This window comes from Pseudoalteromonas sp. JC28 (assembly GCF_013319255.1).
Classification (GTDB): Bacteria; Pseudomonadota; Gammaproteobacteria; order Enterobacterales; family Alteromonadaceae; genus Pseudoalteromonas.
On record NZ_QOKX01000009.1, the window covers coordinates 1 to 192,390 of the forward strand.

A 192,390-nucleotide genomic window follows, 5' to 3' on the forward strand; every position below is an offset into this window, starting at 1 on the left:
TGATGACATGTCTACCAGTTGGCACTACGACCTACTGCTTCCAGACGCCGCCATCGAAGGCATGCAAGCCACGGTAAAGCGCCTAGACGAGGTCACCCCAAAAATCGACCAGCATATGCAACAAGCCGCCCAAGAAATCGGACAGCGAGTTAATAAAGCACTGGATGAATATCAAGGCCAACCACCAATTCGAGGCGTTACCGACAAGCCCACCAAAGCCAAAGCTGATGAATTGGAGCCGCCAAAAGGGAATGAGCTGCCGGGGGCTAAGTCCGAGTTTAAAGGGCAATACAAAGGAAGTGAGCTACTATTAAAAAATATTTCAACTATAAATATCAACTACACTAAGCGGGATAGGGCTGAATATGCTGATTTACGTAAAGCATTCAATAATGGTATACGGAAAGACTTTTTAAAAAGCTTATCTAACAGGCCAGAATTAATTAAACAACTGAATAAGCTTGGAGTGAATGAGAGAGAAGTGGCAAAGCTCGCAGATGGCAAAGTTCCAAAAGGTTGGCAGGTTCATCATAAAATCCCATTGGATGATGGTGGAACTAATAGTTTCAATAATTTAGTTCTCATACGAAATAGCCCCGAACACTCAGTATTTACAACTTACCAAAAAAAAATGACGTCAAAAATGACGCACTATGAAACAATAAACGTCGATTGGCCAATTCCCGAAGGCTTGGTTTATCCTAAGTGAGATGATGATGAGCGTACTAATCAATTTGATCGAACAGAAAAACAAAATAGAAGAATCGCAATACCAAGAAGGTTTTTTACTTCCTCCTGCAACTGAGAAACAACTTATAAAGCTGCAAGAAAACTCATTAAGATTTTTTAAGGGGAAAATATCAGACCAGTTTATAGAATTATTAAAAATTTCAAATGGTTTTTCTGTAAATGGTTTAAACGTGTATGGTGCAAACACCATCGAAAGTCCAATTTATCTACCAGGTATAATTGAAGCCAATGAATCATTTTATGAAGAGTGCTCCCTGAAGCAATTTATTGCATATGCTGATGAAAACATGAGTCGTGTAGTTTTCAATTTGAACACCCGACTCTATGCTGTCATAGATAGAGTTACTTGGGAAATAATTGATGAGTATGAAACGTTTGAAGAAGCGTTACTTGCATTAATTGAGGAGAGTTGTGTGTTTGAATAATGCATACCTGTACCAGCTCAGGATTACATGAAATGTTACCCGCTTTCAATCGGTGACTGCCACTCTACGTGTTAAGCGGGTAAATTGAGAAGCCCTGTAGTGCTTCTTATCAATGCCCTAGTTGATCGAGTAAGTCCATTACTTCAACGCTGGCATGTTCCATTTGGTTAAGCTGTTTTACTGCGCCTTGAGAATCACCTGCTTTAAACTTTTTCATTGCTTCTACACCAGCTCTATGGACTTCTTTATGCGGAGCTTCTAGGCGTTTAAACGCATTGTGACCACCAAACTTTTGGGCGCCATCGCCACCAAACCACTTACCTAAGCGGCACATCGTATGATCGGCAAAGTCGCTGATATTTTTATGGCTATTGCCAATAATAACGTTGTATACGTCTCCTTTCCAAACGACATGATCGAGCTTTACGGTCTGGATAAAAGTTTGGGTGGTAGAAACCAAAATGGTGTCTTTCATTGAATCACAACAACTTACTATCCCTTCGTATTCATCGTTTAAGTGTCCAATACTGTCAGATAGCGTGATATTAGACGCTTGAATTTCTTCTACAGCACTCACGGTTGTGTGAGTTGTATCGATGATTTTTTTGACTAAATCGGAGACTTCGTTAGCGGATTCATTGGTATTGGTTGCCAGCGCGCGTACCTCATCGGCGACAACCGAAAAGCCACGGCCAGCTTCACCCGCTCGGGCTGCTTCAATAGCAGCATTAAGCGCTAGCAGATTCGTTTGATCTGAAATTTTTGAAATCGTCGTAACAAAGGTATTAATGCTATCTGCCATCTGCGATAGGCCAGAAATATTGGTGGTCATTCTGTCCATATTACCGCCGAGCTGCTCCATTCCCGTGAGTATTTTACGCAATGCGGTTTCAGATTTAGAAAAGGCGGAGTTTACTTGCTCAATTGAATGGCTTTCTTCTTCAATACTCATAAAGCTCGCAAGAACGGTTTCGCGGATCCCTTGCACTTGGTTTAACCCAGTCAATGCACACTGCAGTAGTTGATTGTCAGTATTATCATTGAGCGCAGCTTGTGAGCTTACAACTTCTTGTTTTAATGACTCATTTTCAGCAACTAATTGCGCATTCGCATGTTTTAAACTGGCAATCTCTTGTTGCGCGGCTAATAAGGCTTGTTGGGTTTCATTGTTTGTAAATAGTTTTGCAAACACGTTATTTTCCCTTGTAACTTGATATTAACGCAAGCTTAGCAATCATTGGAGAATAGTGCTACTTCTTTAGCTTTTAAAAAAGCTATAAATTTAGAGAAGTTAGCGTAGAATTGTGATTGGATTTTGGTGCGCTGAGCGTCATTGAAATTTAACCAATAAAACAGTGCTATAGTGTTATCCTCGAGCACTAGATCTGAGTGATTTACCGCGTTTATCGCCATACATATGCTCATCGGCTTCGTGGATGATGAGATCAGCTTGTTTAGCTGGGTCAACTTTGACCATTCCAATACTGACGTTAATTTTGTAATCATGTAATCCCTTTAATAATGCCGCTCTTACTTCGTCTGTATCTGGAAGCACAGCATTAATATAGGCAATAAATTCGTCACCCCCGATACGAAAGCTGTAATCTAAGCCAAAGTAATCTTTCATATTCTGCGTAAACTTAATCAAAACCTCGTCGCCAATATGATGGCCATAGTTGTCATTCACTTGCTTAAAATTATCTAAATCGAGGTAGAGTAGCCATTGATCATCAAAGCGGTGTGTTTGCAAGCCTTCAAAACATGCGCGACGACTACCCACGCCTGTCATCGCATCATGGTCAGCTTCATACCGCATCCGCTCTTCTAACAATCTTCTTCTCTCTACTTCTTTTTTTAGCTCTGTAATGCTGGCTCTTTTATTGGTGATCATGCAGTAAAAACCAAAGCTGATGAGTAAAAAGCCGATATTTTTCAAAGAAGTGTCAAAGTTAAGTAAGGGAATGGAAAAACCGTCGGTGAAATTATCAATAATATCAAGGAGTAGGCCCGCACAATACACAAGTAGGGCAATGCGTAAGAACGAATTTGCGATTTCTCTGGTGATCAAATTGAACAAAGTGAAAGAAATGCCGAACCAGAACAACTCTTCGTAGCTCTCGTATTCGTAGTGACCAATATAGTACATGTAGCCACCAAAAAAGATGATGGCTATCCATATTACTAAGGGGGGTAACGCGCGTTTGATCAAAATACTTTGGCTTCTGGTGCTTCAGTTATCTTTAGTTATAGTTAATTGAGCTTCAGAAGCAAGCCACTTATGCGCTTAACTCAAGTGCTTGAGCAATCATAAATAGATGACTAACAAAAACGAGAGAAGTCAGCACCGTTCGCATTTTTTGATAGTCTTTATGATAGTCACTCCAGCGGGATGAACTGCGCTCTATAAAATATACGAGCCAATATGCGATAGCGAGATAGAGAAGCAACCATTGTGGTGCTGCAATACTAAGTAGGGGGTAAGGGATCACGACAATCACGGCCAGTATCGCTTGTTTGTAGGTTTGCTCTCCTGCACGCCATAAACTTCCGGCCATAAAAGCTAGAATCCCCAGACTGTAAAACTGAAAAGCATGAAGCACGTCACTCGATGCACCTGTCATTAGCGTCCACGCGATACAAGCCAAAAAGGGAATAAAGCCAAAGTAACCAAGTTGAATATGATTGAAGTACGGGTGCATAGTCACGCTCTGCTGTAGTTAATTGCTGGGATCATACCGTAATTATCTTATTTTTATACTCTTATGCTGAATTAGTTGATCACTTATAAGAGAGCTATCAGTTTTTCCGATTACAGTGATTCAAACAATCCATTTTATTTAATCAGCACTTCCCCTTATCTTTGTACTCAAGCCAAGGCGAACAGTAATCGCCAACATTATTTAAACTAAACAACAGTGAGGAAAGCGATGAGCACTTCATTAATCAATACTAAAATTCAACCATTCAACGCAACTGCATACCATGGTGGCGACTTCGTAGAAGTTTCTGAGCAAGACCTACTAGGTAAATGGTCAATCGTATTCTTTTACCCTGCGGATTTCACATTTGTATGTCCAACGGAGCTTGGTGACTTAGCTGACTACTACGCACAGCTACAAGAAATGGGTGTAGAAGTTTACTCTGTATCGACAGACACGCACTTCACGCATAAAGCATGGCACGATGCGTCAGACACTATTAAGAAAATTCAATTCCCAATGATTGGTGACCCGACAGGCCGTATTACTCGTAACTTCGGTGTAATGATCGAGGAAGAAGGTCTTGCACTTCGCGGTACTTTTGTTATCAACCCAGAGGGCGAAATCAAAGTTATCGAAACGCATGACCTAGGTATTGGTCGCAGTGCTAAAGAGCTAGTACGTAAAGTACAAGCTGCTCAATACATCGCATCTCACGATGGTGAAGTCTGTCCAGCTTCTTGGCAGCCAGGTGAAGAAACACTAGCGCCTTCACTAGACCTAGTTGGCAAAATCTAATTTGTCAGGGGAGTGCAGCATGCACTCCCATCTCAACCATCTAGATGAATCAAATTCATCGTTTTTGCGAATTTTTACTGTAGTTTCTGCAGAGGGTTACCTTATATGTTAGACAACCAAATTAAAACTCAACTACAAAGCCATTTTAGCTCTCTACAACGTCCGATTGAACTCGTCATTACCGTTGATGACAGTAAAAAATCGCAAGAGCTAAAAGGGTTAGCACAAGACTTAGCGTCATTGAGCGACAAAATTACTTTATCTGAATCAATTGAAGGTGAACGTATCCCACAAATGGTGGTGCGTGGTGTTGAAGCAAAGAGCGAAATTACGTTTGCTGGTGTTCCTATGGGACATGAGTTTACCAGTTTGGTACTTGCATTATTGCATTCAGGCGGTCATGCAACTAAAGCATCGGCAGACGATCTCGAACTGATCACAAATATAGATAACGCATTGAACTTTGAGGTTTACATCTCACTGAGTTGCCAAACTTGTCCGCAAGTAGTGCAGGCTTTGAATCTCATGGCGGCTGTTAACCCAAATATTACCACCACCATGATTGATGGTGCTTTGTTCCAAGAAGAAGTGGAGTCACGCAACATCATGGCCGTGCCAACCGTGTACTTAAATGGTGAGCAATTTAGCCAAGGCGCAGTGAGCTTAAGCGATATTTTATTAAAACTTGATAGTAAAGCTGGTGAAAAACAAGCGGCCTTACTTAACGAGAAAGACGTGTTTGATGTGCTCGTTGTAGGTGGCGGCCCTGCTGGTGCTTCAGCTGCAATCTATGCTGCTCGTAAAGGGTTAAATACAGGGGTAGTTGCGGAGCGTTTTGGCGGCCAAGTTGCCGATACTTTGGGTATTGAGAACTTTATTTCAGTGCAAAAAACTGAAGGCCCTAAGCTGGTTGCACAGTTAGAAGAGCATGTTAACCAGTATGGCGTTGATGTGATGAAGAACCAGCGTGCAGCGGCAATTAACAAAGGCGAAACCATTGATATCACGCTTGAAAGCGGTGCGGTATTAAGGGCCAAATCTTTAGTATTGGCTACAGGTGCACGATGGAGAAGCATGAATGTACCCGGCGAAACCGAGTACAAGGGTAGAGGCGTAGCATATTGTCCACATTGCGATGGTCCGTTATTTAAGGGGAAACCTGTCGCGGTTATTGGTGGCGGTAACTCGGGTATTGAAGCAGCTATCGACTTGGCAAATATTGTTGAACACGTCACGGTATTAGAATTTGCCGATACGCTTAGAGCTGACGAAGTGCTGATCAAAAAGGCGAAAAGTCTTGCTAACGTTACCATTATTAAAAACGCACAAACCACTGAAGTAGTTGGAGATGGTAGTAAAGTAACGGGTCTTAATTACATAGACAGAGTCAGCGGTGACGCTCATTCGTTGGCACTGGCTGGCATTTTTGTACAAATTGGGCTTGTACCAAATACTGAATGGTTAAAGTCGAGTGAAGTTGCTCTTAGCCGCTTTGGTGAAATCGAAATTGACAGCAAAGGTGCGACAAGTTTAGCTGGCGTTTACGCCGCAGGCGATGCAACCACCACACCGTTTAAGCAAATTATCATTGCGATGGGTGGTGGGGCGACAGCAAGCTTAGGCGCTTTTGATTACCTAATTCGGCTAGGACAAGACGACGAGCAAGCTGCTTAACTTATCGCATTACTGGAAAGAATCATTGCAACAATACACCCATGCAATGCTCCCAAGCCACACTCTAGCAGTGTGGCTTTTTTTGCTTAGATTTCGAAGATTCATCGCTGCGTAAAGCAGCTCCTACTCCAAAGTGTAGAGTGCCCTGTGGGAGGAGGCTTACCCGCCGAGCAGTTACTAGCTTAGCTAATAGGATTTTGGTTGAATAAGAAACACAAGATCGCTGCGTAAAGCAGCTCCTACTCTAACGTGTAGAGTGCCCTGTGGGAGACGGTTTACCCGGCGAGAGGTTACTAGCCTAGCAGAGTGACTTATCTTCCACACAAGATCGCTGTGTAAAACAGTTCCTTCAGTCCTACTCGCTACCAACGCGTTGTAATGGCGCTGCCGATATAAACTGCTCAAAATGTTCACACCAAATAATAGCACTCTGAAACTGGGCCAGATCGACTTGGCGATATTTACGCTGCACGAATTGTGAAAATTGGTTAATGTTGGCAATTTCCACCATGGTGTGCTTTTGCGCTTTAAAGTCGGCTTCTGTCTCAATAAATGTTTTGGCGAGGTAAAGCCGATAATCAGGCCCTGGGGCTATTTCACCCACAAATGCAATATGATTATCCGTAAAATAAATTTCACCAGTGGCGTAGTGTAATGCGTCTGAATCTTTAAGCTCCTTCTTGAATTGGCCTTTGTATGTTGCGGCTTTACTGATCGCCAGTATTTCTGTGTGGCTAGCCGCCGGAGGTTGCGTCATTATAGGTAGAGTGTACACACCCATAATAAACCCTGTGATAAACACCACAATGAGCAATAGTAACGTAAATAGCGTCCGCAAAATCATTTCCAAGTGAGCAGCAAAGTCAAAGTATAGCCAAATTATAAGGCTCTAGTAGAAAAATTGACTGCTTAAAAAGGGTTAATTTTTTTGATAAGAATAAAGTGTTTTTATTAAATGTAATCTAGTACCCAATGTAGATAAAACTTTACACATAGTAGCTCCTTCTGATTGTTAATTATTAGGGAATAGAGTATTTCAATTGTTTTGGTTATTGTAATAGTCAAAGTAAACAGGTGTTTAGGCCAAAATTATGGTGTAAAGGTATTTTTAACTTAACCATAAAGTACTGAATGTAATTAATAATCTCAGCTATTGTTATTGATTTTTGCTTGGGTAAAATGCCTCGAATTCGAGTTGATTCTTACAATAAAATTAACTTGGATACTTTTCTATTACAAAAAATGAAGGCGAGCATGCCATGGACGTGCAAGAACTTATCAGTTGTTAAAAAATGACAGCGTTGTTTTTTACTGTCGAAACACAGTAGCGCGAACAAGATAAGTTGTGTTTATCAACGTGCGAAACCTAGGTGCACAGAACAAGGTTGAATTTCGTGTGGCAAGCATCGATAGACTCTCGCTCATTCTAATCTTAATCGAAGTGGCGGCGGCTACTTCTCTAAAACGAGTAGAAGAAAATGAAAAACTCAATGTTAACAGTCAGTATTGGCATGGCACTTGGTATGGCAGCATCGAACGCATTTGCACATGGTTATATGGATAGTCCAAAGGCAAGACAAGCAATTTGTGAAGAACAGGGGGGATTTTGGTGGCCAAAAGATGGAAGCAATATCCCGAACGCGGCATGTCGAGCAGCTTACCTAGCGTCTGAACATGTGCAGTTTGTTCAAAAGCATGAGTTTGCAGCGAATGTTCCCGATTATTTTAATTTGCAAGCTGTACAGGCTGCTGTTCCTGACGGACAACTTTGTGCGGGTGGCGATAGAAATAAAGCGGGCATGAATATCGCGTCGAGTGAGTGGCAAAGGACCGCGATAACGCCAAATGCTCAAAACCAAATTAAAGTGAGATTTCGTGCAACAACGCCTCACAACCCTAGCTTTTGGCAGTTTTATCTCACCAAACCGGAGGCGGATATTCAGTCAACGCCCCTAGCGTGGCAAGATTTAGAGCTAGTGCAAGAGTATGGCAATGTTGACTTCTTCGTTGCGCCAGATGGTAAACGCTATTATGAAATGCAGGTCGCGGTGCCGAGTAAATTTAGCGGAGATGCTATCTTGTATACGCGTTGGCAGCGTGATGATGTTGTAGGTGAAGGCTTTTACAATTGTAGCGACGTCACTATAGTGCGTGATACTACACCGACTGAGCCGGTAAGTTGGACGCCTGCTGGATTTTTAATTAAACCTGGCCAACAAGCCAATGTAGGCGATACGGTATGGCTACGTGTGTTTGATGGTGATGGCCAAGAATTGGTACAAGAAAAACTGTCGATAACACAAAGCAACATCACTCATTGGACTGCGCAATTTGCTAGCACACTAAATAATAATCATGCGAATACGCTGCAAATTGGCGTACAACAAAGTGACGGCAATATTGTATTTGATGCTGCGCAACTCGCTGCTAATCAGCTGTTTGTAAGTTTTCCCCAGTACACTTTTAACCTTTCAATTCTAGCTAAGCCACAAAACCGCGCCCCTGTGGTTCATACCCCTGCCGATATCACGCTAAAAGAAGTCTCAAGCACATCACTTCATGTTCATGCGTTTGATGATGACAAAGATCCGCTTACCTTTGCATGGCAGATCCCATCGCCACTGAGCTACAGCGGTAGCGGTGCAACTATCACGTTGACTGCGCCTGAGGTCCAGCAAAATACCGACTATCAAGGGCAAGTCACCGTTTCTGATGGCACATTTGAGAAAACTGTTAGCTTTACCATCACAGTGACTAACCAAACCGCACCACCAAGTGGTGACACATGGCGTGCCGATCAAGTTTATACCGCTGGCGATACCGCAGTGTATCAGGGCAAAAGCTATCGCGCTAAATGGTGGGTAAAAGGCCAAAAGCCCGATCAAAGTGATGCGTGGGAGCTGGTAGATAAGTCCGATGGCAGTAACTCATGGAGTGCTAATAAGGCATACACTGGCGGCGACAAAGTGAGTTATCTAGGCGTTGAATATCAGGCGCGCTGGTGGACGCGCGGTCAGCAACCTGGCACTGACTCAGTGTGGCGTAAGCTTTAATGTAAAGCACTTCTAACAAAGCACTGGCAGATATCGCTGCCAGTGAGATCAAGTTTTCAATGAGTTACATCATCTAACACTGAGCAAAATGTTACATCAGCTGTTGTGGTTTGATTTCAATATTAGCACTATCAGAGCTTACCCATACTTCGCCATCTTGAATGGTAATAGTGAGCTTGATACTACGATCTGCTAACTGAGCTAAAGCCTGAGTCGCACTATAATCCAAGCTGAAAATACTCAGGTTTTTAAAGTCGTATAATTTCGGCTGATGTTTTTGCCACCAAATAGCTTGATTATTTTCACCATAGGTATAGAGGACCACTTGCTTTGATTTATTGCACGCTTTTTTAAGGCGTTTTTCATCAGGCAGTCCTAGTTCAATCCAAAGCTCAATCTCTTCGCTGTAATTCTTAACCCATAGCTCAGGTTCATCGTCAGCGCACAAGCCTTTAGTAAACTCTAGTCCCTCACAGGCATTGAGTGCATAAGCGAGTAACCTGATCATTAACCGTTGTTCGTTTTCAGAGGGGTGCTGAGCCAGTGTTAAATTAACATCTTGATAAACATGCCTGTCCATATCGCTAAGTGATAGTTGGGCTTTAATAATAGTAGATTTGAGCGCCATAAATTTGCTTAAAAAATTTTTGCGCTAGTATAGCGGATTGAGATAAAAATTTGCAGAATGTTATTGTGGAAATGAAACACAGCCACGCAAAGAGACTGTGTTTATTTGAATTGCTTAACGCCCTAGCAGCTAATTGCAGTTATTTGAGATATCCAAATATTGGGCAAAGACTCTTTTAGTTTGCTTACTTGAGCACAGTCGATATTTGGGTTTCCATACATACTTAAATACTTCAGATTGGTCAAATTGAATAGCGGCGACAGATCTGAAATGTTGGTATAGTTCAACTCTAAGCGGGTAAGTTCGGTGTAATCTTTAAGTGAACCATAGTTTGTCAGCTTGGTATTATCCAAGTCCAAATAAGTTAAGGTAGTAGGCAAGCCAAAAAGCGCGAAGTCATATACGGTTTGGCTATTTGTATTTAACTCAAAGGAGGTCAATGATTGAGGAAGTGTAGCTTTAGCCGTTAGTTCACCCGTGAGGCTATAGATATCTAGACTCTGTAAGGTGTGGAGCTGAGCTAAACTAGGATCACGTAACAACGAACTGTCAACTGAGCCACTTAGTGTTAAAGCCTTAATTGCTTCAAACTGTGTAATTCCATTTAATGATTCAATTGCTGAGCCATCGCAAGAGAGTGAGGTATTACGGACAGCATCTTGATACCTCTGATCTACAATACACTGTTTAAGTGCCGCATCTGTAATTAAGCTCAAATCGACCGGCTTCATAATACAGTTAGAGTTAGAAAGATTTGTTGTTACACCATCGAGAGATTTTAATAGCTCCTGATCATTACAATAAATTGCACTACTTTTTATTTCAAGTCTTTCCAGAGTGTTTAAACTGGCAAGCATGTCAGCTCTAAAAAACTCGGAAAAGTTGCCTAATGTTAATGACTTAAGTTTAGGCAATGATGCTACCTCTGAGATATCAGTCGCCTGAGAATAGTCAATAAAGAGAGTTTCTAAGTTTTCAAATTGAGATACATGGGTGATATCTTCTAGTTCTGTAAAGCCGCCGAGCTTTAACGATTTCAGGCTCGAGTTTATACCTAAAGAGTCAAGAGTTGTGATTTTTGTTTCATTACTATAATGGTATTCTTTTAATAACTCAGCTGATTCGAGCGCAGGAAAGTTAGCCAAGTCGACCATGTTTGAATATCGGTTACTTTTTACGTTTAATGTCTTTAAGTTCGGTAACGTTGCCTCATTTGAAGCCTCAAATAAACTAACTTCTAGGTTAAGTGTTTCTAATGCTTGCATTTTACTTAACGTATCTAGTGCAAAGTTTGAGTAATCGCTGTAGACGGTGAGGTTGCGCATATTTTCAAGCTCAGATAATGCGCTAAAATCCGCGCTACTATCCAATTCATGAATGTACAATTCGGTTAGGCTTGGTGTGAAACTTAGCCAGCCTAGATCATTAACGCTGCGTAACTGATCGAGCTTCAATGATGTTAACTTCTGCATCGCTTGTAAAAAGCTAAGAGAAGAAAGGTTTAACCTCTCCAAAGACAAGGATTGAAGTTCCGTAAAAGTTGATAGCTCGCCGGCGTTATCAACGCTTAAATTGTTCAATGACAAAGAGGTCAGCTTCGTATTACCACTGATATCCGCGATATCAAACTCAGCATCACTATAATAACGACTAAGGCTTAGTTTTTCCAACTCACTAAACTTTTCTAAGAATGAGAAATCTTCAATCTGCGTTCTGTTGAGTACGAGTGTTGTCAGATTTGTTTTAGTTTCTATTGCCGTTGAGTCAGCGGCTTCAATATTATCAAGTGTTAATGCTGTGAGGTTAGGTATAGAGTTTAAAAATGACAGTGAGTCCAGATCGTATATATATGTCAAAGATAAACTTTGCAAGTTACTAAAGCGTTTTAGAGTATTTTTATCATCGATGTTTAGAGTACGTAAAGCCAAACGAGTGAGCTTATCACTTGGAAGTTGACTAAGCTTTATAGTTTCATATTGGTTACTTTCGTTGTCTATTTCAAGCGTATGAAGCTGTGCAAAGCCTGATAAATCTAACAAAGAAAAATCTAGGCGCTTACTATAATTATTACTTTCTTGGGCTTCAACAATAGACAACGACTCAAGTGTATTGAGCTTACTAATTTGTTCTAAATGTGCATCATTATTTGAGCTGTTCTGGGCTGCGGCAAACGCGTTATCGAGCTTTAACGCGGTGAGCGTAGAAATTTGAGCTAATTCTTCGAGATTATCCAATTCTGCGTTTTTAATAGATACCGTAGATAAACCACTAATACCAGAGAGCCCTGCTAATGTTGCAATTGGGTAGTCTGTACAGTCAACAACTGAAATACCTACGTCTTGATGTGTATCTGATAAACATTGCGCTAGCGCTGCGTCTGAAATCGTTAAGCTTGAAAGTGGAGCGTAAGCATTTAGGTTGACAGTTAATTCTTGTGAGCTTGCGCTTCCTTTATCGTCTGTCGCAGTTAACTTAAAAGTTAACGTGGTCGCTTCATTGATGTCAGGTGCACGAAATTCGAGCGTTTCGTTATTATCGTTGATCAGCTCGACTGTTGTTCCTGCAGTTTGCTCCCACAGCAAAGTTTCAATCGCACTATCTTCATCTGTTACGGTGGCAACGGCTGTGATTGAGTCTCTTTCCATTGCTGTAATTGGTGCCATGCTTGCAATTACTGGGGCTTTGTTAGTAGGTGTGATTGGTTTGTCACTTCCAGTATCATTGCTGTCGCTGCCACTTCCACCGCCACATGCGACTAAAGTTGATGCAAGCAATGAAGTTACGATTCCTTTGTATATAGCGCTTTTGATCATCTTGATATCTTGTTTTATTGAATAGTCAGAAAGCGCAGAAGTGTACTTTATTTAGATACTAGTTTCCAATAGTTACACATGGTTTCTAGCAATGGTATAGCTCTGTGCTCTAGATATGGACTTTAAAAACGAAAAATCAATAGACTAGAAGCAGTACATTTTGCTAGGGCCATTATAACTCATTGATAATTAAAACGAGAAGCGAGGCTATATAGCCTCATTGGTTGGAGAACAAAATAATAAGGACGAGTGAATAACGGAATAAGCGTGTTGTTTAATCAACGTTTGCGATTGCCGATTCAATGCGGTTCTCGCATAGAGTCGTGCCAGGCAGAGTCGCACAGTATTCGCCAGCTTGCTCGAGCCCAATGCGCTGATAATTGCGAGCTGTAATACGAGCTGTAAGCTGTTCGATTTCAAGCGGGTCTTCAGACACAGCTTTAAATGCACTCAACCTTTCTATTTCGTCATACACTAAATCTTGATAACTTCTGAGTCTGGCGGACAGTGCAATATAGCGGTTAGGTATTGCTGTTTGACCAGCATAGGCGAGATCATAATGGCCAGAATCCTCATAGCTTTCGACTTCGTACTTTAAAACGTTTAAATGTTCGTCTTTAAGGTCGTCGACATAATCACCACCGTCTAGTAAGTAGCTAAATAGATTGTCGGCATATGTAATACAGGGAGTTAGGTTATCTGTTTTGCAGTGCGTGGTGCCATTTTTACTGAGTCTAGCGAGTTCCGGCGTCATACCTCCATCGGTATTCACCTGAATCGTATAGACGGCATCTTTGGTTGCCTCTTGAAATACTTTGGTTTTAGTAAAAGTTTTACTGAAAAATAGAAACTTCACTTTGATTTTGGTCTGAAACCATTCGTATTTTGTGCGATCTTTAAAATGGAGCTTTGCGGTAATATAGATACGAGAACCAAGTTTGATATTGTGGATGAAGCTGTCACCACAGCGGTTTCTTACCTGAGTTGGATCTGTACTGAGCAGCTCGACAAAAGCGGGTTTGGTGGTTCGATTTTCAAAGTTATAACTTCCTTTTTCATAGGTTAACTCGACCGCTGAGGCAGCTGAATTTCTATTTTTGGTTACTTTCCTGCGCATGGAAAACTTGGCTGAGCCACCAAAAATAACTAAGTTGATACCAGCCTTTACACTACCTGTAATAGTATTGATCATGGTGTCGGAGTCAAAATCGCCACGATAAGCCAAGTCGCCCATGCTACCACCTTGAAATTGCCACTGACCATCGAGGCACGATTCAAGCGGTATGCCTAATTCCTGTTCAAATCCCTGTCCGAGTTGTTCATGCTCAGTATTTAAAGAGTAATAGGTATGTGCATTTGTATAGAAGCTTAACAGGCCACAGAGCACTATTAATATGGTTCTTAAGTGCATACATAAATTCCTGTAGATGGTTTACTGTGGAAAAGACGTGGAAGTAATAATTCAATATTCTACTGTTTATTACTTGCCACGCCTCAATTGGACTAATTGAGTCTTAGTGTTTTTACGACACACTAATTTTCAAAAGCGGTTCCATAAGTTGGCAGGGCTGATTTACATGGTAGCCAAACCATCACGCCCGCAGCAGGGTCATTTGCATCAACAAAAGAAGGCGCCCAGCCCAACTGTCTAAACCCAAGTGATACATGATTTTCTTCAACCCCAAAGTTTGCTGTTGCTTCTCGGGCATTTTCACATTTGAAGTATTGCGTCATGTTATCAGCTGGTATATTCAGATCGGCAAGCGTGTAGTTTTGTATGCAGCCGACGCCACTACCACTACAGGTATTTAGGTAATCGTTCCACGCATCTGTACAAGCTGTACCATAAGGATTATCGCGACAAACTCGAGCATATTGCTCATAAATCCATGCATTGTTGTAAGCCGCTTCTTGTACACCTTCTGCTTTTTGACGTTGTACATCCGTCATCCAACTAGCGTATTGCGCAAGTACACCACGCGCACGGTGTTCATGATTAACCGACTTTTTGAATTGATCTTCAAGCCATAAAGTACGGTAAGTGGTTTCAAAGCGAATATCTTTATTACCTGAATCTAAACGACGTACATCTTGTGAGCTGATCTCGTAAGGCGTAGCCTTGTAACGCACTACGTTGTAATCAGATAATGCATTAAACTGATTACCAAAATCGTTCTTCGCATAGTTCACTGCTTGCTCAAATAAAGTAAAGCAAGGCTCGTAGTTATCGAGCGAACAAGTGATAATATTGTTAGGGATTATGCTGAGAAGCTGTTTAGGATCACCGCCTTTTTGTAAGGCTCTGACGGTAATGCGCACACTTTTCTTAAGGTCTTCGTCGATATAATTAAGCTTACCATCGACGCTAATACCAATATTACCAGCACCGTAACTTACCCCTAAGTAACCACCAATCTCACTTTTGTGCTGCTCACTTAAGTATTCAATTTTCATGTTAATGAGTAGCTGTGCACCGTATTCAATCTCACTGATAAATCCATCGCCAGCCATGCTCATTAGCTTACTTTGGTACTCATTTGCTAGCGTATTACCTGACGGAGTCAAGGTGTAACCAATGTTGGCATCCGCTGGCATAAGTACACGTTTTTTCGGTGTTAATGATGCTTGGAAAGTATAAGTATTAGAAAATTCAGTCGAGGACATCTCTTTGGCTAAGTGACCGCCAGCTTTCACACGAATGACTGGAAAGCCAACATCAACATCAACATTACCATTGAGTTGACGGAGCACTTCGTCATAGCTGCCATTGTTTACTAGTTCAAATTGCACACGGGTATTGCCGAGAGTTTCAACAGTTTCCCCTGCGACAGTTTGAACATTCAAAAAGCGCTTTTGGTCACTGTTATAAGCCGTACCTAGTACAATGTGATCGTTCATCAATCCAGGGATTTCGCTCTGAAAAGTATTTACATTCTGTGCTTTTTGCATTAATTCCGCTTCTTTCACAAAATTGGAATCTGCGAATGCGAAAGGTGTAGTGCCGGCAATAAGTGCCGCGATAGTCTGTTTGTATAAGTTCATGTTGCCACCTATTACTTCACGTAAAGGAGGTAATCTTCTACCTCTCCGGAGTCTACTTCTTTACATGCGTCATTGCTGCCACCCAAGTAATCCATAGTGACGCGCATTTTCGTCATGCCCTTTTTGGCGCCCGTTGGCGGTGTAATTTCTACCTGAACTGCTTGCTCAGAAACACCAGCAAATAAGGTTTCTTTTGTATCGTTAAAATCACCATCTTGGTTCCAGTCAATAAACACATGCCAAGTCTCTGGGTATGTTTCTGCACTACTAAATCCTGGGGTTAACGTTAACTGGTAGCTTTTATCTGCATATATTTTCGCGGTATCGCCGACATAGTTACTGTAAAAGGTGTTGCTACTGGTATTTTCAATATTTGAAAATTTAACCGATTTGATAAACTCATAAGCACGTTCACGAGACTTCGTGGTGCAATAATTCGGTATTGCAGGTGTGATCATTACAGCACTGATCCGGTAATCAGACGGGATTTGCAAACAAGATGTCGTTGGCGATTTACCCGCAAACCAATTCTTTGGATTCGCATTGTCTTCATCTCCAAAGGTAAGGTATTTCGCATCAGTCCTGAGGGTACTATTTTTGTATAGCATTACTTTTTTAAGATTTGCTATTTTCTCATCATTTGGAATGGGAGTAGTGGGATCAAAGATATTATCAGAGACTTCAACCAATAGTCCTGGGTAGCACTTTTCCAACCATTGAAAGCGTCCTAGCGCTTGTTGTGGCGTAAGTACATCTCGAGATTCAAATAAAGTCGTATTTGCCTGCGCTGATGGTGTAATTGTGGCAGCAAAGGAGGCAATTAATGTGCTGGTTAGCATGACTTTTAACATAGTCTTATTCCTTATAATTCTAGCCATTTACGGTCATACTGATGAACGCGGCCACGAGTCTGTAACTCTCTATCGCGGCAGTAATTACCAATTGGATTACGCTTACAGTAGTCAACGGCGTCCGCCAGAATAAATGAGTTAAAGAGTGCATTATCGCGAATAGTTTCTAATGCAGTTCGATGTGAGTTATTCAACTCACTGGCATAGTAATTGAGTAGGTTATCGGCACGACGATTGTCGAGAATTGCTTGCACCCAATCATCGCTCATGTTTTTGAGCGCCAATTTAGTTAGGATGCTTTTGGCTGGATAGACATCATCAGGTACTAACGGGGATAGACTTGGCCCTGAGTCAGTATAACTTTGTGTCAAGACTCGACCGACATTGTATTTATCTAAGGTATCAAACTGAGTTACGTAGTTAGTTTTGATGTAATCGATACTGTTTTTAAATACATCAAAGCATGGTGTTGGGTTTTCCATCGTACAGTTGACGAGTTGATTAGGGATCACCTTCAAAAGTTCAGTCGGATCACCACCAAGTTGTAGCGCAGAAACGGTAATTTTGATGTTACGCTTCACATCTTCGTCTACTTTTTGCAGTTTACCACTGACACTGACTTTACCCGCCCAGTCTACACCAAGCTGACCACCCCATTTGACTTTGTCTTCGTCATTTTTATATTGAAACTTGAGATTGATCATAACTTGAGAGCCGTACTCAATCGCTGATACAAACTCATTACCAATATTATTGAATTTATCTCCAGGGTTAGCATTGACCAAATCAAGCGCAGCTTGTGTAGGTTTAAACCCGGTTTGAGGATCCGCAACTAACAGCCGTTTTTTTGGTTTTAAGGAGAGAAATAGGGTGTAAGTGCCGGTGTAGTTATCTGCGGCGTTTTGTTTTGCGTAGCTTGCGCCAACCCCAACTTTTATGACAGGAACATCAAGTGCAGCGCCTAAGTTACCATCTAGCATGCTAGATAGTTGGCTATAGCTCATATCTACACCGACTACAAAATCCATTTCGGTATTACCATAGGTTTCATCAACTCGACCAAGTACACTTTGCAGTGCATAAAAGCCTTCTTTTTCGCTATGGTAAGCAGTACCGAGTGTCACTGAGTCTAAATCAGAATTATTTGCTTGGGTAGTGAACTCTGGATTAGCAACTTGATCCGCAGTAGCTGAAAAACTGCAGGCAAAAAGTCCCACTACCCCTATGGCACGTGCCAATGGAGAATATATAAATTTCATGTTGAATTCCTTACTGAGAAGTATGGCCCCTCAATAGGAGAGGCCAGATGCAGCGATTAGTTCAGGCTGTTGATGTAGTCTGTTTTCCACTTTTTAGGAAGACGTTGAAGAATCTCTTCTTCTGACATGCGTAAGTCCTGATCTTTGTAGTTGAACTCATCTTGTGTAGCAAGATCGCCTACCGCCATACCATTGGCAAACATGGCAAAATTACGAGACTCAGCTAGTTTAGAATCTGCTGTTGGAGCAAGTTTTAGGTTATAAATCTTGTCGCGATACTTCTCTTTGGTCACGCTAGTAACCAGCACTGACCCATCCTCAGTTAAGATACGGTCACCAACTTTTAGTTCTTTCGCCCAAATAATTCCTTTATTTGACGTTGAAATTGGGTGAGTTTCAGTAGTTAAGATATCAGAGCCATCGGCGCCTTTTACGCGATACATCTTGATAGCTTCAATCCCAACCGATACATCAATAACTTGCATTGGTTCTTTAACTTGGGTATTCGAAGCAAGTGCACCTAATACCAAATCGCCTTTCGCAATGTCTTCAATAGCAAGTTGTTTTCCATCGGCCATGGTGATCATTGTGCCCGTTGCTAGACAGCTGTATCCTAGCTTCATCATAGGCAATACTTCACTATAGAAGTTACCAAAACGTGTTGATGTTTCTGAGGTTAGTGAAACTTGGAATGCAACGGCACCACCACGTCCTTTCTTAAAGTACGGATAACCTTTCACAGCAAAGGTCATATACCAGTTTGCTTCAGCGATATTAGAGAACAGTTTAGCATTACCAAAACGCCCTTCTGAACGTGGAATATTCCAGCGAATAATCGACTCTTGGTTTACTGTATCAACTTCAAACTCCAAGTAATCTGAAAATTGCTTAACGGCGTTTTCGAGCCCTTTATAGCTTTGCTTTGTCGCGCCGCCATAGATACCTTCCTGTAGATAGATATTCGTTGGTTCATCTATACCGTTTGGTAAATCGCCCACAGTTGGATAGATTTCAGTGATCTCGTGAGGAACGCGTAATTCGCCGTTGAATGGGATATTTACATCGGTAATTTCATTCGGTTCACGGTATTGATCTGCTGCGTAGTCACAGTCAGCGTGACTACGATTTAAACAAATCTTAATAACAGCGTCGTTGTTCTTATCGATAGGCGCAGTCGCATTGTATTTCGGACGTGTATCCAATGATGAGCTGATCCCTACGCTAAGTGCAGAAGCCTCACCTTTTGCAACTGGTGAAGTAGAGCCGTACAGCGCTTCAAAGTGTTCCCATGAGAATGGGTATTCAGTGTACTTCATCGTCGTGCTGATAGTGCCATCTTCTTGCTCAAGTTCAACGTATGAACTAGCGTAAATGGTATCTAGATCGGGAAAATTTGCTTTCAATGACTTTAGTGAAATAGTCGAAGTTGCAAGCGTGTCTTTACCGTCTAATACATTAAATGTAGAACCTAAAGGCGCAAGCTGATTGCCGTTTGCATCTTCTAATAATAAGTCGATGTAGGTCGCTTTTGTGCCGCCAAAACGAGAGCTTTTCGCGCGTACAATCAGGTATGGTTCATTAGTATCTGATGAAATGGCTAGGTTCATATCTAAGAAGAAATGCGCTTCTTTAATGATATCCACATCCGTTTCGCTAACAGGTGGTACTGCGGACGTTGTGATGTTCATTTTTGCTGATAAGTGCTGTCCTTTTGCTACGTCTAGTGTTTTGTGTAGCTGTGGGAATTCACTCTCAATACGATTTGCCTTCATTAATCGAGACTTTGCTAATTGATAGTGCTGCGGGTTGGACATATCGAGTTTACGGATCCCGAATTGATCCGGTTGAGTTACCGCGGTGCCTTGTATCGCTGCTGGTTCAGACTTTTGCTTCGATGCAGAGGTGGCTTGTTGATCAACACTGTTGCTAGCAGCTACTGCGTTACTGACTGCTAACGCGATTGCAAGCGGCATGAGCACCTTTTTGTTTAGTTTTTTCATGTTATTTTCCTTAATTCTTATAGATTTCTACAAGGTAGTCTTCAATTTCTCCGCTCCCCGAGGTTGCGGCACTGCTATAGTCAGAGCAAGGATCGATACTGTTTACTCTGCTAAATCCGTAATACTGCAAAATTCTCATACGAGTCGTCGTGACAGGTTGTGACAACTTATTACTTGGAATGCTAAATTCACCTTCAACATAACCTTTGCCGTAGTCTTGGTTAGTTTGGTCGAAGTCCATTACTAAAAGTTCTGATTTGTTGTTTCTCCAGTCACCATCACCAAATTGACCATCATTGTTTAAATCAATCCAAATATGATAATTTTCAGCGAATGTTTCTGTGCCAACATAGCCAGCTTCAATACGATAGGTATTATTCTGTGTGGCATAGAGTTTGATTGGATTGTTAGGATTAACAACACCAGACTGCTGCGCATTGCTAAGCGGACCATCTTGATTGAAAGTCACACTGCTGATGTGTTCATAGTCAGTGATACCTACAGCTGTGCAGTACTCAACGGGCTGAGTGGGCTTTAGTTCTAACACCATATTCTTGGTACCAGTGACTCGTTCTCCTCGATCAAGCCACCAAGGTTTGTCATAACTGATAGTCAAGCTTGCGGTATAGGTTCCAGCTGCTTGATAGGTATGATCTGTATCTTGGCCGAAACTATCATTCTGATTGTGCGTTGATCCGTCTCCGAAATCCCATACTAAAGTGACATTAGGATTCCAAGCTGCATTGTCAGGTTTTGCGGTGGTGTTATTAAAGCTGACCTTAAACGTACCGTCTGCTTGCTCGGCTACCGTGTAGCTCACTTCAGGAATAAAGCTTGTCTCGCCAATTTTTACCGTTTCACTGGCCGATTGTGTACCATCAACATGGTTAACTGTGAGTGTAATAGTGTATTCACCATCAGCTTGGTAGGTGTGCTGAGTGTCTTTTACCGAGGACGTGGCACCATCACCAAATTGCCACTGTATGGTGCTACCTTGAGGGATAACACTTTGGTTTGTGTCTACATAAACAGTGCTACCGGATTTACGAGGTGTGAATCTTGCGGTGATAGTTGTGTTAAACTGAACCTGTTTGTTCCAATTTCCTATGACTTTGTTGAATCTGTCATATGCTTTTAGCTCGACCGTATAACTTCCAGCTTGCGCATATTGATGAGTAGGCGATTTTTTACTACTGGTTGAGCCATCTCCAAATTCCCATTTCCAACGTTTAACACGTGCATCAACCGTGTTGTTATCAAAACTCATTTGATTAACACCTTGGTTGGCGGTGATTCTCAAATCAACAGGGTCATTGTTTTCAGTGAGTTTAACTGTGTAGTCTTCGACTTCGCCCCAGGACATATCTCCGCATGCAGACTTCACTAAACCAAATGACACCATAGTACGAAGGCGATAGCTTTGATTTAGCTCACCACTCAATGAGATGTCGCCAGCCAATTGCGTCTTACTGCTTCCAAAGAGTACAAGTTCCTCAGTCTTATGGAATAGGCCATCGTTGTCTTTATCTAACCAGACATAAAAATTCTTTGTTTTGTCTTGAGTATCTGGGTGTGGCGCTGCGGTCAGCGTTACATTGAGTGCTTTACCGTCTTTTACTTCGACGACATCATATGAGTAATCACTGTAATTGCTTGAGGTGGAATCATTTTTGTAACTATTTAACGAAACTGATGATAGGTAATACTTACTGTGATTGATGCCTTGTGCCGGACAATAGTCATCAAATACTTCAATGGGTAGTACAAATGTATCTGACTGGCCAGAAGGTGCGATGGCAGTCAGCTCAACGTTGTATTTGCCTGCGGTAGTGAAATTATGTTTGGGCTCAAAGGCGCTGTTTTGTGCACTTCCATCACCAAAGTTCCACTGCCATTGCCAGCCTTCGCTATTACTCGCCGAGACTTGCTGGCCATCACTACGGGTTAAGTTTTTAAAGTCAAAAGCTAAGAATTGGCGATCAAAACCAAGTTCGCTCTCAAGTCCACGGTCTACCTTTAAACTTATACCGACTTGTGCAAATGCCTTACGTACGTGGTTTTGTAATTCAGTGGCTTGCCAGTTACTACCATCTTGCTTTGTAACCCCATCTTGAGTCAGCTGATCAGTCACTGTGTGGGTTTGTCGCATTACACAATCTGCACCAGTAAGATAAGTACTATTGCTGGTCCAGCAATTTTTATTTGCGTTAGCAAATAGAATGAAGGAGTATTTTGTATTCCAAGGAGAGGGGTCACTATCTAGGTCAGCAGTAGTAAGGTAGTAAAAAGCTTTGTTAAACACCCCAGCGCCATGGTGGGACGTGACTGAGTCGTCATAGTCATCAACATGATCGATTGAGTTTCCATCTAGCGTCGGAGTTTCAAAATAACGTAGAGCATCATCTAGGCGGAATGTTTCGTGATTGCTTTTCCAGTCATTCGATCCAGAGTAAAAAAATTCAGCTGCCTCACCAGCCATATCGGAAAACGCTTCGTTGATAGCACGAGCCTGACCTGTCAACATTGACTTTGGTGTACTTGAGCCATACTCCTCAGTAAAACCATGGGCGATTTCATGGGCGACAACATCTAAGGAAACCATAGGGTAAAAGAGGTAGTCCCCATCACCAAAATAGACCTCGCCGTTTTCATAAAATGCCTGATCCATATTCAGACCATAATGGACATTCTGAATTATCTTTTTATTATAGTAGGGCTTATGTCCCAGATATGCTTCGAACATTAAACTCGTTGTTTGTCCGTGATGATGGGCATCATTCAAAGCAGAGCGAGCTCCGTGATATTCTTTATAATCATTACGAGTTGAATCTGAGCAGTTATAGCTATAAGGCGTATTAACTTGCGCTGTGCCGTGATTGTAGTTTCTGGTCTCAACGTTCTTTGCATCAAATAAGCAGCTAGTTTGCTGAGCATCGGTTTCCATTGCGACGACAAAGGTCTTTGGTGGGTAGGAAACATAATCAGCTTGTTGGTAATCTGGACGTGCAATCTTGTCATTGCCAGATGGACCGCTTCCACCTTCATACACAACCCGCTGCAATACATCGGATTGGCTGATAAGCTCGTTTGTCGTTAAATCGACAAAGGAGATGATCCTTTGAGGCTTAAAAGGAGCAGAGTTAAAATCGGTGAAAAAGGTAAGTTTAGCTGCATGTCGAGCTTTACCCCGATCATCTATATAAATAACTTCTTCTGTTGATTTACGTCGAAAAACTCTAGGGCGTTCACTGGCAAATTGCGAGATGATTGAATCTAATGCTGCGTTAAGTTGGTCATCAGACGCTGGAGTTAGTGCAGGTAAATCTTTAGCAACGTCTACAATGAGATCGCCATAAACTTGCTCAACTACGCCATTTTCGTCCGTAAGCACAACAAGGTCGTGATTCCAGATAGGTATATTTTGGTATTTTTGAGTTATGGTATGGCTTTGCCTAGTTTGATCTACTTGGCTTTGATGAAATGTAAGTGTGTGACCTGTGTATTGCGCAGCAAATGTTTTAAGCGCGAGTAGATAGTTTTGATTAGAATCATCACCAAATGTGGATTGTTTTTGTTGTAAAGTAGACGCAATTTTCTGCGTGTCATTGAATAAAGAGACGCGTTCAGCGCCGTGACAATACATACTTATCGCAGATGCTAAAACGCACAGAGACTTTAACCCTTGCATGTTAACTCCATAATTATTTTGAAGATTCCTTCCCACTAAAACGCAACTACTCAGTACATGAGATAAAAGAGCGAATGAGTGCGGCTGATTATTAGTGCTATTACTTTGAGCACAAACTCTAAGGTAATAAAGAATTTCAAATAAATAAATAACAAAAAATAAACAAAATTATAACTTTATGTTTTCACTGGGAATTTAGGGAGCGATTTTGTTTTTTGTTATTTTTATCTAACTAATTATTATTATTGAATAAATCTAAATTCTTTGGGGCCTGAGAAAAACGTAAGAAAAGCTCACACGCTAGAGGAAGTAATCATCATTTTGTAATTTAAAGTAAATTTAAATGCTGGTGGGGTTACTGGGTGTTTCTTTATTGGGAACTTTTGCGCACTATTGATGAAATAAAAAGGATAATAAGTGTTGTTTTAGGTTGCTTGATTAAAGAGGAAATTGCTCTGGTAAAAAGTACCTAGTGACTTTGCAAAAGCTAGGTACTTTTTATGATTTTTTATTGGACGGTTACATTGATGTAGTTAGTTACAAAGGGCACTATTTCTATGGTTCCGGTCGCATAGACTTTTTTACCCACATCTTCACCTTTTATCTTTATATAGTATTGGCCGGCTGGAATAACAATGTCAGCGTAATGGCGTGTGCCAAAGTGAATAGTATCGCCTTTGACCAACCAGCCCTCTGGTGAAACTTCGTATAGATAGCCTTCGCACCTTATTTTGCCAATTCGCGGATGTTTGCATTCATTAAACTTAAGTCTAGTTTTACCACTTGGGTTTTTTGCCGTTTTTACAAATGCCAATGAGCCATAGTCTCGAGCCGTTTTCGTTGCTTGATGAGGCCATATGTCTTCTTTTTCGACTGAGTAATCGTTACTAGAGCCACTACCGGTTGCTGAAACAACGGTACCTGAACTGCCAAAAATACCATTAATAGCACCGTCTACACCGTCATTCACGACACGGTTGATATCATTACTTTTACAAGCAGTGAGTGAGGCGAGAGAAAGCGCGATAAGCGTTACTTTTTTCATTATTTGTCCTTGAAGTTCCATTCTCAGCAGCATTTTAACTGTGTTAGCTATTTTTCAAAGCTTAATTAAATATTTAACGATTTATTAAGCAGTAAAACAACACAAGTCATACGAGCATTCTTTGCTCAAATAATGCTTCCTGTTATTTTTGAGTTAAATCGGATAAAAGTTTACCTTGTGGCGAAAAAAAGTCCAATAAAAAGCGTGCTAGTTAACCTGAATTCGAGATAAGAAGTAAGTTAAACCACTAAAACCACTAAGTTCAAAAGCGTAATATCACTCTAGCCAGAAGTTATTTCTTAATACAAGGCAAATTTGTGCGTCAATAGCTGGCCTATAGCAAGCAAATTTAACGCAGTAGTAAGGGATAACGTCTGCTAGAGAACAAGTTGTTATCCCGAGTTCTGGTTAGTTAGTGACTTTGGTCACTGAGCTGTATGCGAAAAAGTATTTTAGTCTCAAAATAAAGGATGGCGTTAGTGCCTTCCTAATTGGTTAGTCACTTTGTAAGGCTTCGATCGGGTCTAGCTTTGAAGCCTTGATTGCGGGATATACACCAAATGTTAAGCCAACTAAGGCACAAATACTAAAAGAAAGAATAATAGCACTCAAAGACCAAGAAACCGCCCAGTTTGAATAAAATGCAATTATCTCTGAAAGTAAAATACCAAACACCACGCCTAATAGCCCTCCGAGTATCGAGATGGTAAAACTCTCTGTAATAAACTGAACTTGAATATTTTTCCGAGTCGCACCGATTGCGCGTAATAAGCCGATTTCTTTGGTCCGTTCAAGTACGGTTGCAAGCATGATATTCATAATCCCAATACCGCCAACAAGGAGTGATATACCTGCTACGCAAGACATAACCATATTAAAAATGGCTTGTGTTTGTTTTTGCTGAGCAAGAAGCGCTGCGGGAATGGTCAACCTATAGTCATCAATATCGCTATGACGATTGGTTAGAATGTTAGTGATAGCTTGAGATGCCAAAATTGGACTCTGAGATTTGTCGATAGCGAGTTTTAGTTCGGTAACCTCTGGTTCAAGTAATCCCTTATTGAAGCGATGAATTGCGGTCGTTAGCGGAACAAAAATACGGCTTTGCTCGCCTCCTAATGCAACGCCTTGAAACTCCTTTTTGTTCAGGTGCGGCGCTTGCAAAATGCCAACAACCTCAAACCATAAATGATTGATTTTTACTTGTTGGCCAACAGCGCTCCCGAGGGGAAAGAGCGTTTTTGCAGTATTGGCGCCGAGTAACGCAACCTGCCTATATTCTTTGCTATCTTCAGTATTTAGCAGGCGACCAGCAGCGAGTTCATAATGCGCAAGGCTAAAATAGTTTGCTGTGACGCCCGCGGCTTCCCCTTCAAACCTGCCGAATTCGCTAAATATCTGGTAGGTATCTACTAGCCGTTCAGCTGAAAAATCACTAACAAAGGGCAGGGCGTCTACAATCACTTGGCCGTCTAATAAATTAAGACCTTGCGAGTGCTTTCGTTGTTCCTTTAAGTCATTTTCTTCAATGTCTTTGGCGCTGACAATAACATTATTGATCCCCATAGAATCGATCATCTTAAGCGCTTCACGTTCAGCACCTTCACCGATGTTCAACATAGCAATAACAGCACCCACACCGAAAATCATCCCAAGTAAGGTCAATAGGGTTCTGAGCTTATGTTGCTTTAATTGCACAATAGCGTCGGTAAATAAATCCAAATATTTCATTACAGTTCCTTATTCGCGACAAGTGCAATTTGTTGCTTGGGCGATAAACCAGAAAGTACTTCAGTATGGCTTAGGTTGCTTTGGCCTAATTCCACTTTTACGCGTTTAAACTGACTACCGTCTTTAACTTGAACAAAAAACGCATTGTTATCATTAATCACGCTGTGTTTAGGCACGAGTAACGCTTCTTTATTTTCTTGGACAAATAACGTAGCAAGCACCTTATTACCAGGTTTAAAGTAGGCTGGAGTTTCATCAAGGCTCGCTATGACCTCGTAGTATTTTTGTGGATCTCCACGACGAATAGATTGTGGGTAAGGTGACACTTTGGTGACTCTACCATCAAAGCGCTCATCGCTATTGGAGAGCAGGGTAAACCTAACCTTTTGACCAATCGCAAGGCCAAGTGCTTCTTTTTCATGAACGAAAAGCTTAGCTTGCAGGGATGAGATATCTGGTAATCCCCCAATCTTTTGCCCAGGCCATAGCGCTTGCCCTGATTTGGGTTTTTCACCACGCCAATCGGCACTGAGAGTGAGTAAGCCATCATGTGGCGCGATGACTTCAAGACCTTCTAAGTTTGCGTTGTACATCGCAATTTTGCTTTCATGCTGTTTTGATTGCAGTTTTAACAGTTCCATTTCTCCAAGAGCTGAAGATGAAAACTGCTCTGTCTGCCAGCCAAAATAAGCTTCTTTTGCATTGAGGTACTCAACATTTTGCATTTGATCTAAAATGTCGAGCTTTGAACGGATCCGTTCATCGTCAACTGAAAAGGTTTCAGCAAAGTGTTTCTCTTCACTGACGATAACCTTATCGCTATCTAAATGGGACTTTCTTGTGGTTAAATCACTATCGGTGACCGTGATATCTTGTGCGACTTTGCCTTTGTCGAATTCACTAAAGCGTTTTCGTCTTTCTAATTGGCTGCCATCGAATCGTGCAATAACATCGCCTTTTTTCACCTGAGTATACTCAGGCATGATCCATGCGAGCGTCTGAGCCCCTCTCGCTGAAGTTGGGGCGGATATGACAGTTTCACTTGCGGCCTCCAATTCGCCTTCGGCATTAACGGTGATAGCAAAAGGCTTCGACTCCACAGTATATAATAGTTGCGCAGGCTGTTCAGTTGCTTCTTGGCAGCCAAGTAACCAAAGTGGGACAATGATCGCGAGTAATGTTTTTCTCATAGCTTTACCTCCGCGCCTTGACTAATTCCAGAAGAAATCACGGCAAGCGTCGGTGTGGTATAAGAGACGGTTACCTCTTTTTCTCCGCTATTAGTGTCTATAAACACTTTATCCGCACTTTGTTTTAACGCGTTTAATGGCACGGTTAAGGCGTTATCGAGTTGTGCTGTCACTATCTCTACACGAGCGGTCAATCCTGGCCGCAGCTTTTCAGTATCGACCTTATCCAGCTCAATAATGGCATCAACAATGCGACTTTTATCTTGATGTGACTTTTCCCTAAAGGCCTTTCCTATTTCAATGAGTGTCCCACCGACAACATATCCGTCGGCACTGTCTATGGTAACTTTTACTGCTTGCCCCAATTTTATCCGTCCAAAATCGGCTTCTTTAATTTGTGCTTTTACCTGCATTTGTTCAATAACCGATAGCTCAACAACTGGTTGACCAAACTGTATGGACTCACCCACACTGGGTTTTTCTCCTTCCCTGTTTGCGCGATATGCAACTAACCCATCCATTGGCGCTTTTACTTGTAAACGCTCTATGTCACGTTTTAGTTCTTTTACTTCAGCATCCATTCGTGCAACCTTGCTTCTTGCCATTTGGATACTCAGTTCTTTGTTGTTTAGATGAAAAGCGAGTTTGCCGCGGGCAAGTTCTAAATCATTGGTTGCAATGGTGAAATCGATTTGCGCCTTTTTTCGGTCGTTGTCTGAGCGTGAGTTATCTATGATCTCTGCGCGGCGTTTTGCCTTATCGAAGTTCATTTGCGCTTCAGCGAGTGCGAGTTTGTATTCTTCTTCTTGCTTCTCGACTTGAGCTTGTTTATTTTCTAGCTCTTTTTGCGCTTGACTTAGCTTCGAATTATATTCCATCAAGCGATCTCTAACGGTTTGATCGTCAAAAGAAACAACGGTTTGGCCTTTTTGAACCGTGGTATTCTCTGGCATTAACTGCTTTATCTTGTACTGCCACATACGCTTGATTGAAGGAGGGGCTATCAACGCTCGGCTTTTTGATTCTAATTCACCATTTGCTTCTACAGTGATAGTGATTGGCTGTGCCTTAACGATATGTATATCGCTGGGGGCCTGACTGCAGCCAAGTAAATAGAGTGGAATAATTATTGCCAGCAAATTAACTTTCATTTTTCTCTCCTGGCAAAGTTATGCTTCCGCTCATGCCTGGCAGCAGTGGCAAATTGGTGTTGAATGTGAATTTAGCCCGAAAATACATGCCTTGGCCCCAGTCTTGGCGCTTTTCAGGTTGTGTTGATAGCTCAGTGAGCGTACCTAGCGTTGGTGATGAGCGAAAGGCGTCAAATTTTAAATCGGCGGTTTGACCTTCCTTAATACCAAGAGCATCTACTTCATGGATCCAGGCTTCTAAATACAGACCTGCTGTAGAAGGTATTTCTGCTACTTTCCAGCCCGGTTGTACTGTTGCGCCAGCAAACAACTTATTGCCATTCCAAGGGTGATCCGTATACAGAATTGGGCCGCTATTACTAGCCGTTAGACTCATTTTTTCCAGTTGTTCTTGGTTGTGCGTGAGGCTCGCTTCTAACCGCCTTATCTCTAGCTGCTGTTTCCGAGTATTTGCCTTTGCTTCAGTTTCTGCCTTGCTTAAGCTGATTTCGGCTTTATGATTTTCGATAATCGCTTTTTCTAACGTCAGCTGGTGTTGCTCGTAGTCGTAGGTGCTGATATTGGCTTTTGGCACGCTCGCATCTATCTTGGCTCTTTCGACGAGCAAAATGGTTTTTTTCAACTGAAACTGAGCTTCGAGTATCTTTTGGGCGCCGTCTTGCTCAATTCGTTTGTACTCATCTTTTGCAGCATCAAGCGCCACTTTATCTTGGTCAATTGAGGTCGCGATAGAGCCAGAATCGTAGACGACAACAATATCCCCCACGTTGGCAACTTCCCCTTCGGGCAGCATCCACTGAATTTGCGTTTTCCAAGAGTCGCTCATCGGTGCGTGAAAGACCTGAGTTTCACCTGCTTTAATAAGGCCTGAGACGATAATTGGTTTGGCAAAAGCCTGCAAAGAGGTGAGCAGGGCGATGCTTATGATGTAGTTGTGCATTGGCTATCCTCGACTTTTTCGCCATCTTTCATTCTGATGATACGCTCGGCATATGCTGCAATATCGTCCTCGTGTGTTACCATCACAATGGTATGGCCTTGCTGGTGTAGCTGGCATAGTAACTCCATGATTTCATGTGAGGTTTTACTATCTAAGTTACCAGTTGGTTCATCGGCAAAAATGACTTTTGGCTCATTAATGAGTGCCCGTGCAATGGCAACACGTTGGCGTTGTCCGCCAGACATTTCGAAGGGTTTATGATGTGCTCTGCTATCAAGACCTACTTTTTTTAGCATGGCAAGTCCGCGACTTTTTGCCTCTGATGGGGAAGTCTCTGTGTACCTTAGCGGTAAGATGACATTTTCCAGTGCGGTTAGGCGAGTAAGTAGATGGAATGTTTGAAAGATAAAGCCAATTTTTTGATTTCTAATTTGTGATAAGGCTTCATCTTCCACGGCCTGAATTTCTTGATTAGCAAGATAGTAAGAGCCGGAGGTCGGAGAGTCCAAGCAGCCAAGTATATTCATTAAAGTAGACTTCCCAGAGCCAGAAGACCCCATCACTGCGACAAATTCACCTTCCATTACTTCTAGAGAAACTGATTTTAGTGCATGCACTTGTGTCTCTCCGCTTCCGTATACTCGGCTTAAGTTTTCGACCCGAATCATTGTAGGTTATAATCCCTTGTTTTTTATTATATTTTATTCATGGTTCAGAGGTGTTTAACCTTGTACCTAAATTTGAGTGTAACTGTTGTGCAGGATAGAGTAAACCGAGAAGGTACTAGACGAAAAGAGAATAAGGTAAAAAGTTGTTTCTGAATACAGAGAGTTGTTGAAAATGCCTAACAACATTTGCTGCTAGGCACTTTGTTCGCAAGGCTATACCAATTGGCTTAATTTGGCTCTACCCAAAACGCTCCAACCTCTTTTTTAACCACTTTGACTTGTGTTCCTGCGGTGATGGGTTGTTTACTTTTTAGTTGCCATGCAATACCAGAATAAGTATGAAAAATACGACTATCTGGATTTAAGTCCTTTTCTAGCGTAAAGCTAAGCTCAGCAAAATCACTCGTTACTTCTTTGTTGTCAGTTACATCTTGCATACGTCTTAGTGGTTTCCATAAAAACACCGTCAGTAATGTCGTGACTAGCGCATTAAACCAAAGTGCAGTTAGCCAAGTTTGGTCAAGCATACCTGCGTACATTAAGCCGCCGCTTATCACCAACGATAGACCTAAAAAGAACAATACAAAGGTCGCAAAACCAAGCACAGCAACCTCAACAATTAGGCAAGCAATTCCTAGTACTACTAAGGTTTGTGCTAAGTGCTCAAGTAAAAAGGCCATAGGCGTTACCCTTGCTTTTTATTCAATGTGTTAATAATAGACATGCCTTGTGCGACAAGCGAGCTTGCATCAGTGCCACTTTCTGGCAGCAATACCACAGAAGATTCTTTGGCTATTGCTTCTTTTGCTGCAATGGCTTTTGTTGCCAAGTCAAGCTGTATGGCCTTTTGACCTTCTTCGGTATTTGCGGCTTCACCGACTTTACGCAGGGCTTCAGCTTGTGCGTCTGCAACGGCAATGATCGCCTTTGCTTCACCTTCGGCGCTTAATATCTGCTCTGCTTTTTCGGCTTCAGCTGCAAGTACTTGTGCTTGCTTCTTACCTTCTGCGACATTGATTGCAGCTTGACGGTCACCCTCAGATTCTAATATTTGAGCACGTTTCACACGCTCAGCCTTCATTTGTGCTTCCATTGCTTCCATTACAGAGTTTGGTGGCACAATATCTTTAATCTCGTAGCGCAGTACTTGAATGCCCCACGGATCAGAAGCTGAGTTGATGGCGGTGACGATGTTGGTGTTAAGCAAATCTCGTTCTTCAAAGGTTTTATCCAACTCCATTTTGCCCAATTCACTACGCATGGTGGTTTGCGCGAGCTGAGTTACCGCGAAGATATAATCGTCAACACCGTAAGTCGCTTTATACGGATCTAAAACCCTAAAATAGAGTACACCATCGACAATCAATGAAATATTGTCTTTGGTTATGGCTGATTGAGACGGTACATCAACTGCTTGCTCTTTTAAGCTTCTATCGGCGGCTACACGATCGATAAATGGCAGAATAAAGTTAAGGCCGGCTTCTTTAGTGGATTGATACTTGCCGAAACGTTCAATAATCCACGCACGGTTCTGCGGGACAAATTTGATACTACCTTTTAGTACCACGATAACGAAAATCAATAAAAACGCTTGAATGGTAAAAAGGTAATCAAAAATAAGTGTGACTGGATCCATGTTAGCTCTCCTACTACATAAGAATTGTTCGCATCAAATGCATGTTCCTAATATAGATGAACGATTTGTGAATTACCATTGGTAAATTTACTTTATGCTTTAGAGAATCGGATTTGTATTGTTAAAGGCTGTAAGGTGAAGAGCTACCACCCCCCAAACCTTGGCCAAAACTCGATGTCATCATGACTTAACACATGATAGCCTGAGTGTTGAGCGGCTGTTGCACATGCATGATTCGGTAAAATACGTAGTAGGTCACCATGTTTCACGTCCGGTAAGGTGAAGCCAGGTTCGCATTCAATAACGCCATGTTCTTGATTCGCTGAGGTTACTTTGAGTCCAGGCAGTAAATTACCTTCTTGGTCACACACAAGGCCGTAGCCACAATCAAACGCTTGACTCGCGGTACCCCTGTCTCTGGAAAGCGCCATCCAACCTGCATTTATAAAGAGTTTATTTTCACTACGCTTGATACCAGTGACACGTGTTAACACGCTTAGTGCAATATCTTCGATATCACATATGCCGATACCAGCCATAACAAGGTCGAAGAATGTGTAGACCCCAGCTCGCACTTCAGTGATCCCATCTAGGTTTTGCGTTGACAGCGCTGTTGGCGTAGAGCCAATACTCAGCACTGTTGTGGCAATTTGGGCTTCTTCCAACATCGAGGCGGCAGCCACAACCGCTGAGCGCTCTTTCTCTGCAAACTGTATTAGCTGCTCTAGGGTGTTACAGGCGTATGAGCCGCCTGCATGTGTAAGCAAGCCCTGATATAAACCACCGCTTTCCAGTATGGTTGCGATTGTCACGATCTCTTTGTTTTTAGGACTAAGTCCTGCCCGATGTCCGTCACAGTCGATTTCTATCAGACAACTAATTTTACAGCCATTTTCCGCGCAAAATTGAGAGACAAACATAGCTTGTTCCATGCTGTCTAGTAGTATGGTTAAATTGACACCTTGATTGATAAGGACAAGAACGCGTTGTAACTTATCCTCTGTTATCCCCACCGCATAAGTGATATTGGTGTAACCTTCCGCTGCAAACGTTTCTGCTTCTTTTAGGGTGGAAACCGTACATCCCGCTTGCTTGTCGGCCAAAATATAGTTTGCGGCTGCAGTAGATTTTACCGTTTTCAAATGTGGGCGAAGAGCCACATTAAAAGCATCAAGATGCTTTTCCATGCGTGAAAGGTTATGTAAAAAAGCAATTTTATCAACAACTAAACATGGTGTTTGTAAAGATCCTAATGATGTAAACATAGCTCAATCATACTCCTATAAGTTCTATTGCCTGTCGATTGCTTGGGGACCAGACGCGTTCACAAGCGTGTGTTTTGTTTAGCCAGATAAAGTCCGTGTGTTCATCTTCAGCAAGTACCACGCTGATCCATGACGGTACTTGGACACTAAAAACATGCTCAGTGTTCATGGTAACACCCAGCTCATAGCGATGGCGCCACTGTGGTCTTATCGTGTATTGATTCGTTTTATTATGCGAGTGGATGGTGATCCCAAGCGCCGCGGCGTCAATGCTGGTTTCTTCTTTTAACTCTCTATAAGCGGTAGCCATTGGAGTTTCACCGGGATCAACTCCCCCAGTTACCGATTGCCAAAAGTGTTTGTCGTCTGCCCTTTGTAATAGCAAAAACTCATTATGCTCGTTGTATATTACGACTAACACCGAAATGGGTTTACGTAGTGCCGACATGGTTTACATCAAATCAGGAACATGTACTTTGAGTTTAACTAGTTGAATCGCACTCGGCAATTGGTCTAAAGCGAATTTTGGACAAAAAAAAGCAGGCCATACTGGCCTGCATAAAAACTCCAATAGCAACAAGCTGTGCCAAGGAAATCCCAATAATGCCAACATCCTAGTCGGCAAGCTCTACTTCTCGGGAGTTCAATTGTGACTTTAGGCACGCCTAGTTACGCAGGTAAAAAGGTGCAGCCCCAAAGGAACGAGACCAATGCTAATGTAATGTTTAGTACTTGTAAACTATAAATTGAAAAAAATAGTTTAAATGGGCTTTTTTTGCTCACATTGAAATGTAAAAGCTTCTAAAATGATGAAATTGTAATCGTTGTAACTATTTGTTATTTATCTGATTGATAAATTTTGTACCTTTAATGGGCTGGTGGTTGTTGCAATTTTGTATCCTTTCTGTATGTTAACGAGTTGTACAACATGTAACCTAGGAAAGGAAAAATGAAATTAACATCAGCAATTATCGCAACGTCATTATTGGCAACCAGTGTCGCAGTAAACGCGGCTATACCTTATAAAAATGAACAGTACCAATTTACCCAACCAAGTGGTGAGGTGATCACACTTATCCTTAATGGTAATACGTACTTTGCTCAGCAGCGTACAATTGACGGCGAGCTTGTAGTGTATGACGCCTCGCTTAAAGGCATGGCTTACGCTCAGGTTTCGGCCGATGGTGAGCGACTTATATCAACAGGTAAGTTAGTTACTGAACAAGAAAAACTGGGAATAAAAAGTCGCTCAGTTTCAACTGAGCGGCAAGGATTATCATCCGCTGCTATTGCAAAAAAAGTAAAAGCGGCACAACAAGTAATGTTGGGTCAAAACCAAACACCTGTCGACTTGGTACATACGCATCAGTTTGAACGTAATAACAATGAAACGGCGTTGAATGCTGAGATCAGTGGTCAAGTAAAAGGGTTAACCATCATCATTGATTTCCCTGATGAGCGCGGCACTATCACAAAAGCGCAAGTTGAGCGTTTTTTAAATGACCAAAATTACAATGAATTTGGTAACGCGCAGTCAGTAAGAGGGTATTTTTCGTCGGTCTCTGGAGGCAAGCTCGATTATACCAATACGGTAACGGCTTATTACACCGCAAAGAAAAACAAAGCGTATTACGCGGATAGCGCATTAAGCTCAACAGTACGCTCGCAAGAACTCATAAAAGAAGCGCTAAATTGGCTTGAATTTCAACAGGGATTTGATTTTAGCTCGCTGACTACAAATGGTAGCGGGCAGATCCGTGGGTTAAATATTTTTTATGCTGGCAACTCTGATAGTGCATGGTCTAAAGGCTTATGGCCACATATGGCAAGGCTCAGTCCACGTTTTTGTGCTGATGGCGTGTGTACCGATCGCTATCAAATCACTGATATGGGAAATAGCCTTGCAATTGGCACCTTTGTCCATGAATCTGGTCACTTGATCACAAATTGGCCCGATCTTTATGATTATGATGGCAGCTCAGAGGGCTCTGTCGCAAGTTTTGGTGTTATGGGGTTTGGCGCGATTGGCGCTTCCAACCGTTTTAAGCCGACGCCACCTGTTGCACACTTTAGAGCCATAGCTGGTTGGGATACGGTAACTGAACTTAACCCAGCCGTAAATGCCAATGCCCCAACAGGAAGGCTCAGCCATATTTCAGGCGCTAATAGCTCATATAAATGGACCAACCCCAGTAACGCGAATGAAGCTTTTTACATTGAGGCTATTCATCAATCGGGACAAAACTCAGAGCAACTCGATTCAGGTTTGGCTATTTGGCACGTTGATTCCGCGGGCAATAACTCGAATGAATGGTATCCGTATATCCAAATGGAGCATGGTGATGCCAAGCGAGATCCTGAAAATGGCCGAAACCGTGGGGATAATGGCGATTTATTTGATGTGGCAGGAGAGTTTAGCGCCACACTGCCGAATGCGTTGAGTAGCAAAGGGACGAATGCGCTATGGTGGAATGGAAGCGACTCGGGCTTGTCCATCAGCAATATTTCTGATCCCGCTGCAGAGATCCAATTTACCGTAAGCGGTAGTACAACCCCACCACCAGCGGGAGATGTTTACACTGGATACTTAACGGACAAGCAACAAGCCATACAACCTGACGGCAGTTGGTTTCAGTACAGCGGTGGCACAATCGCACTTACGTTAGAGGGACCTACAAACGCAGACTTCGATTTGAAACTCGAAGCTTGGCAAGGTGGTGCATGGCAACAAGTTGCCATTTCGGAGACGCCGACCTCACAAGAGTCAATTAACTATACGGCAAATTCAGGTTACTACCGCATCTTGGTTTATTCATACAGCGGTGCGGGTGATTACCGTCTGATGGTACAGAAGTAGTTAACCAAAGCGCTGCACTGGTTGGTCAATACAATTGATATAATGCCAAGTCGCGTTGCTTGTGTGGTAAGCGCGCGGCTTGTTTTTACTTCGGTGGATACTCTAGTGCACCAAATTCCACTTTCTTATCTATAATTCATACTTTATTACCAAAATTATGATAATAATGCGGTCATGCATATTGTTTGTTATGGAATAGCTTATGAATTTTTTTCGAAAGCCAAATCAAGAAGTTGAAAATTTGACCGCTGAACTCAAGCGTGCTCGGGCATTACTTTCTGCGATTGATGAAGCGGTCGCAAAAATTGAATTTACACCCGATGGTCAAATAGCAGCAGTCAATCAACATTTTCTTGCTGTCGTGGGTTACACAGAGGCTGAAGTGATAGGGCGGCACCATCGTATTTTTTGCCATAAAGACTATGTAAGTTCTTCGGAATATCGCAGTTTCTGGGCAAGCCTTCAACGTGGCCAGGCTCAGTATGGTAATTTTGAACGCTTTACCAAAAAAGGTGATGTAGTTTGGCTTGATGCTACCTATTTCCCAGTTGAAGAGAATGGCAAAGTCACCCGTATTGTTAAAATTGCGAATGATATCACAGCAGAAAAGCTCACTATCAAAGCACAAGAAGCGATAGCTAACGCACTCAATAAGTCCATGGCAACCATAGAGTTTACACCAGAGGGCGTTATTTTAGATGCGAATCCAAATTTCACGGCTACTGTGGGTTATAAACTCAGTGAGATTAAAGGTCAGCATCATCGAATGTTCTGTGACGACAGCTTTTATAAAGAACAGCCACATTTTTGGCAAGAGCTGGCAAAAGGCCAGCATAAAAGTGGTCGCTTTCATCGCTTAGGTAAACATGGCGAAGATATTTGGATTGAAGCAACGTATAACCCTATCTTTGATGAACATGGCAAAGTCATTAAAGTGATAAAGTTTGCAACAAATATCACGGCGCGGGTGCAAAAAGCGCATCGAGTCGCACAAGCTGCCGAAGTTGCGCAGGTGACATCAGAGCAAACCGAGCAAATAGCAGCTCGTGCAAGCTTGCTGTTGCAAGAGTCTGTCAGTACCTCTGGGCTTATTTCTAATCAAGTGCGAAGTGCAATGGCCGCAATAGCACAGCTTAATGAACAGTCAAAAGGGATTTCGGCAATTGTGTCCACCATCAGCGCGATTGCGGAGCAAACCAATTTGTTAGCTCTCAATGCAGCGATAGAAGCCGCCAGAGCGGGCGAGCAGGGAAGAGGATTTGCGGTGGTAGCCGATGAAGTAAGAAGTTTAGCAGCACGTACCTCGCAGTCGACCAACGAAATCAATGATGTAGTAAATCAGAATGAAGTGTTAACTAAAGAAGCCACCGCACTGATGAATACGGTGTCCGAAAGCACAGAGCTTGGCCTTGCACAAATCGATGAAGTAAATACAGTGATGAATGAAATAAAGCAAGGCGCAGAAAACCTCACAAATACGGTTAAAGGATTGTCAGAATAACCTAAAGATCGCCGCGTAAAGCGGCTCCCACCAAGGGTTTAAGTATGTTGTAGGAACGGGTTCACCCCACGCTCTTTTCCCAAATGATCGCCGCGTAAAGCACCTCCCACCAAGGGCTCGAATATGTTGTGGGAACGGGTTCACCCCGCACTCTTTTCCCCAATGAACGCCGCGTAAAGCACCTCCCACCAAGGGCTCGAATATGTTGTGGGAACGGGTTCACCCCGCACTCTTTTCCCCAATGTTCGCCGCGTAAAGCGGCTCCCACCAAGGGTTTAAGTATGTTGTGGGAGCGGGTTCACCCCGCGATCTTTTCATCAAGATCGGCGCATAGAGCACCTCCCACAGCGACATAATGTGAATGCTTTATTTTTCAGCGATTTGCCATACTGCAACTGAGCCGGAAATTTCATTACCGATCACCAATAAGGCTTTGCCAGTTGCACTTTTGTCGGCAGGAATAAATGCCATGCCCTCTGGGGCTAAGTCGCCACTGATTTCGGCATCTTCAACTAATCCGCGGTTGTAAAAATAATCTTCAAACTTAACATCGTAAGGGTTGGTGATATCGTAAACCATGATACTACCCATACGCTCTAAGCCAACGAATGCAAAAGTGCGTTCACCAATTTGACCAAGCGCTAGTGCTTCCGGCTCTGGGCCTTTTGCATCAGATCGCGTATCGCCTTCATTGGTGTCTTCATCATTGTTAAATTGTGCGCCATGCACGGAGGCTGTGATCCGCTCGATTTGATCGCCAGAGTCGAACACCACAAGGCCGTTGCTATCCCAAATGGTGAATGAACGTGCACCATAGGTGTACAGCGCTTCATATTGGCCGTCATTATTTTCATCGCCTTTCACCGTTGTAACTTTAAGGCGACCAATGTCGTCATCGTCATTATTGAGATAAGCAAAGTTGCTTGCTAAGGTAAGATCTTCGGCACGGCTCTCATCAATGTACGCTAAACAACCATCATCTTTATCGTAATCTAGGCCACCTTTTGCGGTGCAGTCGGCTTCATCGGCAGCATCAAAAAAATATTCTCTACCATCACCTTCATTGGCAGAGACAATAAAGTTCGCGCCTTTCCACGTGTAGCTAGAGATAGTATCTGGCTGATACATGCCGTAAAGACCGGGGGTACTTTTTAAAATTGATCTTTTTATCTTTATCCGAGGCATCCATGGTGTAATTTGACCAGTCTTTGAATCCCAAACCGACTAAATTAAGGCTATTGTCACTGAGATCTACGATAGCGAGTGCGTTGTTTTCTTGAATTGAAACATAGGCGAAGCGGTTGTCTTTAGAGATGGTGACATATTCCGGTTCTAAATCCATCGCAACTGTCGTATTAATAAGTTTGCCATTGATAGTGCGACCAGTTGGATTGGCGAAGACAATGCCTTGTGCTTCTAGCTCAGCTTGCTTGGTGTTAAATGCGCTAAAGTTTAATTGTGTTGCTGTATTTGCAACTACGCCGTTTGTAATGTTGATTATGCTGATGCTACCTTCAGGATCAACGCTGTAGTCACCTGCGGGTTCCCCTTCATTTGCGACCACGACTTTGCTGCCATCATGAGTAAAGGTAACCATATCAGGTAGTGCACCTGCCGTTACATTTTTAACAAAGGCCGGAGTTGCACCTGAGATATCATAAAAAGCGATTTGTCCTGCGTCACCCGTAGTCTTGGCAGCCATTGCAACTGCCAATAGTTGGTTGTTTTCGTCAACTGCAATACTGTTTGCGTCGCCGGGTGTATTGTCGTTTAAGTTGATTGTCATGGCTGATGTTAAATTTGTAGCGGTAATAACACCTTCATTATTTTTGACTAGAGCGGCCGTATCAAAGCTGGTTGCTGGAATAACTTCAACCACAGCGGCACTGCCTGAACTATTAATGGCATATATCCATTTTTTGGATGCTTGGTAAGCGACAATTTCAGCGGCGCCTTCAGGGCTTTCTGCATTAAGCACTGCGCGTCCCACAAGACTTATTTCAAGCATGCTATTGGCGTTAGTGCCATTGGTTCCGTCTTGTCCGTTTACTCCATCTTGGCCGTCGGAGCCATTTGTACCATCTTGTCCGGCAACGCCTTGTTGCCCTTGCGAGCCTGTTGCGCCATCGTCACCATCAAGTGAACAGCCAGTGAGAAGAGCAAGCAAAGAGAGCGCGATAAGTGAGTGCTTAAACATAAAATATCCTGATTATTATTGTTAAAGCAGCTACTTAATCACAAAAATATGACTCTTATATGGCAATGAGGTTTCACAATTATTGTGAGAAATTCATTGATATCACTGAGCTGGAAGTAATGCCATTCAAGCGTTAGTACCATCGGTATCAAAGGGTGATCAGGCAAAAGTTGGTATTGCGGTTGGTGCAATTAGGTACAGACAAAAAATATACAATAATTTTGCAAGTTTGATGAACTTTTATTCAAAGCTGTTCGTAAGGGTTAGCTATGGGTGACAAAAGCCATTCTTTTTAACCGAGTCTACAGGGTGAGTATAATGAAAAAGTTTATAGTAAGTGCCAGCTTCATGCTTCTTATGGCATGCAGCGATAATGACGATAACGATACTGTTACACCTCCGCCACCGCCGCCAGCCCAAGAGTTTTCAGCGACTAAGACCTTTGAATTGATGTTATCAGGAAAGCAAGAAGTGCCGATGAATACGTCAATGCAAACCGCTTCCGCAACAGTTGAGCTTGATGAAAATCTGATGCAACTCAGAGCAACACTCGACTACAGCAACGTCGAAGGTTTTAGTGCTGCACATATTCACGATGGTGATTTGGGGGCGAATGGCGATGTGGCATTCGCCTTTGAAGCATCAGATGACAATAAAGTGAGTATTCCGATCACAGATCTGTCTGAGGATCTAATTGAGGATATGTTGGATGGTGATTGGTATATTAATCTACACACCGAAGCCTTTCCAAACGGCGAGTTACGCGCTCAGATTGTGCCTGACACGGTAAGCGTGATCACGTTCAAATTAGATGGCTCACAACAGGTGCCAATGAATGAAAGTAGTGCCATGGGGTATGGTTATGCGTCATACGACAGCACCGACGGCGAGCTTTACCTTCGCGCGGTGACTATGGGCGTTGATGGTGCCACTGCTGCACATATTCACACTGGCCGCATTGGTATGAACGGCGATGTGCTTGTGGTGTTAGAGCAGGACGACGAAGTAATGACAGATTGGGTAACTCCCGATGACACGATGATCGACGAAGCGACGTTGAATGTTTTGCTCTCGGGTGGACACTACGTCAATGTTCACACGCCAGAGCTAACAAATGGTGAGATCCGCGGCCAAATCCTGACGGACAATTACGCAGTTGCTACATTTGACTTATCCGGCAAACAGGAAGTGCCAGCAGTAGCAACAATGGCATCCGGTGATGGCTATGCCCTTGTTAACACTGATAACGATGAAGTAGAGCTCAGAGTTGTCACTAGCGGTGTTGAGGATGCAACGGCGGCACATATTCATACCGGTCGGATCGGCATGAATGGTGATGTTTTAGTTGGCCTTGAGCAAAGCACCGATGATATGAATGTATGGATGACGCCAGACAACACCATGATCAATGCTGAGATTTTTGCAGTGCTCGCGTCGGGTGGTCACTATGTTAATGTGCATACACCAGCAAATGCGAGTGGTGAACTACGTGGCCAGATCCTCACTGACAACTACACTTTGGTAGCGTTTCCATTGAGTGGCGAGCAAGAAGTCCCAGCCGTTACAACCACAGCTACTGGTAGTGGATATGCTTTGGTAAATCGAAACGGCTTCGACCTTGAATTACAAGTCCTCACCTCAGGTGTTGCCGATGCAACGGCTGCGCATATACATACTGGTATTGCTGGTGAAAACGGCCCTGTTTTACTAACGTTAATGCAAGATAGTAGTGATGCCAATCGCTGGATGGCTCCGGCCAATGCTGCATTGACAGCGGAAATATTTGCGATTCTGGCTGGCGGTGGTCACTACGTGAATGTGCATACACCAGCAAATCCAAGTGGTGAGTTAAGAGGTCAAATAGTTAATTAAACGCTTAGGTAATTATCTCGCATCTAAGAGTCTGTTAACTGCAGGCTCTTTTTCTTTATATTCAAATTACACAACCATTATCCAGTCAGGGGAGTTATATTTAGTTAAAAATATGTAATCAAAAAATCATGATTTGTTCCCGTAATCGTAATACAAAGCGTCTAGCGTAAGCCTTCTTTAAAATAATAATGGTATTACAATGAATAAGATAAGCGTTTGTTCTGCGATCGTAGCTGCATTATTACTGAGTGCATGTGATGATGATTCTGTGGAGGTTGTGCAGGTTGAAAAGCCGGTGATCACAACGGAGACTGAAATAAAAGTCGTTGAAGTTCCGGTAATTGTGGAAGTGCCAGCAGGTAGCGCAAGTGCCATGCAAGTGGGCACACGGCCTGATTTCTTGATTCAAGATATGGAAGACAGTGCACTCAAAACTAAGCTTGAGCAGTGTGCTAACGGACCTTTTTATAAAACAGACTTTTCAATTGGACACCGTGGTGCGCCAATGCAGTTTCCTGAACACACCAAAGAATCTTATATTGCGGCAGCTAAAATGGGTGCTGGGATTTTAGAGTGTGACGTTGCTTTTACCAAAGACAAAGAGCTGGTTTGTCGCCATTCACAATGTGATTTACACACTACAACAAATATTTTAGCAACGGATTTAGGCCAAAAATGTACAACACCATTTGTACCAGGCGATCCTGAAAATGGAATTGCAGCCCAAGCTATGTGTTGTACCAGCGACATTACTTTGGCTGAGTTTAAGACATTAAAAGGTAAAATGGATGCCGCGAACTCAATGGCTACAACTGTAGCGGAATATATGGATGGCACGGCAAATTGGCGCACCGATTTATATTCGAGCCGTGGCACTTTAATGACCCATGCCCAGAGTATTGAGTTATTTAAAAGTTTAGGCGTGAAAATGACGCCAGAGCTGAAGACTCCGTCTGTCGCCATGCCTTTTGACGGTTTTACACAAGAAGCCTACGCACAAAAAATGATTGACGAATATAAAGCCGCAAATGTAGATCCAAAAAATGTCTGGGCGCAGTCATTTAATCGTGACGATGTCGTCTATTGGATAAAAGAAAATCCAGAGTTTGGTGCACAGGCAGTGTATTTGGACGACAGATACGAAGCGCAAGCAGTAGACAATGAAACCATGGTATCAGCAGAGCAAATCGTGCATAACCCAGAGCTACTTTCACCAACGATGAAAGAGCTTGCAGCGGATGGTGTTAACATTATCGCACCGCCACTTTGGATGTTATTAACCGAAGAAGGGGGGAAAATCGTTCCCTCACCATATGCCAAAGCTGCAAAAGCAGCAGGGCTTGGGATCATCACTTGGACACTAGAGCGCTCTGGTCACCTAGCCAGCGGCGGTGGTTGGTACTATCAAAGCATCAACGGCAGTCTGTCAGGTGAGGCGATGATAGATAACGATGGCGATACCTTTAAAGTGCTAGATGTATTGGTCAAAGAGGTTGGCGTAATCGGCGTATTCTCTGATTGGCCAGCAACGACCACTTACTACGCAAGCTGCATGGGCATGCCTGCCAGTATTTAAGCGGTGTTTATTGTGGTAGGAGCGGGTTGATCCCGCGATCTTTTGATTTGGCTCTCACTGTTATTATGTCAACTCCATTTGTTCCTAATTCTATGCTAGAAGAATCTCAACCCCTGCACTAGTCTTTATTGTGAACGCTTTAATAAAGGCTAGAATCATGAAGTTAAACTCTATCCGTATCCTCATGACCACTATATTCGGTGGCATTATTGTTTTTGTCGTCATCGTTACCTTATTGGTTGTTAACATGTACAACGCCTTGCTTGATTTTGAGCAAATGGCGGACAACCGATATAAAGCTTATCAACTGGCCGACGAATTAAGACAAAGCTCCGACGATTTAACGCGATTGGGCAGAACTTATGCGGTAACTGGTAACGATAAATACGAAAAGATGTATATGGATGTATTAGCGATCCGTAATGGTGAAAAGCCAAGGCCTGAAGGCTACCATAAAATTTATTGGGATTTGGTGCTTAACTATGGTGAGAAACCAAAACCAGACGGTCAGCGAGAAGTATTACTCGATGCTATGAAAGCGGCGGGCTTTAGCCAAAAAGAGCTCAACTACTTAAGTGAGGCACAAGCCAATTCCGATGGCCTTGTTGCATTAGAAGTTGAAGCCATGAACGCCGTAAAAGGTAAGTTTAAAGATAGTGCCGGTAATTACACCATCCAAGGCGAGCCCGATTTGAACAAAGCGGTTAAGCTTACCCACAGTGATGATTATCATCGCTATAAAGCCAACATCATGAAGCCAGTTGAATCGTTTTTTACTGAACTTGAAAGCCGCACCAAACAAAATGTTGTGCGAGCTCACAGTGCTGTAGAGTCTTATGTTTTGTGGGCTATGATGATGTTAGTGATAACCGTATGCTTCAGTTTATTTGGCGTGTACTTAGTTCGTCGTCGTATCGTGAAACCGATAGAGTTACTTGGTAGGACTTTTGAAGAGATAGGTAGTTCAAACGATCTTAGAAAAACGGTAGACGAAAGCGGTGCAACTGAGATTAAAGCGGTGGCCAATATCGTAAATCGTATGCTCAGTAGCTTTAAAAATACAGTAACGAACATCGGCTCAGCGGGTGGCGCGATGTCGCAATCTTCCAAAGAAGTGGCGCACTTTATTCGCAGTAACAAAGAGATAAGCGAAGAACAAAACGCCCGTCTTGAAACCATTGCTACGGCTGCGGAAGAAATGACCGCGACACTCAATGAGGTCACGTCCAGTACCGTGAGTACCGCAGATTATGCGAATCAGGTTGAACTTGAAGCACAGCGGGGGATGGAAGTGATGTCGCAAACCAGCCAGCAATTTAGTGAGTTGTCAGTGCGCTTTGACGAAACTGCTAATATTATCTCTGAGTTGACTGAGCAAAGTGACCAAGTGTCAAATGTAGTGAGCGTTATCCAGGCTATTGCGGAGCAAACTAACCTGCTTGCATTAAATGCTGCTATCGAAGCGGCAAGGGCGGGAGAGCAAGGCCGCGGTTTTGCTGTTGTTGCAGATGAAGTAAGAACCCTTGCACAAAGAACCCAAAAATCCACAGAAGAAATTCGCGATATCATCAACCAGCTGCAAACCAAAGCGGGGAGTGCGAATACCGCCATTCAGCAAAGTCAGCGCCAAGTGCAAGCGACGGAAGAGCAGGTGATGGTATCTTCCGAAGTGCTCGACAGCATCTTTGAAGCTGTAAGCAAAATCAAAGATTTGACTCAGGGGGTTGCTACCGCCTCACAGGAGCAGTTATCGGTAACCGAAGACATTAACACCAATATCAATGGCCTGAGTGATATTTCTAAAGAAGCGATTAAGCGGATGAATGAGTTTATGGCCATTGTTGAGCAGTTAGAGCAAACCAGCCACCGTCTCAACGATAATGCGAGGGAGTTTACTGTTTAGCACGTAGGAAGCACTTTACACGGTGGTCTCTTCTTTACTAATCGCCGCCTACAGCGCCTCCCACTAAGGGGTTAAGTATTTTGTATGAACGGATTCACCCCGCGATCTTGTCTCTAATGAATACGCATAAAGCATTTCCCACTAAGGGTTTAAATATGTGGTAGGGGCCGTTTTATGCGGCGATCTCTTCATGAGCAAGACTAAGAAAAATCAATAAACCTACAACGTCCCTTAAATGTGATCTAAATCAAAAATGCAAATGAGATTAATTATCAATATTTTTGACTTTTGTTCAGTTTCCATTTAGAGTACTCGCCAAAATTTACTTTAATGCAATAAATTTTGGGATATTAACAATGACAAACACGCCTTTTAAACGTGGTGTACTCTCTGCTTTGGTGCTTTCTGCCCTTAGTCCTGTTGCTTTTGCAGATTCAGTAAAAGCGCAGCCAGATATGGAACGCATCGTTGTAACTGCAACCGGCTTTGAGCAAAAAATACCAGAAGCACCAGCGAGTATTTCAGTGATCACGGCTGAGGATATTCAAGCTCAGTCCTATACGACTTTGCTTGATGCCGTGAAGTACCAAGAGGGCGTGGATATTGGCACAACTCGAGATAAAACCGGCCAAGGCAGTGTGAGCATGCGTGGTTTAACAGGTGAATATACGCTGCTACTTATTGACGGTAAGCGTCAAAACAATCACGGTGATATCTACCCAAATAACTTTGGTGGTAACGCGTTTAACCATATTCCACCTAAAAGTGCCATTGAGCGAATTGAAGTCATTAGGGGACCTGCCTCTACACTTTACGGCGCAGATGCGATGGGCGGCGTAATCAACATTATTACTAAAAAGTCAGTAGATGAATGGACTGGCAGCATCGATTTTGGCCGAAGCCTACAAACAAACGACCAGTTTGGTGATGATATTACCACAGATTTCAGTATCTATGGGCCTTTAGTTAAAGGTTTACTCAACTTTTCTGCTCGCGGTAGTATTTATGAGCGTCAAGCATCGAACCCTGAGTTTTCACCTGCAACCGATCCAAATGGTGAGTTGCATCATCGTGAACTCGGTTTTGGTAGTGGTGGTAGAACGGTTGACAATACCAATACACAACTTGGTGCGACGTTTGTGTTCACACCAAACGACAACCACACAGTTACTTTTGATTATGATATCTCAAATCAAGAGTACGATAATACGCCAAACTACGACGTTGAGTCGGGCAAAATTACCTATCCACTTGGCACCAAAGACAACATCGAATCAATCTGGCAAGACAGTCGTGGTAAGGTAAATCCACGTGCAGGTTATGCGGCGGATCAAGAATTTGACAGAAGCTGGTGGTCACTAACGCATCAAGGTACTTTTGGTGATATTGAAACCTTTGTGTCATTGGCGTTTGTTGATACCGATAACAATGGCCGTACTATGCCGCTTTCTGTTGCAGAGCGTAAACTACTACAAGCCATGTACGATGGCAGTGGTAAATATGCCGATATGGAAGAAGCAGAACGTAAAGCGCTTGCTGAAAGCACATTCTTACCACGTCCAAAGCGTACACTTAACAGTAACCAATATACGTTAGACGCGCGAGTGGATATTCCAGTTGACAACTTACTTGGCGATCACGTGTTTGTTGTGGGCGGTCAGTGGGTTGACGGTGAATTACAAGATGGCGTATTTGGTATGGAGTCTGGCGTTGATCAAGGCGTTCAGGAACACCAAATGTACTCTCTATTTGTAGAAGATAACTGGAGCCTGAGCGATCCTCTAACAGTTACAGTGGGTGTCCGTCATGATAACCACGATGTATTTGGTAGCCAACTTTCTCCGCGTCTATACGGTGTGTATGAGCTGTCTGACGATTGGACAGTAAAAGGCGGGATCAGCACCGGTTATAAAACGCCACAAACGACTGACTTATACAATGGTATTACCGGCTTTGGTGGTCAAGGTACGTCGCCGTTTGCTGGTAATCCAGATCTTGAACCAGAAACTAGTGTAAACAACGAAGTAGCATTGTATTGGACGCACCCAACAGAGAACCACAATTTTAATATCACTTACTTCTCAACAGAGTTTGACGATAAGATCGCCCGTGGTGATACCATCAAGAGCTGCTCTGCAACCAATGGTGTAAAACCATGCGTGAATTTGGGCGTATACGACGAGCTTGGTTACGATACTTACAGCCAAAAAATCAATATCGACAAAGTTGAGATCCAAGGTATTGAGCTTGCAGGTCGTTACCAGTTCACTGATGCAGTTTCACTTTACGCGAACTACACTTGGACAGACAGCGAGCAAAAGAGTGGCCCTCAAGAAGGTCAACCACTAACCAATACCGCTGAGCACATGGCAAATGCCACGGTAAACTGGCAAGTAACAGACGAGTTCTCACTAACGCTAAATGCTGAAATGCGCTCTGATCGTTACCGTGGCTGGGACAATAATCTAGACAAAGCCATGTACTACAAAAACTACAACCTACTGCACTTAGGTGCTAAATACACCTTTAACGACAATGTTACTGTGTTTGCGCGTATCAATAACTTATTGGATGAAGACTTTACGTCTTATAGCACAGATTACAGCGACTTAAACGGCGATGGTAAATACGAATACCTAAGCGGCCGTGGTGTGGTAAGCGAAGTGGTATTTAGTGATGACTACAACGTAAAAGACAAAGCCCGCAATATTTGGTTTGGTGTCAACGTGACGTTTTAATACCCATGTAAAGCATTACTAGATTACAAAAGTCAAAGGAGGTGCAATTTGCACCTCTTTTTATTGCCACTTGTGCAGGACGCAGCGATCATTTCTCTACTTTTACCTCACTCGTAGCAGCGGCTTTACGCCGCGACAGACATCTGTTCTAGCAGAATAAATCCGCTTACTACCATGTGTAAGAGCCGCCTCACACGGCGATCATTTCTCCACCTTTTAGCTCGCTCGTAGCAGCGGCTTTACGCCGCGACAGACATCTGTGTTAGCAGAATAAATCCGCTTACTACCATGTGTAGGAGCCGCTTTACGTGGCGAGCTTTTCTCTACCTTTTAGCTCGCTCGTAGCTGCGGCTTTACGCCGCGACAGACATCTGTGTTAGCAGAATAAATCCGCTTACTACCATGTGTAGGAGCCGCTTTACGCGGCGAGCTTTTCATCAAGATCGCGGAGTAAGCCCACTCCCATCACACAACACTGCCGCTAGATAATTGCCCAAATATCACCGCTGGTAGGAGCCGCTTTACGCGGCGATCTTTTCAACAAGACCGCGCGCTCACTCCCTCAACCTCAATCCAACGCGTTCAATGCTCGATAGGTATCATAGGCAAACTGGTCCGTCATACCGCTAATAAAATCCTGAATAAGGCGGCAGCGATAATAAAACTCAAAAATCGGTTCGGCTTGCTCAGCCTCACTAAGCTGCGCGACCGTCTCGCGGTATACCGCAACATACTTTTTGGAAATCCGATTAATCAATCGCGACTCTATCGCAAAGTCATGGTCGCCATTTAATGCTGCGTTAAATTCATCAGCGTTTAAGTCAAGCACTCGCTGATATTCATTCAATATGCTGCTGGTGATCTTATAACCTTGAAGCTCCAACTGCTCGACTTCTTTATTCGAGAATACCTTGTTGGCCGCGACCGTTTTCAGCGATTTTACAATAGCATGAAGGTGGCTGTTATCTTCCAGTAACGAAGCGTTAAAACTCCCTTCGTAGATCGCTTCAATATTATCGATAAAACGCGTTTTGGCATGTTCAGCAAGCGGGTGCAACAACCCCACGCGGAGCCAAATAAAAAATTCATTATCAAAATTCGCCATATGCTTGCTGGCTTTGTCATTGGCATAGTGCAGCTTTTTACTCATAAGCTCTAACAGCTTGTCATCGGTGATCCCAAACCCAGCGGCGATATTTTGATATTCCTCTATTAAACAGCCCGTTAACTCATCTACGCTAATAATGCCTTTTTCTACAGCGTCTTCCATATCAGCAAGGCAATAAGCAATATCGTCAGCCGCTTCCATGATATAAGTCACCGGGTGGCGATGACCCACTTGGATCTGCAATTTGTCGCACAGCTCACTGACAAAACCACTTTCACTAAAATAGTATCCTGCTTTCTTTTGCAAATAAGACTTATCAATGGCTACGGTTGATTTAGGTGTAGTCGCGCAGCGGGTATATTTCATCACAGTGGCACATTGTGAATAGGTAAGGTTAAGCCGAGAAAGTGTATGAATAACGCGAATGGCTTGGGCGTTACCCTCAAAACTACAAATATCGAGCAGTAACTCCATTTCTTGATTCAGCACCGCCAGATCCGACGCTTTGCTCTCCTTTGAGCCATACCTAAGCGCCGCTCGAGCACTTTTTGCAAACTGTTGATGCTGGCTCAAATAGCGTTTAAACCAATCATTGATAGCGGCCTCGCCAAAGTGACCAAACGCAGGGTTACCAATATCGTGCATTAAGCAGGCCATTTCAGACAGAGTGACCAAACACTCAGACAAATCCACCTGCTGTCCGTTTTTATCTTCATATTGCAGCAAATCTTGCCTACCTTGCTGCACCAGCGCATCAACAATTTTTTTAGCAATGTAACGGCCGTTTTGCTGCACCTCAAGTGAATGCGTTAAGCGTGAACGCACCGCCGCATTGCGCTCAAGCGGAAACACTTGAGTTTTTTGTTGCAGTCGTCTAAGCGCAGCACTGTTGATAATACGCCCACGGTCGCTCTCAAGGCTACTCGCCTCACTGCCACCGGTATTGTAAGAACGCTCGTTTGTTATTTTATTTTTGAAGTGCATGCGACTTTCCTGTTGAAACCCAAGCTACATTTCCAATGTAGGTGAATGTGGAAAAGTTGTAAACCGAATCGGCACCTCGCATAGCCAGCCTACAAGCAAACCTTCATATAAGGTAAGGTAGCGCAGGATCTCTACACCGAATTAACAACAGGCAAAACACCGACTAAGCCAGTAAAGTGATAAAAAGAGACTGTAATTATTTGTAACAGGTTAGCTTATCTATAGTTGTTATTTCTACGGGCTTGGTTTAACCCTAGTTTTAATGGCCTGGCAAAAGATATCTACACTTTGTTGGTAACCACTACAGCTTTTGAACAAGTCTTATGCACTTTTTGATACACACTCTCCTAGAGACCTAGTTGCTAAGTTAAATAGAAGTACAGCTGCCACAATTTCCTAATTTAAAAATTGCCTGCGGCCACTTTAAAACTGGTGAAAGTAGCGAAATGTTCTTCATGCCAGCTCCACCAGGATGTGGAAAAGTTGACCTTGAAAAACACTTCTTAGCTCTTGCTCATGGTCACTCTATGAACGGTGGTAAATACCCGATCTTAGATGGGGATTTGCTATTACTCGAGCGCATCACGGCGAACAATGCAGACTCGATTACAAATACCACGATCGCCATAGAACGATACCTATTAGTGGCAAGAAATCCAGAGTATGCAGTAATGAAAGCCAATGAGGAGTTTGTGACGTTTGCGTGATTGAGAGAGGTGTAGAGACTCTCTGAGAACTAGCGCAGCGTAGATATGAGCTATTAAGCGTCAAAGAGGAGCTGGTTAACAACCAGAGAGGTTTCTCTATCAACATAACGGGTGATAGGTTATAGCTTGAACTCTATGTAGATGGATTGTAAATTGATTTATCGATAAAAACTTTGATTGTATTTCACAACTTTAGTAACTAGGACACGCAAACAAATGGATGGCTCAGCATCACAACAACGCAACACAGTAAAAAAAGCGGCTTTATTTTCATTTAATAAATTGATTGCTTTTACCGTTTTTATAACCAGTATCGTCATTGGCGCATATGCAACTGATCTTGTTGAGATAGTGAAGGCCTACGTGCTTTATTCTGGTAGTAGCTTGATTCGCTTTATACCAATTTTGGTGCTTAGTGTGGTGATGATAAGTTATTTGTATTATCAATTTGAGCGAGCTGGACTAAGCACTTTTAGGAGATTCATAAAGTCAATTTCAACTGTGTTTGTATGCGCAACATTTTTTTCAGCAGGGATGTTTCTAAAAGATCCTTGGATATCACTTTCCATGTTCAACGATGAGTACGATGGCCCCGTCAAAGCTTTTCAACACTACGCGGGGTTTGAAGTAAAGAAGGATAAATGTGAAAAGCGCGGTAAAAACCTTACTTGCTCTTTTTACGCTATTAATCTACTTCCTCGTGATAATGCTTTTAGGATTAGAAATAAAAGTTATGCGATTGATCATAAAGATAGCCAAGCTAGATTACTTGCATACTATGTAGGTGAAAAGCGGTATGGTAGTTATAACTCTGATTACTTTACTGTGCCTGTAGGAAGTAAGCGAATGTTTAAAATGGAGTTTGAGCTCTCATCAGATGAAAAAATGGTATTTGCTCCGTACTTGTCAGTAGTGCTAGATGCAGAACATCATGAAGAAAAGCATCTCAACTTTAGATCTATGGATGTTGTGGACTATGTTCAGTAGTCCGTGATTTTGCAAAGGTGAATTATGAACCAAGCCCTTAAATTTTTACTGTCTATCGTAATCGTCATCGTGACTTTTGTCGTGTCAGCAACCTTAGCTGGGATGTTGGCTGAATATGTGGGCTGGTGGAAAAAGCCGGTGATAGGCGGTGTAGCAGCGGCTTGTGTGGTGTTGTCGGGTTATGTGAGTGCGCCAGTGTATAAGCTGTATTCTGCGGCGGTATGGCTGTTGATTGGTGCAGCTGTAGCTTGGGTGATGTCGAGTGTGTTTATGTATGCTGAGGATGCCGACACCTCAGTGCCTTTGTATGTAACCTACGCAAGTGGTGTGTTTGCTTTGGCGCTTTGCTGGGGTTGGGAGCGTCGAAAGGTTGTGTGAGGGATTGGTTCTCTGTAATGGGGTGCAAGAGATCGCCGCGTAAAGCGGCTCCCACCAGCGGTGACTAGTGTGGTGGGAGTGGATTTATTCCGCGATGTTTTGTGTAGAGATCGCCGCACGAAGCGGCTCATACTTGAAGTGGTTTTTACCAGTGGGATCTAGTATGGTGGTAGCGGATTTATTCCACGATGTTTTTTGTTGAGATCGCCGCGTAAAGCGGCTCCCACCAGCGGGGGCTAGTGTGGTAGCGGATTTATTCCGCGATGTTTTGTGTAGAGATCACCGAATAAAGCGGCTCCTACCTACTTATTCAATTGTTAAAGGAATATTCAATATGACTCCAAGTGCGTTACGCAAAGCAGTTAATGCCTTTTCTCAAGATACTCAGCATCAACCGGATTATTATTTTGTTGAAGGCTATGTGATAGGCAAAGTTGCCATTAATGATATTGCTGAAATACACGAGTGGTTGCCTGAGCTCTTTGGTGATTACACGGCTATTTACCGTGCTCAGTTAGAGGCCTTAATGTATTTGCATGAGCAGTGTGTTTCAAGCTTGGATGGAAAAACTTATAAGTTGCCAAAAGAGTGTGCGCTATCTAAGCAAGACTTTGCAGCATCATTAGTAGAAGGGGCTCCGTTACCGAGCTTTTGTCTTGGTCTGCTTAAGGCCTTGGATAAAGTATCTTTTGAGAACTTGTCACTAGAGCAAAAAGGTGCGGTAAATGAATTACAACAACAGCTCACCGGATTTACTAGCTTAGATGCAGCAAAGGCGGCGTTTTCACACGCTGAGCCTACGATGCCTTTTGAGCGCGAGGCTCATGACGTAAAGCGTTATTTGGCTGGCGCGATTATGGAGTTAGGGGATACTTTAATTTGGGACCCTGAGCTAGACAACGAGCTCGGAGCGTTTGAATTTGAAGAAGATTTTGATAAAGAACAAGAAGAAATAAGAAACTCACTGATTGAGAACTTACTCAAATTGACTCACATTGATTCAATCCCTTTACTTGACCAGTTTATCCTTAATGAAGAACAAGACTTTATTACGCCTGATTATATTGAGGAAAATCAAGGCAATTTTTGGCTTATCCACGAAACCAGACCTTATATGTTTATTCGTTACCATAAAGCATGGATTTACTTTTGGGCAGACAGAGTACAAGAGGCGGTTGATGAGCTAGACCTGCTGCTGCGACTTAATCCAAACGATAATCAAGCCTGTCGATACCTGTATGTGAACGGTTTAGTCATCTTAAAACAGTGGGATAAACTACAAGCTTGCCTTGATGAATATGAAGAAGAGAGTATTTTTATGCTATCTGCAGAGGCGCTGATGCATTTTGCGCAGGGTGGCGAGAGCAAAGCTTTGAATGAGCTAAAAGCGACAATCAAAGGGTACAATAAGCACTTTATCAAGATGCTTACAGGTCAAGAAAAGACTAAGCAAAAAGAGGTATATGGCTACACATTGGGTTCAAAAGAAGAAGTCTTAAGTTATATAGATTGTGGTGGCAAAAAAGCCTGGTTAAGCGTGGAAGGAAGCCTCTTTTGGCTGCGTAAAAAATCATAGCGGACTTTGGATAAATTAAGCAAGTAGAGATGCAAAGCTAAGAGCTGTTCACCGGTGAAGTTGGCCTTCACCGGGGTTATCGACAAGGTTTTCTCGCCTCAAAATAGTTCACTTAATTAAGCGAATTAGTATTAGAAGTCATATCGGATAGAGGCTGCAAAGCTTCGTCCCGCACTTTCAAGTCCATCTAAGCTTTCTGTCATACCGTGGCCTGCAAGATTGCCGTGTTGATAGTAAGTTTTATCAAATAGATTACGGATAGCTAAATTTACGGCAGTATTATCACCCAATTTAACTTGTGCTAACCAGTCAATCGTGCCGTATCCAGGAGTTTGGTATTTACCTGTGTTCACTTTGGTCATTTTTTTAGCAAAATTAAGGATAAGATCTGAACTCACCATATCATTTTGATACTTGAAGCCTAGGTTCCCTGACAGCGGATTAATGGAACTGATATATTCATCTGTCTCATCATTTTTACCATCTTGATATGTTGCGCTAAATGAAACAGACAATGTATCGGTAGCATAGTAAGTGGTGGAGAACTCAGCTCCTTTAATCGTAACTGAATCAATGTTCTGGTATTGGAATTTGTCATGGTTATAGGCAAAGTTTCCTTCATCATCCAATATGGTTTCACGGCTTATAAGCTCTGTGGACAAGAAGTTATCAAACTTATTGTGGAACAGTGCAGTTGAAATAGTGAAGTCACCAATATGGCCACGTAATCCAAGTTCTAAGGTGTCACTTTCTTCTGGACTTAAGTCCTCTGCTGGTAAGATTTCATATAAATATTCTGCAGAAGCCTGATTGTAGTGTTCAATATAGGCTAGATCATAAGGCGGTACTTTGAACCCTTGGCCGTACTGAGCAAAAACAGAAAGCATGTTGTTTAGATAATACAAACCACCTAAATTAAACGATAAATGTTGATCGTCTATTTTCGCAAATTCTGTACCATCGGTCTTTAAGGTACCGCTTGGGTCCATGCTGTAATAATCGAAACGTAGGCCTGGTGTAACTATAAGTTTGTCATCTAGTAGCTTTATTTCGTCATTGATGAATAGGCCAGCGCGAAGTGTATCATTTTTCGGGAATTTATTGGTAATGTCATCTTTGATGACTTCGCCTTCCACTTCTCGGTATTCACGTACTGTGCGTAGGCTCTCAGTGGTTTCTATATCAACACCGTAACCAAGAGTATGTTGCTTATCGAGTGCTTTACTCGCGTGAGAAATAAAACCATACGTAGTTTGCTCATAAGTACCGGTTTTCCACATGTCGCGTTTTTCGATAACACCAAACATAGGCGCGTTAATATCGAGTAAAGCATACTCTTGATCGTCTTGAACACTGTTTGTGTAATACAAATTAAACTGTGCTGTGTCCCAAACGCTATTGCCCGTATCGTTGTGATAACTCAGGCGGAACGAATCTGTGTGCTTTTCGGTCTCTGTACTTTCCGTCGCGATGTTGTAGCCATATTTAGCTAGACCACGGAAATATGCCAATAGACCATCGGCAAGGTCGCCACTTACATCTTGGCGCCACAGATCAGCAGAAACATTGACATAATCTTTGTCGTTGAAGTTGTATTTTAATTTGTAAAGTAAGCTTTGAGAGTCTATATCAAAGGGAGCGCGGGTGTTGTGCTTATTTTGCTCCTCTTTACCATCTCTGGCTGTTAGGCTCAGTAAGTGGTCAAAATTGCCATGCTGGCCTGCTAGCGTTGCACTTAGATTAGTTTGTTCACTGAGGTCGCTATAGCCTATCCTTACACGTGCGCCAAGATGCTCATTGTCGTTAAGATAATCACTGGCATCTTTGGTGGTAAATACCACAATACCCCCCAACGCATCGGAACCATAGAGAGATGAGCTGGCTCCTTTCGCAACTTCAACTTGTTTTATCGTATCAGTATCAATAAAACCTCGGCCCACTATATCGTTGAGTCCATCCGCGCCATAGCCTTCATTCATGCGCATACCGTCTTTTATGATCAATACTCTATCGCCGCCCATAGCTCGAACCTGAATATTTTGTGCACCACCTATACGACCCGTAATCTTTATACTTGGATCATACTGAAAAAGCTGATTTACATCGGTGATTACTTGTTCTTCGATGTCTTGGCTAGACATTACGGAGATACTAGCTGCTACGTCTTTAAGTGGCTTCTCACTACGAGATCCACTAACAACGATAACTTCTAAATCATCTGCGGAAACGGCGTTATCGGCTAACGCAACCGTTGATCCAGAAGCAATAATTGAGGCGATAAGTAGTCGCAAATAGTGTGTTTTTGCAAAGCGCATGATGAGATTCCTATGAATATTTTATTGCTGAGCTGCTACTAAAATTTGCGAAGATCATACCTCTATTATCAAAAAGATCAATCTAAATAATAATAATTTCCATTTGCGTTGTTGTAAGTTATTACATTTTCAAGTACATTGTCGCGATAATTTATAGAGGGGAATTATTGTGAATATACAAGCAATAGAAATGCTAATGGCCAATGTATCTGAGCTGCTAATGACGCCAGTTATTATTGTAATATCAGTACTTTTTGTTTACGCATTTTTTGCACTTGGACGCTTTGTATCCGAATTTTTAATTCGTAGGAAAAGTCGTTTGTCATACCAACGTGGAATAGATAATAAGTCGTTACAAAGCTACAACGGCTTTCATGTTCATAACTATTTTATTGCGAATCCAAGCGCATCTGAAGATGAGTTAGAGGTGTTTGCGTTAAAGCAGCTCGAAACGCTTCGAATTGTTACGCGGGTTGCTCCAATGCTAGGTCTTATCGCGACAATGATCCCAATGGGGCCGGCGTTAAAGGCGCTCGCAGACGGTAACATTCAGGGGATCAGCGAAAACTTAATTATTGCGTTTGCTGCGGTAATATGGGGACTTGTTATTTCTACACTTACTTTTTGGCCCGCTTCGGTTAAGAAACGTTGGTGTGCTCAGGAGTTGATCAACATTCGAAAACTGAGAGGGGAATAATTTCCATGCGCTTTTTAGATGAAGACGAAGAATTAAACCCTATTGTGAGTGCCGTAAATTTGGTTGATGTTTTTTTGGTGATTATTGCGGCGTTACTGATTTCTATTGCGCAAAATCCACTCAGTCCATTTACATCAGAAAATGTCACTGTGGTAAAAAACGCCGGTGAACCCAACATGGAAGTGATCGTGAAAGAAGGCAAGGAAATTAAGCAATATAAATCTAATGGAGAAATAGGCTCTGGAGAAGGTATGAGAGCCGGGGTCGCATATAAAATGGCAGACGGTAGTTTTGTCTATATTCCAGAGAATGAAAAGAAAACTGAAAACAATGCGAAGGAGACAAACAGATGACCCGACTATTCGCGCTGCTCATTTTAGCTTTGTCTTCTTTCCAAAGTTTTGCACAGCAACAGCCTGAAGTGTTGATTATGATGTCAGGACATGCTTCTAAATCAAAAGGAGAGTTATTGCTCTCGCTGGCCGAAGATCAGCCTTTTAAACTGACTAACTTTAGCACTCGTGGCAAATCAGAAGATGAGATCCGAGCCGCTTGGCAAAGTGCTAAGTTGATTTTACTGGATGGTATTAATCCTATGCTGTCACAGTATATGTTTGCAGATTACACATCATATTTGACAGATTATCCAGAGGTTCCAGTGATCTCTTTAGGGGATCTTGAAAACATGAAAATGAATCAAGGGTTATCCCCGTCGCAGCATACAACATTGGGCGCATACTACAATAATGCAGGTAGCCAAAACTACCGTAACATGATGTTGTACATATCGACTAAGGTATTTGGGTTATCGAGTGAAGCGCCAGAGCCGGTAAAGGTAGTGCCAAATGTAGGTCTATATCATCCTGATTTTAAATCTAGCGTTACAGCTAATCAAAGCGAATTCTTTAACTGGTTGGATGTTGAAGACAATCAGCCGGTTATCGCGATTGCTATTCACCGCTCTGTAATTGACTACGAGCAACAGCAAGTCGTGGATGCCTTAATCCATGGATTACAAAAGAAAGGAGCAAAGGCGCTCGCCTTTTTCTTTGAAGGTAATGACGAGTCATTGACTTACCCTGAGCTATTAACGGATGAGAATGGGGCGAGAGTTGATTTGCTCATTAATTACCGCTCACTTCACTACGTAGAAAAGCGTCGTGCTGAGTTTGCTCAAATTGGGGTGCCAGTTATTCATGCAATGAATTACACCAAAGGTGATGAAGCTGCTTTTAACCAAGATCATGCTGGCATTTCTCCTTCGTTAACGCCATTTTTCTTAGTAATGCCTGAGGATACAGGGAGTGTAGATCCGAGCATCATCGCTGCGAATGATAAAGGTGTGAAGGTGGTAATGCAGGCGCAGCTTGATGCGCTGGTTGAGCGGGCATTTAATCACGCGAATTTAGCGCATATTAAAAATCGTGAGAAAAAAATCGCTACATTTATCTGGAATTACCCTCCCGGAGAAAAAAATATAGGTGCTGCATTTTTAGATGTTCCAAGCTCAATTGTGAATATTGCCGATGCAATGAAAGCCAAGGGTTACGATGTGAAGCAAGCTCATCCAGAGCAAATTATTGAGCAAGCTGGCAAACTTTTACGTCCTTATTATCGTGGAGAAGATGCTGAAGCACTGGTTGATGTTGGTCTTGCTGATTATATGCCTTTATCCACTTATCAGCGTTGGTTTGACTCTTTGCCACAACACGTTACAGCGCCAATTGTGGAAAAATTTGGCAAGCCAAGCGAAAGTACCATGGTGCGTGAACACAATGGTGAACCTATGTTTGTTATTCCACGGATGGACTTAGGCAACATGATAATTTTGCCTCAAGGGGTTCGCGGCAGTAACGCAAAAGAGCATTCAGCAGCCTATCACAGCACAAAGTCCGTTATTAACCATGGTTATTTGGCAATGTATTTGTATGCTAGAGAGACGTTTGGTGCGGACGCGGTAATTCACTTAGGCACGCACGGCTCACAAGAGTGGTTAAGTGGTAAAGAGCGCGGATTATCTGTGTATGATGCGCCGAATTTGGCAATTGGGAACATTCCGGTGTTCTATCCATATATTATTGATAATGTTGGTGAAGCGATGCAAGCTAAGCGTCGAGGCCGAGCGACTATGATAAGTCATCTTACTCCAGGGTTTGCCAAAGCAGGGCTTTATACGGACGTTGCTGAACTTAGTGAGCTTATTACAAATTATCTGATGCTTGCTGAAGGCTTGACGCGTGAGAATACACGGGCAGAAATCATTACCCTCGCAACTAAGTTGAATATGCTGAAAGACTTAGGACTTGACGAAAAGGCTTTATCTCAAGCGTTCGATGCACATATTAGTAAGTTGCAAGATCATCTTAATACCTTAGCGCAGATGAGCCAACCTTTAGGGATCCATATTTTTGGCGAACTACCGGAAGAGGCGCATCTATACAGCACAATCTTACAAATGCTTGGGGACGACTTTACTCACCTTGCGGGTGAGTATGAACGTGAGCATGGTTTAGCTTTCGCAAAAGAGCAACAAATTGATGAGCGTAACGTTGTAAAGCTTGAAGCACTTGAGGGTTTTCAGTTATTGCAGAGCGTGTTGGGTGGGCAACAACAACTAGAGTTACCTGACACCCTTAAAGGACCAATTGACTTAGCAAAGACCTATTGGGATAACTTCCATCAAATCGCTGAACTAGAGGGCTTACTGAATGGATTATCAGGACAATACATACCTGTAAGTCACGGTGGTGATCCTATTCGCAATCCTGCAGCTGTGCCCACAGGTCGTAATCTGCTTGGTTTTAATCCCGCAAAAGTACCATCAAAAGAAGCCTATGAAGCAGGAATTAACATGCTAGAGCAAACTGTTGCTGATTATCAGGCAAAACATGGGCGATATCCTAAAAAGCTCGCATTTTCTCTTTGGTCCCTAGAGACTATGCGCCATCAAGGGGCGTTAGAAGCACAAATTTTACACGCGATGGGTATAAAGCCTAAATGGAACCCACAGGGTAATATTATTGGTACGGAAGTGATCCCATATTCTGAATTGGGGCGTCCGCGAATTGATGTGGTGATATCGGCAACAGGTCTTTATCGCGACGCATTTCCTAACGTAATGCTGTGGTTGGCCGAAGCCATTGATAAAGTGGCGAAGATGAAAGAAGAAAACAACTTTGTTTATCGCCATGCTAGTAATTTAAAACAGCAGCTTATAGAGGAAGGAAAATCTGAGGATGATGCTGATTACCTTTCATCGGTACGGATCTTTTCGAATGAAACAGGTGCTTACGGTACTGGCTTGGCGGGAATGAGCCTTGCTTCAGATACGTGGGACGATGACAGTAAGCTTGCGAATCTTTACTTAGACCGGATGGGGTTCGGTTATGGCAAAGATGAATCTCGCTGGAGTGAGAATCTTTCAGAAACAGGACTCTATGCCAAGGTGTTATCGGGTACAGATGGCGTTGTATTTTCTCGTTCGACTAATCTATATGCTTTGATGACTAATGATGATCCATTTCAATATTTTGGTGGAATTGGTTTAGCTGTTCGCAGTCTGGACGGTAAAACTCCAAAGATGTATGTAGCGAACTTACGTCGAAAAGGACATGAGAAAACCCAAACATTAGATCAGTTTGTGAGCAATGAAATGCGCAGTCGGTATTTCCATCCTCGCTGGATACAGGCAATGCAAGACGCGGGGTATGCTGGGGCAACGGCAATACTTGATCGAATGAACAACATGTGGGGTTGGGAAGTGATGACTCCCGAAGCGGTCAGGGACGATCAATGGCAAGAGTTCTTTGACGTGTATGTTGATGATAAGTATGACATGAAGATGCGAGAGTTCTTTGAGCAGCATAATGCCGAAGCATTAGCACAGATCCTTGAGCGTATGCTTGAAGCGGTTAGAAAAGGGTATTGGAAAGCCTCTCCTGAGACATTGAAAAAGATGCTAGATACTTACACCGAAATTGCAAATCAACATGATGTAGTGACCGATAATAAAAAGTTCACTGAGTATGTTGAACAACAAAATGCGGGGTTTGGTTTAGTACCCTTGATGCCTGGGCAAGCTGTGCCTAACGTTGATATGACAGCAAGTAAAGCCAATATGGAGCAAGTGACTGGTCAAAAGTTAGAACAAGTCGCTCAAGGCAAAGAAGTTGAAACTGATTATACCTTGTGGTGGCTACTGGTAGGAATTTTCTTTGCGGGTATGCTGCAGCCCTTGGTTCGACCTATGTTGACTTCAAAAACATACACTTGATAGCGCTACAAATAAGGCAATATTTGTAAACACCAGTAGAAACACAGCAAGTCGAGATAGGCTTGTTGTGTTCTCACTGTACTTTACCTATTTGCAATAAACTTACCTGTTTTGATTGGCCTTGTGGGCTAATAAATGTGAGTTATTTTCGAATGTAAAAAACTGTAAAAACAAAAATATATTTTAAATTCCATTAAAAACAATATGTTGTAAATGCTATTCCTCGCTCTTACATTCTATTCCGAAAGTTTATTACTAGAGCTATAAAAATTAGTTATATTTTATAGTTGATAAAATAATAAAAATCATTATCATTCGCAACCTCATTATTTTGGGTGTAAGTAAAAATGATTCGCTTTATTGTTCCTTTTGTTTCTTCAGTAATTATCTTCCCCGGTTATGCAGCCAACGCGGACTCTAAATCCATTGAAGTGATAGAAATTGTTGCAAACAAAGCTGAAAAATCTTTGTTAGAGCTTTCCGGTAGTGCGGCTGTACTAAGTGATGATGATATTGAACAGCTTGTAGCAACACAGTTGAGCGATTTGTTTAAAACGGAGCCAGGTGTGGCGATCACAGGTTATAGCGGTCGTCCTCAAAATATTACCATTCGCGGTATGTCAGGTAATCGCGTACTGGTGTTGCAAAATGGTAGTAGAGCTGCGGATGGTTATGGCGCAAGTGACATCAACGATCTGGTTGGGCGATTTAATTTTGATTTGGAAGACGTCAAATCTATTGAAGTGGCAAAGGGACCAGCCTCAACATTTTTTGGGGCTGGTGCACTAGCTGGTGTGGTTAAAGTGAATACCAAACAAGCAAGTGATTATCTAAGAAGTGAAGATAACTATTTAGCAATTAAGAGCTTGTACAACGGTACCAACTCGGAGGTTAAAAACACACTCACTGGTGCAACTGGATTTCTTGGGTTACCTGTTTTACTAAAAGTCAGTGACTGGCGTGCTGAAGAGCAGCAAAACTTTCCCGAGTCACGCGCTCCGCTAGACGTTAAAGGTCAAAGCGCAAAATTTAGTAGTCAGTACGAATCAGGTTTGGGCCTTTTTACATATGATTTTAGCTGGTTGACACAGCAGACAGAAAACAAAATCAAACCGGAAACCGTGCCCCAACATGACGGTGCGTGGCAAGTTGAGTCTCAAAAACAACGTGAACTCCAACAAACCCATAGCCACAGCGTTAAATGGCAATCTGTGAATACATCTCTCATCTTTGATGATGCGCTTGGACAAATGTTCTGGCGCAAAACACAGCACGAAAACGATACTGAGCAACTAATCAGCCGTCAATTTTTTGAAGTTCAGACTCGATATAGGCAGCTGCTTTCGGAAGACCGTTTTTCTCAGACCAGTTTTGGTGGCGTATTAGATTTTGCTAAGTCTTTTGGCAATCATGAACTGATGTATGGCATTAGTGCAGAACAGGTTGAGCATGAGCGTCCTAAAGTCGATACCGTGATTGAGAATGGTACGCGGAAAGTGACGATTGACGCACCGTTTAATGCAGCAAAAACAGTGATACTTGGTGCTTATGTTGGTGACGATTGGCAGATTAATAGTAATTTTAGGGCGTTAATTGGTTTGCGTTACGACCATAATGCATTATCTGCTGAAGGTGACGAAGACACGAGCTCAAATGAAGTCACAGCTAGCGCACAAATCAGATATGAAAATAGTTATGGTTTTAATGCTTACGGAGCATATGCACAGGGCTACCGAGCTGCACCATACGATAAAGTATATGGCAATATTCCTCATTTATTTGCCTTTCCTCCGTTTGAAATTGTTGCCAATACTCAGTTGAGAGCAGAAACCAGTGATAGCTTGGAACTAGGGTTTTCGCAAACAATTGATAAATTGCATTTTGCCAGCAGTATTTATTACACCCGCTACGACGATTTTATCGATTGGGTGAACATCCGCTTAAGATTAAACGATGGAGTAATGGAGCGCCAGTTTGTCAATATCGATGAAGCGTATACGTTCGGTGCAGAAGCAGAGGTAACTTATCAATTAGAGTCACTAATGTTTGGCGCAAATATAGGCTGGATGAACGGAAAGAATAAAGACAAGCAAGAATACCTAAGAAATCTTATTCCGCTCGAATATACATTTTATGCCAATTATGAGTTCAGTGACTTTTTAATCAACCTGCAATGGTATGGACAAAGCCAGATGACTGACTTACCTACGTGCCAAGACCCATTTTTAAATGTAGAAATACCTTGTCAGTCAACAGGAAGTTGGCACAGCCTAGACTTATCCGTAAGTTACACACTATCAAAAAATTGGAAATTCAATACCGCGATAAACAATGTGCTAGATAAGCATTATACCCGATATCAAGATGTTGCTGGTCAATCCAATTCCGACTTCGACTATTCACAACCAGGTAGAAACTTTAGAGCATCTATCCAGTATAAATTTTAAAGGGTGACCGTCTTGAAAAAACCATTATTACTATTGCTACTGTGGCACCTAGGTGCGACCGCGGCAGAGCTTCAGTTTGTTACTGGTCGTGCTATTAACTCACAACAAGCTGAACAGTTACTTGAAACCAAGTTAGCAAGAAAATATCAATTTTCTTACCGTCGTAAAGGTCAGTTTGGTAATTATTATAGCTTTATGCCTACTTATGACGCTTTGCCAATATTTAATATCGTGGATAGTGTTGCAACGGATCAACAAGGACTAGCATTTCGATTGTATGTTTCTCGTTTTTCGACGTTAAACGTGGATGAAGGCACGGTCTCTGTTGCTCCTTCTATTGAGCAGGTTGGTGCATTAATTGATAAACAAGTTGACCATTTTTCGATAGAAGAAATTAAGCGAGGGTGGTGGCTTGAGCAGCAAGGTTTAAGATTTGTTTGGAACGTATTAGTAAGTGAAACCTTGCAAGGTGAAATCGTTACTCAGCATTATTTTATTGATGCTGATGCCACTAAAATCCTTGGTCAACGCGGTGCTATTCCTGCCTACCAAAGTGAAGTTGAGCCTGAATACTCAGGTCGAATCAAGCAGTCATGGTTATTTGATCCAGACCCAAAAACTAGCTTAATGAGTGAAGACATTGAGCAACAGTTTACACCGCAGACTGAATTTGCGGATGCAGCATTTAGACTTGTTGAGCTTAAAGATTTAACGCTAATTGGCAACCAGCTAGCACTGACGGGGCCTTATGCTCGAGTAACTGACTTTGCAGAACCACATGAAGTTGTGGAAATGTTGCCTGTAGCTGGTGTAGCAAAAAATAATCATAGCTCTGCCAGCTTTTTACAACAAATGGCCTATTTTCACGTCGATTCTGCTCAGCGTCATTTGCAGGAATTGGGCTTTACTGGCGATAAGTTGATCCACTATGCGCCGATCACCATTGATGCACAAGGTTCTTATAATGACCAGTCGGCATATTCATTTCACCAAAAACGGATTTTATTAGGAGTTGGGGGGCATGCTGACGCGCAGGATGCTGATGTAATATGGCATGAATATGGACACAGTGTTACTAACTTCATCAATCCCTATGACGACGGTGCGGATAGCGGTGCAATTGGGGAAGGGTATGCCGATTTTCTCGCCGCAAGTCATAGTTACCGAGATCCGCAAGGCTACGAGTTTGAGCCGGATGTTATGTTTAACTGGGATGCTCGTTTTGGACAACGTAGACCAAGAACGTTAAATGATAGTAAAGCTAGGTATAATCCAAATTATCACTACCCAGCCCATATTCATGTTGCAGGTTCCCTAGGTGATCAGCTTTGGTCCACACCATTATTTCAATCCTTCAAAGAAGCTGAAGCGCATTATGGTGTGAAAGGCATGAATGACATGGAGAAGATTGTTATTGAAGCTATGTTTGGCCTAGGGGCGGGGATCACTATGCCCAATTTAGCGCTGTCTACACTCGACATGGCAAAGCGCCTGTACCCCAATGAACACTATGCCGACATTTTACAACGGCATTTTAGTCATCATAACTTGTTGCCAAAATTATTGGTAATTGAACAAGCCAAGGTCATTGATACTCTCACTTCAGATCCCTCTGTGGTCGTGAATATCAAAAATATCAGCCCTTACTCGCTTAAAGATGTCCAGTTCGCGTCAACTGAGGACTCAACAATAAAAATCGCAACTCAACAGGTTGGCGATATTAAGGCTGGAGATTCGATAACACACACTTTTTCCATCACCTTCGATGATGCGTTTGAATTGAGCTGTGGGATGAGTGCTTTTGTTCCGGTATTGGAGAAGTATTCGACAGGGATCCCAGTATTGAATCAAAGCCTACAGCAACTAGAAGTTACCTTAGGCCAGCCAAATCTATTTGTTGTAAAAGGTGAGGGAGGCATACTTAAAGACGCAACCGGAGAGCCTAGTGGAGTTGTGCACAGTAAGGGGATCACTAACTTTTACCTTGATGTAGAGCAGCAATCTCTGCAGGTTAGCGATGACCTTAAATTTGAATTACAGCTTGAACACAATGACTTGAGCCAAGTAAGTATAAAGTTAATTAGCCCTGCGGGTGTTGCCGTAGTCATTTGGGATCAAAGCTACTACCCACATTCAAAATTTGAATTTAGTCTGCCTTCTGATGTTGCAAACGTAGATTTCTCGCCACTTGAAGGCCAGTCATTCAACGGCCAGTGGCAGCTTCAGGTTGTAGACCACAAGCCTGATTTCTCCGAACTAATTAATACGCCTACGCTTAAAGCTTGGCAGCTTTCACAAGTTACCGATTATCACTGTCATTCTGCATCCGACGATAAAGAACATACAGATGACCAAGATAATCATCTAGAAAAAATAAATGACAACACGAGTGGCAGCCTGTATTGGCTAAATATTGGTTTAATTTTGATTGGGCTTAGGCGACTCAAAATACACACTAGGAGTAAACATGACATTTAAATTGAAACCGCTTGCGCTTGCGCTTTCGGTTGTAGGTCTCAGTGCCTGTGGTGGGGGGAGTGGTGACACTAAAACAAATACTGAAAATGAGACAACGGTAGACCCAATTAGTTATTCGGTTTCGATCAGCGTTGATAACGCAGTAACCGGTACTTTATGCGCAGATAGCAACGAAAACTTAGTGTGTGACAGTGTCGAGGTGCAAACTTCAATTACAGATGGAACCGCAACATTAACAAGTGAAGATGTTGCAATCCTTAACCAGAGCTACATTGTGACAGAAGGCAATGTGATGATACTCAGTGCGCCAGCTGCAGTTGCAAATGACGCTAGTATCGTAATGACACCTGCAACGACTCTGGTTTACGCGAATATGATACAAGGCATAAGTAGAGAGCGAGCAATTGAGGCTGTTGTTTCTACACTTAACAATGGCTTATCACTGTCTTTGTCAGCGGATACTTTATTGACAGCGCAAAACGCAGACTTAGCAAACTTCAATACTGAATTTGTAAAATTGTGGCAGGCTGCGCAACAGCAAAGTGAAAATAAGGGGGCTATTCTTGCGGGCTTTGCGATTCAACTTGCAGATATTATTACCGCGATAAAAAACAATAGTCATTTTAATCAGCTAGATCGTTTTGTTGCGAATGCATTAAATTGGTCCGTAGGGTTCCCTATGACTGACACTGGGGTCACTGCATTTGCTAACCTAGATGGCTTTTACAATACCGCTTCTGTTGCGGACTTTCCAGGTCAAGACGCAGATTATGGTCTTGATCTTACACAAAATAATGATGCGGATGGGGCTGCGGGTTTTAGTTATGTAAAACTCAGTAGTACCGGTGAAATGCTTGCAGCTGATGCTGAACAATGGAGCTGTGTAAAAGACTTACAAACAGGGCTAATTTGGGAAGTAAAAGATGCAAACGCAGGTATTCGCCACAAAGACACGTTGTTTGCATTTAAACCTAGCGACCGCGAATCGATTTTTCCTGCTGAAGTGGCTGAAGCCAGTTGTGATAATGCAGAAGGTGTATGCACAGTATCGCAATATGAAAGTTACATAAACAATCTAAACAACGGTGTCGGGTTGTGTGGACACTCTGGCTGGAAGTTACCTAAATTCAACGAGCTGTATAGCTTAGTGCACTTTGCGAGCACAGATAAAAATGACGGTGATGTTTTACTTGGAGTAGACGTTAATTACTTCCCAGAAACACATGCCGGAGACATATGGACAGCAACGCCATCGATAGAATGGCACACTTCTATGTACTATGCCCCTCACATGTGGGCGCTTGGATTTAACGGTGGTTATATTGGTGCAACGACTTCTTATGAATACTGTGATAGTGCGCAAGAATGTGAATATCCAAGTGTATTACCTGTGAGGCTTGTAACTTTAGGAGCAGAAAAATGAGATATTTATTAGTCACTTTGACTTTATCAATGTGCTTTACTGTACAGGCTATTGAGCAAGCGTGTTCACAAACTATCGAGCGCTCTTCACCTAGCGTAGGTTTTATCGATAATAAAGATGGTACAGTAACTGATAGAGCAACACAGCTTACTTGGATGCGCTGTAGTATTGGGCAAACTTTTAATGCACAAACTTCAAGTTGTGATGGAATGCCAACCGCTATGTACTGGCAAGATGCCCTTAAAACAGCAGAAAAGATCCGGACTTCTCCAGGTCATGCAATTTATCAATACGCGGGTATTAAGAATTGGCGTTTGCCTAATATCAAGGAGCTTAACTCAATCCGTGAAGTTGCCTGTGTTAACCCTGCGGTAAACCAAACGGTTTTTCCTAATATTTTTGCTATCGCTGAAGCAGAAGGCGGGTATGCATACGTATGGTCAGCTACGCCCTTAGCGTCTGAAGCTGGGGTAATGTATATGGACTTAAATGGTGGAAGTTTAGCGTCTACCTTTGGCTTGGAAGACTATGAGAGACAAATTTTACTCGTAGCCGACAAAGTGACAGAGTAGGCTTCAGTACTTGTCGTTCGGTGTTGTTTGGTTTTTGTTCTTGGAATGTCCTAGTCTCAGTGCTTGGCTTGCTGCGAGTAGGCTAGATGCAAAGGTTGAGCAGCAAAGAGCGACAAGATGAGCTCTTTATTTTCACTATGTTACCGTCATGCTGATATAGATTAACGAGGCGCAACAGCTATGTAAACTGGTGCAAAAAGCTTGAAAGAGCAACAGACCTCAATATGATAAGCCAATGCGTCAAGAGTACTTATACCTAGGTTGAATAAGACTATTGATGCATTGGTATCAAGCTTAGTGTAGGTTAATACCAATTGAATTAATTCTCTAATCAATTTGAAGGGTGAAATAGCATATTAGCTTCGTTAAAAATTTCTCATTTAGAACAACTAAATAGCAAAATTTTTGCCTTGCTACTAAAGCTATTTCCCCGCTTCAAGATAGATCATTTACTTAATACAACTGGTATAAATCGTTTTAAAACGGTTCAATCATCCACTTTGCGGATAACTGGTCCGGTTCGCCATGGCGATTTAACTCAGGTTGGTTTTGCGCTTGGTTAAACCAAATATATTGCTGCCAAAATTGATTTTTGATATTCCAAACACCACCTTGATAAATCAATGCGTAGAGTGCTTGCTTTGGAGAGTCTACGAGCTTGAGATAGCCGGCGCTTTTGCTGCTGTAACTTAAAAACAGTGAAGGGGCCTGAGTGGCTCTAAAATAGTGCTGACCCTGTGCATTGGTTACCTGAATTAAATCGAGAGGCTCAGTTGGACTAAAGGTAATTCGGGTGTCATTGTTCAGGGGTTGTGCTGCTAAATACTGATTATTTACGGGCGACTTTATCGTGATTTGTGTGCCCGTGTCTGCACTTAACTGCGGATATGTCCAGCCGCTTGGTGGCGTTTGCCAGGTTAGAGATTTCCAGCGCCAGTTGTAGGGAATATCTAAGTGTGGGTCGTTAAGATCTTCAAAACCAGGTTCGGCTTCGATATTAAAAAGACATTGGTTTCGCTCTGCATCTAGCTGTGCAACACGCTCTGTTTGGCTAGTTGTGCCTACATTTAGCTCCGTCATACAGGCTTCAAGTGACTTCCCTTTTCCTGACTCATTAGGGGCCAGTACATAAGTATGGTCACGTTTACTTTCGTCCTCATACCAAGCCAGCATTGCGGCCTCGTCAAACGACAACCAGTTTTGTACTAGTCGCTGTGCTTCTTGCTCGGCTACGCTACGTCTTTGTGCTTTTGGTATTGCCATTGTGCGAATAAACGCAGCCCAGAGATCTTTACTGGCCTCCAGCGCGACAATTGCAACCGGTTTCATGCTACTAATACGATAAGACTGCCAACCAGATTCTAAGCGTGTATTCGCTCGCCAAATTACATCGCCACTGGCGAAGTTGAGCACATCTTTGGTGTCGTGCGAATGCTGCTCGGCACCTTCAGAACAAAGGTAAGCTTTTACTTGCCAAACCTTTTCGTAGTTATCTTGTGGGAGCCTTACCGTATGTTCTGGACTAAATGAGTCTTGAAATAGGTGAACGGCACGGCCAAACAAAAAGTAATTATGATCTACTTCCGCGAGGGCTGCGTGACCACCACCATCCCACACTTTGAGGCGCTTCTCCTCAGCCATGGCCGCATCAATAAAATGTTGAACAAAACGTTTTTGCGCGCGATAAGCTGCATCTACACCACCTTGGCCTGCAATATCATCATAGCGGCGCATAAAGTGATCTAGCTGAATGTCAGCCGGTTCTTGCGATACTGCGCTAAAACAGTTTGGGCCGGTAGGATCGGTACTGGCGTTGGTGACGTTAAATCCAGCAATATCAACCCAACGCTCACCGACGATAGCTGAGTTCACACTGTCGTATCTTGGTTCATAGAGTGGGTTATTGTTTAACTGGGACTGAAGTCGAGTAATTTCATCTTGTGCGGTATGTAGCGCGATGTTTTTTGCCAGACCATAGCGCCAAGCGTGTCTGGGGTCGTTGGGATCTGGTTCGATAATATGTTCGGCATCCAGCACCTCTAGTGCTGCGGTGCGGGTTAACCATTCATGTCCCATGGGCATGATCCCTTGTCCACCAAATTGGGTGAATGCTTGAACTGTGCTGCTTAATGCAAGTCCTAGTGAAATTGTAAGAGGCTTTATTTTCATATCTACTCCTTGAAAACTAAAAGCAAAAATAGAGTTTTTACTCAATGCAGGGGCAAAGATTATAGTTTGTGAAATAAATGTTTCAATTGATTTTTGTTTGTAACTAATAGGTTTTTTATCACCTGATTTGTTTGGTGAGTGTTTGCCTCTTACATGGCTTAAAAAAGATAAAAGTAATTTTTATTTAATATCAGGTTGTTACAGTTTGTTTTGTTCGTGTCTTATGTTCTGTAATGACGTGAAATATGCACATTTTCTTGCTGGTGCTACAGTTACTCTACTTAGCTGGGAATCAATTTAAGCGAAAGTTAGCGCACACTTGAGTATCTTTTGTTAACAAGTGTGTTGTTTTGTGCCGTGGTTACTATATCTAAAGGATATAAATATGAACTATTCACTTCACCCCTCTGTCGGTGTCGCAAGACTCGGTAATAGCGATGGTCAGTTTTATTTAGCACCAGACAAAATAGGTGGTTTACCGTTTGAATCCGATGAATGGGGCAATAAGATAGACAGCCCTGTCAGTCAGTTTAAAGACGCAGAAGGCCGGATCCGCAGACAGGGCCAACCCTTTAAAATCATTGACGAAAATAACAATGAGCTTACGTTATCGAGCGATAACGTTAAATCCATTAGTTGGACTGTACACGTCGCTAATAAAAAGGCGGCATGGTATGAGTTTAATGAATTACAAGGCAACTTACTCTATGGTCAAGATAATAGTTATAGCAATCGCAACACGCCTTGGCGTAATGCGGATGCAACGGATCGCCGAAGCTTAATTATTGACCCAGGTCCAAGAACGATATCTGGCGCAAATGCAAAGGCTGAATTTGACGCCGCCAGTGCGCCTGCAGGATATCCGGTTAGTTTCCCTCCCAAACCGTGCCAAGGCACTGAAATAAAGTCGCTCGGAGACATTTTAACCGATAACGAAGGCCGCTTAGTGGTACTTGGCGGTAAAGGGAATGCGGGTGGTAACCAGCCTCTTGAATCTTACGGTGGTGCGGACACATGGCATGATGATATTGCGGATGGAACTGTGTATTGCACGGTTACGTTTGACGATGGTAAAACCTTGCAACTCTCTGCTTGGGTAATTGTTGGCTCTCCGGATTTTGCACCGGAAATCGTTAATATCTCCAATCTCAGTGATACTATGTTTGACGTTGCGGTGCGCGAACAAAACTTATGTCCTGAGCTATACAGCGATGGTGAGTATCAGTCTTCTTATCAGGCAAATTATTACCAAGATATTGAGCCGATTATCCAGCGTATTAGCCGTTATCAGTGGGTATCAAATGTCCAATCTATGTCGGCATTTGTTTCCAATATTTTTGATTTTAAAGACAACTCTGAAGATAATAAAGCCAATCGTCAGGCTTACTTTAAGTACTTTAGGCAGCCAGTTGACCCAGCCACAGTGCAGCAAACTCCGCCAAACGAGCAAACCAATCAGCAACTCTTCGAGTATGGTATTGAGGGTAATTTACCACTGATGCCAATGAACTCTGGTAGTAACTCGGTGAGCAACGCTGAAGACAATATTGTCGATAAGTTTCTGACGTTAACGCAGACTCAATATTTCTTACTGAGTCAGTGGGCTGCTGGTAACTTTTCAAGTGCTAAACCTTCAGCGCCACAGAGCGCAGTCGATGAGTTTGGCGTATTTTATGCGGATCAAGGTAGCGTGGGTAATTGCGTTGGCTTACCTATGTGTCCAGGGATTGAGGTAACGTGGAGTTTACAAAATCCAGCAGTGTACGCGGCGCCTTATATCATTAAAGATCAAAGCATGGGTAATGGCTTTCCGAGCGGCTTGGATGCTGAGCGTGATGAGTGCGAAGGCGGTGGATGTCAGCCTGGAGATTTAACCAAGCGCATGGCATGCCCGTGGCAAGCAGACTTTTTCAACTGTACTATTCAAAATGTGAACTTTACCGAGCCAACGGTGAATAAAGTGAACGTCGGCACGGAAGACGATCCGCAAATGGTGCCAGCTGCCCCAACTTACTATAGTTACTGGTGGCCACCACAAAGCCCTTGGGATGTATTGACGAATCAATTTGATGATCAATCACTTACCCATCTGCCAGCAGGCCAGCAAGTCAACTATGCACGTGGTATCAATAGTTTTGTGCAAATGGTTGAGCATTGGTCTGCACTTGGTTTTATCCGCAATCAAAATAGTGATGAACCGAATTTCCCTTACTTTACGGAAATCGAACGTAATCACCAACTGTTTGCCTATAAGGATGTGCCTGTCTCTGATATTACTGGGAATTGCCAAGACGACGGAACCGATATTCCGGTGTTTTATATTCCTGATGACCTTAAAGATCACCTATCGTGCGGGTGCTCTAAGGCCAAAGCAATATTAAAAGGACTTGAAGAAAAAATGGCTAAGCCAATTACGCAAAAACGAGCTGCGAAAAAAGTGCCTCGCAGCGGTACTCGAACAAGACGGTAATGGATATGAATGGTACTCACGAATGTGATGTGCTAGTAATTGGTGCTGGCCCTGCCGGGGCTAGCACCGCGTTAAACTTGCTCAATCACACAGACCTATCAGTCATTTTAATCGAGCAGTCTGATTTACAAAAATTAAGAATTGGCGAAAGTGTATCTGCAAGTGTGTTTTCGGTATTGGACTATTTGCAGATAGATAGAGCGGATTTCGGTCCGCACTGTTTTACTCCAACTCAAGGTAATAGTGCATTTTGGGGAAGTGAGAAATCTGCTAATCGTCACGCGATTTTTGCACCAGACAGAGCAACCTATCAAATTAATCGCGAGATATTTGATCTAACCTTGCTCGAAAGCACAATCCAGCGCGGTGGAACGGTGTTCCCGCGCACTAAAAGCAAAGCAATTACTCAGTTACAAGACGGTCGTTACTCAGTGGTGGTGAGTCATCCTGACTATGGTCAGTTCACCATTGTTTGCAAGTATCTAGTTGATGCGTCAGGGCGTAATTCGTCTATTGGCAAATCTCTAGGAGCGGCTGTTCAGCAATATGACAGACTTACTGGGGTTGGTGCCTTCTTTAAAGTAAAGCGGGGGGCGCTTGAGCAACTTCAACTAATTGAAAGTGATGAATGTGGCTGGTGGTACAGTGCGGCGCTTTCTAACGATATGTTAGTTGTAACGTATTTTAGTGATTTTGAATTGCTCTCAAAGCAGCGCTTAAATCGTTTGGCACAGTGGCAAGCGCACTTAGGTAGCAGTAAATATATGTCAAGGCGTGTTGAGGGGGCAAAGATGGTCGACGAAAACCTATGGGTCCGACCTGCCGGGAGCCATTTTAACAGTTTTGCTCATCTCAAAAATTATTTACCAGTGGGGGATGCGGCTTGTGCGTTTGACCCTATTTCCTCTATGGGATTAGGGTTTGCCATGACATCGGGATGCCAAGCAGCAGCCATTATCGGCAATACCAAAACATCTCAAGCGTTTATGCACAGTAGCAAGATGTATCAACAAGACTTAGCGCGTCAGTTTGATCAGTACTTAGCGCTAAAGCAGCAGTTTTATAATAAGGAAAAACGTTGGTGTGATGCGCCTTTTTGGTTCAAGCGGCAGCAACTTATCAACCAGGTTGCTTAGCTGAAACTAACCGAAGAATAACAACTGCTAGCACACAAGTTGTTATTCTGATTTCGGGTTAGCTCATATTAAAGCAAGCTTAAAATGTGTTTGGCGTTTTGTCGGGCAAGACAGCCCTTGACGGGATCGGTTGAAAACGTTTTAGCCGATATCTCCATAGGCTCCCCTTCATGAAGTACATCACCGCTATAGACTTTAACTCGACAGGTCGTTTTGTTTTGCTCTTCTGAATAAACAAGCTCCACTTTTTCGGCCTTCATAATTAAGTTTTTGTAGGGGTATCCCGCATCGGTAAATACTTTTTCAGTTTGTACCTGCTCGGATGTTGATGCGAGTGCTGCTAGAGGAAATGCAAGAATAATTGCGTATTTCATGATAAAGACTCCTTCCGTCTCTGATTTCACTGCTAAGTATTGTGTGCATTCATAAAACTGACAAACTAGAAATTCTGACCTATAGTTAAGTTTTAATTAAGTAAGATGGCGAATGAAATCACCTCCACTCAAAGGACTTTGGTATTTTAAAACGGCGGCGGAATTAGGCAGTTTTAAGCAGGCGGCGGAAGCCTTATTTGTGACTCAAGCCGCCGTGAGCCAACAGATAAGAACCCTTGAGCAACAGCTTGGATGTATGTTGTTTGAACGACAAACAAGAAAGGTATTGCTAACTCAGCAAGGACAAGACTTGTTGCCTTACTTACACAAGGCCTTTGGGCAAATGGAAATGGGTCTATCGACGTTAAAATCAGATCCTAACCCAAACACTATTAACCTGTCGGTTTTGCCTTCATTTGCTACTTGTTGGCTGTTGCCAAGATTGGCGAGCTTCAACAAAGCATTACCAGACTACCAGCTACGTATTGATCCAACCGAGCAACTCGCCGATTTTAACCACGACGATATTGATATTGGGATCCGCTTTGGATTTGGTAACTATCCGGGACTGAAAAGCGAGCTCATCGCGGAGGATGAGTTAGTCCTTGCCTACCGTCCTGGATTAATTGACCCAAACAAACCGTTGCGAGAACAGCTATCTAAACTCAATTTTATCTATGATGAAGGCCGGGATAATGAGCATGCGTGGCTTGAACTAAACAAACAACTGGATTTGAGTGGTCATACATTCAGTAATCTCAAAATTGATAATGCGGCGTTGGTACAGCAAGCAACGGTGGCAGGGCAGGGGTTTTCTTTGTTACGTCGACGTTTAGTGAATCAATCTTTAGAGCTAGGCCAATTAGAAATCTATCCCGACTTTGCATGGTTATGTGAATATCGGTATTACTTGGTCGCGCCAGAGCGCCATTTTGAGTGGCCTAAATTAAAGGCGTTTCGAGATTGGATTGTGGCTGAGCTTAGCGCATGTTGAAATTGCGATCTTATATGTTCTTGGTTAACTTTAGCTTGAGCCATAAGACGGCGAGTTGAGTACTGCAAAAAATAAAGCGGATAGGATAAACAGGCCAAGCCACTGTTAAATACGCACCAGTGGCTAGGCTGAGTTATAAGCTGCTATTTTAGGTCAAATCGGTCAGCATTCATTACTTTGGTCCATACCTCAACAAAGTCGCGGACAAACTTCTCTTTGCTATCATCTTGTGCGTACACTTCGGCGTAAGCGCGCAAAATAGAATTAGAACCAAAGACGAGATCAACGCGAGTCGCGGTCCATTTTACCGTGTCCGTATCACGTGTTTTTATCTCATATAGGTTCTCTCCACTTGGCTCCCAGCGATATGCCATATCGGTCAAGTTGACGAAAAAGTCATTACTCAAAGTGCCAACGTTATCGGTAAATACGCCATGCGATGTTTGCTCGTGATTGGTGCCTAGCACGCGCATTCCGCCGATCAGTACGGTCATTTCCTTGGCCGTGAGGCCCAACAGTTGAGCTTTATCAAGTAGCATTTCTTCTGGTTTTACGCTGTAGTGCTGTTTTTGCCAATTGCGAAAACCGTCATGTACAGGCTCTAATACATCAAATGACTCAATGTCGGTTTGCTCGTCTGTGGCATCGCCTCGCCCAGCGGCAAAAGGCACTTGGATTGATACACCGGCATTTTTAGCCGCTTGTTCAACGGCAGCGCAGCCACCCAATACGATTAGATCGGCCATGCTTACGGTAGGCGTAAAATTACTTTGCACGGTTTCTAATGCCGCAAGTACTTTCGCTAGACGCTCCGGCTCATTTCCAAGCCAATCTTTTTGCGGGGCTAGGCGGATCCTCGCACCATTTGCACCCCCTCTAAAATCGGAATATCTAAACGTTCTAGCACTATCCCACGCGGTGGCTACTAATTCTGAAAGCGTCACATTGGTTGCTAGAATTTGTTGCTTGAGTGCGCTAATTTCACTGTCGTTTAGGGTGTAGTTAACGCTGGGGACGGGGTCTTGCCATAGCAGGTCTTCGTTAGGGACTTCTGGGCCTAGATAACGGCTTTTTGGGCCAAGGTCGCGATGCGTAAGCTTAAACCACGCTCTTGCAAAAACATCGTTAAAATAGTCGGGATCGGCATAAAACTTCTCTGAAATTTTACGATAAGCAGGGTCCATTTTCAGCGCCATATCGGCATCTGTCATCATCGGCATGCAGCGTTTGGATGCGTCTTCAGCATCAACCGGCTTATCTTCTTCTTTTATATTAATAGGCTGCCATTGCCATGCACCCGCAGGGCTTTTGGTCTGCTCCCACTCGTACGTGAACAGCAAGTAGAAGTAGCCATTGTCCCATTGAGTTGGGTTCGTCGTCCAAGCGCCTTCAATACCACTGGTTACTGCATCAGAGCCAATGCCACGCGAGCTATGATTCATCCAACCAAAACCTTGTTCATGCAAGTCCGCGCCTTCTGGTGCCGGGCCTAATTCATCGGCATTGCCATTTCCGTGCGCTTTTCCCACAGTGTGTCCGCCAGCGGTTAGGGCAACGGTTTCTTCATCGTTCATTGCCATTCGAGCGAAGGTAACACGCATATCTTCAGCTGTTTTTAACGGATCGGGATTACCATCTACGCCCTCAGGATTAACGTAGATAAGACCCATCATCACAGCGGCAAGCGGGTTTTCTAAATCGCGTTCACCGCTATAGCGGCTGTTTGAATTATTGGAGGGAGCCAGCCACTCTTTTTCGCTGCCCCAGTAGGTGTCTTTTTCTGGATGCCAGATATCTTCTCGGCCACCGGCAAAACCAAAGGTTTTGAATCCCATCGACTCATAAGCAACGTTGCCCGCCAGCACGATTAAATCGGCCCAAGAAATACGATTGCCATACTTTCTTTTAATCGGCCAAAGTAAACGCCGGGCTTTATCTAAGTTTCCGTTGTCCGGCCAGCTGTTTAGCGGAGCAAAGCGCTGATTCCCCGTGTTTGCACCACCGCGACCATCCGCAACACGATAACTGCCCGCAGCGTGCCATGCCATTCTGATCATTAATCCTCCATAGTGTCCCCAATCTGCGGGCCACCATGGCTGCGAGTCTGTCATAAGTTGCTCGAGATCTTTCTTCAGGGCGGGGTAATCGAGGCTGTTAAATGCGCTTTTGTAATCAAAATCGGCATCCATCGGATCGGTTTTCGTATCGTGCTGATGCAATATGTCTAAGTTCAGGCTATTTGGCCACCACTGGTGCTCGTTATGCTCTGACGACGTATTTGCACCATGTGCAAAAGGACAAATCGATGGTGTGTTTTGCTTCTTATCCATGGGAGATCCTTGTTTGTTCGATGACGGAAGATTGCTAGGGCCTGTTTATCTTTCAAGTTTGTTTCTGCAGCAGTTTGATTGATGTATACATAGGGCAAGTTGTACGCCGCGAGCAAAATACGCTCAGAGGAACAAAAATCAAACAGCAAAGGTCAACAGGCCCTAGATAAAGGTAGTCCCGATAAGTGCTTTTTACCAGATTTAGGTGGCCTTAAAAGCCAATATTGAATACCAAGAGAGTGGCGACATTTGTGACTTTCTGGGAAGTGTTCACGCCAAATCTGACTGAATACATGATTTTTAATTAGACGCTTGAATATTCAATAAAAGTAAATAAATATTGCGCAAATCGTCTAGAATTGTTTGTTGGAACGATTTAATTGTGTTATCAGTATAAAAAGGCGCAATAAATAACCTATTTCATTTCCTATAGTGATAATAAGAAACTTTCTATCGTCAGCGTCTAACTATAATTTGGAACGTTACAAGGGAAACCGTTATGACAATAACAAAACAAAAAACGACTTTGGCGTTGGCAATCGCCAGCTTGTGTGGTTCGGGCGCTATGGTGTGGACGGCCCCAGTGTTTGCCGAGGAAGCAGCGTCGGAACCCGTTGAAAAGATTATGGTAACGGGGTCACGTATCGCGCGGGCAAACCTAAGTAAACCCGGCGCGGTAACCACAATATCTAGATCGGATATTGAGCAAACCGGGTTTAAAAATATTGGTGATATGCTGCAAAATCTAACGGTTTCCGCCAGTGCTCCTAATGCTTCTCAAAATGAAAATACGTCGGGCGTGACAAACTTCGACTTACGCGGTCTAGGTGCGCAGCGCACGTTGGTCTTGCTAAATGGCCGCCGCTTACCAAACGGGGGAAATGGCGCGGATGCTGCGGTTGACCTAAGTGCTATACCTACAGCGATTATTGAACGTGTTGAAATTCTATTGGACGGTGCCTCTTCTATTTACGGCTCTGATGCGGTGTCTGGTGTCGTAAACATAATTACTCGCCAAACGGGCGATATTTTTGAGGTCAGTGGCTCAATTGGCCAATCCGCTGAAGGTGATGCTGATACGACTTCTTTGGAACTCGTAACAGGGATTGTTGGCGATAAAGGGCGTTTTATGGTGAGTGCCAGCTACGATGAAAAACAAGAAGTGTATGCTGGCGACAGAGACTTTAGCCGCTATGATTTAACACTTAATCCCGATGGCAGTTACGGCCAAGGCGGTAGTTCCGCAATGCCATGGAGTAACCTAAAAGTCACGGATGAAAACGGTAAGGAAATATTTGTTACCCGAGGCCCAGAATATGGCGAGTGGCGTGAAACTATCTCCGATGCATCACTTGCACAAAATGATTTATACAACTACCAAGAGCCTAGCTTGCTACAAACGCCTTTTGAACGCTATAGCATGAGTGCGTTTGGCGAGTATGATCTTGGCAATTTGAAGTTTTCGGATGACGTGGTATTCAATTTCGAGGCGCTTTATTCACATCGAAAATCCACTACCAATGGTGCGCCTCAGCCACTAGTTCCAGTTTGGGGTGGGTATTTAGATTTCACTTACTCTCCTGATAACTATTACAACCAACAATTTGGTCCGAAAGACAAAGATGGTAATCCTTATGCCATCAATGACTGGCGTCGCAGAATGGTAGAAACCAATGGCCGTATGAACCATGTGGAAAACAGCCAATACCGTATCGTGATGGCGCTTTCTGGTGATTTTAATGCAGATTGGAGCTGGGAGTTGGCCTACAATTTTGGTCGCAACTCAAACAAACGACTAAAAACCGGCATATTCAATTGGCCAGCGGCTAAAAATGCGGTTGGTCCTACCCACTTTGATGAGCAAGGTGTGCTGCGCTGTGGTGCTACACCGGATGCGCTAATTGCAGGTTGTGTGCCGCTTAATATCTTTGGCCAACCCGGTACCGACTCCGAAATTTCCGAGGACATGCTAAATTATCTCTCTGGTGATTGGCCGGGGATCCAACAGGGTCATAACCAGATTAAAATCGCCAGCGCGAACCTAAGTGGCGTAGTGGCGAGTTTGCCTGCGGGCGACCTAGGTGTGTCTTTTGGTATCGAAAATCAAAAAGTTGAGGCGCGTAATCAAACAGATGCCGTTTCTATTAATATTTTAGTCACTGATGGATTAGGTAGACCAACTGGCGGCGAGTATTCGCTCAATGAAGCCTACCTAGAAGCTGTCGTACCACTACTATCAGACCACGATTGGGCGCAGAGCCTAGAGTTAAATCTCGCGACTCGATATTCAGACTTTGATACGTTTGGTTCGACCACCAATTCAAAAGTGGGCGTATTTTGGGCGTTGAATGAGCAGTTGAGTTTTAGAGGGACTTGGTCACAAGCATTTAGAGCGCCTAATGTGGTGGAACTTTATAAAGGAAGGTTACCTGATTTTGAAAATGGCGACGATCCTTGTGCCGTAGCAAATCCAAACCAAAACTGTGTCAGCACAGGCGTTCCCGCTGATGGCAGTTACCGAGAAACGATCGGACAGATCAGAACTAATACTGGCGGTAACACCGAACTTGAACCAGAAACCGCGACGAGCAAAACACTTGGGGTGATTTATCAGCCGAGCTGGCTTACTAACGGTTCAATCACCTTAGATTTTTATGACATCCAATTAAAAGATGCCATTGGTAACATTAGCGCGGTGACTAAATTGAGTGAATGTATGAATAATGGTTTGTACTGCGACTCTGTACATCGTGTTCAATCTGGTGAGTTTCAGGGGGTGATCACCGGTGTTGATGTGTTTAATGAAAACCTCAATGCGTTAAACCGTCAAGGGGTGGACGCGGAAGTTCGTTTTGACATCGGGCAGTTTTCATTTGGTGATTTGAGTACCGCACTAAACTGGTCATTTGTGAGTAAACATGAAGTCATTGAACCAGGCCTTGTAACCAAAGACAGAGCCGGACAGCGCGTTAATGGCCAGATGGCGGTGCCTGAGCACAGAGTTAACTTTGCACTTAATTGGCAGCATGACGACTTTAGCGCAAGTTGGCAAAGTTACTATATCGATTCAATGTTAGAAGAAGTATCGGTTAAACAAGGCGACCAAATCGTTAACTTTACCAATACCGTTGATAGCACGCTGACACATAATGCTCAAGTAACCTACCATTTAGACTCTGTTGATACTCAAATTACGCTGGGCGTTAACAATCTACTGAATGAAGCGCCGCCTTTCGCGACCGGCAATGGAAATAACGCAGATCCCATTCATTCGTCTTTATATTTGGGTCGTGAGTACTACCTAAGATTTAAGACAGAGTTTTAACTTCATATTGTTTCCCTGTGAGAGTAAGACAAAGCGGGCTATGTAAGCCCGCTTTTTTAGTTCGCAGTTTGGTGCGAAGTTTGTTCAGACGAAGTTGCGCTTGTGGTTTGCGCTGCGGCGTTGATCCGTGACACTGCCTTCCAACAAATCAAGGCCATTAGTGCTATTAGTCCAATCACAATCGCGAAGTCTACTTTAGTTTGTAGCGGTAACAAGTTGTATTGGTTACCGAAGTAGGTCAAATTCATCACTAAACTTAAACAATAGCAAATCCCACTTAGTCCTAATAACACCTTGCTAAAGGACAAAACATCTTTGGCAAATTGGCTACTTATCAGGGCGAAGAAAAAGGCTATAAACATAGAGGACTTGACGGTTTCTAATTTGTCGGCATGCGTCGCAGGAAGTAAAGTGGTTAATGTAAAGCCAACAGCAACCGCTAAAATCACCCCAATAAAACTGCCGCTGGTCAGTCTTTTGACAAACATTAGGCTTTTAGGACTTTGTTTTTTCTGCTTTGCTCGTTTGTCAATCCACATCAAATTGCCAGTAACAATTAAGTAGGCGGTTGCAAGACCAAGGCATAAAAACGCCAGTCGCATGCCATATCCAGCAAAATCACCAAAGTGCAGACTTGCAATGGTAGAGAGTCCCGCTCGTACTGCATTATCATAGTTGTTTTCTGTGAGGTAAACTTGCGAGCTGTCACTTAGCTTATATTGAATTTCTTTAATATTAGAGAAAGCATCATTGCTTTTTGCTGTAAAGCCTACCACCGCATTCTTGTCACCAAAGTGGCTAATTTCAACCATAGTAAAGGTAACATCCCCAAGCTTAGCCTGTGCTTGAGCTCTTAGTTGATCAATGCCTTGCATGGGTTGTATTTGGTTTATGGCCTCAATTTTTGGCTCGTTAAATCCAGCAGCTTGCAGTAATGCAGTTTGGTTGCCACTATAGAGCAGCACGGCGTATGAAATCTGGTAGATAATCACGAGGTTGAAAACAAGCCCTGTGAAGGCGTACATAATGTGAAAAGGTAGGCCCATCGTGCCAATCAGGTTATGAGCATCCAGCCATTTGTCTTTTTTACCTTCGGCGCGATATTGAAAGAAGTTTTTAGCAATTTTACGCCAATGGATCACAACGCCACTTAGTATAGCAACGAAGAAAAATAACGTAATCACTCCAACAAAATAGAGTCCAGGCCTACCTAACCCCAAATCGAAATGGAGTTCAAAAAGCAACGTAGAAAACTCAAACTTATCGGCGTCAGCAAGTACCTCACCAGATTGCGGTGATATCAATAGGTGTTGATCCTGATGATCCTCCCCCGTGATCGGGTGGGGCTGATCTAAATGGGTTGCAAAATATACTTCAATAAACGGATTATGCGGCGTAGGCTCTCGCATAAAAAAGCCATGATCGGTATCAACATCGTATTGTTGTTGAATAGAGTTTATGGCGTTGTCATAAGAAATTGTGGTTATTGACTCGTTTGATTGTACAGCCAGAGGTGCACGCTCCCAACCCCGAATATTATCTCTAAATAGGCTAAGTGAGCCTGTGATAAAAACGATGAATAATACCGTTGAAATAATGAGTCCAATCCAGGCGTGCGCTTCGGTTAATGATTTTAGTGTTTGGTTTTTCATTGTTTATCTCATTAACAATAATGCTGTATTTAGTAGCAGCGAAGGGATAAAAATAGCAAATAACGGCTTGCAGGCTGCTTTTGCACTTGGAAATGCGTAGCTCCATACGATAAAACCCGCCCAGATAGGAAATGCTAAGATCAGACCCAGCATGAGTTTTGCCGATTCAGAAAATGGTAGTAACAAGTTGAGGTTTAGCACCAAAGAAATAGACAGTAATAATCCCAATGAAAATCCAAGTAAGGTTTTAGGCCACATAACTTATTCCCCCTACAAATAGAGATAACAAGAAGACTAATGCTGAACTGAGATAGAAACGTCTTATTGAATACCCACTTAACAAAGTTACTGAAACTAAACTAAACATCAAGATAACAAGTGCTGCTAACATCGCAGAGATAACAGGATATTGCACAGTTAAAATACCAAGTCCGGACAAAATTAGTAGAGTGGCTAAAGGATATGCTGCGAGTCTACTAATAGATGAAGCCAAAAATCGTTGTTTAGGGCTTGCCAAGTAGAGTAACACTGCGGCAAACCAAAACGGTATAATTGAGAAAAAGCTCATGATGGTGATAATCATTATTGTTTGCAATTGATTGTAATGATTATAGGTATGTTCTTCAAGGCTTGAGTAATAATTGTCACAAATTAGATAAATTAATGATATGGCAAAAGCAGGGCTGCGCTGTGAGGCTTCAGGAAATCACGGTTTGATCCCTGCTCTGTAGCACTTTTAGCTAAGTGTAAAAGTGCCTTGCATAATGGCGAAATGGCCCGGGAAAGAACAGAAGAACTTGTAGCTGTCACCTTGCTTTAACTGCTCAGTAGAGAAGGTCACTGTGGTTTGCTCGCCACCGCCAATCACCTTTGATACGGCTAAAACGCGACTGTCGTTTGGCTTTACATAGCTATTATTTGCACCTGCCGACATACCATCGGTTGCAACGGCTTGAACATCTGCTGCTTTGCTCAACACCCAGTTGTGGCCCATGGTGGTGGCTGGCAGTTTGCCCGTATGCTTTAACGTGACTGAAATTTCTTTACAGCTAGATGGCGCACTGAGTGATTTTTTAGAAAACTGCATCATGTCGTTGGCTTCGATGCTGAGTTCACATTCGTTTGCCGATGCAGTATGAGAAAACAGAAAGACACCTAGGCTAAGCAAAGTGATGGAAAGAGAGGTTTTCATATTTAACTCCTTAATTAAAAATCATTCTCATTATTATCTTTGCCGGGGTGAATGTAAATGGATGCAGATCAATAAAACGGTTCTTTGCGTGAAGTGACTGAAATTAAAGAGTGAAAAGCAAAATGAAAGCTTAACAGGCCCAGATATTCAGGGCATCAATGCAATGGAAAGCCGTCAAGCAGCCAAAACAAGAGGGTAGTTCTTTTAAAACCATTGTCTTATGGCTGATGTCGTTGGTGTAATCATGATCAGTCAAGACATCAGCTAATCCGACTTATTGCTAATTTGTTTATGAAGCAGTGATAGTGCAGTTATCCACCCTGCGTACCTTTTGCAGTGCCGAAAAGAGTCTAGTTTTGTCGTTTGCAAAGAGCTGTTCGGTGTTTATTATTTGGTTAAACAAGCCTGCCAGTTCATCCGTGAGGTTACCGTGCTTGGCAAGATGCTGGGTCAGTGTTTCAAGAATGGCTGCACCAAGCTGATTTAATGTGCTTCTTAGCTGATCCAAATTGGCATCTTCGTTTGGTACGCCTTCAGCCAGCCATTGTGCCCGGTATCTGTATTGAATAGCCTTTGCAGCATCCATTTGTGCTTGGAAAAACGCCTCAACGCTTGCACTATCCAGACATTGCTGGCGGGCTTGCTCTAGCGCTTTTGAGAGCACAGTGGCTTCACGGGATAAGTCTTCAATTGGCCTGTGTTGTTGTGCTTTAAACAGTGCTACAGGCTGCATCTGAGCAAGACGTTGGTTGATATGTGAGAATAGCACCTCAGCAGAGTCTGTTCGCGTTTTGACCAATGTATTTGCCTTTTCAACGACCTGCGCCAGCGCGCTGCGAGCTTCATCTTCGCTTATCGGCTGAGACCGTTTCTCCACTTTCATCAGACCAAACAGCGTATGGTTATCCGCGTTATCCTGAATGCTTACTTCGCGCAGTATCAGCTCTGGGTAAACCACTTTGAGTGCGCAGCTACCTACGGCAACGGTGTTTTGGTCAAATTGTCCATTTGCAAGTAAGCGAGCCGCTTCGTTGGTGCCTTTGGGCACGGGCTTGGTTTGTACCTGATGAGCATTGAGCCAATGACCAATTTGGTTCAGGGCTGCCGGGTGGGATGCTGCATGCGTAATTTTAGTTGTCTTGTTCAATCCAAAAACACACATTTCGATAGGGATATACACAGCAGCACTCAGCTCAGTTACCTTGTAGTTACGCATCGCATTGACAATGGCTGGGACCAGTTGTCCTTCAATAGTGGAGTTGGCCAGCGCGCTAAAGGCCCAGCTCTGCGCTTGTGCGGCATTGGCATAAGTATGCTCCGGGGTGCCCGAGTAAAAACGCTCATACTCCTGCGACTGGCGGTTGGCGAGTAGGTTAAGTGCGGCATGATTAAAACTCCCCGGCCCGGCTTGTATATAAACAGACTCGGCCTGAGTTGTCAGCGTAAACAGCAGCGCGGATAACACCAGTAAGCGAAACATAAATGACAATTTCAAGGGCTTTTCCAAAGGTTCTACAGGCAAAAAACGCATCCTAACAGAACCTCTACGCGCTGTCCTGCAAGCGGAGTGATTTATTGATAACTCACAGCGTACTTTATGTGCCTGCTTAATCGCCTTTTAGCATCAATAAGTGCTTTTGTTGTTACCGCCAGCCAGACGCTTATGAAACGAAAAAAGAATCATACCAAGCACGTTAAAAAGCGGATGAAACTGTGTCAGTGACAGGGCGGGAACGGCGGTCTATGCTTGAAATGACTGCAATTAAAGGGGGATTTTAAAGATGAAAAAATACTGGCTGCTGCCATTGTTGTTTACGCCACTATTTGTCAATGCGGCGACATCTTCTACCGTAACATTGGCTTCCGATTATTTATTTAACGGCGTAAGTCAAACTAAGGAAGACGAAGCGCTGCAAGTCAGTTTAGATTGGTTTGGAAAAAGTGGTTGGTATGCTGGAGGCTGGGTATCTCAAGTAGATTTTGGCGATGGTACGGATTTAGAAGGAGATCTGTATGGTGGCTACAAATTTACGCTAACTGAAAAATTAAAGCTTGATGTTGGTCTCTCGCAATATACCTATCATGGTGATGATGTGAGTGCTGATTACAACTATGCAGAAGCCTTTGCAAAGTTTAATTACGGCCAGACAAATTTAGACTTTTGGTATGCATGGGATTACTTTGGAACAGGGGCTGCTCACGGGATAGTGATGCTCACGCATAGTATCCCAATCACAGAACGGTGGTCACTGACGCTCGGGGTTGATCATTCAATGAGCTTTGATAGTGATAAATACGAATGGGAGTTGGGTGATGATGACTATACCCACTGGCATCTAACTGGAACTTACTCGATTAGTACTTGGTCTTTTTCATTGGGTTATGAAAGCAATGACATTGATTCTTATGCAGATTCTACATTTGTGGCGTCAATTTCAAAAACATTTAACTTCTAAATTTACCTTTTATTAACTTTTGTGTTGATTTTAGTTGCGAATTGTACTTTTATATAGCTATATGATTGATGCTCCATAACTTTTTATAGGAGTAAGCAATTGATGAGGTAAATAGTGATAAAAGCTATGGAGTCGCAATGATGAAGGATACGATAAAACTAACAGCACTCTCTTTGGCGGTATTTTCTCGGTTTAGCTTTTCAAGCCCGCTAGAATTTGCCGGTGGCGCAGACATGTCTAAGTTAGTCGAGGCAGAGCACATATTGCCAAATCTCAATGACTACACAACAAACCTTGTGACCGTAAAAGGAGTGGTCACTCATGTATGCAGAAAGTTAGGTTGCTGGATGACGCTGCGAGTAGCAAATGGCCTAGACGTAAATATCGAAGTTGAGCAAGGCGATATGGTATTTCCACTTGCTGCGATTGGCCGTGAAGCCCATGTGACGGGGCGCTTCGAAGCGCTAAACCAGCGCGCTTTGGCTTGCGTGAGTAAAGCAGACGATGAAGCTGCACTTATGCGTTTGGGATTTAATCCAACGGCCGTAACCATTTCGCATTTAGTACAGCAAGTAAAACACAGCTAGGCTCCCAAACGTGGTGATATAGAGGTTTTTAAAGCGAAACGCCAGTATTACCGCAACCGTTGCGGCGACCAAATAGGGGTTGCTTGGCGTGATGGCAAGTTGCTTGTTCTGAATGAATACAATGGGTACCCAAATGGCAGTCAGTACGCAAGGGGCGCTAAAACTTAAAAAGCGTTGTAGTTTAGGGCCGATAGTAAAAGGCAGTTGTTTTGCCAAAAATAAATACCGAGTTGCAAACGTGACGCAAGCCATGGCTAAAATAGTGGTGATCATACACGCTCCTTTTTACTTTGTAGCACATATCCTACCGACATTCCGAGCAGTGCTGAGGCGATTAAACCAAATTCAAAATGGATCAGTTTGAACACTAAGATAGTTACGGCCGACGTTAAACAGGCGCATAACACGGGTAATGCGTTAATACTCGGGACCACTAAAGCAATAAATATTGCCGCAATCGCGAAGTCTAAGCCAAGGTTGGTCAAGTCAGGTAAAAACTGACCTGCGACAATACCAATGAGCGTCCACAGATTCCATGCAACATAAAAGCTACCACCAGCGATGAGCGCATACACGAGCCGAAGTTTGCCTTGATAGGCACGGTGGTGATGGGGAAACGCAAATAATTCGTCAGTGAGAAAAAACGCAATGGGGCCACGCCATTTAAGGGGCTTATCTATCATTTTATTGCGGATAGCAAGGCCATAGAGTAAATGTCTCGCGCTAATAATAAAGGTAGTCGCAAGCAAGGTGATAAGCGCGGTGTCTTTGGCAATAAGCTCTATTGCCACTAACTGCGCCGAGCCTGCAAAAACTAATAACGACATTAACTGTGCTTCGAGCGGCGTAAAGCCATTTTGCACGGCAAGGGAGCCACACAATATTCCCCAAGGAAGCACGGCGAGATTTAATGGCAACATATCCCAAAAGCCTTTGCATACTGCGACTTTCATATTAACAAGCCTTGCTATATTGACTGGGAGTGATCCCCATATTCTTTTTAAAATGACGGTTGAAATGGCTTTGGTCATAAAAGCCTACACTTAATGCTGCATGGGAAACACTTTTGCCACTGCGCAGTAATGCCTTGGCATGATTAAGCCGGTGTTGTATTTGAAAGGCATGGGGAGTGAGGCCGGTGTGGGCCTTAAACACACGAATAAAGTAAAAGGGACTCATGCCGACAAGGCTCGCTAAGGAGTCGAGTGATACATCTTCAAATAAATTATCCAAAAGAAAATGGCGTGCAGTGGTAATTCGTTGCTTCACCGAAGGGATCTTTGTATCGAATGTGACTTTGCCTTGCTTATTGCTTAAATAAGATAGCAGAGTAATAAGCTGAGACTGCTTTTCAAGCACGCTGGTATCACATTCTAAGACGTTAAAAGTGGTGTTCATGAGTGCCGCAAGCGCTCGGTCGTGTACCACTGCATCATGGAAAAAAGGAGCCATTGCCTTGCCATCACCAAGAAACTGATTAAATAGTTCAGGCGTTGGGTAGAGTGAGCGGTACGAAGACTTATCTTTTGACGCCTTTCTGCAGTCGTGCACCTGCTCTGCATTAATCAAAATGAGACTATGCTGACTAGCTAAGTGTTCACCGCCACTGCGGTAGAATCGCTGTGCACCACTATCCACTAAGGCAAGCGTATAGCCGCTGTGGCTATGTCTACCAAAGTCTTCCTGCTTATCAATGTTGTGTAGTACTTCTAGGCCACCGAGTTCACGATGAAAACTAAACTTTGAGTGTTGCATAATTCTCTCCCCCATTGATGAAAAGCGTATCTGTCTTCACTCAAAAAGTCTTGTACAAAATTGCACAATGCCACAAACAATAACCGGGTTAACAACGCCTAATGCCAAGTTTCTTTTTTAAGCACGTTAACAAGGCGGTGATTGATTAAGCATTGGCCATCGATTACTTTAAGCTCGTCTTCATACACACCGTTAAATACGGTGATTGGGGTATCTGATTGAGATTTTGGCTGCTGATAAAGAACAAAGTAGCTTTTAGCACTAAACTTATTTGCCTCGATAGGTTGAATATCGGCACTGGTTATCATGTGCATACTTTTTGTTGTTTTTATGGCTTGTTGCTGCCTTATTGTTATTTCTTCAGCACCAGTAATATTGATATTGAGTGCTGGGATACTAAATGTTGCATCCTGTGTAAAAACACTTTGGTATGCTTGTGCTGAACCCGAATCTCGATATTTTATGTAATTGTGTAGTGTCGCTTCACAGAGGCGCTGGTTACTGCTTAGGTTGGTGGTCATGCAACCACTCATAACACCTGCCGCTGCAACTAAAAGGAAATATGATTTCATAACGTGCCCCTAATTTTTTGCTAATAATCTCAGTGAATTTAACCGTATTGTCAACTAAGTTAAAGCGTATGATGTATCTTGACGTAACGATTGCGTAAACATGTAAAGCCCCTTTACGGCTTTTTCTGCTGCGGTTTTATTAGATGCTACTGATCTGTTAAGTGTGTATTTATACCATGCAGATTTTCACCTTATGACAATTTAATATTGACGAATAAATTAACTTAGTTTACTTTTGTGAAAGCGCTTACATTTTGCGTGTGTTTTTTTAACTCCATTTGTAAGCGCTTACATTTGTTGCTAGGAACGCGCTGAGTAGTCTTCCAGCGTATAGCTAAATAATCTGCTCTGAGAAACGATGAGTTAATCGACGGCTTATCTAAGCCTCAGGTTAAATAATAAAGTTCTTAGCATTCAACCATTTGACAACGACGTTTTGCATCGGGGTAACTGATGAAAATTGCAGCAAGAAAATTAACAAGGCTATGTACCGCAATCTCTGTGGCTATCATAGCGGGATGTGGCGGAAGCGCCGAGACAGAAACTAATTATAAATCCGTTGATACCACAGCGCCGGTTTCAGACTGGACGCTAGTGTGGAGCGATGAATTTGATAGCGATGCGATAGACACATCTAAGTGGACGCACGAGGTAAATTGCGACGGCGGTGGCAACAATGAAAAACAGTGTTACACCGACAGTGAACAGAACGCGTTTATTGCCGATGGCATGCTGAATATTGTCGCTACCCCTGCGCAAGCAGGCGCACAACTGCCGTATACCTCGGCAAGATTGAACACCAAATATAAAGCTGACTTTAAGTATGGCAGATTCGAAATGCGGGCCAAGCTACCAAGCGGGCAAGGCAGTTGGCCCGCGTTTTGGATGTTGCCTACGGATGAGGTTTACGGTGGCTGGCCCAAGTCTGGTGAAATAGACATTATGGAAGCGGTAAATCTCAAGGTCGCTAGTGAAGATGGCTCGGTTGAATCTAACGTGCATGGCACGCTTCATTACGGCCGTGATTGGCCTAATAATGTTCACACCGGTAAAGCATACGCCATACCTGATGGTGTAAATCCAGCCGATGACTTCCATACCTATGCTGTGGAGTGGCAAGAGGGTGAGATCCGTTGGTACGTTGATGGTTATCTCTATGCCACGCAACGTCAATCGGAGGTTCGTTACAACTCAAAGCAAGAAGCGGTTGGTTTAAAACACCGTGGATGGTTTGCTGAATACTACGAGCAAGGCTCTGGCGAGCTGGTTACTCATTGGGATAGTGCGCCTTTTGATCAACAGTTTCATCTTATCTTAAATCTTGCCGTTGGCGGTGATTGGCCTGAAAACGTTAATAATAAAGGTATCGACTCGGACGCCTTTGTGAACGGACAATCGTTTGTGGTTGACTATGTCAGAGTGTATGAATGCGGCTCTAACCCTGAAACGGGCAAAGGATGTGAAACGGTGCGTCCAGGCTACGACGACCTTGAGGATGCGTTAGTCGAAGGCGAAGCACCTATTCCGTCGCCACCTTCTTCGGGTACCGCTAAAAACCTAACCATCTTTGATGATAATTTTAATGTTAACTGGCCAGCTTGGGATTGTTGTGGTGGCTCTACGCCTGCATTGGTTGCAGACGAAAGCCGTGGCAATGTTGTTGAGTTTATGGTCGGTGAGACGCCAACCGTAAATGGCTTTACCAGCCGTGCCGAATTTATCACAGATCCAAGCGGTAAAGCCTCGCCATTTGATGCAACGAGTATGCTAGAATCGGGCTATATTCGGTTCGATATGCAAGTGACACAAATGCCTTCAGAACCAAGCGCAGCATGGAAATTTAAAGTTGAAAGCCAAGGTGCTTCTAGCGCTGCTGAACTCGATCTTTTTGCAAGCGTTGAAGGACAATCACCAGCCGCAGGCTCGTGGCAAACTTATACCTTCCCACTACAGCAGTTGGCTGATGCAGGACTTGATGTATCAGCTATTGATGTCGTGATGATCTTCCCAGCATGGGGTGCCGGAAACGGTGCTATCTATCGTGTTGATAAGGTTGAGATTGCACAGGATACAAACTTACCTTCGTTGACCTTATTTGAAAATGCCATTAACGCTGAGTGGCCGCTTTGGGATTGTTGTGGTGGCTCGACACCGACTGAAGTCTCTGACGATGCGACGCATGGTATTGTTGCTGAATTTACGATTGGTGACACACCAACGGTAATGGGGTTTTCGTCTCGAACAGAAGTGGGCGGAGCTGGAAAGCCGTTTGATGCAACTGCAATTTTAGCAGGTGGCGTAGTACAGTTTGAGATGAAAGTCATGAGCTTACCGTCAACGCCTGATGCCCCTTGGCTACTTAAAATTGAGTCTGACAATGCCGCGAGTGCGGTTGAGCTACCACTATCTGAATCACAAGAAGGTGCAGCGCCACAGGCCGGTGAATGGCAAACCTATACTTTCTCAATTGAAGCTTTGGCTCAGGCAGGACTTGATCCAAGTGCAATTGATGTGGTGATGATTTTCCCAGCTTGGGGCTCAGGTAGCGGTGCGGTTTATCGTGTTGATAACGCAAAAATCTTTCATCCTGACGGTGACAAGGCGAGTGGCGGTCTAAGCTTATTCAAAGATCAAGCTGCTGAGCAGTGGTCAATTTGGGATTGCTGTGGTGGCTCTACACCCACAATAGAAGTAGACGAAGATGCAGCCCATGGTCAAGTTGCGCAATTTGTTATTGGTGCAACCCCAACCGTGATGGGGTTCTTAGCGGATGACGATGTCTATTATGATGCTTCCCATTTACTAGAAACTGGCGTAGTTAAGTTTGATATGAAGGTGACTTCAGCACCTGCAAATATCGACGCTCAATGGCTGTTTAAAATTGAGTCAAATGATGCTAGTGCGGCGGTAGAGCTTGCTCTAAACCAAAGCGCTGAAGGTCAAGCTCCAGAAGTTGGCAAATGGCAAACTTATACGTTTCCACTTCAAGCTTTGTACGATGCAGGACTCGATATTAGTGCCATTGATGTCTTGATGGTATTCCCCAGCTGGGGAATGGGCGAAGGCGCCGTTTACCGCATAGACAATGTTGAAATCATCAGTCAATAAGCCAGTGTGGATCGCCAATAGTGCTTTGAACTCGGTGATCCAGCAGCAAGAATAGAATCGCAGGGCAGTCATGAATAACAAACAATTCAATAAAAGTAAGCTTGCCGTTCAGTTGTCGCTAGCAATAGCGATGAATGCGGGTATGGTCAGCATAGCTCAAGCAGAAGAGCAACAAACAGCCGAAAAAGTCGAAGTGATCGAAGTGAAAGGGATCCGCGGAAGTTTGATCCGTTCAATGGATTTAAAGCGCTCCGCATCGGGGGTTATGGATGCCATTTCGGCAGAGGAAATGGGGAAATTTCCAGATACCAACTTAGCCGAGTCTTTACAGCGGATCACCGGTGTTTCGGTCAGCCGCGCCAACGGTGAAGGCAGCCAAATTACCGTACGTGGTTTTGGGCCTGATTTTAACTTGGTGACATTAAATGGTCGTCAAATGCCGGGCACAGGTAATACTCGCTCGTATAACTTGGAAAACCTAGCCGCAGAAGGCGTGAGTGCGCTTGAGGTATATAAAACCGGGCGTGCTGATGTACCAAGTGGCGGTTTAGGGGCTTTGGTCAACATTGTCACGGCTAAGCCACTACAACGCCCAGGGCAACACTTTAGCGCAACAGCAAAGGCGATTGTTGATACCTCTAACGAAGCGGGAGATGATGTTACACCAGAGGTTTCCGCGGTTTATAGTAATACCTTTGCCGATGAAACCTTTGGTTTTGGATTTTCCTTCTCCCATCAGCAACGTGATTTTCAAAAGCAGCAAGCCAATATTCAAGGCTGGCAGGCCAATGTTGATCTACCTGATTTAGACCCATCTAAAATCATTGATGGCCGTGCTGAAGATGCCGAGGGTAATAAAGTCGGAAATTACTTTTTTCCAAAAGACATGAACTACGGCATCGAAGATCTAGAGCGAGAAAGAACGAACGGTCAAGTTACCTTTCAATATGCACCAACTAACGGTTTTGTTGCCACCTTAGATTATACGGCAAGCCTTGCCGTAACTGGCTCTAATACGGTGGGGTGGGGTATTTGGAATGAGTTTGGCGGTAATATTAACGCCTATGAGTTAGATGCAAATGGCACCGCGGTTTATGCCGATATTGGTGGTAATGATGCGTCGTTTACTGCTAATAGGAATACGACGGAAGTCGAGGCGCGTTCACTTGGCTTAAATCTGGACTGGCAAATTAACGATAATTGGCATGTAGAGCTTGATTATCACGACTCGAAAAACGAAACCGATAATGGCGCAGATAAAGGCTTGGGTAGTGATGGTCAAATCATCTTAGGCTCAGATCAGTTGCTCACTAAGATTTATGATTATCGGCAGGGCGAAGTGCCGCATGCAAATGTGCTTTGGAAAAATGGCACGAATGAACTCATGGCAAGTGAAATTGATTCTAACTTTAGCCAATTTATCCATTCTCCCGGAGAGGCAACGGTCGAGCAGTTGCAACTTGATACCACTTGGTTTAACGACAGTTTTGATATTGGCCTAGTGAGTGTGCAGTTTGGTGCAGCTCGCACTGAACAGTCAACTGGGGGATATGAAGCGTGGAGTGGTCTACGAGGAGGACCGGGCTTTAATCCTTCGTTTAAAGAAATTTTCCCAGATAGCATGTTTACGCGCCATGAAACTGGCGATTTGCTAGACCAATTCGCTGGTGGTGGCAGTGACCTACAGCCGGGGTATTACTATACTTATGACTTTGATGAAGCTATTGCAAGGCAGCTTGCGTATCTTACAGAAGATGTGATCGGTGCTGACTACTACTCGGCGGATGCCTATTTTGATGGCATAGATAGCCAAAGTCGAGTTGATGAAACCACTGACAGCATCTACTTGCAATCCAAATGGGAGTTTGAATTTTCTGACTACTTTATGCAAATCAACGCAGGCCTTCGTTATGAACAAACGGATGTGACAAGTGTGGTGCGTCAGCGTGTGGAAACGCAAGTGAATTGGGACAGTCCATCAGAATGGATTATGCAATACGCTGCGGGCGGTGATGACAACTTCTTAACGCAGCAAGGGGATTACGACATTCTATTACCGATGATAGATGTGCGTTTTGATCTCACCGAAGATTTAATTGCACGAGCGTCTTGGGGCAAAACAATGTCGCGTGCGCCGCTTAGTAATCTCGCTGGTGGCAGAAGTTTGTCAGGCAGCCCAAAACCGGGAGCAAGAACTGGCTCTCGAGGCAATACAAATCTATTACCGTTTGAGTCGACCAACCTAGATTTTTCACTTGAATATTATTACAACGAAGGAAGTTACGCGTCACTTGGTTACTTCAAAAAAGAGGTCGATAACTTTATTCAAACCACAATCACGCAAACCACCATTGAAGGTCTTTACGATATTTACAATGGTCCAAGGTATAAACAAGCGATTGCAGACATTGAAGCCCGTGGAGAGCAGGCAACCAGTGATGCCATTTTTGCGCAAATGATCGCCAATGGTCACGGTAATGCCGATGGCAAAATTGAACCAAGCAGTGACGATCCATTGATGGTATGGAACATCAGTCAGCCACAAAATACCGATAGCAAATCGGTTGATGGTTTTGAAGTGGCGGTACAGCACCTATTTGGTGAAACGGGATTTGGCCTTGGTGTAAACGCAACTTTTGTTGATGGCGATGTTGAGTTTGATAGTGAAAGCTTAGTGCAGCAAGCACCGCTGACGGGGTTGAGTGACTCGGCTAACTTCCAAGCATTTTACGAAAAAGACGGGTTATCGGTGAAGTTAACCTACGCATGGCGTGACGCTTATCTTATCGGGGTAGGTCAAGCGCAAGGCTCGGCAGATGCACCACCGCAATATGCCAAGTCTTACGGTCAATGGGACGTTAGTGTGAATTACGATATTGATGAGCAGTTTACGGTGTTCTTTGAAGGTATTAACTTAAACAATGAAACCGAGCAAGGATATGGTCGTTATGAAGAGCAATTCTTATTTGCTCGTCAATACGGTCCGAGATACTCGGTTGGTGTGAGGTATACTTTTGAGTGATCTTTTTCGCATCCGTTCACTAGGGCCTGTTGACCTTTGCTGTTTGATTTTTGTTCTCCTGAGTGTGTTTTGATCGCGACGCTCGACTTGCCGCCTAGTAATCTAAGCAAAAGTTGAGCAACAATGAACAAAGCGCACTCAGGGGAACCCAAAGGGCAGTGCTTGATTGGCATTTCTACTGTGTTATCGCCTAACTTACATAGAATAACTATGCTACGCAGGCTCTGCCTTGTATAAATACCAATCAAACTGCTGCAAAAACAAACTTGAAAGATCAACAGGCCCTAATACCAATTTCACTTAATTAAGCAAATTGGCATAAAAATGCAGACCGATGAGTCTGCATTTTTTGGCTCTAAACTACTTACTTCAGTAGGGGCGACTTTATGTCGCGCTCATTCAAGCGCATATTGCATAGGGAAATGATAAGGCTGAGTTCGAAGATAAATATCATTGATAAACTCAGTACGTAGCTCCCACCTATCGCATATTACTTTGTAAATTCATGATTTAGTGTGATGATGCAGTGAGTGTGAATCGGACATGTTTGCGGGGTTGATGTTTTGGACAATTATTTGCTGTTTGTAGGTGTCGCTTTGGCGACAATTTTATTACCAGGGCCTGCGGTGATGCTGACTATCAATAACTCAATTCAAAGAGGCTTTGCCAAGTCTTTAGCTGGTATTTGTGGTGTCGCGCTCGGGATTTTGATTGTCGCTGCGGTATCGGCATCAAGTTTAGGTGTGATTTTAGCCAATTCGGTGTTGGCATTTACGGTCGTTAAATTTATTGGCGCTGCATATCTTTTCTATTTAGGCTACAAAATGTGGCGAACTAAAGGTGAAAGTAAAATAGGCAAGTCTATTGCTGCAAGTACGATGAAAAAGTGCTTTTTAGAAGGCTTTTTTGTTTCGATCACCAATCCTAAGGCTGTTATTTTCTTTATGTCTATCTTTCCGCAATTTATCAATGTGGAAAATGCCTTTATGCCGCAATTTATGTTGCTGGTTTTTACCTTTAGCCTGCTGGTGTTTATGGTACATATTTCTTATGCGGTGTTTTCTGGCCTTGCTAAGACTAAATTGTCGTCACCGAAGAGTATGACGATGATGAACAAAGTGAGCGGTGGCGTGTTTTTTGGGTTTGGCGCCGGTTTAGTTGCCGCCGGTAAGTAGTTTGAGTGGCTTAAAAATGTAAGCATACTCCCTTTTACCGTGAGTAGTTAAAGGGAGCAAAGCTTGAATTCGGCATCGCTTAGCTCCGCACTGCAGCAGACTTACTCGCCTTAGTGCGACTGGTTGGGCTACTTAGATTTGAATAAGCGCTTGAAGCACTCATTAAGCCAAAACAACCCAAAGTTGTTAATATGCCAATGACGACGTAAATAATAAAATCGATTACCATGATGTTGCTCATATCTAGTTCCTCTCCGTTGGTACAATGTGCATTAAATTCTGTGGGTTTCTACGTGTGATTCGACGACACGGAAACTCTGTGGGACCTCAAACTGAGGCATTAAGTTAAAAACAATCGCTGGGTACTTAAACTTTCTGTTTCTCGATGCGCTTGTAGGGCTTAAACAAGTGATATAAAGCGGCTCGCCATCCAAATTAAAATGAAAATTATTGCTGCAATCTGACGATTGAGAATGCGGCCCTCTAGGAGTGCTCTGCGAAACTAGGTTTTGCAATTCCAGCAGTTTACGCCAAACAGACTTATTAAAGTCGCTGTCATCTAAGTGTTGGCTCTGCTCAAAAACCGCCACAAACGCGGCACTTTTCATGCTGTCAAAATCTACCTTTTCGACAAAAGAATAGAGGCTCGTTATCAAACTAAAGTTGTTGTGTCTTGAGGTGAGATCGCCAAAACCTAAAACCTCAACATGGTTAAACGCTAATTCGGCTCTATTACCACCACAAATGCATGGAAATTGCTGCTTGTTCACGAAATCAATAAAACTATCTTGCAGCTCGGGTTGTGGTGTCATGTTTTATGCTCCTAATGTTGTTATTTGCGCTAGTTGGTTTTGGTGGTTTCCAATGCTGAATGGCGAAATGCATCTACATTGTTTATCTATCACTATGTAAGCAAGGCTCGAACCACAAATTTAAATGTTTAAGTTATTGAATTTAATTGGTTTTTAATCTTCGTGTTTTAATGGGGTAAATTTTTCACGTTTTATTCAGGTAAGAAGTACACGGTTGTAAAAATTGGTAACGGTGGGTTTTTCGCTCCGGGCAAGGTTTACCCAGATTGGTTGTTATTGTCCGAGTAAAGGTAAGTTTTTGAGGTTTTTATAGTCCATTGCAATGGCGATACAGCGGTAGAGTAGCGCGGCTGGCATGTCTTCTTCCAGTTTAAGGACTATCGCTCGGTTTCCTTCAAACTGTAACTCGTCGGAAAATAGTACCCTAAATGTATCAACTAGCTTCGTTTGACAGTGAAAATAAAGGTGATAGTTAGTAGGCGTTTTGGCTTTCCAAGCCATACGGAAAGGACTACCCGATTTAACACTAAAGCTTAACTCTCCCCACTTTATTGCCTCAATCACTGCGCCAAAGTTTTGCTCACTGGCAACCTGAATAACGAGGCTACGCAGTGCCCTGATTTTTGCTTGTGCAGCAGGTGGATAGGTACTAATCACTTGTTCGGCTATGTTTGACACTCTGGCTCTTCCTTGGTATTAGCTCATTTAGCTCATAAAGTAGAGTATTAAATTGAGCAGGTGAGGGCAAGTGTGCTCTTGGTGTGACTTTTTAAATCGCTTGTTTGTGCCCTGTAAAAAGAATAAACGAGCGCATCAGACAATTGGCTTACCTTAGATTTCTTAAATTCTAGTCCACATTAAAGTTGCTTCATTAGACACTAAAAAACGATGTGAACACAGCTTCGTGCCCACATCGTGTTAAGGGGACTAATTGCAGCTTAGTGTTGGTGATGCTTCTGAAGAGATCTGTATCTCAGACAGCGTTACCTCTAGTATTCCAGCGGTTGAAAGCTCGAAAGGGACAACGGTTTTAGTGAAGTCCATGCCTTGGGCTGTAAAGCAATTGAGGTCAATGCTTAGTGATTGCCATTTGGCTAAAGGCATAGCTTGAAGTTGCTTAGCAATATCGACTTTTGCGGTGCATGAGCCGTTTGCGTCCGCTTCGCCTTCACAGCTCATCGCTACCCAAACCGGTTTATCTGGCGCTGCATCAACTTGTACTTTAAAGGTAAGAGCGCTGTCGGTTGGAATACTTGGGCTTATGTCTTCTCTAAAGTAGCTTTCACTAGCGAGTCTAAAGCCGCTGCGTCGACTACCGTCAAAAAGTAGCTGAATGGCATCTTCTTGTACTTCTCTGTCCGTTGTGCGGTAGCTAATACCACCAAGCGTATGGGTGTTGGCATTTATCAGTTGATTTTCGGCACTGCTGTATAGATGGCCTTGCCAAGGTTTATTGATTGATCTTACCAGCAAGTCTACACCGCTGGCGAGATTTGCCTGAGTTTGTATTTGCTCTGGTAAATTATCTGCTAATACATTTTGGTCTGAATAACGTAAGCCAAAACCATAAGGTAAAAGCGGGTCATAATTTTTATCTTGGTAATTTACGATTTGTGTCGGCATTTTTGGCCAAGAATAACTAAGCTTGCCAGTAAAATCATACTGAACTTGGCCGTTTTTGTCGGCCAGTAATACGTCACTGATACCAATTCCTTCAGACCCCGGTAACCATGCTGCCACAAATGCATCGGATGCGTTGAGTTCAGGATTTACCCACATTGGGCGACCACTGATAAACACCGCCACTGTAGGAATTCCAGCTTGTTTAAAGCGTTTGAGTAATGCGAGATCAGATTTATCAGACGGCTTGTATTCAAGTGTTGCTCTATCACCGTGGCCTTCTGCATAGGGATCTTCGCCAAATACCACAATGGCAACGTCAGGCTTATCTTCAAAATCACCGCGAGTATTTAATGTGACGGTGCCACCAGCCGCTTCTGCTTGCTGCTTTATACCATCATAAATAGAAGTAGCGCCCGGGAAGTCGGCATTGGTGTTGTTGGTACCTTGCCAGGTAATGCTCCATCCGCCCGATTGTTTGCCGATATTGTCGGCACCATCGCCTGCCAACAAGATATGTTGGTTCGGTTTAAGTGGTAATAGTTGATCTTTGTTTTTGAGTAAAACCAGTGACTCACGTACGGCTTGGCGCGCGACTTTACGGTGCGACTCTGCGCCAATGATTTCTGAGTTGCCAGCCAATGGACGATTTGCAGGACTTGGTTTTTCAAAAAGTCCCGCACGGAGTTTAACTCTTAAAATACGACTTACTGCATCATCAATGCGAGACTGCGCGATAGCGCCGCTTTTTGCTTGCGCTAGCGTATTGTTGTACAAGGCTTTCCAGTCGTTCGGGGCCATGACAATATCAATGCCGGCATTAATGGCCTCTGCACAGCTGTCGTTCGTACAGCCTTTTATTTGGCCGTGACCATTCCAATCGCTCACCACAAAACCATCAAAATTCATTCGCTCTTTGAGCACTTGGGTAAGCAAATAATGGCTGCCATGCACTTTTTCGCCATGCCAACTGTTAAACGATGCCATCACCGATTGTGCTCCGGCTTCAAGTCCGCCTACGTAGCCTTGAGCGTGAAGTGCAATTAATGCTTTTTCAGAGGCGATGTTGTCGCCTTGGTCGTCACCATCAACTGTGCCACCATCGCCGACAAAATGCTTTACCGTGCTGATCACGCGGTTCTTACCAAGAAAGTCCGCCTTAGGATCGCCCTGTAAGCCTTTAACAATAGCGCTGGAATACGCTTTTACGATGTCGGGATGCTCCGAGTATCCTTCATAGGTGCGTCCCCAGCGATCATCACGTACCACCGCGACCGTCGGGGCAAAGATCCAATCAATCCCGGTGGCTAACACTTCTTTTGCGGTAATGTGGGCGATTTTCTCGATGAGATCTGGGTTATTTGCCGCGCCAAGGCCAATGTTATGTGGAAATAGCGTAGCGCCAATGACGTTATTGTGGCCATGAACCGCATCCGTTCCCCACATGGTAGGAATAGTGCTGCCATCTAGGCTATCGTCAATCGATGCTTGGTAAAGCGCTTCGGCAAGTTTGACCCAATCAGCAGGCGTTGCATGTTTGTTGTTGTAAGGAAATGCGCCACCACCATTGAGATATGAGCCGAATCCGTATTCTCGCATTTCTGCGACGGTAATATTTCGAATCTCAGGCTGGATCATCTGCGCAATTTTTTGCTCCAGAGTCATCTTAGCGAGTATCGACCGAACTCTTTCTTCTAGATTGTTATCGGTTTGGATAGCAGGAGTCAGCGCTGGCCAATTTTTCACTTGGCGAGCTGCATCAACACTGGTTTTATTTGGGCTTTCGCTACATCCGGTTAAGGTTGCGACAGCCATTGCAAGACTTAGCATGGTTATTTTCGTTTTCATGTCTTAATTACTCTTGAAACGCTGGGGAGTTGCGCCTTTTAATCCAAAGTAGGCGATGTAGATATAGCATAAAGCTGGCAGTAAGAATGATAGCTGCAGATTGATTCCGTCTGCTAGCATCCCTTGAAATAGCGGGATAACTGCACCGCCAACAATAGCAAGACAGAGAATACCAGAGCCTTGTGCCGTTTGTTTTCCAAGCCCATTCAACGATAAGCTAAAGATAGTCGGGAACATCACGGAGTTACAAAGCCCGACCGCCAAAATGCTCCAAAGGGCGAGCTGACCGCTGCTAAATACTGCGATAAGTACTAATGCAAATGCACAGGCTGCATTAAAGGCAAGCACGGTTCGACCCGATATTTTCTGCATGACTAACGCGCCAATAAAGCGTCCGACCATGGCTCCACCCCAATAATATGCGATGAGCTTTGCGGCTTGGGCTTCGGTCATGTTGCCAATGTCCGGTTGATGTAAGAAGCTAACGAGTGTTGAGCCAATCGCCACTTCCGCCCCAACATAAACGAAAATACCGATTGCACCAAGCACCAAATGTTTATGCTGCCATGCTTTGATTTCACCTGTGGTGACTTCCTCAGTAGTACTACTTAGCTGGGGAAGTTTGATAAAGGCAAAGATCAAAGCCAATGACGCCAGCATGGCTGCCAACATTAAGTAAGGCAATTGGGTTGCGCTGGCATTGCCCACCTCAACTGTGCTTCCCTCACTGAAGATGAGCATGGCGCCAAAAAATGGGGCGACAGTCGTACCAAGAGAGTTAAAGGCTTGGGTCATGGTGAGTCGTGCAGGGGCAGTTTCGGGAGAGCCAAGTACACTAACAAACGGGTTAGCAGCAACTTGTAGCACTGTGATCCCTGCCGCTAGTACAAATAGCGCGAATAAAAACACGCTGTAGATACCACTTTCAGCCGCTGGGTAAAAAAGCACACAACCAACGCCTGCGGTAAGTAATCCAGTTACAATGCCTTTTTGATAGCCGATTTTTCCAACCAATTTGCCAGCTGGCACCGAAACAACAAAATAGGCGCTAAAAAAGCAAAATTGGATCAGCATCGCTTGAGTGTAATTAAGCTCAAACGCGCCTTTGAGGTACGGAATTAAAATATCATTCAAGCAAGTAATGAAACCCCACATAAAAAATAGTGAGGTGAGGGCCCCCAAAGCAAATCGGTACTGACCAGTATGGCCCGTGGCGATTGCTGCTGAAACCTGTGGTTGAGACGGTACGCTCACGATAAACTCCTAGTTGATTTTTTTTGGTAAAGCGCTTACATTTATAAAAATGAAAGCGCTTACATTTTTAATGATGATTGCAGAAAGCGAACACGAATTCAAATAAAAAATGTTTTTGTCTTGCACTGTGACTAACACAACACGCTCGTACCTTGGCGTGAACACATAACTTGGAACGATTAACCATGAATAAAATTATCCTGCCAACACACTCGGCCATGTTGAAGGCAGACTATATTTTCGGCGTTGCGACTTCGTCATTTCAAATCGAAGGTGAGCGGCGTGGGCGTTGTGAGTCAATTTGGGATAGGTTTTGTGAACATGATGGCGCGATAAAGGATAGTAGTAACGGTGATATTGCCTGTGAGCATATATCTAGGTGGCAGCAAGATGTTGAACTCATAACCAGTTTGGGGGTTGACGCCTATCGCCTTTCTATTTCTTGGCCAAGAGTAATGAATGATGATGGCACGGTTAACGATGCAGGACTTTCATTTTACCAACAATTGGTCGATGCGTTGGTTGCTAAAGGCTTAAAAGTGTTTGTCACGCTATATCACTGGGACTTACCACAAGCGCTTGAGGATAAGGGCGGGTGGCTGAATCGAGAAACGGCTGTGGCGTTTGCACGGTATACCGAGGTGGTATGTAAAGCGCTTGGCGATAAAGTGTATGCGTACACCACGTTAAATGAACCATTTTGTAGTGCACATTTGGGGTATGAATTAGGTATTCATGCACCGGGCTTGCGCTCCCAAGCGGCGGGACGACAAGCAGCTCATCACCTGCTTCTTGCCCATGGTTTAGCGATGCAAGTGTTAAGAGCGCATTGCCCAAATAGCCTTCATGGAGTCGTGTTGAATTTTGCCAATGCGGATCCTGTGTCTACAGCGCATTGTGATGTGGAAGCGGCAAAAATCGCGGATGATTACTGTAATCACTGGTATATCAAGCCAATTCTTGAAGGGCAGTACCCAGATTTACTTGCCCAGCTCCCCAAAGACGTACAACCAGATATTCTAGCTGGAGATTTAGAGATTATTGCTGCCCCCATTGATTATCTTGGCGTGAACTATTACACCCGAAATATTTATCAATCTGATGGTAATGGATGGTATGAACAAGTTGAGCCTAGTGCCGAAACGCTCACTACAATGGGCTGGGAAGTCGTGCCAGACTCATTTTGTGCATTGCTTCGGGAGTTACATGCTGAGTACCAGTTGCCACCACTTTATATCACAGAAAATGGTGCTGCCTTTGACGACAAAATGGAAAATGGCGAAGTATTAGACGTGCAAAGGCTGGCTTACTTCCAATCTCACCTGCTCGCGGTTAATCAAGCAATGGAGCAGGGCGTTGATATTCGTGGCTACTTTGCATGGAGTTTAATGGATAATTTCGAATGGGCAGAGGGGTATACGCAACGCTTTGGTATTGTGCACGTTGATTATCATACTCAGCAAAGAACCTTAAAGGCGAGTGCAAAAGCCTACCAAACGATGCTGTTTGAGCGTAAATCAAGTGTCTAAAACTATGCGCATTTTTAGCCAAAATTGGTATAGTGCGCAGATACAACTGATGGAATAAAAGTAATAGATATGGCAACGATTTACGAAGTCTCAAAAGCTGCAGGGGTATCATTAGCCACGGTGTCACGGGTGATGAATGGCAATGCAAAGGTGAGTGACAAAACCAAAGAGAAGGTGCTCGCGGCAATGTCAGAGTTAGGTTATAAACCTAACGCCATCGCGCAATCTTTGGCTTCTAACCGCAGTAACAGTGTGGGGCTTATGGTATCTGAGCTACACGGCTCTTTCTTTGGTGACATGATGAGCACCATAGAGAGTACGCTAAGAACGGCGGGTAAACATGCCATTATTGCTGCGGGCCACAGTGATGAAGAAAAGGAACAACAAGCCATCGAATTTTTATTGGATAGGCGCTGCGATGCCTTAATTGTGCATGCAGAAGCAGTCAGTGATGAATATCTCATTGAGCTTGCGGGACGAGATGTAGAACTGGTGCTAGTGAACCGCCACATTCCAGAGTTGGCAGAGCGCTGCTTTTATACTGATAACGAACTGGGTGGATACTTAGCGACTGAGGCGCTATTGCAGCGCGGACATCGAGATATCGCGTATATCAGTGGACCGTTATTTAAGCTTGACGCCAAAGCGCGTTTGGCTGGTCATCAAAAAGCCTTAGCTGAATACAATGTGTCATTTGATCCTAAGCTCTCATTTGAAGGCGGTTATCATGAAACCGATGGCATCGCGGGATTTAATCACTTAATGCAAACAGGGCAGCGCTTTAGTGCCTTGGTTTGCGCAAACGATGAGATGGCATCAGGTGCGATGACTGCGGCCAGAGAAGCTGGACTTGATGTCCCATCAGCGCTTTCCGTTGTAGGCTTTGACGATGTGTTATTTACCAAATATCTTTATCCAAAACTCACCACCATAGATAACCCTATTCGTAAAATGGGCAATGCGGCCGCGCGTTGGGTACTTAAGTATGTGTATAAAGAGAAGCACCAACCCGATGTAGAAAATCTCTACCCACCAACCTTAATCTTGCGCGATTCTATCGCCGTAAAAGCAGAGTAATAAGCGATGACCAGCCTGTCGATATCCAATGCATTAAAGTACACCTTAATTGTATCGTTAGGCGGGTTTATTTTTGGCTTTGATGCGTCGGTGATTTCGGGTGCAATTGGCTTTATCAGTGAGGCCTTTAAGCTCACCCCATGGCAGCAAGGGATAGTCGTGAGTGCACCTACCTTAGGAGGGTTGGTCGCAACACTTATTGCAGGGCCGGTGGCAGACGCTATTGGCCGTAAGCAAACATTGCTGATGACCGCGTGTTTGTATTTTGTCTCCGCGATTGGCTCGGCTTTCGCAACTTCGTTTGAAGCATTGGTGATTGCGCGTTTCATTGGTGGAATGGCATTTTGTTCTTTGATGGTGGCGCCCATGTATATTGCTGAGATCAGCTTAGCGGATCAGCGCGGGCGTTTAGTATCGGTTAATCAGCTCAATATAGTCGTTGGCCTATTTATCTCCTATTTCACTAACTATTTCTTACTTCAGCTCAGTCATAGCGAAGCAATGTGGGTGTCTGGTTGGCAAATAGATACTCAAACATGGCGTTGGATGCTTGGTGTTGAGGCGCTGCCAGCACTGGCGTGGATTTTGTTGTTACTGTTATTGCCACGAAGCCCTCGGTGGTTATTGATGAAAGATCAGCAGCTAGAGGCTAAACGCACATTAACGCGATTATTTGGTAGCAACAATGCACAACAGCAACTTGATGCTATTCAAGCGGCGTTACCTAAACTGCAACTGAGTAGTTTGTCGCTTGCGCGCAAAATGGGCAGTTTGTTTAGTAAGCGACTTCGTGTCCCTCTGATGGTAGGGGTTGTGCTTGCCATCGCGCAGCAAGTCACCGGGATTAATGTGGTGTTTTTTTATGCCCCGACCATTTTTGAGCAAAGCGGTATTGGTACTGATGCTGCATTTATGCAAGCGATTTGGATTGGTCTGATCAATGTGGTTTTTACCATCGTTGCGCTATTGACCATAGATAAACTCGGACGGCGGCCATTGTTACTCATCGGGTTAACTGGCATTTGCTTTAGTATGGCGTTGTGTAGCTGGGGTTTTAAACAAGCAACTTATCAGCTAAATACAGCACATATTGCTGAAATTAAGGCAGAAGTAGCCGATTTTCCTGTGCATGCATTAGCACCAATATTAGGCCAGACTTTCACCTCCGATGTTGCATTTAATGACGCGATAAAACAGTGTTTAACTGCAGATGAGTACCGGCAATACAAGTCAGTGATTTTCGCACACAGTATTAATATGCCAGCAAAACTGGTTCTGCTTGGGATTTCCCTTTTTGTCGCGTCGTTCGCGATGTCGCTGGGGCCAGTCATGTGGGTAATGTTTTCGGAGATATTTCCAAATGCAATTCGAGCCGTTGCGATTTCCGTTGTCGGTGTGATTAATAATGCCGCCAGTTTTACTGTACAACTAGTGTTTCCGTGGGAGCTTGAATATTTAGGGGCAAGCACCACCTTTTTATTGTATAGCCTGTTTTCATTGCTTTCGTTTGCGCTGGTATTTTTGTTTGTGGAAGAAACCAAAGGTAAGAGCTTGGAGCAGCTAAGCGAAAGTTTGGAAGCGAAACCTAGTTAACCTGAGCTGCGGATAATTAATGCCTTTCTAGCAGCCAGTTTTAGCGCTAACTGCGTTGAATTCACTTCCAATAGCCAGCTATTGGTGCGTAAATTCGCCTTGCCTACAGGATGTAGGTACCTTAGCGAGAGCAGGACGCGGAAGCGGTGTTTTCCCTAAAACTCTCTGGCTAGATAAGGAGAAAACTAAGTTGTGCTTTAGCAACAATGAGTTGGAACATTCCTTATCCAAACCTCAGGTTAGTTAGCAAAACCCGCGATAAAATATTTTTCCATGTAATTTTTTTGTAAACGATTTTTCATGTTTGGGATTTATTATCTTTCTTGGACTAGTCCAGAGATTCACGTTTAAAGGAAAGATAATGAAATTACCCGTGCTTAGCAGTGCATTACTTGCACTTTCATTTACCGCAAGTGCAGATGCATTTGAAAACAAAGTATTGCTTATTGGTATTGATGGCCTGCAATACGAAAAAATTGGTGCCAATAATACACCGAACTTTGATCGCCTATATCTAACTCAAGCTTACACTGGCGGGATCGCAAAAACACAAACACAGCAAAAAACCAAAAGTGGCCCAGGTTGGGCGACAATTTTAACTGGGGTTTGGGTGAATAAGCATCAAGTGCCGAGCAACGACTCAGGCCTAGCAAACAAAGCCTATCCCAGTCTTTATCGTTACATCGCAGAACATGATGCTAACGCCGATATCTCAAGTTTTAGTACTTGGGGACCTATTCATACGCAATTCTTCAGTGACGATGTTGCCTTGATGGACAGGAGATCGGAGGGAGGCAGCGACGACGATAATTTAAATAAAGCGCTGGCTACCTTAAACAGCGGCTCACCAGATTTTGTCTTTTTACATTTAGATGAACCGGACGCTGTGGGCCACAGCTTATGCTTTGGTTCTGCCTACAATAAATCGGTAGAAGATGCGGACAAGCGACTGGGTAAACTGCTCGACGCGGTTGAAGCAAGAGAGCAAAGCGGTGAGAACTGGTTGGTGATGGTCACCACTGATCATGGCCGTACACCGGTTGTTGGCTGTCATCACGGTGAGCAAACCGAGCCGGAAAAAACCATCTTTATGGCCACTAACAAAGTGTTGAATAAAGAATTTAGCTCAAAAGATGTTAATCCTGCTAATACCGACTTCTCTGGTTTATATGGCTATCCAGCACAAACAGCGATTGTACCGACGATTTTATCTTACATGGGCATTGAAACAAATGTGCAAGCGGGTTTTGAAAGCACGCCGATGTACGGTGACTTAGGGGTTCGTAAACTCAATTATGGTAATAAACTATTTACGTGGCTAAATGGTGCGAATGTACAAACGCGTGTTTATCGAAATGATCAACTGATTGAAACTTTGCCAGCGGGTGTTGCCCAGTGGCAAGACCCGCAGCCCGTATCTGGCATCAATAACTATAGCTTTGAGCAACAGGGTGTGCATGTTGGTTATCGAGTTACCGAGCTGAAACTCAGTGCGGCGCATCAGTGGCACAATACTAAAAGCTACTTTTTCTCTGAAGATGCACGCTACTGGCGTTACGATACTGTGTTAGATAAAACGGATGATGGCTATCCGGTATCGGTGACTAATGGCAACTGGCCGGGACTTGGCGATTATGCAGAACAAATTCGTGCAAGTTTTTATAAAGACAGTGGTACGGTGTACTACTTCCTATCGGATGGTCAATACCTAAGCTATGACGTACAGAACGATAAGGTACGAGCAGGTTACCCTAAAACAATTGATAACAATACTTGGCCGGGGCTTGCTGCCTACGCAAATAAAATAACCGCAACCCTTCGTTGGACGTCCGATAAGGTGTATTTCTTCCTAGATGATGGTCAATACTTACGCTATGACTTGGGAGATGACCGAGTGGACAGTGGGTATCCCAAAGCTGTCAACGATAATACTTGGCCGGGACTTGGTGCCTATGCGACAAAGATAAGTGCAGCATTAAAGTGGAACGACACGCGTGCCTATTTCTTCTTAGCTGACGGTCGCTATCTAAGATATAGCATTACTTTTGACAAAGTGGATGCGGGTTATCCTAAAGCCATTGATAACGGTACTTGGCCCGGGTTGCAGTAAACACTGCAAAAGTAACGGATCTTGAAGGGAGTGAACAACTCCCTTTTTCATCTTGTTTTTTACTTCAATCCGCGTTTTTCAGTTATGCTGTGTGCTCCTCTTTTGACAAGGATAAGATTGATGGATTTTAGATCTGATACGGTTACGCAACCGACCCCCGCCATGAAACAAAGCATGTTTGACGCGCCGCTTGGTGACGATGTTTATGGTGATGATCCGACAGTGAATGCACTTGAACAGTTTGCGGCTGAGCGTCATGGTTTTGAAGCTGCGCTGTTTACCAGCTCAGGCACGCAAGCAAACCTGCTTGCACTGATGAGCCATTGTGAAAGAGGGGATGAATATCTTTGTGGCCAACAGGCGCATAATTATAAATTTGAGGCGGGTGGAGCGGCTGTGCTTGGCTCTATTCAGCCGCAACCATTGGAAAACGAGGCCGATGGCAGTATTTGCTTAGAAAGAATTAAGCAAGCGATTAAACCTGATGATTTTCATTTTGCGAAAACTAAGCTGCTTAGTTTAGAAAACACCATTGGTGGCAAGGTTTTAAGTCTAGAATATATCGCACAAGCCAGAGCGCTGTGTGACGAGCATGGCTTAAAGCTCCATCTTGACGGTGCAAGAGTCTATAACGCTGCAGTCGCGTTAAAGGTTGATATCACAGAAATTGTAAAGCATTTTGATTCATTTACTATTTGCTTATCTAAAGGACTTGGCGCGCCGATTGGCTCTTTATTGCTTGGTGATAAAGCATTGATAGAAAAGGCGAGAAGGCTTAGAAAAATGCTTGGAGGCGGTATGCGTCAGGCGGGCATGCTCGCGGCGGCTGGTCTTTATGCTTTGCAACATAATGTAGAGCGTCTCGAGGAAGATCATCAAAACGCGCAATATTTAGCTGATAAACTTGAGCAACTGCCTGGGTTTAAGCCATGCAAGCACTTAGTACAGACGAATATTATCTTCGCTGAAGTGGAAGCTGGCATTGATCTTTTTACTATAGCAAAGCAGTTAAAGGCAAAGGGCATTAATATCACTCCAGGATATCAAGGCATGCGATTTGTGACGCATATGGGAGTGAGCCGCGCCGATGTGGATGAGCTAATAACAGAACTCAGCAATTTGTTGATGTGATAGGTATTATATTTCGTTACATTTAACGTATTCTATTTGGGAACGTTTACTGCTAGTTTTGTGCGAAAGTTATATAAGGAGAATTCAATGCTCTTTTCGTTGATAAAGGCTACGTTTGGTATTTCTGCTTTGCTAATCAGCACCGCAAGCATTGCCAATTCGGTCGATTTTTCTGTTGGTACTGGCTATCCATTTTTTGGTCAAATCGAACTTTCTCTTCCACAAGCCGATAGTAATAGTCGGTGGTACGGAAATTACCTTATCGGTTTAGATGATGGATTTTCTATAGGCTATGAGAAAGCGGTGTCTGATAATAACAAACATGCAATAGGCGTGGTGTTAGGGGCTTTGGGGGCACGAGATGCTGGCCCTGCATGTGAAGATGATGATATTACATGTGGTATTTTTGAGCCAATTATCGATTTACTTGATGATGAAACCACCAATGGCGCAGGTTTAAGTTATAGCTATCACTTCTCGGGTATAAATCAGTCTGGATGGAGTGTGAAGCTGGTGGCTGGTTATGGCGAAAGCGGCGAGTCTCATAAAAAGCGTGCTGATGGTAGTTTTATTGTTAGCTATCAGTTTTAAGTCATCGCCCTATGAACATTGGTCTCGGTTCTAGGGCGATTTAGTTCTTATAATTTAGCCGTTAAAACTTGTATTTCACGTTAGCGCTGATAGTTCTACGTTGTCCATAGAAACAATCGCCACGGAACAAACAGCTGGTAATAACCGTTTTATCGGTGACATTATCGACTTGTAAACTGAATTGATATTGTTCAATGTCATAGCCAATCATCATATCAATAAGGTTAAAGTTATTAGTCACTAATTGCTGATGTAGTGTTTGGCCGTTTAATTCAACTGTGCGACTGCCATCATAGGTTTTTCCTACATGTCGAATACCCGCGCCAAATTTTAGCCCTGGAAGCCATTCATCTGCGCGGTACGTCGCCCAAATTGAAGCTAAGTGCTTAGGGGTTGCTGAGAGCTGAGTATCATCTGTGATGAGCGTAACCAAATCTTGTGCTACATAGAGCTCTGTAGGTGACAGCGGAGAAACGTCTTGTTCCGTATCTAAATAAGAATATGCTGCATAGATATCAAGGTGCTGCCACTCAAGTTGGGCCTCAAGCTCTAACCCTTTGACCGCGATTTCACCGTCTTGTACTTCAAATTCGGGGGAAACTTTCCGTATTTGATTTTTGTCTTTAATTTCAAATATAGATGCCGTGATAAGGTGTTCGGTACCCGTTGGTTGATATTTTAAGCCGAGTTCAATTTGTTCACCCTCTAGCGGTTTATATGCGCCACCTTGTGGTTTTTGTCCAAATACAGCCTTAAAAGATTCTGAATAGCTAGCATAGGGCGCTATGCCATTCTCAAATTGGTAAAGCAAACCGATCCGACCTGTTGTGGCATTCTGACTATTTTTGATTGCACCTACCGTTTGCATCTGATTTGAAACATCATCATAGCGAAGTGCCGCATTGAGTACCCAGCTATTCACTTCAGCAGTAACTTGAGCATAAGCACCAAGCTGTTTATTGTTTAACGTGTTTTCAGGGTTATCGACAACTGCTGTTGGTAACGCTGTACTTTGTCCATACACTGGGTTATACAAGTCGAGTGGAGCTGCAACGCCACGGCCGCGATCAGAATCCGTATCCGCATTTTGGTAATCAACACCTGATACCATAGTGAGTTTAACCGCATCCAGTTCCAAATATTTATGGAATTGAAGATCCATCGTCACACTACGTGCACTTGAGTCGGTGAGGCTGGCGATACGCTTAACAGTGCGTTTGTCGGCTTCAAATTTTGGTGGCCAAGAATAAATGGTACGGTACTCGGATGAACTATCGCTGTAGCGACCGGAGAACTTAATATGTGTGTCTAAATCAAAGCTGTGCTCAACAATAGCGGTGATCGCTTGTTGCTCAGTATCATATTTATCCCAGCCAGGCTCGCTGACGAAACGCTCACTGGGAATTTGGCCGTATTTTGCAGGTAGAATAGTGCCTTCATGCGGGAAGAATTGCGTTGAAGAGCCTGATTCATTTCTCTGAAGGTTGGCAAGCAAGGTAATTTTAGTTTCATCTGAAGCAAGCCAGCTAAAGCTTGGTGCAAGCATCAGTGTGTTGTCATCAACATAATCGGTCTGCGTGCCGCTGTCTCGATACATGGCAACAGCACGTGCTTGATACTCTTGCTGCTCACCAAATGTGGTGTTGTAATCAAGTGCTAGTTGCTTACGGTCGTAGTTGCCCACTTGTGCCCAGATCTCACCTTCAGTGTCTGCTTTTGGTAATTTTGATACTGCGTTGACGATACCACCTGTAGACCCCTGTCCGTAAAGCACGGATGAAGGACCTTTTAAGATCTCTACGCTTTCAAGTGCATATGGGTTAGTACGGGTATTGTTGTAATTGCCAAACAATTTTTGCAGGCCATCAACATAGAGTAAGGGGTCGACGCCACGAATTTTAGACCAGTCGCCTCGAGTATCTACACCATATGGCCCATTATAAACACCTGCAACATACCCAATCGCATCTTGCAGCGTTTCTGCACCTAAATCAGAAATACGTTGCGCTGTTAATACCGAAACTGAGACAGGCGTTTTGACGATAGGAATTGCTGTTTTTGACGCGGTAGCACTAACGTACGAAATTAAGCCTCTTGGGCTAACTTCGATGATTTCAATGTCGTCTTTATCTTGTTTTGTTTGCTCTTGTGCAATTGCCGAGCAAGACAACGCCAATGCAACACTGGCAATAAGGCTTGGATATTTGTATTTAAATGAGCGCATGATTAATCCCTATGATCTAAGTTTGCGCAAATGATATTGTAGATGAGAGTGATTATCAATATTATTGTTCTGTAATTTGCAAATATTACAAAGCATTATTCTAGTTACAACATTCGCCACGTTTTGTTAATTGTTGTACCCTATACTTAAGCGGCGCTCGGCAGCACAGCGCTTTGAGCAGTATTTAACGTTTTCCCAATCTCTTTGCCATTTTTTCCGCCAATAAAACGGGCGTTTGCAAATAGGGCATACTTTATAAGGTAGGTTTACTTTCTTATGAGCCATTTAGGGTTGATACCAATTAGTCTTAATACTTGCTCAATTTGAAGGAGCCAATCTGACGCTAACTGAGTTAAAAATTTCTCATTTAGAACAACTAAATAACCTGAGCTGCGGATAATTAATGCCTTTCTAGCAGCCAGTTTTAGCGCTAACTGCGTTGAATTCACTTCCAATAGCCAGCTATTGGTGCGTAAATTCGCCTTGCCTACAGGATGTAGGTACCTTAGCGAGAGCAGGACGCGGAAGCGGTGTTTTCCCTAAAACTCTCTGGCTAGACAAGGAAAAAACTAAGTTATTCTTTAGAAACAATGAGTTGGAACATTCCTTATCCAAACCTCAGGTTAAATAGCAAAATTTTCGTCTTGCCTACACGGATGTAGGTACCTTGGCGATAGCAGGACGCGGTAGCGGGGTTATCGACAAGATTTTCTCGCCTCAAAATAGATCACTTAATTAAGCCAATTGGTATTAGCCATTTTTAGTATTCATACGGTAGTGATGAAAAGTGAGATCAAAAAAGCCCCATAGCGAGCGCTGTAGGGGCTTTAGAAAGGAAACAGTGAAGGTTATGCTGATGGGATGAGTGCATACCCTCCTTTTAAATGTCCGATATTATTAAAGCCGAGTCGTGCTAGCGCCCGTGCTGCAACTTGTGATCTACTGCCGCTGCGACACACCAACACCAACTCTTTCGTCTTGTCTTGGCTTTGTTTGCAAATAAAGTCAGTAAGGCGGGTTAGTGGCACATTTTGATCAAACGCTCTGTTGTGATTTAGAGCATATTCATGCGGTTCACGTATATCAATTAACAGCACACCTTCGTTGTTAGCGATGTGAGCATTGAGCTCTGTTGTGTTGTACTCGTGCAATTCAAATTGGTTTTTATTGCAAACCGTTGCGCCACACATGATCTCACTGCCAGCCTCATCAACAATGTTTTTGTCTATTTGCGCCTTTTTCTCAACAAATACATCAACCGCAATGTCATGTTGAAGCACACTATTTAATAGTAAATTACGACTACACTCTGCCGCTAGGGTGGTTGCAAACTCATTGTTGTAGTCGTGACTTGGGCATAACAAGGTATCTGTGTCGATGAGCTGAGCAAGTAACTGAATGCTATTCAGCATCGCTTTTGGTGAGCTGGTGGAGAAGTTGGTTCTACCTAATGCCCCCATCAGGATTAGGTCACCACAAAAAACGTATCTGATGGCGTACTTATCTTGTTGTTGCTCCAATAGCATAAAGGTGACGCTATCTTCCGTATGTCCTGGGGTGGTTAGTTTTGCAAGACGGAAATGACCAATAACTAGCGCTTCAAGTGACTGGCCTTTATAGTCAATTTGTGTAGTTTGAGTTGGCCAGCCTAAATGGTCGCATGTTTGTTTTGGTAAATTCAGTGTGGTTCGACTCGATTCGTGATCGGCGTGCCCATGTGTATCAAGCGCAGCGAGCAGTGTTAGCTGCTGGCATTCCAATATCGTATTAAGACGTTCTACCAGCTCAGGAAGTGGATCGATAATAATCGCCGTTTTTGACTGCTTATCAGCAAACAACCAACAGCATGCACCACCCACTTTAAATTGTACTAGGCCGTCAAGCGCTTCTTTATTGTTAACGCCATTCGCCGCTTGCATGAGACAACTGTGACCGAGTGCCTGAGCACAATGGAGAATGCGCTCACACGCCGCGTCTATTTCAGTTTGGGTTGTGGCAGGACCAAAAGACAGTCGAATAGCCGATTCGCTTTGCCATGCAGGGAGTCCCATGGCATCTAGCACAAAACTGCGCGTTACCTTTGAACTGCACGCTGAGCCCGAGCTGACACGGATGTTTGCTGCGTCAAACAAATCCATGATTTCTTTTGAGCTAAATCCCGGAATTGCAAAGTTTAGTGTAGTCGGAACGCTATTACTGAAGTGATTATTAAATACAATAGTCGGGAACGCATCTTTGAGCGTTTGTGTTAGTTGATTTCGAAAATCGTGTAGTTTATCTACGCTTGCAAATTGGCTGTCATTTTCTTTTAGCAGTTCATCAAAAATCACATTCAGCGCGGCAAGGCCAGGTAAGTTTTCTGTCCCTGAGCGTAAACCGCTCTCTTGACCACCGCCAGCAATAAATGGCGTAAACGGCGCGGTTTCTCGAATATAAACAAAACCGATGCCTTTTGGTGCATAGAGCTTATGACCGCTAAAAGGTGCGTAGTCAATAGTTGTTCTCGCTAGGTTTAAATTGCGTTTACCCAGCGCCTGAACACAGTCAACCATCCAAAAAATATTTGAATTATGCTTTCTTATTACGTTTTCTAATTGGTTCAGGTCTTGATATACACCGGTTTCATTATTGACAGCCATAGTGCAAATCATTAGCGCATTAGGTACTTCATTTGCGATAAACGCTAAATCCAGATTACCTGCACCATCAACCGGAATGGCTTTGACATCGGCATTAATTTCTAAAATTTGATTCCAATGTTTAAGTGACTCTGGTACTGCTTTGTGTTCAGTTGCCCCGTAAAGTAGTGTATATTTTTTGTTTGGCTGTATCTTCTTTTTTGCTTCACAAAGGGCTGATAGTATGCCGGTTTGGATGCCCTCTGTTGCGCCACTGGTGAAAATCACTCGACCATGACCAGAACCCAGCACCGCACGTGCTTTTTGACGAGTTTGTTCCATCAGTTGCTTAGCCTGTAGGCCTGTAATGTGGCTGCTGCTCGGGTTACCAAACATGGTTTTCATGGTAACCAATGCTGCGTCTGCTGCTTGCTCTAATACAGGGGTTGTTGCATTAGCATCTAGATATATTTGAGGTAACACCGATTCTACTGTCATGATTGTGCCTTTAGGTATAAGCAAATTACCGATATAACAAAAAGTAATAAGTAATTATTTATAGTTATAATAAGGGAGATAGGCGTGCGTTTCAACTATTGAGGATGTGTTTATTGCATTCAGGTGTATTCACTTTTAATGTAAATTTAATTTGAAAAAAGTGTATTCATCATGTTTAATTGCGTTCGCTCAAATACTAGATGAGTATGGTAACGGGTATCAATAAGGAAAGGCTCTTTGAGTAATGGATGAATAATGTTGCAACGAATAACAAAACCGACGATGTGGCCCTTATTTTTTACACTGGGTGTGTACGCTACGTTGATCTGGGTACAAGGCTTTTATCAAGCACTTGGTCAAATTATCAGTGAATCCCATATTGCGCTGACCATGGCGTTGGGATCGTTTGTGGCAGGTGGAACGGCATTAGGCGGTGGCGCCGTCGCCTTTCCTGTGATGACTAAATTATTAGACATAGATCCCGCTACGGCCAAGGTATTTTCTCTCGCGATACAAAGTTTTGGTATGACAGCGGCGACCATTACTATTTTCTGTCGCCGTATTCCGGTATATAAAAACGTTATTTTAATGGCGTTGCCAATGGCTGCGCTTGGTGTAACGCTCAGCCTATTGTATATCGCGCCTCTGGCACCAAGGCTCCTCGTTAAGTCTATTTTTAGTTTTTTGTTGCTCTGCTTTGCACTAACACTGATTTTGAGATGGTGGCGTAAGGCACATCATCAACCTAGCAGTGAGTTTATCCAACCTAAAATGCTACGCTTTATGGCCGTAGCGTTAATCGGAGGTATAGGGAGTGGATTAGTAGGGTCGGGTGCAGATATTGCACTCTTTGCCTTGTTGGTGATTGCTTATAATGCAGATGTGAAAAAGGCGACTGCAACCTCCGTCGTGGTGATGACGTTTACCTCATTGATTGGAAGTAGCATTAATGCGTGGCACCTCAATACGATCAGCAGTGAAATAAATGGCTATTTGCTAGCGGCAATACCGATTGTGGTCGTTGGTGCTCCATTAGGCGCTTATGTTTGTTCAAAAGTAAAAGTGGGGCATCTGGTCAGTTTTCTTTTAGTCTTGATTGGGCTTGAAGTGAGCTTTACCTGTTATGAGTTATATCCGACGCTGCTAGGATTGTTTTAATCTAACGCGGTTTACAAAATTGGGTAAGCCGCGAAGCGAGCAAATAACGAAGTTAGATTACGCTCGCTAAATAAAAATATCCATCTGTTACACTTTATTATCATCTTTTCGTGTATTGCAAAAAACATTACATTTTTAAAATGTAAATGATAGTTGTTATCATTACTATTGTTTTGCTAAACTTCGCCCCCTCTCTGATAAATTATTTTCTGAAATAGGTATTTGGCTTATTTCACCACTATCCAATTGCGTAGTTTGGAGTTAAAAATGCAATACTCTCGCTCTTCTGTTCTTTCCGCCTCATGCGTTGCGGTTAAGTTGGCTTTACTAGGTGCAAGCACAACGGCTTTTGCTTCTGAAGACATAGAAAAAATCAGTGTTTATGGCAAACATAATAAAATTATTTTGCAATCTGGAACTGCAACTAAGTCCAATATGGATCTTATGCAGACCCCCGCCGCGGTTGTTGTTGTTGACAAAGAGCTACTAGATTCGCAAAGCGCAGCGACTTTACAAGAAGCACTACGCAACGTAAGTGGTTTGTCTCAGGCCGGTAATAACTACGGCATTGGTGATTCACTAATGGTTCGTGGCCTAGGCGTAAACTATACCTACGATGGTATGTATGGTGGTGCTGACTTAGGGAACAGCTTTAACCCAACACGCTCCTTAACCAATATCGAAAGTATTGAAGTGTTAAAAGGTCCTGCTACAGGCCTTTATGGTATTGGTGCTGCAGGTGGTGTAGTTAACTTAGTTGAGAAAAAGCCACAGTTTGAACAAGCGCTCTCAATTAACGGTAAAGTGGGCGCATGGAATACTTATGGTTTGGGCGTTGATTTTACAGATGCAATTACTGACAAGCTTGCCTACCGTGTTGTTGCAAACCATGAGCGTAGCGACGGCTATCGAGATCTAGAATCTAATAGGGACGAAATCTATGCAAGCTTACGTTTCGACCCAAGCAGCGAGCACTCATTTTTACTTTCAGCGGCCTATATTGATGATTCGCAACAAGTAGATTCAATTGGCGATCCGGTACGGATTATTAACTGGGATAGCATTACTGGGCAACCAGGACTGGTTACAGCTGATCGCTTGCCAAATGACCCACAATATGATGCTGAGAAAGGTAAGTGGTTAGGTGTACAGCTGAATGATGAACAGCGCGCGCAACTTGCTGAGTCAATTCGTATTGGCGATGGCCTAAAGCCTTTCAATCTTGGCGATGGGAATCTGATTTCTCCTTTATCTCGTCCTAATGAAGGTGAAGAGTTACGGATAAAGCTTCGTCACGATTGGTACTTAAATCGCAACTCGAAGCTAACCCAGCAGGTATTATGGCGTAGCTATGATTCTGATTTTGTTCGCCAAACAGGTGCTTACAATTATGTTTATTGGGAGCGCAATGGTGTGATCAATGCAAACCCAAGAGCTCCGCTTGTGATTGATGATGTGCTATATCCTTATGCGGCTCGCCGTCAAGAGTATCGCCGTCAAGTTGCCAGCGAAAAAACTTGGCAGTACTTTGCTGATTTACAGTTAACTTGGGATATGGCTTCTTTGAGCGGTGAGCATTTAGTCAGCGTTAACTATGAAAATCGTGATATGCGCTTAAAAAGTTGGTCTGCATATGATGCCGATGGTAAAGGTTCAATTCCATATATCTTAGACATTCGCAGTCCAAACTGGCCAACAGGCGAATTCGAGGATTATGACCCATCGCTACGTAGTAACTACGATAAAACGCTTACGGCGTATGGCATTAGTGCACAAGAAGTGGTGTATATCACTGATGCACTAACTGCTCGTGCTGGTCTTGCATATACTAGCGTTGAACAAAAATATCAGCATTTAGGTACTGATCGTTCACCAGAAGAGAGTGAAGAGCTGGACACGGATGATGCAGGTATGACGTATAATATTGGCTTGAATTATCAAGTGACCTCTCAGCTTTCTGCTTTTGTAAATATGGCAAAAGGTCGTACTGCATACAGTGTACTGGGTAGTCTAGAAAATGAAGCTGATGCAAATCGTAAAAACAGACCTGACTCTGAATCTGAAACGTTAGATATTGGTGTGCGTTTTACTGCCTTTGATGAAGATTTATTGGGCTCATTAGTGTGGTTCGAAACTAAACGCACAAACCTAATGTATAACAATCCTGAGTATAACGAGCAGCCAGGTGACGACTACAATGTCAGCGTTCCACGCTATTTCTTCGATGATGAAGATGAGTCAAAAGGTGTAGAGCTTGACTTAAATTTAGCATTGAACGACCAAATCAGTGTGAATATGAACGCGACTTATCAAGATGCTGTTGAGATCCGTTCGAATGAACGCTCAGGTCAAATGAAAGGGGTACCGAAAAAGTTTGCCAGCACGTGGGTGAAGTATACCCAGCCAGCTAATTGGTTTGGAGGGACTCTAGAGTACAGTCTTGGAATTAACTATGAGAGTGAACGAACAATTAATTCTGTTTCTTTCGGCCTGCCTACGGCAACTATTGATGGTTATACTCGCTGGGATGCTGCAATTAAGTTCGATGCTGAGCAGTTCGATATTCAGCTAAACCTTGAAAACCTAACTGACGAGCGTTATTACAGTAAAGCATTGTTCTTAGGTGGCACGCCTGGCAACGAGCGAAATGCTAAATTGAGCTTTAACTATAGGTTCTAATTGGTTCGCAAATAAATAAGGAGGGAAGTCCCTCCTTATTATTTCTAAGCAGTCGATGCTTAGTCGCGTTTAGATTAGTTAACCCCTGAACAGGATAAAAATCAGTTATTTAATGTAACAAGTGATACGAGTGAGAAGCTCGTGTGGTGGTGTATCTCTAACATCATTTAAGTATTCTTCGATAACAGGCACATCGGCAGGTTCGAACTCACTGTTAGGTAACCATTGTCCAAACAGGTACTCGTAAGGCGTTTCAAGAGAAGCATAGTCACCTTGGTAAAGTAGGCTAGCTGTTTTGCCCGATGGAATGGCGAATTCACAAAGCCCCTCTGGGAGAGATGCGGTTGTCTTTGGCACTAAAATTGTTGCCATTGATTTTAGTTTGCTTTCCTCGACGGTTTTTGGGTCGTCAAAATATACACCAAAGAAACGCGTATCCGCACCTAATAAGCCTTGTTGCTGCGCCAGTACGTTTAATTTTTCAAATGCTTGACCGATTTGCATGTAATCGCCATGGTGCTCAAGTCCGATTAACGTCATTTGCTCATTACTGCCTATTTCTACATTAAACATATTCGAATCCTCTTCTACCTTAATGATATAAAACTCGGCCGCACAGCCTTTTGCCTTGGCCTGTTCATGTTGGCGAAATAGGCTAGGTGGTTGCTTATATCGTTGAGAAAATGCTCGGCTAAACGCTTCAATACTTGCATAACCGGTCTGCTCAGCCACCTTTGCAATGGAGTCTTGGGTGCGAATTAACATACCTGCAGCAACATGTAGTCGCATTCTTCTTACGGTTGCATTGATGGTTTCCCCAGCGATTGAGCGATAAACACGGTGAAAGTGATAAGTCGACATATGGCATTGATCAGCAAGCGTGATCACATCAAGTTCGCGATTAATATTGTTATAGATGTAATCAATAACAATATTTAAGCGAGTAGTGTATTGGCTCAGGGTTGTTGCTTTTCTAGTCATCATTCACTTCATTGTTGGTTTATGCGGCCACTTTTACCAATTCACCTCAAAATAGATCACTTAATTAGGCGAATTGGTATTACAACTCCGAAACTTACGTCAGAGTTGATATGGCTTATCATGGCAGAACTCGATTTGATAATGTTTGCTGATTTGTACTTTACGCAACTTATTGGTTTTCCGTAAGTGCTTTTTCCACAGCTTTTAAAATAGATGATTTGGTAGACGGTTTGGTGATGTACCCAGTGAGCCCCAAAGACGCCCACTTTCTGATTATATCTTTGTTTTTATTGCTGGTTAGCGCAATGATAGGAAGTTTTTTACAATGTGGAATATTGCGAATATTTTTGGTTGTATTGTAGCCATCAAGCTCTGGCATAAATAAGTCCATAAATACCATGGTGAATTTATGTTTTCTCAATGTTTTTATAGCACCTAACCCGCTGGTTTCACAGTCTACTTTATACCCCTCATCACGTAGGATCTTGGCTATCATCTCACGATAAATTTCGTTGTCTTCCACTACCATTATTTTTACTTCTTCTTGCTTGGTTTCAAGCGCTTTTGGTTCGCTAACATCAACCTCACCGGTATCACCTACTGGCAATACATTTTGCGCTAATTGCGCGCACTTAGAGTTGTCTTTTTCGCTCAGCAATGCTGTAAGCTCAGCGATAGAGAATTGTTTATCTTTCAATCTTTTTGTTAATTCATGAACGCTATCTGCCAATTGGTGTTCTAGTTCATCCAGCAGTGGCGATAAGTGTTTTTGTTTTAATTCATTTAGCAAGTCATCTTGAACTTTATTAATCCCTTTTTCATTGTCGAGATTACGTCTTACCGTTTGTAGCGTTTCATCCGCTTTTTGATGATACAAAGCTGCATCATCAATCAATTGCTTTAGCTTGTCATCTATGCGACCAAAATGCTCCTCTCTGATTTTAGCAACCTCAGACGTGCCTTCCGTACGAACCAAAGCATTATGTAAGATCATACGAAATCGGTAGTTCTCATACATCGGTTTGTAGACAAAATAATCGGTAAAAATACCTTTCATACAACATCGAAAGGCCACGCCTGACTCTTTGTTTTCACACAGTAAAATATTTTCATGAGCATAGTTAAGTAAGCCATGCTTGGCGAGCAAACTATAGATTTCGACGCTTTTTGCGACTGTCTTTCGAGCAATAACAATGACATCTGGTGGAGACTCAGTTAGCACTTCAGCTACTTCTTTATGACTAGTGAGAGTACGGTATTCATTGACTTGAGAAGCAACAATATCAACAACGCCAGTCATTTCTGCAGGATCGTCGCAAATAATAATCACTTTTGGATGTCGTTGTGCGTGTTCAACGTCTTTTTTATGCATAGATTCCCTCTAACTATGAGAGTATATCAAAGCCTATTAAATTTAATTATTTACTAGAATGAGACTTTTGCAATGCGGATTCAGAGACAGTTTGCAAAAACTCCGACGGGGTACAAGGTGGGTAGTAATAATAGCCTTGAACCGATTCTACTTCGTAACTTTGTACAACGACTAGGTCCTCAATCTCTTCGACACCCTCAGCGACGACCTCTAGTCCAAGTTGGTGAGCCATCTCACAGGTGCTCGCGATAATGACGCGTTTGTTTGGTTGCGTTGAACAGCCATCAACAAAGCATCTATCGATTTTGAGTTCATCAAACGGTAACTCGTTGAGCTGCTTAATAGAAGAATACTCTGTACCAAAGTCGTCAATTGACAGCTTAAAGCCTTTAAGTTTTAAACGCAGCAACACATCAAGCGCACGCTTGATGTTATCTAACAAGTGACTCTCAGTTAACTCTAGCGTGATTTGAGAGGTGGGGGTGCAATACTCTTCGCAAATAGACTCGAGTTTTTCTGGGAGTTTTATGTCTTCTAGCTCTTTCACGCTCAAATTAATGCTGAATTGAAGCGCTTTAAGAATATCTCGATTATAGCTAAGCAAGGACAAGGTTTGTTTCAACAGGCTATAGGATAGCAGGTGAATTAATTCGTTCTCTTCCATTGTCGCGATAAACTGTGAAGGAGGCACAGTGCCACCGGTACTATGATGCCATCTTGCAAGCACTTCTGCGCCAATGATTGCACCGGATGAACTTGCGACTTTAGGTTGAAAATACGCACAAAACTCTTCTCGCAATAATCCCTCATAGATCTCATCTTTACTATAGTTTTGTAGAGCGTGTTGGGACTTTGTGGATGTATTTTGAGACTGAAGCTGACTGTAAAGTTCTTTTAGCTTAGTTGCAGAAAGTGGCTTTTCTAAACTAGATATAATGGTGAGGCCATGAAGCTCTGCCAGTGCAGCGGTATTTTTGATAAATAGACCTTTTTCACCACTTAGCAAAGCGATAGGTGCTTGGATACTTAGTTCGGCAAATTTCCGTAATATCTCTACGCCATCCATTTGCGGCATGTTGATATCAAGTAAAATAAGGGAAGCTTGATGGAGTTCTTGACTTTCTAATGCAGACAGCCCGCTGTTAAACCCTTTAAAGGCGCACGGTGTCTGGTTAGAAATCAACAATTGCAACTGTGTGAGAATAAGCTCGCTATCATCAATCGCAATAATAAGGTGCTTTTCATTTATCATACATACTAGACCTGAATTTTTAGCACGTGTTACGTGAGATCTTCCACATTAAGTATAGAAGCGATTTCAGCTTGTGCATTATCAAAAAGCATCAAACATTGATTCAATAAATTTTCAATTTTTATCTGCTTACCTTCACCTGCTGCATGTTCAAGTTCTGCCATTTTTTCAGAGAGTTGTGTTGCGCCGACAGCCTTCGCCGAGGTTTTCCCTTGATGTGCAATATTCTTGACACTTTCAGGATGTTCTAGGTCTACCCCTTGTAACAGTTTTTTCGTGTCGTCGACAAAGCTTCTTAAGAAAATACTCTGTAACTCTTTATCTGTACCTACATATTCACTGAGTATCACCAAGTCGATATGTCTGGTTGGCGCATCTAGTTCCTCAATCAATGAAGAGGCATGCTCTGCTTCTGGGCTGTTTGTTGGAATGTTGCTCGAAAACCATTTTTTTAGCTTTTTGTTTAATTTCTGCAAGACAATGGGCTTTGCAACGTAATCGTCCATCCCGGCGTTAAAGCAAATATCTTTCTCACCGTCTAACGCATTAGCCGTTGCAGCAATGATAGGAATGTGCTCTAGATTGCGTTCACGTTCATGCTCGCGACGTTGTTTTGCGAATTCATAGCCATCCATCACAGGCATATGGCAGTCTGAAATAATAAGCGAAAAGTGATACTGTTCGAGTAGCTGCAAGGCAACTTTACCATTGTCGGCAATAATGCACTGATAGCCTAGCAGAGCTAGCTGTCTTTTGAATAAATCCTGATTATAAACATTGTCCTCGACGACTAAGATAAGCTTGTTTAGTGCTTGGGCATCATTAATTGTGGGTAGTGCCTTAGATTTAGTCTCGCTGTCGTCACTTGTTGATTCACTGTCAATTAGCCCTTCTAAGGTGGCAATGTGTGAAACGACTTTATAAGCGTAATAAGGATATAGCGCGAGGTTTGAGACGTTGATATTGTTTGCATGCGGAAGCTTATCCTGATTATTGTCTAGTAAAATATACTTGCACTCGCTTTCCGCGATGAAAACTTCTTTTCCTTCTGTAGTGAGTTGTTGGAAGGCTTCTGCAGTGATAACGAGATAATCAAATTGTTGACTATCAATCAGTTGCGCGTTAAACAGTTCTCGAGGGAATATTTCACATTGGGCTTCATAGATGCGCAGTTGATTTTGCAGGTCTTTTTCAAATTTGTCCTCGTCGCCCACCACAGCAATTTTTAGTCTGTCTAAGGTTAAGCTAATATCACGGGTTTGTTTTGGCACTTCACAGTATGGCAGAGTAATAATAAAGTTACTGCCAAAACCCTCGAGGCTTCTACAGTCAATTTCCCCTTCCATCATGGCTACAAGTTTGTGGGTAATGGAAAGGCCCAGTCCGGTGCCGCCATATTGGCGTTGAATACTGCTATCTGCTTGAACAAATGGTTTAAAAAGGTTTTCTACTTGTTCTTCGGACATACCTTTACCATTGTCTTTCACGCTAATTTCCATATAACCATCATCGGGAGAGCGCCCAATAGTCACTTCTACAAAGCCAGCGGCGGTTGCAGTAGTTTTGGTGAATTTTAACGCGTTACCGATTAGGTTTAATAAAATTTGGCGCAGTCTAACTGGATCTCCTAATTGCCAATTAGGTAACTGTGGCGAAAGATAAAAGGCAAGCTTGAGCTTTTTAGAGTCCGCTTGATATGCAAGGAGCTCCGCGAGTTCTCTAATAATTTCTTGCCAGCTAAATGGCGTAGATTCAAGTTGCATTTTCCCCGCTTCGATTTTTGAAAAGTCTAATATGTCGTTAATTATTCGAAGTAGTACTAATGCTGAGCTTTTTGCGACTTTGGTGAGGTGAGATTGCTCGTGATCAAGGTTAGACTGGGCGAGAATGTCCAGCATGCCCACCACGCCATTCATCGGCGTTCTTATCTCGTGACTCATTGTTGCGAGGAAGCGAGACTTTGCTTCACTTGCTTGCTCTGCTTTTATGCGAGCTTGCTCAAGCTCTGCAGAAAAGTTGATGCTTTTAGTAATATCATTCTGATAGATGAGGGTGTATTTCCCAGAATCTGTGGTGATATTTTTCACTAACACGTTGAACCAGTACAGGGTATCTTCACTAACATACTGGCACGTCGTTAGTGCTTGATACTGCTCTTTGTCTTTTGCCTCTTCTAACATGGACAGTAATTCGCTGTTGTCTGTCATTGGCAGTTGGGTAATAAATGCTATAACGTCAGAACCTTTGTTGAGAGAGCTTCCCATGAATTGGTATTCGTTGTAATTAGTTCTTTTAATGTGTTCGTTAAACTGATTTAGCATAGCTATATGCTGGTTTTCATCAATTAGCAGGATAAATGCTGGAAATGAATCAATGGCTTCTTGAAGCAGCTTTTCTGTAGATTTTTGGACTTTGAGTAAATGCTGAGCTGACATTCTTTCCACATCCGCTTCATGCATTTTTTCTAGGGCCGCTTTTCTCGCGGCGACGAGTTCTTTTTGTATTCTCTTTTGGCGATTGCTTTCATTAACTTGATTCGTTACATCTTTTACGACCCCGACAACAAACTGCGAATTTTCACTTGAGTAGTATTTTAAATTGAAAATGACATTTAGATATCTAGTTGAAGACTCGTCGCTTATTGTTAATTGAAATTCACTAGATTGATCGTGAGTTAAGGAACGTAAGTTTGATTGTAACTTCTTCCTATTGTCACTATCGAGTAATTTTATAATTGGTTTTAAATTATGGTACTCAAGTTCGGGAGTTAAGTTAAACAGTGTCCTAAAGCCTTCAGAGGTATGTGCTAAGTGTTGTCCAACAGCCACCTCAAAACTGCCGATGGCGGCAAGCTTCTCAGATGAATTCAATAAAGTTTGGCGCTTTTGAATCGCGTCTTTTGCAGCTTGCTTGTCTAATTTTGCTTTTTGTTGGGCGCGATAGCTAATTGCTAAACCAAATAAGCAAAATGCAACTAATGACAACACCTGCCAGATAAACTTAATTTCTATGGTGTAGAAGAGATCTTGATTAAACGCTTCACGTGAATAAGCATAAGCACCCACTTGAAGTTCTTGATCCCAGATTTTTGCACTTAGAAAGTCGGTTTGGTCAATATTATTAGTAAGCAGTAATTGACTTAGTGGAGTATGCGTGCCGCTAATTTTAATCGCCTCGACTTCCTGCATAGTGTAGTAACCCGATGCGTTTTCTAGGCGAGTATCAAGGCTGAGTTCTAGGCTGCCAAGTAAGACATCCAGCTGAACTTCGTACCAATACAGTGTGTCCGTCAGCCCCTTATCGGATAGCCCAAGACCCGTCATAATCAATATACGGTGACCATCATTACCTTTTATGATTTGTGTAACTACCCCTCCTCGGTGCAGACTTTCTTGATATTGAGAATAAAACGACGCGATCTGGCTTTTGTCTACATACGGAGTGTTATTAAGATTATTCACGGCTAGCGTTTGCAACTGAGATGGTTTAGCGAGATCGGCATTGGTGCTAATACTAGCATATCTAAGGCTTTCTATATGTGGCTTATACCATAGCGTTTTAAGGTGGTTGATACGCTCCAATGAGTGGTTGTTTAGCTGCCTAAGAGTTTGCACTTCAGAGAGATATAATAGCTGCTTTTGACTTGCAAAATGTTCCACAAATAGCACGGCAAGTACTGACGAAAATATCACAATGAGCTGTGCAGTTTGTGTTCTAAGCGGTGCCGTTTTATATATTTTTAATTCGGTAAACGCTCTAATCAATAGGCAAATTAAAATGATATAAAGCAGCGCAATGGTTAAAGAGATAATGAGTGAGGTTTGAGCTCGCTCTTGTGACTTTTGCATAGATGCAGCAGCAGAGTCTTTCATATATTCAAGCAAATTCAAGCTACCACTAGCGAGCAGGTTCAAATAGGCAGTACTGTTATCCCACCACACATAGTGTGGTAAGTTGGCTTCAGCTCCACGGCTAAAGCGGTTTAGGGCTGAGGTGACATAGTCATACTCTCTAGACGCCGTAGCAGCATTGTATAGCTGTAGGGTATTTTGATTATCTTTGAGGCTGTCCATCAGTGTGACATGAGTGGCGTAGTATTGTAGTGCGCTTCTCATTGCACTTAATCTAGTGGCCTTTTCATCTGCCGTTAGGTATCGGCTGATCTTAGCTCTGAGTCTGCCCCCTAACTCAATTGCTCTGATAAGTGTGTGAATATTCTGGTACTGTGTTCTATTCTCATTGCTACCAAAATTATGGATGAAGGACTGCTCAGTTTGTATGGTTCGGACTGTATCGATTAAGTGATTAATCAAAATTGTGTAGCGAAGAAATAGTTGCTCGTGGTTGATATTTGCCTGTCTATTGAGCTTTCTCAGTGTTTGTATATCGTCTTTTATGGTCAATTGAAACTGATCGAAGTTATTAATGCTCGTGAGTTTTTCAGCAGTGAGTCTTATTATTTTTTCGTCCGTTTCCTGATAATATGCAAGTAGTCGCGCGTCGTGTTCTTCTTCGGACTTAAACCCCGTAGACATGCCGCGTTCACGTTGCAGACTAAAGATCACTTCAATCGCTTTATCTAGGGCGGAAAGGTTGTTGTAGTATAAAGTCAGACTCTGGTGAACTACACGATTTTTATTAAACTCGTTAATTTCAAGGTAAAAACCACTTAAGCAGACTAGGGAAAAAAGAGTTAGGGAGATTATTTTAAAATACTTGCTCACATTTGCCACCTGCGTTATCTCACAAAACAAACTATAGTAGAAATATAAACACTGTCTAATTAAGTAAGTAGATTATGAAAATCCCTGAGGTACCTAAAAACGAACCTGCTAGGTTACATGCGCTTAGGGAGCTTGAGATACTCGATACAAAACCAACACTTGAATTGGACCGAATTACTCAATTTACTGCCCATGTTTTTGATGCTCCAATTGCATTGGTGAGTCTTGTTGACAAGAACAGGCAATGGTTTAAATCTCGCTTTGGATTGGATGCTGAGCAAACGTCTCGCGATGTTTCATTTTGTGGTCATGCAATATTAGAAGACACGGTATTTGTGGTTCATGATACGCTCGAAGATCCTCGCTTTATGGATAACCCTTTGGTGTTAAATGCCCCTCATATTCGATTTTACGCTGGTGCTCCTATCATATTGTCCAGCGGTTTTCGCGTTGGGACCGTATGTGTTATCGATATAGAACCCCGAGAGTTGAGTGAAGCTGATTGTGAAATATTAAAGCAAATCGCAACCGACGTTGTGACTCAGTTGGAAAAAATCTAATTGTACTTTACCGCAAGTAAAAGCGATGGGTGTCAAAATTTTCTATAAAGTCGGCCGTTACAGCCGCAAATGTTAGTGCATTTAGCTCGTGGAAACGTTACAATTGAGACTGTATATCATTGCCATTTAGGGCAATGTTTAAACGATAACTAACCTGAGGTTTAGATGAGGAATGAGGTAACTCATTGTTTCTAAAGTAACATTAAATTACTACCTTATCTAGCCAGAGAGTTTTGATGATAACTAGGCGAATTTGCGCACCAATAGCTGGCTATTGGAAGTGAATTCAACGTAGTTAGCGCTAAAGTTGGCTGCTAGAAAGGCATTAATTATCCTAAGCTCAGGTTAACTACGTATATTTCTAGATTTATTTCTGTATTTTTGAATCACAGCTTTTTCCTACACGGTATAAAAAGATAAGGTGAGGTGCATTTAGTCAAGTGGCTCCATCTTATGCTGTGGTTGTACGTAGCATCTTATATTAAATTAGGTACACGACTCATTTCATGACAGATATCACTACGCATCAAGCTTCTCGCCGAAGATTATTGATTGCGCTTGCAATCACTTGCTCTTTTATGATCATTCAAGTTATTGGTGCTTATTACGCTAATTCTCTCGCTGTGTTAGCTGATGCTGGACACTTGTTTGTGCACAATAGTTCTTTATTTATCGCGTTGATAGCGTCAAGTGTGGCAGTTTATCTTGCTAAAACATATAACGATGGTTACAAGCGTGCTGAATATACCGGTGGACTTATCAATGGCATTCTCTACCTTTCAATTGCGGTAATTATCTTGCTCGAAGGGAGTGAGCGATTGTCTCATCATGCGGGCGGTCATGACCTAGAGGTGAATAGCTATTTAATGTCTATGATTGCTGCAATTGGGTTTTTGTTTCATGGGGCCTCCGCTTGGGTGCTGTACAAAGGCCGTAAAGACAGTATTAACGTCTATGCTGTTTTCTTGCACTCATTTTTTGATTTACTGTCCACCATATCGACATTTATCGCAGGTGTGATTATACACCTCACAGGCTGGGAGGTGGTTGATATTCTCTCGAGCATGCTGATTTCTGTCTTTGTATTGTTCACAGGAATTAAGGTGATAATTGCTTGTCTTAAAGGACTTGCTACACCCCCAGAAGTTTTACCTACGGTTCAAGAAGTTGAGAGAACGATTGTGTCTACGGAGCATGTTGAAAGCGCCCATAATATTACGGTTAGCAAAATTGATGGGGCGGTTGTCGTTGGTGCACATGTGGTATTAAAGCATCACTGTACTATCGAATCTCATGATTCAGCGTGTCGCGTGGAAGTGGAAGAAGCGTTGAAAAAGTCCTTTAATGTGCTGAGTAGTGTGCTACAAATAGAGAGCCATGACTGCCCTCATCATTAGGGAAAATAAACCCAATGTGTGATATATTTTTTAGTTATTTGTTGCACTACCTTGGCAGGTTTTAAAATATTTTTTATTGTTATACATAGGCAGTATCAAAAACCGGTGATGTAACATTTGAATCAAAAGCAAGCGCTCATCATAACTTTAGTCTTAGGTGTACTTGGCGGGCTGGCCAATCTGTTGCCAATTTGGTTTTTGGATAGTTCTGAATTCCTTTTTGGCCAGCTGTTTGTATTATTTATCCTGCTGCTATGCGGATGGCGCTATGCCATCATCGCTGTGATTATAGGTGCCGGTTTTATTTGGTATCGATGGGAGCATGCTTGGCCTTCTGTGGTTTTTTTCTTCGAAGTGTTGTGGCTTCACTTTGTCTGCGTCCGTTTCGCCAAGCCATTTTTTGTTCGGGGTATCGTTTATTGGATTTTGTTGGGGTTACCTGCATTATTTATTTTTGGCTATTTTGCCCTCGAACTGCCGTTACTCGTTATATTCACTGCACTTGCTAAGTACCTAATCAACGCTGGTATTTGCCTCGCTGTGGTCGACTTGCTGAGCTTTTTCTTTACTCGCAGCAAATGGCAAGGGATGCCGCTCAATCAAATTCTGAATTCTACCGTCAACCTTGTTGTCGTTTTAGTTGTATTAATGACAACCGTCGTGCTGACAAACAATTACTATAAAAGAATTGAAGCAGAGATAAAAACACAGCTTGAAGAAGCCTCCGGTTCTATAGTCGCTCAAATTGATGACTACCTTGATGCATACCGTCGCGCGATGGTGATATCCGCAACGGATGTATCCTTAGGGATTGATGCTGATTATGTTATTGAGCGGTTGCTAAAAACTCATGCTAATTTTAGAACCGCGATTGTTGCGGACAAAGATGCTAATGTTACTCACCTTTATCCGCAGCATTTTGCTGAGACGATGAAGGGAACAAACGCCAATGTGTCAGATAGAGACTACTTTATTAAAGCTCCCGAATACCCAGAAGGATTTGTTTCAGGCATATTTCAAGGACGTGGTTTTGATGAAGCGCCTATTGTCGCAATTTCAGCACCAATCTTTATCGCTGAAGAGTTTAGGGGGATTGTGGAAGGGTCTTTAATATTTGGTTCATTTGAACGCTTTATTCCAAAAATTCTTGCTGAAGATGCTAATTTGATTGTGTTGGATAAACACAAAAGGGTTGTCTATAGCTCGTTAAAGACCGAATTTAAAACCCTAGATATGCCAAGTGATGTGGTGTTGCAAGCCTTATTTGATAAGGAATCCTCAACTTTTGAAGATTCTACCGAGCAAATCTTATTTAAACAGGCTGCGTTATCTAAACAATATGAATGGTCAGTTATCACTATGCTCGACCGTAAATATCTTAACTTAGTTGCTGCTGAAGCTTGGTCAGATGCATTGGGACTTGCGCTTGCGATTATTATATTGAGCTCTATTTTTGTCCGTCAGCTCACGCGATTGTTGGTGCGTCCAATTGTGGCGCTCAGTCATGATATTCGTGCTTACGAACCTTCAACTTTAATCGAAAATTCGGCGAATGCAGACAGCAGCTTTCTAGAAATAATTGAGTTGCAGCAGCAGTTCAATCAGCTGGCTTTTAAGCTAACACTGAGTTTTACAAAACAAAACCAAGCCAGCCTAGAAAACGAAAGACTTAACCGTAAGCTTACCGACTTCAATCGTGAGTTAGAGCAACAAGTTGCTGAGAAAACGGAAGAGCTAACCAAAGCCGTAGAAGCCGCTAACGCTGCTAATCATTCCAAGAGCCGGTTCCTCGCCAATATGAGTCATGAAATTAGAACGCCGTTAAATGGAATTATCGGTATGTCGGATAGCTTGATCAGAGAGCAAAGTCTTAGTAATGAGATGGCAGACCAAATAACAATTATACGGCAGTCGGCAAAGAACCTGATGCTTATCCTCAATGATATTTTGGATTATTCTAAAATTGAGGCGGGGGCTTTGAAAATAGAACGCCGGGCAGTGAATTTACAAGAAATGCTCGACAGTCTGGTCAGCATTTTCAAAATTTCTAACGTCAGATATGGTGTTGAGTTTAAGTACGAGAAGGGGGCTGAACTCCCTACATACCTTGAGTTAGATGAACTACGCGTGTCACAAGTGGTAAATAATTTACTCAGCAATGCTGGAAAGTTTACCAACAAAGGCCACATAACACTTTCCGTCCATTATGAGAGAGGGATGTTAAAGTTTACTGTTGCTGACACTGGAATTGGCATTTCAAAAGCGCAACAGGAAACGTTGTTCCATGAGTTTACTCAGGCAGACCTTTCAACCACAAGAAAGTTTGGTGGTACCGGACTTGGCTTAGCTATTTCTAAAAAACTAGTCGAAGCGATGCATGGCGAGATAAGCATTCACAGTGAACTTGGGCTCGGTAGTAAATTCTATGTAGATATTCCAGCTTCAAAAGGGCAGGGGGTTAAGAGAGAGCAACAAGAAGTAGGGGCTCCTGATTTTAATGGCCTCGATGTTCTATTGGTAGAAGACAATAAAATTAACCAAGTGGTTGTTGGTAAGTTGCTAGAGAAAACGCACTGCTTGTTAGATAAAGTGGACGACGGAGTCGAAGCTTTAGTTGCAATGAAGGCGAAAAACTATGCCTTGGTTTTAATGGATTGCCAAATGCCGAATATGGACGGCTTTGCTTGTACCAAAGCAATCAGAAACGAGCCAAATATATACGGCAATCCACATATTATTGCGATAACAGCGAACGCCTACGAAGAAGATAAACAAAAATGTATCCAGGCAGGCATGGATGATTTTATTGCTAAACCCATTGATATTAACGAACTTTATCAAAAGCTTAGTGAATGGCAGCGCTCAGAACTGCCTGATAGTGAAACGCAAGATAAGGGCTAACGCTTAGGCTAGCCCACCCAACCCGCGATCAAGCTCGTGAGCGTTCATGCTGTTCGTAAAATGCGAGCAAATCGTCAATCGCCATAGGCTTTGCGAAGTGGTAGCCTTGCATATATTCACAGCCTACGTCTCTTAGATAATTAAGCTGAGATTCTGTCTCGACACCTTCTGCAATACACTTCATGTTTAAGCTTTGCGCCAATAAATAAATGGTTCTAATGATAGATTTATTCGCGGGTTTTGCGTTCATATTGCGTACAAACCCTTGGTCAATCTTTATAATATCAAGAGGGAACTCATTCAGATACGTGAGTGAAGAAAAGCCAGTGCCGAAGTCGTCGAGTAGCAATATAAAATCAGCCCGCTTCATTTCGTTGATAGTTGCTCGTGCCTTAACCATATCAGACATAAAAATTGACTCGGTGATTTCAAGTCTTAAGCAACGATTAGTAAGACCATGCGCTTTTAAAATCTCAGTGAACTGGTGTGCGATATCTGAGCGTAAAATATGTACCGCGCTTAAATTAAGAGATAAATAAAAGTCTGGTTCTTGTGTAAACAATGGACGCAATTCTATTAAGGCTCTGATAAGCGCTTGCTCAGTCAAGGTTTCGATCAAGCCGCTTTCTTCAGCGATTGGAATAAAATCGCATGGAGGAATTAGCATGTCATTATTGCGCCAACGCATGAGTAACTCAACGCCTGCAAGCTGACCCGTTGTGGTATTGATGATAGGCTGATAGTGATTGAAAAACTCACCGTCTTTAACTGCCGTTTTCATTGCGGTTTCTAACCGAAGCTTTTTACTGATCTCTTCATTCATTGTCTCAGTAAAGAACTTGAATGCATTTCTTCCCGATTGCTTTGCATGGATCATGGCGATATCCGCGTTACGGATTAAGGATTCTGAGTCCGGTGCATCAAACGGGTAAACTGCAACGCCAATACTGGCAGATACACTCATGGTGATCCCATCAATTTCGATACGTTCGGGTATGTGCTTCACTAAGCGGGAGACTACCTCGCTCACATATTCGATGCTAGGGAAGGACTTAATTAGCACAAGAAACTCATCGCCACTCTGCCTTGCTAAGATACAATTATTGTTAATTTGCTCTTTGATCCGCTTAGTTATCGCGACCAGTAGTTTATCGCCAATATGATGTCCATAGGCATCATTAATTGGTTTAAATTTATCTAAGTCAATAAAGAGTAGGGCACAGCTTTGCTGTGTGTTGTTTGCGTTAAACAGCGCAAATTCAATGTGCTGTAGCATTAAGCTGCGATTCGGCAGCTCCGTCAAAGCGTCGAAATTGGCGAGATATCTAAGTTCATTCTCGGCTTTTTTCTGCTCAGTCAAATCGGTAACAACGACCACGAAGTATTGGAGATTCACATTGTCCTTGGAAACCGCGCTAATGCTTAGTTGAACTGGATGCACTTTATCCCAGCCGTCTGTAACTTGAACTTCCTGTCTTAGATATTGATTTGGTCCAAGAGATTTTAAATTTGCAATTAAACCGTGGAACTTCTTTTGCCCGATGGCATTAACAAAACGCTCAGTCGTTAAGTCGTTTAACGCTTCGTTTTCCTGTAGTTGAAATGCTCTACAGAAGCTACTATTGACCGAAATGGGCTGTAAGTTAGGGTCTAAGATCACAATCCAATCGTTCACTTGGCTGAAGGCCTCACCCAGCATATTTGCGCGCATCTGGTTCGCTTTTTGCGTGGTTACATTGGTATAAATACCGTGTAGTTCAGTGGCTTTGCCTTGTGCGTCAAACTCTGCGACTTGGCCAAAGTCGTGAAACCAGTGCCAATTATTGTCAGTGCAGCGCAGTCGATAAGATAGAGAAAGCTGCTCTTTGGTCGGGTTAGAAATAAATTTCTTCCAAGCACGCTCGACAACTTCTCTATCATCCGGATGAATGGCGTTATAGTGTTCTTGCAACGTCATAGTATCACTCTCAAAGCCAAGCGCTTCGGCGCGCTGCTGTGTGATTTGGCGTGCAACGACATCTGCTGACCAAACGCCGCTTTTGGTTGATTTCAACGCCAGCTTCGTTTGCCTTCCTGCATGCGTAACGGCTTTAAGTGCAGTTTCAAGCTGACGTTGTTTCTGTTTGTGCTTAATAACGACGAGCGATATTAGCGCGAATGCACTTAGACTGTATAAGATTAATGCAACAGGCGAGCGCCATGGAGAGTGAGCAACATGAAAGCGCAAGTTGAGTGCGTTGCTCAGGTCATCACCGTCAAGCGAACGCGGTGCAACGATTAACTGATAATCACCAGGGAGTAATTGATTTAGAAATACTTTGTTTCGTTTTAAGCTTGAAAACATAAGTGCACTTGGACCATGCAAAGAAGCTTGGTATTGAATATGATGATTGGCATTGAAGTCAAAATCAGAAAACTGTAGCTCAATGCCCATGTCATCAAACTTAAAATCAAATGCTTGCAAAATTGCATCAGGTGCTAAGTAGGTTTGATCCCTGCTTAAAATATCCATTTGAGTGACCAGTAGTGGGCGGCGCTTAACCGCGCCATCTGAAAACTGTTCCGGATCGAAAGTGATAGAGCCGTTGACTGTACCGAACATCAGCTTGCCAGATTCAAGTGCTGCTGCTGCCCCTCCGTTAAACTCAAGCGTCGGCAGGCCTTGATTCGTTCCAAAGGTTTCCAATACTTTATTTATTGGATCAAATTTAAACATGCCGCGTTGACTGCTGGCCCAAATCATTCCATCTCTATCTAACTGGAGATTGTAGATAGCATTACTCATCAAACCTTGTTCAGTGGTTAGCTTGTATTCTTCGGCGTAAGTATCTTTATTGATCCCGACTAGACCTTCGGTTGAGGTTGCCAACCATAGTGTTCCAGCTCTATCTACTACCCAACTATTAACGGCGGAGACCAAGTGCTTATCCGATTTGTTGTAAATTGTTGTTAGGGTATCTGTTGACTCATTATATTTGACCAAACTGATGTCCGTACTTATCCAATATTCATCGTTAGTCGTATCCAAAGGCGGTAGGATCAAAAAGCTCTGTGCCGCTGCCAGCTGCTTTGACAGTCCTTCTAATGCCCGCACTGTACTAGTGGCAGCATCATATTCATAAAACCCGTTGCTATTGATAAATGGAAACTTACTTTCTGAGTACTTAGCGATACCCCAGCTATATGGTTCAAGTTTGTCACCATTTTCAAGCGTAATTGGGTTTAGCTGTTTGGTGTCGGTGTTAAATAGTGCGGTCTCTTGAGTTGTTTGTATAAGAAATGTATTTTTGTCGAAATATGAAGAATTAAAAATAGAGAATACAGCATCTGCTCCGTACAGCGCTTTTGGGTCTCTATTTTGCAGGTAACTGGATTTCAATTGCTGGGTGCTCAAATCAAACTCATTAATGCCGTTATCCGTACCAAGGAGTACCGTGTTATTGTTGGTAGGGTGAATCGACCAGATATTGTTATTGGCAAATCTGTCTTGGGTGTTTATAAATGTTGTAAAGCGCAGCGAGCTTGAAGGCCATAAATATGCACCATCATTATACGTGCCCATCCATAGGTTATTGTTTCTATCTGCGTAAAGGTTAGTGATACTGGGATTGGTGAGACGATATTGCCCCTCGGTTAAGGAAAGCACCTTTGAACTGGTTTTTTTTCTTCTATCAATAAGCAACAATCCATGTTCGGTAGCAATAAACTCGCCATAGGGAGTGATTTGATGTCCCCAAATATTTTTCTCAGGCACAAGCTCATAGCTTTTTGAAGCAACAAGTGTTTGATTACTGACTGGAATTACAAATAAGCCTTCTACAGTACCAACGAGTAACCCCAACGATGGGTCGCGTTTGAGTAATTTAACATCATGACTGAGTTCTGACTTTGAATCTGTGTAATTTATTTGCTCTACATTGCCGGTCGCAAGAGAATAGGTGAATAGACCTTCCGTTGTACCAATAATCACAAAATTACCGATAACGTTTATGGCGCGAATGTAGCTACTTGGTGCGAAGTGAGTGAGTAATTCTGACTTTAACGTATCGCGATCTAATGTGTAGAGGTCACTTTCAATGGAGAAGATGATATTTTCTCGATGAGCAATGGCTGTAGCGATGGGTTTTGGAGCTGCGTTGTTGTCTTGACGTTTACCGTCGTAGATTTGTTGAACTGTGTAGTCATCAACATTCAGTAAATACGCACCGCTGATACCAGTAGAGATCAGTAACTCGTCATTCGAGATATTGAATAACCCAACTATTTCTTGCTCATCAAGACCCTGAGAGGCTGCAATACTAACGATTTGATTGCCGTCATAGCGGTTTAAGCCTTGAAGAGTACCGATCCAAATAAAGCCATGTTTATCTTGTGTGATGGCGGTGATTGCTGATTGACTTAACCCCTCCTCAACAGAGAAACGAGAAGTATATTGACCGAAGTTATGGGCGTGGCTAGGCGCGACTATGCAACACAAAGATAATAATATAAAAAAACACAATAGCGCTTGCTTCATTAAAAGACCTTTCTCTATCCAATCTCATTTAGTCCTTTAACAACATGTTACCAATCAAACTAAGCTGATCCGCGCTAATAAAACTGTTAGCGGTGACGCGAAGTCTAGCGGAAATGCTAGATTGAAATCAACTTAAACCTTGGTTTTTATGCAATATATTTAACAATTTATACATGTTTAAGGTTTGTCATTTGTAGCAAACAAAACAATCTTCTTGGGTGAAAGTGCACCCAAACTCTCATGTTTAAAGTGAAACTCATCTGGTTAAGTTAAGCGTAGCAGTTTTACTGGATTTTTCTTAATTTTATAGAAATAAACGTCGGCTTGAGTACGACGTTTTACGAAGTGTGAATAACGAAGTCTTTGCTGCAGCTTACAAAGAAAAATAATTCGCATTTATAGCTAAGGTATGTGTTGATAATTGTTATCGTTTAGATTAGACTTGTTTTCAGTTAATGAGTTTGAGATTGGTTTTCATTTATGTACGTGTGCATTTGCCATGGTGTTACAGATAAAAAGATTGCAGAGACGATAGACGATGGTGCTCGTTCAATGCGTGATCTTAGCCAGACATTATCTGTTGGTAAGCAGTGTGGAAAGTGCTGTAACTGTGCGAAGAAAATTCTAAATGAAAAGCTGATTGCGATTGTTGATGTCACTGATCAGGTTGCGTAACAGTACATTATCACGCAACCTCAATTAAATACTTATAGTTGAGACTGTAAGTAGTTTTCTATTCCCATCACCTTAATTAGATGTTGCTGAGTTTCAAGCCAGTCAATTTGCTCTTCTTGCTCGTTTTGGATTTTATCTAACGCTTCACGGCTGATGTAATCTTGCTTTTCTTCACACAATTTAATTGCTGCTTGGAGGTCGACCAAAGACGCTTGCTCAAATGCCATATTGCAATCAATCATCTCAGCGCTGTTTTCACCAATTTTTAAACGACCTAAATCTTGTAAGTTAGGAAGGCCTTCCAAGAACAAAATTCGCTCGATAAGGCGGTCAGCGTTTTTCATTTTTTGTATTGAGACTTTATAATCCGCTTTGTCTAACTGGCTAAAACCGAAGTCTTTAAACATACGTGCGTGCAAAAAGTATTGGTTGATACCTACCAACTCATTGGCCAAAACTTTATTAAGCGCTACGATTACTTCTCTATCACCTTTCATTTGTCGAGTCCTTAATATTAAAGCTGAGATTGGATATAATTCGGAGCACCGATAAGATCAATCAGGCGAATTTGCTGCTCTAGCCAGTAAACATGATCTTCTTCTGTATCAAACAACAGCTTTTCAAGCGTTTCTCGAGATTGGTAATCTTGCTCTTCTTCACAGATTTTGATTGCTTCTTTAACGCATTCGACAACTTCAAGCTCTAGTTTTAGGTCGTTTTCCATCATGGACTTAACATCTTGGCCGATGAGTAGATCACGACGTTTTGTCATGTTAGGTACCCCTTCCAAGAAAAGAATGCGTTTGATCAACCAATCTGCATGCGTGGTTTCTTCTTCACGTTCGTGCTCAAGGCGTTGGTATAGTTTGCTCAACCCCCAATCTTCGTACATACGTGAATGGATGAAATATTGATCGATAGCTGCAAGCTCATTGGCTAATAGCTTATTGAATGCGTCGATGACTTTTTGTTTACCTTGCATGCTGTTACCTCAAACTGTGAATATGCGGCTAGTCTAACGGATTTATGTGATGTGTCAATGAAAAATCTTTATAAAACATGGTGTTATATATTGATTATAATTCGCATTTAAGTTGATGTTTTGGCCTAACAATGCAAATTATTGTTATTTCATTTTGAGTAGGATCAGTAATGACAGCAAAAAATAAGACTTAAAGCTTAGCGCTACTATTGACAGAACAAGTGCAGGTGGTAAATTGACAACGATCTTTTGTTTTAAAGAGAAATGTAGATTTGAATAAGCTAGTTTTGATTTTTGTGATGCTCTTACTTTCGGTGCAAGCTGTGAGTGTGTTCGCGTCTGAATCTAGCTTCCATCAAATCGAAGTGTCTCACCTCCAACATACTCACGACCATGCTGAAGATGCGCAAGCAGACTCCAGCGACCATCACACAAAAGATTGCCACCACTGTGGCCATTGCAGTGGGACGCATTTGAATTTAGTGATTTTAAAATCTTTTATCCCCTTTGAAATGCGACCAAATAGCGAAATTTATCCTCAATCAGATACTAAAGTGCGTGCTTTTGTAGAGCAAGCACATCGTCCACCGATCGCTTAAGTCGCGGTTATCATTGAAGGCGTGAACTCAATTTAACTTCACTAACCTGTGTTTAGGTTAATGCGTAAATTGATAAACCCAACTTAGCGCAAATTCGTGTTAGTGAGCAAACAACTAGACCTGTTTTCTATGCTTATGTGTTTTGCTTTCAGTGATATTGCCCACTCCGTTTATACCAATTGTATTAAGTAAATGAGCTACTTTAACCCTGATTGGTATTACTCCTTCTTAGCTGATGACGTGATTACAGGTAAATCACGTCTGCTTGAGAAGTGCATTCTTGTTCGCAAATTGGCACTGTAACAGCAATGCTTGGTGCAATTCGTTAAACAAGCTAACGGTTTTGAACGTCAACTTACGTTCTTGAGTAAAAGAGTATCGAATGACAAACTTTAAAATTTTCTCCATCTATTTCGCGGTGAACGCGCTTTTTAGCTCGCTTGCATATGCCGACGACGGTCATGAAGAACATGAAGAGGAAGAAAATGCCATCGTACTAACGCAACAGCAGATGCGTTTTGCCGGAATTCAGACCAAGGAAGTCAAGCTGGAAAGCCATGAGCGCTTTTATTTTGCACCTGGAGAAGTAAAAGCCAATGGTTATACCAGCTATTTAGTATCGCCAAGAGCCGATTCAATCGTGTTAAAGCGACACACTACACTTGGCTCTATGGTTAATGTTAACGACCCACTTATCACCTTATTCTCAGAGGCAATGGCGCAGGCCCAAGCGCAATATTTGGTCGCTTCAACAGAGTGGGATAGAGTTAAACGCTTAAGCAAAGAAACCATCAGTGAGCGTGAACGCGTTCAAGCAAGTGCCGATTTTAGTTCGGCTTATTCAAAGTTGTTGGCACTTGGAGTAACAGAAAAGGAGATCAAAGAAATAGCCACTAAGCCCGCCAGTGAACTTGGCCAATATACGCTCGTTGCTGAGCGCGAGGGGGTGGTGACTCAAGATGCCTTTACTCAGGGCCAGCATGTTGCTTCTGGCACAACTTTAATGGCAATCACTGATGAAAGCGAGCTATGGGTGGAAGCCCGTTTACAACCGAACTCTCAACTTTCGTTAGCGGTTAACTCTAAAGCATTGATTGGCATAGAAGATCAGCAATATGCGGCTCGCGTTATCCAAGAAGCGCATACTATCGATCCCATTACTCGAACTAGGCAGATCCGCCTATTGGTTGAAAATAGTGACGACAAGCTGCACGCAGGGATGTTTGTAAACGTCAACTTTATCATACCGTCAAAAGAGCCAACCATTGCGTTACCTGCAGACGCGTTAAGTCGTGGTCCTGACGGTGATTGGGTGGTGTACATCGAAGAAGCGCCCGGCGAGTTCCATCCCAAAGAAGTGACTTTAGGTGAAGATTTTGGCGCTCAGGTTGAAGTTATCGGTTTGGCTGTGGGTGAGCGCGTGGCCGTAACCGGGGCGTTCTTTATTGCGTCAGAGCAAGCCAAATCAGGCTTCGATCCGCATAACCATTAAGGGGAGCCTCATCATGTTTAATCGAATTATCGATTGGTCTGTAAACAATCGGCTTCTAATTATTCTTTTTTTACTCGTTATCACGGCAACTGCTAGCGTGACTATTCCAAAACTCAACTTAGATGCGTTTCCCGATGTAACGAATGTGCAGGTTGCGGTGAATACTGAAGCGCCGGGACTGGCAGCGGAAGAGGTTGAGCAGTTAATCACTTATCCAATTGAGGCTGTGATGTATGCCTTGCCTGATGTGCAGCAAGTGCGTTCAATTTCTAAAACAGGTCTATCTGGCGTTACGGTGGTATTTAAGGAAGGCACCGATATCTATTTTGCCAGACAGTTGGTATTTGAGCGCCTCCAAGCTGCAAAGGAGTTGATCCCAAGTGGTGTGGGTACGCCGGAAATGGGGCCAAATACCTCAGGGCTTGGTCAAGTATTTCAATATATGCTGATGAGCGAGCCGAACTCTGAATATGATGCAATGGCCTTGCGTAGTCTCAATGACTGGGTGGTCAAGCTGTTAATTATGCCAATTGACGGAGTAACTGATGTATTGGCCTTTGGCGGCGATGTGCGCCAGTATCAAGTCAATATCGACCCAAATAAGCTATTGGCTTATGCGCTCACTCAGCAAGATGTGGTGAGTGCCATCGAGCGTAATAACCAAAATGTCGGCGGCTGGTATTTAGAGCGCGGTCAAGAGCAATTGGTGATCCGCGGAACTGGCTGGTTTCAAAGTGGGGAGAAGGGGATCCAGGAGATTGCCAACGTGCCCGTCAAAACCATTGATGGCACGGTCGTGACTGTGGCTCAGGTTGCTACTGTATCGATTGGTGGAGAAATCCGTCAAGGCGCTGTCACGATGTCTAGAAAAAGCGCCTCTGGTGGAGTGGAACAGCTCGGTGAAGTCGTAACAGGCATAGTGCTAAAGCGAATGGGAGCAAACACCAAAGCAACCATTGATAGCATTAACAACCGCGTGGAACTTATTAATAAAGCGCTACCCGAAGGGGTAAGGTTTGAGCCGTTTTACGATCAGTCTGATTTGATCAGCAAAGCAGTACAAACTGTCGTTGAAGCCTTGGCACTGGCATTTATTTTTATCGCTGTGGTGCTCGCGCTGTTTTTAATGAACCTGAGAGCAACTTTTCTGGTGCTCATTTCAATTCCTATTTCAATTGCCATTGCACTTGTGGTTATGGCGTGGCTTGGCGTCTCGGCCAACTTAATGTCGCTAGGCGGTATCGCAGTCGCGATAGGGATGTTAGTTGACGGCTCAGTGGTGATGGTAGAAAACATCTTTAAGCACCTAACAAAGCAAAAGGAAAGTGATGACTTTTCTGTAGGACTCATTGTTGAGCTCGCAGGAAAGGAAGTGGCAAGGCCAATCTTTTTTGCTGCCAGTATTATCTTAGTGGTATTCACCCCGTTATTTAGTTTTGAAGGAGTTGAAGCTAAATTATTTCAGCCTATGGCAATCAGTATTATTTTGGCTGTTGTTGCGGCGATATTTGTTGCCCTTATCATTGTCCCAGCGCTTGCGACCTACTTATTTAAACATGGCGTTAAAGCGCGAGAGAGTATAATTCTCGTCGCGCTAGAAAAAGGCTACCGCTGGACGTTAAATCGAGTGTTGCATAGGCAAAAGTTGTTGATGGCAATCGTCATATTATTGATGGCGGCGGCCGGTTTTACGTTCACTAAAATTGGTACCGAGTTTGTTCCAGAGCTTGAAGAAGGCACCATCAACCTAAGGGTAACGCTAGCGCCTTCCGCCAGTCTTGAAACCGCGCTTAATGTTGCGCCTGAGCTGGAAAAAATGCTGCTCACTTTTCCTGAAGTAAACTACGCGCTAAGCAGAATTGGTCGAGCGGAGATAGGGGGCGATCCTGAACCGGTAAATAACATTGAAATCTATATTGGCCTTGCGCCAGTAGCACAGTGGCAAAGCGCAAATAATCGCTACGAATTACAAGCTTTGATGGAACAAAAACTATCGGCTTATCCCGGCTTACTGTTTAATTTTTCACAGCCTATTGCGACGCGTGTCGATGAATTACTCTCAGGTGTTAAAGCGCAGTTGGCGATTAAGTTGTTTGGCCCAGACTTAGCTGTGCTTGCAAAAAAAGGCAAGGAAATTGAAGCGGCCGTGGTGCAAGTTGAAGGGACTGAAGGTGTACAACTTGAGCAAATAGCAGGTGAGTCACAGCTGATCATCACCCCAAAACGTCAAGCGTTATCGCGCTACGGTTTAGCTGTCGGAGACGTAATGGCATTAGTGCAAGATGGCATTGGTGGCAGTAAAGCGGGGCAGGTCATCAACGGTAACGAACGCTATGATATTTATGTCCGCTTGGCACCCAAGTACCGTCAAAGCAAACAGACTATTGAAGAAATACGTTTACAATCAAGTTCAGGGGCGTGGATCCGGTTGGCTGATGTTGCGAATGTTGAATATCAATCTGGTCCTCCGCAAGTAAGACGAGATGACGTTCAACGTCGAGTGGTGATCCAAGCTAATGTGCAAGGTCGTGATATGGGCAGTGTAGTAAGTGATATTCGCACGGCTATTGATAGTAAAGTTGACTTACCAACAGGTTATGGTGTTGAAATCGGTGGTCAATTTGAAAACCAGCAACGAGCACAAAAACGCTTGGCAATCGTGGTGCCGTTATCTTTGGCGCTAATAGCACTCTTGCTTTACTTTGCATTTGGTTCAATGGCTCAGGCTGCGCTTATTTTAGTGAATGTGCCGCTTGCGGTCATTGGTGGGGTATTTTCTTTATATATCTCAGGACAATATCTCTCGGTCCCAAGCTCGGTTGGGTTTATCACCTTATTCGGTGTCGCGGTACTCAATGGTGTGGTCATGGTTGAGAGCATAAACCAGCGATTGGCTGCGGGAGAATTGCTTCATTCGGGTGTCTTTGAGGGAGCAGTTTCAAGGCTTAGACCCGTGCTTATGACTGCGATAACCTCAGCGCTGGGACTTATTCCCATGCTGCTATCGACAGGAGTGGGCGCTGAAATTCAAAGGCCGCTTGCCAGTGTAATTGTTGGTGGATTATTAACGTCAACCTTGCTGACTTTGTTTGTATTGCCAGCACTTTATCCACTATTCTCAAAGCAAATTAAAAATTCGTAATGCCCGTGGGGGCCATTGAAAGTGGCTCCTTCTTCGGATCAATAAATAGGATTTAGTATGTCTCACGCACATCATCACCATCATGGAAATAAGCTCGGTTGGGCCGTATTTGTTAATATTCTACTGAGTGTCGCGCAGGTCGTTGGTGGCATTCTTTCTGGTAGTCTCTCTTTGGTTGCTGATGCGCTACATAATTTAAGTGACGCCGGTGCGCTTATTATCGCGTTAGTCGCGCAAAAAGTTGCAAGAAAGCCGGCCTCACTTGAACTCACTTATGGCTATCAACGTGCTGAAATAATTGGGGCGTTAATTAATAGTGCGACACTCATCGTTGTTGGGGTTTATCTGTTATTCGAGGCGATTTCTCGATTTTTAAATCCAGAGCCAATTGATGGCTGGATAGTGGTGTGGCTCGCGGCCTTGGCGTTAGTTATCGATGTTATCACAGCACTTATTACTTATTCTGCAGGTGCAAAAACCAGCCTAAATATTCGTGCGGCATTTATTCATAATGTTTCTGATGCTGCGGCTTCCGTTGCGGTGATCGTGGCTGGAACATTAATCATCTTATATCAATGGTATGTGGTGGATCTTATCGCCACTGTATTGATCTCCGCGTACGTGATTTACCATGGTGTTGAACTGAGTAAAAGTAGTATTAGAATTCTCATGCAGGCGACGCCAGATAATTTGAATATTCAAGAGGTTAAGGAATACCTTGAGACTCAAGAGAATGTTAAGACAGTAAGCCATATTCATGTTTGGCAGCTCAATGAGCATGATTATATTTTAGAGGCGCAAGTTGTCATTACGTCCTTGAGCGACCAAAGCACGCTAGTGCGGTTGAAAGAGGGGTTACAGTCGCGGTTTGGATTGTCGCATACCACACTTGAATTAACCGAGGACTCTTTGGTAACACATCAGTGTGTAGAAATTAAATAAATACAAATGAAAATAGTTTGCATTAATGTTTGTGTGATCATATAGTGCTCCAATAGCTCATACTGGTTTGCTTGCACAAGTAAGCTAGTTCGGTATAAGGGTAAAATATGAAAAATCGCATGGACCTTAGTGCAAATCGCTTAGCAAGCGGAGCTTGCGCGTTATCTTCAGTGTTGTCACCTTGGCAAGCTAAAATACTCTCTGGTAATCAAGCATATCAAGCGCAAATATTTCTGCGTGCCCGTGATGAATATCAGGTTGCATTGACACTCGCGACAGGTATTTTAGATGAGTTTTTATTATGCCAAAAGGACAGCGTCGTGATGAGTGCCATAGAGCACAGTTTACCAGCCGTCGTAGTATCCGCACATAATCTAGCTGATACCTTTATTGCGCTTGACCAACCAAATAGAGCGTGCCAGCAACTTATCTCAATCCATCTGAAGATACATGCAACCTACCTTGAATATAACAATGAACTTGCGCCTACCGTCTTACATCATTTGCATAAAACTCGACAAGAGCTGATCCATTTTGCAACACGCTATCCTCATTTACCTGAGCTTATTCATCAAATTAACGAAGCGATGCTGGTAACGCACCAGCATTCTCGCGTTTTACATTAACATTTGGAGGTCGAATGGCTTATACCTTACCTGAATTACCGTACGTATATGATGCACTGGAACCACATATCGACGCGAAAACGATGGAGATCCATCATACTTTGCATCATCAGACATATATAAATAAAGCAAACGCAGCATTAGAGGGGACGGAGTTCGAGGGTAAAGACACCGAAACGTTGCTGAGAAACATTAAAACGTTACCTGAAACCTTACAAAAAGCAGTGCAAGAACATGTCGGCGGGCACAATAACCATAGTTTGTTCTGGCAAATTATGACTCCGAATTCTGCGCCTTTGTGTGATGGGCCGTTAAAACAAGCGATAGAAAGTGAATTCGGCGGTTTTGATAGCTTTAAAACTGAATTTACAAACGCTGCTGTCAGCCGATTTGGCAGTGGCTGGGCATGGTTAGTTGTAGATGAAAATGGCAAGTTAGCGGTGACGAGTAGTCTTAACCAAGATAGTCCCTACATGGAGCAGCACACCCCAATATTGGGCTTAGATGTGTGGGAACATGCCTATTACCTCAAATATCAGAATCGTCGACCAGAATACATCGCGGCTTTTTACAACGTCATTAATTGGTCTGAAGTCGAGCGCAGATATAATCAAGCAATAGGTTAGTACTTTTTCCTCAGTTATTTAACCTGAGGTTTGGGTAAGTAATGAGCTAACATATAGTTTTAAAATTTATCTTGAATGACTTTCTGTCTAGCCAGAGAGTTTTAGGGATAACAAGGCGAATTTACGCATTAATAGCGGGCTATTGGAAGTGAATTCAACGCAGTTAGCGCTAAAACTGGCTGCTAGAAAGGCATTAGTTATCCGAAGCTCAGGTTAGAAAGCCCCTAGCGGGCTTTTTTCATGAATACTCCAAATATGGTTGAGTACCAAAAATGGCTAGTTTGCTATAGTGATAGCTATTAGACTGAGTGAAAACGAAGTACGAGCGAAAGTCATGTATACACCAGAAGTTTGTTCTCAAGCTAGAAATAGTCGCGATGCTAGATTTGATGGGTTGTTTTTTGTTGCGGTAAAGAGCACCGGCATTTATTGTCGGCCAATATGTCCAGCACCTGCTGCAAAAGAAAAAAATGTTGAGTATTTTCAATTTGCCCACAATGCAGCGCAAGCTGGCTTTAGACCTTGTATTCGCTGCCGCCCTGACAGCGCACCGGGTAGTTATGCATGGCTTGGCACGGAAACAACCGCAGTCAGAGCCAAAAAGTTAATCGACGAGGGGGCCTTGATACGTCATTCGACAGAAGACTTAGCCGATAGGTTAGGCATTTCGGTCCGTTATTTAAATAAAGTATTCAATCAATATTTTGGCACCAGCCCCAAACAATATGCACTTTATAAGCAATGTGACTTAGCTAAGCAGCTATTACAGCAAAGTGACCTTCCTGTCACGCAAGTCGCGTTTGCCGCCGGGTTTAATTCATTGCGACGCTTTAATGATGCATTCCAAAAACTGTATCAGTTATCACCAAGTCAACTCAGAAGAGACGCAGGTAGTGGCTCAGCCATTGCGATTTACTTGTCTTATCGACCACCGTACAACTGGGATAAAATGCAGCAGTTTTTAGCAATGAGAATTGTGCCAGGTATCGAGTGGTTAACAGAAAACGGTTATGGGCGAACCGTGATGATAGAAGGGGAAACAGGGCGCTTCACCGCGACTATTGAGCCTGAAAAACATCGCTTTAAAGTGGTTATCGCGCTCAGCGATTTATCCTTGTTAGTTCCGATGATTGCGCAGATCAGGCGTGTGTTAGATTTGGATGCGGATACCTGTTTTATTGAGTCTCACCTTCATGAAGCCGCACCTGATTTGCCGCTACAAGAGGGACTCAGATTACCTGGGATCTGGAGTGAGTTTGAAGCGGGAATGAGAGCTATTTTAGGTCAACAAATCAGTGTTCAAGCGGCGAGAAACTTACTTGCTTTATTGGTTGAAACACTTGGTGAGGTAGCTGAAGATGGCATGCGTTACTTCCCTAAGCCTAAGGCCGTATTTGATAGTGATCTCGCCTTTTTCAAAATGCCTGAGCGGAGAAAAGCGGCTATTAAAGCTTTCGCTGAGCAATATGTTGGTTCGGAACATGTTGAACTTGATGACTGGTTAAAGATTAAAGGGATAGGCCCTTGGACTGTCGACTATGCAAAAATGCGCGGATTGAGTCACCCAGACATATACTTGGGTGGTGATTTGGGTGTCAAAAAGGCAATGGAAAAATCCTTAAAAACAATAGATATCGAAAAGTGTGCTCCTTTTCGTTCTTATTTAACTTTTCAACTATGGCAACAATTATGATTGAAACTACATTAGCCTCGCCCACTGGAGAGTGGATAATACAAGCATCCAATAATGGTTTACGATATGTTGGTTTTTTTCCAAAGACGCGTTATGAGCAAGGGGAAAATCGGCATACAGAAATGGCAAAAAAACAGTTAACAGAATACTTTGCTGGCAAACGCCAACGCTTTGATGTGGTACTTGATGTGGATGGTACGCACTTTCAAAAGCAAGTCTGGCAGGTGTTGGCACAAGTACCATTTGGTGAAACGCATAGCTATGGTTGGATAGCTGAGCGCTTAGGTAACAAAAATGCTGTCCGTGCTGTTGGCGCTGCTAACGGCAAAAATCCAATTAGTATCATAGTGCCTTGTCATCGCATTATTGGTGCAAATGGCAAACTAACAGGATATGCTGGTGGACTTGAAGCGAAAGAGTGGTTGTTGCAACACGAGGGAGTAAGCTTTAAAAAATAGAGTATACTAGTGGTTAATCGTTGTTATTTCGATTTACTACATGTTTGGAGTGAATGTTGAGACTGCTATTTATTGCTTTTTGCGTTTTTACTTCGTGGACCTGTATGGCAACAGAGGTTCGCTTTTGTTATGAAGATAAACATGCTCCACCCTTTATCCATGGTGCAGGGCAAACTGTGCCATCGGCAAATCCAGGCGTCACGATCCAGATAGTGCAACAGCTTGACGAGCACGTAAAAGAGGTGAACTTCACTTACACTCGAAAGCCATGGAGCCGTTGCTTGCATGAGCTGGAAAATGGCAAAGTTGATGCTGTGGTGGCAAGTCACCGAGCATCCAGAGAAGAGCAAATGGCGTATCCAAAGAATCCCGATGGCACTATTGCACAGCAATATGCAATTAATCGGATCAGCACTTGTTTACTCAAAAGCAAAACTAACAAAGCAACATTAAATCTGAGCAAAGAAATAGAACTCGCAGTACCTCGTGGGTATGCTATTCGAGAAAGTATGCCCAAGCATTTTTCCATATTCGAAACCGACTCGTTGGAGCATGCTATTGCACTGGTTGAAAATGAATTACTAGATGCGACCATTGGCCTTTGCCAAATCGGTAATATGCCAATCACATTATCGCCTCCCTTTAACCACTTGGAAGCGGTTTTTCCACCGATAGAAACGTCGTTTGGTTTTATGGCATTTTCTGAGCAGTTTTATCAGCAGCACCCTGAATTAAGCTGGAAAGTGTGGCGTGCAAGTCAGCTTATTAACCTCGACACCTTATATAGTGAGTATTTGCGTTCACAACCCAGCCAAATGGATAAGCAATAGATCTTTTAATCGTTAGCCAGTAAACTAGCGCGAATTTTTATTTCGAAATATCTATTATGGCCCAGCTTTATTTTTACTATTCGGCAATGAATGCCGGTAAATCTACAACTTTATTGCAGTCGGCATTTAACTACCGAGAGCGAGGCATGCGCCCGTTTATTATCACTGCTGCAATTGATAACCGTGCTGGTGTGGGCAAAGTAGCGTCGCGTATCGGCTTAGAAGCTGAGGCGCAAGTTTTTGAAAGCCAAACAGATGTGAAAGCACTGCTGATGTCTGCCCACACCGAGAGTAAAATTGACTGCGTATTGGTAGATGAGTGCCAGTTTCTAACAAAAGCTCAAGTCGCAGAGCTGACGGATATCGTCGATGAGCTGCGGATCCCGGTATTATGCTATGGTCTGAGAACTGACTTTCGTGGTGAGCTGTTTGAGGGCTCACAATATTTACTGGCGTGGGCAGATAAATTGATTGAGCTAAAAACCATCTGTCACTGTGGTCGTAAAGCAAACCGAGTGCTTCGCACCGATGAGCATGGCAAGGCCATTGCGGATGGTGATCAAGTTGTGATTGGTGGTAACGATAGGTATGTTTCTCTTTGTAGAAAACACTATAAGGATGCGCTAAACGCATAAGTATATTTAAACCTGATGTACTGCGAAGAGTGGCTTCTTAACAGTACAGATCCCGTTCTATCGTCACTCAGTATTTTTTCCTACCATAACGCTAAATTTATACTATTTTCTGGTTCGAATAATTTGGTAAACCTGTGGATTTGTACCATCCTAAAGAAATAGGAGTAAGGGTGTCATTTTAATGAGTCAGCAGCAGCCATTATCATTCTTAAACGTTTCAGAGCCTGATGAACAAAACCTAGACGAGTCTGCATCTCCTTGGGTGGTGTTGATTGTCGATGATGAACCTGAAGTTCACGATGTGACTAAACTTGTGTTAACGGCTTATCGGTTTGAATTAAAACCGCTTGAGTTGCTTCATGCCTATAGCAAAAAAGAAGCGATTGATATCTTAAGCAATCGAGATGACGTTGCATTAATTTTACTCGACGTCATCATGGAAAGTGAAGAAGCGGGCTTAGAATGTGCGCAATACATACGTGAAGAACTTGGCTATCATAACGTAAGAATAGTACTGCGCACTGGCCAGCCCGGCAGTGTGCCGGAACATGAAGTCATGCTACGCTATGATATTAATGACTATAAAAATAAAACTGACCTCACAAAATCTCGTCTTTTCACTATGTTAACCAGCTCGCTACGCTCTTACCGAGATTTAAATCGACTTGAGTTGTTGACCGATGAACTAACCAAACTTAACGAAGGATTGGAAGAAAAGGTCAAGCAGCGCACTCATGAACTTGAATCGTCAAATGATGCCTTAAGAGAGGCATATAACCGTATTGCTGAGCAGCAGCAAGCCTTGATCCAATCAGAAAAGCTCGCATCGGTAGGGCAGTTTGCTGCAGGTGTCGCCCATGAAATTAATAATCCGCTTGCGTACTTAAAAAGTAACTTAGAGTTTGTACAAAGTTCGTTGGTTAAGTTGTATCGAGCTTGGCAATTTTTGGCAAATAATTCGCAACTCTCTCCTGAATGTGCAAAATCGCTGAGTGAATTGGAAAAAGAGTATCAACTAAACTGGGCCTTGAGTGAAAGTGATGATGTGATGGCAGAAATGCACTCGGGACTCGACAGAATTCAATTGATTGTTAAAGAGCTGAGTGTGTTTTTTGAAAGCAATCAAACCCAGTTTCAGCAAGTAGAATTCTATTCTCAAATTATGGACTCTGTGATGATTAATTTGGAGTTGGATGGTACAAACTTGAGCCTGATTGAATTTGAAAAAGGAGAACGGTTTGAATTGCACTGTGCCCCTGCACTTCTAGAACACGGTATTTATTGCCTCATAAAGAACGCCTTAGAAAGTACCGGTAGAATGCGCAAGGCCATTAAAATCACCACGAAAGTTGAGAGTAAAACACTCTCTATCGATATCTTCGATTGTGGTGAAGGGATTGCGGATAAGTTGGTGCATAAAGTATTTGATCCGTTTTATACCACTAAAGCCTCAGAAAAACACGTAGGACTTGGGTTAACGATTGCATCTAATATCATTAAATCTCACGGTGGTGAACTGATCATAAAATCTACTATCGGTAAAGGCACCAGAGCGACTATAAATTTGCCACTAATTTGATTCAACTCTGGTTAATGCACTCTCCAATTATTAAATCTGAACTTAAAGAAATCAGTTAGTTTGCTATCTATCCAATCCTCAAGTTATCTCTTCAGTCGATATATTAAGATGCAGAAATGTGGCGACTGACACCTATAGCGCTATAACTTTAGGTGAAGAAGTGTCCGCTGCGGACACTTTTTCCGTCCGCGGACACATTTTATCCTCTTCCAAAATAAAATAAATCTATAATATCAACACCTTAAGTTTTGGCATGAAGTTCGCCTCACTTTCTGCATACAAACTAATAAAGAAGATACGTTATGTGGTTAAGTACTGCTTTTTTAATTTCACCCTTGATGATGTTGGCTGTAGCAACGGTTGTGGCGGTATTTKACTCGTTAATTCGAGGAGAATCATTATGATTAAAGACACAAGCGGACAAGATGAAGTGCTCCAAACTAGTAAATCCAAAAAGAAGCTTGGTCTTGTAATAGCGGGTGTTGTAATTATTGCAGCACTTACCGCACAGGTCGTGTTTGGTGGGCCAAATGCTAGTAGCTCCGTGGCCAAAGATAGAGTGCAAATTGCAGCCGTGACTTTCGGTGAGTTTACCCGCGATATTGCCGCCACAGGTTTTGTCGTTGCTGCAAATGCACCACAAATTTATAGTCCGGAGCAGGGTTATGTCTCTTTACAGGTCAAAGCGGGTGATAGCGTGACTCAAGGTGAAGTACTAGCCACGGTTAAAAGTCCAACTTTAACCAACCAGCTCCAACAAGAAGAAGCGGAGCTGCAAAGACTGAGTGGTGAGCTTGAAGGGAAAAAGTTAGATGTTAGACGTCAAAACTTGGCGTTAAATCGCTCCTTAAATCTCGCTCGCGTCGAACTATTAGCGGCAGATAGAGAAGACCGACGTGCTCAGTTGTCTATCCAAAAGAACCTCATCAGCCAAATTGATTTAGAAGAAGCGCAAGACGACCTAGCGCGGGCAAAATTAAACTTCAATCATGCAGAGCAAGAAGTTGCGCTAGGCAAAGATACCTTGGCCTTTGAACTTAAATCTGTTGAGAATCAGCTTGAGCGGCAACGTTTAATCGTTGAAGAATTAAAACGTCAAGTTGCAAGCTTAGATGTGATTGCGCCGGTTTCAGGCATAGTCGGTAATTTATTAGTCGATCAAAATGCGCTGGTTAATGCCAATCAGGGGTTGATGAAACTCGTTGACTTAAGTGCTTATGAAGCCGAGCTTCAAGTACCTGAAAGTTATGCGGCAGAGCTTGGGCTCGGGATGGCCGTCGAGCTCAGGATTGGCAACCAAAATATTTCTGGCGTGTTATCTGCGATTTCTCCAGAAGTAAATAACCGTGAAGTCACCACTCGAGTACGTTTTTCGGACGAAAACATTGATGGCATTAGACAAAATCAACGTTTGTCTGCTCGAATTTTACTAGAACACAAAGAAAACACCTTAATGGTTAAACGTGGTGCTTTTATGAGTGAAGGTGGGCACATCGCTTACAAACTAAGTGGTGATATCGCTGAGCGAATTGAGATCACTACCGGTACCTCAAGCATCAGTGAAGTTGAAGTGCTTAATGGCTTAAAGCAAGGCGATCAAATCATCATCAGTAGTTACGACGCATTCGAACGTGCGCCCAGCATCTTATTAAGATAAGAAGGAAAATAATAATGTTAATTATGAATAATATCGGCAAAGTATACCAAACTGATATGGTGCAAACACACGCACTCAGAGATTTTAACCTGCAAGTAAATGAAGGAGAGTTTATCGCGGTAACAGGCCCTTCAGGCTCAGGTAAAACAACCTTCTTAAATATTGCTGGGATGCTAGAAGGGTACTCTAGTGGTCAATATATGCTAGATGGAATTGATGTTGGTAAGCTTAATGACAACCAAAGAGCTGATCTGCGAAACCAAAAAATCGGCTTTATTTTTCAAGGTTTTAACCTTATCCCAGATTTAAACTTGTACGAAAATGTTGAAGTGCCACTACGTTATCGTGGTATCAAGGCGGCTGAGCGCAAGCGCAGAATTGAAAACTGTCTAGAGCAAGTTGGCCTTGCTGGCCGTGCAAAACATTTGCCACAACAGTTGTCCGGTGGACAGCAGCAGCGTGTGGCTATTGCAAGAGCGCTTGCTGGTGAGCCACGCTTTTTACTAGCCGATGAACCAACGGGGAATTTAGATAGTTTAATGGCGCGTCAGGTGATGGAATTACTAGAACAAATTAACCGTGACGGCGCAACGATAGTAATGGTTACCCATGATCCTGAGCTTGCAAGGCGTACACCAAGAAACATCCAGATTGTAGATGGACAGGTTGCGGATTTTACTTTGTATCAAGGTAAAGGTGCGGCTTCACAAGCGTTGAAATCTCAGGTGGGAGCGTAAGTTATGTTTGCCCATTACCTTGATTTAGCCTGGCGTAGCCTAAAAGCCACGCCGCTTGCGACTAGCCTAATGGCGCTGGCCATTGCCATTGGCATTGGCGTCACTATGGTGAGTTTGTCTGTGTATCACATGATGTCCGCCGATCCAATTCCAAGCAAAAGTAGTAAACTCTATGCTGTACAGCTACAAGTGATGGATGAGGGACAAACCTATCATTCAGCTGATGATATTCCCTTTCAGCTGACATTTTTAGATGCGAAAAACCTTTATCAAACGCTAAACATCGACAAAAAAGTCGCGATGTTTAAATCTGGTTTTGCAGTTCATGTAAACAATCCTGAAGTGAGCCCCATGTTGCAAACGACACGGCTAATAACCCGAGAGTTTTTCGCCATGTTTGAGTTGAATTTTTTGTATGGTGGAGTGTGGAGTCAAAGCCAAGCAGACAATGCTGCACCAGTTACTGTTATTGACGAAACTATCGCACAAAAGTTATTTGGCCGCAGTGATGTGGTGGGAGAAAGTATTTATTTAGCGCAGCGAAGATATCAAGTAGTAGGGGTAACTAAGGAGTGGCAGCCAAACGTCAAAATGTATGACTTAAACAATGGCGCGTTTGCTGATGCCGAGCGTATCTTCATTCCCTTCAGTCATGCGGCAGCTTATGAGATTGATACTTGGGGAAATACAAATGGTTGGAAGAGGGAAGAGATTAACAACTTCACGGACAAAATGAATTCAGAAATGCTTTGGACTCAGTTTTGGGTTGAATTAGAGAACGAAAAAGAACAACAAGCGTTAGCAACACAACTGGATAATTACATCCAAACCCAACAAGATTTGGGAAGATTTAACCGTAAAACACGAGAGTTTTCACTTCGAAATGTCACTGAATGGCTTGAGTACAATAATGTGGTTAGTGAAGATAACAAAGTCATGATTGGTTTAAGTTTTATGTTCCTTGCCGTTTGCTTAGCCAATATTCTCGGATTGTTACTAGCGAAATTTCTTAAACGTGCCCCTGATGTTGGCGTAAGAAGAGCGCTTGGCGCAAGTAAAACGCAAGTGTTTTACCAACACTTAGTTGAAGTGGCGTTGCTTGGTTTTATGGGGGGAGTGATAGGGATAGTTTTTGCTCAGCTTGGCTTATGGGGGATCCGCAAAACTAGCCATGTATACGAAAGTCTTGCAACGATGGATGTCTCTATGCTGTTAGCAGCGCCGAGCATCGCTATTGTGACTTGTATTCTTGCAGGGCTTTACCCAGCTTGGATAGTGTGTAAAACATCACCTGCTACTTATCTAAAAGTGCAATAAGGCAATAAGGAGAGTCCCATGTTGGAATTAAAACCCATTATCAATGCGTTATTGCGCTCTAAAGTTGGTGCCGTACTTGCCATCCTACAACTTGCCTTGACGTTGGCAATTGTCAGCAATTCGCTGTCCATTATTAGTGAGCGCGTCAGCTATCTCAACAAGCCAACTGGCTACCCAGAAGAGTCGATAATCACCTTCAGTGTCATGTCGTTTGACGACAAGGTAGATGCAAACCAGCAGCTTATCATTGATGAGAGAATACTAAAAAGTATCCCAGGTGTTATAGAAGCTGTGGGAGTGAGTTCGGTTCCGCTTTCAGGAGGAGGTAGCAATTCGGGATTCAGCTTAACCTCAGAAGACGATGGTAAACATACAAACTCGGGGCATTTATACGCCAATGAACAAGTGATCCGTACCTTGGGCGTAAAATTGATAGAAGGCCGTGATTTCACATCTGGTGATGTCCTGATCTCAAGTGAATACGCTAAGCAACCAGATGTTGTTATTGCCAGTAAGGCGTTTACGGACGAGATATTTGGTGAGGGTAAAGGATTGGGAGAAACGATTTATTATGGTGGCGGCCCGTTAAAAGTAGTGGGGATTGTTGAGCGTATGACTAATGCTTGGCCGCGTTTTAGAAATGCTGATCGCTTAATTATTTTTCCCATGGTCAATGCGAATGGATTTCAAGATTTCTTAGTTCGCACAGATCCGAGTTTGCGTGGCGAAGTAATGAAAAAAATAGAGTCGGTGCTGCTTCAAGAAAATCCAGATAGAGTGATCACCAATATGAAAGGACTTGATGAAGTAAAGGAAAGGTACAACTCTAAAGACATATTGATGCTAAGAATGTTGCTAGTGCTAATCACAGCATTAGTCGTCGTGACGGCGCTGGGAATATTTGGTCTTACTCAGTTTAATATTAGTAAACGCACTAAACAGATTGGTACTCGCAGAGCTTTGGGGGCGCGTAAGTCTGCAATTGTTCGTTACTTTGTGGTAGAAAACCTCATTGTTTGTGCAATTGGCTTAGTACTTGGCACAGTGGCTACGGTTTTCCTAGGACAAAAGCTAATGTCTTTGTATTCAGTGCCACCGCTAGAAGTAAGCTATATTTTGATAACGGCGCTTGGGCTTATCGTGCTCTGTATCGCGTCAGTTATTTTTCCTGCTAAGAAGGCGGCGAACATTTCACCGAGTATCGCAACAAGAAGTGTATAACCCTTATACCAACTAGGTTGTGTGAGCAACCTAGTTGGTATTACTTTAACTTGCCTTGTATTAGTTGTGCTAGTATAGGTAAGTGGCAATATGTAATAACAAGAATAAAATCATATGGATAAAATCTTAATTGTGGATGATAACCCTGCGGTGCTTGATGCACTGTCATTGTTACTAGAGCTGCATGATTATCAAGTAGTTACCGCGTGCTCACCGTTAGAAGCAATTAAAGTGGTATCGTTTCAGCAAATTGCACTAGTTATCCAAGATATGAACTTTAGTGCAGACACCACCTCAGGAGAGGAGGGGGCTGCGCTTTTTCACCAATTAAAAGCACTAAATGCAAAACTCCCTATTATCTTATTAACGGCTTGGACTGAGCTCACCATGGCGGTTGAGTTGGTAAAAGCTGGAGCGGCAGACTATCTAGCCAAGCCGTGGGACGACCAAAAGTTACTCACCACAATCGCAAATCTCGTCGCGCTTGGTGAGGCACATAAGCAAGTTGCAAACTTTGAACGGGCTGAACAAGAACGCCAACAGTTTAATCAAGGCGCGGATTTATGCGGGTTTGTGTATAAATCGGTGGCCATGCAGCGAGTTATAGATATGGCGCTGCAAGTCGCCAAATCAGATGTGTCGGTGTTAATAACCGGTCCAAATGGTAGCGGTAAAGAAAAAATTGCGGAGATCATTCAAGCGAATTCACCACTAAAAAACCAACCGTTTGTCAAAGTGAATGCAGGCGCGCTCCCAAGTGACTTAATCGAAGCTGAGCTATTTGGTGCTGAGAGCGGTGCTTATACCGGTGCGAATAAGCAGCGTATTGGTCGCTTTGAAGCCGCTGATAAAGGCACGTTATTTTTGGATGAGATTGGTAATTTACCTCTCCCAGGGCAAACAAAATTGCTACGTGTTTTGCAAAGTGGCGAATTTGAGAGGCTGGGTTCAGTCGAGACAAAAAAAGTATCGGTCCGTGTCATCTCAGCAACAAACGCGGATCTGCTAGCGGATATTCGAGGGGGGAAATTCCGTGAGGATCTATATTATCGCTTAAATGTCATCGAGCTAAACCTACCCGCGTTGTCACAGCGAGTGGATGATATTTTACCTTTGGTCGCGCATTTTTTACCCGCAAGAGGGCTTACTTCGGATGCCCAGCAAGCATTATGTGAACACCCTTGGCCTGGTAACGTACGGGAGCTTGAAAATGCCTGTAAACGGGCGGCAGTATTGAATCCAGATGGCGAGCTCAGTGCCAAGGATTTTGGTCTTGATGTGCAGGCAAATACAGCACAAGTTAGCGCCTCGCATACCACACGAGAACCCAGTAAAGAAGAATTGGAGCAGGCGCTCAAGACTCATCTCGGTGTGATTGCGAAAGTGGCGCGACATTTTAACATGAGTAGACAAGCGCTTTATCGTCGCTTGCAAAAGTTTGGCATTGAATATTAAGGACAATAATGACGACATCGCAGCAACATGCATTGATCATTGCCATCAGTATTATTATTGGCCTTATTCCTTTATGGTTTTTACTCGATGATCACAGCGGTTTCATTGTAATAGTACTGGGCTCCGTCAGTGTTGCGCTTGTGCTGTATAAACTATTTATGCGTGAAAACAAAGCGGGGTGGGAGGCATTAGAAGTCGGCTTGATGAACTTTAAAGATGGCGAATTTTCTACGTCAATCACCTATAACGCTAACAATGAGCTCGGTAGGTTGTGTCAATTATTCAATGAAACGGCAAAACAGTTAAGAGATGAAAAACAATGGATTTATCAGCGTGAGTTGATGCTAGATAAAGTGCTTGAGTCGTCACCTCAGGTACTTGTCCTTGTCGACTCACAAGATGTGGTGGTATTTGCTAACAATAGTGCAAAAACGTTTTTTAACTGTGAGCACCGCCTTGAGGGTGAGCGTTTTAGTAAATTGTTATCCGAAGTCCCCGATGAACTTCAGCAAGCAGCAAGCAACCAACTTGATGGCTTGTTCTCAATACAAAGTAGCATTGGAGAGTCGCAAATGTGGCATCTCGCCAACGGTGAGTTATTACTCAACAACCACTTTCACAAATTATATATTTTTAAGCAATTCACTCGAGAGTTGAGCCGCCAAGAAGTGCAAGTTTGGAAGAAAGTGATCCGCATCATTAGCCATGAGTTAAACAACTCGTTAGGGCCTATTTCATCTATGCTGCACAGCGGGCAGATCTTGGCTGAACGCGTGGATGAACCTAGACTAAGTCGAGTCTTTGCGACGATAGAAGAGCGTATTGTGCATCTTAGCGAGTTTGTTCAGGGCTATGGTAAGTTTGCTAAACTTCCTCTGCCAAACATTGAACCTGTGAATTTGCAGGTTTTGTGTGCGCGACTGCAAAGCCATTGGTCATTCCAGTATCAGCTTAATCAAATGCAATTACAGGCAGACACGACACAGTTAGAACAGTTACTCATTAATTTAATTAAGAATGCAATCGAGTCTGGCTCAAAGATAGAGGAAATCCGCGTTCAATCAGAGCAGCGTAACGACGAGGTTTATATTTGGGTGCTCGATAGAGGTGAAGGCATGAGTGACACTGTGATGGCCAACGCCTTAATTCCATTTTACTCTACTAAAGCGTCAGGAACAGGGCTTGGTTTAGCGCTGTGCAGAGAAATTGTTGAAGCACACAACGGCCAGATCAGCCTCTATAATCGCGAAGGTAAAGGCTTGTGCGTCGAAATTCGGTTACCGAACAAATTATCCTGAGTTTAACTCAGGATAATTAACTTAAGACTGAGCTCATCAATTATTTTGGTGGATCAATCGAATGATTAATGCTGGTGTTAACCCTAAACCACCCTGCAATTGAATAGCGCTTTTCGTTGGCAACCAGTACTTCATGAGGAAATTCATCACTTAAAAAGGTAACTAGTGTGCCATAACTTGGCAGTACCGTTGTGAGTATCTCGTCGTGATTATCGGGATTATAAACAACTAGTTCGCCGCCATTGTCTGACGCCCATGACTGATTTAAGTACAATACCGTGGTCAAAATACGGTTGGTTCTTCCCTTAAAGGCGTCAATATGCTTTTTGTAAAACGCCCCTGGAGGGTAAATGGCAAAGTGGCTTTCATAGCTAAATAGTCCCATAAACAGTCGTCTGTTCAAATAGGCTTTTAGCTCGCCCATGTAGTTGAGCCAAACAGATTCCAACTCATTGCTGCTATCTAGCCAGTGAATTTTATCTCTGCGAATTTTTTTATTTTGCTCGTGAGAGGCTAAACGACCAATGCCAGCTTGCTTAAAATCATCATTGCTTAGCTCTGCTATTCTCAATTCCAACTTGGATAAAATATCGGGACTGACGAAATTTGGCAAAATACTAATACCTGTGGTTTGTAAGTCCTGAGCTAATTTCTCGAACGGAAATTCTAAGTCTAAATCTAACAATAGCGGCGCCTCTAAAAAAGGTCTTTTTACCGCTTTGTTTGGTACCGATCCAGCGAGTTAATTTCACCTTGTCGATAAGCAAATTTTGTTAATGATGTTTTCACTGGCGGCTTCGATTAAATCAAGCACATGTTCAAAGCCATGTTCACCGCCATAATAAGGATCAGGCACTTCGTGCTCACTCATGTCACCAAACGCTAAAAACAGCTGAACTTTATGAGCCAAACCGGTAGGACAAATAGAGAGTAGATCGCGGTAATTTGAGTTGTCTGCGCACAAAAGTAAGTCGTAATCTTCAAAATCGCTGGGTTTTACTTGCTGCGCTGATATGCCTGAAAAGTCGTACCCTCTTGCGCTGCCTGCCGTGACACTGCGTGGATCTGGAGGGTTACCTTGATGATAGCCAATGGTGCCAGCGGAATCGATATGGGTTGTTAACTCTGTTGCTGCGAGTTTGTGCTTTAATACCGCCTCCATAGTTGGAGAGCGGCAGATATTACCCATGCAGACGACTAAGATACTAGAAATTGCGCTCATATTGTTGTCCTTCAAGTACGCTTTTATACCAATAGTATTTATTCTCCAAGTCTACCGATTTTTTAATTCAGAGCAAAATATAAGATTCCGGCTAATACCAGTAGTATTCATTCACCCAGTCTAGCGATTTTTTTAGAGCAAAATATAAGGCGCCGGCTAATACCAACAGTATCAGGACGCCAAATTTAAGCCGTTAGTTTGGAAGGTTTTCGTGAGGGCCAAATACCTCATAGAAGATTTGCTCGGCTTTTACACCGGCATTCATCAGTTGGGTTTTGATAAAGCGCATAAAGGCAACCGGGCCGCATAGGTAGAACTCTCCGTCTGTTAGCGGCAAAGTATCTTTGATTACGTTGATATCCATCAGTCCGGAATGCGTACCGTCGGCTTCTGACTCCAACCAAGTAACCACATTAAAATCTCGGATATTGCTACCAAGCTCATTGATTTCTTGGTTGAAACCTAAGTCACTGTGAGTTTTATTCGCGTGTAAAAAGTGTGCTTCGACTTCAGGTGAATGTTGGCTATGAACACCAAGCATGCAAAGCATAGGGGTTATTCCAACCCCAGCGCTAATGTATACCTTTGGACTGGCTGTGTGTTGTCTGACAAAGTCTCCAGCTGGTGGAGTGAGCTTGAGGGTGTCGCCCGCCTTAAGTGTATGAAGATATTGCGATACGGCACCGTCGTGTTTAGTAGAGATCCTAAGGTACGAACCATTGGGCGCAGCAGACAAAGAGTATTGGCGGATCTGCTGAAACCCTACCACTTCTTTTGGTACAAAGACAGAAACAAATTGTCCAGCTTGGTAATGAGGCAAGGCTTTACCGTCGACAGGCTTGAGATAAAAGCTTTTAATATTTTCAGTATTGCTTATCACCTTTTCAATTGTAAATTCACGCGTTCCTTGCCACCCACCTTGCTGCTCAAGCGCGGTTTGGTACAGGCCATGCTCTGCGGTGATAAATAAATCGGCTAAAAACTGGTAGGCATTAAGCCAAGCTTGCTCTATTTCGTCTGTGAATTGCTCGCTGAACTCGGCTTTGAGCGTTGCAATTAAATGCCGGCCAACAATAGCGTATTGCTCAGGTAAAATCCCAAGGCTAACGTGCTTATGGTTGATACGTAAAATGGCGTCACTGAGCACTTCTGGTTGATCAATGTAATTGGCATAGGCCGCTAATGCTGCAAATAGTGCCAGCGGCTGTTTTCCCGAAGCCTGATGGGATTGGTTGAATACCCCTTTTAACTCTGGGTGTTGATTGAACATGCTATGATAAAACTTGGCGGTGATCTCGGGACCGACCTGAGCCAATAGCGGTGCACTTTGTTTTACCAACTCAATCGTATTTTGGGTAAGCATTAATATCTCCTGTTTGAGAGTAGAGTTAACCTATTCGCCCATCGACGCGTTTTTGTATCAGCATGGGCGCGAAGGTAATGGAAAAAAGCATAAAACCAAAAACCCAAGCCACGGCACTTAACAGCCATGCATTGTGCGGGTTTATAAAATGAATAAGGAATGCGCGGATAAGACCTGATACCGCGATACAGATAAATGCCAGTGTAGTTGTCGTGCCTACCTGTAATAGCCTGCCTGTGTGGCCCAAGGTAACGCGAGTCATCATGGCTAAGATCATTAATCCCATGCCATTAATTGCCACTAAGTGAAGATGGCTGCGCAAATGCTCTGGTGCAAAGGTGTTGTTGTATGCGCTAAGTATTAAACCCACTGCGATTGCACAATATGACAGGTACAGTGACCAAAGCAGTGGTACGTTAAATAATTTACCGTTAAACCAATAAATTGCTCTTATCGAATGCAGTAGCCCAAGGAGCAGAAGTGCAGCACTTAAATAGTGAGTATTTTGCATCGTAAACTGCAGGATATAGGTGAAAACGCAGATGATGGCGAGGTAAAAGATCGCCCTGTCTAACCTTGGAGTATGTGGCTTTTGTGCTTGCTGCAATCCTCGGGCAATAAAAAACGGAATAACGCGGCCACCCACTACACCAATCAATAACATGTAAGCAATTAGCGTTGCTTGGCTTGTAGCGCTTAGCAATAAGAAGTGTTGGTTGTGAAGTAAAATCAAAAATACGATGTTGCAGCCACACAACATACTTACAGCAAAAATAAAAACACGATTGTTTCTGGATTTTGCATCAACAATTACGGTCGTTAAATTGATTAGTACAATGAGCCAAAAACTCAGTTGTAGTAGCAAGGTGATGATGATTGATGAATTTGCCACAAAAAAGCTCAGCCTAGCGGCACACCAAATAATACAGAGTGACAGCAGTGCGCCACCATGTAATGTCTGTCTTTGTGTCCAATTTTTTGCAGCGGTTAGCAAAAATCCGGCGACGACAGCACCGCCAAAGCCAAATAGCATCTCGTGGGCGTGCCAATAGGTCGCTGGGTAATCATTACGCCAAACAACATTGCCATTGAGCAATAAAGCCCACACAGAAATACTCACGACAGCGAATAAGCCCGCGAGTAAAAATAGCGCTCTAAAGCCGAGCATCAACACGGGCCAAGTAGATGGTAAATACCAACACACTGCTTTTGGACTGGGCTCTTCTAGCTGGATTAAGCTCATTTACTTAACCTCCAAACCTAGGTGGTATAGACAGACAAGGCGGATGACGTAGGCAAGCTTAATCAAGGCGGCCAATACTATAGTACTAATATGTGCTGCAATTTGTGAGAAGAGGCTGAAGCTTTCAACGCTAAAAAAACTCACTTGCAGTGACAGCATAAACGCTGCGAGTGAAGTGAAAATGGCGATGTTGCTATATCTTAAAAGTTGGTATGCACGGCTCATCGTTAACTCTTCGAATGTTGATATATAGATTGCACATTGCAGGTGTCACGCCAACTTTAAAATGCTATATAAATCATTGTATTAGTATTTTATTATTGATGTTTGAGTCAAATTGACCTATCTTAATTAGTGTTTATTTGAATAAATTGAGTCTTTTTGACATGAATTCGTTAGCGCTCTCCAAATTGCTTGAGCTTAGTATGTCGTTATCACGACTTTCGTTGGCGCAAGAGGGTCGCGAGGTTAAGCGATACGCTAAGTCCTTGCTTTCAGCATTGAGTCAATCTGTTACCGCTGATGCCATCGCCATTCTTTATGGCGATCAGCATGCATTAACTATCCTAGCTTGCAATGGGTTGAGTGCGGACGCTGTTGGGCGGCAATTTTTGCTTACAGAGCAACCTAGATTGATGTCCATTTTCGAGTCTGACGAACTAGTTAGTTTTCCTGCCAATAGCGACTTACCTGACCCTTACGATGGTCTGTTGCTCGCCGAAGAAAGTCGCTTACCAGTGCATGCCTGCATGGGATTTAAGGTCGCGCTGCAAAGTAGCATCTTATTGGTGACGTTTGATTGTCTTAAACCGGATAGCTTTGAGCACTTGTCTGAGGTTTATATGAAAACCCTACAAGCAATTGTCTCAAGTAGTGCATTACGTATGTTTGAGGCTGAGCGCCTCTATGAGCAAGCACGTGCATCTACACTTACCCAATCTCAAAAGTCCGTTAAAAAGCAAATTTTAGTAGGAGAGAGTGCGGTGATGCACTCGCTTAAATCAGAAATTGAACTGGTTGCTGGTTCTGAATTTAATGTGCTTATTCAAGGTGATACGGGAACGGGTAAAGAATTGGTAGCAAAACACGTACATTTTAATTCCCAACGAAATGACAAACCGTTTATACAAATTAACTGTGCGGCGCTTCCTGACTCGATAGCAGAAAGTGAACTCTTTGGTCACAAAAAAGGGGCGTTTACTGGGGCCGATAAAGACCGGTTAGGCAAGTTTGCAGCCGCGGACGGCGGCACGCTGTTTTTGGATGAAGTTGGCGAACTGAGTTTGACTTTACAGAGCAAACTATTACGTGTGCTGCAAAGCGGTGAGGTGCAAGCGGTAGGTGCTGACCGCATTCATATTGTGGATGTTAGAGTGGTTGCTGCCACTAATCGTGATTTAAAAGAAGAGGTGAGGCGCGGAAAATTTAGGGCTGATCTTTATCATCGCTTGAGTGTGTATCCTTTATTTGTTCCTCCACTGCTCGAAAGGCTAGATGACATCCCGCTGCTGGTTGGGTTCTTTTTAGAGCAGCTAAGAGGCACGCTCAACGCAAAACAAGTGGTGATGGATAGGCAAGCACTCAGCCGATTAATGCATTACGACTGGCCGGGTAATGTCAGAGAGCTTGAACATTGTGTCAGTCGTGCAGCGTTAAAAGCTAAGCATCAACAGTGGCAGGCTAATATCATTGAGATCCATGACATAGACATCGCGCCAAAACACCATCAACAAATTCAGCAGGCTGAGTGCATTACCACGCAAGAGAAAACACCTCCTGTCGCCATGAAATTCGCCGTCGAGCTACTACAAAAAGACATGATCGTTAACGCGATGGAACGTCATGGGTTTAATTGGTCGGCAGCTGCGAGAGAGCTGGAAATGGATAGAGCAAATTTAGTTCGACTAGCAAAGCGTTTAGGGTTAGATGTTAAAAAGCAGATGAGTTAAGCAGCCGGAGCTGCTTTTATAAATCTCAATAACTTAGCAAGTTTTTTATTCTGAGTTTTGATTGAATACAAGCCGTTCAAAAAATGAAACCCTAAATGTAATGAAAATTGTTATTAATACTCTTATAAGTTGTTTATTTTAAAAGGGTATATTAAGAAAACTGTTATTTTTATTTAATCTTGCGAAGAATAAATATTGAACTAGGGTTATAGGGCGTCACTCGACATTATTAGGGGGCCCTATGCAGGGTAATAAGCAAGTCATAACAGCGCTAAATCAAGTGCTTACGCTAGAGTTAACATCAATAAACCAGTTCTTTCTACACGCAAGAATGTACAAAAATTGGGGGCTTGAAGAGCTAAACGAGAAAGCGTATAAAAAATCTATCAAGGATATGAAGCAAGCTGATGATCTTATCGAGCGCATATTATTCCTTGAAGGGTTACCAAACCTCCAGCATTTAGAAAAGCTACGAATAGGTGAGCACACCGAAGAAATGATGGCGTGCGACTTAGCATTTCAACTCGATCAGCTTCCGACATTGCGCGATGCAATTGCGCTGTGTGAACACGAACAGGATTATGTTAGTCGAGAGCTACTAGAAGATATTCTTGAATATGAAGAGGGCTATGTGGATTGGCTCGAAACGCAGCATTTCTTAATCAAAAATACCGGCATTGAAAACTATCTGCAATCGCAGATTGAGGGGTAAGTTATGCAAGGCAATTCTACCGTTATCGACTTACTCAATAAGCAACTTACGCTTGAGCTTTCTTCGATGGATCAATATTTGGCGCATGCCAAAATGTATGAAGATTGGGGACTGGAGAAGCTACACCATAAGTTATCTCACGAATACGAAGAAGAGCTCGATCACGCTAAGCGGATCACGGAGCGCATTTTGTTTTTGGAAGGCACGCCAGATACCGCTTCTCGTGCGCCGATCCACGTCGGTACTGACGTGAAAGAAATGCTAGAAAATGATTTGGCTGCGGAAATTCTGGTAAAAGATCATTTGAAAAAGGTGATAGCAGTGTGTGAGCAAGCGCAAGATTATGTTACTCGTGAAATGCTCGAAACCCTGTTAGATGACACCGAAATGGATCACATTTATTGGCTTGAACAGCATATCAATTTAATCAAACTAATTGGTTTACCAAACTACATTCAGAGCCAACTTGCTAATGGCCCTGAATGATCCCAACCACCGCACCTACCTTTGGGTGCGGTTTCTTTGTCTGCCATGCATTGTCTTGGTGATTTATAACGAGCAAGGTATTCGCTACAAAATTAAGCAATCACAATGATTTGAACTAAAGTTTAGTTATGTGTTGGGTGATTAGTAATACGATGAGAATATTATTACTGTTTTTCTGCCTCCTGAGCTCGGTTTGTCTCGCCGCAAACTCCAAGCAAGTGTTTCGTATTTATCATGACGCTGATTATTCTAATTTAAATGAGTCAGCCGAAGCGATAAAAATGGGATTTCTAACCGCATTAGATGAAGTAGATAATCAAATCCAAGGTTATAAGGTTGAATTGGTGGCCAAAGACCATCGTGGTAATAGTAATCGTAGTTTGCTTCACTTTAAGCAATTTTTAAAAGACCCGAATGCCTTACTCGTGCTTGGTGGTGTTCATTCTCCTCCTTATATTAAATTTCGTAAATTTATCAATGAGAGTGAAGCGCTGCTGTTGGTTCCTTGGGCCGCTGGTGGGCCAATTACAAGATACCCGAGTAAGGATAATTGGATTTTTAGGCTTTCTGTGGATGACACCAAAGCGGGTAAAGTACTCATCAATTATGCAAAGCAACAAGGTTGTGTTGCACCTCATTTACTCCTTGAGGATACCGCATGGGGGCGCTCTAATTACGACACATTGCTAGCGGAATATAAAACAGCCAAGCCTAACAACGCGCTGCCTGTATCTTGGTTTAACTGGGCGACACAAGAAAATGAGGCTCGGATCATGATCCATAATATTATTGAAAGTGAGCCGCAATGTATCATTTTTGTTGGCAATGCGATTGAGGGCGCAGAGTTCGTAAAAGCCATGGCGAGTATTGACGAGGCGCAGCGCCTGCCCATTATTAGTCATTGGGGGGTAACTGCGGGTAACTTTTTTAAAGTGGTTGGGGATAAGTTATCTGCTGACGTCTCATTGGCGGTCCTACAAAGCTGTTTTTCTTTTGAGAATAAACCATTAAGTATGTTTTCGGCACGAGTATTTAATCGTGCAAAACAGCTTTTCCCAACCCGGTTTGCAACGCATGGATTTGTTCAAGCAGCTCCCGGATTTATCCATGGCTATGACATTGCCAAGCTTCTTATTGCAGCAGCGGAGCAGATAAAACTGACAGATTCAGTCGCGACCAACAGAGTCTTATTAAAAAGCGCATTTGAGGATTTGCAATCGCCGGTCAGCGGCCTAGTAAAAATGTATCAACGGCCTTTTAGTGTCTGGAGTGATAAAAATGATTCAGCCCATGAAGCGCTAACCGTGCAAGACTTGTGTATGGGGCAATACCAGTCTAATGGCAGTATTAAACTAGTTTATAGTTACCCGGGGTCGCATTGAAAACTAAATTCACCTTAACGAGTAATCGCGCTTTTTACACCTTTTTAGGGTTAACGGCTATTGTTTCACTTCTGCTCAGTGCACTTTTTGTTGGGCTGAGATCAAATGTCATTGTCGAAGACTTAGTGAGAGAAACGAATGAAACCCAAGCTCAACTCGCAGTTAACAACTTAACTCAGTATCTTGAGAGCCGTAAGCAGATCCTCTCTGATCTTTCTCTACATCCTATTATCGTAAATGGTGCGATGGGTACAGGGCTCTCCGCTGCTAAGTTACGAGACTTTATGCGCAGTTTTCAAATTATAGGTAGAGAAGAAAAGTTAATGGTGATCAATGTATTGGGCGATGTTGTTTACGCAAACTTTGATTCTCATGAAGTGTTAGACCAAAAACCAAAGTGGCTCGATAAAGTGATCAATGCAGAGTTGGTCAGTGCGATAGATCTCACTCAGGTTGGCAACCTGCACTATTTCACAATAGCAGTACCGATTTACTATAACGGCTTTGCTGAGGGAGCACTTATTGGCGAATTTTCTACGAGTTTAGAGAGTCTGCTTAGCTCCTCATCATCCACATCTTTTCATAGCATTGGTTTAAAAGGCAGGTGGATTAACTTTTCTAACACCCAAAAAGTTGAAACTTACTTTAGTGTAAGCAGTCTCGATGTTGGCTCCACCGATTTAGTATTAGACTATCGAGTAGAGAAAAGTCAGGTCACTGACGAAGTGAAAATATTTGTGTGGGATCTTATTGGTGCTATTGCTTTTGGGCTATTCCTATCATTTGGCTTGCTCTATTTGTTTGGTAAGCAACTTCTGTTAAATCCATTCAAAAAACTAGAAGAATCGAGGACAACACTCAAACGCAGTGAAGAGCGATTTAAACTTGCAATATTTGGTAGCGATGATGGCCTTTGGGACTGGGATCTTGAGCGGAATGCGGTGTTTTATTCAGATAGATTTAAATCTTTACTAGGCTTTTCGCAAGAGACACAAGCTTTATTCTCTGCGCATATTTCTAGTTTATTTGACCGAGTCCACCCTGCAGATCTCCCCAATTTAGAAAACTCAATTAAGTTTCATATGACGGAAGAAGAGCCTTTTGGTGTCGAGTGTAGAATAAAAACGAGGCAAAACAGCTATCGCTATTTTTGGCTAAAAGGTGCCGCGGCGCTTAAAGATGGACAAGCGAAGCGGATAGTTGGCTCACTTTCAGATATTACCGATCAAAAGCTTCATCAAGAAGCGCTGAAAAAGGCCAAGGAACAAAATGATTTACTCGCTCAAGCAATAGAGTGCGCAAATGTCGGCATAACGATTGTTGACGCGACTAAGCCTGAATTGCCAATCGTATTTGCGAATAAAACATTTCAACAAATCACCGAATATGGTGATGAAGTACTGGGTAAAAATTGTCGCTTTTTGCAAGGTGAACATACCCAGCAGCAAGCGTTAGAGGAAATCAGGGAAGCAATAATAGCTCACGAATTCGTCAAAGTTGAATTGATCAATTACACCAAATCTGGAAAGGCATTTTGGAATAGTTTACAGATCTCTCCGGTGTTCAACGAACAAAATCAATTAACGGCATTCGTTGGCATCCAACAGGATATTACCGCTGCGGTTGAAGCGAAAAAAGAGCTAGAACAAGCGAAGCAAGCGGCGGAGCAGGGCGCGCAAGCTAAAAGCGAGTTTTTGGCGTCAATGAGCCATGAGATCCGCACGCCAATGAATGGTGTAATAGGCATGTTAAGTCTGCTAGAAGATGAGCACCTTACTCAAACTCAACTACATAAAGTGAGTCTAGCAATGGGGAGTGCCAAGTCGTTATTAAATCTCATCAACGATATTTTAGATTTTTCTAAAATTGAGGCGGGTAAGCTTGAACTTGAGTCACTAGATTTCGATGTTAGGGCATTACTTGGCGAATTGATTGAATCCGTTGCGTTGCAAGCACAGAAAAAGGGACTTGAACTTATTCTAGATGTAACCCAACTTGAAAAGCCATTGGTGCAGGGGGACCCGAGCCGTATTCGACAAATAATCACCAACCTAATTAGTAATGCAATCAAGTTTACCGAGCAAGGCGAGATCATCATCCGAGCTTGGTTCAGTGAGGTAGGCAATAAACTGAGATTTCATTGCTCAGTTGAAGATACCGGCATAGGGATACCAGAGGACAAAGCAGATAGGCTTTTTGCTAAATTCTCTCAAGTTGATGCCTCTACGACTAGAAAGTATGGAGGGACTGGACTGGGGCTTGCCATTGTCAGACAACTCTGTGAATTAATGGATGGCGATATCGCCGTTAGTAGTCGGTTTGGACATGGTAGCCAATTTGAATTTTTCGTGACTTTGATCCATGGCGATAATACTCAATTCGAAGCTGCAAAAATTGATTTACAAGGGATAAAAATACTCCTAGTTGACGATAACCTCTCAGCCTTGACGAGTTTGGAATCTCAATTGAGGCACTGGGGGGCGGATGTGTATAAAGCCAGCTCTGGAATACAAGCACTCTCGCTGTGTGAAGCTGAATACCAACGTGATAAAAATGTGTTTGATATCGCCTTACTGGATATGACGCTTAGAGGCATGTCGGGTGAGCAGCTCGGCGCTGCACTAAAAAATGATAAGCGATTCAAAGCGATAAAACTTATCATGATGACGCAAATGGGTACTAAGGGGGATGGCCAGTTTTACGCGGAGCGTGGCTATTCAGGCTATTTTCCAAAGCCCGTGACAACCAAAGACCTTTTTGATGCGTTAACCATTTTAGCTGAAGATGGCAAGGCGCTGGCGAATGCGAAACCACTGGTTACGAGTCACTATCTGAAACTGGTAAGAAAGGCGAACGAAACCGAATTTACGTGGCCAAAACCTTGTCGTATTCTACTGGTTGAGGATAATAAGGTGAACCAAGTTGTCGCATTAAGTATGCTCAAAAAATTGGGGATAACCCATATTGAAGTTGCCGAAAACGGACTGCTTGCCATTGAACTGCTCAAGTCACATCAAGATGAATGTCAATTTGAGCTAATCTTAATGGATTGTCAGATGCCTGAAATGGATGGCTATCGGACTACCGAGTTAATCCGAGACGGAGCCGCAGGTGAGAGTTATCAGGGAGTAAAAATATTAGCCATGACAGCCAATGCAATGTCCGGTGATAGAGAGAAGTGTTTAAATGCAGGCATGAACGATTACCTCACGAAGCCCATTTCGGAAGAGCCATTGAGCGAGAAACTACAATATTGGCTATACAAAAGCGAATATGCTTCCACAGACGATACAGAAGAAACGACTTAAGGGGGTAACTGAAGCAAATTGGCAATATTTCCTATCTATGATAATCTTTACTGTATATAAAAACAGTTGTCTGAATTTGTGTTGAGAAAAGAATTACCCGCCAAATATTACTTAAGCCACTTTAGTGAGCTTAGCGATTATTTACTTAAAGTATGTCAACCGCTATTAAGTAGTGCTCAGCGTGAGCTGCTGGCTGAGCTACACCGTTTGCCTGAAGATGAATTGTGTTTGTTAGTGCGGTTTATTTCCCGCAAAACTCCTTTTCTGGATATCAATTCACTGCGCTACGAAGAGATCGATAATATTTGTGAAGTCGCGCTTTCATTAAAAGCAAAGGGATTACTTCGTCAGGTACAACAAGACGACTTTCAAGCGCTGCTGCATTGCTTAACTAAACCATGTTTAATTGAACTTGCCGAGCGAGAGAATTTAACTGCACTGCCAAGTAAATCGGCAAAAAAATCGCTATGGGTAGCGCATATCAATCAATCTGTCTGCGTTGAACATCTAAATGCACAAGAATACCTATCCCAGTATCTCACGCTCTCATTTCAAGCCGATATCGACTACTTTCTATTTTTGTACTTTGGCAAGGTAGGCTTTAGCTTAGCGCAATTTTCGATGCGAGATCTTGGTGTAATGAATACCAGGAGCGCTGACGCCGCTTACCATGCACATTTTGAGCAAAAAGCAGAAGCCGTGAGCGCGTTTTATTATGCAAATGCACTCAGTGAGCTCAAAAATGCCCCTGAAGATGAATTAGTGTGGCGTGCTAAACAGGCCGCAGCGCAACAATTGCCTAAGGTTGATGGGCAATATGCAGTGACTGTACATGCAAAGTACCTTTTAACGCTTGCCAGAAAGTTAGGTCCTGAATTTTCCCATTTTAAAACCTTACTAGGTATGACTGAGCACCCTCAAGCTTGTGAGATGTTGATACGACATAATTATAAGCAAGGTGAAGTTGAGCTGGTGCGAGAGCAATTAGAGCGCATTTTGCAGGGGGAAAGCGATGAAACATTGATGATCTTCGCGGAAGACTTTTATCAGCGTAAATTTAACCAAAAACGCACTTCTGTACTTACGGATATGCTAAGAAAAAGTCAACCTGCAATTCAAATTGATGAGGCTTTTAAGGGACAAACAGAGGCTGGCGTCATTGCTTATTATAAACGTCATGACATTGAGGCCTATCATGTTGAAAATGAAATTTGGCTGGCCTTATTTGGATTGACCTTTTGGCAAGAACTGTTTTATCACCCAAAAAGTATCGTTGCTAATGGGTTTTCTAGAACTCCGCTGGCGTTAAAAGAAAATCGCTTTTACAACGAATTTGAGGAGGAGATTGAATGTCGCTTAGCGAGTTTTACAGATACTTCTGCATGGGTGAACTGGCTTCTACGCCAGATGAGCGAACATTACGGAGAAGCCAATCGGTTGTTTAATTGGCATGATAAGATGCTCGACTCAATAAAAATATTATTGTCTTACTTGGCAATTGAGGATGTCAAATCTGTTTTAAGGCTAATGTGTAGTGATTTTCATCTGATGAAATCTGGTTTTCCCGATCTGATGATAGTCGACGAAAAAGCGGGCTTAAGGTTTGAAGAAATCAAGGCTCCAGGTGATAGTCTTAGCCGAAGTCAGCTAGTTAACATTTCTAAACTCTTGCAATGTAATATTCCCACGCGACTGCAAACCGTTGAATGGCATATTTGCAAAGAGCAACCTTATGTCGTTGTCGATATTGAAACCACCGGTGGCAACAAAGAGTTTGATCGCATTACCGAGGTAGCCATGGTAAAAGTCGTTAACGGCGAGGTCGTTGCTAAATGGCAATCACTTGTTAATCCGATGCGTCGTATCCCACAAAAAATCACTGAACTGACAGGGATCACTCAGGCAATGGTGAGTGATGCTCCAAGTTTTTTTGAAATTTTGGAGCAAGTTGAGCTGTTTAGCCAAGGTGCTATTTTTGTCGCGCATAATGTGAACTTTGATTATGGCTTTATTCGGCAGGAGTTTGCTCGAGTCGGCCGAGAGTTTACTCGTGCGAAGTTATGTACTGTGCAGTTAGGCCGAAAGTTTGTGCCGGGCCTGCGCTCATATGCGCTAGGGGCATTTTGCCAAGCGATGAATGTACCTTTGGTTAATCATCACCGGGCGATGGATGATGCTTATGCTACAGCTGAAATTTTCATTGAAATCAACACTATAAGACAGGGAAAGTAGCATGTCAGCGGTTCGTTTAATGCATCAGCAGATGGGCCTATTTTGGGGCGCAGGCGTGTGGTTAGGGGCGCTTTGCGTATCTAAGCTACCTTGGCAAGCGGTTATTTCTGCAGCGGTGTTGTTGGTTATTAATTTATTTATATTTGCACTTTTTTGGTGGGATAAGCGCGCTTCAACGCTTGCTCAATCACGCATTCCTGAGCGTAATTTACTACTGTGTGGGTTACTTGGGCTCAATATTATCACACCAGTGGCAATGTATATGCTCAGGCATAAAACCATCAAACCTAGTTTTAATTTTAAGTTGTTGATGGTGCTCATAATGCAGACTATTGTATTCGGTATGCTGTTTATTTGGTTATTTATATAGGCCCTAATAAGCTAATAGAATTTTTTATTGATAAATTTTCTTTATTGACTAATTATCAGTAGGATAATTGGTATCAATGAGAGAACAATAATGAATAAACTAGAGACGTTATTAAGTCAGTATGCCATGTATCATCGCAGCAAAAGAAACATTCTGACTCACTTTTTTGGGATCCCGTTAATTGTCATTGCTGTTGTGGGTATGACTTTTATTCCGCTATTCAGTGTATCGGGAGTAGCCATTACCCTTGCCGCACTGATAGGGGTCGTTTTATGTGGCTATTACCTGATGCTATCCCCCATTTTTGGGCTCATGATGAGCGCCATCATACTGGCTTTTTATTTTCTTGTTCAAACGTTGAATCCGCTCATCGTTAATGCAGGAATAATGACGGTATTGTTTTGGGCTGGTGTTTTCTTTGTAGGTTGGGTGTTACAGTTTATAGGGCATTATTTTGAGGGAAAAAAGCCTGCGTTTGTCGATGATTTGATTGGTTTAGCAATTGGACCACTGTTTGTACTTGTAGAGCTTTTATTCGTATTGGGGCTATGTAAAGAGCTCGAAAGCAAAATAGTGAATAATGCTGGAGAGTATAAGGCATAGGTAAATAGTTGGGCAGAAATGCTATTTCTGCCCAACTAACAATATCGCTTAAGTTGTCATGCGAGTTTCTAATTTAGAGCCTTTTATTATCGTGATATCTTGGCAATTCAATCTTACTCGACCACAGCGAGTTTCTAATAAAAAGGTTGCTTCTGGGTAATCTTCGCCACCAGAATCGACAAATTGCTTGCGTGCGCGGTGAACCATAATGTTCATATGGTTTGTTTGTACACCGAGTGCTTTTGCTAAGTCATCGCGGTAAACCCAACCTTGAACATCCGATTCAAGGCCAGCATCTTTATCTTGGATCCGAGTTCTGGCAAGCAGCAACAGTAAGTAGTGATGACTTCTGACGCCTAAATCTAGGTGTTTATCGTCAACACTTAGTGTTAATTGGGTATCTTCTTCGTCTTGACTTACATTGAACTCTAGCGCCATTGGCTTGGCAGCTTTTTGGCATTCAAGGTGCTTAGTTACAGCGATTGTCGTGGCAGAAAAAAACATCCATTGGTCGTTCATCAGCGATACAATGCTGCCATCTATTAAGGCTTGTCGATCTGAAGTATTGAGATCTTCTAAAAACCAATAGTTGAGCAATTTATCATAGTAAATGATGTGTTTAGGATCATCTTCACTAGGTAGTAGAAGTTGATTCGTTACTTCTACTACTTTTTGGTTGTTTGACTGAGAAACTAGATATTGACACTCGGTTTGCAAGTTCGCCGCCACAAACGAGTTTTGACCAGGTGCTGCAAAATCAATCTTATCATTTTCGAATAGCTGATACGGCAGGTTCTTGTCGAGCTTTTTATCGTTTATCCAGATGCCGTTTGTACTCACATCTCTGATAAACCATTTGTTTTCATTGAGTTCGATAATGGCGTGATGTCGCGATACTCCCGGCTTGTCTATCAAGGTATCTACACTATATTTATAGCGGCCTACCGTATGATAGCTTTTAAGATAGACTCGTTCGAGTTTCTGTTCGTCGATTAAATAAGCCATAGTTAGTTCCGTATAACTTTGATGAAAATTACATGCTTATACAAAATAGATATCACAATTCAGCAAGGCGTAAATTTCATCTATATCAATGTATAAGTGCCGTGAAGCATACAATTTTATTTCCTTCTACTCAATGATAAAGACCCACGAGGTGGGTCTCGTTGAGGGAAGAATTCAGCAGTACTTATCGTACCGGCTTGGTCTAATTTGGAATTACAGTTTTTCTAGTTTGACGCGGAATTCCAATGCCTAAACCAATTGTTTGATATTAGGGTGATAAATCCTAGCAAACATCTTCAGTCTAATTCGTTTGCTTAAATTTAGCTATTACACGGCATTACACTGAGATTACAGGAGTTTTAGACTTCATTGACTTGAATATATTCACTGAATAAACCATATTTTAATTAGAGAGGGGTGAGGTTAGCTCTCATGTGCTCGAGTTTTCGTAATTTCTCTTACTTTTCCAGTTACCTAAAATAATTTTTTACTGCCTTTGCACTGGTTGTTCTTTTTATTTTTAGTTGTGGATTGTTCACAGCAACATAAAAACCAGACTTTCGAAGAGCTTTATAGAAGCAGGAGTATAAAATGGGCCAATACAAAGCGTTAAAAACCGTTAAGTTGGAAGGGGTATTTCAGCTTTGTGATCACTTCGATTCAGAACCTTTAAATATGGACAGTAGTGCGATTAAGGTGGTGACTGACTTTACTCGCAGGCAGCCTCAGGTGATAGCAAAAGACGTCGATATTGATCATGCTTTATACATGATGAAAAATGGCCATGTGCGCTCAAAGCTCGTTGTCGACGAAGATGATAATTTCTTGGGAGTGGTAAACTGTCGCGACCTTACGGGTAGAAAGGTCTTAAGTGTTGCACAGCGAAAGCAGGTGTCGAGAGAAGATGTGTGCGTTGAAGATGTGATGGTGAGTAAAGAAGAGCTCTACGCTGTTCCCTATGAAATGGTTGCTAAAAGTACAATAGGAGATGTGCTTGAAACCTTACAAAGTTTAGGATTGCAGCACGTTTTATTGGTTGGTTCGGAAGGGCTCAGAGGTATGATCTCAGCTAGTGACATCGCAAGAGCATTGCATATTCCAGTGAGTATTTTGCAAAAACCGACTTCATTCAAAGAAATCTTTGGGGTTGTTAGCGGTAAGGAAGACTTAGCGAATTAGGTTTTATTATAACAGGTCGTGCTGTTTTCACCGGAAAAGTTTAGCGCTTAACAATATGACAACTTGGTAGATCCTGTTCATTCTCCTAGCTCCTAGGTGTGGTTTTTAACAAACCACACCTTCTGAAACGTTATAGGCTTTCGTTTTGTAGGTATTTAATGGCCCCTCTAATTGCTGCCACTTGACCCGCGATACAGTTTTCTGGTGTTGCGTTTTGACCATCAGGGTAAACTTCTGTTGTTGTTACAAAAGCGGCATTTGTCATACCCATACATAAACCTAGCGCAGTACCGTCATAATTAATCACACCGTGCTGTTCTAAATCAACACCGATTAACTGCCCATGGTCATCTGCATCAGCAATCTGTGTTACCGCAGCCACTTCTTCGATAATACGTTTTTGAAATTTAGCTTCCGGTTTTTGTGTATGTCCGACTAAATAGAAACCGTCAGGAATGTTCCAATTGTGATTCTCTTTACCATCTCTTGCTGCCAATGCTGGGCGGAATTCTGAGTTGTCGGAATCTGTGGTTTCGTGTAAATCAACATGACACAGAATATCCGCGGCTTTCTTATTGACAAAGTCTATTGCTGATCGAGACTCAAGCGCTGGACTATCCGCATAAAAAGAGCGATTAGGGTCAATGGCTTCTGGGTTCCAGCGGTTTATCGTTTCATAGCCCCAAGGACTCAAGCAAGGCAAGATAATGAAATTATAAGCCTGTTCATATTGTTGTGCTTCTGATTTGGCAAAAGCAAGAGCGCCATGTACACCGCTTGTTTCATAGCCATGCACGCCACCGGTAACCAGTATGGTCGGTTTGTTTTGCTGCCAGTTTTTTGTTGTTAATGCATATAGAGAATAAGTTTGGTTGGGGTAGTCAAGCTGACCATACTCGGTGACGTCAAAAGTGTGCTTGAGCGCTTCTATTTGAGTTACGACTTCTTCAGAATATGAGCGTTTTATCGATTGGTTTTCTAACCACAATGTTTTTTCTTTGGAAGTCCAAGGTACGCCGAGCGTACCTATAGCATATTGTCTTTGCATAATAACCTCGTTATAAGTTTAGGTTATCTTACTCAATGCCTCGTTTTGAAAGCAACTTTATGAGACTTACTACACGCGAATAAGGATAGGATTAAATGTACCCGAGTAGTTTAAGGCTATGTTGTTGCGCAAGATTGGGTTTGAAAGACCAGATCCTTAGTTCTCCGGTTGTAAGATAAAGTTTGGTGTAACTAAACCATAGTAATCGTTCTACGGAAATTTTTTCCACTTCTTCTGCTGGAATATAGTGCTTTTGACCTAACAAGCTGTGATAAACCACACCTTGATTGCAGATGATAACTCGGCTTTGACCACTGAATATTGCCCATAGCCCTGTAGCAATATAAAACATGATTGCCGCAGATAGCGTTAATTGGACAAACGAAATCATGCTAATTCTTTCAGACACTATTAAAGTATCTAAGATAAGCAAGCTAAGCGCGATAATAGAAAGGGAAATGAAAAATGATAAGTTCATTCCTAATTTTAACTCTTTCATTGTTGTTCCTATTTTTCTTTGATTGATTTTGAGAGTGTGCAAATTATTTCAACAAAATGAATCAATTGTGGAGGTCTAGAACTTTTCTTACTAATTCAAACTTTAAGATTGATGCTTTTTGGGGAGGCTGGTTCTTTATTCGTATGTGTTGGTGCTTGTGACCAGCATACGTAACCCATTTTAGCGATACAGACCGTAATGTTGATGGAGTTTGGATGCTTCTTATATTGTGAAAAATAAAATGTAATAAGTTGGACTCGATAGTCCTTTTGACCTTTAACAAGCTTTGGAATGAGGTGTAAATGAACTTGCACTTTTTTAATATGACAAATGGAAAAAGTTAGCATATGTTTAAACATTAGCGTTTTTTGTTCCGTCTTGAAATATCTGTGATCTTAATTTGCAGAAAAGGGTTAAGGAAGAATTATGAAATTTGAACAGCTATTAAACCACTTTGATACTGGTGTTTGCGTCGATCAGATGCAAAAAGAAGCTCTAATTGATATCGCACTATTGTTTATTGGTGTTGACGGTGTCATCAGCGAAAGTGAAAAGCATGTTGTGCGAAAGTGGGCAAAAAGCCTACATTGGAACTCTGCAATCGCATTAGACGATTATATTGAAGACAGCCTGTCAAAGTCTGTTGTTGCGATAAAAAATAATGATATTGAAGCTTATGTGCAACACCGCATGAATAACATTATTGATGAACCGATGCGTAAACTTGCGAAAGATCTAGCCGTGCGTGTTATTGAAGCTGATGGCAATGTGAAACAGGCAGAAAAGGAGGCACTCGCCATTCTTGAGGCGGAACTATAACATTGTTTTATTTGCGAACTAAGTGGACCTAATTTGTCTAGTAAAATGCTTAGGTCCACTGATATTTAAGAGTAGTTACTGATTAGGCTTTAATGTACGCATACATTAAGTCCTGTTTCACTTTGATTTCTCATGTTTGAGAAAATTGCTGTATTAGGCGCGTTTGCTGCTCGATTTGAGTCAGCAATTCTTGACTTAAAATAAAAGATTTCTCGCCGTGCTCCGTGCCTTTCTCTGCGAGCGTAGTCACGCTGTCAACGTTTATGCTTATCTGTTTTACCACACAACTTTGTTGTTCAATGGCGGCGGCAACACTGCGATTTAAGTCGGCTAGATGCATCACATGGTTTTGAATGGTATCAAGGCTTGAACCGTTATTTTTTGCAAGATCAACACTTTGATTTGATAAGCTATTACTTTTTTGCACTGACTCAACAGCGGAGCTGGAAATATCATTTAGCTCTTTAAGTAATTGCGTGATTTCTTCTGTGGAAGTTTGTGTGCGTTGTGCAAGTGTGCGAACTTCATCTGCTACAACTGAGAATCCTCGCCCATGTTCGCCCGCTCGGGCGGCTTCAATTGCGGCATTTAACGCAAGCAAGTTGGTTTGATCGGCAATAGAGTTGATAACACTAAGGATATTTTGAATTCGATCATTACCGGAGACTAAGCGGTTCACGGCATTGTTCACTTCCATTAAATGCTCATCAAGGTAGTGAATCGAGTCGATGACATCCTTTACTGCGGCTTTACCACGCCCAGCCTGTTGTTCTGAGTTATTAGCCGCATCAGCAGCGTGGTTTACGTTTTCTGAGAGCTCGTCAATCGTTTGTGAAAATTCGTCCATGCAAACGACCATTTCTTTTGCCTCGCTTGTTTGCTGCTTTAGTAGTTCAGCAACAAATTGGCCGCTTTGTGTAGTAAGTTTTGCATTTTCACTTACTCGAACGGACACGTCGTTTACTCTGCCCACCACCGCAGAAATTTTTGCCTTCTGCATTTCAAATGCTAGTGTAATATCAGCAACCCGATCGCGAGATTGACCGTATACCACAGACATTAAATCATTATCAAAAATCGTTTTGGCTTGTGTGAGCAAAGCTTTATATTTAGAGCGAAAACGTGCGGTTAACGCAATTGTGATGAATAGTAGAGTCAAAGGTAGCAGCGTAAACCAATGGTTGTTTAATAGCGATGCTAGAGGCAAAGTTATCGCGATGAAAAGCAATAACATAAATGAGAGGCGAGTGCTGTCATAGCGACTCGTTTTTTGTTGGCTATCAAGAGTGCGATAAGCATTTTCTGCGCGTTTAATTACCTCGGGAGAAGGACAAGTTCTTACAGATTGGTATTCAACTATGTTGCCTCGCTCGTCTTTAATGGGAGTGACAAAAGCGTTTACCCAATAGTAATCCCCATTTTTTGTTGAGTTTTTAACAGGTCCCATCCAAGATTGGCCATTTTGAATGGTAGACCACATATTTCTAAAAGCCGCTTTTGGCATATCCTGATTACGAACTAAGTTGTGGGGCTGACCAAGCATTTCTTCAATGCTAAAGCCTGATATGTCACAAAAAGATTGATTTGCGTATGTAATTCGACTGTCCAGATCCGTTGTTGAAAGCAATACACTGTGCTTGCCTAACTTTATTTCCCTACCCATTATTTTTGACATTTGTTTTTTATCTCGGTAGCTAAAGACAAGGCGAAATATAAATCTAAGACTTTATAGTCAGAAGGTTTTTTTACCCGAATTGCGCTTTAATAACGTGTTTTCTGACCAAGATCAGGTTTATCTTTGGTTACCTCATTCGAGGTTAATTTGATTGTGATGCATCAATAAATTCAACCAGCTTTCATGTTATTGAGTGTAATTAAAGGTGGTATGGAATTCGCTTTAGTTACAATCATTAAGCTGAAATTGCGCTAATGTCGGCAGATTTTTCTTAGCTGATTTACTCGGTCGGTAATTTCTACTTATGTTTGTAATAAAATAGGGGGAGCCACCAGTGAAAAATGCGACACTTTACCGAATGCATACCTCATCGCACATTTGCCCTTTTGGTCTCAGAGCTAAGGATTTGCTTTCACGAGAGGGTTTTTATGTAGACGACAGAGTGCTCAAGTCAAGGGAACAGACGGATGAATTTAAAGCCACTCATAACGTTGACACTACACCACAAATATTTATTAACGATGAACGTATTGGTGGCTATGAGGCGCTGCGTCGATATCTAGGTAAGCCGTCACATAAGGAAAAGAAAAGCGTATACTGGCCAGTACTTTCGATATTTTTAGTCGCGCTGCTGGTCACATTCGCGATACAATTTCCTGTCAATAATCTTGTGGAATGGGTAATGCCCTTTATTGGGTTTTCCATGCTGTTACTCGCGGTACAAAAGATACGCGATGTTCATAGCTTTACAAACTCCTTTATCACTTACGATTTGTTAGCGATGCGTCACCTAAAATACGCGTATGCTTACCCCTACTTAGAGTTATATGCCGGCGTTTGCATGCTAACAACTTTGCCAGCCATTTATTATGCACCAGTGGCAATATTCATAGGGTTTATAGGCGCAATCTCAGTGTTTAAGGCCGTATATATTGATAAAAGAGTGCTCAAATGTGCATGTGTTGGTGGTGACACTGATGTGCCTTTAGGTTTTATATCATTAACCGAAAATGTGGTTATGTTTGGTGCAGGGTGGCTTATGTTGCTCAGCTATTTTAAGCTAACCTAAAGTTCGAATAAGACCTGCTAGGCACTAAAGGGCTACCAACTGGTAGCCGTCACAACTAGCAACCTAGTGGTGCGCTAAGACCGCCGACTCGACCCTCAATGTCGGTGGCTTTATAGCTTGGCAGGCTAGGTAGGATATTCAGGCCTGCTCTTTGTTCTACTTCGTCAATGGTTACTTCTGTTTTGCAGTAATCAAGGTATCTTCCAGAAGTTTGCTCCATGATAAAAGCAGAAGCCTTCACATTTGAGCCAGCTATTGTGACGACGACCTTAAAATAGCCTGACGGAATAGTGTGAGATTCATCAGCACCAGGCAAGGTAGCAAAGTAATATTCATACAAGGGACCCGTGAACACATAGGCATTTTCGCCCGTTCGCACTAAACTTCTCACTGCATTCTCTAATTTAACCCATGGACCCTGATTAAGGTTTGATGATTGTGGGGTAATGTTCGAGAGATAGTTAGTATCGCTCCAATTGGATGTATTGGAAAACGACGCCAAAGGCACTTGATGACCTCTATCTGTATGGATAGTTGCCCACGCATCGCTGTAGTCACTTGGCTCTAGCGTGTATCTACTTGCAATTTTTGGGTCTGATTTCCAAGTTCTAGAACGGCTTGGTCCGTCAATTGTGCTTGGTGTGACTTTGTATGCTACCCAGTCCGCAAACTTTGTTGCGCGATTATTGCTAAGCACATATATAGGTCGCTCAACGATATCATTACTTGATGGTGTGCCAGTTGGGCAACCGTAGTTGCTACATATGTTGGTGTTTGCATTTGCAGTCGCACTGACTGCAAGCATGAGTATTGCGAATTTCATTTTAATCTCCGTGCTTAATTGAAAGTCACGCAATACTAGGTTGGTTATTTGTCAGTATTATTACCTTAATGTAAATATATTGTGTTTTGTGATTACTGCTGTTAGTTGAAAACTACTGTGAAAGAACCGATTTATAAGGCGTTATAGCTATAAATTATGTTAAGAATCCCTCATTTTCATTTTACTAATTAACTGGAAAATAGAGGCTAGGAGCAGAGCCGACATAATGGAATAGGCACAAATAATCCAAGCCTGAGTAATGCATGCCTTTTGGTCTTGTCACGTAGAGTACTGGAAGTAGAAACTACACTGTTTGAAGTTTAAAGTGAGAGGTTGTGTCGGGAGAAAGCATTTAATAGCCGACATCAGCGATATGTTTTGGTGTTCTTATTTCGGCAAATCAATCTATTCAAGCTGAATTAGTCATCAGAGTCATTCGTTTTTGAGGGCTTTGCCTCTGACGAGGAATTTTTCTTACATTGTTTTAAGGCGTTGACATTGAAAGGAGTCGCTAGCGATGCTCATTGAGGTGAGTTTCTAGTACGTCAAAGAAAACAAAGTTCATAAGTCTGAACAGGAATAGCGAACGAAAATCGGAAAAGTTATATTACGAAGATACTAATACAGCGTATTTTACGAACGGAAATGAATGAAGTTAACTATATTGAATAGAGTGTAGAAAAGCTGGTCGGCATAGCAGGATTTGAACCTGCGACCCCTGACACCCCATAAAAATTAGCTGTGTTCAAACGTGTACAATCATGAACAAACGTGACCCATCGTGAAGTATCTAAATAAAACCTAACTTATTGCTGTTGCTAATAATTGCACTGTAAATTATACATAGTGAAGCAACGTGAAGAATCGTGAGTTAAAACCTGTTGGTGCGATAACTGTGCGATAAATTTATTAGCTATGTGTTAGGTGTGCGATAAATGGCGTCAATTAAAGCAAAATTAACAGAGTCCGTGATCAAAAATATTCCACTAGAGATCACCCGAATAACAGATACTGAGCTATCAGGCTTTTATCTCAATGTTGGCAAGCCTAACAAAGATGGGAAGCGTTCTTTAGTTTACTACCTTTATTATCGACTAGGCGGCCGAGGTTCAAAAGAAAGGCGTTTAGCATTAGGCCGTGCGCCTGCGTTGAGCGTTGTTAAAGCTCGTGAGCTAGCAAAGCAATACATTGGTGATGTATCACGTGGCATAGATGTATTCCTTGAACAAAAAGAAAAAACCAAAGCGCAAAAACAAGAAGCTGAAGCGCCAACGGTACAAGAATTAGCTACAGAGTTCCTAGAGCGCTATATCAAGGTGAATCGCAAAGACCCTCTAGAAGTTGAGCGTATGTTTGAAAAAGACGTGCTGCCAGCGATAGGGGGCGTTAAATTAAAAGACATTACCCGCCGAGACATTTTAAGCGAAGTATTAGACCCAATCACCGACAGGGGAGCAGGCACTCAAGCCAATAAAACCCTTTCAATTCTTAAGCAAATGTTCGACTTTGCTGTTGAGCGTGACTTAATGCAGGGCAACCCTATCAGTACCGCTAAGAAAAAGAACGTGGGCGGTATTGAAAAGCCACGTACACGCGCCCTTGAGTTTGAAGAGCTGATACAAGTATTCGAGCGCTTGCCCAAACTTGGCGTAAGCACTCAAGTGATCTACGCTTTGAAGTTTATAGCTCTAACTGGTTGCAGGCCGATAGAGGTGACTGGCGCGCAGTGGCAAGAATTCGACTTTGATAAAATGATTTGGACCATTCCCGCCGTGCGAGTAAAGCAAAACAAAGGCGGGGAGCGAATCCATAAAGTGCCCATCACCCAAAATATGATCATTATGCTTGATGAACTGCGCGCTTCATTCAGCTATTTAGGCTCAAAGTACGTGTTCCCAAGTACCACCTGTACCACGAGCGCTGTAGGTGAACAGCCCATTGATAGGCACTCACTTTCAAGGGCGGTAAACCGAAAACAAAAAGAGCTAGGTGTACCAAAGTTTGTCCCACATGACCTGCGTAGAACCATGGCGACACGGTTAGGTGATGATGATATTGGCGCTGATCCGATAGTGGTTGAGAAGATACTTAACCACCAATTGCAGGGAATGCAGAAGGTTTATAACTTGCAGGAGTATATGGAGAAGAGAGTACAAGTACTAGCGGCTTGGGAGCGAAAGTTTATAAGATCTGTTAAATAGTATTGATATCAATCTGAATAAGTTCTTACTGGTCAAACAAACATATAAAAGTAATTTCGAGAAATAGCCATAAGTAGTTGCAAAACTAGCTGTAAAATATGCTATATTCGTTATAACTAAAAAAATAACCCAACATTTCGCGTTAACTAAATCAACAGGCGAGGACACAGATTAATGGTAGAAGAATGTAAGTTTGACCGTTTGGGCGAATCTGAACAAAAAATAGTGAAGTTTATTGTTGCTAATATTGAAAAGGACGTGCTAGAAAATTTGGACAACGCAATACATACTGAATATGCAAGAGATGTAGGCTACTTGATGGAAAATCGCCCTCATGTTGCTCATAGACTTAAACCGCAACTGCATAGGTACGCGATTGACCAGATTTTTATTGATCACTTTGGCTTTGAAGTTTTGGAAAATACCAAACCCAAAGGTGAATTTTTTACTATGTATACCAATGGGAGTATTTCGCTAAGCCACTGTGAAATACACCAAGGTGAGAAAAAGCGCCCAGTAAAACATCGAAAAATGATGGCAAGTAAGAATGAGGCAATAGAGCCGCACCAATATTCACTTGGAATGTTCAATGATGAGCAAAAAGAAGAATTTGATAAGACTATTCATATAGCTTTGTATACCGTGCACAAAAGTAAGGAACTCAGCGAAGCTACAGAACCTGAAGGCGTGTATGTTGCGGTTCCCTATTCAGACTGGTCAGGCTTTCATTTATTTGAAAGTTTACAATTAATTCTCGGTATGTACGAAAATGAAGATCTTGAAGCGATGGAGGATATGGCCTTTGTAGAGCTGAGAGATGTAATGACTGACCGAGAGAAAGATATATTTAAAAGGTAAAAAATGAGAGCGGGTATAGGTGGTTTTCAAGGCGCGCGGTTGACTCAAGCAAGAGAGGTTTTAGGTATTTCTAAAAGCGACCTTGCGACTATGGTTAGCGTATCACCTGCATCTGTTACCAACTGGGAAAGTGGGAAACTAAAACCTGAAATTGAGAAGGTTGAGGCACTAAGTCGGTGTCTTAACCAGTCAATTGAGTGGTTTATCAAGGAGTTGAGTGATGGTGCAGATAGTACGTATTTTTATAGGAGCATGGCTTCGTCGTCTCGCAGAGGAAGGATGACAACAAAGGTTAGGCTTAATTGGCTATCTGAGTTAACTGAAACGCTTTCAAAATATGTGAGCTGGCCTGATATAAGGTTACCAGAAAATAGCACCCACTTTTTGCAGCTATCTGATGAGGAAATTGAATCATTTGCTTTGGCTACTCGTGAGGCGGCTGGTGTTAAATCTGGACCTGTGCCAAATATGGTATTGGCTATTGAAAACTGTGGTGCATTTGTTACTCGGGATGAAATTGGCTATCAAAAAATTGATGGAACTTCTTTTTGGTGCCCGAATACCAAACGGCCATTCGTTTTTTTAGCTGACGACAAAAGTAATGGGTGTAGAAGTAGGTTTAATGCAGCGCATGAATTAGGGCATTTGGTATTACACAAATTTGTGACTGATGGCGAACACAAGAAGCATCATGCAGAAATTGAACGGCAGGCACACTTATTTGCTGGCGCTTTTTTGATGCCTGAAAGAGCATTTTTAAGTGAAGTAAAATACGTGACAGTAGAGTCTTTGCTCGCATTAAAAATAAAGTGGAAGGTTTCAATTGCTGCAATGATCATGCGTTTACATCATCTAGAAGTAATTGATGATGATCAAAAGTTAAACCTTTATAAGAGATTATCGGCAAGAAAATGGCGAACCAAAGAGCCTTTTGATGACAAAATTGAGTTTGAGATACCTCGTGTTTTACCTAGAACGGTTAACCTGATCACTGAAAATTTAATGAGCAAACTTGAGTTGGCACATGAGTTGGTTTTATCTCCTCATATTGCTGAAAAGTTGATGAGTTTGCCAATGGGCTACTTTGACGATGCACATCATACGGATAATGTTGTGGAGTTGAAAAGCCGCTACCGCTCAGGGAATGTGAAAAGTGAAAAAGCGGATGTGGTAAAAATTTTTTAGGGTGTTCCCCGTAATGGCGGGGAACATGTTAAATATGTTTGAATCATCTGGATAAGAAGTGTTTATTCGATATTTCTTTCATAAATATCAATCAAGTACCTTGCGGTTAATAAAAAATCACTAGCGACACAAGAGTGTTTATCGTCAAAAATAACCCAAGATATTAAGTACGAGCGATACCCTTTTAGTTTATTTTGCAGCTGATCCCTAGCGTATTTCCTGTAAAAGTTTTTATTAGGGAAGTGATTCCTTTTAAACTTTTGGAAAGATAGGCCGAATAAATTTTCCATTATTGAAACGGCAGAATGCTTTTTAATAAGGCTAGCCGCTAGCTTCTTTAGGGTTTTGAGCTTTTTATTTGATAATCGAATACTGCCAATTGGATCTTGCTGGTAGTCTTTCAGGAATGATACATTGCTTTTTTTCTTGTTTTGTATTGTGTAGCCATTTAACGAAATAGTATTTTCACCAGCGATTCTTTTTTTTCTTTTCAACCTTAGCGCCAACATTGAGATGAAAATAGATATCTCTTTCTCAAACTGCTCACTATGAAGGAACCTACTACTTGTTGAAGAAAAAAGTAGGTCATCAGCATATCTGCTGTAAGTTATTTTCTTATCCTCACAAAATTTTTGTATTGTAATATCTACTTTCCGAAACAAAATATTTGAAATAACAGGAGATGAAGAAAAGCCAATAGGCAAAATTGTCTTGCCTCTCATATCTTTTGCAGGATGTGTTGAGCTAACAGAGTGCGTTAAACTCATTAGTGCGATGTCTAACGGAGAATATTTGAAACTTTTTTTATCATCTTCAAAATAATCACCAAGAAGTGCTTTGATATCAGAAAGCTGTATAGAGTGGAAAAAATCTTTTATGTCCAACCGTAAAAAATAATAGCCTTTAATGTGTGGTTTGAGAAAGTCGAGGTAAGATTTTCCTTTTACAAAGCCGTAGCAGGAGGAGTTAACGGGGATAGACGAAAGAATAAGCTGTTCTATCCTTCTGTTAATTAGAAAGTGGTCACTATCTTTGGGGATTTCGAAAAATATATCATTGCCAACGGTTCGCTCTACTGCACTGGGAGTAAACTTATTTAAAAGTTGTGTCTTGCCTTTAAGAACAGCTTGTTCAAAAAAATCGTTTTTGATAATTTTATTATTCATAGGTGCTTCAACCCGATACAAAAGAACATCATTACACCGCAGGTGTGACCCCTCTACACGCTAATATAGCCAACTTCGAGTGGTAATCATTGGGACTATGTCCGAAGACTGGAGGAACAGGCCCTCAGATAAAGACTTCACAATTTTATCTCCCCTCTACTATCGGGTTGAAGCCGCTTAATTATATCATCCAACTCTGGGAAATAAAGTTTAAATATACTTCCAAATTTCTTTTTATCTGTTACACATTCAGTTTCAATTTGTATAATTGAATAGTTTAAGAATTCAGTTATCCATCCGTTTGTTTTTGACAAGTGTCTATTTTTCACAGTAAAGTTTTCAAGTTCTTCCATTATGGACTTGGCTCTTCTGCTTGTTTTCTTCAACTTGGCGCTTAATTTTCTACCATTTGAAATAGCTTGTCTAAATGCTTCTGGATTGAATGAGCTGTAGTCTACTAAGGTGTCAGTTTTACCATCGAAAATGACACGTAGGTAATCGATTATCATCTTTTCATTTAAGTAGCGACTCTGTCTAACCCTATTTATAACAGGGCTCATATCGATATTGTACTTATAGTTTAGCCACTTATATAAAATTGGAGCGCTAGCTTCTTGAATTAAACAACCTTCGATGGTTGTTCGATTTAAGTAAATATTTTTAAGAAGCAAATGCCTCTTTATAGCATCGAAAATAACATCAAATTGACTGTCTTTTGAAAAAAGCTGTTTCGTTAATTCTACTTTTAGATCAGTGTTTGAATGTTTTATTATCAGGCCTATGTTTTTCTTTCTTTCTTTGTACTGACGGCTGAAACCAAACTTGTACTTTCTATACTCGAGCTCGAGAGCTTCTTTTTTTAAGCTAAAATAGTTCCCATTTTTTTCCAAATTTAAAGTATAGTTGTTCGGGTTTCCAGCTATTGTAATCGCTTTATCTGCATCAAATAAAAATAAATATGGAATAGAGGAATTTGAATAGGATGGGTTAATTCTTTCTCCAACTACATTACTACTACTCTTGTATATATCGATGCTTTTAAGATGGTGAAAGTGTCTCGATAGCCTCATATTACCGAATACTTCCATATCACTTTCGCCTTCTACAAATAAAATGAAACTGCTAAAAAAGAGCCTAGATTCGTTATCACTAAATATGTTGATGAAACTTTCATTGTCGTATGTTGAATTAAGTGGGTGAATTTTCGTTGACGACTGCTTCTGCTTTTGGAAACAGAATACGCGCTGTTTATCTCTAAAGCACTTTATTGCCTCTTTTACAATGCTCGGTGAGTGTGTGGTAATAAATAACTTTGGTCTGGTAAAATTGTTTTTGTTATTTATATTGTAATTATAACTCTCATAAATACCATGAATTAAAACCTCGATCATCTTGGGGTGTAGACCGATTTCAGGTTCATCAATGAATACAAAAGGTGTTATGTACTCTCTCCTTGAAATGGTAATTAAAACTCTTAAAAATGTTTTTATAAAATGGAAGGAGTTTGTTCCATCTGATTGAAGCTTTAAATCGTTGTCATCAATTTCAAATCTATAACCTCTTAACCCAGCTTTAATATAGCTCAAAACCTTTTCTTTCTGGGTGCTTGGCTTTGTTGAAAATACCTCGTTCAACTCCGTAATATATTTTTTGTAAGAATTTTCGCCTCCGGAACTTATGATGTTATCAAAAAAGTTTATTACATCATCATTTTTGATGTTTGATAGGTTAAACGACTTTATTCTTGCAATGAGATCCCACAACCCATCCCATTCATGTAAATTCATGTGGCGAGGCTCAATATAAAAAAATGGGAAAAGATATAATATTAGGTCTCTAGTTTTCTTGTCTTTGGTTGACCATTTTACAGAGCCATTGCTATATACAAATAATGTCAAAGTGAATAGTGTTTGGTCTTTGTCATAGGTTTGTAGTGCAAAAGGGCTTCTCTTATGCAAAGGAATTAATTTTCTATTAATAAAATCAAAATACTTGCTGGATGTGTTACGCCTAGAAATTCGAAACAACCTCGTAGTATCGAATGTTAACGATATACTTCCTTTAAATGAGTAGTTAGAGTTTAATTTAGGTGGGAGTTCCTCTAAGCCACCTAGTTTATTATAGAAAAACGCTAAGGCTTTGAGTAGATTAGATTTACCTACATTGTTTTTACCTACAATACAATTGACATCCTCTAGATCATCTATTTCTAGCTCATCAAAAGATAGCAAGTTTGTTATTTTTATATTCTTAATTGCCATTAAAAAGTAATTATTTAGCTATTTTTATTGAATGAGTCTAACTTTACCTAATACATCGCTTTAAGGCTACCCATTTTGGTAACCAATATTTAATATAAGTAAACCTCGGTAATCTCAGCCCTAAAATGACCCATCTCCTGTGAAACGGTCTCCAAGACCGTTTCGTACTTAAGTCCTAAACCTTTCAGCTCAACCATCCGCTCTTGAGCATAACTATGTCTAAGACCATGTGCGCCAGTTGAAAATAATAAAGCACGGTTTGATGCTTTTGAGAAAGAGTCCGACCACTTTTTACCGCCAGCGATATCATAGCGCTGAAGGTAGTTTATTTTTCTGTCTACCACTGTAATTGGTTGTGCTAAACGTTGCTGTTCAAGTTTATTAGCGAGTGTGGTTGGAATCAGCACATGGCGAATTAAGCCGCCTTTACCTTGCACGGTATATAGCTCGCCGCTTCGACCATACCATTTTGACGCTAGAGCAGGGCGTTTATCTGCACTTCGCTCACTAGCTTTGGCAAGTGTTAGCAGCTCATGGGCGCGCAGGCCTGCGGCATAGGCGATTTGTGTAGCGAGTTGATGCTTTGCTGTTTGCCGATGTGAAATAGCTCTGGCTTGATCTGTAGTGTAAGCCCGAGAATGCTTGATTTCTTCTAGACATGACTTAACTCGATAGAGTGTTTCTTTTGGTTGTAGCTTACCGTTTAGTTGCATCATAGCTTGTATTGCTTGACGCTCCATATCTAGGGCTTTTTGGCCGACAATTTCTGCTCGGTAGTCGAGATAAGTTCGGGCTTGTTCAATACTCATAGATTGAATGCCGTTTATGCCAATATCCTTTGACCAACTTGCAACCGTTTTTAGTGCCTGTTCGTAGTTTCTAGCTGTGCCTAAAGAGCGTATATGTTTTGCTTTGGTCAGCCCTTTGATAACGTTTTTGGCTTGTGTGCTGGCTTTGGCAAATTTAGGCATTTTTATCGAGCCACCGTTTAACGGTCGTCCACTGTACAACGATACCTCTCATGGCAAGCCAGCGTTGTAACTCAGCTTTAGTTGCACCCGCGTCATATAGCTTACAAAGTTGAGTGCGATGCTTATCAAGTTTGGATGATTTATGACGTTTACGGGCACGTAGTTTTGTTTGCGCTTTTAATAAAGCGACTTCAGTATTGGGGTTAAAAGCCATGCTTGTTCCTTGGTTGTAAGATTAACTGGCAACACAGTTGCTCAGCGGCACTAAAGCCTATTCGCCCCAGTTAAGCGCAACTGCGCAAGGCTCGGACTGATCTCGCCTTAAATAAAAACCTCAGATACGTGGAAGCGGCAGCAACTAAGCGCCGAATTTGAAAAGCGCCATAAATGTGGCGCGGCATGACATAAATATTAAAACAGTGAGGGTCCTCACTACGTGTTGTCGGCAGCTGAGCAGCGCCGTTTTTCTTCAATGCCCAAAGGGCTAAATCAAGTTTAGGTTAGCGTTAAATAAGGCAGCTTTCAATCTGCAAATAAAAATCTGCGCATAAGCTTAACAAAACCAAGCCCCCCGCTATGAAGCGAGCGATTTATCGCTTCGACATAGCGGGGGGCGTAGCCCCTTTTAAAAGAGGAGGAAATTGCTCATGATGCCTCGATTAAAAGGGCTTGGTTTTTAGCAAATTTGCAGGTGTACAAAAACTCAATTAGGCTTAAAACTGTGATTTTTTTTTGAGCTAGAAAATGGGACCAGTGATCGTCAGTAACTTACTTGTTTTGGGGTTGGTTGTATTTTTTGCGGTTTGGTTTTATCGCGTGAATAGGACAGAGTAATCACACAACAAAAGCAAATTGTGTATGTCTTTACTTGTCCTTCATGGTTGGAACACCATATTTCGACAGAATTGTAATAGCTTCGTGAGCTGTAAAACTTCCAGTTGGACTTGGTAATTTACCGTAGGCTGTGCCTGCTTTAAACACGCCTGTATATCTGACCAATTTACCTTCATATGCTTGACTAAAAGCGGCTATCACTTCATCAGATGACAGTATTAACTCCGTTAGGCTATAAATTAGCAGGGTACTCGGCTATTTGTATCGCAAGTTCATCCTCTTCACAAAACAAAAAGGCAGTTGGTACGTCTAAAACTTTAGCGAGTGCTTTGACTGTTTTAAAATCAGGTGCATGAACCCCTTTTTCATACTGGTTCATTCTCGCAGAGGCTGAGAACTCGTCCATTCCAGCCAAAATACCTAGCTGTTTTTGAGATAAACCTTTCCTCTTTCGTGCCTCTTTTAAGCGCTTTGGAAAGGGCGACTCGTCATTTGTTTTCATCGTAAATCAATTAATTCTTGAAAACTAAGAGTCTCTTAGCTTTAATGGTGTTCTGATACTCAGGAATCCTTAGTTTCAATGTGAGAGGTTAAACCATGTTTTTAAAAGCACTGAAAGCAACCGCGTTAATAGCGCTTGAAGTCATGATCGATGACGATAAAAAATCAGACCAAGACAAGTTTATTGATGAACACAATGATGGAATGGGTAACGTAGACTTCTATGGTGACGAATATACGGAGCAAGAAGCACGGGAAGCTGACGACAGGGGGGAGTTTTATTATTAAAAGTTATAAAGAGGGCTGAAATATGGATTGGTTCAGCCCTTTCAGGTTCCAGTTAGTTTTTACAGCCATTCTTTTTGCAAGTCACTTTATCATGTGTGTTAGTCCAATGTGATGGATTATCTCTGGTATCAAATCCACACCCAGTGGTTCCACCTTTCTGGCCTTTGTGAACTATGCTTTCATCATTTGGTGGTGTGTGCCTTACATTCATATAAATATCCTTTAAATTATTTGGCTACGAAAAACAATTAGCTTCTTAAGGTTAGTTCGTAAGCGTACGGCTAACTACACCTAGAGGCTAACATGCCAGGGCAGTAAACTGTCGATATCGCACTGTGGCTGGGCTAATTCATTTAAGCAATGCATCACATAATCGAATGGGGTGTGGCCGTTTGCTCTGGCTGTTTCGATCACGCTGTAGAGGATTGCGCTACTCTCAGCGCCACTTGTGGTGAAGCTAAACAGCCAGTTCTTTCGCCCTATGACGAACGGTTTGATAGCGCGCTCTGCCCGGTTG

Annotated in this window: 141 protein-coding genes and 2 pseudogenes; 76 read left to right on the forward strand and 67 right to left on the reverse strand. The window is 42.6% G+C overall.

Annotated features, from left to right (window positions below; genetic code table 11):
* Window positions 1-7: 7 nt before the first annotated feature.
* The 3 genes and pseudogenes from DS891_RS24865 to DS891_RS19235 all read left to right on the forward strand — a co-directional run.
* Window positions 8-268 (forward strand): annotated as a pseudogene (locus tag DS891_RS24865) (hypothetical protein); the annotation flags it as partial.
* A gap of 213 nt (window positions 269-481) precedes the next feature.
* The gene (locus tag DS891_RS24870) at window positions 482-709 is read left to right on the forward strand and encodes an HNH endonuclease (RefSeq protein ID WP_368032229.1); all 228 of its coding nucleotides are present in this window, start codon (window positions 482-484) and stop codon (window positions 707-709) included.
* Window positions 710-716: 7 nt separating this feature from the next.
* A complete protein-coding gene (locus tag DS891_RS19235) occupies window positions 717-1,175 on the forward strand; it encodes a YrhA family protein (protein WP_223193770.1) in 459 nt (152 codons plus the stop codon).
* Window positions 1,176-1,284: 109 nt separating this feature from the next.
* Here DS891_RS19235 and DS891_RS24750 read toward each other — a convergent pair whose 3' ends face one another.
* The 3 genes from DS891_RS24750 to DS891_RS19250 form a co-directional block, all read right to left on the reverse strand.
* Window positions 1,285-2,367, reverse strand: coding sequence for a methyl-accepting chemotaxis protein (locus tag DS891_RS24750; protein ID WP_174170641.1), 1,083 nt, complete (start codon window positions 2,365-2,367; stop codon window positions 1,285-1,287).
* Window positions 2,368-2,541: 174 nt separating this feature from the next.
* A complete protein-coding gene (locus DS891_RS19245) occupies window positions 2,542-3,321 on the reverse strand; it encodes a GGDEF domain-containing protein (RefSeq protein ID WP_010607418.1) in 780 nt (259 codons plus the stop codon).
* 130 nt (window positions 3,322-3,451) lie between these two features.
* Window positions 3,452-3,874, reverse strand: coding sequence for a DUF3429 domain-containing protein (locus tag DS891_RS19250; RefSeq protein WP_174170642.1), 423 nt, complete (start codon window positions 3,872-3,874; stop codon window positions 3,452-3,454).
* Between the two features lie 228 nt (window positions 3,875-4,102).
* Between DS891_RS19250 and ahpC the strand changes: the two genes are divergently transcribed.
* Together ahpC and ahpF are read left to right on the forward strand one after the other, a co-directional pair.
* Window positions 4,103-4,672 (forward strand): alkyl hydroperoxide reductase subunit C, encoded by a 570-nt coding sequence (gene ahpC, locus DS891_RS19255; protein ID WP_010377859.1) that lies wholly within the window; start codon window positions 4,103-4,105, stop codon window positions 4,670-4,672.
* 105 nt (window positions 4,673-4,777) lie between these two features.
* A complete protein-coding gene (gene ahpF, locus DS891_RS19260; RefSeq protein ID WP_174170643.1) occupies window positions 4,778-6,346 on the forward strand; it encodes an alkyl hydroperoxide reductase subunit F in 1,569 nt (522 codons plus the stop codon).
* A 355-nt stretch (window positions 6,347-6,701) separates the two neighbouring features.
* Here the strand turns inward: ahpF and DS891_RS19265 are convergent, their stop codons facing one another.
* Window positions 6,702-7,190, reverse strand: a complete 489-nt coding sequence (locus DS891_RS19265; RefSeq protein WP_174170644.1) for a DM13 domain-containing protein — start codon at window positions 7,188-7,190, stop codon at window positions 6,702-6,704.
* A 634-nt stretch (window positions 7,191-7,824) separates the two neighbouring features.
* On the opposite strand from DS891_RS19265, the gene DS891_RS19270 reads away from it, so the two are divergent.
* Window positions 7,825-9,399 (forward strand): lytic polysaccharide monooxygenase, encoded by a 1,575-nt coding sequence (locus DS891_RS19270; protein WP_174170645.1) that lies wholly within the window; start codon window positions 7,825-7,827, stop codon window positions 9,397-9,399.
* Window positions 9,400-9,490: 91 nt separating this feature from the next.
* On the opposite strand, the gene DS891_RS19275 is transcribed toward DS891_RS19270, so the two are convergent.
* The 18 genes from DS891_RS19275 to nudB all read right to left on the reverse strand — a co-directional run bounded on the left by DS891_RS19275 (window position 9,491) and on the right by nudB (window position 33,754).
* The gene (locus DS891_RS19275) at window positions 9,491-10,027 is read right to left on the reverse strand and encodes a YaeQ family protein (RefSeq protein ID WP_174170646.1); all 537 of its coding nucleotides are present in this window, start codon (window positions 10,025-10,027) and stop codon (window positions 9,491-9,493) included.
* A gap of 122 nt (window positions 10,028-10,149) precedes the next feature.
* Window positions 10,150-12,840, reverse strand: a complete 2,691-nt coding sequence (locus DS891_RS19280) for a leucine-rich repeat domain-containing protein (protein WP_254605960.1) — start codon at window positions 12,838-12,840, stop codon at window positions 10,150-10,152.
* A 274-nt stretch (window positions 12,841-13,114) separates the two neighbouring features.
* A complete protein-coding gene (locus DS891_RS19285; protein WP_174170647.1) occupies window positions 13,115-14,251 on the reverse strand; it encodes a hypothetical protein in 1,137 nt (378 codons plus the stop codon).
* A gap of 122 nt (window positions 14,252-14,373) precedes the next feature.
* Window positions 14,374-15,882 (reverse strand): hypothetical protein, encoded by a 1,509-nt coding sequence (locus DS891_RS19290; protein ID WP_174170648.1) that lies wholly within the window; start codon window positions 15,880-15,882, stop codon window positions 14,374-14,376.
* Between the two features lie 11 nt (window positions 15,883-15,893).
* On the reverse strand, window positions 15,894-16,733 hold the full coding sequence (locus DS891_RS19295) for a GEVED domain-containing protein (protein WP_102058520.1): 840 nt from the start codon (window positions 16,731-16,733) through the stop codon (window positions 15,894-15,896).
* Window positions 16,734-16,744: 11 nt separating this feature from the next.
* Complete coding sequence (locus DS891_RS19300; RefSeq protein WP_174170649.1) at window positions 16,745-17,992, reverse strand: internalin; 1,248 nt, start codon at window positions 17,990-17,992, stop codon at window positions 16,745-16,747.
* 56 nt (window positions 17,993-18,048) lie between these two features.
* The gene (locus DS891_RS19305) at window positions 18,049-19,992 is read right to left on the reverse strand and encodes a Hint domain-containing protein (RefSeq protein ID WP_174170650.1); all 1,944 of its coding nucleotides are present in this window, start codon (window positions 19,990-19,992) and stop codon (window positions 18,049-18,051) included.
* A gap of 10 nt (window positions 19,993-20,002) precedes the next feature.
* On the reverse strand, window positions 20,003-23,680 hold the full coding sequence (locus DS891_RS19310) for a PKD domain-containing protein (RefSeq protein WP_174170651.1): 3,678 nt from the start codon (window positions 23,678-23,680) through the stop codon (window positions 20,003-20,005).
* A gap of 508 nt (window positions 23,681-24,188) precedes the next feature.
* Window positions 24,189-24,725: a hypothetical protein gene (locus DS891_RS19315; RefSeq protein ID WP_102058524.1), complete on the reverse strand. Its 537-nt coding sequence runs from the start codon at window positions 24,723-24,725 to the stop codon at window positions 24,189-24,191.
* 495 nt (window positions 24,726-25,220) lie between these two features.
* Complete coding sequence (locus DS891_RS19320) at window positions 25,221-26,456, reverse strand: ABC transporter permease (RefSeq protein ID WP_174170652.1); 1,236 nt, start codon at window positions 26,454-26,456, stop codon at window positions 25,221-25,223.
* Window positions 26,456-27,646 (reverse strand): efflux RND transporter periplasmic adaptor subunit, encoded by a 1,191-nt coding sequence (locus DS891_RS19325; RefSeq protein WP_174170653.1) that lies wholly within the window; start codon window positions 27,644-27,646, stop codon window positions 26,456-26,458. The genes DS891_RS19320 and DS891_RS19325 overlap by 1 nt, the downstream gene beginning before the upstream one ends.
* Window positions 27,643-28,797, reverse strand: coding sequence for an efflux RND transporter periplasmic adaptor subunit (locus tag DS891_RS19330; protein ID WP_174170654.1), 1,155 nt, complete (start codon window positions 28,795-28,797; stop codon window positions 27,643-27,645). Before DS891_RS19330 ends, DS891_RS19325 begins: the two co-directional genes overlap by 4 nt.
* Window positions 28,787-29,737: an HlyD family secretion protein gene (locus DS891_RS19335; protein ID WP_174170655.1), complete on the reverse strand. Its 951-nt coding sequence runs from the start codon at window positions 29,735-29,737 to the stop codon at window positions 28,787-28,789. The genes DS891_RS19330 and DS891_RS19335 overlap by 11 nt, the downstream gene beginning before the upstream one ends.
* Window positions 29,719-30,405, reverse strand: a complete 687-nt coding sequence (locus DS891_RS19340; RefSeq protein ID WP_010607436.1) for an ABC transporter ATP-binding protein — start codon at window positions 30,403-30,405, stop codon at window positions 29,719-29,721. The genes DS891_RS19335 and DS891_RS19340 overlap by 19 nt, the downstream gene beginning before the upstream one ends.
* A 227-nt stretch (window positions 30,406-30,632) precedes the next feature.
* On the reverse strand, window positions 30,633-31,085 hold the full coding sequence (locus DS891_RS19345) for an NfeD family protein (RefSeq protein WP_174170656.1): 453 nt from the start codon (window positions 31,083-31,085) through the stop codon (window positions 30,633-30,635).
* Between the two features lie 5 nt (window positions 31,086-31,090).
* The gene (locus DS891_RS19350) at window positions 31,091-32,041 is read right to left on the reverse strand and encodes an SPFH domain-containing protein (RefSeq protein ID WP_010607438.1); all 951 of its coding nucleotides are present in this window, start codon (window positions 32,039-32,041) and stop codon (window positions 31,091-31,093) included.
* Window positions 32,042-32,184: 143 nt separating this feature from the next.
* Complete coding sequence (locus DS891_RS19355; protein WP_174170657.1) at window positions 32,185-33,306, reverse strand: alanine racemase; 1,122 nt, start codon at window positions 33,304-33,306, stop codon at window positions 32,185-32,187.
* A gap of 7 nt (window positions 33,307-33,313) precedes the next feature.
* Complete coding sequence (nudB, locus tag DS891_RS19360; protein WP_174170658.1) at window positions 33,314-33,754, reverse strand: dihydroneopterin triphosphate diphosphatase; 441 nt, start codon at window positions 33,752-33,754, stop codon at window positions 33,314-33,316.
* A 501-nt stretch (window positions 33,755-34,255) separates the two neighbouring features.
* Between nudB and DS891_RS19365 the strand changes: the two genes are divergently transcribed.
* Entirely contained in the window at window positions 34,256-36,163 is a 1,908-nt protein-coding gene (locus DS891_RS19365) for a M6 family metalloprotease domain-containing protein (RefSeq protein WP_174170659.1), read from the forward strand.
* Window positions 36,164-36,365: 202 nt separating this feature from the next.
* Window positions 36,366-37,664, forward strand: a complete 1,299-nt coding sequence (locus tag DS891_RS19370; protein ID WP_174170660.1) for a PAS domain-containing methyl-accepting chemotaxis protein — start codon at window positions 36,366-36,368, stop codon at window positions 37,662-37,664.
* Window positions 37,665-38,030: 366 nt separating this feature from the next.
* Here the strand turns inward: DS891_RS19370 and DS891_RS19375 are convergent.
* A pseudogene (locus DS891_RS19375) lies at window positions 38,031-39,861 on the reverse strand (choice-of-anchor I family protein).
* A gap of 318 nt (window positions 39,862-40,179) precedes the next feature.
* On the opposite strand from DS891_RS19375, the gene DS891_RS19380 reads away from it, so the two are divergent.
* The 4 genes from DS891_RS19380 (at window position 40,180) to DS891_RS19395 (ending at window position 47,950) form a co-directional block, all read left to right on the forward strand.
* Window positions 40,180-41,733 carry a CHRD domain-containing protein gene (locus DS891_RS19380; RefSeq protein ID WP_174170661.1) on the forward strand — a complete coding sequence of 518 codons (1,554 nt, stop codon included), beginning with the start codon at window positions 40,180-40,182 and terminating at the stop codon, window positions 41,731-41,733.
* Between the two features lie 199 nt (window positions 41,734-41,932).
* Window positions 41,933-43,309 (forward strand): glycerophosphodiester phosphodiesterase family protein, encoded by a 1,377-nt coding sequence (locus DS891_RS19385; protein WP_174170662.1) that lies wholly within the window; start codon window positions 41,933-41,935, stop codon window positions 43,307-43,309.
* A 157-nt stretch (window positions 43,310-43,466) separates the two neighbouring features.
* Complete coding sequence (locus DS891_RS19390; protein ID WP_174170663.1) at window positions 43,467-45,212, forward strand: methyl-accepting chemotaxis protein; 1,746 nt, start codon at window positions 43,467-43,469, stop codon at window positions 45,210-45,212.
* 356 nt (window positions 45,213-45,568) lie between these two features.
* Window positions 45,569-47,950 (forward strand): TonB-dependent receptor, encoded by a 2,382-nt coding sequence (locus DS891_RS19395; protein ID WP_174170664.1) that lies wholly within the window; start codon window positions 45,569-45,571, stop codon window positions 47,948-47,950.
* Window positions 47,951-48,518: 568 nt separating this feature from the next.
* On the opposite strand, the gene dgt is transcribed toward DS891_RS19395, so the two are convergent.
* Window positions 48,519-50,042, reverse strand: a complete 1,524-nt coding sequence (dgt, locus tag DS891_RS19400; RefSeq protein ID WP_174170665.1) for a dGTPase — start codon at window positions 50,040-50,042, stop codon at window positions 48,519-48,521.
* Between the two features lie 446 nt (window positions 50,043-50,488).
* On the opposite strand from dgt, the gene DS891_RS19405 reads away from it, so the two are divergent.
* From DS891_RS19405 to DS891_RS19420, 4 genes are all read left to right on the forward strand, one after another.
* Window positions 50,489-50,749, forward strand: a complete 261-nt coding sequence (locus DS891_RS19405) for a hypothetical protein (RefSeq protein WP_029215921.1) — start codon at window positions 50,489-50,491, stop codon at window positions 50,747-50,749.
* Between the two features lie 216 nt (window positions 50,750-50,965).
* A complete protein-coding gene (locus DS891_RS19410) occupies window positions 50,966-51,736 on the forward strand; it encodes a hypothetical protein (protein WP_174170666.1) in 771 nt (256 codons plus the stop codon).
* A gap of 24 nt (window positions 51,737-51,760) precedes the next feature.
* Window positions 51,761-52,114 (forward strand): hypothetical protein, encoded by a 354-nt coding sequence (locus DS891_RS19415; RefSeq protein WP_174170667.1) that lies wholly within the window; start codon window positions 51,761-51,763, stop codon window positions 52,112-52,114.
* A 334-nt stretch (window positions 52,115-52,448) separates the two neighbouring features.
* Complete coding sequence (locus DS891_RS19420) at window positions 52,449-53,690, forward strand: hypothetical protein (protein WP_174170668.1); 1,242 nt, start codon at window positions 52,449-52,451, stop codon at window positions 53,688-53,690.
* A gap of 131 nt (window positions 53,691-53,821) precedes the next feature.
* Here DS891_RS19420 and DS891_RS19425 read toward each other — a convergent pair whose 3' ends face one another.
* Complete coding sequence (locus DS891_RS19425; RefSeq protein ID WP_174170669.1) at window positions 53,822-56,005, reverse strand: TonB-dependent hemoglobin/transferrin/lactoferrin family receptor; 2,184 nt, start codon at window positions 56,003-56,005, stop codon at window positions 53,822-53,824.
* Between the two features lie 169 nt (window positions 56,006-56,174).
* On the opposite strand from DS891_RS19425, the gene DS891_RS19430 reads away from it, so the two are divergent.
* The 7 genes from DS891_RS19430 to DS891_RS19460 all read left to right on the forward strand — a co-directional run bounded on the left by DS891_RS19430 (window position 56,175) and on the right by DS891_RS19460 (window position 67,895).
* Window positions 56,175-56,702, forward strand: coding sequence for a MotA/TolQ/ExbB proton channel family protein (locus DS891_RS19430; RefSeq protein ID WP_130165272.1), 528 nt, complete (start codon window positions 56,175-56,177; stop codon window positions 56,700-56,702).
* 5 nt (window positions 56,703-56,707) lie between these two features.
* Window positions 56,708-57,055, forward strand: a complete 348-nt coding sequence (locus DS891_RS19435; protein ID WP_010607457.1) for a DUF2149 domain-containing protein — start codon at window positions 56,708-56,710, stop codon at window positions 57,053-57,055.
* On the forward strand, window positions 57,052-60,975 hold the full coding sequence (gene cobN, locus DS891_RS19440; RefSeq protein ID WP_174170670.1) for a cobaltochelatase subunit CobN: 3,924 nt from the start codon (window positions 57,052-57,054) through the stop codon (window positions 60,973-60,975). Before DS891_RS19435 ends, cobN begins: the two co-directional genes overlap by 4 nt.
* Window positions 60,976-61,322: 347 nt before the next feature.
* Window positions 61,323-63,422, forward strand: coding sequence for a TonB-dependent receptor (locus DS891_RS19445; RefSeq protein WP_174170671.1), 2,100 nt, complete (start codon window positions 61,323-61,325; stop codon window positions 63,420-63,422).
* Between the two features lie 12 nt (window positions 63,423-63,434).
* Window positions 63,435-65,900, forward strand: coding sequence for a proprotein convertase P-domain-containing protein (locus tag DS891_RS19450; protein WP_174170672.1), 2,466 nt, complete (start codon window positions 63,435-63,437; stop codon window positions 65,898-65,900).
* Complete coding sequence (locus DS891_RS19455) at window positions 65,890-67,323, forward strand: DUF1566 domain-containing protein (protein WP_174170673.1); 1,434 nt, start codon at window positions 65,890-65,892, stop codon at window positions 67,321-67,323. The genes DS891_RS19450 and DS891_RS19455 overlap by 11 nt, the downstream gene beginning before the upstream one ends.
* A complete protein-coding gene (locus DS891_RS19460) occupies window positions 67,320-67,895 on the forward strand; it encodes a DUF1566 domain-containing protein (protein ID WP_174170674.1) in 576 nt (191 codons plus the stop codon). Before DS891_RS19455 ends, DS891_RS19460 begins: the two co-directional genes overlap by 4 nt.
* A 477-nt stretch (window positions 67,896-68,372) precedes the next feature.
* Here the strand turns inward: DS891_RS19460 and DS891_RS19465 are convergent, their stop codons facing one another.
* Complete coding sequence (locus tag DS891_RS19465; protein ID WP_174170675.1) at window positions 68,373-70,064, reverse strand: hemolysin D; 1,692 nt, start codon at window positions 70,062-70,064, stop codon at window positions 68,373-68,375.
* A 385-nt stretch (window positions 70,065-70,449) separates the two neighbouring features.
* Here DS891_RS19465 and lodA point away from each other — a divergent pair, with 385 nt between their 5' ends.
* Together lodA and lodB are read left to right on the forward strand one after the other, a co-directional pair.
* Window positions 70,450-72,534 (forward strand): CTQ-dependent lysine 6-oxidase LodA, encoded by a 2,085-nt coding sequence (gene lodA, locus DS891_RS19470; protein WP_102058552.1) that lies wholly within the window; start codon window positions 70,450-70,452, stop codon window positions 72,532-72,534.
* Between the two features lie 5 nt (window positions 72,535-72,539).
* Window positions 72,540-73,670 carry a lysine-epsilon-oxidase maturase LodB gene (gene lodB, locus DS891_RS19475; RefSeq protein WP_227387810.1) on the forward strand — a complete coding sequence of 377 codons (1,131 nt, stop codon included), beginning with the start codon at window positions 72,540-72,542 and terminating at the stop codon, window positions 73,668-73,670.
* A gap of 68 nt (window positions 73,671-73,738) precedes the next feature.
* Here the strand turns inward: lodB and DS891_RS19480 are convergent, their stop codons facing one another.
* Window positions 73,739-74,044, reverse strand: a complete 306-nt coding sequence (locus DS891_RS19480) for a hypothetical protein (protein ID WP_010375339.1) — start codon at window positions 74,042-74,044, stop codon at window positions 73,739-73,741.
* A gap of 112 nt (window positions 74,045-74,156) precedes the next feature.
* Here DS891_RS19480 and DS891_RS19485 point away from each other — a divergent pair, with 112 nt between their 5' ends.
* The gene (locus DS891_RS19485) at window positions 74,157-75,038 is read left to right on the forward strand and encodes a LysR substrate-binding domain-containing protein (RefSeq protein WP_010607467.1); all 882 of its coding nucleotides are present in this window, start codon (window positions 74,157-74,159) and stop codon (window positions 75,036-75,038) included.
* Window positions 75,039-75,181: 143 nt separating this feature from the next.
* On the opposite strand, the gene katG is transcribed toward DS891_RS19485, so the two are convergent.
* The gene (gene katG, locus DS891_RS19490) at window positions 75,182-77,368 is read right to left on the reverse strand and encodes a catalase/peroxidase HPI (RefSeq protein WP_174170676.1); all 2,187 of its coding nucleotides are present in this window, start codon (window positions 77,366-77,368) and stop codon (window positions 75,182-75,184) included.
* Window positions 77,369-77,867: 499 nt separating this feature from the next.
* Between katG and DS891_RS19495 the strand changes: the two genes are divergently transcribed.
* Entirely contained in the window at window positions 77,868-80,693 is a 2,826-nt protein-coding gene (locus DS891_RS19495; RefSeq protein ID WP_174170677.1) for a TonB-dependent siderophore receptor, read from the forward strand.
* Between the two features lie 56 nt (window positions 80,694-80,749).
* Here DS891_RS19495 and DS891_RS19500 read toward each other — a convergent pair whose 3' ends face one another.
* From DS891_RS19500 to aroQ, 4 genes are all read right to left on the reverse strand, one after another.
* Window positions 80,750-82,345, reverse strand: a complete 1,596-nt coding sequence (locus tag DS891_RS19500) for a PepSY domain-containing protein (protein WP_174170678.1) — start codon at window positions 82,343-82,345, stop codon at window positions 80,750-80,752.
* Between the two features lie 3 nt (window positions 82,346-82,348).
* Window positions 82,349-82,603 carry a hypothetical protein gene (locus DS891_RS19505; protein WP_010607471.1) on the reverse strand — a complete coding sequence of 85 codons (255 nt, stop codon included), beginning with the start codon at window positions 82,601-82,603 and terminating at the stop codon, window positions 82,349-82,351.
* Window positions 82,604-83,081: 478 nt separating this feature from the next.
* Window positions 83,082-83,537, reverse strand: coding sequence for an azurin (gene azu / locus DS891_RS19510; RefSeq protein ID WP_010607472.1), 456 nt, complete (start codon window positions 83,535-83,537; stop codon window positions 83,082-83,084).
* Window positions 83,538-83,826: 289 nt separating this feature from the next.
* Window positions 83,827-85,032, reverse strand: coding sequence for a gamma subclass chorismate mutase AroQ (aroQ, locus tag DS891_RS19515; protein ID WP_254605962.1), 1,206 nt, complete (start codon window positions 85,030-85,032; stop codon window positions 83,827-83,829).
* 286 nt (window positions 85,033-85,318) lie between these two features.
* Here aroQ and DS891_RS19520 point away from each other — a divergent pair, with 286 nt between their 5' ends.
* Window positions 85,319-85,993 (forward strand): TorF family putative porin, encoded by a 675-nt coding sequence (locus DS891_RS19520; protein ID WP_174170680.1) that lies wholly within the window; start codon window positions 85,319-85,321, stop codon window positions 85,991-85,993.
* A gap of 137 nt (window positions 85,994-86,130) precedes the next feature.
* Window positions 86,131-86,580 (forward strand): DUF4920 domain-containing protein, encoded by a 450-nt coding sequence (locus tag DS891_RS19525; RefSeq protein WP_174170681.1) that lies wholly within the window; start codon window positions 86,131-86,133, stop codon window positions 86,578-86,580.
* On the opposite strand, the gene DS891_RS19530 is transcribed toward DS891_RS19525, so the two are convergent.
* The 4 genes from DS891_RS19530 to DS891_RS19545 all read right to left on the reverse strand — a co-directional run bounded on the left by DS891_RS19530 (window position 86,554) and on the right by DS891_RS19545 (window position 88,907).
* On the reverse strand, window positions 86,554-86,853 hold the full coding sequence (locus tag DS891_RS19530) for an AzlD domain-containing protein (protein WP_174170682.1): 300 nt from the start codon (window positions 86,851-86,853) through the stop codon (window positions 86,554-86,556). The two genes, DS891_RS19525 and DS891_RS19530, sit on opposite strands and share 27 nt — an antisense overlap.
* Window positions 86,850-87,533, reverse strand: a complete 684-nt coding sequence (locus DS891_RS19535) for an AzlC family ABC transporter permease (RefSeq protein ID WP_174170683.1) — start codon at window positions 87,531-87,533, stop codon at window positions 86,850-86,852. The genes DS891_RS19530 and DS891_RS19535 overlap by 4 nt, the downstream gene beginning before the upstream one ends.
* 1 nt (window position 87,534) lies before the next feature.
* On the reverse strand, window positions 87,535-88,335 hold the full coding sequence (locus DS891_RS19540) for an AraC family transcriptional regulator (RefSeq protein WP_174170684.1): 801 nt from the start codon (window positions 88,333-88,335) through the stop codon (window positions 87,535-87,537).
* Between the two features lie 98 nt (window positions 88,336-88,433).
* Window positions 88,434-88,907: a nuclear transport factor 2 family protein gene (locus DS891_RS19545; protein WP_174170685.1), complete on the reverse strand. Its 474-nt coding sequence runs from the start codon at window positions 88,905-88,907 to the stop codon at window positions 88,434-88,436.
* A gap of 453 nt (window positions 88,908-89,360) precedes the next feature.
* On the opposite strand from DS891_RS19545, the gene DS891_RS19550 reads away from it, so the two are divergent.
* The 3 genes from DS891_RS19550 to DS891_RS19560 all read left to right on the forward strand — a co-directional run bounded on the left by DS891_RS19550 (window position 89,361) and on the right by DS891_RS19560 (window position 96,212).
* The gene (locus DS891_RS19550) at window positions 89,361-92,015 is read left to right on the forward strand and encodes a family 16 glycosylhydrolase (protein ID WP_174170686.1); all 2,655 of its coding nucleotides are present in this window, start codon (window positions 89,361-89,363) and stop codon (window positions 92,013-92,015) included.
* A 70-nt stretch (window positions 92,016-92,085) separates the two neighbouring features.
* On the forward strand, window positions 92,086-95,037 hold the full coding sequence (locus DS891_RS19555) for a TonB-dependent receptor (RefSeq protein ID WP_174170687.1): 2,952 nt from the start codon (window positions 92,086-92,088) through the stop codon (window positions 95,035-95,037).
* Between the two features lie 596 nt (window positions 95,038-95,633).
* Window positions 95,634-96,212, forward strand: a complete 579-nt coding sequence (locus DS891_RS19560; RefSeq protein WP_019647445.1) for a LysE family translocator — start codon at window positions 95,634-95,636, stop codon at window positions 96,210-96,212.
* Between the two features lie 79 nt (window positions 96,213-96,291).
* Here DS891_RS19560 and DS891_RS19565 read toward each other — a convergent pair whose 3' ends face one another.
* The 5 genes from DS891_RS19565 to DS891_RS19585 all read right to left on the reverse strand — a co-directional run bounded on the left by DS891_RS19565 (window position 96,292) and on the right by DS891_RS19585 (window position 101,746).
* Entirely contained in the window at window positions 96,292-96,453 is a 162-nt protein-coding gene (locus tag DS891_RS19565) for a hypothetical protein (RefSeq protein ID WP_174170688.1), read from the reverse strand.
* A 31-nt stretch (window positions 96,454-96,484) separates the two neighbouring features.
* Entirely contained in the window at window positions 96,485-97,024 is a 540-nt protein-coding gene (locus DS891_RS19570) for a YqcI/YcgG family protein (RefSeq protein ID WP_010607483.1), read from the reverse strand.
* A gap of 273 nt (window positions 97,025-97,297) precedes the next feature.
* The gene (locus DS891_RS19575) at window positions 97,298-97,702 is read right to left on the reverse strand and encodes a DUF1801 domain-containing protein (protein ID WP_174170689.1); all 405 of its coding nucleotides are present in this window, start codon (window positions 97,700-97,702) and stop codon (window positions 97,298-97,300) included.
* 249 nt (window positions 97,703-97,951) lie between these two features.
* Window positions 97,952-100,492: an exo 1,3/1,4-beta-D-glucan glucohydrolase gene (locus DS891_RS19580; RefSeq protein ID WP_174170690.1), complete on the reverse strand. Its 2,541-nt coding sequence runs from the start codon at window positions 100,490-100,492 to the stop codon at window positions 97,952-97,954.
* Window positions 100,493-100,495: 3 nt separating this feature from the next.
* On the reverse strand, window positions 100,496-101,746 hold the full coding sequence (locus DS891_RS19585) for a sugar MFS transporter (RefSeq protein ID WP_010607486.1): 1,251 nt from the start codon (window positions 101,744-101,746) through the stop codon (window positions 100,496-100,498).
* A gap of 185 nt (window positions 101,747-101,931) precedes the next feature.
* On the opposite strand from DS891_RS19585, the gene DS891_RS19590 reads away from it, so the two are divergent.
* The 6 genes from DS891_RS19590 (at window position 101,932) to DS891_RS19615 (ending at window position 109,777) form a co-directional block, all read left to right on the forward strand.
* Complete coding sequence (locus DS891_RS19590) at window positions 101,932-103,275, forward strand: GH1 family beta-glucosidase (protein ID WP_010607487.1); 1,344 nt, start codon at window positions 101,932-101,934, stop codon at window positions 103,273-103,275.
* 69 nt (window positions 103,276-103,344) lie between these two features.
* Window positions 103,345-104,352, forward strand: a complete 1,008-nt coding sequence (locus tag DS891_RS19595) for a LacI family DNA-binding transcriptional regulator (RefSeq protein WP_010607488.1) — start codon at window positions 103,345-103,347, stop codon at window positions 104,350-104,352.
* Between the two features lie 6 nt (window positions 104,353-104,358).
* Window positions 104,359-105,945, forward strand: a complete 1,587-nt coding sequence (locus DS891_RS19600) for a sugar porter family MFS transporter (protein ID WP_174170691.1) — start codon at window positions 104,359-104,361, stop codon at window positions 105,943-105,945.
* 361 nt (window positions 105,946-106,306) lie between these two features.
* Window positions 106,307-108,055 carry a hemopexin repeat-containing protein gene (locus DS891_RS19605; RefSeq protein WP_174170692.1) on the forward strand — a complete coding sequence of 583 codons (1,749 nt, stop codon included), beginning with the start codon at window positions 106,307-106,309 and terminating at the stop codon, window positions 108,053-108,055.
* A gap of 120 nt (window positions 108,056-108,175) precedes the next feature.
* Window positions 108,176-109,186, forward strand: a complete 1,011-nt coding sequence (gene ltaE, locus DS891_RS19610; RefSeq protein ID WP_174170693.1) for a low-specificity L-threonine aldolase — start codon at window positions 108,176-108,178, stop codon at window positions 109,184-109,186.
* An 87-nt stretch (window positions 109,187-109,273) separates the two neighbouring features.
* On the forward strand, window positions 109,274-109,777 hold the full coding sequence (locus tag DS891_RS19615; RefSeq protein ID WP_010607492.1) for a hypothetical protein: 504 nt from the start codon (window positions 109,274-109,276) through the stop codon (window positions 109,775-109,777).
* A gap of 61 nt (window positions 109,778-109,838) precedes the next feature.
* On the opposite strand, the gene DS891_RS19620 is transcribed toward DS891_RS19615, so the two are convergent.
* The 3 genes from DS891_RS19620 to DS891_RS19630 all read right to left on the reverse strand — a co-directional run bounded on the left by DS891_RS19620 (window position 109,839) and on the right by DS891_RS19630 (window position 115,117).
* Complete coding sequence (locus DS891_RS19620) at window positions 109,839-112,001, reverse strand: TonB-dependent siderophore receptor (protein WP_174170694.1); 2,163 nt, start codon at window positions 111,999-112,001, stop codon at window positions 109,839-109,841.
* 126 nt (window positions 112,002-112,127) lie between these two features.
* Window positions 112,128-112,286, reverse strand: a complete 159-nt coding sequence (locus DS891_RS19625) for a DUF2256 domain-containing protein (RefSeq protein WP_010607494.1) — start codon at window positions 112,284-112,286, stop codon at window positions 112,128-112,130.
* A 563-nt stretch (window positions 112,287-112,849) separates the two neighbouring features.
* Window positions 112,850-115,117: an aminotransferase class V-fold PLP-dependent enzyme gene (locus DS891_RS19630; RefSeq protein WP_174170695.1), complete on the reverse strand. Its 2,268-nt coding sequence runs from the start codon at window positions 115,115-115,117 to the stop codon at window positions 112,850-112,852.
* A 255-nt stretch (window positions 115,118-115,372) separates the two neighbouring features.
* Here DS891_RS19630 and DS891_RS19635 point away from each other — a divergent pair, with 255 nt between their 5' ends.
* Together DS891_RS19635 and DS891_RS19640 are read left to right on the forward strand one after the other, a co-directional pair.
* Window positions 115,373-116,275, forward strand: coding sequence for a sulfite exporter TauE/SafE family protein (locus DS891_RS19635; RefSeq protein ID WP_174170696.1), 903 nt, complete (start codon window positions 115,373-115,375; stop codon window positions 116,273-116,275).
* A 267-nt stretch (window positions 116,276-116,542) separates the two neighbouring features.
* Window positions 116,543-118,954 carry a TonB-dependent siderophore receptor gene (locus tag DS891_RS19640; protein ID WP_010607498.1) on the forward strand — a complete coding sequence of 804 codons (2,412 nt, stop codon included), beginning with the start codon at window positions 116,543-116,545 and terminating at the stop codon, window positions 118,952-118,954.
* A gap of 105 nt (window positions 118,955-119,059) precedes the next feature.
* Here DS891_RS19640 and DS891_RS19645 read toward each other — a convergent pair whose 3' ends face one another.
* From DS891_RS19645 to DS891_RS19660, 4 genes are all read right to left on the reverse strand, one after another.
* Complete coding sequence (locus tag DS891_RS19645) at window positions 119,060-119,938, reverse strand: GyrI-like domain-containing protein (protein ID WP_233525275.1); 879 nt, start codon at window positions 119,936-119,938, stop codon at window positions 119,060-119,062.
* Window positions 119,939-120,104: 166 nt separating this feature from the next.
* A complete protein-coding gene (locus tag DS891_RS19650) occupies window positions 120,105-121,307 on the reverse strand; it encodes a response regulator (RefSeq protein ID WP_010607500.1) in 1,203 nt (400 codons plus the stop codon).
* Between the two features lie 46 nt (window positions 121,308-121,353).
* Window positions 121,354-122,559 (reverse strand): EAL domain-containing protein, encoded by a 1,206-nt coding sequence (locus DS891_RS19655; protein WP_174170697.1) that lies wholly within the window; start codon window positions 122,557-122,559, stop codon window positions 121,354-121,356.
* A gap of 29 nt (window positions 122,560-122,588) precedes the next feature.
* Window positions 122,589-127,283: an ATP-binding protein gene (locus tag DS891_RS19660; protein WP_174170698.1), complete on the reverse strand. Its 4,695-nt coding sequence runs from the start codon at window positions 127,281-127,283 to the stop codon at window positions 122,589-122,591.
* A gap of 74 nt (window positions 127,284-127,357) precedes the next feature.
* Between DS891_RS19660 and DS891_RS19665 the strand changes: the two genes are divergently transcribed.
* The 3 genes from DS891_RS19665 (at window position 127,358) to DS891_RS19675 (ending at window position 132,141) form a co-directional block, all read left to right on the forward strand.
* Entirely contained in the window at window positions 127,358-127,843 is a 486-nt protein-coding gene (locus DS891_RS19665) for a GAF domain-containing protein (RefSeq protein WP_174170699.1), read from the forward strand.
* A gap of 506 nt (window positions 127,844-128,349) precedes the next feature.
* On the forward strand, window positions 128,350-129,240 hold the full coding sequence (locus DS891_RS19670) for a cation diffusion facilitator family transporter (protein ID WP_010375246.1): 891 nt from the start codon (window positions 128,350-128,352) through the stop codon (window positions 129,238-129,240).
* Window positions 129,241-129,357: 117 nt separating this feature from the next.
* On the forward strand, window positions 129,358-132,141 hold the full coding sequence (locus DS891_RS19675; protein ID WP_174170700.1) for a hybrid sensor histidine kinase/response regulator: 2,784 nt from the start codon (window positions 129,358-129,360) through the stop codon (window positions 132,139-132,141).
* 28 nt (window positions 132,142-132,169) lie between these two features.
* Here the strand turns inward: DS891_RS19675 and DS891_RS19680 are convergent, their stop codons facing one another.
* The gene (locus DS891_RS19680; RefSeq protein ID WP_174170701.1) at window positions 132,170-136,657 is read right to left on the reverse strand and encodes an EAL domain-containing protein; all 4,488 of its coding nucleotides are present in this window, start codon (window positions 136,655-136,657) and stop codon (window positions 132,170-132,172) included.
* A 480-nt stretch (window positions 136,658-137,137) separates the two neighbouring features.
* On the opposite strand from DS891_RS19680, the gene DS891_RS19685 reads away from it, so the two are divergent.
* Window positions 137,138-137,332, forward strand: a complete 195-nt coding sequence (locus tag DS891_RS19685) for a (2Fe-2S)-binding protein (RefSeq protein ID WP_010607506.1) — start codon at window positions 137,138-137,140, stop codon at window positions 137,330-137,332.
* Window positions 137,333-137,364: 32 nt separating this feature from the next.
* Here the strand turns inward: DS891_RS19685 and bfr (DS891_RS19690) are convergent, their stop codons facing one another.
* Both bfr (DS891_RS19690) and bfr (DS891_RS19695) read right to left on the reverse strand, forming a co-directional pair.
* Entirely contained in the window at window positions 137,365-137,829 is a 465-nt protein-coding gene (gene bfr / locus DS891_RS19690) for a bacterioferritin (protein WP_010375235.1), read from the reverse strand.
* A 17-nt stretch (window positions 137,830-137,846) separates the two neighbouring features.
* Window positions 137,847-138,314 (reverse strand): bacterioferritin, encoded by a 468-nt coding sequence (gene bfr, locus DS891_RS19695; protein ID WP_010607507.1) that lies wholly within the window; start codon window positions 138,312-138,314, stop codon window positions 137,847-137,849.
* A 272-nt stretch (window positions 138,315-138,586) separates the two neighbouring features.
* Here bfr (DS891_RS19695) and DS891_RS19700 point away from each other — a divergent pair, with 272 nt between their 5' ends.
* The 17 genes from DS891_RS19700 to DS891_RS19780 all read left to right on the forward strand — a co-directional run bounded on the left by DS891_RS19700 (window position 138,587) and on the right by DS891_RS19780 (window position 158,621).
* A complete protein-coding gene (locus tag DS891_RS19700) occupies window positions 138,587-138,913 on the forward strand; it encodes a DUF2946 family protein (RefSeq protein ID WP_174170702.1) in 327 nt (108 codons plus the stop codon).
* Window positions 138,914-139,295: 382 nt separating this feature from the next.
* Entirely contained in the window at window positions 139,296-140,405 is a 1,110-nt protein-coding gene (locus DS891_RS19705; RefSeq protein WP_174170703.1) for an efflux RND transporter periplasmic adaptor subunit, read from the forward strand.
* A 13-nt stretch (window positions 140,406-140,418) separates the two neighbouring features.
* Entirely contained in the window at window positions 140,419-143,547 is a 3,129-nt protein-coding gene (locus DS891_RS19710; RefSeq protein WP_174170704.1) for an efflux RND transporter permease subunit, read from the forward strand.
* 57 nt (window positions 143,548-143,604) lie between these two features.
* Window positions 143,605-144,489, forward strand: a complete 885-nt coding sequence (locus tag DS891_RS19715; protein ID WP_174170705.1) for a cation diffusion facilitator family transporter — start codon at window positions 143,605-143,607, stop codon at window positions 144,487-144,489.
* 107 nt (window positions 144,490-144,596) lie between these two features.
* Window positions 144,597-145,115 (forward strand): hypothetical protein, encoded by a 519-nt coding sequence (locus DS891_RS19720; protein ID WP_010607512.1) that lies wholly within the window; start codon window positions 144,597-144,599, stop codon window positions 145,113-145,115.
* Between the two features lie 14 nt (window positions 145,116-145,129).
* Entirely contained in the window at window positions 145,130-145,741 is a 612-nt protein-coding gene (locus DS891_RS19725; protein ID WP_174170706.1) for a superoxide dismutase, read from the forward strand.
* 334 nt (window positions 145,742-146,075) lie between these two features.
* Entirely contained in the window at window positions 146,076-147,434 is a 1,359-nt protein-coding gene (locus DS891_RS19730) for an AlkA N-terminal domain-containing protein (protein WP_174170707.1), read from the forward strand.
* Complete coding sequence (locus DS891_RS19735) at window positions 147,431-147,892, forward strand: methylated-DNA--[protein]-cysteine S-methyltransferase (protein WP_174170708.1); 462 nt, start codon at window positions 147,431-147,433, stop codon at window positions 147,890-147,892. The genes DS891_RS19730 and DS891_RS19735 overlap by 4 nt, the downstream gene beginning before the upstream one ends.
* Before the next feature lie 104 nt (window positions 147,893-147,996).
* Window positions 147,997-148,722, forward strand: coding sequence for a transporter substrate-binding domain-containing protein (locus DS891_RS19740; protein WP_227387831.1), 726 nt, complete (start codon window positions 147,997-147,999; stop codon window positions 148,720-148,722).
* A gap of 56 nt (window positions 148,723-148,778) precedes the next feature.
* Window positions 148,779-149,357 (forward strand): thymidine kinase, encoded by a 579-nt coding sequence (locus tag DS891_RS19745; RefSeq protein WP_010607517.1) that lies wholly within the window; start codon window positions 148,779-148,781, stop codon window positions 149,355-149,357.
* Window positions 149,358-149,538: 181 nt separating this feature from the next.
* Window positions 149,539-150,936 carry an ATP-binding protein gene (locus DS891_RS19750; protein ID WP_174170709.1) on the forward strand — a complete coding sequence of 466 codons (1,398 nt, stop codon included), beginning with the start codon at window positions 149,539-149,541 and terminating at the stop codon, window positions 150,934-150,936.
* A 400-nt stretch (window positions 150,937-151,336) separates the two neighbouring features.
* The gene (locus tag DS891_RS19755; RefSeq protein WP_174170710.1) at window positions 151,337-152,593 is read left to right on the forward strand and encodes an efflux RND transporter periplasmic adaptor subunit; all 1,257 of its coding nucleotides are present in this window, start codon (window positions 151,337-151,339) and stop codon (window positions 152,591-152,593) included.
* 14 nt (window positions 152,594-152,607) lie between these two features.
* Window positions 152,608-153,330, forward strand: a complete 723-nt coding sequence (locus DS891_RS19760; protein WP_010607521.1) for an ABC transporter ATP-binding protein — start codon at window positions 152,608-152,610, stop codon at window positions 153,328-153,330.
* A 3-nt stretch (window positions 153,331-153,333) separates the two neighbouring features.
* Entirely contained in the window at window positions 153,334-154,647 is a 1,314-nt protein-coding gene (locus tag DS891_RS19765) for an ABC transporter permease (protein WP_130165325.1), read from the forward strand.
* Window positions 154,648-154,665: 18 nt separating this feature from the next.
* Window positions 154,666-155,868 (forward strand): ABC transporter permease, encoded by a 1,203-nt coding sequence (locus tag DS891_RS19770; RefSeq protein ID WP_174170711.1) that lies wholly within the window; start codon window positions 154,666-154,668, stop codon window positions 155,866-155,868.
* A gap of 114 nt (window positions 155,869-155,982) precedes the next feature.
* Window positions 155,983-157,323, forward strand: coding sequence for a sigma-54 dependent transcriptional regulator (locus DS891_RS19775; RefSeq protein WP_174170712.1), 1,341 nt, complete (start codon window positions 155,983-155,985; stop codon window positions 157,321-157,323).
* An 8-nt stretch (window positions 157,324-157,331) separates the two neighbouring features.
* Complete coding sequence (locus tag DS891_RS19780) at window positions 157,332-158,621, forward strand: PAS domain-containing sensor histidine kinase (RefSeq protein ID WP_174170713.1); 1,290 nt, start codon at window positions 157,332-157,334, stop codon at window positions 158,619-158,621.
* Window positions 158,622-158,661: 40 nt separating this feature from the next.
* Here the strand turns inward: DS891_RS19780 and DS891_RS19785 are convergent, their stop codons facing one another.
* From DS891_RS19785 to DS891_RS19800, 4 genes are all read right to left on the reverse strand, one after another.
* Window positions 158,662-159,306 (reverse strand): 2OG-Fe(II) oxygenase, encoded by a 645-nt coding sequence (locus DS891_RS19785; protein ID WP_174170714.1) that lies wholly within the window; start codon window positions 159,304-159,306, stop codon window positions 158,662-158,664.
* Window positions 159,307-159,369: 63 nt separating this feature from the next.
* Entirely contained in the window at window positions 159,370-159,843 is a 474-nt protein-coding gene (locus DS891_RS19790; RefSeq protein ID WP_174170715.1) for a low molecular weight protein-tyrosine-phosphatase, read from the reverse strand.
* Between the two features lie 193 nt (window positions 159,844-160,036).
* Window positions 160,037-161,206 (reverse strand): NO-inducible flavohemoprotein, encoded by a 1,170-nt coding sequence (gene hmpA, locus DS891_RS19795; RefSeq protein WP_174170716.1) that lies wholly within the window; start codon window positions 161,204-161,206, stop codon window positions 160,037-160,039.
* Window positions 161,207-161,231: 25 nt separating this feature from the next.
* Window positions 161,232-162,449, reverse strand: a complete 1,218-nt coding sequence (locus tag DS891_RS19800; RefSeq protein ID WP_174170717.1) for an NnrS family protein — start codon at window positions 162,447-162,449, stop codon at window positions 161,232-161,234.
* A 386-nt stretch (window positions 162,450-162,835) separates the two neighbouring features.
* On the opposite strand from DS891_RS19800, the gene norR reads away from it, so the two are divergent.
* The 8 genes from norR to DS891_RS19840 all read left to right on the forward strand — a co-directional run bounded on the left by norR (window position 162,836) and on the right by DS891_RS19840 (window position 173,491).
* Complete coding sequence (gene norR / locus DS891_RS19805) at window positions 162,836-164,398, forward strand: nitric oxide reductase transcriptional regulator NorR (protein ID WP_174170718.1); 1,563 nt, start codon at window positions 162,836-162,838, stop codon at window positions 164,396-164,398.
* A 241-nt stretch (window positions 164,399-164,639) separates the two neighbouring features.
* Entirely contained in the window at window positions 164,640-165,110 is a 471-nt protein-coding gene (gene bfr / locus DS891_RS19810; protein WP_010374801.1) for a bacterioferritin, read from the forward strand.
* 3 nt (window positions 165,111-165,113) lie between these two features.
* Window positions 165,114-165,596 (forward strand): bacterioferritin, encoded by a 483-nt coding sequence (bfr, locus tag DS891_RS19815; protein ID WP_174170719.1) that lies wholly within the window; start codon window positions 165,114-165,116, stop codon window positions 165,594-165,596.
* Window positions 165,597-165,748: 152 nt separating this feature from the next.
* Window positions 165,749-166,978, forward strand: coding sequence for an ABC transporter substrate-binding protein (locus DS891_RS19820; protein WP_174170720.1), 1,230 nt, complete (start codon window positions 165,749-165,751; stop codon window positions 166,976-166,978).
* On the forward strand, window positions 166,975-170,286 hold the full coding sequence (locus tag DS891_RS19825) for a response regulator (protein WP_174170721.1): 3,312 nt from the start codon (window positions 166,975-166,977) through the stop codon (window positions 170,284-170,286). The genes DS891_RS19820 and DS891_RS19825 overlap by 4 nt, the downstream gene beginning before the upstream one ends.
* Before the next feature lie 78 nt (window positions 170,287-170,364).
* Window positions 170,365-172,518: an exonuclease domain-containing protein gene (locus DS891_RS19830; RefSeq protein WP_174170722.1), complete on the forward strand. Its 2,154-nt coding sequence runs from the start codon at window positions 170,365-170,367 to the stop codon at window positions 172,516-172,518.
* Between the two features lies 1 nt (window position 172,519).
* Window positions 172,520-172,888, forward strand: a complete 369-nt coding sequence (locus tag DS891_RS19835; protein ID WP_010607536.1) for a DUF1294 domain-containing protein — start codon at window positions 172,520-172,522, stop codon at window positions 172,886-172,888.
* Window positions 172,889-172,978: 90 nt separating this feature from the next.
* Complete coding sequence (locus tag DS891_RS19840) at window positions 172,979-173,491, forward strand: DUF962 domain-containing protein (protein WP_174170723.1); 513 nt, start codon at window positions 172,979-172,981, stop codon at window positions 173,489-173,491.
* Between the two features lie 48 nt (window positions 173,492-173,539).
* On the opposite strand, the gene DS891_RS19845 is transcribed toward DS891_RS19840, so the two are convergent.
* Window positions 173,540-174,496, reverse strand: a complete 957-nt coding sequence (locus DS891_RS19845) for an FHA domain-containing protein (protein WP_010374789.1) — start codon at window positions 174,494-174,496, stop codon at window positions 173,540-173,542.
* 591 nt (window positions 174,497-175,087) lie between these two features.
* On the opposite strand from DS891_RS19845, the gene DS891_RS19850 reads away from it, so the two are divergent.
* Complete coding sequence (locus DS891_RS19850) at window positions 175,088-175,675, forward strand: CBS domain-containing protein (protein WP_010607539.1); 588 nt, start codon at window positions 175,088-175,090, stop codon at window positions 175,673-175,675.
* 130 nt (window positions 175,676-175,805) lie between these two features.
* On the opposite strand, the gene DS891_RS19855 is transcribed toward DS891_RS19850, so the two are convergent.
* Together DS891_RS19855 and DS891_RS19860 are read right to left on the reverse strand one after the other, a co-directional pair.
* The gene (locus DS891_RS19855) at window positions 175,806-176,723 is read right to left on the reverse strand and encodes a M14 family metallocarboxypeptidase (protein WP_174170724.1); all 918 of its coding nucleotides are present in this window, start codon (window positions 176,721-176,723) and stop codon (window positions 175,806-175,808) included.
* Window positions 176,724-176,814: 91 nt separating this feature from the next.
* Window positions 176,815-177,222, reverse strand: a complete 408-nt coding sequence (locus DS891_RS19860; RefSeq protein ID WP_174170725.1) for a hypothetical protein — start codon at window positions 177,220-177,222, stop codon at window positions 176,815-176,817.
* Window positions 177,223-177,648: 426 nt separating this feature from the next.
* Between DS891_RS19860 and DS891_RS19865 the strand changes: the two genes are divergently transcribed.
* Entirely contained in the window at window positions 177,649-178,041 is a 393-nt protein-coding gene (locus DS891_RS19865) for a hypothetical protein (RefSeq protein WP_010607543.1), read from the forward strand.
* Between the two features lie 130 nt (window positions 178,042-178,171).
* Here the strand turns inward: DS891_RS19865 and DS891_RS19870 are convergent, their stop codons facing one another.
* Complete coding sequence (locus tag DS891_RS19870) at window positions 178,172-179,704, reverse strand: PAS domain-containing methyl-accepting chemotaxis protein (RefSeq protein ID WP_174170726.1); 1,533 nt, start codon at window positions 179,702-179,704, stop codon at window positions 178,172-178,174.
* Window positions 179,705-180,074: 370 nt separating this feature from the next.
* Here DS891_RS19870 and DS891_RS19875 point away from each other — a divergent pair, with 370 nt between their 5' ends.
* Complete coding sequence (locus DS891_RS19875) at window positions 180,075-180,785, forward strand: MauE/DoxX family redox-associated membrane protein (RefSeq protein WP_174170738.1); 711 nt, start codon at window positions 180,075-180,077, stop codon at window positions 180,783-180,785.
* Between the two features lie 55 nt (window positions 180,786-180,840).
* On the opposite strand, the gene DS891_RS19880 is transcribed toward DS891_RS19875, so the two are convergent.
* Window positions 180,841-181,608 carry a DNA/RNA non-specific endonuclease gene (locus DS891_RS19880; protein WP_010607546.1) on the reverse strand — a complete coding sequence of 256 codons (768 nt, stop codon included), beginning with the start codon at window positions 181,606-181,608 and terminating at the stop codon, window positions 180,841-180,843.
* A gap of 935 nt (window positions 181,609-182,543) precedes the next feature.
* On the opposite strand from DS891_RS19880, the gene DS891_RS19885 reads away from it, so the two are divergent.
* From DS891_RS19885 to DS891_RS19895, 3 genes are all read left to right on the forward strand, one after another.
* Window positions 182,544-183,809 carry a site-specific integrase gene (locus DS891_RS19885; protein ID WP_174170727.1) on the forward strand — a complete coding sequence of 422 codons (1,266 nt, stop codon included), beginning with the start codon at window positions 182,544-182,546 and terminating at the stop codon, window positions 183,807-183,809.
* A 174-nt stretch (window positions 183,810-183,983) separates the two neighbouring features.
* Window positions 183,984-184,667, forward strand: a complete 684-nt coding sequence (locus DS891_RS19890; RefSeq protein WP_174170728.1) for a hypothetical protein — start codon at window positions 183,984-183,986, stop codon at window positions 184,665-184,667.
* Window positions 184,668-184,670: 3 nt separating this feature from the next.
* Window positions 184,671-185,852, forward strand: a complete 1,182-nt coding sequence (locus DS891_RS19895; RefSeq protein WP_174170729.1) for an ImmA/IrrE family metallo-endopeptidase — start codon at window positions 184,671-184,673, stop codon at window positions 185,850-185,852.
* 62 nt (window positions 185,853-185,914) lie between these two features.
* Here the strand turns inward: DS891_RS19895 and DS891_RS19900 are convergent, their stop codons facing one another.
* From DS891_RS19900 to DS891_RS19920, 5 genes are all read right to left on the reverse strand, one after another.
* Window positions 185,915-187,018 (reverse strand): reverse transcriptase family protein, encoded by a 1,104-nt coding sequence (locus DS891_RS19900; RefSeq protein ID WP_174170730.1) that lies wholly within the window; start codon window positions 187,016-187,018, stop codon window positions 185,915-185,917.
* 137 nt (window positions 187,019-187,155) lie between these two features.
* Window positions 187,156-189,279: a retron Eco8 family effector endonuclease gene (locus DS891_RS19905; RefSeq protein ID WP_174170731.1), complete on the reverse strand. Its 2,124-nt coding sequence runs from the start codon at window positions 189,277-189,279 to the stop codon at window positions 187,156-187,158.
* Window positions 189,280-189,368: 89 nt separating this feature from the next.
* The gene (locus DS891_RS19910) at window positions 189,369-190,250 is read right to left on the reverse strand and encodes a site-specific integrase (RefSeq protein WP_174170732.1); all 882 of its coding nucleotides are present in this window, start codon (window positions 190,248-190,250) and stop codon (window positions 189,369-189,371) included.
* Window positions 190,243-190,464: a hypothetical protein gene (locus DS891_RS19915; RefSeq protein ID WP_174170733.1), complete on the reverse strand. Its 222-nt coding sequence runs from the start codon at window positions 190,462-190,464 to the stop codon at window positions 190,243-190,245. The genes DS891_RS19910 and DS891_RS19915 overlap by 8 nt, the downstream gene beginning before the upstream one ends.
* Window positions 190,465-191,316: 852 nt before the next feature.
* The gene (locus tag DS891_RS19920; protein ID WP_174170734.1) at window positions 191,317-191,586 is read right to left on the reverse strand and encodes a helix-turn-helix domain-containing protein; all 270 of its coding nucleotides are present in this window, start codon (window positions 191,584-191,586) and stop codon (window positions 191,317-191,319) included.
* A gap of 95 nt (window positions 191,587-191,681) precedes the next feature.
* On the opposite strand from DS891_RS19920, the gene DS891_RS19925 reads away from it, so the two are divergent.
* Window positions 191,682-191,873 (forward strand): hypothetical protein, encoded by a 192-nt coding sequence (locus DS891_RS19925; protein WP_174170735.1) that lies wholly within the window; start codon window positions 191,682-191,684, stop codon window positions 191,871-191,873.
* A gap of 52 nt (window positions 191,874-191,925) precedes the next feature.
* On the opposite strand, the gene DS891_RS19930 is transcribed toward DS891_RS19925, so the two are convergent.
* Together DS891_RS19930 and DS891_RS19935 are read right to left on the reverse strand one after the other, a co-directional pair.
* Window positions 191,926-192,084, reverse strand: a complete 159-nt coding sequence (locus DS891_RS19930; RefSeq protein ID WP_174170736.1) for a hypothetical protein — start codon at window positions 192,082-192,084, stop codon at window positions 191,926-191,928.
* A gap of 80 nt (window positions 192,085-192,164) precedes the next feature.
* The coding region (locus DS891_RS19935; protein WP_174170737.1) for a transposase domain-containing protein at window positions 192,165-192,390 on the reverse strand (226 nt) is incomplete at its 5' end.

Excerpts from the sequence above, each read along its gene's own strand:
- DS891_RS19495 (WP_174170677.1), top strand. The coding sequence starts at position 77,868 with ATGACAATAACAAAACAAAAAACGACTTTGGCGTTGGCAATCGCCAGC.
- DS891_RS19875 (WP_174170738.1), top strand. The coding sequence starts at position 180,075 with ATGCATACCTCATCGCACATTTGCCCTTTTGGTCTCAGAGCTAAGGAT.
- DS891_RS19280 (WP_254605960.1), bottom strand. The coding sequence starts at position 12,840 with ATGATCAAAAGCGCTATATACAAAGGAATCGTAACTTCATTGCTTGCA.
- DS891_RS19530 (WP_174170682.1), bottom strand. The coding sequence starts at position 86,853 with ATGATCACCACTATTTTAGCCATGGCTTGCGTCACGTTTGCAACTCGG.
- DS891_RS19345 (WP_174170656.1), bottom strand. The coding sequence starts at position 31,085 with ATGGCCTTTTTACTTGAGCACTTAGCACAAACCTTAGTAGTACTAGGA.
- DS891_RS19670 (WP_010375246.1), top strand. The coding sequence starts at position 128,350 with ATGACAGATATCACTACGCATCAAGCTTCTCGCCGAAGATTATTGATT.
- DS891_RS19765 (WP_130165325.1), top strand. The coding sequence starts at position 153,334 with ATGTTTGCCCATTACCTTGATTTAGCCTGGCGTAGCCTAAAAGCCACG.
- DS891_RS19775 (WP_174170712.1), top strand. The coding sequence starts at position 155,983 with ATGGATAAAATCTTAATTGTGGATGATAACCCTGCGGTGCTTGATGCA.
- norR (WP_174170718.1), top strand. The coding sequence starts at position 162,836 with ATGAATTCGTTAGCGCTCTCCAAATTGCTTGAGCTTAGTATGTCGTTA.
- DS891_RS19235 (WP_223193770.1), top strand. The coding sequence starts at position 717 with ATGAGCGTACTAATCAATTTGATCGAACAGAAAAACAAAATAGAAGAA.
- DS891_RS19630 (WP_174170695.1), bottom strand. The coding sequence starts at position 115,117 with ATGACAGTAGAATCGGTGTTACCTCAAATATATCTAGATGCTAATGCA.
- DS891_RS19730 (WP_174170707.1), top strand. The coding sequence starts at position 146,076 with ATGTATACACCAGAAGTTTGTTCTCAAGCTAGAAATAGTCGCGATGCT.
- DS891_RS19720 (WP_010607512.1), top strand. The coding sequence starts at position 144,597 with ATGAAAAATCGCATGGACCTTAGTGCAAATCGCTTAGCAAGCGGAGCT.
- DS891_RS19420 (WP_174170668.1), top strand. The coding sequence starts at position 52,449 with ATGACTCCAAGTGCGTTACGCAAAGCAGTTAATGCCTTTTCTCAAGAT.
- DS891_RS19580 (WP_174170690.1), bottom strand. The coding sequence starts at position 100,492 with ATGAAAACGAAAATAACCATGCTAAGTCTTGCAATGGCTGTCGCAACC.
- bfr (WP_010607507.1), bottom strand. The coding sequence starts at position 138,314 with ATGCAAGGTAAACAAAAAGTCATCGACGCATTCAATAAGCTATTAGCC.
- DS891_RS19290 (WP_174170648.1), bottom strand. The coding sequence starts at position 15,882 with ATGAACTTATACAAACAGACTATCGCGGCACTTATTGCCGGCACTACA.
- DS891_RS19905 (WP_174170731.1), bottom strand. The coding sequence starts at position 189,279 with ATGGCAATTAAGAATATAAAAATAACAAACTTGCTATCTTTTGATGAG.
- cobN (WP_174170670.1), top strand. The coding sequence starts at position 57,052 with ATGACCCGACTATTCGCGCTGCTCATTTTAGCTTTGTCTTCTTTCCAA.
- DS891_RS19705 (WP_174170703.1), top strand. The coding sequence starts at position 139,296 with ATGACAAACTTTAAAATTTTCTCCATCTATTTCGCGGTGAACGCGCTT.
- DS891_RS19435 (WP_010607457.1), top strand. The coding sequence starts at position 56,708 with ATGCGCTTTTTAGATGAAGACGAAGAATTAAACCCTATTGTGAGTGCC.
- DS891_RS19665 (WP_174170699.1), top strand. The coding sequence starts at position 127,358 with ATGAAAATCCCTGAGGTACCTAAAAACGAACCTGCTAGGTTACATGCG.
- bfr (WP_010374801.1), top strand. The coding sequence starts at position 164,640 with ATGCAGGGTAATAAGCAAGTCATAACAGCGCTAAATCAAGTGCTTACG.
- DS891_RS19465 (WP_174170675.1), bottom strand. The coding sequence starts at position 70,064 with ATGAAAATAAAGCCTCTTACAATTTCACTAGGACTTGCATTAAGCAGC.
- DS891_RS19745 (WP_010607517.1), top strand. The coding sequence starts at position 148,779 with ATGGCCCAGCTTTATTTTTACTATTCGGCAATGAATGCCGGTAAATCT.
- hmpA (WP_174170716.1), bottom strand. The coding sequence starts at position 161,206 with ATGCTTACCCAAAATACGATTGAGTTGGTAAAACAAAGTGCACCGCTA.
- DS891_RS19625 (WP_010607494.1), bottom strand. The coding sequence starts at position 112,286 with ATGGCTCATAAGAAAGTAAACCTACCTTATAAAGTATGCCCTATTTGC.
- DS891_RS19600 (WP_174170691.1), top strand. The coding sequence starts at position 104,359 with ATGACCAGCCTGTCGATATCCAATGCATTAAAGTACACCTTAATTGTA.
- DS891_RS19800 (WP_174170717.1), bottom strand. The coding sequence starts at position 162,449 with ATGAGCTTAATCCAGCTAGAAGAGCCCAGTCCAAAAGCAGTGTGTTGG.
- DS891_RS19270 (WP_174170645.1), top strand. The coding sequence starts at position 7,825 with ATGAAAAACTCAATGTTAACAGTCAGTATTGGCATGGCACTTGGTATG.
- DS891_RS19460 (WP_174170674.1), top strand. The coding sequence starts at position 67,320 with ATGAGATATTTATTAGTCACTTTGACTTTATCAATGTGCTTTACTGTA.
- DS891_RS19300 (WP_174170649.1), bottom strand. The coding sequence starts at position 17,992 with ATGAAATTTATATATTCTCCATTGGCACGTGCCATAGGGGTAGTGGGA.
- DS891_RS19500 (WP_174170678.1), bottom strand. The coding sequence starts at position 82,345 with ATGAAAAACCAAACACTAAAATCATTAACCGAAGCGCACGCCTGGATT.
- DS891_RS19685 (WP_010607506.1), top strand. The coding sequence starts at position 137,138 with ATGTACGTGTGCATTTGCCATGGTGTTACAGATAAAAAGATTGCAGAG.
- DS891_RS19605 (WP_174170692.1), top strand. The coding sequence starts at position 106,307 with ATGAAATTACCCGTGCTTAGCAGTGCATTACTTGCACTTTCATTTACC.
- DS891_RS19840 (WP_174170723.1), top strand. The coding sequence starts at position 172,979 with ATGAATAAACTAGAGACGTTATTAAGTCAGTATGCCATGTATCATCGC.
- DS891_RS19725 (WP_174170706.1), top strand. The coding sequence starts at position 145,130 with ATGGCTTATACCTTACCTGAATTACCGTACGTATATGATGCACTGGAA.
- DS891_RS19750 (WP_174170709.1), top strand. The coding sequence starts at position 149,539 with ATGAGTCAGCAGCAGCCATTATCATTCTTAAACGTTTCAGAGCCTGAT.
- nudB (WP_174170658.1), bottom strand. The coding sequence starts at position 33,754 with ATGTCGGCACTACGTAAACCCATTTCGGTGTTAGTCGTAATATACAAC.
- DS891_RS19735 (WP_174170708.1), top strand. The coding sequence starts at position 147,431 with ATGATTGAAACTACATTAGCCTCGCCCACTGGAGAGTGGATAATACAA.
- DS891_RS19310 (WP_174170651.1), bottom strand. The coding sequence starts at position 23,680 with ATGCAAGGGTTAAAGTCTCTGTGCGTTTTAGCATCTGCGATAAGTATG.
- ltaE (WP_174170693.1), top strand. The coding sequence starts at position 108,176 with ATGGATTTTAGATCTGATACGGTTACGCAACCGACCCCCGCCATGAAA.
- DS891_RS19385 (WP_174170662.1), top strand. The coding sequence starts at position 41,933 with ATGAATAAGATAAGCGTTTGTTCTGCGATCGTAGCTGCATTATTACTG.
- DS891_RS19780 (WP_174170713.1), top strand. The coding sequence starts at position 157,332 with ATGACGACATCGCAGCAACATGCATTGATCATTGCCATCAGTATTATT.
- DS891_RS19680 (WP_174170701.1), bottom strand. The coding sequence starts at position 136,657 with ATGAAGCAAGCGCTATTGTGTTTTTTTATATTATTATCTTTGTGTTGC.
- DS891_RS19925 (WP_174170735.1), top strand. The coding sequence starts at position 191,682 with ATGTTTTTAAAAGCACTGAAAGCAACCGCGTTAATAGCGCTTGAAGTC.
- ahpF (WP_174170643.1), top strand. The coding sequence starts at position 4,778 with ATGTTAGACAACCAAATTAAAACTCAACTACAAAGCCATTTTAGCTCT.
- DS891_RS19920 (WP_174170734.1), bottom strand. The coding sequence starts at position 191,586 with ATGAAAACAAATGACGAGTCGCCCTTTCCAAAGCGCTTAAAAGAGGCA.
- DS891_RS19335 (WP_174170655.1), bottom strand. The coding sequence starts at position 29,737 with ATGCACAACTACATCATAAGCATCGCCCTGCTCACCTCTTTGCAGGCT.
- DS891_RS19275 (WP_174170646.1), bottom strand. The coding sequence starts at position 10,027 with ATGGCGCTCAAATCTACTATTATTAAAGCCCAACTATCACTTAGCGAT.
- DS891_RS19620 (WP_174170694.1), bottom strand. The coding sequence starts at position 112,001 with ATGCGCTCATTTAAATACAAATATCCAAGCCTTATTGCCAGTGTTGCA.
- DS891_RS19640 (WP_010607498.1), top strand. The coding sequence starts at position 116,543 with ATGCAATACTCTCGCTCTTCTGTTCTTTCCGCCTCATGCGTTGCGGTT.
- DS891_RS19380 (WP_174170661.1), top strand. The coding sequence starts at position 40,180 with ATGAAAAAGTTTATAGTAAGTGCCAGCTTCATGCTTCTTATGGCATGC.
- DS891_RS19755 (WP_174170710.1), top strand. The coding sequence starts at position 151,337 with ATGATTAAAGACACAAGCGGACAAGATGAAGTGCTCCAAACTAGTAAA.
- DS891_RS19285 (WP_174170647.1), bottom strand. The coding sequence starts at position 14,251 with ATGCACTTAAGAACCATATTAATAGTGCTCTGTGGCCTGTTAAGCTTC.
- DS891_RS19485 (WP_010607467.1), top strand. The coding sequence starts at position 74,157 with ATGAAATCACCTCCACTCAAAGGACTTTGGTATTTTAAAACGGCGGCG.
- DS891_RS19265 (WP_174170644.1), bottom strand. The coding sequence starts at position 7,190 with ATGATTTTGCGGACGCTATTTACGTTACTATTGCTCATTGTGGTGTTT.
- DS891_RS19855 (WP_174170724.1), bottom strand. The coding sequence starts at position 176,723 with ATGCAAAGACAATATGCTATAGGTACGCTCGGCGTACCTTGGACTTCC.
- DS891_RS19910 (WP_174170732.1), bottom strand. The coding sequence starts at position 190,250 with ATGCCTAAATTTGCCAAAGCCAGCACACAAGCCAAAAACGTTATCAAA.
- dgt (WP_174170665.1), bottom strand. The coding sequence starts at position 50,042 with ATGCACTTCAAAAATAAAATAACAAACGAGCGTTCTTACAATACCGGT.
- DS891_RS19315 (WP_102058524.1), bottom strand. The coding sequence starts at position 24,725 with ATGAAAAAAGTAACGCTTATCGCGCTTTCTCTCGCCTCACTCACTGCT.
- DS891_RS19480 (WP_010375339.1), bottom strand. The coding sequence starts at position 74,044 with ATGAAATACGCAATTATTCTTGCATTTCCTCTAGCAGCACTCGCATCA.
- DS891_RS19915 (WP_174170733.1), bottom strand. The coding sequence starts at position 190,464 with ATGGCTTTTAACCCCAATACTGAAGTCGCTTTATTAAAAGCGCAAACA.
- bfr (WP_010375235.1), bottom strand. The coding sequence starts at position 137,829 with ATGAAAGGTGATAGAGAAGTAATCGTAGCGCTTAATAAAGTTTTGGCC.
- DS891_RS19635 (WP_174170696.1), top strand. The coding sequence starts at position 115,373 with ATGTTGCAACGAATAACAAAACCGACGATGTGGCCCTTATTTTTTACA.
- DS891_RS19525 (WP_174170681.1), top strand. The coding sequence starts at position 86,131 with ATGATGAAGGATACGATAAAACTAACAGCACTCTCTTTGGCGGTATTT.
- lodA (WP_102058552.1), top strand. The coding sequence starts at position 70,450 with ATGAACTATTCACTTCACCCCTCTGTCGGTGTCGCAAGACTCGGTAAT.
- DS891_RS19835 (WP_010607536.1), top strand. The coding sequence starts at position 172,520 with ATGTCAGCGGTTCGTTTAATGCATCAGCAGATGGGCCTATTTTGGGGC.
- DS891_RS19870 (WP_174170726.1), bottom strand. The coding sequence starts at position 179,704 with ATGGGTAGGGAAATAAAGTTAGGCAAGCACAGTGTATTGCTTTCAACA.
- DS891_RS19615 (WP_010607492.1), top strand. The coding sequence starts at position 109,274 with ATGCTCTTTTCGTTGATAAAGGCTACGTTTGGTATTTCTGCTTTGCTA.
- DS891_RS19570 (WP_010607483.1), bottom strand. The coding sequence starts at position 97,024 with ATGACACCACAACCCGAGCTGCAAGATAGTTTTATTGATTTCGTGAAC.
- DS891_RS19520 (WP_174170680.1), top strand. The coding sequence starts at position 85,319 with ATGAAAAAATACTGGCTGCTGCCATTGTTGTTTACGCCACTATTTGTC.
- DS891_RS19760 (WP_010607521.1), top strand. The coding sequence starts at position 152,608 with ATGTTAATTATGAATAATATCGGCAAAGTATACCAAACTGATATGGTG.
- DS891_RS19595 (WP_010607488.1), top strand. The coding sequence starts at position 103,345 with ATGGCAACGATTTACGAAGTCTCAAAAGCTGCAGGGGTATCATTAGCC.
- DS891_RS19900 (WP_174170730.1), bottom strand. The coding sequence starts at position 187,018 with ATGAATAATAAAATTATCAAAAACGATTTTTTTGAACAAGCTGTTCTT.
- DS891_RS19320 (WP_174170652.1), bottom strand. The coding sequence starts at position 26,456 with ATGAAATATTTGGATTTATTTACCGACGCTATTGTGCAATTAAAGCAA.
- azu (WP_010607472.1), bottom strand. The coding sequence starts at position 83,537 with ATGAAAACCTCTCTTTCCATCACTTTGCTTAGCCTAGGTGTCTTTCTG.
- bfr (WP_174170719.1), top strand. The coding sequence starts at position 165,114 with ATGCAAGGCAATTCTACCGTTATCGACTTACTCAATAAGCAACTTACG.
- DS891_RS19740 (WP_227387831.1), top strand. The coding sequence starts at position 147,997 with ATGGCAACAGAGGTTCGCTTTTGTTATGAAGATAAACATGCTCCACCC.
- DS891_RS19370 (WP_174170660.1), top strand. The coding sequence starts at position 36,366 with ATGAATTTTTTTCGAAAGCCAAATCAAGAAGTTGAAAATTTGACCGCT.
- DS891_RS19250 (WP_174170642.1), bottom strand. The coding sequence starts at position 3,874 with ATGCACCCGTACTTCAATCATATTCAACTTGGTTACTTTGGCTTTATT.
- DS891_RS19350 (WP_010607438.1), bottom strand. The coding sequence starts at position 32,041 with ATGGATCCAGTCACACTTATTTTTGATTACCTTTTTACCATTCAAGCG.
- DS891_RS19330 (WP_174170654.1), bottom strand. The coding sequence starts at position 28,797 with ATGAAAGTTAATTTGCTGGCAATAATTATTCCACTCTATTTACTTGGC.
- DS891_RS19415 (WP_174170667.1), top strand. The coding sequence starts at position 51,761 with ATGAACCAAGCCCTTAAATTTTTACTGTCTATCGTAATCGTCATCGTG.
- DS891_RS19820 (WP_174170720.1), top strand. The coding sequence starts at position 165,749 with ATGAGAATATTATTACTGTTTTTCTGCCTCCTGAGCTCGGTTTGTCTC.
- DS891_RS19555 (WP_174170687.1), top strand. The coding sequence starts at position 92,086 with ATGAATAACAAACAATTCAATAAAAGTAAGCTTGCCGTTCAGTTGTCG.
- DS891_RS19655 (WP_174170697.1), bottom strand. The coding sequence starts at position 122,559 with ATGATAAATGAAAAGCACCTTATTATTGCGATTGATGATAGCGAGCTT.
- DS891_RS19540 (WP_174170684.1), bottom strand. The coding sequence starts at position 88,335 with ATGCAACACTCAAAGTTTAGTTTTCATCGTGAACTCGGTGGCCTAGAA.
- DS891_RS19305 (WP_174170650.1), bottom strand. The coding sequence starts at position 19,992 with ATGAAAAAACTAAACAAAAAGGTGCTCATGCCGCTTGCAATCGCGTTA.
- DS891_RS19445 (WP_174170671.1), top strand. The coding sequence starts at position 61,323 with ATGATTCGCTTTATTGTTCCTTTTGTTTCTTCAGTAATTATCTTCCCC.
- DS891_RS19930 (WP_174170736.1), bottom strand. The coding sequence starts at position 192,084 with ATGAATGTAAGGCACACACCACCAAATGATGAAAGCATAGTTCACAAA.
- DS891_RS19710 (WP_174170704.1), top strand. The coding sequence starts at position 140,419 with ATGTTTAATCGAATTATCGATTGGTCTGTAAACAATCGGCTTCTAATT.
- DS891_RS19890 (WP_174170728.1), top strand. The coding sequence starts at position 183,984 with ATGGTAGAAGAATGTAAGTTTGACCGTTTGGGCGAATCTGAACAAAAA.
- katG (WP_174170676.1), bottom strand. The coding sequence starts at position 77,368 with ATGGATAAGAAGCAAAACACACCATCGATTTGTCCTTTTGCACATGGT.
- DS891_RS19865 (WP_010607543.1), top strand. The coding sequence starts at position 177,649 with ATGAAATTTGAACAGCTATTAAACCACTTTGATACTGGTGTTTGCGTC.
- DS891_RS19455 (WP_174170673.1), top strand. The coding sequence starts at position 65,890 with ATGACATTTAAATTGAAACCGCTTGCGCTTGCGCTTTCGGTTGTAGGT.
- DS891_RS19885 (WP_174170727.1), top strand. The coding sequence starts at position 182,544 with ATGGCGTCAATTAAAGCAAAATTAACAGAGTCCGTGATCAAAAATATT.
- DS891_RS19395 (WP_174170664.1), top strand. The coding sequence starts at position 45,569 with ATGACAAACACGCCTTTTAAACGTGGTGTACTCTCTGCTTTGGTGCTT.
- DS891_RS19545 (WP_174170685.1), bottom strand. The coding sequence starts at position 88,907 with ATGAAATCATATTTCCTTTTAGTTGCAGCGGCAGGTGTTATGAGTGGT.
- DS891_RS19365 (WP_174170659.1), top strand. The coding sequence starts at position 34,256 with ATGAAATTAACATCAGCAATTATCGCAACGTCATTATTGGCAACCAGT.
- DS891_RS19390 (WP_174170663.1), top strand. The coding sequence starts at position 43,467 with ATGAAGTTAAACTCTATCCGTATCCTCATGACCACTATATTCGGTGGC.
- DS891_RS19550 (WP_174170686.1), top strand. The coding sequence starts at position 89,361 with ATGAAAATTGCAGCAAGAAAATTAACAAGGCTATGTACCGCAATCTCT.
- DS891_RS19535 (WP_174170683.1), bottom strand. The coding sequence starts at position 87,533 with ATGAAAGTCGCAGTATGCAAAGGCTTTTGGGATATGTTGCCATTAAAT.
- DS891_RS19590 (WP_010607487.1), top strand. The coding sequence starts at position 101,932 with ATGAATAAAATTATCCTGCCAACACACTCGGCCATGTTGAAGGCAGAC.
- DS891_RS19325 (WP_174170653.1), bottom strand. The coding sequence starts at position 27,646 with ATGAGAAAAACATTACTCGCGATCATTGTCCCACTTTGGTTACTTGGC.
- DS891_RS19505 (WP_010607471.1), bottom strand. The coding sequence starts at position 82,603 with ATGTGGCCTAAAACCTTACTTGGATTTTCATTGGGATTATTACTGTCT.
- DS891_RS19895 (WP_174170729.1), top strand. The coding sequence starts at position 184,671 with ATGAGAGCGGGTATAGGTGGTTTTCAAGGCGCGCGGTTGACTCAAGCA.
- DS891_RS19355 (WP_174170657.1), bottom strand. The coding sequence starts at position 33,306 with ATGTTTACATCATTAGGATCTTTACAAACACCATGTTTAGTTGTTGAT.
- DS891_RS19845 (WP_010374789.1), bottom strand. The coding sequence starts at position 174,496 with ATGGCTTATTTAATCGACGAACAGAAACTCGAACGAGTCTATCTTAAA.
- DS891_RS19405 (WP_029215921.1), top strand. The coding sequence starts at position 50,489 with ATGTTCTTCATGCCAGCTCCACCAGGATGTGGAAAAGTTGACCTTGAA.
- DS891_RS19565 (WP_174170688.1), bottom strand. The coding sequence starts at position 96,453 with ATGAGCAACATCATGGTAATCGATTTTATTATTTACGTCGTCATTGGC.
- DS891_RS19770 (WP_174170711.1), top strand. The coding sequence starts at position 154,666 with ATGTTGGAATTAAAACCCATTATCAATGCGTTATTGCGCTCTAAAGTT.
- lodB (WP_227387810.1), top strand. The coding sequence starts at position 72,540 with ATGAATGGTACTCACGAATGTGATGTGCTAGTAATTGGTGCTGGCCCT.
- DS891_RS19880 (WP_010607546.1), bottom strand. The coding sequence starts at position 181,608 with ATGAAATTCGCAATACTCATGCTTGCAGTCAGTGCGACTGCAAATGCA.
- DS891_RS19295 (WP_102058520.1), bottom strand. The coding sequence starts at position 16,733 with ATGTTAAAAGTCATGCTAACCAGCACATTAATTGCCTCCTTTGCTGCC.
- DS891_RS19650 (WP_010607500.1), bottom strand. The coding sequence starts at position 121,307 with ATGCATAAAAAAGACGTTGAACACGCACAACGACATCCAAAAGTGATT.
- DS891_RS19860 (WP_174170725.1), bottom strand. The coding sequence starts at position 177,222 with ATGAAAGAGTTAAAATTAGGAATGAACTTATCATTTTTCATTTCCCTT.
- DS891_RS19715 (WP_174170705.1), top strand. The coding sequence starts at position 143,605 with ATGTCTCACGCACATCATCACCATCATGGAAATAAGCTCGGTTGGGCC.
- DS891_RS19425 (WP_174170669.1), bottom strand. The coding sequence starts at position 56,005 with ATGCGCTTTGCAAAAACACACTATTTGCGACTACTTATCGCCTCAATT.
- ahpC (WP_010377859.1), top strand. The coding sequence starts at position 4,103 with ATGAGCACTTCATTAATCAATACTAAAATTCAACCATTCAACGCAACT.
- DS891_RS19410 (WP_174170666.1), top strand. The coding sequence starts at position 50,966 with ATGGATGGCTCAGCATCACAACAACGCAACACAGTAAAAAAAGCGGCT.
- DS891_RS19340 (WP_010607436.1), bottom strand. The coding sequence starts at position 30,405 with ATGATTCGGGTCGAAAACTTAAGCCGAGTATACGGAAGCGGAGAGACA.
- DS891_RS19850 (WP_010607539.1), top strand. The coding sequence starts at position 175,088 with ATGGGCCAATACAAAGCGTTAAAAACCGTTAAGTTGGAAGGGGTATTT.
- DS891_RS19245 (WP_010607418.1), bottom strand. The coding sequence starts at position 3,321 with ATGTACTATATTGGTCACTACGAATACGAGAGCTACGAAGAGTTGTTC.
- DS891_RS19645 (WP_233525275.1), bottom strand. The coding sequence starts at position 119,938 with ATGATGACTAGAAAAGCAACAACCCTGAGCCAATACACTACTCGCTTA.
- DS891_RS19790 (WP_174170715.1), bottom strand. The coding sequence starts at position 159,843 with ATGAGCGCAATTTCTAGTATCTTAGTCGTCTGCATGGGTAATATCTGC.